The organism is Dermacoccus sp. BD5 (assembly GCF_044878485.1).
Taxonomy (GTDB): domain Bacteria; phylum Actinomycetota; class Actinomycetes; order Actinomycetales; family Dermatophilaceae; genus Dermacoccus; species Dermacoccus nishinomiyaensis.
This window is the reverse complement of record NZ_JANJER010000001.1, coordinates 1-230,686: the sequence shown is the minus strand read 5'-3', so window position 1 is coordinate 230,686 and position 230,686 is coordinate 1. Positions and strand designations below refer to the sequence as shown.

General features: G+C 69.6%; 185 protein-coding genes, 3 pseudogenes and 2 riboswitches (1 of these 190 cut by a window edge). Of the genes and pseudogenes, 132 read left to right on the top strand and 56 right to left on the bottom strand.

The annotated features are described in order from the left end of the window. The 4 genes from rimO to NQ706_RS00925 form a co-directional block, all read left to right on the top strand. On the top strand, positions 1-1,148 hold the 3' portion of the coding sequence (gene rimO, locus NQ706_RS00940; RefSeq protein WP_038567661.1) for a 30S ribosomal protein S12 methylthiotransferase RimO. The gene continues 340 nt to the left of window position 1, outside the view; 1,148 of the gene's 1,488 nt are visible here — the last part of the coding sequence; its start codon lies beyond the left edge, outside the window; its stop codon occupies positions 1,146-1,148. Positions 1,149-1,200: 52 nt separating this feature from the next. Next, positions 1,201-1,839 (top strand): CDP-diacylglycerol--glycerol-3-phosphate 3-phosphatidyltransferase, encoded by a 639-nt coding sequence (gene pgsA, locus NQ706_RS00935; protein WP_038570638.1) that lies wholly within the window; start codon positions 1,201-1,203, stop codon positions 1,837-1,839. Beyond that, positions 1,836-2,336, top strand: a complete 501-nt coding sequence (locus NQ706_RS00930) for a CinA family protein (protein ID WP_038567664.1) — start codon at positions 1,836-1,838, stop codon at positions 2,334-2,336. The genes pgsA and NQ706_RS00930 overlap by 4 nt, the downstream gene beginning before the upstream one ends. Positions 2,337-2,486: 150 nt before the next feature. Beyond that, positions 2,487-2,780, top strand: coding sequence for a helix-turn-helix domain-containing protein (locus tag NQ706_RS00925; RefSeq protein WP_038567666.1), 294 nt, complete (start codon positions 2,487-2,489; stop codon positions 2,778-2,780). 49 nt (positions 2,781-2,829) lie between these two features. On the opposite strand, the gene NQ706_RS00920 is transcribed toward NQ706_RS00925, so the two are convergent. Continuing rightward, a complete protein-coding gene (locus tag NQ706_RS00920; protein WP_404360199.1) occupies positions 2,830-8,223 on the bottom strand; it encodes a DEAD/DEAH box helicase in 5,394 nt (1,797 codons plus the stop codon). Positions 8,224-8,321: 98 nt separating this feature from the next. On the opposite strand from NQ706_RS00920, the gene NQ706_RS00915 reads away from it, so the two are divergent. From NQ706_RS00915 to dapF, 7 genes are all read left to right on the top strand, one after another. Further along, the gene (locus NQ706_RS00915; RefSeq protein WP_038567672.1) at positions 8,322-8,555 is read left to right on the top strand and encodes a DUF3046 domain-containing protein; all 234 of its coding nucleotides are present in this window, start codon (positions 8,322-8,324) and stop codon (positions 8,553-8,555) included. A gap of 405 nt (positions 8,556-8,960) precedes the next feature. Beyond that, complete coding sequence (gene recA, locus NQ706_RS00910) at positions 8,961-9,986, top strand: recombinase RecA (RefSeq protein WP_369815079.1); 1,026 nt, start codon at positions 8,961-8,963, stop codon at positions 9,984-9,986. Between the two features lie 82 nt (positions 9,987-10,068). Continuing rightward, positions 10,069-10,989 carry a regulatory protein RecX gene (locus tag NQ706_RS00905; protein ID WP_051805766.1) on the top strand — a complete coding sequence of 307 codons (921 nt, stop codon included), beginning with the start codon at positions 10,069-10,071 and terminating at the stop codon, positions 10,987-10,989. A gap of 69 nt (positions 10,990-11,058) precedes the next feature. After that, a complete protein-coding gene (gene miaB / locus NQ706_RS00900) occupies positions 11,059-12,591 on the top strand; it encodes a tRNA (N6-isopentenyl adenosine(37)-C2)-methylthiotransferase MiaB (RefSeq protein ID WP_038567675.1) in 1,533 nt (510 codons plus the stop codon). Between the two features lie 46 nt (positions 12,592-12,637). After that, positions 12,638-13,966: an MFS transporter gene (locus NQ706_RS00895; RefSeq protein WP_200874246.1), complete on the top strand. Its 1,329-nt coding sequence runs from the start codon at positions 12,638-12,640 to the stop codon at positions 13,964-13,966. Then, entirely contained in the window at positions 13,954-14,931 is a 978-nt protein-coding gene (gene miaA, locus NQ706_RS00890) for a tRNA (adenosine(37)-N6)-dimethylallyltransferase MiaA (RefSeq protein ID WP_051805768.1), read from the top strand. The genes NQ706_RS00895 and miaA overlap by 13 nt, the downstream gene beginning before the upstream one ends. A 12-nt stretch (positions 14,932-14,943) precedes the next feature. After that, positions 14,944-15,816 (top strand): diaminopimelate epimerase, encoded by an 873-nt coding sequence (gene dapF / locus NQ706_RS00885; RefSeq protein ID WP_038567677.1) that lies wholly within the window; start codon positions 14,944-14,946, stop codon positions 15,814-15,816. Positions 15,817-15,839: 23 nt separating this feature from the next. On the opposite strand, the gene NQ706_RS00880 is transcribed toward dapF, so the two are convergent. Then, positions 15,840-16,505, bottom strand: coding sequence for a class I SAM-dependent methyltransferase (locus NQ706_RS00880; RefSeq protein ID WP_038567680.1), 666 nt, complete (start codon positions 16,503-16,505; stop codon positions 15,840-15,842). A gap of 173 nt (positions 16,506-16,678) precedes the next feature. On the opposite strand from NQ706_RS00880, the gene hflX reads away from it, so the two are divergent. From hflX to NQ706_RS00835, 9 genes are all read left to right on the top strand, one after another. Beyond that, positions 16,679-18,205, top strand: a complete 1,527-nt coding sequence (gene hflX, locus NQ706_RS00875) for a GTPase HflX (protein ID WP_081873626.1) — start codon at positions 16,679-16,681, stop codon at positions 18,203-18,205. A 153-nt stretch (positions 18,206-18,358) separates the two neighbouring features. After that, a complete protein-coding gene (locus tag NQ706_RS00870; RefSeq protein WP_038567684.1) occupies positions 18,359-21,091 on the top strand; it encodes an MGH1-like glycoside hydrolase domain-containing protein in 2,733 nt (910 codons plus the stop codon). A gap of 117 nt (positions 21,092-21,208) precedes the next feature. Beyond that, on the top strand, positions 21,209-23,557 hold the full coding sequence (locus tag NQ706_RS00865) for an ATP-dependent DNA helicase (protein ID WP_038567687.1): 2,349 nt from the start codon (positions 21,209-21,211) through the stop codon (positions 23,555-23,557). A gap of 63 nt (positions 23,558-23,620) precedes the next feature. After that, positions 23,621-24,592 carry a DNA polymerase III subunit delta gene (gene holA / locus NQ706_RS00860; RefSeq protein ID WP_038567690.1) on the top strand — a complete coding sequence of 324 codons (972 nt, stop codon included), beginning with the start codon at positions 23,621-23,623 and terminating at the stop codon, positions 24,590-24,592. A gap of 201 nt (positions 24,593-24,793) precedes the next feature. After that, positions 24,794-25,054 carry a 30S ribosomal protein S20 gene (gene rpsT, locus NQ706_RS00855; RefSeq protein ID WP_006944584.1) on the top strand — a complete coding sequence of 87 codons (261 nt, stop codon included), beginning with the start codon at positions 24,794-24,796 and terminating at the stop codon, positions 25,052-25,054. Between the two features lie 225 nt (positions 25,055-25,279). Continuing rightward, the gene (gene leuS, locus NQ706_RS00850; RefSeq protein WP_038567693.1) at positions 25,280-28,150 is read left to right on the top strand and encodes a leucine--tRNA ligase; all 2,871 of its coding nucleotides are present in this window, start codon (positions 25,280-25,282) and stop codon (positions 28,148-28,150) included. Further along, entirely contained in the window at positions 28,150-29,325 is a 1,176-nt protein-coding gene (locus NQ706_RS00845) for a DegV family protein (RefSeq protein WP_051805772.1), read from the top strand. Before leuS ends, NQ706_RS00845 begins: the two co-directional genes overlap by 1 nt. A 144-nt stretch (positions 29,326-29,469) precedes the next feature. Continuing rightward, complete coding sequence (locus NQ706_RS00840; RefSeq protein ID WP_081873627.1) at positions 29,470-30,360, top strand: ComEA family DNA-binding protein; 891 nt, start codon at positions 29,470-29,472, stop codon at positions 30,358-30,360. Then, positions 30,357-32,843: a ComEC/Rec2 family competence protein gene (locus tag NQ706_RS00835; protein WP_051805775.1), complete on the top strand. Its 2,487-nt coding sequence runs from the start codon at positions 30,357-30,359 to the stop codon at positions 32,841-32,843. The genes NQ706_RS00840 and NQ706_RS00835 overlap by 4 nt, the downstream gene beginning before the upstream one ends. On the opposite strand, the gene NQ706_RS00830 is transcribed toward NQ706_RS00835, so the two are convergent. After that, positions 32,834-33,766 (bottom strand): LysR family transcriptional regulator, encoded by a 933-nt coding sequence (locus NQ706_RS00830; RefSeq protein ID WP_404360192.1) that lies wholly within the window; start codon positions 33,764-33,766, stop codon positions 32,834-32,836. The two genes, NQ706_RS00835 and NQ706_RS00830, sit on opposite strands and share 10 nt — an antisense overlap. A gap of 70 nt (positions 33,767-33,836) precedes the next feature. On the opposite strand from NQ706_RS00830, the gene NQ706_RS00825 reads away from it, so the two are divergent. Continuing rightward, entirely contained in the window at positions 33,837-34,670 is an 834-nt protein-coding gene (locus NQ706_RS00825) for a Sir2 family NAD-dependent protein deacetylase (protein ID WP_200874264.1), read from the top strand. Positions 34,671-34,760: 90 nt separating this feature from the next. On the opposite strand, the gene lexA is transcribed toward NQ706_RS00825, so the two are convergent. Next, positions 34,761-35,477, bottom strand: a complete 717-nt coding sequence (gene lexA / locus NQ706_RS00820) for a transcriptional repressor LexA (protein WP_006946650.1) — start codon at positions 35,475-35,477, stop codon at positions 34,761-34,763. A gap of 337 nt (positions 35,478-35,814) precedes the next feature. Between lexA and NQ706_RS00815 the strand changes: the two genes are divergently transcribed. The 15 genes from NQ706_RS00815 to NQ706_RS00745 all read left to right on the top strand — a co-directional run bounded on the left by NQ706_RS00815 (position 35,815) and on the right by NQ706_RS00745 (position 58,573). Further along, the gene (locus tag NQ706_RS00815; RefSeq protein ID WP_131940810.1) at positions 35,815-36,243 is read left to right on the top strand and encodes a LysM peptidoglycan-binding domain-containing protein; all 429 of its coding nucleotides are present in this window, start codon (positions 35,815-35,817) and stop codon (positions 36,241-36,243) included. Positions 36,244-36,559: 316 nt separating this feature from the next. Then, on the top strand, positions 36,560-37,018 hold the full coding sequence (gene nrdR, locus NQ706_RS00810; RefSeq protein WP_038567713.1) for a transcriptional regulator NrdR: 459 nt from the start codon (positions 36,560-36,562) through the stop codon (positions 37,016-37,018). Positions 37,019-37,098: 80 nt separating this feature from the next. Further along, the gene (locus NQ706_RS00805) at positions 37,099-40,026 is read left to right on the top strand and encodes a vitamin B12-dependent ribonucleotide reductase (protein WP_038567716.1); all 2,928 of its coding nucleotides are present in this window, start codon (positions 37,099-37,101) and stop codon (positions 40,024-40,026) included. 163 nt (positions 40,027-40,189) lie between these two features. Then, a complete protein-coding gene (gene serA / locus NQ706_RS00800; protein WP_038570664.1) occupies positions 40,190-41,386 on the top strand; it encodes a phosphoglycerate dehydrogenase in 1,197 nt (398 codons plus the stop codon). A gap of 292 nt (positions 41,387-41,678) precedes the next feature. Continuing rightward, entirely contained in the window at positions 41,679-44,531 is a 2,853-nt protein-coding gene (locus tag NQ706_RS00795) for an AAA family ATPase (protein ID WP_404360245.1), read from the top strand. After that, positions 44,528-45,838: an McrC family protein gene (locus NQ706_RS00790; RefSeq protein WP_051805783.1), complete on the top strand. Its 1,311-nt coding sequence runs from the start codon at positions 44,528-44,530 to the stop codon at positions 45,836-45,838. Before NQ706_RS00795 ends, NQ706_RS00790 begins: the two co-directional genes overlap by 4 nt. Before the next feature lie 161 nt (positions 45,839-45,999). Continuing rightward, positions 46,000-47,253 (top strand): DUF445 domain-containing protein, encoded by a 1,254-nt coding sequence (locus tag NQ706_RS00785; protein WP_038570673.1) that lies wholly within the window; start codon positions 46,000-46,002, stop codon positions 47,251-47,253. Positions 47,254-47,371: 118 nt separating this feature from the next. Next, on the top strand, positions 47,372-51,286 hold the full coding sequence (gene hrpA / locus NQ706_RS00780; protein WP_235182020.1) for an ATP-dependent RNA helicase HrpA: 3,915 nt from the start codon (positions 47,372-47,374) through the stop codon (positions 51,284-51,286). Between the two features lie 20 nt (positions 51,287-51,306). Beyond that, entirely contained in the window at positions 51,307-51,750 is a 444-nt protein-coding gene (locus NQ706_RS00775) for an HIT family protein (protein WP_038567719.1), read from the top strand. Between the two features lie 73 nt (positions 51,751-51,823). Beyond that, positions 51,824-52,753, top strand: coding sequence for a PAC2 family protein (locus NQ706_RS00770; protein ID WP_038570676.1), 930 nt, complete (start codon positions 51,824-51,826; stop codon positions 52,751-52,753). Positions 52,754-52,881: 128 nt separating this feature from the next. Then, positions 52,882-53,568 (top strand): EcsC family protein, encoded by a 687-nt coding sequence (locus NQ706_RS00765; RefSeq protein ID WP_038567721.1) that lies wholly within the window; start codon positions 52,882-52,884, stop codon positions 53,566-53,568. A 273-nt stretch (positions 53,569-53,841) separates the two neighbouring features. Beyond that, positions 53,842-54,780 carry a hypothetical protein gene (locus NQ706_RS00760; RefSeq protein ID WP_150112739.1) on the top strand — a complete coding sequence of 313 codons (939 nt, stop codon included), beginning with the start codon at positions 53,842-53,844 and terminating at the stop codon, positions 54,778-54,780. 89 nt (positions 54,781-54,869) lie between these two features. Then, positions 54,870-54,978: riboswitch (SAM riboswitch) on the top strand. Positions 54,979-55,012: 34 nt separating this feature from the next. Further along, positions 55,013-56,185 (top strand): homoserine O-acetyltransferase, encoded by a 1,173-nt coding sequence (locus tag NQ706_RS00755; protein WP_081873629.1) that lies wholly within the window; start codon positions 55,013-55,015, stop codon positions 56,183-56,185. Positions 56,186-56,254: 69 nt separating this feature from the next. Further along, a complete protein-coding gene (locus NQ706_RS00750) occupies positions 56,255-56,617 on the top strand; it encodes a universal stress protein (RefSeq protein WP_006946612.1) in 363 nt (120 codons plus the stop codon). Positions 56,618-56,920: 303 nt separating this feature from the next. Beyond that, on the top strand, positions 56,921-58,573 hold the full coding sequence (locus NQ706_RS00745) for an RNA polymerase sigma factor (RefSeq protein WP_038567725.1): 1,653 nt from the start codon (positions 56,921-56,923) through the stop codon (positions 58,571-58,573). 265 nt (positions 58,574-58,838) lie between these two features. Here NQ706_RS00745 and NQ706_RS00740 read toward each other — a convergent pair whose 3' ends face one another. From NQ706_RS00740 to NQ706_RS00730, 3 genes are read right to left on the bottom strand one after another with little or no spacing between them, the layout of a single operon-like run. Continuing rightward, positions 58,839-61,034 carry a transglutaminase domain-containing protein gene (locus NQ706_RS00740; protein WP_038567726.1) on the bottom strand — a complete coding sequence of 732 codons (2,196 nt, stop codon included), beginning with the start codon at positions 61,032-61,034 and terminating at the stop codon, positions 58,839-58,841. Further along, entirely contained in the window at positions 61,031-62,131 is a 1,101-nt protein-coding gene (locus tag NQ706_RS00735) for a DUF58 domain-containing protein (protein ID WP_038567728.1), read from the bottom strand. Before NQ706_RS00735 ends, NQ706_RS00740 begins: the two co-directional genes overlap by 4 nt. Next, positions 62,128-63,099, bottom strand: a complete 972-nt coding sequence (locus NQ706_RS00730; RefSeq protein WP_038567730.1) for a MoxR family ATPase — start codon at positions 63,097-63,099, stop codon at positions 62,128-62,130. Before NQ706_RS00730 ends, NQ706_RS00735 begins: the two co-directional genes overlap by 4 nt. 396 nt (positions 63,100-63,495) lie before the next feature. On the opposite strand from NQ706_RS00730, the gene mraZ reads away from it, so the two are divergent. From mraZ to NQ706_RS00625, 21 genes are all read left to right on the top strand, one after another. Then, positions 63,496-63,927: a division/cell wall cluster transcriptional repressor MraZ gene (gene mraZ / locus NQ706_RS00725; protein ID WP_006946550.1), complete on the top strand. Its 432-nt coding sequence runs from the start codon at positions 63,496-63,498 to the stop codon at positions 63,925-63,927. A gap of 138 nt (positions 63,928-64,065) precedes the next feature. Beyond that, positions 64,066-65,037: a 16S rRNA (cytosine(1402)-N(4))-methyltransferase RsmH gene (gene rsmH / locus NQ706_RS00720; protein WP_038567732.1), complete on the top strand. Its 972-nt coding sequence runs from the start codon at positions 64,066-64,068 to the stop codon at positions 65,035-65,037. A 140-nt stretch (positions 65,038-65,177) separates the two neighbouring features. Continuing rightward, complete coding sequence (locus NQ706_RS00715; protein WP_404360184.1) at positions 65,178-65,663, top strand: hypothetical protein; 486 nt, start codon at positions 65,178-65,180, stop codon at positions 65,661-65,663. Between the two features lie 326 nt (positions 65,664-65,989). Continuing rightward, positions 65,990-67,729, top strand: coding sequence for a penicillin-binding protein 2 (locus tag NQ706_RS00710; protein ID WP_235182021.1), 1,740 nt, complete (start codon positions 65,990-65,992; stop codon positions 67,727-67,729). Further along, positions 67,726-69,138: a UDP-N-acetylmuramoyl-tripeptide--D-alanyl-D-alanine ligase gene (gene murF, locus NQ706_RS00705; RefSeq protein ID WP_038567733.1), complete on the top strand. Its 1,413-nt coding sequence runs from the start codon at positions 67,726-67,728 to the stop codon at positions 69,136-69,138. Before NQ706_RS00710 ends, murF begins: the two co-directional genes overlap by 4 nt. Next, positions 69,135-70,226, top strand: coding sequence for a phospho-N-acetylmuramoyl-pentapeptide-transferase (gene mraY / locus NQ706_RS00700; RefSeq protein ID WP_006946613.1), 1,092 nt, complete (start codon positions 69,135-69,137; stop codon positions 70,224-70,226). Before murF ends, mraY begins: the two co-directional genes overlap by 4 nt. Continuing rightward, complete coding sequence (gene murD, locus NQ706_RS00695; protein WP_038567735.1) at positions 70,223-71,728, top strand: UDP-N-acetylmuramoyl-L-alanine--D-glutamate ligase; 1,506 nt, start codon at positions 70,223-70,225, stop codon at positions 71,726-71,728. Before mraY ends, murD begins: the two co-directional genes overlap by 4 nt. Beyond that, entirely contained in the window at positions 71,725-72,978 is a 1,254-nt protein-coding gene (gene ftsW, locus NQ706_RS00690; protein WP_038567737.1) for a putative lipid II flippase FtsW, read from the top strand. The genes murD and ftsW overlap by 4 nt, the downstream gene beginning before the upstream one ends. A 5-nt stretch (positions 72,979-72,983) precedes the next feature. Next, positions 72,984-74,084, top strand: coding sequence for an undecaprenyldiphospho-muramoylpentapeptide beta-N-acetylglucosaminyltransferase (gene murG, locus NQ706_RS00685; RefSeq protein ID WP_038567739.1), 1,101 nt, complete (start codon positions 72,984-72,986; stop codon positions 74,082-74,084). Further along, positions 74,081-75,532, top strand: a complete 1,452-nt coding sequence (gene murC / locus NQ706_RS00680) for a UDP-N-acetylmuramate--L-alanine ligase (RefSeq protein ID WP_038567741.1) — start codon at positions 74,081-74,083, stop codon at positions 75,530-75,532. The genes murG and murC overlap by 4 nt, the downstream gene beginning before the upstream one ends. 222 nt (positions 75,533-75,754) lie before the next feature. Beyond that, positions 75,755-77,077 carry a cell division protein FtsZ gene (gene ftsZ / locus NQ706_RS00675; protein ID WP_038567743.1) on the top strand — a complete coding sequence of 441 codons (1,323 nt, stop codon included), beginning with the start codon at positions 75,755-75,757 and terminating at the stop codon, positions 77,075-77,077. A gap of 15 nt (positions 77,078-77,092) precedes the next feature. Then, entirely contained in the window at positions 77,093-77,836 is a 744-nt protein-coding gene (gene pgeF / locus NQ706_RS00670; RefSeq protein ID WP_038567745.1) for a peptidoglycan editing factor PgeF, read from the top strand. Then, positions 77,833-78,612 carry a YggS family pyridoxal phosphate-dependent enzyme gene (locus NQ706_RS00665; protein ID WP_038567746.1) on the top strand — a complete coding sequence of 260 codons (780 nt, stop codon included), beginning with the start codon at positions 77,833-77,835 and terminating at the stop codon, positions 78,610-78,612. Before pgeF ends, NQ706_RS00665 begins: the two co-directional genes overlap by 4 nt. A 73-nt stretch (positions 78,613-78,685) precedes the next feature. Continuing rightward, positions 78,686-79,186: a cell division protein SepF gene (locus NQ706_RS00660; RefSeq protein ID WP_006946575.1), complete on the top strand. Its 501-nt coding sequence runs from the start codon at positions 78,686-78,688 to the stop codon at positions 79,184-79,186. A gap of 101 nt (positions 79,187-79,287) precedes the next feature. Continuing rightward, a complete protein-coding gene (locus NQ706_RS00655; protein ID WP_038567748.1) occupies positions 79,288-79,566 on the top strand; it encodes a YggT family protein in 279 nt (92 codons plus the stop codon). A gap of 93 nt (positions 79,567-79,659) precedes the next feature. Then, entirely contained in the window at positions 79,660-80,787 is a 1,128-nt protein-coding gene (locus tag NQ706_RS00650; protein ID WP_038567750.1) for a DivIVA domain-containing protein, read from the top strand. Positions 80,788-81,139: 352 nt separating this feature from the next. Then, a complete protein-coding gene (locus tag NQ706_RS00645) occupies positions 81,140-81,556 on the top strand; it encodes a TraR/DksA family transcriptional regulator (RefSeq protein WP_038567752.1) in 417 nt (138 codons plus the stop codon). Beyond that, on the top strand, positions 81,529-82,131 hold the full coding sequence (gene lspA, locus NQ706_RS00640) for a signal peptidase II (RefSeq protein ID WP_235182022.1): 603 nt from the start codon (positions 81,529-81,531) through the stop codon (positions 82,129-82,131). Before NQ706_RS00645 ends, lspA begins: the two co-directional genes overlap by 28 nt. After that, positions 82,128-83,057, top strand: coding sequence for an RluA family pseudouridine synthase (locus NQ706_RS00635; protein WP_038567756.1), 930 nt, complete (start codon positions 82,128-82,130; stop codon positions 83,055-83,057). The genes lspA and NQ706_RS00635 overlap by 4 nt, the downstream gene beginning before the upstream one ends. A gap of 102 nt (positions 83,058-83,159) precedes the next feature. Continuing rightward, positions 83,160-86,708, top strand: a complete 3,549-nt coding sequence (gene dnaE / locus NQ706_RS00630) for a DNA polymerase III subunit alpha (RefSeq protein ID WP_038567758.1) — start codon at positions 83,160-83,162, stop codon at positions 86,706-86,708. A 29-nt stretch (positions 86,709-86,737) separates the two neighbouring features. After that, the gene (locus tag NQ706_RS00625) at positions 86,738-88,894 is read left to right on the top strand and encodes a S9 family peptidase (protein ID WP_038567759.1); all 2,157 of its coding nucleotides are present in this window, start codon (positions 86,738-86,740) and stop codon (positions 88,892-88,894) included. A gap of 164 nt (positions 88,895-89,058) precedes the next feature. Here NQ706_RS00625 and NQ706_RS00620 read toward each other — a convergent pair whose 3' ends face one another. Further along, positions 89,059-89,526: an SRPBCC family protein gene (locus tag NQ706_RS00620; protein WP_038570688.1), complete on the bottom strand. Its 468-nt coding sequence runs from the start codon at positions 89,524-89,526 to the stop codon at positions 89,059-89,061. A 186-nt stretch (positions 89,527-89,712) separates the two neighbouring features. Beyond that, entirely contained in the window at positions 89,713-91,137 is a 1,425-nt protein-coding gene (gene glnA / locus NQ706_RS00615) for a type I glutamate--ammonia ligase (RefSeq protein ID WP_006946569.1), read from the bottom strand. Positions 91,138-91,383: 246 nt separating this feature from the next. On the opposite strand from glnA, the gene NQ706_RS00610 reads away from it, so the two are divergent. Beyond that, positions 91,384-91,809, top strand: coding sequence for an RDD family protein (locus NQ706_RS00610; protein ID WP_038567761.1), 426 nt, complete (start codon positions 91,384-91,386; stop codon positions 91,807-91,809). 220 nt (positions 91,810-92,029) lie between these two features. On the opposite strand, the gene NQ706_RS00605 is transcribed toward NQ706_RS00610, so the two are convergent. The 3 genes from NQ706_RS00605 to lipB all read right to left on the bottom strand — a co-directional run bounded on the left by NQ706_RS00605 (position 92,030) and on the right by lipB (position 94,626). After that, positions 92,030-92,839: a DUF4191 domain-containing protein gene (locus NQ706_RS00605; protein WP_038567763.1), complete on the bottom strand. Its 810-nt coding sequence runs from the start codon at positions 92,837-92,839 to the stop codon at positions 92,030-92,032. 4 nt (positions 92,840-92,843) lie between these two features. Next, positions 92,844-93,869, bottom strand: a complete 1,026-nt coding sequence (gene lipA, locus NQ706_RS00600) for a lipoyl synthase (RefSeq protein WP_006946581.1) — start codon at positions 93,867-93,869, stop codon at positions 92,844-92,846. A gap of 115 nt (positions 93,870-93,984) precedes the next feature. Then, a complete protein-coding gene (lipB, locus tag NQ706_RS00595; protein ID WP_006946636.1) occupies positions 93,985-94,626 on the bottom strand; it encodes a lipoyl(octanoyl) transferase LipB in 642 nt (213 codons plus the stop codon). Positions 94,627-94,769: 143 nt separating this feature from the next. Between lipB and NQ706_RS00590 the strand changes: the two genes are divergently transcribed. Continuing rightward, on the top strand, positions 94,770-96,455 hold the full coding sequence (locus NQ706_RS00590; RefSeq protein WP_038567765.1) for a serine/threonine-protein kinase: 1,686 nt from the start codon (positions 94,770-94,772) through the stop codon (positions 96,453-96,455). Between the two features lie 73 nt (positions 96,456-96,528). Here the strand turns inward: NQ706_RS00590 and NQ706_RS00585 are convergent, their stop codons facing one another. From NQ706_RS00585 to NQ706_RS00575, 3 genes are all read right to left on the bottom strand, one after another. After that, on the bottom strand, positions 96,529-97,437 hold the full coding sequence (locus NQ706_RS00585) for a TIGR01777 family oxidoreductase (RefSeq protein ID WP_038567767.1): 909 nt from the start codon (positions 97,435-97,437) through the stop codon (positions 96,529-96,531). 23 nt (positions 97,438-97,460) lie between these two features. Next, entirely contained in the window at positions 97,461-99,311 is a 1,851-nt protein-coding gene (sucB, locus tag NQ706_RS00580) for a 2-oxoglutarate dehydrogenase, E2 component, dihydrolipoamide succinyltransferase (RefSeq protein WP_038567769.1), read from the bottom strand. 188 nt (positions 99,312-99,499) lie between these two features. Continuing rightward, positions 99,500-100,984: a leucyl aminopeptidase gene (locus tag NQ706_RS00575; RefSeq protein WP_038567770.1), complete on the bottom strand. Its 1,485-nt coding sequence runs from the start codon at positions 100,982-100,984 to the stop codon at positions 99,500-99,502. Between the two features lie 101 nt (positions 100,985-101,085). Here NQ706_RS00575 and gcvT point away from each other — a divergent pair, with 101 nt between their 5' ends. Next, positions 101,086-102,189 carry a glycine cleavage system aminomethyltransferase GcvT gene (gene gcvT / locus NQ706_RS00570; protein ID WP_038567772.1) on the top strand — a complete coding sequence of 368 codons (1,104 nt, stop codon included), beginning with the start codon at positions 101,086-101,088 and terminating at the stop codon, positions 102,187-102,189. Positions 102,190-102,311: 122 nt separating this feature from the next. Here the strand turns inward: gcvT and NQ706_RS00565 are convergent, their stop codons facing one another. Further along, a complete protein-coding gene (locus NQ706_RS00565) occupies positions 102,312-102,941 on the bottom strand; it encodes a DUF3043 domain-containing protein (RefSeq protein WP_038567774.1) in 630 nt (209 codons plus the stop codon). A gap of 73 nt (positions 102,942-103,014) precedes the next feature. Here NQ706_RS00565 and NQ706_RS00560 point away from each other — a divergent pair, with 73 nt between their 5' ends. The 8 genes from NQ706_RS00560 to NQ706_RS00525 all read left to right on the top strand — a co-directional run bounded on the left by NQ706_RS00560 (position 103,015) and on the right by NQ706_RS00525 (position 110,528). Then, on the top strand, positions 103,015-104,382 hold the full coding sequence (locus NQ706_RS00560) for a dipeptidase (protein WP_038567776.1): 1,368 nt from the start codon (positions 103,015-103,017) through the stop codon (positions 104,380-104,382). A gap of 125 nt (positions 104,383-104,507) precedes the next feature. After that, on the top strand, positions 104,508-105,191 hold the full coding sequence (locus tag NQ706_RS00555; protein ID WP_051805791.1) for a M50 family metallopeptidase: 684 nt from the start codon (positions 104,508-104,510) through the stop codon (positions 105,189-105,191). A 94-nt stretch (positions 105,192-105,285) separates the two neighbouring features. Next, positions 105,286-105,648 (top strand): iron-sulfur cluster assembly accessory protein, encoded by a 363-nt coding sequence (locus NQ706_RS00550; RefSeq protein ID WP_006946562.1) that lies wholly within the window; start codon positions 105,286-105,288, stop codon positions 105,646-105,648. Positions 105,649-105,726: 78 nt separating this feature from the next. After that, positions 105,727-106,713 carry a carbohydrate kinase family protein gene (locus tag NQ706_RS00545; RefSeq protein WP_038567778.1) on the top strand — a complete coding sequence of 329 codons (987 nt, stop codon included), beginning with the start codon at positions 105,727-105,729 and terminating at the stop codon, positions 106,711-106,713. Continuing rightward, the gene (gene aat / locus NQ706_RS00540; RefSeq protein WP_038567780.1) at positions 106,710-107,411 is read left to right on the top strand and encodes a leucyl/phenylalanyl-tRNA--protein transferase; all 702 of its coding nucleotides are present in this window, start codon (positions 106,710-106,712) and stop codon (positions 107,409-107,411) included. The genes NQ706_RS00545 and aat overlap by 4 nt, the downstream gene beginning before the upstream one ends. A gap of 65 nt (positions 107,412-107,476) precedes the next feature. Next, entirely contained in the window at positions 107,477-108,406 is a 930-nt protein-coding gene (gene coxB, locus NQ706_RS00535; protein WP_038567782.1) for a cytochrome c oxidase subunit II, read from the top strand. Then, positions 108,406-110,130 carry a cytochrome c oxidase subunit I gene (ctaD, locus tag NQ706_RS00530; RefSeq protein ID WP_038567784.1) on the top strand — a complete coding sequence of 575 codons (1,725 nt, stop codon included), beginning with the start codon at positions 108,406-108,408 and terminating at the stop codon, positions 110,128-110,130. The genes coxB and ctaD overlap by 1 nt, the downstream gene beginning before the upstream one ends. Beyond that, a complete protein-coding gene (locus NQ706_RS00525; protein ID WP_038567787.1) occupies positions 110,127-110,528 on the top strand; it encodes a cytochrome c oxidase subunit 4 in 402 nt (133 codons plus the stop codon). The genes ctaD and NQ706_RS00525 overlap by 4 nt, the downstream gene beginning before the upstream one ends. Before the next feature lie 397 nt (positions 110,529-110,925). On the opposite strand, the gene NQ706_RS00520 is transcribed toward NQ706_RS00525, so the two are convergent. From NQ706_RS00520 to NQ706_RS00495, 6 genes and pseudogenes are all read right to left on the bottom strand, one after another. Further along, positions 110,926-111,141 carry a hypothetical protein gene (locus NQ706_RS00520; RefSeq protein WP_235182062.1) on the bottom strand — a complete coding sequence of 72 codons (216 nt, stop codon included), beginning with the start codon at positions 111,139-111,141 and terminating at the stop codon, positions 110,926-110,928. A gap of 17 nt (positions 111,142-111,158) precedes the next feature. Next, positions 111,159-111,854, bottom strand: a pseudogene (locus tag NQ706_RS00515) (transposase); the annotation flags it as partial. A gap of 932 nt (positions 111,855-112,786) precedes the next feature. Continuing rightward, positions 112,787-114,448: a ubiquinol-cytochrome c reductase cytochrome b subunit gene (locus tag NQ706_RS00510; protein WP_038567789.1), complete on the bottom strand. Its 1,662-nt coding sequence runs from the start codon at positions 114,446-114,448 to the stop codon at positions 112,787-112,789. Continuing rightward, positions 114,445-115,554, bottom strand: coding sequence for a ubiquinol-cytochrome c reductase iron-sulfur subunit (locus NQ706_RS00505; RefSeq protein ID WP_038567791.1), 1,110 nt, complete (start codon positions 115,552-115,554; stop codon positions 114,445-114,447). Before NQ706_RS00505 ends, NQ706_RS00510 begins: the two co-directional genes overlap by 4 nt. A gap of 50 nt (positions 115,555-115,604) precedes the next feature. Then, positions 115,605-116,384 carry a cytochrome c gene (locus NQ706_RS00500; RefSeq protein ID WP_038567793.1) on the bottom strand — a complete coding sequence of 260 codons (780 nt, stop codon included), beginning with the start codon at positions 116,382-116,384 and terminating at the stop codon, positions 115,605-115,607. Between the two features lie 61 nt (positions 116,385-116,445). Continuing rightward, the gene (locus NQ706_RS00495) at positions 116,446-117,099 is read right to left on the bottom strand and encodes a heme-copper oxidase subunit III (protein ID WP_006946553.1); all 654 of its coding nucleotides are present in this window, start codon (positions 117,097-117,099) and stop codon (positions 116,446-116,448) included. A gap of 246 nt (positions 117,100-117,345) precedes the next feature. Between NQ706_RS00495 and trpD the strand changes: the two genes are divergently transcribed. Together trpD and NQ706_RS00485 are read left to right on the top strand one after the other, a co-directional pair. Then, positions 117,346-118,431, top strand: coding sequence for an anthranilate phosphoribosyltransferase (gene trpD / locus NQ706_RS00490; RefSeq protein ID WP_038567797.1), 1,086 nt, complete (start codon positions 117,346-117,348; stop codon positions 118,429-118,431). After that, positions 118,428-118,709, top strand: coding sequence for an Lrp/AsnC family transcriptional regulator (locus NQ706_RS00485; RefSeq protein WP_038567799.1), 282 nt, complete (start codon positions 118,428-118,430; stop codon positions 118,707-118,709). Before trpD ends, NQ706_RS00485 begins: the two co-directional genes overlap by 4 nt. Here the strand turns inward: NQ706_RS00485 and NQ706_RS00480 are convergent. Next, positions 118,658-120,484 (bottom strand): DEDD exonuclease domain-containing protein, encoded by a 1,827-nt coding sequence (locus NQ706_RS00480; RefSeq protein WP_038567801.1) that lies wholly within the window; start codon positions 120,482-120,484, stop codon positions 118,658-118,660. The genes NQ706_RS00485 and NQ706_RS00480 overlap by 52 nt on opposite strands. A 332-nt stretch (positions 120,485-120,816) precedes the next feature. Between NQ706_RS00480 and NQ706_RS00475 the strand changes: the two genes are divergently transcribed. Both NQ706_RS00475 and NQ706_RS00470 read left to right on the top strand, forming a co-directional pair. After that, positions 120,817-120,984, top strand: a complete 168-nt coding sequence (locus NQ706_RS00475; protein WP_006946593.1) for a hypothetical protein — start codon at positions 120,817-120,819, stop codon at positions 120,982-120,984. 20 nt (positions 120,985-121,004) lie between these two features. Continuing rightward, positions 121,005-121,859 carry a hypothetical protein gene (locus NQ706_RS00470; RefSeq protein ID WP_038567805.1) on the top strand — a complete coding sequence of 285 codons (855 nt, stop codon included), beginning with the start codon at positions 121,005-121,007 and terminating at the stop codon, positions 121,857-121,859. 35 nt (positions 121,860-121,894) lie between these two features. Here NQ706_RS00470 and NQ706_RS00465 read toward each other — a convergent pair whose 3' ends face one another. Continuing rightward, on the bottom strand, positions 121,895-123,700 hold the full coding sequence (locus NQ706_RS00465) for a long-chain fatty acid--CoA ligase (protein ID WP_038567807.1): 1,806 nt from the start codon (positions 123,698-123,700) through the stop codon (positions 121,895-121,897). A 107-nt stretch (positions 123,701-123,807) separates the two neighbouring features. Here NQ706_RS00465 and NQ706_RS00460 point away from each other — a divergent pair, with 107 nt between their 5' ends. From NQ706_RS00460 to NQ706_RS00445, 4 genes are all read left to right on the top strand, one after another. Beyond that, positions 123,808-124,296 carry an SRPBCC family protein gene (locus NQ706_RS00460; protein ID WP_051805792.1) on the top strand — a complete coding sequence of 163 codons (489 nt, stop codon included), beginning with the start codon at positions 123,808-123,810 and terminating at the stop codon, positions 124,294-124,296. A 121-nt stretch (positions 124,297-124,417) separates the two neighbouring features. Further along, on the top strand, positions 124,418-125,383 hold the full coding sequence (locus NQ706_RS00455) for an ROK family glucokinase (protein ID WP_038567809.1): 966 nt from the start codon (positions 124,418-124,420) through the stop codon (positions 125,381-125,383). Further along, positions 125,380-126,366: an ROK family glucokinase gene (locus NQ706_RS00450; protein ID WP_038567810.1), complete on the top strand. Its 987-nt coding sequence runs from the start codon at positions 125,380-125,382 to the stop codon at positions 126,364-126,366. The genes NQ706_RS00455 and NQ706_RS00450 overlap by 4 nt, the downstream gene beginning before the upstream one ends. Then, positions 126,363-127,043 (top strand): endonuclease/exonuclease/phosphatase family protein, encoded by a 681-nt coding sequence (locus NQ706_RS00445; RefSeq protein WP_038567812.1) that lies wholly within the window; start codon positions 126,363-126,365, stop codon positions 127,041-127,043. Before NQ706_RS00450 ends, NQ706_RS00445 begins: the two co-directional genes overlap by 4 nt. A 74-nt stretch (positions 127,044-127,117) precedes the next feature. On the opposite strand, the gene NQ706_RS00440 is transcribed toward NQ706_RS00445, so the two are convergent. Further along, the gene (locus NQ706_RS00440; RefSeq protein WP_051805796.1) at positions 127,118-127,678 is read right to left on the bottom strand and encodes a hypothetical protein; all 561 of its coding nucleotides are present in this window, start codon (positions 127,676-127,678) and stop codon (positions 127,118-127,120) included. 175 nt (positions 127,679-127,853) lie between these two features. On the opposite strand from NQ706_RS00440, the gene NQ706_RS00435 reads away from it, so the two are divergent. Next, a complete protein-coding gene (locus NQ706_RS00435; RefSeq protein WP_081873633.1) occupies positions 127,854-128,876 on the top strand; it encodes a 1-acyl-sn-glycerol-3-phosphate acyltransferase in 1,023 nt (340 codons plus the stop codon). A gap of 191 nt (positions 128,877-129,067) precedes the next feature. Next, a complete protein-coding gene (locus tag NQ706_RS00430) occupies positions 129,068-130,408 on the top strand; it encodes a class II 3-deoxy-7-phosphoheptulonate synthase (RefSeq protein WP_006946641.1) in 1,341 nt (446 codons plus the stop codon). Positions 130,409-130,485: 77 nt separating this feature from the next. Here the strand turns inward: NQ706_RS00430 and pknB are convergent, their stop codons facing one another. Both pknB and NQ706_RS00420 read right to left on the bottom strand, forming a co-directional pair. After that, positions 130,486-132,507, bottom strand: coding sequence for a Stk1 family PASTA domain-containing Ser/Thr kinase (gene pknB, locus NQ706_RS00425; RefSeq protein ID WP_038567814.1), 2,022 nt, complete (start codon positions 132,505-132,507; stop codon positions 130,486-130,488). 49 nt (positions 132,508-132,556) lie between these two features. Next, positions 132,557-133,450: a transglycosylase SLT domain-containing protein gene (locus NQ706_RS00420; RefSeq protein ID WP_051805798.1), complete on the bottom strand. Its 894-nt coding sequence runs from the start codon at positions 133,448-133,450 to the stop codon at positions 132,557-132,559. An 87-nt stretch (positions 133,451-133,537) separates the two neighbouring features. Between NQ706_RS00420 and NQ706_RS00415 the strand changes: the two genes are divergently transcribed. Next, the gene (locus NQ706_RS00415; RefSeq protein ID WP_038567815.1) at positions 133,538-133,912 is read left to right on the top strand and encodes an Rv2175c family DNA-binding protein; all 375 of its coding nucleotides are present in this window, start codon (positions 133,538-133,540) and stop codon (positions 133,910-133,912) included. Between the two features lie 15 nt (positions 133,913-133,927). Here NQ706_RS00415 and NQ706_RS00410 read toward each other — a convergent pair whose 3' ends face one another. Beyond that, complete coding sequence (locus NQ706_RS00410; RefSeq protein ID WP_038567817.1) at positions 133,928-135,022, bottom strand: polyprenyl synthetase family protein; 1,095 nt, start codon at positions 135,020-135,022, stop codon at positions 133,928-133,930. A gap of 166 nt (positions 135,023-135,188) precedes the next feature. Between NQ706_RS00410 and NQ706_RS00405 the strand changes: the two genes are divergently transcribed. From NQ706_RS00405 to NQ706_RS00385, 5 genes are all read left to right on the top strand, one after another. Beyond that, on the top strand, positions 135,189-135,494 hold the full coding sequence (locus NQ706_RS00405; protein ID WP_051805800.1) for a DUF6504 family protein: 306 nt from the start codon (positions 135,189-135,191) through the stop codon (positions 135,492-135,494). A 51-nt stretch (positions 135,495-135,545) separates the two neighbouring features. Continuing rightward, positions 135,546-136,022 (top strand): SAV_6107 family HEPN domain-containing protein, encoded by a 477-nt coding sequence (locus tag NQ706_RS00400; RefSeq protein WP_051805802.1) that lies wholly within the window; start codon positions 135,546-135,548, stop codon positions 136,020-136,022. A 3-nt stretch (positions 136,023-136,025) separates the two neighbouring features. Beyond that, positions 136,026-139,772 (top strand): DNA polymerase III subunit alpha, encoded by a 3,747-nt coding sequence (locus NQ706_RS00395; protein WP_038567821.1) that lies wholly within the window; start codon positions 136,026-136,028, stop codon positions 139,770-139,772. Beyond that, positions 139,769-140,917, top strand: a complete 1,149-nt coding sequence (dinB, locus tag NQ706_RS00390; protein ID WP_038567823.1) for a DNA polymerase IV — start codon at positions 139,769-139,771, stop codon at positions 140,915-140,917. Before NQ706_RS00395 ends, dinB begins: the two co-directional genes overlap by 4 nt. A 162-nt stretch (positions 140,918-141,079) precedes the next feature. Beyond that, positions 141,080-141,538 (top strand): DUF3040 domain-containing protein, encoded by a 459-nt coding sequence (locus NQ706_RS00385; protein ID WP_038567824.1) that lies wholly within the window; start codon positions 141,080-141,082, stop codon positions 141,536-141,538. A gap of 71 nt (positions 141,539-141,609) precedes the next feature. Here NQ706_RS00385 and NQ706_RS00380 read toward each other — a convergent pair whose 3' ends face one another. Further along, positions 141,610-142,110 carry a DUF456 domain-containing protein gene (locus tag NQ706_RS00380; RefSeq protein WP_235182023.1) on the bottom strand — a complete coding sequence of 167 codons (501 nt, stop codon included), beginning with the start codon at positions 142,108-142,110 and terminating at the stop codon, positions 141,610-141,612. Positions 142,111-142,321: 211 nt separating this feature from the next. After that, positions 142,322-142,519, bottom strand: coding sequence for a hypothetical protein (locus NQ706_RS00375; protein ID WP_038567826.1), 198 nt, complete (start codon positions 142,517-142,519; stop codon positions 142,322-142,324). Positions 142,520-142,801: 282 nt separating this feature from the next. Between NQ706_RS00375 and NQ706_RS00370 the strand changes: the two genes are divergently transcribed. From NQ706_RS00370 to NQ706_RS00355, 4 genes are all read left to right on the top strand, one after another. Then, the gene (locus NQ706_RS00370; protein ID WP_051805806.1) at positions 142,802-144,973 is read left to right on the top strand and encodes a type IIA DNA topoisomerase subunit B; all 2,172 of its coding nucleotides are present in this window, start codon (positions 142,802-142,804) and stop codon (positions 144,971-144,973) included. Then, positions 144,970-146,250, top strand: coding sequence for an MFS transporter (locus NQ706_RS00365; RefSeq protein ID WP_038567828.1), 1,281 nt, complete (start codon positions 144,970-144,972; stop codon positions 146,248-146,250). Before NQ706_RS00370 ends, NQ706_RS00365 begins: the two co-directional genes overlap by 4 nt. A 213-nt stretch (positions 146,251-146,463) precedes the next feature. Next, positions 146,464-147,123, top strand: coding sequence for a hypothetical protein (locus tag NQ706_RS00360; RefSeq protein ID WP_038567829.1), 660 nt, complete (start codon positions 146,464-146,466; stop codon positions 147,121-147,123). 143 nt (positions 147,124-147,266) lie between these two features. After that, on the top strand, positions 147,267-147,665 hold the full coding sequence (locus NQ706_RS00355; RefSeq protein WP_139023656.1) for a hypothetical protein: 399 nt from the start codon (positions 147,267-147,269) through the stop codon (positions 147,663-147,665). A gap of 58 nt (positions 147,666-147,723) precedes the next feature. Here NQ706_RS00355 and NQ706_RS00350 read toward each other — a convergent pair. Beyond that, positions 147,724-148,312, bottom strand: a pseudogene (locus NQ706_RS00350) (HhH-GPD-type base excision DNA repair protein). Positions 148,313-148,410: 98 nt separating this feature from the next. Here NQ706_RS00350 and NQ706_RS00345 point away from each other — a divergent pair. Continuing rightward, positions 148,411-149,691, top strand: coding sequence for an AI-2E family transporter (locus NQ706_RS00345; RefSeq protein WP_051805810.1), 1,281 nt, complete (start codon positions 148,411-148,413; stop codon positions 149,689-149,691). A 27-nt stretch (positions 149,692-149,718) separates the two neighbouring features. Here the strand turns inward: NQ706_RS00345 and NQ706_RS00340 are convergent, their stop codons facing one another. Together NQ706_RS00340 and NQ706_RS00335 are read right to left on the bottom strand one after the other, a co-directional pair. Then, positions 149,719-150,600 carry a sucrase ferredoxin gene (locus NQ706_RS00340; protein ID WP_051805812.1) on the bottom strand — a complete coding sequence of 294 codons (882 nt, stop codon included), beginning with the start codon at positions 150,598-150,600 and terminating at the stop codon, positions 149,719-149,721. Between the two features lie 247 nt (positions 150,601-150,847). Further along, the gene (locus NQ706_RS00335; RefSeq protein ID WP_235182040.1) at positions 150,848-153,424 is read right to left on the bottom strand and encodes a DNA topoisomerase (ATP-hydrolyzing) subunit A; all 2,577 of its coding nucleotides are present in this window, start codon (positions 153,422-153,424) and stop codon (positions 150,848-150,850) included. Between the two features lie 246 nt (positions 153,425-153,670). On the opposite strand from NQ706_RS00335, the gene NQ706_RS00330 reads away from it, so the two are divergent. From NQ706_RS00330 to NQ706_RS00280, 11 genes are all read left to right on the top strand, one after another. Beyond that, complete coding sequence (locus NQ706_RS00330; RefSeq protein WP_200874248.1) at positions 153,671-153,817, top strand: hypothetical protein; 147 nt, start codon at positions 153,671-153,673, stop codon at positions 153,815-153,817. A 324-nt stretch (positions 153,818-154,141) separates the two neighbouring features. Beyond that, on the top strand, positions 154,142-154,699 hold the full coding sequence (locus NQ706_RS00325) for a hypothetical protein (protein ID WP_200874249.1): 558 nt from the start codon (positions 154,142-154,144) through the stop codon (positions 154,697-154,699). 149 nt (positions 154,700-154,848) lie between these two features. Beyond that, entirely contained in the window at positions 154,849-156,801 is a 1,953-nt protein-coding gene (locus tag NQ706_RS00320; RefSeq protein WP_038570734.1) for a class I SAM-dependent DNA methyltransferase, read from the top strand. Continuing rightward, positions 156,798-157,994: a restriction endonuclease subunit S gene (locus NQ706_RS00315; RefSeq protein WP_051805814.1), complete on the top strand. Its 1,197-nt coding sequence runs from the start codon at positions 156,798-156,800 to the stop codon at positions 157,992-157,994. The genes NQ706_RS00320 and NQ706_RS00315 overlap by 4 nt, the downstream gene beginning before the upstream one ends. Then, positions 157,991-160,999 carry a type I restriction endonuclease subunit R gene (locus NQ706_RS00310; protein ID WP_404360160.1) on the top strand — a complete coding sequence of 1,003 codons (3,009 nt, stop codon included), beginning with the start codon at positions 157,991-157,993 and terminating at the stop codon, positions 160,997-160,999. The genes NQ706_RS00315 and NQ706_RS00310 overlap by 4 nt, the downstream gene beginning before the upstream one ends. Further along, entirely contained in the window at positions 160,996-162,348 is a 1,353-nt protein-coding gene (locus NQ706_RS00305) for a sialidase family protein (protein ID WP_150112741.1), read from the top strand. The genes NQ706_RS00310 and NQ706_RS00305 overlap by 4 nt, the downstream gene beginning before the upstream one ends. 8 nt (positions 162,349-162,356) lie before the next feature. Continuing rightward, positions 162,357-165,029 carry a bifunctional GNAT family N-acetyltransferase/acetate--CoA ligase family protein gene (locus NQ706_RS00300; RefSeq protein ID WP_038567837.1) on the top strand — a complete coding sequence of 891 codons (2,673 nt, stop codon included), beginning with the start codon at positions 162,357-162,359 and terminating at the stop codon, positions 165,027-165,029. Positions 165,030-165,070: 41 nt separating this feature from the next. Further along, entirely contained in the window at positions 165,071-165,673 is a 603-nt protein-coding gene (locus NQ706_RS00295) for a DUF5998 family protein (protein WP_006946865.1), read from the top strand. Positions 165,674-165,681: 8 nt separating this feature from the next. Beyond that, positions 165,682-166,800: an alkaline phosphatase family protein gene (locus tag NQ706_RS00290; RefSeq protein ID WP_038567839.1), complete on the top strand. Its 1,119-nt coding sequence runs from the start codon at positions 165,682-165,684 to the stop codon at positions 166,798-166,800. An 11-nt stretch (positions 166,801-166,811) separates the two neighbouring features. Beyond that, entirely contained in the window at positions 166,812-167,537 is a 726-nt protein-coding gene (locus NQ706_RS00285; RefSeq protein WP_038567841.1) for a thymidine kinase, read from the top strand. A gap of 6 nt (positions 167,538-167,543) precedes the next feature. Continuing rightward, positions 167,544-169,163, top strand: a complete 1,620-nt coding sequence (locus NQ706_RS00280; protein WP_038567843.1) for an MFS transporter — start codon at positions 167,544-167,546, stop codon at positions 169,161-169,163. On the opposite strand, the gene sepH is transcribed toward NQ706_RS00280, so the two are convergent. Further along, positions 169,132-170,859, bottom strand: a complete 1,728-nt coding sequence (sepH, locus tag NQ706_RS00275) for a septation protein SepH (protein ID WP_051805816.1) — start codon at positions 170,857-170,859, stop codon at positions 169,132-169,134. The genes NQ706_RS00280 and sepH overlap by 32 nt on opposite strands. An 87-nt stretch (positions 170,860-170,946) precedes the next feature. Between sepH and NQ706_RS00270 the strand changes: the two genes are divergently transcribed. The 8 genes from NQ706_RS00270 (at position 170,947) to NQ706_RS00235 (ending at position 176,585) form a co-directional block, all read left to right on the top strand. Further along, entirely contained in the window at positions 170,947-171,585 is a 639-nt protein-coding gene (locus NQ706_RS00270) for a trimeric intracellular cation channel family protein (protein ID WP_038567845.1), read from the top strand. Continuing rightward, positions 171,582-172,700 carry a ferrochelatase gene (locus NQ706_RS00265; protein WP_038567846.1) on the top strand — a complete coding sequence of 373 codons (1,119 nt, stop codon included), beginning with the start codon at positions 171,582-171,584 and terminating at the stop codon, positions 172,698-172,700. Before NQ706_RS00270 ends, NQ706_RS00265 begins: the two co-directional genes overlap by 4 nt. A 4-nt stretch (positions 172,701-172,704) precedes the next feature. Further along, positions 172,705-173,583 (top strand): inositol monophosphatase family protein, encoded by an 879-nt coding sequence (locus NQ706_RS00260; protein ID WP_051805818.1) that lies wholly within the window; start codon positions 172,705-172,707, stop codon positions 173,581-173,583. A gap of 99 nt (positions 173,584-173,682) precedes the next feature. Further along, on the top strand, positions 173,683-173,979 hold the full coding sequence (locus tag NQ706_RS00255; RefSeq protein ID WP_006945221.1) for a DUF4193 domain-containing protein: 297 nt from the start codon (positions 173,683-173,685) through the stop codon (positions 173,977-173,979). A 2-nt stretch (positions 173,980-173,981) separates the two neighbouring features. Next, a complete protein-coding gene (gene dut, locus NQ706_RS00250; RefSeq protein WP_038567848.1) occupies positions 173,982-174,467 on the top strand; it encodes a dUTP diphosphatase in 486 nt (161 codons plus the stop codon). Between the two features lie 2 nt (positions 174,468-174,469). Next, a complete protein-coding gene (locus NQ706_RS00245; RefSeq protein ID WP_038567850.1) occupies positions 174,470-175,336 on the top strand; it encodes a DUF3710 domain-containing protein in 867 nt (288 codons plus the stop codon). Beyond that, complete coding sequence (locus NQ706_RS00240; protein WP_051805820.1) at positions 175,336-175,734, top strand: OB-fold nucleic acid binding domain-containing protein; 399 nt, start codon at positions 175,336-175,338, stop codon at positions 175,732-175,734. The genes NQ706_RS00245 and NQ706_RS00240 overlap by 1 nt, the downstream gene beginning before the upstream one ends. Then, complete coding sequence (locus tag NQ706_RS00235; RefSeq protein WP_404360154.1) at positions 175,731-176,585, top strand: DUF3159 domain-containing protein; 855 nt, start codon at positions 175,731-175,733, stop codon at positions 176,583-176,585. The genes NQ706_RS00240 and NQ706_RS00235 overlap by 4 nt, the downstream gene beginning before the upstream one ends. A gap of 18 nt (positions 176,586-176,603) precedes the next feature. On the opposite strand, the gene NQ706_RS00230 is transcribed toward NQ706_RS00235, so the two are convergent. Next, a complete protein-coding gene (locus NQ706_RS00230; protein WP_006945289.1) occupies positions 176,604-177,305 on the bottom strand; it encodes a TrkA family potassium uptake protein in 702 nt (233 codons plus the stop codon). Between the two features lie 41 nt (positions 177,306-177,346). Next, on the bottom strand, positions 177,347-178,087 hold the full coding sequence (locus NQ706_RS00225; RefSeq protein WP_006945206.1) for a TrkA family potassium uptake protein: 741 nt from the start codon (positions 178,085-178,087) through the stop codon (positions 177,347-177,349). Positions 178,088-178,171: 84 nt separating this feature from the next. On the opposite strand from NQ706_RS00225, the gene NQ706_RS00220 reads away from it, so the two are divergent. The 4 genes from NQ706_RS00220 (at position 178,172) to NQ706_RS00205 (ending at position 183,297) form a co-directional block, all read left to right on the top strand. Beyond that, a complete protein-coding gene (locus NQ706_RS00220) occupies positions 178,172-179,455 on the top strand; it encodes a class I SAM-dependent RNA methyltransferase (protein ID WP_081873634.1) in 1,284 nt (427 codons plus the stop codon). A gap of 251 nt (positions 179,456-179,706) precedes the next feature. Then, on the top strand, positions 179,707-182,511 hold the full coding sequence (gene acnA / locus NQ706_RS00215; protein WP_038567856.1) for an aconitate hydratase AcnA: 2,805 nt from the start codon (positions 179,707-179,709) through the stop codon (positions 182,509-182,511). 143 nt (positions 182,512-182,654) lie between these two features. Next, positions 182,655-182,807 (top strand): ribbon-helix-helix protein, CopG family, encoded by a 153-nt coding sequence (locus NQ706_RS00210; RefSeq protein ID WP_038567859.1) that lies wholly within the window; start codon positions 182,655-182,657, stop codon positions 182,805-182,807. 247 nt (positions 182,808-183,054) lie between these two features. Further along, on the top strand, positions 183,055-183,297 hold the full coding sequence (locus NQ706_RS00205; protein ID WP_038567862.1) for a hypothetical protein: 243 nt from the start codon (positions 183,055-183,057) through the stop codon (positions 183,295-183,297). 121 nt (positions 183,298-183,418) lie between these two features. Here NQ706_RS00205 and NQ706_RS00200 read toward each other — a convergent pair whose 3' ends face one another. The 3 genes from NQ706_RS00200 to NQ706_RS00190 form a co-directional block, all read right to left on the bottom strand. Next, positions 183,419-184,378: a phosphotriesterase gene (locus NQ706_RS00200; RefSeq protein WP_006945246.1), complete on the bottom strand. Its 960-nt coding sequence runs from the start codon at positions 184,376-184,378 to the stop codon at positions 183,419-183,421. Then, positions 184,375-185,874, bottom strand: a complete 1,500-nt coding sequence (locus tag NQ706_RS00195) for an AMP-binding protein (RefSeq protein WP_038567864.1) — start codon at positions 185,872-185,874, stop codon at positions 184,375-184,377. The genes NQ706_RS00200 and NQ706_RS00195 overlap by 4 nt, the downstream gene beginning before the upstream one ends. A gap of 179 nt (positions 185,875-186,053) precedes the next feature. Continuing rightward, positions 186,054-186,761, bottom strand: a complete 708-nt coding sequence (locus NQ706_RS00190; protein ID WP_038567866.1) for a B3/4 domain-containing protein — start codon at positions 186,759-186,761, stop codon at positions 186,054-186,056. A 351-nt stretch (positions 186,762-187,112) separates the two neighbouring features. Between NQ706_RS00190 and NQ706_RS00185 the strand changes: the two genes are divergently transcribed. Next, positions 187,113-187,766, top strand: coding sequence for a D-alanyl-D-alanine carboxypeptidase family protein (locus NQ706_RS00185; protein WP_167539833.1), 654 nt, complete (start codon positions 187,113-187,115; stop codon positions 187,764-187,766). A gap of 222 nt (positions 187,767-187,988) precedes the next feature. Here NQ706_RS00185 and NQ706_RS00180 read toward each other — a convergent pair whose 3' ends face one another. Continuing rightward, positions 187,989-188,627 carry a hypothetical protein gene (locus NQ706_RS00180; RefSeq protein ID WP_038567868.1) on the bottom strand — a complete coding sequence of 213 codons (639 nt, stop codon included), beginning with the start codon at positions 188,625-188,627 and terminating at the stop codon, positions 187,989-187,991. A gap of 83 nt (positions 188,628-188,710) precedes the next feature. Continuing rightward, on the bottom strand, positions 188,711-189,877 hold the full coding sequence (locus tag NQ706_RS00175) for an MFS transporter (RefSeq protein WP_051805824.1): 1,167 nt from the start codon (positions 189,875-189,877) through the stop codon (positions 188,711-188,713). 155 nt (positions 189,878-190,032) lie between these two features. Then, positions 190,033-190,138, bottom strand: a riboswitch (TPP riboswitch). 112 nt (positions 190,139-190,250) lie between these two features. On the opposite strand from NQ706_RS00175, the gene NQ706_RS00170 reads away from it, so the two are divergent. From NQ706_RS00170 to NQ706_RS00160, 3 genes are all read left to right on the top strand, one after another. Beyond that, the gene (locus tag NQ706_RS00170; RefSeq protein ID WP_235182024.1) at positions 190,251-190,628 is read left to right on the top strand and encodes a hypothetical protein; all 378 of its coding nucleotides are present in this window, start codon (positions 190,251-190,253) and stop codon (positions 190,626-190,628) included. 172 nt (positions 190,629-190,800) lie between these two features. Then, a complete protein-coding gene (gene dxs, locus NQ706_RS00165) occupies positions 190,801-192,837 on the top strand; it encodes a 1-deoxy-D-xylulose-5-phosphate synthase (RefSeq protein ID WP_038567872.1) in 2,037 nt (678 codons plus the stop codon). A gap of 16 nt (positions 192,838-192,853) precedes the next feature. After that, positions 192,854-193,873 (top strand): phosphotransferase family protein, encoded by a 1,020-nt coding sequence (locus NQ706_RS00160; protein WP_167539834.1) that lies wholly within the window; start codon positions 192,854-192,856, stop codon positions 193,871-193,873. A 20-nt stretch (positions 193,874-193,893) separates the two neighbouring features. Here the strand turns inward: NQ706_RS00160 and NQ706_RS00155 are convergent, their stop codons facing one another. Then, positions 193,894-194,286: a VOC family protein gene (locus tag NQ706_RS00155; RefSeq protein ID WP_038567875.1), complete on the bottom strand. Its 393-nt coding sequence runs from the start codon at positions 194,284-194,286 to the stop codon at positions 193,894-193,896. A 231-nt stretch (positions 194,287-194,517) separates the two neighbouring features. Beyond that, complete coding sequence (locus NQ706_RS00150) at positions 194,518-195,303, bottom strand: glycerophosphodiester phosphodiesterase (protein WP_038567877.1); 786 nt, start codon at positions 195,301-195,303, stop codon at positions 194,518-194,520. A gap of 276 nt (positions 195,304-195,579) precedes the next feature. On the opposite strand from NQ706_RS00150, the gene NQ706_RS00145 reads away from it, so the two are divergent. Further along, positions 195,580-197,508 carry a BCCT family transporter gene (locus NQ706_RS00145; protein ID WP_081873635.1) on the top strand — a complete coding sequence of 643 codons (1,929 nt, stop codon included), beginning with the start codon at positions 195,580-195,582 and terminating at the stop codon, positions 197,506-197,508. A 76-nt stretch (positions 197,509-197,584) separates the two neighbouring features. Here NQ706_RS00145 and NQ706_RS00140 read toward each other — a convergent pair whose 3' ends face one another. Then, positions 197,585-198,367 carry an IclR family transcriptional regulator gene (locus tag NQ706_RS00140; RefSeq protein WP_038567879.1) on the bottom strand — a complete coding sequence of 261 codons (783 nt, stop codon included), beginning with the start codon at positions 198,365-198,367 and terminating at the stop codon, positions 197,585-197,587. A gap of 153 nt (positions 198,368-198,520) precedes the next feature. Here NQ706_RS00140 and hutH point away from each other — a divergent pair, with 153 nt between their 5' ends. From hutH to hutI, 5 genes are all read left to right on the top strand, one after another. Next, the gene (hutH, locus tag NQ706_RS00135; RefSeq protein WP_038570757.1) at positions 198,521-200,083 is read left to right on the top strand and encodes a histidine ammonia-lyase; all 1,563 of its coding nucleotides are present in this window, start codon (positions 198,521-198,523) and stop codon (positions 200,081-200,083) included. 102 nt (positions 200,084-200,185) lie between these two features. Then, on the top strand, positions 200,186-201,841 hold the full coding sequence (hutU, locus tag NQ706_RS00130) for a urocanate hydratase (RefSeq protein WP_038567881.1): 1,656 nt from the start codon (positions 200,186-200,188) through the stop codon (positions 201,839-201,841). 100 nt (positions 201,842-201,941) lie between these two features. After that, complete coding sequence (locus tag NQ706_RS00125) at positions 201,942-203,183, top strand: allantoate amidohydrolase (protein WP_038567882.1); 1,242 nt, start codon at positions 201,942-201,944, stop codon at positions 203,181-203,183. Beyond that, positions 203,180-204,595 carry a formimidoylglutamate deiminase gene (locus NQ706_RS00120; protein ID WP_038567884.1) on the top strand — a complete coding sequence of 472 codons (1,416 nt, stop codon included), beginning with the start codon at positions 203,180-203,182 and terminating at the stop codon, positions 204,593-204,595. The genes NQ706_RS00125 and NQ706_RS00120 overlap by 4 nt, the downstream gene beginning before the upstream one ends. Next, on the top strand, positions 204,592-205,767 hold the full coding sequence (gene hutI / locus NQ706_RS00115) for an imidazolonepropionase (RefSeq protein ID WP_038567886.1): 1,176 nt from the start codon (positions 204,592-204,594) through the stop codon (positions 205,765-205,767). Before NQ706_RS00120 ends, hutI begins: the two co-directional genes overlap by 4 nt. 90 nt (positions 205,768-205,857) lie before the next feature. Here the strand turns inward: hutI and NQ706_RS00110 are convergent. The 5 genes and pseudogenes from NQ706_RS00110 to NQ706_RS00090 all read right to left on the bottom strand — a co-directional run. Continuing rightward, positions 205,858-207,204: pseudogene (locus NQ706_RS00110) on the bottom strand (UDP-N-acetylglucosamine 1-carboxyvinyltransferase); the annotation flags it as partial. A gap of 306 nt (positions 207,205-207,510) precedes the next feature. Beyond that, positions 207,511-209,640 carry a 3-hydroxyacyl-CoA dehydrogenase NAD-binding domain-containing protein gene (locus tag NQ706_RS00105; RefSeq protein WP_038567890.1) on the bottom strand — a complete coding sequence of 710 codons (2,130 nt, stop codon included), beginning with the start codon at positions 209,638-209,640 and terminating at the stop codon, positions 207,511-207,513. Further along, positions 209,640-210,857 (bottom strand): thiolase family protein, encoded by a 1,218-nt coding sequence (locus NQ706_RS00100; RefSeq protein WP_038567892.1) that lies wholly within the window; start codon positions 210,855-210,857, stop codon positions 209,640-209,642. The genes NQ706_RS00105 and NQ706_RS00100 overlap by 1 nt, the downstream gene beginning before the upstream one ends. Positions 210,858-211,019: 162 nt before the next feature. After that, positions 211,020-212,399 carry an HRDC domain-containing protein gene (locus NQ706_RS00095; protein WP_038567894.1) on the bottom strand — a complete coding sequence of 460 codons (1,380 nt, stop codon included), beginning with the start codon at positions 212,397-212,399 and terminating at the stop codon, positions 211,020-211,022. A gap of 3 nt (positions 212,400-212,402) precedes the next feature. Continuing rightward, positions 212,403-212,984, bottom strand: coding sequence for a DUF3000 domain-containing protein (locus NQ706_RS00090; protein WP_038567896.1), 582 nt, complete (start codon positions 212,982-212,984; stop codon positions 212,403-212,405). A gap of 207 nt (positions 212,985-213,191) precedes the next feature. Here NQ706_RS00090 and NQ706_RS00085 point away from each other — a divergent pair, with 207 nt between their 5' ends. Continuing rightward, positions 213,192-214,043: an EamA family transporter gene (locus NQ706_RS00085; RefSeq protein WP_038567897.1), complete on the top strand. Its 852-nt coding sequence runs from the start codon at positions 213,192-213,194 to the stop codon at positions 214,041-214,043. Between the two features lie 66 nt (positions 214,044-214,109). Here the strand turns inward: NQ706_RS00085 and NQ706_RS00080 are convergent, their stop codons facing one another. Beyond that, positions 214,110-214,406 (bottom strand): GNAT family N-acetyltransferase, encoded by a 297-nt coding sequence (locus NQ706_RS00080; protein ID WP_038567899.1) that lies wholly within the window; start codon positions 214,404-214,406, stop codon positions 214,110-214,112. A 330-nt stretch (positions 214,407-214,736) separates the two neighbouring features. Between NQ706_RS00080 and hemE the strand changes: the two genes are divergently transcribed. Continuing rightward, entirely contained in the window at positions 214,737-215,834 is a 1,098-nt protein-coding gene (hemE, locus tag NQ706_RS00075; protein WP_051805826.1) for a uroporphyrinogen decarboxylase, read from the top strand. Next, complete coding sequence (gene mptB, locus NQ706_RS00070) at positions 215,809-217,302, top strand: polyprenol phosphomannose-dependent alpha 1,6 mannosyltransferase MptB (RefSeq protein ID WP_038567901.1); 1,494 nt, start codon at positions 215,809-215,811, stop codon at positions 217,300-217,302. Before hemE ends, mptB begins: the two co-directional genes overlap by 26 nt. Before the next feature lie 135 nt (positions 217,303-217,437). Here mptB and NQ706_RS00065 read toward each other — a convergent pair whose 3' ends face one another. Next, positions 217,438-218,166: a YitT family protein gene (locus tag NQ706_RS00065; protein WP_051806402.1), complete on the bottom strand. Its 729-nt coding sequence runs from the start codon at positions 218,164-218,166 to the stop codon at positions 217,438-217,440. A gap of 206 nt (positions 218,167-218,372) precedes the next feature. On the opposite strand from NQ706_RS00065, the gene hemG reads away from it, so the two are divergent. Both hemG and hemQ read left to right on the top strand, forming a co-directional pair. Further along, on the top strand, positions 218,373-219,782 hold the full coding sequence (gene hemG / locus NQ706_RS00060; protein WP_038570766.1) for a protoporphyrinogen oxidase: 1,410 nt from the start codon (positions 218,373-218,375) through the stop codon (positions 219,780-219,782). Between the two features lie 106 nt (positions 219,783-219,888). Beyond that, on the top strand, positions 219,889-220,566 hold the full coding sequence (gene hemQ / locus NQ706_RS00055) for a hydrogen peroxide-dependent heme synthase (protein ID WP_167539867.1): 678 nt from the start codon (positions 219,889-219,891) through the stop codon (positions 220,564-220,566). A gap of 149 nt (positions 220,567-220,715) precedes the next feature. On the opposite strand, the gene betT is transcribed toward hemQ, so the two are convergent. Genes betT through NQ706_RS00040 form a run of 3 tightly spaced genes read right to left on the bottom strand, consistent with a single transcriptional unit; the run spans position 220,716 to position 226,037 of the window. Next, on the bottom strand, positions 220,716-222,755 hold the full coding sequence (gene betT, locus NQ706_RS00050; protein WP_038567912.1) for a choline BCCT transporter BetT: 2,040 nt from the start codon (positions 222,753-222,755) through the stop codon (positions 220,716-220,718). After that, positions 222,752-224,494 carry a choline dehydrogenase gene (gene betA / locus NQ706_RS00045; protein ID WP_038567914.1) on the bottom strand — a complete coding sequence of 581 codons (1,743 nt, stop codon included), beginning with the start codon at positions 224,492-224,494 and terminating at the stop codon, positions 222,752-222,754. The genes betT and betA overlap by 4 nt, the downstream gene beginning before the upstream one ends. Before the next feature lie 46 nt (positions 224,495-224,540). Next, a complete protein-coding gene (locus NQ706_RS00040; RefSeq protein ID WP_038567916.1) occupies positions 224,541-226,037 on the bottom strand; it encodes an aldehyde dehydrogenase family protein in 1,497 nt (498 codons plus the stop codon). Between the two features lie 178 nt (positions 226,038-226,215). Between NQ706_RS00040 and NQ706_RS00035 the strand changes: the two genes are divergently transcribed. Further along, entirely contained in the window at positions 226,216-226,803 is a 588-nt protein-coding gene (locus NQ706_RS00035) for a TetR/AcrR family transcriptional regulator (RefSeq protein ID WP_038567918.1), read from the top strand. Between the two features lie 179 nt (positions 226,804-226,982). On the opposite strand, the gene msrB is transcribed toward NQ706_RS00035, so the two are convergent. Together msrB and NQ706_RS00025 are read right to left on the bottom strand one after the other, a co-directional pair. Beyond that, the gene (gene msrB / locus NQ706_RS00030; protein ID WP_038567920.1) at positions 226,983-227,393 is read right to left on the bottom strand and encodes a peptide-methionine (R)-S-oxide reductase MsrB; all 411 of its coding nucleotides are present in this window, start codon (positions 227,391-227,393) and stop codon (positions 226,983-226,985) included. A 154-nt stretch (positions 227,394-227,547) separates the two neighbouring features. Next, the gene (locus NQ706_RS00025) at positions 227,548-228,354 is read right to left on the bottom strand and encodes a (2Fe-2S)-binding protein (protein WP_150112744.1); all 807 of its coding nucleotides are present in this window, start codon (positions 228,352-228,354) and stop codon (positions 227,548-227,550) included. A 69-nt stretch (positions 228,355-228,423) separates the two neighbouring features. Between NQ706_RS00025 and ligD the strand changes: the two genes are divergently transcribed. From ligD to NQ706_RS00005, 4 genes are all read left to right on the top strand, one after another. After that, positions 228,424-229,467 carry a non-homologous end-joining DNA ligase gene (ligD, locus tag NQ706_RS00020; RefSeq protein ID WP_038567923.1) on the top strand — a complete coding sequence of 348 codons (1,044 nt, stop codon included), beginning with the start codon at positions 228,424-228,426 and terminating at the stop codon, positions 229,465-229,467. A 61-nt stretch (positions 229,468-229,528) separates the two neighbouring features. Further along, complete coding sequence (locus NQ706_RS00015) at positions 229,529-229,735, top strand: GNAT family N-acetyltransferase (protein WP_051805829.1); 207 nt, start codon at positions 229,529-229,531, stop codon at positions 229,733-229,735. A gap of 9 nt (positions 229,736-229,744) precedes the next feature. Next, positions 229,745-229,945 carry a GNAT family N-acetyltransferase gene (locus NQ706_RS00010; RefSeq protein ID WP_081873637.1) on the top strand — a complete coding sequence of 67 codons (201 nt, stop codon included), beginning with the start codon at positions 229,745-229,747 and terminating at the stop codon, positions 229,943-229,945. Between the two features lie 237 nt (positions 229,946-230,182). Continuing rightward, positions 230,183-230,503: a hypothetical protein gene (locus NQ706_RS00005; protein ID WP_038567925.1), complete on the top strand. Its 321-nt coding sequence runs from the start codon at positions 230,183-230,185 to the stop codon at positions 230,501-230,503. Positions 230,504-230,686 lie beyond the last annotated feature (183 nt).

The following is a 230,686-nucleotide window of genomic DNA, read 5'->3' as shown; positions in this document are numbered from 1 at the left end:
TGTCGAGCCACCTCACAGCGGTGCTGGCTGGGCACAAGCCCGAGGCGCACGTGCCTGGGGATCGCCGCAAACTGCTGCCCATCTCTCCCGCCAAGCGCCAGGACGGCGCCGCTGGTCTGGCACTCCCGGGTCACGGCGCAGCGCCGGTGACGTCGCAGCCCGCCGACGTCGAGGTCGCTTCGCCGGTGAGTACGCCGCGCGTCATTCGGGCTCGTCTTGACGGACGTCCGTGGGCGCCGCTCAAGATCGCGAGCGGCTGCGACCGACGGTGCGCGTTCTGCGCCATCCCGGCCTTCCGCGGCGCGTTCCTGTCCCGCCGTCCCTCCGATGTTCTCACCGAAGCGCGCTGGCTCGGTGAGCACGACGTCAAGGAGGTCTTCCTCGTCTCGGAGAACTCGACCTCCTACGGCAAGGACCTCGGCGACCTGCGCCTGCTCGACACGATGCTGCCCGAGCTCGTCGCCGTGGACGGCATCGAACGTGTGCGCGTGTCGTACCTGCAGCCCGCAGAGATCCGGCCCGACCTGCTCGACGTCATGGCGAACACGCCTGGTATCGCGCCGTACTTCGACATCTCGTTCCAGCACGCCTCCGGCCCGTTGCTGCGCACGATGCGGCGCTTCGGGGATCGCGAGTCCTTCCTCGGCCTGCTCGACGACGTGCGTCGCCGCGTGCCGAACGCGGGCATCCGTTCGAACGTCATCGTCGGGTTCCCGGGCGAGAGTGAGAAGGACCTCGACGAACTCGAACAGTTCCTCGTCGCGGCGCGCCTCGACGTCGTCGGTGTCTTCGGCTACTCCGACGAGGACGGCACCGAGGCCGAGACCTATTCCGACAAGCTGCCGCAGGACGAGATCGACGCGCGCCTGGAGCACTTCCGCACCCTGAACGAGGAGCTCAACCTGCAGCGCGCCGAGGAGCGCATTGGGGAACGTCTCGAGGTGCTCATCGAGGCCACCGAGTCGGACGACGAGGACGACCCCGAGGCCGCCGTCCGCCATGTCGGCCGCGCTGGGCAGCAGGGCCCGGACGTCGACGGCATGACCTACGTCGAGGCCCCCGACGGGCGCGAACTGCGCGTCGGCGACATCGTCGAGGTCGAGGTCGTCGCTACCGAAGGCATCGACCTCGTCGGGGAGCTGCGCTGACGTGGCGCATCGTGGGACTCAGGGCCACACCCCCGACGCGACCGAGGGTGGCATGACGGACGAGGCAGCCTCCGAGCCTGCGGCCCCCGTCGACGCGCCTGCGGGCCGCGAGACCGTCAGCGACTGGAACATTGCGAACGCCCTGACGATGGGTCGCATCGCGCTCGTGCCGTTCTTCGGCTGGTTCCTCGTCGCTCGCGGCGGGCACGAGGACACGTTCCGCATCATCGCGTTCGTGCTGTTCGCCGTCGCGGCGATCACCGACCGCATCGACGGCGACATCGCCCGCAAGCGCGGCCTCGTCACCGACTTCGGCAAGCTGATGGACCCGATCGCCGACAAGGCCCTCATCGGTATGGCCTTCGTCGGCCTGTCACTCATCGACGTCGTGCCGTGGTGGGCGACCGTGCTCATCCTCGCGCGCGAGATCGCCGTCACCGCACTGCGATTCGTCGTCATCCGCCGCAGCCACGGCGTCATGCCGGCCAGCCGCGGCGGCAAGATCAAGACGGCGCTGCAGGCACTCGCAGCCGGGCTGTTCGTGCTGCCGCTGCCGTGGGTCGGGCACGCGCTGGCGTGGGCGATTCTCGCGGGCGCGATCGTCGTCACCGTCGTCACCGGCGTCGACTACTTCGTCCAGGCGGCGCGGCTCAACCGCCGTCTTGGGCGCGGGGAGGAAGGGTCCGCATGAGCGTGGGAGCGTCCGAGATGGCTCAGCGGCTCGTCGAGGATTTCACCCGTCGCGGGCTGAGGTTCGCCTGCGCAGAATCGCTGACGGCGGGGCTCGTCAGCGCGGGGGTCGCCGACGTCCCTGGCGCCAGCCGTGTGCTGCGCGGCGCGGCCGTCACCTATGCGACGGAGGCGAAAGCCGCCGTCCTCGGGGTGGACGAAGCTCTGCTCGCCAAACGCGGAGCCGTCGATGCCGAGGTCGCCACGCAGATGGCGCGCGGTGCGCTACGTCTCTTCAAAGCCGACGTGGCCGCCGCGACGACGGGCGTCGCCGGGCCGAGCGAACAGGACGGTCAACCTGTCGGACGCTGCTACGTGGCGATCGCGGTCGCGGACCGGGAATCCAAGCCCGACGGTGTGCGTTGTTACGTTCAAGAGTTCATCTTCAGCGGTGATCGCGCGGCGATCCGTCGGGCTGCGAGCGAAGCAGCATGGCGGATGAGCCTCGACCAGGCGTGAGGGCTCGCACGATCCGTATGGAACACGCGGCCGACGAAACCGTCGTCGGCGGCCCGCCCACGGCGGCCCTCGGAGGGTTGTCACCCGTCGCCGCTACAGTGAGAGCAACCACAACTGGCACGCACGTGCCATCGTCACCAGGAGATACGCATGATCTTGCTTCGCGAAGAGCTCGGTGACGTGCTGCGCTCCCAGCGTCAGGCGCAGGGGCGCACCCTGCGCGAGGTATCGAAGGCGGCGCGCGTCTCGCTCGGTTACCTGAGCGAGATCGAGCGTGGCGAGAAGGAAGCCTCGTCCGAGCTGCTCGCCGCCGTCTGCGAGGCGCTCGAGCTGCCGATGTCGCAGACGCTGCACCTCGTCGCCCAGAACGTCGCGCGCGCCGAGGCTGCGCACGCACCCGTCGTCCTGCACCCCAACCGCGCGGCGGTCGCCAAGGCTGCGTGACGGCCCTCGGCTGAGCGGCGCCGTCGCGGGGAGCCCGCCGCGGTGATGCTCAGCGTCGCTTGCGGATGCCGTGCGGCCCGGCGACGAACCCCGCGTCCATCAGCGCCTTCACGATGGGCTCGTCCGAGGTGAGGGCGCTGATCCCGTTCACCGTCTTGATGCTGAGCGAGTCGACCTGGCCGCCGCTGACGAGCCCCGCCAATCGTGCGCCCACCTCCGGCCAGACGGCGTCCTCGGCCGTCCAGGTGAGGGCCGTGCGGCCGCCGCGTTCCACGTAGGCGACGAGAGCGCCGTCGGCGATGACGACGAGCGCGCCCGCCTTGCGCCCGGGACGGTGACCGGCGTGCTCGTCACGGGCAGGAGGCCACGGCAGCGCCGCACCGAACGGGTTGGCGGGGTCGCAGGCCGCGAGCACGAGACACTCGACGGGCCGCGCACCCCACGGATCGGGCTCCGGCGCGCGCGTCGCGCGCAGCGCATCGACGGCGACCGACGCCCCGAACTGCGAGGCACCGAGACCTTCGACGAAGTAGCCGCGCCGAACGAGCCCGCGCTCCTCGGCGCCGGCGAGCACCTTGTAGACGGCGGCGAATCCACCGACGACGTCCTCGTCGACGACGGCGCCGCGCGTCACGATGCCGTGGCGGGCGAGCAGCCCCTCGGCCCGCGTGAACGTGCGTTCGGTGAGATCATCCTCGGCTGCGGGCAGAAGGCGCCATCGTCCGACGGCGGTCGGAGGGGTCCTGCCGGCGGCCGCTGCGCTGGGGCGGCCGGCACGCGACGACAACGACGGCCCCCGCAGGCGGGCATACCGCGAGCCGCGCGCCGTCGACACCCGCGGCTTGTGCGCACTCGCGCCGCCGGTGAGCAGAGCGCGCACGGGCGCGAACGTGTCGCCGCTGACGTGACCGTTCCACACCGCGTCCCACAGCGCGCTCGTGAGAGCCGAGTCGTCCGCCGTTGCCAGGCGAGTGCGCAGATCGGCGAACAGGTGGCTGCCACCGACCCCGAGGGCTCGCGCCACTGCGGCGCCGATGAGGGGCGAACGCCCGTTCTGCGTCCCGGTCTGAGTGGGCGCTGCCGTCCTGTCGTCGCGGGACTCAAGGGTCGCGCCGTGCGCACCTGAGTCAGCCGTCATCGGGGCGGCGGCACCCGCCACCTCGGCGAGTTGGTCGGCGGGTGGTTCGCTCACACCCGAGCCATTGACGTCGGCATCGTCGGTGTTACCGACAACGCCAGAGGCTGCCGCGTCGGATGTCTGCGCATCTGGCTCGGCGTCAGATCGGGCGGCACCAGATCTCGCAATCTCGGACGTTGCGGCAGCGGCCGTCGACCGCTCTTCTGCGGGCGCCTCACGGCCGGGGGCGTCGAGCTCACTCGGAAGGGCGTGCGCGGCCAGCGTCAGGGGAGCGGTGTCGGGGAAGTGGAAGCTGATCCAACCGTCGTCGGCGGAGATGCTGCCGTGCCCCTGCCACAGCAGTTCACCGGCGGCGAGCAGCTCGTCGAGGTCGGAGGGGCGGTAGTTCGTCACGCGGGCCGGCAGGATGAGGCTCTCGATCGCGGACGCGGGCAGCGGCACCCCGACGAGCGGTTCGAGGGCGGCGAGCACACCGTCGGGCCCACGCAACCCCCCACCCACCTGCTGCCAGCGCGGCAGGAAACGGGCGTACTGCTCCGCGGCGACCGGTTCGATCTCCGCGCGCAATGACGCCAGCGACATGCGTCGCAGCGTGCGCAAAACGCCCGGGTCGCAGAACTCCCCGTCACGATCGCCGCCGCCGAGCGAATCGGGTAGCAGAGATCCGTGAACGAGGCGCGAGTCGTGCGCGAGCCGCGTCAGCGCACTCGTGACGACGGCGACGCCGAGGCCGTAGTGTCGCGCCGCGCGGGCCGCGGTGAACGGGGCGTGGCTCGCCGCGTACCGCAGCAGCAGATCGTCGAGCGGCGCCGTCACGGGTTCGAGATACGCCTGTGCAACGCCGGGCGGCAGCGCGACACCGAGCGCATCCCGCAGACGCGACGCGTCCTCGATCGCGCCGAGGCGCACGTCACCGCCCCAACGCACCTCGATGGCGCGCCGGGCCGCGACGAGTTCGCGCCACCACGGCTCGACGTCGCGGGCCTCGGCACCGGGAGGTGGGTCGAGCTCCGACTCATGGTTCGCGGCGCCCGACCCCACGTCGTCAGCCGTCACGTCCGTCGAGGTCGCCTCCACAGCGTCGTCGCCGGTCTCCGCCAGCTCACCTGCCGCCGTCGGCGCCGGACCGGATGACTCCGCCTGCGATACCACCGGGTCGGCCGACGATGTCGAGGCAGGCACAGCCCTTGCGGCGATCTCCTCGAGCGTCAGCGGGCCAAGGGCGCGCAGGGCATCGGCGAGATCCTCGGCATGGCGCAGACGCCGGTCGGGCGCGAGCCGCTGGGTGCGCGACTCGAACAACCGCACGACGTCGGGGTCGAGCAGGTCGGCGACGGACAGTCCGCCGGCGGACCCGAGCAGGTCGGCGAGCAACTCCGGGTCGAGCGACAACGCGGCGGCGCGCCGCTCCGCGAGCGGGGAATCGCCCTCGTAGAGGAACTGCGCGACATAGCTGAACAGCATCGCCTTGGCGTACGGGCTCGGCGACGTCGTCTGCGTGTGCACGACACGCACCTCGCGCTTGGCGATGGAACGCATGAGATTCACGAGGCCGGGCACGTCGTAGACGTCCTGCAGCACCTCACGCACCGCCTCGAGGACGATCGGGAAGCTGGGGTAGGCGCTCGCGACCTCGAGCAGCTGCGCGGCCCGCTGACGTTGCTGCCACAGCGCCTGACGCTTGCCCGGGTTACCGCGCGGCAGCAGCAGCGCACGCGCGGCGCACTCGCGGAATCGCGCCGCGAACAGGGGCGTGCCGCCGACCTGATGGGTGACGATGTCGGCCACGTCGTCCGGGTCGAGCACGATCGCCTCGATGAGCGCGTTCGTCAGGGTGTCGTCATCGCCCTCGGTCTCGAGCAGGCGGAAGACCAGCCCGTCATCGGTGTGCATGGCCTGCACCTCGACGCCGAACCGCTCCGCCATCCGGGCGCTGACGGCGAGCGCCCACGGTGCGTGCACGGACGCGCCGAAGGGGGAGTGCACGACGATGCGCCAGTCGCCCATCTCGTCGCGGAAGCGTTCGATCACGACGGTGCGGTCGGTCGGCATGTGCCCGACGGCTTCCTGTTGCTCACGCAGGTAGGTGAGCAGGTTGCGGGCGGCGAGTTCGTCGAGCCCGAGTTCGCGGGCGCGCGTGAGGGCGTCCTCGTCGCTCGTCTCGGCCATCTGCCGGGTGAACGCACCGATCGCCTCACCGAGTTCGAGGGGTCGCGGCAGTGCGTCACCCTTCCAGAACGGCAACCGGGCCACCTGCCCCGGCGCGGGGGTGACGAGCACCTGATCGCGCGTGATGTCCTCGATGCGCCACGTGCTCGTGCCGAGGGTGAACACGTCGCCGATGCGGCTCTCGTAGACCATCTCCTCGTCGAGTTCGCCGACGCGGCGCCCCGGCCCGTCGCCGCCCGCGAGGAAGACGCCGTACAGGCCGCGGTCGGGGATGGTGCCGCCGGAGGTGACGGCCAGTCGTTGCGCGCCGGGGCGCGAACGCAGCACGTCGTCGCTGCGATCCCAGACGATGCGGGCGCGCAGCTCTCGGAAGGTGTCGCTCGGATACAGCCCCGACAGCATGTCGAGGACGGAGTCGAGGACGCTGCCCGTCAGACCAGCGAACGACGCCGCGCGACGCAGCACCCGTTCGAGGTCATCGCGGCGCCACTCGTCCATCGCAACCATCGCGACAACCTGTTGCGCGAGAACGTCGAGGGGGTTGGCCGGAACCGCGATCGACTCGATGAGGCCGCGCCGCATGCGGTCGACGACGACGGCGGCGCTCAGCAGATCGCCGCGGTACTTGGGGAAGAGCACACCGTGGCTCGTCGCCCCGACCTGGTGACCCGCACGGCCGATGCGCTGCAGCCCGCTCGCCACGCTCGGTGGCGATTCGACCTGCACGACGAGATCGATCGCGCCCATGTCGATGCCGAGTTCCAACGAACTCGTCGCGACGACGGCGGGCAGGCGCCCCGCCTTGAGCTGGCCCTCGATCTCCGCCCGCACGTCCTTGCTCACCGACCCGTGGTGAGCGCGCGCGATGACGGCCGGCGTGCCCGCCGACGTCCCGGCACCGCCGATGAGCGCCGCAGGTGGGGTCGAGGCGCGCGCGTCATACCCAGGCATGACCTGGTCGCGGGTCGCCCGGCCATCTCCGGCGCGAGCCTCGTCAGCCCGGGCAGCGACCGTCATGGCGTCGCCGACGGGGCCTGTGGCCCACGGGTCGACAGGGGAGCTCGACGATGCCTGCGCTGGGTTGTCCGCGTCTGCGTCGATCGCGTCGTCATCGTTCAGATCGGCCTCGTCGAGGTCGATGTCGTCTGCCCCGGCTGAGCTGCCGAGCGCTTCCGCCTGCGCCGCCGCGTCGAGGCGCTCGGCCCAGATCTCGTTGAGGCGCGCCGTCAGACGCTCGGCGAGTCGCCGCGAGTTGGCGAACACGAGCGTCGAGGTGTGCGCGGCGATGAGGTCGACGATGCGTTCCTCGACGTGGGGCCAGATCGACGCCGTCCGCTCCGGGGCGTGATCGTCGAACGAGGCGTCGTCGTCCCGCGGGCTGGAGGCGAGGTCGGCCATGTCCTCGACGGGGACGACGACGTCGAGCTCCCACGTCTTCGTGATCGGCGGCGCGACCGTCGTGACGGGGCGCCCGCCGGCGAGATAGCGCTCGACCTCGCTGATCGGGCGGACGGTGGCCGACAGGCCGATGCGCTGCGCGGGGGAGTCGAGCAACTCGTCGAGTCGTTCGAGCGTGACGGCGAGGTGCGCACCACGCTTGGTGCCCGCGACGGCGTGGATCTCGTCGATGATGACGTATTGCACGCCCTTCAGCCGCTCGCGCGCGTTGCTCGTCAGAAGCAGGAACAGCGACTCCGGGGTCGTGATGAGGACATCGGCACCCTTGCTCGCGAAGTCGCGCCGCTCCTTCGGAGTCGTGTCGCCGGAACGCACCGCCACCGAGACCTCGGGCTCGCTCAGGCCGAGGCGCGTCGCCGCGTGACGGATGCCGACGAGGGGGGAGCGCAGGTTGCGTTCGACGTCGACGGCGAGGGCCTTCATCGGCGAGACGTACAGGACCCGGCAGCGGTGGTCGGCGTCGGGCTGTGCGTCGTCGCCTGCGTGCATGACCTGGTCGAGCCCCCACAGGAAGGCGCTCAGGGTCTTGCCCGAACCGGTCGGGGCGACGACAAGCGTGTGCTGCCCCTCACTGATCGCTTCCCACGCGCCCTCCTGAGCGGGGGTGGGTGCGCCGAACGTGCCCGTGAACCACTCACGGGTGGCCGGCCAGAAGCGTTCGACGACAGGGCTGTTCATGCGCCCAAGCGTGCCACGCGGCGCCGACAACCCCGTCGTTTCGCGGTTTTAGCCCCGTCAGGTTGCCCCCGCGGTGGCCCGTGGGCGAAGGTGGCGGGGTGCGAGAGAGTGAGTTCAACCGCCTCATGGCCGACGAGTTCGGCGACGCCTACGGCTCGATGGTGGCGAGCAGCCACGTCTTTGGGGCGCTCGACGGGCGCACGGCGAACGAGGCGCTCGCGGCCGGCGTCCCCGCCCGACGGGTTTGGCTGGCTGTGTGCGACGCCTTCGACATCCCCGAGGAGCGCCGCCTGGGCCGCGACCGGCCCGTCATCGACCACCCGTTCGAGTGAGGTCGTCTCGGTTCCGATGAGCCGGGCGGGTCGTCCCGGCAGTGGGTAGGGGTGAGCGAAACGGATGGCGGGTGCCGCCGTCGCGGGTCTGAGGTGGCTCGTCGACCGCACGCGGACACGCCACGCGACGATGTTCGAACGCGTGTTCTATTTCGTGTAACGTGGTCCACAGATGCGACGCCGGGGAACCCTCCTCCACAGCGTGCTTAGCCCGTGATTCCGGTGTTGTCGGTGGTCGCATCTAGCGTCTGATTCGACACGAGGTCACCCAGCACGTCGGCCTCCTCGTCGATCGCCGGTAGGCGCGACCACCCACGATTTCGAAGGAGAACGGCCATGGCCAAGGCACCCACCACCCCCAACCCGTCAGCATCGGGCGACAAGATCAAGTCGCTCGACACCGTGATGGCTCAGATCGAGAAGGCCCACGGCAAGGGCTCGATCATGCGCCTCGGCGAGGACGTGCGTCCTCCGATCGAGGTCATCCCCACCAGCTCGATCGCGCTGGACGTCGCGCTCGGCATCGGTGGCCTGCCCCGTGGCCGCGTCGTCGAGATCTACGGCCCGGAATCGTCGGGTAAGACGACGGTCGCGCTCCACGCCGTCGCCAATGCGCAAAAGGCCGGCGGCATCGCGGCCTTCATCGACGCCGAGCACGCGCTCGACCCGGAGTACGCCCGCAAGCTCGGTGTCGACACCGACTCGCTGCTCGTCAGCCAGCCCGACACGGGTGAGCAGGCGCTCGAGATCGCGGACATGCTGATCCGTTCCGGTTCGCTCGACATCATCGTCATCGACTCGGTCGCTGCGCTCGTGCCCCGCGCCGAGATCGAGGGCGAGATGGGTGACAGCCACGTCGGTCTGCAGGCGCGCCTCATGTCGCAGGCGCTGCGCAAGATCACCGGTGCGCTCAACTCGACCGGCACGACGGCGATCTTCATCAACCAGCTGCGCGAGAAGATCGGTGTCATGTTCGGCTCCCCGGAGACGACGACCGGTGGTAAGGCCCTCAAGTTCTACGCGTCCGTTCGCATCGACGTGCGCCGCATCGAGACGCTCAAGGACGGTTCGGAGCCGGTCGGCAACCGCACTCGCGCCAAGATCGTCAAGAACAAGGTGGCGCCGCCGTTCAAGCAGGCGGAGTTCGACATCCTCTACGGCCAGGGCATCTCGCGCGAGGGTGGCCTCATCGACATGGGTGTCGAGCAGGGCTTCGTCCGCAAGTCGGGTGCCTGGTACACGTACGAGGGCGACCAGTTGGGGCAAGGCAAGGAGAACGCCCGCACCTTCCTCAAGGACAACCCGCAGCTCACCGATGAACTCGAGCTCAAGATCAAGAAGAAGCTCGGCATCATCCCGGACGACGACGCGGTGCTCGAGGGCCTCGACCCGGACGCGCCCATCGACGCCGAGGTCATGGTCGACTTCTGATCGACGCCACGACGCGGCGGTGACGCCCCTGCTCCGACCGGGGATCGACGTCGCCGCGTGTGGGAGACGGTGAGCGCGACACATGCCTTCACGACCTGACGACGTCAGGCAGTCTCTGGGGCTGCCCGACTTCGTCGACCCCGTCGACGTCGGCGAGGCGAGCCTCGCCGCGTCACAGACGTGGGGCGACGAGCGACCGGCCACGGCGCGCGGCTTGTCGACCGGCGACCCTGCCGCCGGAGTCGCTCGTCCCTTCGGCTCGGTGGGCCACGAAAGCCGCTTCGCCGGTGACGACAGTGGCGACAACGCCAGTGCCCGGCCCGGCCGCGCCGGGCGCCGGCGCCAGGGCGGTTCGGCGTCCGGATACGGCCAATCATCGTTCGGTACGTCGTCCTTCGGCGCCTCGTCCTCGGGCGTAGGCGCGCGCTCAGGCGCCAAGCGCAAGGCCAAGAAGCAGCTGACGTGGGCCGAGAAAGCCGAGCGGCGCGAGAAGCGGGCAGCGGCGCGACGGGAAGCCGAGGCAGCCGAGCGCGAGAAGGACCCGATCGGGTACGCGCGCGAGATCGTCCTCACGCAGCTCACGGCGATGCCGCGCAGCCGCTCGCAGCTCGCCGACAAGCTGCGTGAGAAGGAGGTGAGCGAGGACGTCATCGACGTCGTCCTCGACCGCATGGAGGACGTCGGGCTCGTCGACGACGAGGCCTATGCCGCCATGCTCGTGCGTTCGAAGCTCGCCTCCCGGGGGCTCGCCCGTCGCGCCCTGCGTCAGGAGCTCAAGCGCAAGGGTATCGACGACGACGTCGCGACCGTCGCGCTCGAACAGGTCGACGACGATGTCGAACGCGAGCAAGCTCTCGTCCTGGCGCGCAAGAAGATGGTGACGATGAGCCGGCTTGACGAGCCGACGCAGACGCGCCGCCTCGCCGGGCTGCTCGCCCGCAAGGGATACTCGGGCGAGCTCGTGTGGTCCGTCATCCGTCAGGTGCAGGAAGAAGCGTCATGAGCGAGCACGAATCAGGCCCCGTAGCGCCCCGGAACCCGATCACTCCGACCGGCGTAGACTTGGACGGCCATGGCTAAGACGTATGAGGTGCGCACCCACGGGTGCCAGATGAATGTCCACGACTCCGAGCGCATCTCGGGGCTGCTCGAACAGGCCGGTTACACCGACTTCGCGGCGCTTCCGGAGACTGAGCGCTCCGAGAACCCCGATCTCGTCGTGTTCAACACGTGCGCCGTCCGCGAGAACGCGGCGAACAAGCTCTACGGCAACCTCGGGCACCTGCGTCCGACGAAGGACGCGACGCCGGGCATGCAGATCGCCGTCGGCGGCTGCCTCGCGCAGAAGGACCGCGCGACGATCGTCGCGCGCGCGCCGTGGGTCGACGTCGTCTTCGGTACCCACAACGTCGGCTCGCTGCCCGCCCTGCTCGATCGTGCCCGTCACAACGCCGAGGCACAGGTGGAGATCCTCGAGAGCCTCGAGGTCTTCCCCTCGACGCTCCCGACGCGTCGCGACTCCGCCTATTCCGGCTGGGTGTCGATCTCCGTCGGCTGCAACAACACGTGCACGTTCTGCATCGTGCCGGCGCTGCGCGGCAAGGAGAAGGACCGTCGCCCCGGTGAGATCCTCGCCGAGGTGAAGGCTCTCGTCGCGCAGGGCGTCGTCGAGATCACGCTGCTCGGGCAGAACGTCAACACCTACGGCGTCGAGTTCGGCGATCGACAGGCGTTCAGCAAGCTGCTGCGCGCGTGCGGCGAGATCGAGGGCCTCGAGCGGGTGCGCTTCACGAGCCCGCACCCCGCGGCGTTCACCGACGACGTCATCGACGCGATGGCGGAGACGCCGAACGTCATGCCGAGCCTGCACATGCCGCTGCAGTCGGGCAGCGACAAGGTGCTCAAGGACATGCGCCGCAGCTACCGCAGCAAGAAGTTCCTCGGCATCATCGAGAAGGTCCGCGAGAAGATGCCGGACGCCGCGATCACGACCGACATCATCGTCGGTTTCCCCGGCGAAACGGAGGAGGACTTCCAGGGCACCCTCGACGTCGTCGAGGCCTCCCGCTTCAGCTCGGCGTTCACGTTCCAGTACTCGATCCGTCCTGGCACGCCGGCCGCGACGATGGACGACCAGATCCCCAAGGAGGTCGTCCAGGAGCGTTTCGAGCGCCTCATCGAGCTGCAGGAACGCGTCTCCTGGGCGGGCAACCGCGAGCAGGAGGGGCGCACCGTCGAGGTGCTCGTCGCGCCGAGCGAGGGCCGCAAGGACGCCGAGACGCACCGCATGTCGGGCCGGGCGCGGGACAACCGTCTCGTCCACTTCGCCGTGCCGGAGGGCGCCGAGCGTCCGCGCCCCGGTGACATGGTGACGGTCGACGTCACGTACGGCGCGCCGCACCACCTCGTCGCCGACTCCGGTCTCGACGGCGGCACGTACAGCGTGCGCCGCACCCGCGGTGGTGATGCCTGGCAGGCGTTGCAGGACGCGGCGGCCGACGGTACGCCGACCGGCGCCGCGAAGCCCGCCGTCAGCCTCGGCATGCCGTCGATCGGGCAGCCGCAGACGCCCGTCGCGACGGCGCCCGCCTGCGCCGCGAACTGAACCTCGCGCGGCAGCGACGGTGGCGCTGACCATCGAGCCGCCGCGCGTGAGGCACCCACGTCGGCTCGTCCGGCGATATCGTCATGACAGGAGCAGGATTCCCACGAGTGCGCAGCTGACGCCGCAGGCGCCGCGCGGTTATCGGCGCGGCACCAACGGCTACACCCGGATCACGACCGCGCTGTTCGCGGCGGGGATGGCGACGTTCATCTCGATGTACTCGGCGCAGGCCGTCCTGCCGCAGCTCGCTCGCGAGTTCGACGTCTCCCCGGCGACGTCGGCGCTCGCCGTCAGCGCGACGACGGGCGTGCTGGCCTTCGCGATCGTGCCGGCGAGCATCCTGTCGGAGCGGTTCGGGCGCATCCGTGTCATGGCAGCGTCGGCTCTGGTCTCCGCGCTCATCGGCCTGCTCATCCCGCTCGCGCACGATCTCGGGGTCGTGCTCGTCGGTCGCGCGCTGCAGGGTCTGACGCTCGCGGGCGTGCCGGCCGTCGCGATGGCGTACCTCGCGGAGGAGGTCGACGGGCGCGATCTGGGCGCCGCGATGGGCCGTTATATCGCGGGCACGACGATCGGTGGGCTGTCGGGGCGCCTCGTCGCGGGGCTGGCCCTCGACGTCGTCAGTTGGCGGTGGGCGATGGAGGCGGCAGCCGTCATGGCCCTCGTCTTCACGGCCGTCTTCGTGCGCCTCGCGCCGCCGAGCCGGTTCTTCGCGGCCAAACCGATCGGTGTTCGAGCATCGATGCACAACGTCGCGACGCATCTGCGCAACGCACGCGTAATGGCGCTCGTGGCGATTGCGTTCCTGCTCATGGGCGGGTTCGTGTCGCTCTACAACATCCTCGGCTTCCGTCTGCTCGACGAGCCGTTCGCGCTGCCGCAGGCGCTCGTCAGCCTCGTGTTCGTCATGTACCTGTCGGGGACGGTGACGTCGGCGTGGGCGGGGCGGCTCGCCGACCGGTTCGGCCGCGGCCGGGTGCTGCTCGCGTCGATCGCGTTCATGCTCGTCGGTCTCGCCCTCGCGTGGGTCGACTGGTTGCCCGGCGTGCTCGTCGGCATGCTCGTGTTCACGGGCGCGTTCTTCGCCGCCCATTCGAGCGCTAGCGGTTGGGTGAGCGCCATGGCCGACGAGCACCGCGCGGAGGCCAGTTCCCTCTACCTGTTCGGTTACTACACGGGCTCGTCCGTCGTCGGGGCGCTCGTCGGGCTGCCGTTCTCCCGCTCCGGCTGGGCGGGCGCGAGCCTCTTCGTCGGCGCGCTCGTCGTTCTGGCGTCGCTCATCGCGGCTTGGCTGGTCGCCGTCACGCGACGGACGCAGGCCGCGGCCACGCCGGGCGCCTCAGGACCGGCGCATCCGCCACAATGGATGCCGTGAACGGCACTCCCGCGCCCCTTGAGGTCGTCGCGCTCGTCGGCCCGACGGCGACGGGCAAAAGCGACCTGTCGCTCGACCTCGCCGAGCGTCTCGGCGGCGAGATCGTCAACGCCGACGCCTCCCAGTTCTACCGCGGCATGGACGTCGGGACGGCCAAGCTCGCGCCGCACGAGCGTCGGGGCATCCCGCATCACCAGATCGACACGCTCGACATCCTTGACGAGGCGACGATCGCTCGCTTCCAGGAGGGGGCGCGCGCCGACATCGCCGCCATCCTCGCGCGCGGCCGGCGCCCCATCGTCGTCGGCGGTTCGGGCCTGTACGTGCGCGCCGCGCTCGACGTCCTCGACATCCCGCCGACGGATCCGCTGGTGCGCGCCCACTTCGAACAACGCGCGGTGGCCGAGGGTTCCGGCGTCCTGCATCGCGAGCTGGCCGGAAAGGATCCGCAGGCAGCACGCGACATCCTCGCAAGCAACGTGCGGCGGGTCGTGCGGGCCCTCGAGGTCATCGAGATCACCGGACGTCCGTTCAGTGCGAGCGCGCCGTCCAAGACCTTCCTGCGCCCCACGATCGTCCTCGGCCTGCAGGCACACCCGGACGTCCTCGTTGCCCGCATCGAACGCCGCGTCGACCTCATGTGGGCCGCCGGCATGCTCGACGAGGTGCGCGCCCTCGACGCCCGCGGCCTGCGTCAGGGCCGCACGGCGAGCCGCGCGATCGGTTACAGCCAGGCGCTGCGCCAGCTCGACGGCGACCTCGAAGAGGCCGCAGCGAAGGCCGAGACGGCCATCGCGACGCGCCAGTTCGCCCGCCGTCAGCGCGCCTGGTTCCGGCCCGATCCGCGGCCGGTGTGGCTGCCGTTCGACGCTCCCGATCTGCTCGATCGTGCGCTCGCGGAGATCGTCGCCTACGCGCCGGAGCGGCACGGCGCGGTGGCGAAACCTGACGCCGACGCGGTGTGACACGATGAGCGCGTGACGCGCATCCACTTCACCAAGGGCCACGGCACGCAGAACGACTTCGTCCTCGTTCCTGACGAATCCGGCGAGCTCGACCTGACGCACGAGCAGGTCGCCTACCTGTGCCACCGCCACGCCGGCATCGGCGCCGATGGCGTCATCCGTGTCGTACGCACGGCGAACGTGCCCGAGGTCGCCCACCTCGCGCCGCAGGCGACGTGGTTCATGGACTACCGCAACGCTGACGGCTCGCTGGCCGAGATGTGCGGAAACGGCACGCGCGTCTTCGCCGAGTACCTGCGTTCCCGCGGTCTCGTGAGCGGTGACGAGGGGGCGCCGTTCGTGATCGCCACGCGTGCCGGGCTCAAGGAGATGGTGGCCGTGCCGCACGGCTGGGCCGTCGACCTAGGCCAGTGGCGCCTCGCCCGCGCCGAGGAGGCCGAGCGGCGGGGGATGGACTCGGTCGTCCAGGTTCACGGGTCACCGGACCCGCTTCCCGCCCTGAGCCTCGACCTCGGCAACCCGCACACCGTCGTCGCGCTGCCGCCGTCGGTGCACCTGTCGGCCCTCGACCTGAGCGACGCTCCGCACATCGACCCGCACCCCGAGTACGGCTCGAACGTCGAGTTCGTCCGCGCCGTCGAGCACGCGCACATCGGCATGCGCGTCCACGAGCGCGGCTCGGGGGAGACCCGCTCGTGCGGCACCGGCGCGGCTGCCGCGGCGCTCGCGACGTGGTGGTGGGGCGGCCAGCCAGCCGATCAGGTCGACTGGCGCGTCGACGTGCTCGGGGGCACGCTCGGCGTGCACATCAAGGGCACCGAGGTCGCGCTGTCCGGCCCCGCTGTGCTCGTCGCCGACGGCGAGATCGACCTGTCGCAGCTGTGAGGCTGCCTCTGTGACCGCTCGCGTCAGGCGTCGCTGCTGCGGCTGACGTCGTCGGACGCCGGCAGCGGCAGCGGCCCGCCGTCGTCGAGGCGTTCGATCGCGAGGATGCGGAATCCCTTGACGCTCGTCAGCCGCTCGATCGCATACGACGAGCCGAGCTGCTCGGCGAGCCACTTCTGCAGCGAGTCCGAGCCGAGGTTGCGCTGCACGACGAGATAGGCGTGCCCGCCGACGACGAGGCGCGGCAGCCATGTCAGCAACAGCTCGTGCAGCACCTTCTTGCCGACCCGGATCGGCGGGTTCGACCAGATGAGGTCGAACCGGACGTCGTCCGGCACCTGCGACGGCTGCGCGACGGTGACGTTCGAACACCCCTGCGCCGCAACGTTGTCGGCACACAGGTCGAGCGCACGACGGTTGACGTCGACGCCCCAGACCTGCGCTGACGGGGAGCGCAGCGCGAGCGTCGTCGTGATCGGGCCCCACCCGCAACCGACGTCGAGGAACGTCCCGCCCGGCGGCGGCGTCGGAGCGTGGTTGAGCAGGACGGCGGTACCGGCGTCGAGGCGATCGGGGCAGAAGACGCCGGGTGCTGTCGTCATCGAGACCGCGCGGTCGGCGAGGCGGAGCGTGAGGGTGCGCCGCTCGTCGGCGGAGGCGGGCTCGGCGCTGAAGTAGTGGTCGTTCATCAGGGCCCAGCCTACGGCGTGTCCGTGGGGCATCCGGAAGCCGCAACCAGGCAGCCACCCGAGGCGATCAGCCCCGACGACCGGCCGCTGCCTCCACGCGCGACGGGACTAAATCGGTGGCCCCGGACGTTCTCTCCTGCGACGATGCTGGTGCGGCTCTCGCTTGCGAGACAATGAACCGCACCGCAACGAACGACTATCTTCGACGTGAGGATCCAGCCCTGAACGAGCGCAACCCCGCCGACTTCCTGTCCCGCCGAGCCCAGGCTCTCGCCGACAGTGACGACGCGACCCCCACCTACGACGAGCGCGGCTTCGTCGTCGACGCCTATGACGGCGACCAGTTCGAGCGCGAAGAACGCGCGGCGCTTCGACGTGTCCACGGTCTGTCGACCGAGCTGGAGGACGTCTCCGAGGTCGAGTATCGCCAGCTGCGCCTGGAGAAGGTCGTCCTCGCGGGCGTCTGGAGCGAGGGCAGCGCCGAGGACGCGGAGAACTCGCTGCGCGAGCTCGCCGCGCTCGCCGAGACGGCCGGTTCCGAGGTGCTCGCCGGCGTCGTGCAGCGCCGGCTGCGACCCGACCCCGGCACGTGGCTCGGCAAGGGCAAGGCCGAGGAGCTCAAGGAGATCGTCATCGCCGAGGGCGCCGACACCGTCATCACCGACGGCGAGCTGGCGCCCAGCCAGCGACGCGCGCTCGAGGACGTCGTCAAGGTCAAGGTCATCGACCGCACCGCGCTCATCCTCGACATCTTCGCCCAGCACGCGAAGAGCAAGGAGGGCAAGGCCCAGGTCGAGCTCGCCCAGATGCAATACCTGCTGCCGCGTCTTCGCGGTTGGGGTGAGTCGATGTCGCGTCAGGCCGGCGGTCAGGCCGCGGGCGGTCAGGGCATGGGTTCACGCGGCCCGGGTGAGACGAAGATCGAACTCGACCGTCGTCGCATCAACACGCGCATGGCGAAGCTGCGCCGCGAGATCGCCGAGATGAAGACGACGCGCGACACCAAGCGCAGCGGCCGACGTAACAACAACGTGCCGAGCGTCGCCATCGCGGGGTACACGAACGCCGGCAAGAGCTCGATCCTCAACCGCCTCACCAACGCGGGCGTGCTCGTGCAGAACCAGCTGTTCGCGACGCTCGATCCGGCGGTGCGTCGCGCCGAGACGGCTGACGGGCGGGCCTACACCCTCGCCGACACCGTCGGATTCGTGCGCGACCTGCCGCACCAGCTCGTCGAGGCGTTCCGTTCGACGCTCGAGGAGGTCGCGGACGCCGACCTGCTCCTGCACGTCGTCGACGGTTCGCACCCCGACCCCGAATCTCAGATCTCCGCGGTGCGCGAGGTGCTCGCCGACGTCGATGCGAGCGACGTCAAGGAGATCATCGTCATCAACAAGGCCGATGTCGCCGACCCCGACGTCATCGATCGGCTCATGCGCCACGAGAAGTACGCGATCGCGGTGTCTGCGCGCACCGGCGCGGGCCTGCCCGAGCTGCTCCAGCTCATCGCCGACGAGCTGCCGAAGCCGGAGCGCCGCGTCGACGTCCTGCTGCCATACGAGCGCGGCGACCTGCTCAGCCGCCTCCACGCGGACGCGGAGGTCCTCTCGATCGAGCACCGCGGCGAGGGCACCTACGTCCACGCCAAGGTGATGCCGGAGCTCGAGGGTGAACTCGAGGCGTACCTGACGAACGCCTGAAGCCACGCCGTCGCGAGTTCAGCGACGGCCGACGATGAGCCACCACTGTCACCCTCCCGTGAGGGTGGTGGCCCGTCGGCGCCCACGCGGGTGAGGTGGCTCACCTGTCAGACGGCGCGGTGGTGTGTCCCACACTTCACCTAAAATGCGGGGGTGTCATCGACTTCCCGCCCTACCGCCACCGCGGAGCACCGCCGTCTCGCCCAGGCGCCGAAGGACAGCGACCCCTGGCGGCTGTGGGGGCCGTACATGGCGTCGCGGCAGTGGGGGACGGTGCGCGAGGACTACTCGGCCGACGGTAACGCGTGGGCGTACCTGCCGTTCGACCAGGCGCACCAGCGCGCCTACCGCTGGGGCGAGGACGGCCTCGCAGGATTGTGCGACCGGTTCGGTTTCTTCAATGTCTCCCTCGCCATGTGGAACGGCAAGGACGACCGACTCAAGGAACGCCTGTTCGGGTTGACGAACAACGAGGGCAACCACGGCGAGGACGTCAAGGAGGTCTGGTGGCCAACGGACGCGACGCCGACGCACTCGTGGGCGAGCTGGCTCTACCGCTACCCACAGGCCAAATTCCCCTACAACCATCTGCGGGCCGAGGCGGCGCAGCGTTCGCGAACCGACGACGAGTACGAGCTGATCGACACGGGTGTCCTCGCCGAGAACCGCTTCTTCGACGTCGAGGTCAAGCACGCGAAGGCGAACCCGACCGACCTGTGCCTCGAGTACACCGTCACCAACCACGGGCCCGATGCTGCACCGCTCGACCTCGTCCCGCAGGCCTGGTACCGCAACACCTGGTCGTGGGGGCGCGACGACCGGGAGCCGTCGATCTCACTCGTCGACGCGAACACCGTGCGCGCCGAGCACGGCTGGCTCGGCGACTACGAGCTGCATGCCGACGGCAGCCCGCGCATCATCTTCTGCGACAACGAAACGAACGAAGGTGCCGTCTTCGGCCACGAGTTCAACCGTCGCGAGCTGACGAAGGACGGCTTCGACGCCCGCATCGTGCACGGTGACAGCGAGGCGATCCGCCTCGACTACGGCACGAAGGTCGGGTTCTGGTACCACTTCGACGACATCGGCCCGGGCGAGAGCGTCACCGTCAGGCTGCGGATGCGCGGGGTGGGCCGTTCCACCGCGCACCAACCGAAGGGCACCGCCCACCAGGAGCCGCCGCCCGGAGATCCCGCATTCGGTGAGGGTTTCGACATCGTCATGCGCACGCGCCGCGACGAGGCCGACGAGTTCTACGACGCCGTCATCCCCACCTCCGCCTCGCCCGACGACCGGCACATCGCGCGTCGTGCCTTCGCGGGTCTGCTGTGGGGCAAGCAGCTCTACCGCTACTACGTCGACGAGTGGCTCGCCGGCGACCCGGCCGGCGAGGCGCCGCCGCTCTCGCGCGTCACCGGCCTCGACGGGCGCCCGGGGCGCAACGTCGGATGGCGGCACCTGGCGCTCGCGGACGTCATCTCGATGCCGGACGAGTGGGAGTACCCGTGGTTCGCCGCGTGGGATCTGGCGTTCCACACGGTGCCGCTCGCGCACATCGACCCCGAGTTCGCCAAGCATCAACTCGTCCTCATGTGCCGCGAGTGGGCGCAGCACCCGAACGGCCAACTGCCCGCGTACGAGTGGGCGTTCGAGGACGTCAACCCGCCCGTCCACGCCTGGGCGTGCTGGCAGGTGTACGCCATCGACGGCGGCCAGGATCAGTCCTTCCTCATCCAGGTGTTCAACAAGCTGCTTCTCAACTTCTCGTGGTGGGTCAACCGCAAGGACGCCGACGGCACGTACCTGTTCGAGGGCGGCTTCCTCGGCATGGACAACATCACACTCTTCGACCGCTCCACCGACGTGCCGCCCGGCTACAAGCTCGAACAGTCGGACGCGACGAGCTGGATGGCGTTCTTCTCCCAGTCGATGCTGCGGATGGCGCTCGAGCTCGCGCGGCGCGAGCGCGGCTACGACAACGCCGCGACGACGTTCCTGCAGTACTTCATCAACCTCGCCCGGGCGATGGACCGCACGAGCCCCGACGTCGTCTCCAGCCTGTGGAACGAGGAGGACGGCTTCTTCTACGACGCCCTGTCCGACCCGGCAGGCCACATCACGCAGCTTCGCGTGCGTTCGATGGTGGGGTTGTTGCCGCTCATGGCCGTGCTCATCGCGCCGAGCTGGGTGCAGCACGAACTGCCCGACTTCGTCCGTGAGGTCGAGTGGATGATGGAGCGCGAGCCCGCGATGATGAAGGCGATCGCGCAGGCCGAGCACGACTCGGGCGGTGAGAAACTGACGCTGTCGCTCATCTCCAAGCGCCGACGGGATCTGCTGCTCAAGCGATTGTTCGACGAGGAGGAGTTCCTCTCCGAATACGGCATCCGTTCGCTGTCGGCCGCCTACCGCGAGGAGTACACCGCCCAGATCGGCGGGCGGGAGATGTCGATCCACTACACGCCGGGCGAGTCCGACATCGACCTGTTCGGCGGTAACTCGAACTGGCGTGGGCCTGTGTGGTTTCCCGTCAACTTCCTCGTCGTCGACGCGCTGCGCCTCTACGCGGCCTCGACGCCTGGCGACACCGAGTACGAGTACCCGACGAACTCGGGCCGGTTCATGAAGCTGTCCGACATCGTCCTCGACCTCGAGGATCGCCTGACGAACCTGTTCCGTCTCGGGCCGAACGGACGCCCGGGCGATCAGCGCGAGTACCCCGAGGGCCCGCTGTGGGACGAACACGTGACGTTCAGCGAGTACTTCCACGGTGACACCGGCGTCGGCCTCGGCGCCGCGCACCAGACGGGCTGGACCGCGCTCGTCGCGCACTACATCTGCTCCGACCATGCGCCGGCGCTGCCCGGTTTGCTGCCGGGGGAGTGACGTCGTCGTCCCCAGTCGTGACGGCTGGGGGCGCCGTCACGGTGGCGGCGCAGGCTGATCCACAGCCCCGGCGCGCTCGAGTCGGTGCCGCGGTACGCGCTGGCCTAGGGTTGGGGCATGCCCGAACTGCCCTCCCTCGATGAGCTCATGTCTGCCGCCGTCAGTGGGGTGGGTGGGGTGCCGCGCCCCGGCCAGGCGAAGATGGCGCAGGCCGTGGAGCACGCCATCGAGACGGGCGAGCACCTGCTCGTCCAGGCGGGCACCGGCACCGGAAAGTCGCTCGCCTACCTCGTTCCCGCGATCCGGCACGCGTTCGACGTCAACAAGCCGGCCGTCGTCGCGACAGCGACGCTCGCGCTGCAGGCGCAGATCGTCGACCGCGACATGCCACGCCTCGCCGATGCCCTCGAGCCGCTGCTCGGGCGGCGTCCGACGTACGCGCTCGTCAAGGGCCGGCGCAACTACCTGTGCCAGCACAAGCTGACGGGCGGCTACCCCGACGACGACGCCGACACGCTGCTCGGTGTCGGCCAGGTCGACGCCGACGCGGGTCGCACGGGCCGCGAGGTCGTCCGGCTGCGCGAGTGGGCGAACGAGACCGACTCGGGGGATCGTGACGAGCTCGTGCCGGGCGTCTCGGAGAAGGCATGGCGGCAGGTGTCGGTCTCCAGCCACGAGTGCCTCGGCAGCAAGTGCCCCGTCGTCGAGGAGTGCTTCGTCGAGCTGGCGCGTGCCGACGCGAAGGAGGTCGACGTCGTCGTCACGAACCATTCGTTCATGGCGATCGATGCGTTCGAGGGCCGCCAGATGCTGCCCGAGCACGACGTCGTCGTCGTCGACGAGGCGCACGAACTCGTCGATCGGGTGACGGCGACGATCACCGACGAGCTGACGACGGGCACGATCAGCGCCGCCGCGAAACGGTGCGGGCGCCTCGCCGACACCGACGACCTCAAGCGCTCGGCCGACCTGCTCGAGGACGCCCTCGAGCAACACCAGGAAGGGCGGCTGCTCGGGCTGTCCGACCCGCTCGAGATGGCGATCCGCGCCATCCTCGACGCGGCACGCTCGATCGCGAGCGAGCTCAAGCCCAAGAACCCGCAGGACAACGACGGCGTGCGTCAGATGGCGCGCGCGGCGATCGACGACATCTTCTCCACCTGCGAGCGCATCCTCGAAGAACGCGAACTCGACGTGCTGTGGATCTCGCACAATGCGCGCGCCAACACCACGGCGCTGAGGGTCGCGCCGATGAGCGTCGCGATGCTCATGCGCGACAAGATCTTCGGCGAGCGGACCGTCGTCATGACGTCGGCGACCCTCGAACTGGGCGGCAGTTTCGACGCTGTCGCCGGCACGCTCGGCCTGCGCGGCGCGGGTGGCCCGGCCTGGAATGGCCTGGACGTCGGCTCACCGTTCGACTACCCCAAGCAGGGCATCGCCTACGTCGCGCAGCACCTGCCCGCGCCGGGGCGCGACGGCATGTCCGAGCAGGCGTTCGACGAGATCGAGACGCTGATCCGCGCCGCGGGCGGGCGCACGCTCGGGCTGTTCTCCTCGATGCGCGCTGCGCAGAGCGCCGCCGAGGCGATGCGCGAACGCCTCGGCGACGACTTCCCCGTCCTGTGCCAGGGCGAGGACCAGATGGGCACGCTGGTGCGCCGTTTCGCCTCCGACGCGAAGACCTGCCTGTTCGGCACGATGACGCTGTGGCAGGGCGTCGACGTGCCCGGTTCGAGCCTGCAGCTCGTCGTCATCGACCGCATCCCGTTTCCTCGCCCCGACGACCCGCTCGCCTCGGCGCGCTCGCAGGCCATCGCCAAGATGGGTGGCAACGGGTTCATGGCAGTCTCCGGCACGCACGCGGCGTTGCGGCTCGCGCAGGGTGCCGGTCGCCTCATCCGTCATGCCGACGATCGCGGCGTCGTCGCCTTTCTCGACTCGCGCATGATGACGGCGCGCTACGCCGGGTTCCTGCAGCGGTCGCTCCCACCGTTCTGGCCGACGACGGATCGCGCGCTCATCCTCAAGGCCCTCGCGCGCCTCGACGAGAACGCGCCCCCGATCCGTGCCGTCGCGGAGGCCGGCACCCGCTCGACGAAGGCGCCGACGAAGAAACCCGCGACGTCACAGCAGGCCGGGCAGGCCGGTGCTGATGCCGCGTCGGAGGCGAGGCGTGAGGAGGCGCGCTCCCGGGCCCTGGCCGCGGCGCAGGCGGCCGGCGTCAGCGGCATGGGCACCGCCAGCGCGCTGCAGGCACCCCCGCCGAAGCCTGCCCCCGTCGAGGAGAGCGCCCGCACCGCCGTCACCGACGGGCACGCCTGGACGGCCGAGGCCGACGAGGAACTGCGCGAGGGCATCGGCATGGGCCTGACGCTCGACGAACTCGCCGATCACCTCGAGATGAGCGAGGACGCCGTCGTCGCGCGCTGCGAACAGCTCGGCCTGCGCCCGCAGGGATCCTGACGTGGCGGATGGCGCATCGTGTGGCGCGGGTGCGTTGTCGGTGGCGAGTGAGAGGGTGACGGCATGAGCGACGTCCCGCAGATCATCCTCGTCACCGGGCCTGAGCGCATCCTCGCCCAGCGCGCCGTCGAGGAGAGCCTCGAGGCCATCACGGCCGCGCACCCGGAGGCCGAGATCGTGCGCATCGACGTCGCCGAGTACCAGCCCGGGCGTCTCACGACGGAGTTGTCGCCGAGCCTGTTCGGTGGGCGCCGCGTCATCGTCGTGCGTGACTTCGACGAGGCGCCGGACGCCCTTGTCGACGAGCTCGAGGACGCGCTGAAGGTCGGTCTCGACGAGGCCAACCTCATCGTGCTGCACAAGGGCGGCAACCGCGCCAAGCGCGTGCTGGATGCGCTCAAGAAGGCGAAGGCGCGCGTCATCGAGGCGCCGGCGATCAAGTCGGATCGTGACAAGTCGGCGTTCGTCATGAACGAGTTTCGTCGCGCACGCCGCCGCATCACACCCGAGGGCGTGCGGGCGCTGCTCGAGGCGGCCGGCAAGGACACCTCGGAGCTCGCCGCGGCGTGCCGTCAGCTCGTCGACGACACGAGCGGCATCGTCGACGAGAACACCGTCGGCACCTACCACGGCGGCAAGGTGGAGGCGACGGGCTTCCGCGTGGCCGACGCGACCGTCGCCGGCAACGCGCCCGAGGCCCTGCGGCTGCTGCGCCACGCGTTCGCCTCCGGGGTCGATCCCGTGCCGATCGTCGCCGTCCTCGCCTCGCAGCTGCGCCAGGTCGCCAAGGTCGCCTCGGCCGGCGGTGGACGCAGTGCGGATCTCGCGAAGCAGCTGGGGATGCCACTCTGGCAGGTCGACAAGGCGCGGACGGCGTCGCGCGGATGGGACGGCGTCCGTCTCGGACGTGCGATCCAGGCCGTCGCCGCGGCCGACTTCGCCGTCAAGGGTGGTGGACGCGATCCGCAGTACGCCGTCGAGCACGTGGTCCTCGAGATCTGCCGTCAGCGCCACGCGCCGAGCGAGCGTCGCTGACGGCCTCGGGCCCGCCGCCCCGATTGCGCCGCGCGGTCGCTCGGCTGGTAGATTTGAGCGAGTGCGTGTGGGCTCAGGTCGTGCGCACACGCAACAGCAGTAACCAGCGGTCTCTCATCGCCCGGTGTCCCCACGCCATATCCGAGAGGCCGTCTGTCGCCCTCACGACAGAACACATTCGACCGAAGAAGTGAGATTTTCGTGGCAAACATCAAGTCGCAGATGAAGCGGATCAAGACGAACGAGATTCGTACCGAGCGCAACAAGGCCTACAAGTCCGAACTGCGCACGTGGATCCGCAAGTTCCGCGCCGAGGTCGAGGCCGGCAACAAGGACGCCGCGTCGACGGCCCTCGCTGCTGCCTCGCGCAAGCTGGACAAGGCTGTCTCCAAGGGAGTCATCCACAAGAACCAGGCCGCCAACAAGAAGTCGGCCATGGCGAAGCAGCTCAACCAGATCTGATCGCCGTGGTGCTTCGCGAGGAGCGCTTCGCATGACGTGGGCCGTCACCTTTCGAGGTGGCGGCCTTCGTCATGCCAGGGCCCGGGCGGGCCGAAGGCGAGGCGACGCGCTGCCCGAGCCGGCCGGCGCGGGAAAACGCCGACGACGTGCCCCCGGCCGCCCTGACATAATGAGCCGGAACTTTCGCGGGGCCTGCCCGCACCGACGCGATGTGAGGACGATCCCTTGAGCGAGACCGAACACAGCCAGCGCTACACCGCGGAACTGGCGGGGCAGATCGAGCGCCGCTGGCAGGACGCGTGGGAGGAGGCGGGCACCTTCGAGGCCCCCAACCCGAGCGGGCCGTGGGCGGACGAGCAGGGCGTCGCCGGGCGTGACAAGGTCATGATCCAGGACATGTTCCCCTACCCCTCTGGTGCGGGGCTGCACGTCGGTCACCCGCTCGGTTACATCGCGACGGACGTCTACGCGCGCTATCAGCGCACCCAGGGCAAGAACGTCCTCTACACCCTCGGTTACGACGCGTTCGGGCTGCCGGCCGAGCAGTACGCCGTCCAGACGGGCCAGCACCCGCGCAAGACGACCGAGGACAACATGGTCAACATGCGTCGTCAGCTGCGCCAGCTCGGGCTGTCGCACGACGCGCGCCGCACGTTCGCGACGATCGACCCGTCGTACTACAAGTGGACGCAGTGGATCTTCCTGCAGATCTTCGACGCCTGGTACGACCCGGACGCGAGCAAGGCCCGCCCGATCGACACCCTCGTCGAGGCGTACGAGAGCGGCCGCGTCGCGACGCCGTCGGGCGAGGCGTGGGGCGACCTCGACGCCGCCGGGCGTGCTGAGGCGATCAACGCGCGCCGCCTGGCGTACAAGTCGGACGCCCCCGTCAACTGGTCGCCGGGCCTCGGCACCGTCGTCGCGAACGAGGAGGTGACGGCGGACGGCCGCACCGAGCGCGGCAACTTCCCGGTGTTCAAGCGCAACCTGCCGCAGTGGATGATGCGCATCACCGACTACGCCGACCGTCTCGTCGACGATCTCGAGCGCCTCGACTGGCCCGAGTCGATCAAGCTGCAGCAGCGCAACTGGATCGGACGCAGCAACGGTGCGTCGGTGCGTTTCGACGTCGCGACCCAGGCCGGTTCGGGCGAGCAGATCGAGGTCTTCACGACGCGTCCCGACACGATCTTCGGCGCGACGTTCATGGTGCTAGCACCGGAGCACCCGCTGCTCGAGACGATCGTCCCGGAAGCCTGGCCAGCCGGGACGAATGAGTCGTGGACGGCGGGTGCCGGGACGCCGCGCGACGCCGTCGCCGCCTACCGCCGTGAGGCCTCGCGCAAGAGCGACGTCGAGCGTCAGGCGGGGGAGAAGGGCAAGTCGGGTGTGTTCACCGGTGCCTTCGCGACGAACCCCGTGACGGGGCGGGCGGTGCCCGTGTTCGTCGCCGACTACGTCCTCATGGGCTACGGCACGGGCGCGATCATGGCCGTGCCCGCGCAGGACGAGCGTGACTGGGAGTTCGCGCAGGCCTACGGCCTCGACATCGTGCGCACCGTCCAGCCGAGCGAGGGCCACCCGGAGGATCAGCCGTACACGGGCCAGGGCGCCGCGATCAACTCGTCGACGGCCGGGCTGTCGCTCGACGGCCTCGACATCGAGACGGCGAAGACGAAGGTCATCGAGTGGCTCGAGGCCAACGAGCGCGGCACGGGCACGACCACGTACCGCCTGCGCGACTGGCTGTTCTCGCGTCAGCGCTACTGGGGCGAGCCGTTCCCGATCGTCTACGACGAAGACGGGACGGCCCACGCGCTGCCGGAGTCGATGCTGCCCGTCGAACTGCCCGAGGTAGCCGACTACTCGCCGAAGACGTACCACCCGGAGGACGCCGAGTCGATGCCCGAGTCGCCGCTGTCACGCGCCGACGAGTGGGTCAGCGTCGAACTCGACCTCGGCGACGGCGTCAAGAGGTACACGCGTGAGACGAACACGATGCCCAACTGGGCCGGTTCGTGTTGGTACGAGCTGCGCTATGCAGACCCCGCGAACACCGAGCGCTTCGTCGACGCCGGGTGCGAGGAGTACTGGCTCGGCAAGGGCCGCGGCTTCGGCAAGGGTGTCGCGAACGACCCGGGCGGCGTCGACCTGTACGTCGGTGGCGCGGAGCACGCCGTCCTGCACCTGCTGTACGCGCGCTTCTGGCACAAGGTGCTGTTCGACCTCGGCCTCATCTCGAGTGAGGAGCCGTTCCGCAAGCTGTTCAACCAGGGCATGGTCCAGGCGTACGCCTTCCGCGACGGGCGCGGCCAACCCGTGCCGGCCGCGGAGGTGCGCGAGCGCGTCGAGGGCGACGAGACGATCTACGAGTGGCAGGGCCAGCGAGTCACCCGCGAGTACGGGAAGATGGGCAAGTCGCTCAAGAACGTCGTGACGCCCGATGAGATGTGCGACACCTACGGTGCCGACACGTTCCGCGTCTACGAGATGTCGATGGGTCCGCTCGACGCCTCGCGACCGTGGGAGACGCGCGCCGTCGTCGGATCACAGCGCTTCCTGCAGCGCCTGTGGCGCAACGTCGTCGACGAGAACACCGGTGAGCTGCGGGTCGCCGAGGAGGGGATGGACGAGGCCACGACACGCCTCGTGCACCGCACGATCGACGGCGTCACCGGCGACTTCGAGAACCTGCGCTTCAACACGGCCGTCGCGAAGCTGATCGAACTCAACAACGCGCTGACGAAGCTCGACGCCGTGCCGCGCGAGGCCGCGGAGGCCATCGTCCTCATGACGGCGCCGCTCGCCCCGCACCTCGGCGAGGAGCTGTGGCGCCGCCTCGGACACGAGCAGAGCCTCGCGTTCGAGCCGTTCCCGACGGCCGACCCGGCGCACCTCGTGCAGGGCACCGTCGTCGCCGTCGTCCAGGTCGCGGGCAAGGTGCGTGACCGTCTCGACGTCGCCGCCGACATCAGCGAGGCCGACCTCGAGGCCGCGGCGCTCGCCAGCGAGAAGGTGCAGAACTTCCTCGAGGGCAAGCAGGTGCGCAAGGTCATCGTGCGCGCGCCGAAGCTCGTCAACATCGTCGCGGGCTGATGGCTCGAGCCGGTGGCAGGGCCGGTCGGGTCGGTGTCGTCACCGACTCGACTGCCTGCCTCCCCGCCGAGTTGGTCGCAGCCCGCGCGCCTGACGCGGCGAGCCTGCTGAGGGTCGCGCCGCTCAACGTCACGATCGGCGACGTCACGCGCCCCGAGGACGAGTTGGGGGCTGACGCGGTCGCCTCCGCACAGGCCGAGGGGATAGCGGTGACGACGTCGCGCCCGTCACCGGCGGCGTTCGTCGAGGCCTACCGGGCGCTCGCGGACGCCGGATGCACGAGCATCGTGTCGCTGCACGCGTCGCAGGCGTTGTCGTCGACGGTGAGCTCGGCGCGGCTGGCGTCGCTCGAGGCGGGGGTGGACGTCGAGGTCGTCGATTCGCGCACGCTGGGCATGGCGCTCGGCTTCGGCGTGCTCGCGGCGCTGCGCTGGTCGCAGGCCGGGTATGACGTCGACGCCGTGGCCGAGGCGGCGCGCGCCACGTGCGCGTCGTCGCGCACGGCGTTCTACGTCGACTCGTTGGAACCGCTGCGCCGCGGCGGGCGGATCGGCCGTGCCGGGGCTCTGTTCGGCTCGGCGTTGTCGATCAGACCGCTGCTGCAGGTCGACGACGGCGTCATCGCGCCGCTCGCGCGCGTGCGATCGCGGGGCAAGGCCGTCGAGCGGCTCGGGACGTGGGCTCTGGCTCAGGCCGAGAACCTCGGCGAGGGCGAACGCGTCTGCGCCGTGCACTCGCTGCAGCACTCCGAGTTGGCGCAGGTGCTCGTCGACCGGTTGGGCGGTGGCGCGTCCCCTGGGGCGGGGCGGGACGGTGAAGCGCGTTCCGCTGAAGCGAGCTCGATCGGTTCGCCTGGGGGTTCCGGTGACGATGCGACGGGGCCGGCCGGGCCGGGCAGCCGGGCTGCGGGTCCGCGAGCGGGCGGTGCCGCAGGCGCGGCGGGCCCCGATGCGGCCGACCAGGTTGGCGACGTGGCTGCGCTCGGAGCGTCCTCGCCGGACGGAACACGGGGCGCCGGTGCCCGCGCTGGAGCGGAGGCCGATGCCGCGTCGTCGTCAGCCGCGCGGTGGGCGATGGCGCCGGTGCAGGCGCGCCTGGGAGCCGTCGTCACCGCGCACGTGGGCGCCGGAGCACTCGGCGCCGTCGTCGCGGTGATTCCGGAACCGCCGGGCTGACGACGGCTGCCGCGAGCCGCATCGGGCGCGCCTCTTCCACAGCTGTGACGGCCACGGGCCGATCCGGCACGCGCCTGCACGCGTTTCCACACCTTCGGCTCGCGTCAGCGAGCGTGGAGGGACGGGGCTTCTTACCGTCGAGGCATGACCCGCAGAACGCTGCCCGAGACCGACGACCGGCTCGACGAGGTGCTCGCCGAGATCGAACGCGCCCGCCACGAACCGACGTGGGTGCCCGAACCGGAACGCACCGCCCGCCGACTCGTCCGAGCACCGGACGGCCTCGAGGACGCTCGATGGCGTCCCTCGCGTCCGGCTGCCCTGCTCATCGGCGTGTGCGCGGTGCTCGCCGTCGCCGTGCTGGGGCTGCGTCTGCTGCTCAGTTCCGGAGATGACGGTGCGGCACCGAAGGCGCTCATCGCGTCGTCGTCGCCGCGTATCGCCGGGAGCGCCAGCGTGGCGACGACGGGGAGTAGGGGTGCTGCGTCGACGCCGTCTCACAGCACTGCCATGGCCTCGGTCGCCGGCGCGACGAGCGGCGCGCCTCTCAGCATTCACGTCGTCGGGGCGGTGCGGCGCCCGGGCGTCGTCCAGGTGCCGGCCGGAAGCCGCGTCGCGGATGCCGTGACGGCGGCCGGCGGGATGTCGGGTGCCGACGCGACGGCGATCAACCTGGCTCGGCCGCTCGCTGATGGGGAACAGGTCCACGTCCCCCGCCCGGGCGAGAGCGTCCCCCCGCCGGTGCCGGTGGCGCCGACTGCAGGGGCCACCGCACCGGGCGCTCCGGCGGCCGTGGCGGGCCCGACTGCTCCGGGAGCGCCCGGTGGCGGGGCCGCGGCCGGGGGCGTCGTCAACGTCAACACCGCGGACGCGACATCGCTCGACGCGTTGCCCGGGGTCGGGCCGGTTCTCGCGCAGCGCATCGTCGAGTGGCGTGAGAAGAACGGTCGGTTCTCGAGCGTCGACGAACTCGGTGAGGTCTCCGGTATAGGCGACAAGATGCTCGATCGCCTGCGCAGCAAGGTCACCGTGTGAGTCTCGGCGGCCACGACATGCGGCTGTTGTCGGCCGCGTGCGTCGCCTGGGCGGCCCTCGCCACCCTGCTCTCGGCTCGCCCCGACCCCGCGATCGTGGTCGTCGTCCTCGCCCTCGTGACGATCGTCGCCGCGGCCCTCGCGTTCGGGACGCGCTTGCCTGGTGTCCGGGCGGACCAGTCAACCCGAGCCCGGCACGAGGGCGAGGATGACGAGAATCCGGCGTCATCCCACGGGTCGGGGTGGGCGCTCTGGGCGCTGCTGGTCATCGCGCTGACGACGATCGTCCTCGCTGCGGCGCAGGTGACGTTGGCGCACGAGGAAGCCGGGCCGGTGACGACGCTGGCCCGTGACCGCGCCGTCGCGACACTCGAGGCGAGAGTGACGGGCCAGCCGCACCGGGTCGTCGGCGCCCGAGGCGACGAGCGCTTCGTCGTCCCGGCCCAGATCGACCGCATCACGGCGCGCGGACGCACGCAGGAGGTCGCGACGCCCGTCATCCTCGTCGGCGATCGTCGGTGGACGAACCTCACCTGGCAGTCCCACCTGCGGGCGCGCGGGCGTCTGGCCCCATCGCAGCGTCTCGGGGCGGCGCGCGCCGTCGTGCAGGTCAACGGCGCCCCGGACGTCGTCGGCGCTCCGCCCTGGGTGGTGACGACACTCGAACCTGTTCGGGCCGGGCTCGTCGGCGCCTCGTCGCAGTTGCCGGACGACCCCGCCGGCCTGTTGCCCGCGCTCGTCGTGGGCGACACGGCCCATCTACCGGACGACCTGACGGACGCGATGAACGCCACCGGCATGTCGCACCTCAACGCCGTGAGCGGTTCGAACGTGACGGTCGTCCTCGTCGCGACGATGTGGTTGTTGGGGTGGTCGCGCACGTCACGTCGGGTGCGGGTGGCCCTGGCTCTCGTCGCGCTCGCCGCGTACGTCGTCCTGTGCCGACCCGAACCGAGCGTGGTGCGCGCGGCCGCGATGGGTGCGGTGGGAGTGCTCGGCACGTCGTGGGGACGCGAACGCGCCGCCTGCCCGGCGCTCGCGGCAGCCATCGTCGGATTGTTGGTGTGGGATCCGTGGCTGGCAGTCAGCGTCGGCTTCGCCTTGTCGGCGCTGGCGACGCTCGGGCTCGTTCTGTTCGCGCGACGCTGGTCGCAGGCCCTGCTCACGAAGCTCGGTTCGCGGCGCGGCCGGTTCGTCGACGGGATGGTCGAGATCACCTGCGTCCCGCTCGCCGCGCAGGCGCTGTGCCTGCCGGTGCTCGTCGCCCTCAATTCGTCGGTGTCATGGATCTCGATCCCCGCGAACGTCGCGGCCGAGCCGTTCGTCGCGCCGGCGACGCTCGGCGGCATGATCGTGTCGACCGTCGCCGTCATCGCTCCGACGCTCGCGGGGTGGCTCGTGTGGTTGCCGGGGCTGCCCACCTGGGTGATCTGCGCAGTGGCCCGCCTCGCCGACGCCGTCCCCGGCGGCTCGGTGCCCTGGCTGCCGGGGCTGGCCGGAGTCGTGCTCGCCATTGTCGTCGTGGTCGTGCTCCTGTGCGCGTGGCGGGCCATCGTCTTCACCGGTCGCTTCGGCCTCGTTGCGCTCGGGGTCGCGGGGGCGCTCATGGCGGCTGTGATCGCGCCGTTGCCGGGGGAGTCGGCCGCACCGCCCGCGTGGGTCTACGCGCAGTGCGCGGTGGGTCAGGGGGATGCCGCGCTCGTGCGCACCGGGGCGACGCGCGCCGTCATGATCGACGTGGGGCCTGCCGACGGCCATCCCGCGCAATGCCTCGAGCGTCACGGCATCACGACGCTCGACGCCGTCATCCTCACCCACTTCCACGCCGACCACGTGGGCGGACTGGCTGAGGTCTTGCGTGCTTCCGACGCTCCGGTGGCGGTCCTCGGAACATGGGTCATGGAGGGCGCTCAGGAGAGCGAGGGACTCAAAGGCCGCGGTGCAGCGGCGTCGTCACGATCGCGCGGCGAGCAGGGCGCGCTGGGTTCGGTGCAAGCAGCGCTCGAACAGCCTCGGGCTTCGCTCGGGGCGCTCGCACCGGGACAACGCCTCGTCATCGGCGAGGTGACGATCGAGGTGCTGTGGCCGCGCCGCGTCATGACGGAGGGGTCGGTGCAGAACAACGCCTCACTCGTGCTCGACGTATCGGCGCCCGCGTATCACGCGCTCATGCTGGGCGATTGCGAACGTGAGGCGCAGGCCGCGGTGATCGAACAGGTGCGTCAGAGCGCCCGGCGACGCGCGTTCGACCTCGTCAAGGTGGCGCACCACGGTAGCTCCAACCAGAACGAGCGCCTCTACGAGGCGGCGGCCGCGCGTCAGGCCGTGATCGGGGTGGGCGCCGGCAACGACTACGGCCACCCGACGAAGAAGACGCTCGAACTGTTGGCCCGGCACGACGCGCGGGTGTGGCGTACTGACACGCAGGGTGACGTGGACGCCCTCGCGACGGGTGGCTCGATCAGCCTGCAGGCTCAGCGATGAGCGTGCTGCGCGCTGGGCACCCGTGCTGCCGCGTCGGCGAGGGCTTCAAGGGTGGCGGTGACGGCGGGGACCCGCTGCAGGTCGGGTGTCGTCACGGCGAACACGCAGCGCCGGCTCGACGGCAGCAGCGGCAACGTCACGACGTCCGGATGCGACGTGGAGCGCAGGATCAGCTCGGGGATGAGCGCGACGCCGAGGCCCTCCGCGACGAGGCCGAGAACGGTGACATAGTCCTCCGTCTCGAACGCGACGTCGGGCGCGTAACCGGCGCCCTGGGCGAGGCTGACGAGGTGGCCACGGCAGCGGGGGCACCCCGCGATCCATGAGGCGTCGCTGAGCTCCTCCATGCGGACGCCCTCGGCTGCGGCGAGGGGGTGATCGCGCGGGACGGCGAGACGCACGTCGTCGTGCAGGAGCCCGCGGGTGAGGAACGGGTCCAGGTCCTCGCCTGCGGGGAGCGGGTCCGCGTCGTCGTACGTGAACGCCACGGCGACGTCGCAGTCGCCGGCACGCAGGCTCGCCAGGGATTCCGGGGGTTCGGCCTCGGCGAAGCTGACCTTGACGTCTGGGAACCGCTCCTTGACGAGTGCGAGGGCGCGCGGGACGAGCGTTGACGATGCCGACGGGAACGCCATGAGGCGCACCCGCCCGGCGCGCAGCCCCGCGATGGCGGCGACCTCACCCTCGGCGGCCTCGAGGGCACTGAGGACGGGCGTCGCCGTACGCGCCAGCACCTGCCCGGCCTCCGTCAGCCGGACCGAGCGGCCGAGGCGCTCGACGAGAGCCGTCCCGGTCTTCTCCTCGAGACGGCGCACCATCTGCGACACGGCCGGCTGAGAATAGCCGAGAGCGGCAGCGGCGGCGGTGAAGCTGCCCTCGTCGCTGATCGCCTTCATGACGCGGAGCCCGGCTGCATCGATCATGCACCAAGAATAACGTGCTCTTATCCATTGTTGAGACAATCGAACGCAGACCTATGGGAGGGGCAGGATGATGAGCGGCGTCGCGGAACTGACCGATTTCGTGCGCGCGGGAGGGCTCTTCGTCCTCACCGGCGCCGGCATCTCGACCGAATCCGGCATCCCGGACTACCGGCGCCCCGACGGCACGCGCCGCACGGTTCCCATGACATACCAACAGTTCCTCGCCACCCACGAGGCGCGTCAACGGTACTGGGCGCGCAGTGCCGTCGGCTGGGAGATCTTCGACGCGGCGGAACCCAACGTCGGGCACGTCGCGCTGGCGCGACTGCAGGGTGGCGGCCTCGTCGATCACCTCGTGACGCAGAACGTCGACGGCCTTCATGCGCGTGCCGGTGCCCGCGACGTCACCGAGCTGCATGGGTCGCTCGAGCACGTCGTCTGCGTCGCGTGCGGGACGCGGGAAGGGCGCCGTGGCTTCCAGGTACGCCTGCGCGAACTCAACCCCCAGCTGCCGACGCAGGCGCGCCTGCTCGCCGACGGCGACGCGGACGTCGCGGCCGAGCTGGAGCGCGGTGTCATCGTGCCCGCGTGCCTGCGCTGCACGGCCACGACGGTCAAGCCGGACGTCGTCATGTTCGGTGAGTCCGTCGCTCCTGAGGTCGTGGAGGCGCAGATGCGGGCAGTGGAACGCTGCCGGGGCGTGCTCGTGCTCGGCAGTTCGCTCAAGGTGATGTCAGGTTACCGGTTCGTGCTCGCCGCCCTCAAGCAGCAGAAGCCGGTCGCCCTCGTCGGGCTCGGCGCGATGCGTGGCGAGGAGCGGGTCGACCTCGTCGTGCGCGAACCCCTCGGCCCGACCCTCACCGCCGTGTGCGACGCGCTGAGGCTCGACCTGGCGCCGTCCTGACGTCTCGGCGTCGAACGTCGGGGCGCAGAAGGGGCTGAGAGTCGAGCTGAAACCACACGCTGGAGCGACCCGCGCGGCGCGGCCAGCGCCTCAGATGCTGCGCAGGACGGCCGTGACCTTGCCCATGATGCTCGCGTGGTCGCCGTCGATCGGGGAGTAGGCCTCGTTCGCGGGCATGAGCCACGTCTTGCCCTCGCTGCGGCGCAACGTCTTGACCGTGGCCTCCGAGTCGAGCAGTGCCGCGACGATCTCCCCATTGGCGGCGTCGGCCTGGCGTCGCACGACGACCCAGTCGCCCTCGCAGATGGCCGCATCGATCATCGAGTCGCCGACGACGCGCAGCAGGAACAGCTCGCCGTCACCGACGATCTGACGCGGTAGCGGGAAAACGTCCTCGACGGCCTGCTCGGCGAGGATCGGGCCACCGGCCGCGATGCGGCCGACGACCGGCACGTATGACGGCGTGGGTCGCTCGTCGCCCGAGCCCGTCTCGTCGTGCTGCGACTCGGATAGCGCAGACACGGCGTTGCCGCGGTAGCCGCGGGTCGCCGCACCCGAGTCGGGGGAGACGACCTCCATGGCGCGCGGGCGGTTCGGGTCGCGGCGCAGGTATCCCTTGCGCTCAAGCGCGGCGAGCTGATGGGCCACCGAACTCGGGCTCGTCAGACCGACGGCCTCGCCGATCTCACGCAGGCTCGGGGGGTAGCCGCGCTCGTCGACGGAACGTCGGATCACGGTGAGCACCTTGTGCTGGCGTGGCGTCAGCTTGCCCGGCGTGCGCTCCTGCATCGAATGAACGTCACCCATGGTGTGACCCCTCCTGTTCCTCGTCGCACGTCGGTGGTCGCGGTGGCGACACGTGCACCCTCCGGCGGGACGGAAATGCCCGCCATGACGGGGTTGTCGGTGCGCGGTGCTTGTGTATCTGACATCACCCACAGTACGCGGTGTCGCACACAGTTTTCAAAAATGTGTACGAAGAAATCCGTGCGCGCCGTTCGAAAGCACGTTCGGGTGTCGTACAGTTGTTCTATCGCACGCGTGTTCGATCGGTCCCTCCGGGCTGACCGGGTCGCGTGAGGAAGCCACACCGGTGACGGTGTGGCGGCGCCTCGGAGGTGTCCCGAGAGAAGGAGTGGTTTCGATGGTTGCTTCGAGTACTGCAGTTCGACGTGAGCCCGTGCTGGGTTCGGGTGTCGACGTGCGCCGCGTGGCGCGGGTCGACGCTGCGGCATCCCGCTCGCACCTCCACCTCGTGCCCACGGGTGGCGCGGTGCAGGTCGTCACGAACTCTCAGAGCGTTCGTTTCGCCCGTCGTCGCTTCACGGCCGTGTGCGTGGCTCTCGTCGTCGTGGCGGGTGCCATCCTCGCGGGCCGGGCGATGGCGAGCGGTGTCGACGGTACGCAGCGCCACGAGGTCACCGTTCGCGCGGGGGAGACGCTTTCGCAGATCGCAGCGCGTGAGATGCCGGGCGTGCGCAACGACCAGGCGGTCGTCGCGATCGAGCACGAGAGCAACCTCGGCTCGTCGCAGGTGCAGGCCGGCCAGAAGGTGATCATCCCCGCACCGTGAAGTGTGACGATCGCCATCGTCGGCTTCGAGGGTTCGAGGGGGCGTGAGTCGCCCCCCCCCCCCCGGCTGGCGCAGGATTCCGCGGCGCACGAGTGGCGGGGGTCGTCGCGAGGTTGCGCAGGGCGATTAGACGCGGCCTCGGTGCTGTTGCGCGTCGGGTCTCAGGGGCCTAATATCTCTACATGTGGGGCCTTGGCCCCCGCTTCCCCCTAGATGTTGATTCTCCTTCGCTGATGTGCATCTGCGCTCTGAGGCCGGAATCCCGGGGTGGAGCGCCGTCGTCCCGAGTGTTCCCAGCCCCGTCGGAAGGTTTGACGTGCACTGTCCGTTCTGCCGCAACACCGACTCCCGAGTCGTCGATTCGCGCTCGAGCGAGGACGGCACCTGCATCAAGCGGCGCCGTCAGTGCCCGAACTGCGGCAAGCGGTTCTCGACGATGGAGACCGCGAGTCTCACGGTCGTCAAGCGTTCCGGGGTCAGCGAGCCGTTCTCGCGCGACAAGGTGATGTCCGGGGTTCGCAAGGCGTGCCAGGGCCGCCCGGTCACCGACGACCAGTTGGCCGTTCTCGCCCAGCAGGTGGAGGAGTCCATCCGCTCGAAGGGCGCCGCCGAGATCGACGCCCATGACGTGGGCATCGAGATCCTCGGGCCCCTGCGCGAACTCGACCACGTCGCCTATCTGCGCTTCGCCTCCGTCTACCAGGCCTTCGAATCGCTCGAGGACTTCGAGACGGCGGTCAGCGAGTTGCGTCAGTACGCCACCTCGGCGTCCTGACCCCGCGCGCCTGCCGAGGGCGCGCCCCCCAGATCACCCTCACGTACCAGCTCACCCCACCTGCCAGGAGGCTCACGGTCATGACCGAGACGACGAAGGCCCGCGCCAAGACGGGACGCCGCACCGGCGGCGTCACGATCGAACGCATTTTCACCACGCCCGGCGTGCACCCCTACGACGAGGTCACCTGGGAGAAGCGGGACGTCCTCCAGCAGAACTGGAAGACGGGCGAGACGATCTTCGAGCAGTCGGGTGTCGAGTTCCCCGACTTCTGGTCGCTCAACGCCTCCACGATCGTCACGACCAAGTACTTCCGTGGCGCCGTCGGCACGGACGCGCGTGAAAGCTCCCTCAAGCAGCTCATCGACCGCGTCGTGCTGACCTATGCCAAGGCCGGGCGCGACAACGGCTACTTCGCTACCGACGAGGACGCGCAGATCTTCGAGCACGAGCTCACCTACGCCCTGCTGCACCAGGTGTTCTCGTTCAACTCGCCCGTCTGGTTCAACGTCGGTACCGCGAGCCCGCAGCAGGTCAGCGCGTGCTTCATCCTGTCGGTCGAGGACTCGATGGATTCGATCCTCAACTGGTACAAGGAGGAGGGCTTCATCTTCAAGGGCGGCTCGGGCGCCGGTCTCAACCTCTCCCGCATCCGCTCCTCCAAGGAGCTGCTCTCCTCGGGCGGCACCGCATCCGGCCCGGTCTCCTTCATGCGCGGCGCCGACGCCTCGGCCGGCACGATCAAGTCCGGTGGCGCGACGCGTCGCGCGGCCAAGATGGTCGTCCTCGACGTCGACCACCCCGACATCGAGGAGTTCATCGAGACGAAGGCGCGCGAGGAGGACAAGATCCGCGCGCTGCGTGACGCCGGGTTCGACATGGACCTTGGCGGCCGCGACATCGTCTCCGTGCAGTACCAGAACGCCAACAACTCGGTTCGTGTGAACGACGAATTCATGCAGGCGGTCGTCGACGGCGGCAGCTTCGGTCTGCGCGCCCGCGACACCGGTGAGGTCATCGAGACCGTCGATGCGCGTGAGCTGTTCGACAAGATCAACAAGGCCGCGTGGGAGTGCGCCGACCCGGGCGTGCAGTACGACGACACGATCAACGCGTGGCACACGAACCCCGAGACGGGCCGCATCACGGCGTCGAACCCGTGCTCGGAGTACATGTCGCTCGACAACTCGAGCTGCAACCTCGCCTCGCTCAACCTGCTGAAGTTCCTCAAGGAAGACGACACGTTCGACGCGGCGACGTTCGCCAAGGTCGTCGAACTCGTCATCACGGCCATGGACATCTCGATCTGCTTCGCCGACTTCCCGACCGAGTCGATCGGCAAGACGACCGTCGACTACCGCCAGCTCGGCATCGGGTACGCCAACCTCGGTGCACTGCTCATGGCGACGGGCCACGGTTACGACTCCGACGGTGGCCGCGCCCTGGCGGCCTCGATCACCTCGCTGCTCACGGGTGCCGCCTACAAGCGCTCCGCGGAGATGGCGGCCGTCGTCGGCCCCTACGCCGGCTACGCCCAGAACAGCCAGGCGCACAACCGCGTCATGCGCAAGCACCGCGCGGCCAACGACGAGCTGTCGTCGCACAAGGACATGGGTGCGATGGCGAGCGACATCCACGCCCTCGCCACGAAGGCCTGGGCCGACGTCGTCACGCTCGGCGAGAAGAACGGCTTCCGTAACGCGCAGGCCTCCGTCCTCGCCCCGACCGGCACGATCGGCTTCATGATGGACTGCGACACGACGGGTATCGAGCCCGACTTCTCGCTCGTCAAGTTCAAGAAGCTCGTCGGTGGCGGTTCGATGCAGATCGTCAACCAGACGATCCCGCGTGCGTTGAAGAAGCTGGGCTACCAGGACGAGCAGATCGAGGCGATCGTCGAGCACATCGCCGAGAAGGGCCACGTCATCGACGCGCCCGGTCTCAAGCCCGAACACTACGAGATCTTCGACTGCGCCATGGGTGCGCGCGCCATCTCGCCGATGGGCCACGTGCGCATGATGGCCGCCTGCCAGCCGTTCCTGTCGGGCGCCATCTCGAAGACGGTCAACCTGCCCGAGACCGCGAGCGTCGACGACATCGCCGAGGTGCACCTCGAGGGCTGGAAGCTCGGCCTCAAGGCCATCGCGGTCTACCGCGACAACTGCAAGGTCGGCCAGCCGCTGTCCGACGGCAAGGCGGAGAAGAAGTCCGAGCCCGCCGCGACCAGCACCGAGGCCCCGGCTGCGGAGAAGGTCATCGAGTACCGTCCGGTCCGCAAGCGTCTGCCGAAGCGTCGCTCGTCGCAGACGACGTCGTTCGCCGTCGGCGGCGCGGAGGGCTACCTCACCGCCGGCACGTACGAGAACGGTGACCTCGGCGAGCTGTTCCTCAAGTTCGGCAAGCAGGGTTCGACGCTCGCCGGTGTCATGGACGCGTTCTCGATCGCGGTCTCCATCGGCCTGCAGTACGGCGTGCCGCTGGAGACGTTCGTCGAGAAGTTCACGAACCTGCGCTTCGAGCCGGCCGGCATGACGGACGACGCCGACGTGCGCATGGCGCAGTCGATCATGGACTACGTCTTCCGCCGCCTGGCGCTCGACTACCTCGACTTCGACACGCGCTCGTTCATGGGCATCCACACCGCGGCCGAGCGTGCGCGTCAGCTCGAAACGGGTTCCTACACTCCGAGCGAGGACGACGACGAGAGCTTCGACGCGGAGTCGAACTCGCAGACGGCCGCCCCGGCCCGTCAGGAGCGCGCGAGTACCACTGCGCCGGCAGCTCCGAAGACGTCGGACGAGGAGCACGCCGACGAGGTCATCTCGGGCTCGGGTGCAGCCTCGGCCCGTGAGGTGAGCAACGAGATCCACAGCTCCACCGAGCTGCTCGAGAAGTTCCAGGGTCACGCCGCGGATGCGCCGATGTGCATGACGTGCGGGACGAAGATGCGTCCGGCCGGTAGCTGCTACGTGTGCGAGGGCTGCGGAAGCACCTCCGGCTGCAGCTGACGCTTCGCTGAGGCATGAAGGCAGGCGTCGCCGGTGACGAGAGTCATCGACGGCGCCTGCCGTCTTGTCCACTGAGATGGATCGTCCTGCGATCGCCTCGATGAAGTCTCATGATGTGAGCGACGCGTCAGGTCGTCGTCACCGCCAGCGAAAGGAACCGGCCGTGAAGGCACTGCTGCTCGAGAACGTGCACCCCCTGGGGGAGGCGCTGCTGCGCGAGGCCGGCTTCGAGGTCGACATGCGCGTCGGCGCGATGGACGAGGACGAGCTGATCGAGGCGCTGCAGGGCGTCGACCTGCTCGGCATCCGCTCCAAGACCGAGGTGAGCGCGCGCGTGCTCGACAACGCGCCCGACCTGCAGGCGATCGGGGCCTTCTGCATCGGCACGAACCAGATCGACCTCGCGCACGCCGCGGGGCGGGGCATCGTCGTGTTCAACGCACCGTTCTCCAACACGCGCTCGGTCGTTGAACTCGCCATCGCCGAGATCATCATGATGGCGCGCCGCCTCAGCGAGAAGGACCGCGCGCTGCACGACGGGGTGTGGCACAAGGACGCGAAGGGCAGCCACGAGATCCGCGGCCGCAAGCTCGGCATCGTCGGGTACGGCAACATCGGCTCGCAGCTGTCGGTCGTCGGGGAGATGCTCGGCCTGCAGGTCTACTTCTACGACACCGACGACAAGCTCGCCCTCGGCAACGCGACACGCTGCTCGTCGCTCGAGGAGCTGCTGTCGATCGCCGAGGTCATCACGCTGCACGTCGACGGACGCTCCGGCAACGCCGGTTTCTTCGGCACCGAGCAGTTCGCCGCGATGCGCCCGCGCTCGTTGTTCCTCAACCTCTCGCGCGGTTTCGTCGTCGACTACGACGCGCTCAAGACGCATCTCGAATCCGGTCACATCGCCGGTGCGGCGGTCGACGTGTTCCCGACCGAGCCCAAGAAGAAGGGCGATCCGTTCGACTCACCGTTGCAGGGCATCCCCAACGTCGTGCTGACGCCGCACATCGGCGGCTCGACGGAGGAGGCGCAGGAGGACATCGGACGGTTCGTCGCCGCGAAGCTGCGCGACTACGTCCAGCGTGGTTCGACGACGCTCAACGTCAACCTCCCGTCGCTCAACCTGGCCGAGCGCCCGGGTCAGCACCGCATCGTGCATTTCCACAAGAACGTGCCGGGTGCGCTGGCGCGCATGAACGGCATCCTCGCCGAGCACGGTGTCAACATCGAGGGTCAGATGCTCGACACCGCCGCGGACACCGGCTACGTCGTCACCGACGTCCTCTCCCAGCTGCCCGACGCCGTCCTCGACCAGCTGCGCGCGATGCCGGAGACGATCAGGCTGCGCGTCGTGCGCTGAGCCGCACCGACCTGCCGCGACCGCTCCCGCGACGGTGTGCGGGTGCAACGTCAGCGGCCCCCGAACCGCCCCCGCGAAGCGCGTACCCGCGCCATCGCGTGGTCGTCGGCGCCTTCGGACGTCCTCTCTCGAGCCACCGGACGCACACCGTCCGAAGGGTGAGTCGCAGGCTAGACTGACCGGCAGAACCGACGACGCCGCAGCCGCAGGCTCCGCGTCGCCGAATGCCCCCCTTCGACGCAGGTGACGGCGGCCCTCGCTGAGGGTTCGCCGTGCCGAGAGTGACGGTGTGATGCAAGCCCCCATGACGTGGTCCGACGAGGCTGCGGATGGCCAGCGCGAGACCGATCTGGGTCGGTGGCGGAGCACGTACGACCTCATGGCCGAGCACGTCGAGGCCGATCCCGCGTTCGTCGCGTCGTGGCAGCAGCTCGACGCGCTCGCGCACGCCCGCGACGTCGAACTGAGGGCTGACGTCGAGGCGATGATCCGTCGCCCCGACATCGAGCGCTTCGCCGAGGCCCTCGCTCAGTGGGGCGCGCGGCCGGGCCCATATGTCGGGGCGGGCGCGCTCGCGCGGCACTGGTTGCCGCGCGTCGTAGCGCACCGCGAGGACCGCCTCGGCGAGCTCGAGGACGTGCTGGCGAAGGTGCTCGTCACCCCGACCTCGCTCGACGAGGCGGGCACGTCGATCGCGCGTCTCGAGGACGTCATCGGATCCGGTGGGCCTGATCTCGCGCGCGTGCCGACGTTCCTGTCGCTCGTGTGGGCCACCTCCGGCCAGGGGGACTGGCCGGTGCTGTGGCCGGGTGGGGCGGATGCGTTCGCGACCCTGGGGTGGATGGGGCGCCACCTCACGCACGCCGAGCGCTACGTCGACTTCGTGACGCTGTGCCGTGCGTTCAGCCCCGCCGGCGCCTACCGGGCGCAGCGCGTCGTCACGGCGCTGGGCGAGAAGCCGTCGTTCGTCGGCTTCGGCGCGGCGCTGCCTGCGCTGGCGACCGAGTCGACGCAACTACACCGTACTTTCGAGCAGGGAGTCGGCTATCCGGACGGCGAGTCCGAGGCCCGCGCCGCGTCCCTGGCGCTGCAGTTGCGCGGTCATGCCGCGCTCGTCGCGCGCAGCCTGCACGAGCAGCTCGAGCGCGCCACCGGCGTCAAGCTCGCCGAGACGAGCCTGCAGACCCGGACGGAGGCGTCCTCGCGGGCGGCCTACCGCAGCGATTCGCACTCGACGTGGCTGCTGCCCGCGAGCAGCGGGGGAGCGCCCGCCCTGCGCGTGTGGATGACGAGCTCCGGCATCGCCGTCGGGCTGATGTCGGGCTGGGATCCCGCGGCGGGCGCCGAACGTCACGAGGAGCTCGGCTCGGGGCTCGAGCAAAACCTGCCTGCCGGTCTGGAGTTCATCCATCTCGGCCCGGCCGGCGCGCCGGACCGCCTGACGCCGACGGGGGCGTCGTACGAGGGTGGCGAGGTGTTCGTCGGCCGCTGGTTCCCGCACCCCGACGGGGTGGGGCGGCGCAGCTTCGCCGCGGACGTCGAGGACACCGTGCGCCGCGTGCTGCCGCTGGTCGACACGATGCGCGGCTCCGATGCGCCCGTCGAGGGCATCGACGAGGAGCTCGCCATCGCGCTGCGCGCCTTCCTGGCCGACCGTCCGTACCCGGCGGAGCGCGATCAGTGGCACGTCGAGCAGCGCCGCACCTTCGCGGCCTCGCTCGAAGCGGAGGCGCTCGCCGCGTTCGACCTCGCGACGTTCAAGCGCATCATCGCCGGTGGCGCCTACGGGTCGACGGGCACGCACAGTGTCCTCGACGCGCGCCTCGCCGCGCTCGATGCGCGTGGCCTCGAGAACCTCGCGCGCTCCGTCACGCACCTGCTGTGGGGTGAGGGCGATGACGCCGACCGCATCGACGCGGTCATCGACCCCGAGGGCGCCGATGAGGTCTCGCTCGACGAGGCGGTCGCGATGAAGCTCCTGGCGATCGCGCACCCGCACCGCTACCTGCCCGTGTACGCGATGACGGGGCGTGACGGCAAGGTCGCTCTCGCGCAGGCGCTCGGTGTCGTCCTGCCGCGTCGGCGCGAGTTGTCGCGTGGTCGGCTGCAGGTCATCGCCGCGGACCGGTTGCGCGGCAAGCTCGAACCGTTGCTGCCGAACGACCCGTGGGGGCAGGTGCAGTTCGCGCTGTGGCTGCTGCGCAAGGGCGAGACGAGCGTCGACCCCGAACGAGATCTGGTCGCCGAGGCGGCGGCGGATCTGCTCGTGGACGAGGAGTTCCTGCGCGAGATCGACGAGTTGCTGCAGGAAAAGAAGCAGCTCATCTTCTACGGTCCGCCCGGGACGGGCAAGACGTTCATGGCGCAGCGATTCGCGGCGGCCCTGCAGCCCGACCCGACGAAGCGCGCCGTCGTGCAGTTCCACCCGTCCACGTCGTACGAGGACTTCTTCGAGGGCTTCCGCCCGCGTCTCGACGCCGCTGGCGCAATGGTCTACGAACTGCGCAAGGGGCCGCTGGCGCTCATGGCCGAGGCCGCCGAGGCCGACCCGACGACGCCGCACATCATGGTCATCGACGAGATCAACCGCGCGAACCTGCCGCGCGTCTTCGGTGAGCTGCTGTTCCTGCTCGAGTACCGCTCGCAGTCGGTCATGACGAGCTACCGGCCCGACGAGGGCTTCCAGCTGCCCTCGAACCTGTACTTCATCGGCACGATGAACACGGCCGACCGATCGATCGCCCTCGTCGACGCTGCGCTGCGACGCCGCTTCCACTTCCTGCCGTTCATGCCGCACGAAGGCCCGATGGAGGGGCTGCTGGCGCGCTGGCTGGAGCGCGAGAACGGCCCCGTGTGGGTGGCGGGCGTCGTCGATCGGGTCAACGAGGAGCTGCGTCAGATCCTGCGCGGCCCGCACCTGCAGATCGGCCACAGCCACTTCATGGTGCGCGACCTCGACGACGCCGCGCTCGCCCGCATCTGGAAGTACGGCGTCTACCCGTTCATCGAGGATCAGCTCTACGGGCGCGAGGACGTGCTCGCGACGTTCACCTGGGAGGCCGTGCTCGAACGGCACGCCCAGGCTGCGCATGCTGACGACGACGCGGCGCGCGCCACGAACGACGCGACGCCCGAGGGGCCATGACGGCGCTCGCGGCCGGTGCCCTCGCGCCGGACGAGCGCGTTCGCCTCACCCTGGCGGAGCACTCGCGTTCGGAGCCGGTCCGCGTGCCGAGCAGTGCGCGTCGCGCCCTGTTCTCGGTCGGCTCGGATCGGGTGAGGTTGCTCGCCACGGCCGATCCGGAGGCCGTCGTCGTCGAGACGACGTCGTGGGTCGGCACGGTCAGCGTTCCCGGTTTCGAGGTGCGCATCGTGCCACGCGTGCGGATGGCATCGATCTTCGCGATGCTCGGCGGACAGGACGCGTCGATCGCGTGGGGGAGTGAGACGAGCGATTTCGCGGGTGACGGCGAACTGCTCGACGGCTCGGCGCTCGTCGTCCTGTGCGCTGTCGAGGCGGCGACCCGCCGCGGGCTGCTGCACGGGTATCGCACGCGCGAGGAGGAGAGTTCGACGCTGCGGGGCCGCTTGCTCGTCGCCCAGCTCGCCCGCAGACCGTGGACAGTCGGCGCCCCGGTGTGCCGGTTCGAGGAGTTCACGTCAGACGTCGTCGAGAACCACCTGCTGCGCGCGGCCGTCGTCCGCGTGCTCGGCGCCCCCGGCCTCAGCCCGCAGACGCGGCGTCTCGCCGTCGAGCTGCTCGCGCGGTTCGACGGGGTCGCCGACGCCGATCCGAGGGAGCTGGCGCTCGAGATCCCGTTGACGCGGCTCAATGCGCACTACGAGCACGCGATGGGTCTGGCGCGTCTCGCGATCGACGGTTTCTCGATCCGTCATGACGCGGGTGAGCGCGGTGCGAACGCGTTCCTCGTCGACGTCGACCTCGTCTTCCTGCGCTTCGTCGCCACCGAGCTGCGGGCGCGGTTGTGGCCCGCGCATCGCGTCGAGCAGGCCGAGGAGCTCGCGCTCGACGACGCCGCGTCGCTGCGCGCTACCGCCGACATCCTCGTGCGTGACGCGAGCGGCCCCCGCCTCGTCATCGGCACCCGCTACCACCTCGGTGACGACGACGTGCCCCGCCGCACGGGTGACCCGCTGCACCTCATGACGGGCGGAGGTCGCGACACCGCGCGGACTCCTCGCGACCCGGCCGCCGCCGTCGCGAACGACGCGGCCGCCTTCTTCCCGGTCATGGTGCAGGCCGCCTCGCTCGACCTCGACGCAGCACTCGTCGTCTATGCCCACGCGCGGCGCCGCCCGGCGAGCCGCATCCGGATGCCGGCGACGCGGGCGAGCGTCCACTCGTGGCACGTCGACCTCGACGCGTCGTGGCGTGAGCTGAGCGATGGCCTCGACGATCTCGCGGCGCACGTGCGGCGTCTGTGCGGGTGACGGGCGCCGAGCTCCTGCGCACGCCCCCTGCGTCTCCTGACACCCGAGACGCCGCGCACGTCACCCCGCGGCCGCCACGCACCGGCGTCCGCAGTGCGCCCTGAGCGAAACCCGGTGCCGTCGAGGCGGTGCGCGAGCGAGAGCCCGACTATCGTGGCGGCGTGTCCACGACGATGAACCTGGCCCCCGCCGATCTCGAGCGCCGTGCTGCGCTGCGTCGCATGCGCCTCGTGGCGACGGGGCTGCTCGTCCTCGCGGCCGTCATCTACATCCTCACGCACGGCCATGGCGGGGCGTGGGGGTACGTCAACGCGGCGGCCGAGGCTGCGATGGTCGGTGCCGTTGCCGACTGGTTCGCGGTGACCGCGCTGTTCCGTCACCCCCTCGGTCTCAAGGTGCCGCACACGGCCATCATCCCGACGCGCAAGGATCAGCTGGGCAAGAGCCTCGAGGAGTTCGTCGCCTCCAACTTCCTCACCCCCGATCTCGTGCGCGAGCGCATCCGCGGCGTCGACGTCCCGCGACGCGTCGCGGCCTGGGTCGAGCGCCCCGGTCAGGCCGAGCGGCTCGTCGCCCAGATCACCCCGCAGCTCAACAAGGCGCTCGAGAGCCTCGACGAGGACGAGGTGCGCCACTTCCTCGACGCCGTCCTCATCCCGCGTCTGCAGCGCGAGCCCATCGGCGAACTCGGCGGGCACCTGCTCGAAGGGGTCGTCGCGGACGGCACGCACCACGGGTTCGTCGACGTCTGCGTCACCGAGATGCACGTCTGGGTGAGCGAGAACAAGGATGCGGTGACGCGCATCGTCGGGGCGAAGGCGCCGTGGTGGTCACCGCAGTGGCTCGACGACGCCGTCGTCGACCGCATCCACCTCGAGATCGTCAAGTGGCTCGCGGAGGTGCGCGACACACCCGATCACGCGATGCGTCGCGCGATCGACGCGTTCCTCGCTCGCGCCGCGCACGACCTGCAGCACGACGAGAAGACCCAGCAGCAGGCGGAGAACCTCAAGCAGCGCTTCCTCACCCACCCCAGCGTCGCCGACGCGGCCCTGAACGTGTGGTCGTCGGTGCGTCGGATGCTCGGTGACGCTCTCATGGATCCTGACGGCGAGCTGCGGGCGCGGATGGTCCACCACCTGCGGGCGCTCGCGCAGCGCATCCGCACCGATGACGCGCTCCACGCGAGCCTCGAACGTCGCCTCGAGGACGTCGCAGCCGCCGGCGTCGAGGGATACGGCCACGAGATCACGGCCCTCATCTCCTCGACGGTCGAGCGCTGGGACGCGCAGGACGCCTCCGAACGCATCGAGTCGTTCGTCGGGCGCGACCTGCAGTTCATCCGCATCAACGGCACCGTCGTCGGCGGCCTCGTCGGCCTCCTCATCTACACGCTCAGCCAGCTCCTGCCCTGACGGCGGGGGCGCTGGGCCCTGCCCGAACGCGCGCGGCCATCACCGGCGCGCGTGAGAAAATGAGCGAATCGTGACTACTCCAAGACCTTCGCAACCTTCCTCGAACGGCGATCCGGCGATGCCCGGGCCGCCGCTCGCCTCATCGTCCCGCCGGCGCAGGCCGAGCCGGAGCAGAGCGAACGCGTCACCCCGAGGGGACGAACCGGCCCTGGCCGCCGAGGCCATCCCCGACCCCACATCGGAAGCAGCGTCGTATGTCCTGCGCTACCCGGGCCACCTGCCCGTCGTCGAGGCGAAAGACGAGATCCTCGAGGCGATCCGCGACCACCAGGTCGTCATCGTCGCGGGCGAAACGGGTTCGGGCAAGACGACGCAGCTGCCGAAGTTCTGCCTCGAACTGGGGCGCGGGCGCGCCGGCGCCATCGGCCACACCCAACCGCGACGCATCGCGGCGCGTTCGGTCGCCGAGCGGCTCGCCGAAGAACTCGAGTCGCCGCTCGGTGAGACGGTCGGCTATCAGGTGCGCTTCGTCGACGAGTCGTCGAAGAAGACCCGCGTGCGCGTCATGACCGACGGCATCCTGTTGTCGCAGATGCAACGCGATCGGGATCTGCGTCAGTACGACACGCTCATCATCGACGAGGCGCACGAACGCAGCCTCAACATCGACTTCATCCTCGGCTACCTCAAGCAGTTGCTGCCGCGGCGCCCCGATCTCAAGGTGATCATCACGTCCGCGACGATCGACCCGGAGCGCTTCGCCGAGCACTTCGCCGGCCCGGACGGGCCCGCGCCGATCATCGAGGTCTCGGGGCGCACCTACCCCGTCGAGACGCGGTATCGGCCCCTCGTGCGCGAGCTCGCGCCGAGCAAGCCGGGGGAGGACCCCAAGCTCGAGGACGTCGATCAGGTGACGGGCATCGTCGAGGCCGCACAGGAGCTGTGGCGCTCAGGCAGCGGTGACGGTTCGGCGCAGGACATCCTCGTCTTCTGCTCCGGTGAGCGCGAGATCCGCGACGCCGCGGACGCGCTCAAAGGCGCTGACTGGGGGCGCGCGCGTCACGACGTCGAGATCGTGCCGCTCTATGCGCGCCTGTCCGCCGCCGAGCAGCATCGCGTCTTCGCCCCGCACCACGGGCGACGCATCGTCCTGGCGACGAACGTCGCCGAGACGTCGCTGACGGTGCCGGGCATCCGCTACGTCATCGACACCGGCACCGCGCGCATCTCGCGCTACAGCCAGCGCACGAAGGTGCAGCGTCTGCCGATCGAGCTGATCTCGCAGGCCTCCGCCCGTCAGCGCGCCGGCCGGTGCGGCCGCGTCGCCGACGGCATCTGCATCCGGTTGTACTCGGAGGAGGATTTCGCGTCCCGCCCGGAGTTCACCGACCCCGAGATCCTGCGGACGAACCTCGCGAGCGTCATCCTGCAGATGACGTCCCTGGGCCTCGGCGACATCGCGCGCTTCCCGTTCGTCGACGCGCCCGACGCCCGCCAGATCAAGGACGGCCTGGCGCTGCTCGAGGAGTTGCACGCCCTCGACACCACCGCTCAGGGGCCGCGCAAGAAGCTGACGCCGACCGGCCGCACCCTCGCGCGCCTGCCCGTCGACCCGCGGCTCGGACGCATGCTCGTCGCCGCCGCCGAGAACGGCTCGCTGCGGGAGGTACTCGTCATCGTCGCGGCGATGTCGATCCAGGATCCGCGTGAGCGCCCCGCGGACGCGCAGGCCCAGGCGGATCAGCAGCACGCCCGGTTCAAGCACGAGAAGAGCGACTTCCTCAGCTACCTCAACCTGTGGAACTACGTGCGCGAGCAGCAGCGCGAACTGTCCAGCAGTGCCTTCCGGCGCCTGTGCAAGCGCGAGTACCTCCATTACCTGCGGCTGCGCGAATGGCAGGATCTGCACGGTCAGCTCAAGGCAGCGTGCAAGCAGGCCAAGCTGTTCATGAGCGACAACGCCGCGGGCGAGGATGCCGTCCACCAGGCGCTGCTCACGGGTCTGCTCAGCCACGTCGGGCTGCGGGATCGTGAGAAGCGCGAGTACCTCGGCGCCCGCCAGGCGCGTTTCGCGATCCAGCCCGGCTCGACGCTGTTCCGACGCCAACCGGACTGGGTCATGGCGGGCGAGCTGGTCGAGACGACCCGCATGTGGGCGCGCACCAACGCCGTCGTCGACCCCGCCTGGATCGAGCGGGCGGGCGCCCACCTCGTCAAGCGCTCGTACGCCGAACCGCACTGGGAGCGCTCGCGCGCGGGGGCCGTCGCGTCCGAGCGGGTCATGCTGTACGGCATCCCGATCGTCGCGGGCCGCAAGGCTGCCTACGGCGCGATCGACCCGGAGGTCTCTCGCGACCTGTTCATCCGTCACGCTCTCGTCGAGGGTGACTGGGATGCGCAGCACCAGTTCCTCAAGGACAACGCGGCGCTGCGCGCGCGCTTCGCCGACCTGGAGGCGCGCGCCCGACGGCGTGACCTCGTCGTCGAGGACGACGTCCTGTTCGACTTCTACGACGAGCGCGTCCCGGCGGACATCGTCTCCGGGGCGCACTTCGACCGGTGGTGGAAGAACGAGCGTCGCACGAACCCGAGCCTGCTCACCTTCACCGAGGATTTGCTCGTCGCCGACGACGCGGACGCCGTCGACGAGTCGGCCTACCCGAAGTCGTGGCGACAGGGCAGTCTCAGGCTCAAGTTGACGTATCAGTTCGAGCCGGGTGCAGATGCCGACGGCATCACCGTGCACGTGCCGCTGCCGGTGCTCAACCAGGTCGAGGATCACGGGTTCGACTGGCTCGTGCCCGGTATGCGTGAGGAACTCGCGACGGCCCTCGTGAAGTCGCTGCCGAAGAACATCCGACGCAGCTTCGTCCCGGCTCCCGACCATGCGCGGCGGGCGCTGGCGCTCATGGATGCCCAGGGTCGCCCGGGTGAGGTCCCGTTCGCCGACGAGCTGGGCGAGGCGCTGTTCCGTCTCACCTCGGTACGTGTGCCCGCGGGGAGTTGGGACCCGGGGAAGCTGCCCGACCACCTGAAGGTCACGTTCAGGGTTGAGGATGAGCGGGGCCGCAAGATCCGTGAAAGCAAGGATCTCGCGGCGCTGCAGGACGAACTCGCCGGGCGTCTGCGTCAGTCGATCGCGAAGGCCGCCGGAGACCTCGAGCAGCAGGGGCTGACGCAGTGGACGTTCGGTGAGCTGCCCCGCCAGTTCACCAAGTCGGCCGGCCGCCAGCGGATGACGGGCTTTCCGGCTGTCGTCGACCACGGCCGTGACGTCGCTGTCGAGGTGCTCGGCACCGAGTCCGAGGCGCGCCAGGCCACTCGGCTCGGCACCCGCCGTCTGCTGCTGCTCAACACGCAGGTGCCGTGGAAGCGAATCCTCGGCCTCATGAGCAACCGGCAGAAGCTCGCGCTCGGCAACAACCCGCACGGTTCGATGGACACCCTCATGGACGACGTTCTCGCGGCCGCCGTCGACGCGGTCATCGAAGGCATGCCCGGGCGCGAGGTGCGCGACGCTGAGCAGTTCGACGTGGCGCTCACGGCGATCCGTCAGCAGGTGGCACCGCTCGTGCTCGAGGCGGCCGAAAAGCTCGCGCCCGTGCTCGAGCACGCCGCCAAGGTGCAGCTCGAGCTGTCACGATTGACGGCGCCCGCGGCGAAGGCGTTGCACGACGACGTTGCCGCTCACCTCGTCGCGCTCATCCATCCCGGTTTCGTCGCCGAGACCGGGTTGGCGCGCCTCGGTCACCTCGATCGCTACGTACGGGGCATGCTCGAGCGGCTCGACAAGGGCGTCACCGATCTCGTGCGTGACGCCGACCGCGCCGACCTCGTCGCGACCGTGCGACGCGAGTACGACGACATGGTCGCCGGGCTGCGCCCCGAGCGCCGTGGGGACGCCGACGTGCTCGACATCCGCTGGATGATCGAGGAGCTTGCCGTCAGCCAGTTCGCGCAGCGTCTGGGCACCGCTCACCCGGTGTCCGAGAAGCGGATCTACAAGGCGATGGACGCTGCGGAGGCCCGCTGATCGGGCGTAGGTTGGAGGCCATGGCGAGCATCTTCAGCAAGATCATCGACGGCGACATCCCGGCGCACTTCGTCTGGCAGGACGAGGTGTGCGTGGCGTTCCTCGTCATCGACCCCATCACCGACGGGCACACGGTCGTCGTGCCGCGCGGGGAGATCGTCGAGTGGACGCAGGCGCCGCCGAGCGTCTTCGCGCATCTCACGGGTGTCGCGCAGATCATCGGTCAGGCGCAGCAGCGCGCGTGGCAGGCGCAGCGCGTCGGCCTGCTCGTCGAGGGGTACGAGGTGCCGCATCTGCACCTGCACGTGTGGCCGACGCAGAGCCCGGCCGAGTTCGACCCGCACGCCGTCACGCGAGGCCAGGACCAGCAGATCCTCGCCGAGAATGCCGAGGCGCTGCGGGCGCAGTTGCGCACCGACGGTCACGCCGAGACCGTTCCGGACGCCGCATCGCCGCAGACCTGAGCGGCCGCGGCGTGGGGGAATCATCCCCGCGCGCGGGGCGTTGAACGGTGAGCACCTGACGAAGGAGTACGACGTGCTTGATCCCACGCAACTGTTCCGCATCGAGACCGACACCCCGCTCGCCGAGCAGAGCGCCTCGACCCTCGTGGTCTCGCTGGGCGGTTTCATCGACGCGGGCAACACGCAGAAGTTGATGACGGCGCACATGCTGGGCACGCTCGAGCACACGGTCGTCGCGTCGTTCGACGTCGACCAGTTGCTCGACTACCGCGGTCGCCGCCCGATGATGACGTTCGATCGCGACCGCTACAGCGAGTACGACGACCCGGCTCTCGTGCTGTACCGCCTCGTCGACGCCGAAGGCACGCCGTTCCTGCTGCTCGCCGGCCCCGAGCCCGACTACCAGTGGGAGCGCGTCAGCGAGGCCGTTCGCATCCTCGCCGCGAACCTCGGCGTCTCGCTCATGGTGAGCGCGCACGGCGTCCCGATGGCGGTGCCGCACACGCGCCCGGTCGGTTTCACGCGTTTCGCCTCCGATCAGCGGCTGCTGACGGAGAACGAGCCGCTCTTCGGCAACGTCCAGGTGCCCTCGAGTGCCGAAGGGCTCATGCACATCCGGCTCGCCGAGGCGGGCATGGACACCGCAGGTTTCGCGATCCACGTGCCGCACTACCTCACTCAGGTCGAGTTCGCGGACGCCGCGCTCGCCGCGCTCGAGGCCGTCTGCGGGCTGACGGGGCTGGCGATCCCCGCTCAGGAGCTCGCCGCGATCGCCGGGCTGCACCGCGCCGACATCGCCAGGCAGATCAGCGAGAACGACGAGGTCACCGAGGTCGTCGATGGCCTCGAGCGGCAGTACGACGCCTTCACCGAGGGGCGTCGTCGACGCTCACTCCTTGCCGCCGAGATGAACGACCTGCCGAGCGCCGACGAGATCGGCGCCGAGCTGGAGCAGTTCCTGCGCGCCGAGGGAGAGGATCCGGGCACCAAGGGCTCGTTGTGAGCCCGCGAGCGCTTTTCGCCGGCCGTCGGGTCTGAGCCGACGGCCGCGCAGGCTTCGCAACGCTCGCCAGGCTGCCGTCACCCCTGCGGTGGCTTGCCGGGCCCCCGCCAACTTGGGAGGATCACCTCATGTTCGGATTCGGTCAAGACAAGAAGGCTCCTGCAGCCCCCGAGAAATCGTCGGGCATGCTCGACTCGACGGCCAACACCCTGGCGCAGCACCTCATCTCGGTGGGCATCGGGGGCGTGGCGACGTTCAAGTCGGCCCGCGCCGTCGCCGACGAGGCGATGAAGAAGGCGGGCTCCAAGGAAGCGGCGATGGACGAGGTCGTCGCATCACACACCAAGCTCGCGGGCGCGAACGGCTTCCTCACCAACCTCGGCGGTTTCGTCACGCTCCCCGTGGCACTGCCCGCGAACGTCATCGGTTTCTACACCGTCGCGACGCGCATGGTCGCGGCGATCGCCGCCATCAACGGTCACGACGTCGACGACCCAGCCGTGCGCTCGGCGATCCTGCTCGACCTCATCGGTGCGGACGCGACGCAGGTCCTCAAGGGCCTCGGCCCGATGACGGGTGGCGTCGCGACGAACGTCGCCACGCGCAAGCTGCCACCGGCGGCGCTCGCCGTCGTGAACAAGTCCGTTGCGTTCCGTCTCGGCTCGCAGGTGGGGCGTCGCTTCCTCACGCGCATTCCGCGCCTCATCCCCGTGGCGGGCGGCTTCGTCGGTGGCGGCCTCGACGTCGTCCTCATCCGCAAGATCGCCCAGTCGGCGCGTCGCGACTTCGTCGCGCAGATCCCGCCGTCAGCCTGACGTCTTCCTGACTCCGCACCGAGCGCCACTCGTCTTCGTACGGGTGGCGTTCGGCGTGTCCGGGCCGGTTCGGCGATGTGTCGTCCGAGCGCGTCAACGGGCTTGCGGGCGACGATCTGACGGGCCGCGAACCCCCGCCTGGCCTTGCTCGAACGGCCCACTCACCCACAGGTGTGACGGCTACGGCCCGTTTCGCGGCCCGCAGGATGCCTCGTCCACAGGTCTGTGGCTCGTGGTAAGCGCGCGGGTGGCGTCATGGGTTTCGCTGGGGGCATGAAGACAACAACACGACTCAAGGGCCTCAGCGCCCTGGTGGCAGGCCTTCCCGATCTCGTCGGCTCCGAGGGGGCGGGCGCCGTCATCGTCCTGTTCGAACGTGACGGTGCGCTCGCGGGGGTGCTCGGCTGGGCGGACGATGCGTGCGACGGGGAGACGGCGCACATGCTCGACGTCGTCGCTGAGCGGCGCGCGACGATGGGTGCGCAGGCCGCCATCGCCATCGCCTATCGCTGCGAGCCGGGCCGCGTCGACATCGCGGCCCTCGCGAAACGCATCGAGCGCCGCGTGCCGCTGCACCACGTCCTCGGTGCCAGCGACGAGCACTGGTGGGCCATCGAATGCGAGCTCGGCTGCTGTGACGGCGCGATCCACGAGATCCCGTCCCTGTCAGAGCAGACCCGCGAGCAGCTTCGCGACGTCCGCCGCGGCGGCGAGGCCATGGCCGCCACCGCGCGCCCCGTTCCCAGCGTCGTCGACGTTCGAGCCGCCTGGGCACGGTTGTGCGACGTCCCCGACACCGCGTCGGGCACCCGGCGACGCTCCCGCAGCGCCGACCTGCAGGTGCTCGCCGACGCTGTCGTCGACGGCCCGACGCGCGATGAGATCCTCCTGTGCGTCGCACCCGAACTCTTCCGTCTGCTGAGCCCGGGCACGCCGCTCGGCGAGCCGGGCCCGCCGATGACGAGCGCGTGCCTGCGAACTTGGCTGCCGCTCGTGCCGCGCCACGGCCGCGCCGCGTGGAAGGCCCTCGAGGCCGCCGCGACCTGGCGCGAAGGCGACCTGCGGGGAGCCGGTGCGTGCGCCGCGGCGTCGCTGCGCATCGGGCGGACGTCATTGGGGCAACTGCTGCGCGACATCACAGGCACGGGGTTGTCGTACGAGCAGGCCGTCGGTGCGCTCCACACGAAGGCTCGGCAGAGTTCCGTCGCCTGACGAGCGTGCCGGTTGTGGGAGCGCGCCACATCGTGGACGTCGTCGCGCGAACGATGGAAGCCGCGGGCAGGGCCGCCTACTGTGTCGCAGGTCAAGAGTTTCAGCGACACAAGCCCCGGCTTGCTGAGCGGCAACCCTCCCTCGCGGCGGGGTGCCCCGGGTGACGACAGGGCCGCCCGTGGGCGGCAAGCGCGAGAGGTGGGTTGCGACCCACCTCGGAATCGAGGACGTCATGGTTTCGCACCGTCGCCTCGCCGTGGCCGACCCCGCGGCGCCCCTCACCGACGACGGGTTCAACCCGCACGCACGTGCCGTCCACATCGGCACCCTGACGCTGGAGAACGGCGCCGCCCTGCCCGACGTCATCATGACGTACGAGTGCTGGGGCGAGCTGAACGACGACGCGAGCAACGCCGTCCTCGTCGAGCACGCCCTGACCGGAGACTCGCACGTCGTCGGGCCGGTCGGCCCCGGGCAGCCGACGGCGGGGTGGTGGCCTGGTCTCATCGGCCCCGGCGCGCCCCTCGACACCGACGAGCTGTTCGTCGTGGCGATCAACGTCCTCGGCGGCTGTCGCGGCAGCACGGGTCCCATGTCGCTCGCACCAGACGGCCGGGTGTGGGGCGGGCGCTTCCCACACGTCAGCGTCAGGGATCAGGCGCGCGCCGAGGCGCGGGTCGCCGACGCTCTCGGCATCGCGCGCTTCCATACCGTCATCGGCGGCTCCTTCGGCGGGATGCGCGCCGCGGAGTGGGTGGCGACCTTCCCGCATCGGGTGCAGCGCGCCCTCGTCGTCGCGAGCTGCGCGGCGGCGGGCGCCGACCAGATCGCGTGGGGGCACACGCAGGTGCGGGCAATCGAAGCTGACCCGGATTTCCGGGGTGGCGGCTACCTCGAGCAGGGCGTCTTCCCGACGTCGGGGCTCGGGCTCGCCCGCCAGATCGCGCACACCTCCTACCGCAGCGCGAACGAGTTGCAGGAGCGGTTCGGGCGCGAGTCGCAGGGAGCGGACCGCACGCTCGACGGCGGCCTGTTCGCCGTCGAGAGCTATCTCGAGCACCACGCCGCGAAACTCGTCGCGCGGTTCGACGCCATGAGTTATGTGCGGCTCACGCAGGCGATGGCGACGCACGACGTCGGCCGCGGCCGCGGCGGCATCGAGCCTGCGCTTCGGGTGTTCGGGGGTGAGCTCGTCGTCGCCGCGGTCGACTCCGATCGGCTGTTCCCGGTCAGCGCCTCCGCCGACATCGTCCGGGCTCACGGGCGCGGACGGCTGCGTCTCATCCACTCGCCGCACGGTCACGACGGTTTCCTCATCGAGGCCGACCAGATCGCGGCGCTCGTGCGCGAGGTCATCGCCCGGCCGCTCACGGCCGAGGCGGGCCGCGTCCGTCCCGTGGCGTGACGGCGGGCGCTCGCGGCACCTCGGGTAGCGTGTGAGCCGATCGCCACAGTCGCAGAACAGGGGTTGCGCATGTCCGTCGTCGTCAGTTTCGCTCCGGGCCCGGAGGGTGAGGCCGCGGTGGCCGAGGCCGTGCGTCAGTCGAGTGTGCTGGGGCGCCCGCTCGTACTCGTCTCGACCGTCCCGAGCGACGACGCGCGCGCTGCCGCGCAGGAGAGTGCGGACGCGGTCGGCGGCCGCGTCGTGCAGGTGGAGGAGGGCCAGGACGCGGTCGAGGTGATCCTCGACGAGGTGGCCGAACTCGACCCGGCGCTGCTCGTCATCGGGCTGCGTCGCCGCACGCCCGTCGGCAAGCTGATCCTCGGTTCGAGCGCTCAGCGGCTGCTGCTCGACGCGCCGTGCCCCGTCCTCGCGGTCAAGCCCACAGCGCACTGATCTCGCGCTGCTCCCAACCCCGGCCTCACGCGCTTGCGTCAGGTCGGGAACACCCGCGCATGCAGGGGCGTTGAACCCCGTGATTCTGCGGTTCTCGACCCAGAGTTCTATAATGGTGGAAGAAGCGACGCGGGGGATCGAATCAGGCACCACGGTGTCATGCGAGCTCAGGTGAGCCTCGAGCAACTGGCTCTCGTCGGATCCCGACCCCGTGGTTCGTCTCTTCCCTCGTACGAAGCGCTCGGCGCGCGATTGCGCCTGCCCGATGCGTTGTGCACTCTCGGAAGGTAGTTGGTGACCTCAGTGTCCGAAACGGCTCAGACCTCCGCGCTTCCCGCGGACATCGACCATCCCGCGGTCATTGCTCTGTTCGAGCAGGGGCGCGCGAGCGGCACGGTCGACAGCGTGGTGCTGAAGACCGCCCTCGAAGAAGCGAAGATCTCCATGGCCAAGCAGAAGGCGGTGCTGAAGGCGCTGGGGGCCGAGGGCATCGAGATCGTGCTCGACGAGGCTCACGCGGCCCAGGCCGTCGCCACGACGACCGGGCGCAAGAGCGCGGCGAAGAAGTCGACTGCCAAGAAGACGGCGACGAAGACCGCTGCCGCGAAGAAGACCACCGCGGCCAAGACGACGACCGCGAAGAAGGCTGCCGTCAAGAAGACGGCGGCGCAGAAGGCCGCCGAGGCTGAGACTGACGTCGAGCTCGACGAGAACGTCACCGCCGACGAGGCGCGTGAGGCCCCCGCGAAGAAGGCAGCCGCCAAGAAGACCACAGCCAAGAAGGCGACGGCGAAGAAGGCCACCGCGGCCAAGTCGACGACCGCGAAGAAGACCACCGCCAAGAAGGCATCCGCTGGCGAGCCGGACGAGGTCGTCGCCGAGGACGTCGAGATCGACGACGTCGTCGTGACGGACGTCGAGGCAGGCGCCGAGGAGGTCGACGAGGCGAAGAAGCCCGCCGGCGAGGCCGAAGACGAGAAGGGCGGCTTCGTCCTGCGTCCGGGTGACGAGGATGACGCGCCGGCCCAGCAGGTCGTGACGGCGGGTGCGACGGCCGACCCGGTCAAGGACTACCTCAAGCAGATCGGCAAGGTCGCCCTGCTCAACGCCGAGCAGGAGGTCGAGCTCGCGAAGCGCATCGAGGCCGGCCTGTTCGCCGAGCAGAAGCTCGAGTCGGGCGCCAAGATGGACATGAAGCTCAAGCGCGAGCTGTGGTGGATCGCCTCGGACGGCAAGAACGCGAAGAACCACCTCCTCGAGGCCAACCTGCGTCTCGTCGTGTCGCTGGCCAAGCGTTACACGGGTCGCGGCATGCTCTTCCTCGACCTCATCCAGGAGGGCAACCTCGGCCTCATCCGCGCGGTCGAGAAGTTCGACTACACCAAGGGCTACAAGTTCTCGACGTACGCGACGTGGTGGATCCGTCAGGCCATCACGCGTGCCATGGCCGACCAGGCGCGCACCATCCGTATCCCGGTGCACATGGTCGAGGTCATCAACAAGCTGGCTCGCGTGCAGCGTCAGATGCTTCAGGACCTGGGCCGCGAGCCCACGCCGGAGGAGCTGGCCAAGGAGCTCGACATGACCCCCGAGAAGGTCATCGAGGTCCAGAAGTACGGCCGCGAGCCCATCTCGCTGCACACGCCCCTCGGTGAGGACGGCGACAGCGAGTTCGGTGACCTCATCGAGGATTCCGAGGCCGTCGTCCCGGCGGACGCCGTCAGCTTCACGCTGCTGCAGGAGCAGCTGCACTCGGTGCTCGACACGCTGTCCGAGCGCGAGGCGGGCGTCGTTTCGATGCGCTTCGGCCTCACCGACGGCCAGCCGAAAACGCTCGACGAGATCGGCAAGGTCTACGGCGTGACGCGTGAGCGCATCCGCCAGATCGAGAGCAAGACGATGAGCAAGCTGCGGCACCCGTCGCGCTCGCAGGTGCTGCGCGACTACCTCGACTGAGAATCCTCGACTGAGAGTCGTGGACGAGGCGCGAGGCGTTCGTAGCCTCGCGCACGACGCCACCGGCCCGTATCCACTCGAGTGGATACGGGCCGGTTCGTCATGTATGCCCTGTTTAGAGGGCCTCGTTCGAGAAGTCTGGGCGTAGGGAAACCGCAGATATCCGCGACCTTGACGGGTCGAGTGCCCGACCATCCGGCACACCGGACGAGCCAGAACGCCTGACGCTCCGCGGAACCCACGCTCGAAGGGCCCCGCGGCGACGTCAGCTCCGTGCCCCGAACGCCGAGCGGGGCAGCAGCCACGCCCGCAGGCGAGCGCCGACGAAGGCGTCGGAGCGGGCTGCGCGCGTCACGCGTTCGGTCGTGGCGGCCATGCCCCGCGCAGGCGTCGGGGCGTAGCGCGAGTTCTCGATCGAGCGTGCCGCGCGTTCGACGGCTTCGACGAGGTGCGTCGACGCGCGCGGGTTGTCGTCGGCGAACCGGCCGGCCGCTTCCTGTGGGGATCGCTCGGTCGTGATGACGTACCCGAGGTCGCGCAGGTTCCACACCATGCGGTGCCACAGCGCCTCGTCACGCTCGCGGGGCTCACGTGCCTGACGCACCGGGCGGTTGCGTCGCCACCAACCGAGCAGCGGCAATGCGCCGAGCAGGGCGATGACGGCCAGTGCACCGAGTAGCGTCAGCAGGACGCGACCAAGAACGCCGTCGTCGTGGGGCGTCACCGGCGCGCCGTGCGAGGTCGACCTCGACGTCTGCGTCGTCGACGGGGCAACCGAACGAGTGGACGGCACGGGCGCGCTCGAGCTCGTCGTCGGGGCGCTCGACGACGACTTCGTCGCCGACGGGCTCGTCCGTGCGTAGGCCGGGGCCGCGCCCGAGCGCGAACCGGGCGTCGGCTCGAACCGCGTCCACCCCATGCCGGGGAAGTACAGCTCCGGCCAGGCGTGCGCGTCCGCGGCGCGGACCTCGTACTCGTTGCCCCGCTTCGTGCCGGGAAGGAATCCGATCGCGACGCGCGCCGGGATGCCGAGCGAGCGCGCGCTCATCACCATCGCGGTGGCGTACTGGGTGCAGTAACCCTGCTTCGTCTCGAGGAAGTTGGACAGGGGGTCGAGCTTCGCGCCGTCGACGGTGCGGGTCGGGGCGAGCGTCAGCGAGTACGTGTAGGACGGGTCGGTGCGCAAGTGGTTCTGGATGGCGACGGCCTTGTCGAAACGCGAGGTCGCATCTCCGGCGCCGGAGGCGGTGAGCAGCGCGTCGATCCGCGTGCGGGCCGCCTGCGGCAGCGAGGCGACGGCGAGGTCGTCCTTCGTCACCCCACCGGTTCCGGCGCTGACGGCCGAGTCGTCGACGGGGCGCGCTGCCGCCGTGAACGTCCGGAAGATGACGGCGTACGCGGGCACCTGAGCGGCGAGGTGCGGCACGCCGGTCGTCGTTCCGACGTCGAAGGTGTCGTGGCCCTGTCCGAAGGCGGCGGCGCGCAGCGTCGTCGGCGCGGCGATGAACGGCGGCTTCATCCCGTTGAGCGTGACGGTGGCCTGCGAGCTCGTCGTCGGCACGGCCGGGTCGTAGCCGAGCGCTGGGAACTCGCTGTTGGCCCTCACCTTCGTCGTCGGCTCGTTCGTGCGCGCGCGCCACTGGCCGTCCGCGTACGTCGAGCTCGTCGTCACCCGGAGCGGGCCGGGCTGTGAGTCCTCGGTGGTGTAGGTGAGGACGGGCGCCGCGTTGCGCGAGGACAGATCCTTGCTCAGGTCGAGCGATGTCGAGAAGTCCACGCTCGTGTCGACGCCCCGGGCCCCACCCTCGGCGAGAGCCGGAGTCGCGCGGGTCGGCACGTGCCCCGACAGGGCGGCGGCGCCGGCCACGGCCAGCACCGTCACGGCGGCGAAGACGGGCGCACCCGTCAACGTGCGGGAACGACTCGTGCTCAGCCACATCAGGAGCGCCCACGCGGCTGCGGCAGCAGCGAAGTAGGGCAGCGGCAACGTCTGACCGAGGGCGGTCGTCGCGAGCACGAACGGCGCCGCGACGGGCAGGACGGTGGCGGCCGGCAGCTTCGACGTGCCCCCGACGTAGTCGACGACGAGGGCGACGAGCGCGGCGCCGAGCGTCAGCGCGGCGATGATGCCGGCGACGGCCGGCAGGGGAGCGACGGAGGAGTTGGCGACCTTCTGCGCCTCGTGGCCGGCGGCCCGCAGCGCGGACGGGGTCGGGGAGACCCCGTGCGCGGCGAGCGCCGCGAGTGGCGAGACCACGACGGCCGCCGCCTGCGCGAGCACGATGAGCCAGGAGCGTGCACCCACGCGTCGCAGCCCGGCGCCGATCGCCCACATGACGAGCGCGGCCACGACGATCGGCACGCCGACGCTGTCGGCCTTCGACAGCTCGACGAGGGGCCAGCAGGCGCTCAGGCACAGCAGCCCCAGGGCGACCTCGGCGAGGATGCGGCGGGTGGTCATCGAGCTCCTTCGGCGGGGGCGGTGGTGACGGGGCGCGCCTCGGGCACCGTGTGTGTGTTCCACCCGTCGGCGTCGAGGCGGGCGCGCATCGGCGTCACGGCATCGGGTGATCCGGCGACGAACGCCTCACCCCCGGACGGCGCCGGCCCCAGTGAGCCCGCGGTGTCGGCGTGGACGAAGACGACGTGTGCGGACGCGGCGTCGTCGACGAGGGGGCAATCACCCGCGACGGCGAGGGCATCCATCGCGTCGTGGAGATCGCGGTAGGTCTCGGCGCCGACCCGCAGTGCGAAGGGCTGGTGCGCGCGGGCGCGTGCACTGAGCCACGAGGCGCAGGCTTCGACGAGGCCTTCCCATCCGGCGTCGACACCCGGGGTCTCGACATGCCCGACGAGCCGGGCACGCGCGGTCTCGTCGGTCGGTGGGTCGAGCTGGCGGACGATGAGTTCACCGCGGCGAGCGGTGGCGGGCCAGTGCACGAGGCGCATGTCGTCACCGCGCACGTACTGGCGCACGCTCGCCCCGACCTCGCCGCCGAAGGCGAGGTGCGATTCGATGCTCGAGTCGCCGACGAGGCTGCGCTCGCGCTGCGGCGTGAGCGCGACGTCTTGGCGGGGCCACACGCGGATCTCACGGCGCGCGGCGACGTCCCGCGTCAGGTGCGCGAGGCCGAACGGGTCACGCACGACCAGGCGCGTCGGACCGGTGACGAAGCGGCCGCGGTGAGGTGCGCTCACCGCGTATTCGCCGTCGAAGTGGCGCCCCTCGACCGGCCACGACGGCGTCGGGCCGCCGAACGTGTGCGGTTCCTGGAGGGTGGCACCCGAGAAGCGCGCCGACGGCGACAGCTCGGCGTGGACGGCGACACGCTCGCGGTCACCGGGTTCGAGCGGCAACCGCGGGCCGACGTGACGCACCTGCGCCGACGCGCGTGTCGCGACGAGCAGCGTCAGCACGCTGAGGACGAGGAGCAGCAACGCGAAGATTCCGGCTCGCACGAGGTCGGTGAAACCCGAGAACGCGCCGATGAGCACGAGGGAGACGCCCGCTCCCGCGAGCAGCAGGCCACGACGGGTGAGGCGCGGCAGCGCGCTCATCGCGACGCCGACGGCACAGCCACGGTCTCGACGAGGTGGCGCACGACGTCACCGGGCGTCTCGTCGCGCTGGGCGCGGTTCATGAGGACACGGTGCGACAGGACGGCGGGCGCCATGGCGGCGACGTCCTCCGGCAGCGCGTGGTCGCGCCCCGCGATGGCGGCGTGGGCGCGCGCCGCGCGCAGCAGCTGCAGCGAGGAGCGCGGGCTCGCGCCGAGACGCAGGCTGGGGTGGCTGCGCGTCGCGGCGACGAGGTCGACGACGTACTGACGCAGCGCGTCACTCGTGTGCAGCGACGCGATGGCATCGATCGCGTGCTCGACGTCGTCGGCGCTGGCGACGGGACGCAGCGTGTCGAGCGGGTCCTTCTCACCGTGGTGCAGCAGCATGTCGAGCTCGGCGCGCGCAGAGGGGTAACCCATGCTGATCTGCGCCATGAAACGGTCGCGCTGCGCCTCGGGCAGGGGGAAGGTGCCGTCCATCTCGACGGGGTTCTGTGTCGCGACGACCATGAAAGGGCGCGGCAGCGGCATGGTGCGCCCGTCCATGCTCACCTGGTGCTCCTCCATCGCTTCGAGCAGCGCCGACTGCGTCTTCGGCGAGGCGCGGTTGATCTCGTCACCGATGACGATGTTCGCGAACACCGCGCCCGGACGGAACGTGAAGTCACCCTTGCCCTGGTCGTAGACGTTGACACCGGTGATGTCGCTCGGGAGCAGGTCGGGCGTGAATTGGATGCGTCGCATCGTCGCGTCGACCGATCGGGCCAGGGCCTTGGCGAGCACAGTCTTGCCGACGCCCGGCACGTCCTCGACGAGCAGGTGACCGCCCGCGAACAGCACGGTGACGGCCGTGAGCACGACGTCGTCCTTGCCCTCGACGACGAGGGCGACGTTGCGGCGCACGGCGTCGGCGAGGCCGAGGACGTCGGTGGTCGCGGGGCGGGGCTCGGGGCTGCGGCGTTCCATGACTCACGATCTTGCCAAACTTCCCTCCCCGGCCACAGTTCGCCCCGCGGGGTCCGATGCGTCGTCACCCGCCTGGCCGACGAGCGCACCGCCCTCCACCGCCCTCCACGCACGCCCTCCACTGCGCTCCACCGGGTTCCTCCACATCGCTCCACATGCGCTCTCGACGAGGTGCCGTGGCCGTGAAGCCGTCGACCGAGCCGGACCCCGCGCCCCCACGGTCGGGGAGCGGCGGCTTTTTCCCTCCACCGCGCCCCACCCGCCGTCAGCCGTGCAATGACGCGGAAATCGCTCTGCCCAGATCACGAGATCAGGCCTGATGGGGCGACATGGTGGGGTGAAGTGGAGTAGAGTGGGGGTCATCGGAGCGAGATCGGTGACGGGAGGTGCCCAGCCGTGTTTCTGGGTACCCACACGCCGCGTCTCGACGACAAGGGCCGCATGATCCTTCCCGCAAAGTTCCGCGAGAAGTTCGCTGCGGGCCTCGTCATGACGCGTGGGCAGGAACGCTGCCTGTACGTCTTTCCGATGAACGAGTTCGAGCGCATCGCTGCCGCGATGAACACGACACCCGTCACCTCGCGTGCGGTGCGTGATTATCAGCGCGTCCTGCTCTCGGGGGCCTCCGACGAGATCCCCGACAAGCAGGGCCGTGTGACGATCCCGCCGCTGCTGCGCGAGTACGCGGGTCTTTCGAAGGAATGCACGGTGATCGGTGCGGGCAACCGCGTCGAGATCTGGGACACGCAGGCGTGGAACGACTACCTCGCCGGCGCGGAACAGCCGTTCTCCGAGCAGGCCGAAGAAGTCGTTCCCGGTTTGCTGTAGCCCTGCTGTCGCGAGGTCTCCGGCCGCTGAGAATCCGACACACCTTCCCCGGTGCCGGAAGCCCAGCGGCGGGGGCCCTGGCGACAGCAGCGCCGCCGGCCGAATGCCGCCCACCCCGATTCGAGCGACGGAGCACCGATGGAGATGTCACGTGGCCTCGCAGCCGATCGTCACGTGCCCGTCATGCTCACCGAGATCCTCGACGCTCTCGCCCCCTCGCTCGCGCGCTCCGGCGCTCTCTATGTCGACGCCACCCTCGGCATGGGTGGCCACACCGAGGCCGTGCTCGAGCGCTTCGGCGAGGCCCGCGCCATCGGGATCGACCGTGACACCGAGGCCCTGCGTCTGGCCGGTGAACGCCTCGCCCGCTTCGGTGACCGCTTCGAAGGCGTGCACGCCGTCAACACCGAGGTCGCCGACGTCCTGCCCCGCCCCGCGGACGCGATGCTGTTCGACCTCGGCGTGTCCAGCCTGCAGCTGGATGAGCTCGACCGCGGCTTCAGTTACCGCGCCGACGCGCCACTCGACATGCGGATGGACCAGACGAGCGACGGGCCCACGGCCGCCGACGTCCTCAACACCGCCAGCCAGGACGAGTTGGAGCGCATCCTCAAGACGTACGGCGAGGAGCGCTTCGCCCGCAAGATCGCGCACGCCGTCGTCAAGGAGCGCGAGAAGCAGCCGTGGACGACGTCGGGTCGGCTCGTCGAGATGTTGCGCTCGGTCATCCCGCTCGCTTCGCAGCGTCAGAGCGGCCACCCGGCCAAGCGCACCTTTCAGGCCCTGCGCATCGAGGTCAACGACGAACTGCGCGGTTGGGAGCAGGCTGTGACGTCGGCGCTCGACTCGCTAGCCGTCGGCGGACGCCTCGCCGTGCTGTCGTTCCACTCGCTGGAGGACCGCATCACGAAGCGCGCCTTCGCAACCGCGTCCGCCTCGACCGCGCCGCCCGGTCTACCGGTGGAACTACCCGAGCACCGTCCCGAGTTCGCGCTCGTCACCCGGGGCGCCGCCGTCCCGAGCGAGGACGAACTCGAGCGCAACCCCCGCAGTGCCTCCGTCAGATTACGAGTCATCGAACGCACCCGAGCGAAAGGAAGCCAGTCATGACCCAGCTGGCCGCCCCCACCCGCGCCCCTCGTCGAGTGACGACGAGTCGCCCCCGCGCCACCTCGGCCCGTTCCGGTGCGCGTCCGGCTCGGCCGGCGACTCAGGTCGCCACCGCCGAGCGCGCCGGGCACACTCGCTTCATGGCGCTCGCCGTCCTCGTCGCGGTGGCCTCGGCGCTGGCGCTGTTGTTCCTCAACACGATGCGCGCCGAGCAGTCGTTCACCCTCTCGACGCTGCGCAGTGACGTCTCGACGCTCAACGAGCGAGAGCAGGCGCTCGACAGCGAGATCTCGGCCGTGTCCGCACCCGAGGAGCTCACGCTGAAGGCCGAGAGCTACGGCATGGGCAAGCCGGCGTCGATCACCTATGTGAGTCGAGACACGGGCAAGAAGCTCGGCGTGGCACACCCGAGCCAGGCGGGCACGGCGCTTAGTGTGAACACGCTCCCGAGCACCCCCGCCAGCAAGGCGGCCGGCGAGGTGATCGCCAGCGGCACCGTCGGTCTGCACATCACCGACCCGGTGGCGCAGGCGCAGGCTCGAGCCAAGGAGAAGGCAGCGGCCGAGGCGGCCAAGAAGTCCGAGGCGGCGAAGAAGTCCGAGGCGGCCAAGAAGACGAGCAAGTAAGACGTAGAGCGAGCACGACGTGGACGAGCGGGACGAGGAGAGCTGACGTGGATCGACCCCGGCGCTCTCAGCCCGGCCAGCCTCGCCGCCCCCGTCCCGACGGCTCCCAGCGTCCTGAATCTCGCGGTCGGGTTCCGGCGCAGAACCGGCGACATGGACGACCCCAGGGTCAGGATCGGCCTCGCGAACGGCCGGCTGCGGGTGGTGGTGCGCGACGCGTTCGTCAGAACAGCGACGGCCAGGGCCGCCCGGTGCGCTGGAACGAACCCGCCCGGGCACGTCTCGCGGCCGTCGGGCACCCGCGCCGACGTTCGCGACTCATGCTCATGGCATTCACGCTCGTGTTCGCTATCTTCGCCTACGAACTGTTCAGCGTGCAGTGGTGGAACGCGGACGAGTTGTCCCAGCAGGCGCTGACGCAGCGCCTCACGCGCACCAACGTGCCCGCCGCGCGCGGCACCATCACCGATGAGAACGGTGCGGTCCTCGCCCGCAGCGTCGAACGCCGCGACATCGCGGGAGACCCTGTTGCGGCCTCGCAGTACCGCAAGAACTCGAAGAAGTCGCCCAAGGGCATTGACGGCGTGAGCGCACAACTCGCCCAGGTGCTCGGCGGCGACGCGAGCGACTACGCGAGCAAGCTCGACGAGGCGGGCAAGCGAAAGAGCCGCTTCGTGTACCTCGCGAAGGACATCACGCCGGCGCAGTGGAGCCAGCTCAAGGCGCTGGAGCTGCCCGGCATCTCCTCGGAACTGCGTCAGAAGCGTGAATACCCGCAGCACACCTCCGTCGCCCCGCTCGTCGGCTGGGTGAACTCGGCCGGTGTGCCCGGCGGCGGGGTGGAGCAGATGCTCGACGCGCAGCTGCGCGGCAAGGACGGCATCCACCAGATCGAGCGCGCCCGCAACGGCGAGCCGATCGCGACGGGGGACAACCTCGACCAGCAGCCCGTCAGCGGCCGGGCCGTGCAGCTCACCGTCGACAACGACATCCAGTGGTACGCGCAGAACGAACTCGTCGCGGCCGTCAAGAAGACGAAGTCGCAGTCGGGCGAGATCGTCGTCGCCGACAAGGCGGGGCACCTTCTCGCGACCGCGAGCTACCCGAGCTTCGACAACAACGACATGAGTTCGGCCGCGTCCGACGCCTTGCAGAACCGTGCGTTCACCGACACCTTCGAACCCGGTTCGACACAGAAGATGGTGACGGCGGGCGCGCTCCTCGAGGAGGGCCTCGCGACGCCCACGACGCACGTCGAGGTGCCCGCCAAGTTGGAGCGCGCCGGGCGCCCGTTCCAGGATTCGCACCCCCACGGCGTCGAGTACCTGACCCTCGCCGGTGTCATCGCACAATCGTCGAACATGGGCACGATCCTCGCGGGCGAGAAGATGCCCAAGGAGACGTTGTACTCGTACATGATGAAGTTCGGGCTCGGCAAGACGACCGGAATCGGCTTTCCCGGCGAGTCCGCGGGCATCGTCCCGCCCGTCAAGAACTGGGTGGGGGACACGTGGTACACCGTGATGTTCGGTCAGGGCCTCGCGAGTTCTGCGGTGCAGCAGACGGCGCTGTTCCAGACCATCGCCAACGGTGGGGTGCGCTCGCCGCTCAGCCTCGTGTCGAAGGTGCAGGACGCCGACGGGACGATGAAGGCGCCGCAGGACGATCGCACGCCGACGCGCGTGTTCAGTGAGAAGACCTCGCGCGAGCTCATCGGCATGATGCAGGGCGTCGTGTCGAAGGAGGGCTCGGCGCCGCTCGCGGCCGTCGACGGGTACGACGTCGCCGGCAAGACCTCGACGGCCCAGCGCTACGACGCGCAGAAGAAGACGTACGACGGCGTGACGGCGGGTTTCATCGGCATGGCGCCCGCGAAGGATCCGCAGCTCATCGTGTCGGTGACGCTGCAGAAGCCGCAGTCCGGCACCTTCGGTGGCGACCTCGCCGCGCCCGTGTTCTCCAAGGTCATGGGGTACGCCCTGCAGAACCGTAAGATTCCCCCGAACAAGAGCGACAAGTTGCCCTATCCGATCGAATACCGTTCGAAGGAGTCGTCGTCCCAGTGATCGAACTATCACTCGAGGAGATCGCGACCGTCACCGGGGGACGCCTCGTCGGCCCCGACGCTCGCATCACCGGTCCCGTCGTCACCGACTCGCGCGAGTGCGCCGCCGGCTCGCTCTACGTCGCGCGCGTCGGTGAGCACGCGGACGGGCACGACTTCGTCCCGGCCGCGCTGGCGGTCGGCGCTGCCGGAGTTCTCGGCGAGCGAGCGGTCGACGGTGCTTCGTGCGTCGTCGTCGACGACGTCGAACTCGCCTTCGCCGAGGTGGCGCGCGCCGTCGTCGACCGTGCACCCAACCTGCAGATCGTGGGCATCACCGGCTCGTCGGGCAAGACGTCGACGAAGGATCTGCTCGGTGCGGTGCTCGCGCGGTTCGCGCCGACGATCGCCCCCTACGGCTCGCTCAACAGCGAGGTCGGGGTCCCGCTGACGGTCTGCCGCATCGACGAGGCGACGCGCTACCTCGTCGCCGAGATGGGCGCCTCGGGGGTGGGGCACATCGCGTACCTGACGAAGATCGCGCCGCCGAGCATCGGCATCGTGCTCAACGTCGGACAGGCGCACATGGGCGAGTTCGGCTCCGTCGAGGCAATCGCCCGGACGAAGGGTGAGCTCGTGGAGGCGCTGCCGCAGGACGGCGTCGCGATCCTCAACGTCGACGACTCGCGGGTGCGCGCGATGGCGAGCCGCACGCAGGCGAAGGTCATCCTCGTGGGTCTCGGCGAGGACGCCGACTACCGTGCCACCGACGTGAGCATCGACGAGGCCGGCCGCCCGAGCTATCACCTCACCTGCCCCCTCGGGGAGGCAGACGTGCGTCTCGCCCTCGTCGGCGAGCACCAGGTCGGCAACTCGCTCAGCGTCATCGCCGCCGCGACCAGCCTCGGACTCGCGCTCGGCGACGTCGTCGAGGCCGTCGCCGGAGCCGGGGCCGCGTCGCGCTGGCGCATGGAGGTCAGCGAGGTCGGCGGCGGCGTGACGCTCGTCAACGACGCGTACAACGCCAACCCCGACTCGATGCGTGCCGCGCTGCGAGCCCTCGCCCACATGGGTACCTCACGCCGCAGCATCGCCGCGCTCGGTGAGATGCGCGAACTGGGCGAGGCCTCGCATGACGAGCACACCGCCGTCGGGCAGCTCGCCGCCGAACTCGGCATCGACCGCCTCGTCGTCGTCGGCGCGGGCGCGCAGGCCATCGCGCAGGGGGCGCGCACGGCGGGCATGACGGCGGACGCCATCACCACCGTCGACGACATCGACGCGGCACACGACGTGCTCGTCGAGCAGATCGCACCGGGGGATGTCGTGCTGTTCAAGTCGAGTCGTGACTCGGGTCTTCGCATGCTGGGGGATAGGTTGGTCGAAGAATCCGGTACACCCGCATTTCCTGTCACGGAGGTGACCTCATGAAGGGCGTGCTCATCGCGGCCATCGTGTCGCTGATCGCCGCTCTGTTCGGCACCCCCATGTTCATCAAGTTCCTGGTGCGCAAGGGATACGGGCAGTTCATCCGCGACGACGGCCCCACGACGCACCACACCAAGCGCGGCACGCCGACGATGGGTGGCGCCGTCATCATCGCGGCGAGCCTGCTCGCGTACGGCTGCGCCCACCTGTTCACGATGACGCCGATGAGCGCGAGCGGTCTGCTCGTCATGTTCCTCATGGCGGGGCTGGGGCTCGTCGGGTTCGCCGACGACGCCATCAAGATCACGAAGCAGCGATCGCTCGGGCTGACGTCACTGCAGAAGCTCGGGGGGCAGACGCTCGTCGCCGTCATCTTCGCCGTGCTCGCACTGCAGTTCGAGAACTCCAACGGCCTCACACCCGCGAGCTACGCCATCTCGTTCGTGCGCGACTCGAGCCTGTCGCTCGCGGTCGGCGGCACCGTCGTCAGCCTGCTGCTGTTCGTCATCTGGGCGAACCTGCTCATCGCGGGTACCTCGAACGGCGTCAACCTCACCGACGGTCTCGACGGGCTCGCCACCGGCGCGTGCGTCATGGTGTTCGGCGCGTACGTGCTCATCTCGATCTGGCAGTTCAACCAGAACTGCCAGTACTCGGAGATGATGACGCACGCCGCCAAGTGCTATGACGTGCGCGACCCTCACGACCTCGCCGTCGTCGCCGCGGCGCTCATGGGTGCCTGTTTCGGCTTCCTGTGGTGGAACGCGACGCCGGCCAAGATCTTCATGGGTGACACCGGTTCGCTCGCTCTCGGCGGCGCGCTCGCGGGCCTCGCCATCACGACGCGCACCGAGTTCCTCGTCGTCATCCTCGCCGGGCTGTTCGTCATCGAGACGCTCTCGGTCATCCTCCAGGTCGGCTCGTTCAAGGCCCGACGCAAGCGCATCTTCCGGATGGCGCCGCTGCACCACCACTTCGAGATGGTGGGTTGGAACGAGATCACCGTCGTCATCAGGTTCTGGATCATCGCGGGGCTGTGCGTCGCGTTCGGTCTGGGCATCTTCTACGCGGAATGGAACGTCAGCCAGTGAGCCAGCACGACCTGTGGGCCCTCGACCCCTCGTACGAACCGTTCGCGGGGGAGCGTGACCTCACGCACCGCGACGCCGACTGGTCCGGGTTGTCGGTGCTCGTCATCGGGCTCGGCGTGTCCGGGTTCGCGGCCGCCGACGCGCTCCTCGAGCGCGGCGCCCGCGTGCGCGTCGTCTCGCGCGACCACAGCGACGTCATGGCCGAGCGCGCGCAGATCCTCGACGTCCTCGGCGCCGACGTCGCGTTCGGCGCCGAGCACATGGACGCGGCGCCGGAGGGTACGCATCTCATCGTCACCTCGCCGGGCGTGGCGCCGAGCGCGCCGATCATGCAGGACGCCATGTCGCGCGGCATCCCCGTCTGGGGTGAGGTCGAGCTCGCGTGGCGCATGCGCCCGCGCGAGGGCGGTGCGCCGTGGCTGACGATCACCGGGACCAACGGCAAGACGACGGCCGTCACGATGCTCGAGTCGATGCTCAAGGCGCAGGGGCTGCGCGCGGTGGCCGCCGGCAATGTCGGCATGCCGCTGCTCGAGGCAGTACTGCACCCGCAGCCGTACGACGTCATCGCGGTCGAGCTGTCGTCGTTCCAGCTGCACTGGTCGCGCACGGTGTCGCCGTACGCGTCCTGCTGCCTCAACGTCGCCCCTGACCACGTCGACTGGCATGGCTCCTACGAGGAGTACAAGCGTCAGAAGGGGCGGGTGTACGAGCGCACCCAGGTCGCGTGCGTCTACAACGTGGACGATCCCGCGACTGAGGCGATGGTCGAGGACGCCGAGGTCGTCGACGGCTGTCGCGCGATCGGGTTCACGCTCGGCACGCCGGGGCCGTCGATGGTCGGCATCGTCGACGACGTCCTCGCCGACCGTGCCTTCATCGCCGAACGACGCACCAGCGCAGCCGAACTCGCCATCCTGAGTGACCTCGGCCCGAACGCTTCCGCACCGCACTACGTCGCCGACGCGCTCGCCGCGGCCGCGCTCGCTCGCAGCTACGGCGTGACGCTCGCCGCCGTCCGTCAGGGCCTGGTCGACTACACGCCCCAGCCGCACCGGATGGCGAGCGTCGCCGAGGTCGGCGGCGTGCGCTGGGTCGACGACTCGAAGGCGACGAACCCGCCCGCGGCCCAGGCGTCGCTGCAGGCGTTCGACCCCGTCGTCTGGATCGCCGGCGGATTGCTCAAGGGCGCCGAGGTCGATGATCTCGTGCGCGCGAACGCCTCGCGGCTGCGCGCCGCGGTGCTGCTCGGTCGTGACCGGGGCATCATCGCCGACGCTCTCGCAGCCCACGCGCCGCAGGTGCCCGTCGCCGTCATCGAGACGAGCGATGCCGACGAGGCGATGCGTGAGGCCGTCGCAGCGGCGAATGCAGCCGCCCAGCGCGGCGACACCGTGCTGCTCGCACCGGCAGCGGCGAGTCTCGACATGTACGCCTCCTACGGCGCGCGCGGTGACGCGTTCGCCGACGCGGTCGCGGCACTCAGCGGATCCGGGGCATGACGGCGACGCGCCTGTCATGGCGGGATTCGCCTGCGGTGCAGGGGGCCTCGCGTCAGCTCAGAGGGCGCCTGAAGTGGCTCGAGTCGCCGCTGGCCACGTATTACCTGATCCTCGGCTCGGCGGGCATGCTCGTCGGACTCGGACTCGTCATGGTGTTGTCTGCCTCGAGCGTGACGTCGTACATGGATACGCAGTCGCCGTATTCGGACTTCACGAAGCAGGCGGTATTCGCCGTGGTCGGTGTCATCGTGGCTACCGTGACGAGTCGTCTGCCGATCCGGGTGTTCAAGGTGATGGCCTTTCCTCTCATGCTCGCCGCACTCTTCCTGCAGGTGCTCGTCATGGTGCCCGGGATCGGTGTGGAGGTACTCGGCAACCGCAACTGGATCCGAGTGGGCGGGCTGCAGATCCAGCCGTCCGAGATCGGCAAGGTGGCGCTGATCCTCATGGTGGCGCTCGTCCTGTCCAACCGACAGGCCTACCTGCACGACCCCCGTCGCTCGATCCTGCCCACCGTGCCCTATGTCGTCCTGCTCATCGGGCTGATCATGCTCGGCAAGGATCTCGGGACGACGATGGTCGTCGCGGTCATCTACCTCGGCATGTTGTGGTGTGCCGGCGCGCGCAAGGCGTTGTTCGGTTGGCTGGCGGCCCTCGCCCTCGTCACGTTGCCCATCGCGGTCTGGACGAGTGGTAACCGGACCTCGCGCATCCAGGCCTGGCTCGGTGGGTGCGACAACGTCGACCTCGACGGGTGCTACCAGAAGGTGCACGGCATGTACGCTCTCGCCGGGGGCGGAGTGTGGGGCCTCGGGCCGGGCGCCTCGCGTGAGAAGTGGCAGTGGTTGCCGGAGGCTCACAACGACTTCATCTTCGCCATCATCGGCGAAGAGCTCGGTCTGCCGGGTGCCCTCACGGTGCTCGCGTTGTACGTCGTGCTCGCCTACGCGTGCTACCGGCTCATCGCGCAGACGCGTGACATGTTCGTCCGCGTCGCGAGTGCCGGCATCATGGTGTGGATCTGTTTCCAGGCAATGGTCAACATCGGCTCGGTCCTGGGCATCTTCCCGATCGTCGGTGTGCCGCTCCCGCTGGTCTCCTATGGCGGGTCGGCGCTCGTCATGACACTGTTCGGCATCGGCATCCTGTTGGCCTTCGCCAGGCAGGAACCAGGTGCCGCCGAAGCTCTCACCCTCAAACCGCGCCGCGTGGCGCGCACACTCGCCGTGCTCCCTCGACGGAAAGGCTGACTGACATGACGCTCGAACGCGTTCTGCTCGCCGGAGGAGGAACGGCCGGTCACGTCCTGCCGTTGCTCGCGACAGTGCAGGAGATCACCGACCGCCACACCGAAGCCGTCATCACGGTCGTCGGTTCCCCTGGCGGCATCGAGGAGCGACTGGTGCCCGAGCGCGGTTTCACGCTGTCTTACGTGCCGAAGGTCGCCTTCCCGCGTCGGCCGAACGCCGACGCGCTGAGGTTTCCCGCCGCGTTCCGGGGGGCGCTGCGCCAGGCGGAGGCGCTCGTTGCCGAACGCCGCCCGCAGGTCGTCGTCGGCTTCGGCGGGTATGTCTCGACGCCCATCTACCTCGCCGCGCGCAAGGCCGGGATCCCCATCGTCATCCACGAGCAGAACGCCCGGCCCGGGCTGGCGAACAAGCTCGGCGTGCGATGGGCCGCGCACACGGCGACGACGTTCCCCGGCACCCCGCTGGCGGGCGCCGAGGTCGTCGGGATGCCGCTGCGACGCGAGATCCGAGAGCTTCGCCCGGCGATGCTGCGCGCGGAGGCGATGACGTACTTCGGGCTCGAACCCGGACGCCCGACGCTCGTCATCACCGGTGGCTCGCTCGGTGCAGCGAGTCTCAACGAGGCCTTCGCCGCGGCCGCGCCGGCGCTGCGTGAGGCCGGGGTGCAGGTCCTGCACATCACCGGGCGGGGCAAGGGGTTCGAGGCCCCGGCCACCGCCTCGGGGCCGCGCTACGTCGTCGAGGAGTACTGCGACCGTATGGACCTCGCCTACGCGGTGGCCGACCTCGTCGTCACGCGAAGCGGCGCCGGCATGGTGAGCGAACTATCCACGCTCGCGATCCCCGCGATCTACGTGCCGCTGCCCATCGGCAACGGCGAGCAGCGACTCAACGCGACGGACGTCGTCGAGGCCGGGGGAGCATTGCTCGTCGACAACGGCGACGTCGACGCGGCCTGGGTGGAGCGCGTCGTCATCCCGCTCGTGACGGACGCCGACGAGCTGGCCCGCATGCGTGCGGCAGCCGGCAGCCGCGGGCACGCGGATGGCGCCGCACGCCTCGTCGACCTCGTCGAGGACGCTGCAGCGACCGGGGGCCGGGCATGAGCAACGGTGTGAACGAGCGGTTCGACTTCGCCGCGCCGCTGCCCGCTCTCGCGGATGTGCCACACGTGCACATGATCGCGGTCGGCGGCTCAGGCATGTCCGGCGTCGCGCGGTTGTTCCTCGCCGCGGGCGTCACCCTGAGCGGCTCCGACAACGTCGACCTGCCGGTACTCGACGACCTTCGTGCCCAGGGAGCACGCATCGAGCTCGGGTACGACGCCGCGAACGTTGCCGACGTGCCGGACGGCGCCGTCGTCGTCATCTCCAGCGCCATCGACGAGGCCAACCCCGAACTCGTCGAGGTCAGACGGCGCGGTCTGCCGGTGCTGCACCGCAGCCAGGGCCTCGCGATGCTCATGCGCGCGGGTCGCGGGCTCGCCGTCGCGGGCGCCAACGGCAAGACGACGACGAGCGGAATGGCGACGGCCGCCCTCGTCGCGACGGGGGAGAAGCCGTCGTTCGCGATCGGCGCCAACGTCGCGGGGCTCGGTGTCAACGCGGCACCGGGCGAGGGCGACATCTTCGTCGTCGAGGCAGACGAGAGCGACGGCTCGTTCGTCGTCTACCACCCGCAGGTCGCGATCGTCACGAACATCAAGGACGATCACCTCGACTTCTACGGCACGTCGGCCAACCTTGCTCGTGCCTACGAGACCTTCGCGGCGACGATCGCGCCGCAGGGTCTGCTCGTCGCCTGCGCTGACGACGAGGGCTCGCTGGCCCTGGGCCAGCGCCGTCGCGCCGCGGGCGCGCGCGTCCTGACGTACGGGCGCAACATCGACGCAGACGTGCGTATCGTCGCGGAGAGCGGGGAGGGTTTCGACTGGCGCATGAGCCTCCGCGACGGGGACGCCGTCCACGACGTCGCGCTGCATGTGCCGGGTGCTCACAACCTGCTCAACGCGGCGGGCGTCTACACCGCCCTCGTCCACGGTTTCGGTCTCGCGCCGGCCGATGTCGCGCGCGGGCTCGGGGCCTTCCGCGGCACCTCGCGTCGGTTCGAGCCGCGTGGTGAGGCGGGCGGCGTCCGCGTCGTCGACGACTACGCCCACAACCCCGGCAAGCTCGACGCCCTCGTGCGCACGGCGTCCGGGCTCAAGGACGACGGCGAACTCATCGTCATCTTCCAGCCCCACCTGTACTCGCGTACGCAGCACGCGGCGACCGGTCTCGCCGCGGCGCTCGATGGCGCCGACCACGCCTTCGTCCTCGACGTGTACGGCGCGCGCGAGCAGCCCGTCGCCGGGGTGAGCGGCGCGCTGATCACCGATCGCATGACGTCCGGACGCGGCGAGTTCACCCCCACGGCCGACGACGCGCTCGCTCGCGTGCTCGACGTGGCTCGCCCGGGCGACCTCGTCGTGACCGTCGGCGCGGGCGATGTCACGCACCTCGGCCCGCGCATCCTCACTGGTCTCAAGACGCGTGAAGGTGAAGTCGAAGGTTAATCTTTTCAGCGGCCAAGACCCCCGGGATTCTGCGGAATGCCGGGGGTCTTCCGTTGCCTCAGGGGTCCCGGGTCGCCGCGGGGGTGCGGTGGCGCTCGGGTCGGCGGGCCACGTGCCTGACGGGGTCACGTTCGAGTTGACGTCGAGATGTTCGCGTCCGGGCATCCGGTCGCGTAGCATCGGCTCTGCATACTCGCACCCGCTTTCGAAAGGCCTCTTCTCGTGGCAACTCCCCAGAACTACCTGGCCGTCATCAAGGTCGTCGGTATCGGCGGCGGTGGCGTCAACGCCATCAACCGGATGATCGAGGTCGGCCTCAAGGGTGTGGAGTTCATCGCGATCAACACCGACGCCCAGGCCCTGCTCATGAGTGACGCCGACGTCAAGCTCGACGTGGGCCGTGAGCTGACGCGCGGTCTCGGTGCCGGCGCCGACCCCGAGGTCGGTCGTCAGGCGGCGGAGGATCACGCCGAGGAGATCGAAGAGGTCCTCAAGGGCGCCGACATGGTGTTCGTCACCGCCGGTGAGGGTGGTGGCACGGGCACGGGTGGTGCGCCCGTCGTCGCCAAGATCGCCCGCGGCCTCGGTGCTTTGACGATCGGTGTCGTGACCCGTCCGTTCACCTTCGAGGGCCGTCGTCGCGCGAACCAGGCCGAGCTCGGCATCTCCGCGCTGCGCGAAGAGGTCGACACGCTCATCGTCATCCCGAACGACCGTCTGCTGTCGATCAGCGACCGCGCCGTCTCGATGCTCGACGCCTTCCGCTCGGCCGACCAGGTGCTCCTGTCCGGTGTCCAGGGCATCACCGACCTCATCACGACCCCGGGTCTGATCAACCTCGACTTCGCCGACGTCAAGTCCGTCATGCAGGGTGCCGGCTCGGCACTCATGGGCATCGGTTCGGCCCGTGGCGAGGACCGTGCGGTGCAGGCCGCCGAACTCGCTATCTCGAGCCCGCTGCTCGAGGCGAGCATCGACGGCGCCCACGGCGTCCTGCTGTCGGTCCAGGGCGGTTCCGACCTCGGTCTGTTCGAGATCAACGAGGCCGCTCGCCTCGTGCAGGAGGCGGCGCACCCCGAGGCCAACATCATCTTCGGCGCCGTCATCGACGACGCCCTGGGCGACGAGGTGCGCGTCACCGTCATCGCCGCCGGTTTCGACGGTGGTGCGCCGCAGAAGCGCAACGACGAGCGTCCTGCACAGCAGGGTGGCGCTCAGCAGCGTCCCGCGCAGCAGCCGACGTCCGCGCAGATGCCGTCCCAGCAGGCGCAGCAGTCCTACCAGCCGCAGGCTGCCGCCCCGACGACGATCAAGCCCGTCACTGTTCCCGGGACGACCGCCGGCCCGACGCGCGTCTCCGCGCCGCCGGCCCGCGTCCAGCCGGGTCAGGGTGAGCAGCAGCACGCCCAGGACGCTCAGCAGGGCCAGGCACAGCAAGGGCAGTCGCAGCAGGGCGGTCAGCAGGCCCCCGAGGTCGTGCGTCCGCCCAAGGAGGTAACGTTCGAGGATCGTGACGACCTAGACGTCCCCGACTTCCTCAAGTGATCTGGAGCCCGGTCGATGTTCTTCTGGCACGGCCGGCGTGAGTCGCCGAGCGGCTCGCTCGAACGGTGCTTCACTGATTCCCTCGACGGGGTCAGTGAGGCGCCGTTCTCGGCGTTGAACCTCGGACTGCACGTCGGTGACGACGAGCGTGCGGTGCGCGCGAACAGGGAGCGGGTCTCCGCGCAGCTGGGTGGCGTCCCCATCGCCTGGATGGATCAGGTCCACGGCGCGAGCGTCGCGGAGGTCACCCTCGACGACGTCGCCTCCGGTCAGGCCGGACCGAGCGCTGACGCGATGGTCAGCCGTGACAGCGGCCTCGCGCTCGGCGTCATGGTGGCCGACTGCACGCCGGTTCTCCTGAGTGATGACGCGGCCGGCGTCATCGGCGTCGCGCACGCCGGGCGCCCCGGCATGCTCGCCGGCGTCGTGCCGGCGGCGCTCGAGGCGATGCGCCACCTCGGAGCGCGCGACATCAGCGCAGTGCTGGGCCCGTCGATCTGCGGGCGCTGCTACGAGGTGCCGCGCGAGATGCATGACGCCGCGCGTCAGGCCCACCCGGCCAGCGCCGCCATCACGTGGAGGGGCACGCCGGCGATCGACGTCGCGGCGGGCGTCGCGTCGCAGCTCGCGGACGCCGGTGTCCCGCTCGAATGGGTGCCGGGATGCACGCGTGAGGAGCCTCGCCTGTACTCGTATCGTCGTGACGGCGCGACAGGCCGCTTCGCCGGGCTCATCGTCCGCAAGGCGGCGGTGTCGTGATGCAGCCTCCGACGCCGTCGCGCACCGCCGATTCCGACCCCAGTCGCCGTGGTCTCGACGCCTCGCCCGCGCGTCGCGCCGAGTTGCAGGCCAACCTGGAGCGCGTGCGCGACCGCATCGCCGCCGCCACGAGCGCGGCCGGGCGTGACGACGCCCCGACGCTCGTCGTCGTCACGAAGTTCTTCCCCGTCACCGACCTCGTCGCGCTCGCCGACCTCGGGGTGGTCGACGTGGGGGAGAACCGCGAGCAGGAGCTCGTCGAGAAGGTCGATGCGCTGCGCGCCGAGCGTCCGGATCTCATCGTCTCACCGCGTCGGCACTTCATCGGCCAGATCCAGAGCAAGAAGGCGCGCCGCATCGCGCGGCACGCGGACGTCGTGCAGTCGCTCGACCGGCTCAAGCTCGTCCCGCTGCTCGACGCCGGCGCCGCGGATCGCGAGAACCCCCTCGACATCTTCGTGCAGGTCGCTCTCGAGCGTGACGGTTCGGGGCGCGGTGGCGCGCAGGAGGCCGAGCTGCACGAGGTGGCCGCGGCGGTCGAGCAGGCGCCGCACCTACGGTTGTGCGGGCTCATGGCGGTCGCGCCGCTCGGAGAGGAGCCGGCCGCCGCGTTCTCGCGGCTCGCGCACGTTCGTCAAGATTTCCTCGCAAACTTCCCGCAGGCCACGTCGTTGTCGGCGGGGATGTCGGGCGATCTCGAGGACGCGGTGAAAATCGGCGCGACACACCTGCGTGTCGGAAGCGCAATACTCGGTTCGCGTCCGCTCGCCGGGTAACTTCGAGCCTGACACCGACGAGCTATGTGGTGCCCTTTCCGCGAGGGGCCAGGCGGACACAGGAGCAGGAAGAATGAGCGCACTGCGCAAGACGATGGAATACCTCGGACTGTCCGACGTGGACACGCACGCGCCGCGCGCGAGCGAGCAGTACGTCGAGGAGTACGAGGTCGCCTACGACGACGAGCGTCACGACGACTATGACGCGTACGAACGTCGCGCCCCTGCCGAGGTCACGCCGCTGCGCCCCGAGGTGACCCACCACGACTTTTCCGACACGGAGGCCTCGACCATGAGTCGCATCACGACCATCCACCCTCGGACGTACAACGAGGCCAAGGAGATCGGTGAGGCCTTCCGCGACAACGTCCCCGTCATCATGAACCTGTCCGACATGGACGACACGGACGCCAAGCGTCTCGTCGACTTCGCCGCCGGTCTCGTCTTCGGTCTGCACGGCTCCATCGAGCGCGTGACGAGCAAGGTCTTCCTCCTCTCGCCCGAGAACGTCGAGGTCTCCACGAGCGGGCCCGAGGTCGCCAAGGCGACGCGCGGGCTGTTCAACCAGAGCTGAATCGTCGCCTCGCGCTCGGGCCGCGGCCGCCGTTGTCCCCTGGATGACGGCGGCCGCGCCCATGCGTGGGAGAATGGCGTCATGGTGATGAAGGAGACTCGATGAACGGCGTCAGAACGGCGCTCGCGACCGTGCTCGACGTGTTCTTCGTCCTGCTCATCGCGCGCCTCGTCTTCGACTGGATCCAGGTGTTCGCGCGGCAGTGGACGCCGCGTGGCGTCGTGCTCGTCGTCGCGGAGGCGGTCTACACCGTCACCGACCCGCCGATCAAGGCGGTGCGCCGCGTCGTTCCGCCCCTGCGCCTCGGCGGCGTCGGCATCGACCTGGCGTTCTTGATCGTGGCGCTGGCTGTGCAAGTCGCGGCTAATCTCCTAAGGTGAAGTCGGGAAATTTTTGAGCGTGCCCGCATCGGCGTGCACGAAACGGATTTGCCGAGGCCCCGCCTCGGCTTCGAGCGTTACTGAGGTGAATACATGGCGCTGACGCCGGAAGACGTCGTCAAGAAGGAGTTCTCGAAGCCGAAGGGGTTCGGGCGCAACGGATATGACGAGATTCAGGTCGACGACTTCCTCGACGAGATCGTCGTCGAGCTGCGCCGGCTGAACGCCGAGAACGACTCGCTGAGCGACAAGCTCGACGACTGCCGCCGCAGCCACGGCGGAGACGGCGACGCGACGATGGCGGGCCAGTCGAAGACGACGGCCGTCCCGGCCCTCACGCCGGTGAACAACGCTGCGGCTCCAGCCGCGGGTGGCTCGAGCGACGAGGACAAGGCGGAGATCGCGCGCCTCAAGAAGGAACTGGAAACGTCGCGCACCGAGCTCGACAAGGCGCGTGCCCCCAAGGCGAACGAGGCTGCCGACGCAGGTCAGGACGCGGCGAGCGCCGACCTCACGAGCGCCCGTCGCGACCTCCAGACAGCCCGCGAGGAGGCCAAGAACGCGCAGGCGAAGCTGGCCGAGGCCGACGCGCGCATCACGCAGCTGGAGAACGAGCTGAAGCAGGCCCGTGAGGCCGCCTCGGCGACGTCGACGCAGCCGGCCACGAGCGAGACCAACGCCGGCACCGACGCGGCGGGCGTCATCGCGCTCGCACAGCGTCTGCACGACCAGCACGTGCGTGACGGCGAGACCGAGCGTGATCGTCTCATCGGCGAAGCCACCGCGCACCGCGACAAGGTGGTCACGGAGGCGAACACGAAGAGCGAGAAGTTGCTGTCGAGCGCCAAGCAGCGCCACGACGAACTGCTGACGACGGGCCAGTCGACCTACGACGACCTCGTCAAGCGCGGCCAGAGCGAGCACGACGACCTCGTCAAGAAGGCTCAGGCCAAGCACGACGAACTCGTCTCGAGCGGGCAGAGCCAGCACGACAAGCTCGTGCGCACGGGTACCGAGAAGTCGGCCGCGCTCGTGGCCGAGGCCGAGCAGCGTCGCACGAGCATCCTGTCCGACCTCGAGACGCGACGCACGGCGCTGCAAGCCGAGATCGAGCGGCTCAAGGGCTTCGAGACCGACTACCGCTCGAACCTCAAGGGTTACCTGAACGAGCAGCTGCGCAAGCTCGACGAGAAGCAGCAGACGCCCGACACCAAAGCGTGATGTCCGCGGCCTGATGGCCGTCACCGAGCGGGGGGGGGGGGGGGGGGGGGGGGCCGCGGCCCCCCCCGCGGGGGGGGGGGGGGGGGGGGGGGGGGGGGGGGGGGGGGGAGGGGGGGGGGGGGCCCCCCCCCCCCGGGGGGGGGGGCGCGGCGCCCCCCCCCCCCCCCCCCCGCCCCCCACTACCCCCCCCCCCCCCCCCCGCTTCGTGCGTCCCTTCGTTGGTCCTACTAGCGGGTACGTGAAACTTCATCTGTTGTTCGCCCCGACCCGCCTGATGTGGCCTATCCTCTGCGTAATATCCGCATCATCGTGCGCCCCGAGCGGGCGCCGCTGGGAGACTGGAGTGACCACCATGGCGACACAGAAGACCGCCGCGAGCGACCTGGCCGTCGGCGGCGCCGAGGAGCCGTGGGGCGACGCCGAACTCGCCGAGGTGCGGGCCGAGCTCGAGGCCGATGTGGCCCGCGTGCGCGCCGAGCTCGACGAACTCGCTACGGACTTCGAGGGGCTGCTGCGCAACCCGGGCGACGGGGCGGGCGACGACCAGGCCGACGTCGGCAACGCGAACTTCGAGCGCGAGCACGAGATCTCGTTGGCCCGCAAGTCCGCTGAGGTGCTGCGTCAGAGCGAACGCGCCCTCGAGCGGATGGACGACGGCACGTACGGCGTGTGCGAATCGTGCGGCGGCCCGATCGGCAAACTTCGACTCCAGGCCTTCCCTCGTGCGACCCTATGCATGACATGCAAGAAGAAGCAGGAGCGCCGCTGAACTCGGGCGCCACACCCACCGTCCCCCCGTCCCGCGTCTCGGGGCGCCCTCTCGCGCTCGTCGCCGTGGCGGCGCTCGGCGTCATCGCGGCCGATCAGGCCAGCAAGCAATGGGCGCAGGACGCCCTGAGTGACGGCCGCTCGCGTGATCTGCTCGGCTCGTTCCTGCGGCTGCGGTTGACGTACAACCCCGGCGCCGCGTTCAGCCTCGGCACGAATTCGACGCTCTTCATCACCGCGATCGCGGTGGTCGTGGTCGTCGTGCTCGCCGTGACGGCGCGCAAGCTGCGTAGCGTCCCGTGGGCCCTCGCCTTCGGGCTGATCATCGGAGGAGCCGTCGGCAATCTGATCGACAGGTTCTTCCGCGAGCCGGGTGGGGGTCGTGGCCACGTCGTGGACTTTCTAGAGCTGCCGCACTGGCCGATCTTCAACCTGGCCGATTCGGCGATCTGCGTCGCCGCGGCCCTCGTCGTGTTGCTGACCTTCCGCGGCATCGGTCTCGACGGAACGCGCGAGGGCGCCCACGACGGCGCAGATGATGGCGCGTCGCCCACCACCGAGGAGGCTCAGCGATGAGCGAGGTCAAGTCGTTGTTCGTCCCAGAAGGGCTCGAGGGGGAGCGCGTCGACGCGGCCATCGCCCGCCTGCTGGGTTTCTCCCGCACCCGCGCCGCCGAACTCGCGGCCGAGGGCTCCGTCAGCGTCGACGGCAAGCGGGTCGCGAAGTCCGAGCGCGTGAGCGCCGGCGCGTGGCTCGAGGTCGCGATGCCGGAGCGTACCGGGCCGCGTGAGGCGACGCCCCGCGTCGAACCCGTGCCCGGCATGAACATCGTGCACGACGACACCGAGATCGTCGTCGTCGACAAGCCGGCCGGCGTCGCCGCCCACCCGAGCGTCGGCTGGGACGGCCCGGATGTCGTCGGTGGCCTCGCCGCTGCGGGGTACCGCATCTCCACCTCGGGCGCACCGGAGCGTCAGGGCATCGTGCAGCGCCTCGACGTCGGCACGAGCGGTCTCATGGTCGTCGCCAAGAGCGAGCGTGCGTACACCCTGCTCAAGCAGGCATTCCGTGACCGCACGGTCGACAAGACGTACCACGCGCTCGTGCAGGGCCTGCCCGACCCGATCGAGGGCACGATCGACGCGCCGATCGGGCGCCACCCCAACCACGACTACAAGTTCGCCGTCATGGATTCCGGCCGCGCGTCGGTGACGCACTACGAACTGCTCGAGGCGTTCCGGTCGGCGTCGCTGCTCGAGATCCATCTCGAGACGGGGCGCACCCACCAGATCCGTGTCCACGTCTCAGCGATGCATCATCCGTGCGTCGGCGACCCGCTGTACGGCTCCGACCCGACGCTCGCGAAGAAGCTCGGGCTGGAGCGTCAGTGGCTGCACGCCGTCGAGCTCGGATTCGACCACCCCGGTAGCGGCGAACGTGTGACGTTCACCTCGCCGTACCCGGCCGACCTGCAACGCGCGCTCGATCGCATCAGCGCCTGACGCGGAATTCCGCGACGTTCCGCCCGGCCCCCGGCTCGCCCCGGGAGCCGGGCGTCGCGCATCCGGCGGGGTTGTCGGTGGCCGGTCGTAGACTTCAGGGCGATGTCCAGTCAGTCGAAGAGCTTCGTCCATCTGCACAACCACACCGAGTACTCGATGCTCGACGGTGCAGCCCGTATCGATGACATGTTCGCGCGTGCGCAGGAGTTCGGCATGCCCGCGATCGCGACCACCGACCACGGGTACCTGTTCGGTGCCTACGAGTTCTGGTCGAAGTCGCGCAAGTATGACGTGAAGCCGATCATCGGCCTCGAGGCGTACATGACGCCGGACACGCACCGCACCGACAAGACGCGCACCACGTGGGGCGAGCGCGGCCAGGAGGCCGACGACGTCTCCAACCGCGGTCTCTACACGCACATGACGCTGCTCGCGAAGAACAACGAGGGCATGCACAACCTCTTCCGCATGGGCTCGCAGGCCTCGCTCGACCAGGTGTACTCGAAGTATCCGCGACTCGACCGAGAGCTGCTCAACACGTACGGCACGGGCATCATCGGCACGACGGGGTGCCCGTCGGGGGAGATCCAGACGCGCCTTCGTCTGGGGCAGTACGACAAGGCGCGCGAGGCCGCGGCGGAGTTCCGCGACATCTTCGGTGACGGCAACTTCTACTGCGAGCTGATGGAGCACGACCTCGACGTCGACATCGAGCGGCGCGTGCGCAGTGACCTGCTCAAGCTGGCGAAGGATCTCAACCTGCCGCTGCTCGCGACGAACGATCTGCATTACACGAACAAGGAGGACGCGGTCCACCACGATGCGCTGCTGTGCATCAACTCGGGTTCGCGCCTGACCGACCCCAACCGCTTCAAGTTCGGCAGCCACGAGTTCTACCTCAAGTCGGCCGACGAGATGCGTCACCTCTTCCGCGACCACCCGGACGCGTGCGACAACACCCTGCTCATCGCCGAGCAGTGCGAGGTGTCCTTCACCGAGGGCGAAGGGCGCTACATGCCGCGCTTCCCCTGCCCCGAGGGTGAGGACGAGACGTCCTGGTTCATCAAGGAGGTCGAGACGGGGCTGCGCCGTCGCTTCCCCGAGGGTGTGCCGGACTACGCCGTGAAGCAGGCGAAGTACGAGCAGGACGTCATCATCGGCAAGGGCTATCCGGGCTACTTCCTCGTCGTCGCCGACTTCATCAACTGGGCGAAGCGCAACGGCATCCGCGTCGGGCCGGGGCGTGGTTCGGGTGCCGGTTCGATGTGCGCGTACGCGATGGGCATCACCGACCTCGACCCCGTCCCGCATGGTCTGATCTTCGAGCGCTTCCTCAACCCCGAACGTCAGTCGATGCCCGACTTCGACGTCGACTTCGACGAGCGTCGGCGCTCGGAGGTCATCCGGTACGTCGTCGACAAGTACGGCGAGGATCGCGTGTCGTACATCGTCACGTACGGCACGATCAAGGCGAAGCAGGCCGTCAAGGACGCCTCGCGCGTCATGGACTTCCCGTTCGCCATCGGCGAGCAGATGACGAAGGCGATGCCGGCCGACGTCATGGGCAAGGGCGTGCCGCTGGCGAAGATGTACGACGAGAGCCACCCGCGCTACGCCGAGGGCGGCGAGTTCCGTGAGCTCATCGCCTCCGACCCGACGTTCAAGAACATCTTCGACGCGGGCGTCGGCCTCGAGGGGCTGAAACGTCAGTGGGGCGTCCACGCGGCCGGCGTCATCATGTCGAGCGAACCGCTCATCGATGTCATCCCGATCATGCGTCGCCTGCAGGACGGCGCCGTCATCACGCAGTTCGACTACCCGAGCTGCGAGACGCTCGGCCTCGTCAAGATGGACTTCCTCGGCCTGCGCAACCTGACGATCCTCGACGACGCACTCAAGAACATCAAGGCCAACCGTGACGAGGACATCGACCTCGACGCGCTGAGCAAGGACATGACGGACGCGAAGACGTACGACCTGCTCGCGCGAGGTGACACGCTCGGCGTGTTCCAGCTCGACGGCGGCGGCATGCGCCAGCTACTGCGTCTCATGCAGCCCGACAACTTCGAGGACATCTCCGCCGCTCTCGCGCTGTACCGTCCCGGCCCGATGGGCGCCAACGCGCACACCAACTTCGCGCTGCGCAAGAACGGCAAGCAGCAGATCGACTACATCCACCCCGAGCTGACCGAGGCGCTCGAGCCGATCCTCAACATGACGTACGGCCTGATCATCTATCAGGAGCAGGTCATGGAGATCGCGCAGAAGCTCGCCGGGTACACCCTCGGCAACGCCGACCTGCTGCGGCGCGCGATGGGCAAGAAGAAGAAGGAGGTGCTCGACGCCGAGTACGTCAACTTCGAGAAGGGCATGCTCGACAACGGCTTCTCGAAGGAGTCGGTGCAGACGCTGTGGAGCATCCTGTTGCCGTTCTCCGACTACGCGTTCAACAAGGCGCACACCGCGGCGTACGGGCTCGTGTCGTACTGGACGGGCTATCTCAAGGCGAACTACCCGGCCGAGTACATGGCGGCGCTGCTCACGTCGGTGCGTGACGACAAGGACAAGTCGGCGCTGTACCTCAACGAGTGCCGCCACATGGGCATCAAGGTGCTGCCGCCCGACGTCAACGAGTCGATCGGCAACTTCGCGGCCGTCGGCGAGGACATCCGTTTCGGGCTCGAGGCGATCCGCAACGTCGGTTCCAACGTCGTCGCGGCGATCATCGCGGCGCGTGAGGAGAAGGGCCGCTTCACCTCGTTCGAGGACTTCCTGCGCAAGTGCCCCGCGACGGTGCTCAACAAGCGCACGGTCGAGTCGCTCGTCAAGGCGGGCGCGTTCGACGACCTCGGCCACCAGCGTCAGGGGCTCGTGCAGATCCATGAGTCGTACGTCGATGCGCTCATCGACGAGAAGCGCAAGGAGGAGCACGGGCAGGATTCGCTGTTCGCCGGTTTCGGTGACGATGCGCCGGGCATCGAGTTCGCCGCGCTACCGCAGATTCCGCCGATCGAGTGGGACAAGCAGACGAAGCTCGCGTTCGAGCGCGAGATGCTCGGCCTGTACGTCTCCGACCACCCGCTGTTCGGCATCGAGGCGGCGCTCGCGCAGTTCTCCGACACGTCGGTCGCGCGCCTGCTCGCCGAGGACGCGCTGCCCGACGGTGCGACGGTGACGATCGCCGGGCTCATCACGGGCCTGCAGATCAAACGCACGAAGAAGGGCGATCTGTGGGCCATCGCGACCGTCGAGGACATGGACGGTGCGATCGAGTGCCTGTTCTTCCCCTCGACGTACGCGACGGTTTCGACGATGCTGAGCCAGGACGTCGTGTGCGCCGTCAAGGGGCGCGTCAACCGTCGTGACGAGTCGGTCGCGCTCAACGCGATGGAGCTGACGCTGCCCGAGCTGACGGACGGCCCACGCGGCCCGGTGCTGCTGCACCTGCCGTACGCGCGGGCGACGCAGGGGTTGGCCGAGCGGCTCAAGGAGGTGCTGGGGGAGCACCCCGGCATCACCGAGGTGCACCTCAAGCTCTCGCGGCCGGGGCGCACCCTCACCGTCAAGCTCGACGACAGCCTGCGCGTCAACGCGACGCCCGCGCTGTTCGGTGACCTCAAGGCCCTCCTGGGCCCCTCGTGCCTCGGCTGACGCACGACGATCGTTCGGAAGGAACACCCATGACCGACACCACGGCGACTCAGCCGAATCAGCCGACGCCGCCGATCGCTCGTCGCGTGCCGACGCCGCGCACCCACCACGGGGACGTCTTCGTCGACGACTACGAGTGGCTGCGCGACAAGAGCAACCCCGACGTCATCGCGCATCTAAACGCGGAGAACGCCTACACCGACGCCGTGCTCGCCGCGCAGGAGCCGCTTCGCGAGCGTCTCTTCGACGAGATCAAGTCGCGCACGAAAGAGACCGATCTGTCGATCCCGGTGCGCGACAAGGAATGGTGGTACTACACGCGCACCCTCGAGGGAAAGCAGTACGGCATCAGCTGCCGCGCACCGTACCGTGACGGTGAGGCCCGTCCGACGCCGCGGCCGGGGGAGGCGCTCGCGGGGGAGCAGGTGCTGCTCGACGGCAACGTCGAGGCCGAGGGCAAGGAGTTCTACTCGGTCGGCGCACTCGCGCTGACGCCCGACCAGAACCGGCTCGCCGCGCTCATGGACTTCGCGGGTGACGAGCGCTACGCCGTCACGGTGCGCGACATCGCCTCGGGCGAGACGATCGAGGAGAGCGTCACCGACGTCGGGTACGGCCTCGTGTGGTCGGCTGCGGGAGATGCGTACTTCTACACGCGCGTCGACGAGTCGTGGCGCCCGCACCAGGTGTGGCGTCACGTCGTCGGCACCGACCCGAGCGAGGACGTGCTGCTCTACCAGGAGGACGACGCGGCCTTCTGGCTCGGCATCGGCGGCACGCATGACGATCGGTGGCTCATCCTGTCGATGGGGTCGAAGAACACCTCCGAGTTCCACCTCATGGATCTGCACGACGAGGCCGCCGGCTGGCGCGTCGTGCAGCCGCGCACCGAGGGGCTCGACTACGACATCGAGATCGACGAGGACCGGCTCTACATCGTGCACAACCGTGACCGCGTCGACTTCGACGTGGCCGTGGCGCCGCTCGCCGACCCCGGCGTCGACAACTGGCAGCCGATGCTCGTGGGCGCCGAGGGCGAGCGCATCCTCGGGGTCTCCGCCTACCGCGACTTCATGCTCGTCGGGCTGCGCGCCGGCGGCCTGCCGACCGTGCGGCTCCTGCCCAAGGAGGGCGACGGTTTCGGGGCGGCGCGCGAGCTGCCGTTCGCGGGGGAGCTCACCGTCGTCGGTGTCGGGGCGAACCCGACGTACGAGGCGACGACGCTCATGGTCGCAACAGAGTCGTTCATCGAGCCGCGCGCCATCTACGACTGGGACACGACGACGGACGAGGTGACGCTGCTCAAGCGTCGCGAGGTGCTGGGCGGCCACGACCCGGCCGACTACCAACAGCACCGTCTGTGGGTGACGGCTCCCGACGGCGCCCAGGTGCCGGTCTCGCTCGTGGCGCACCGCGACGTCACGCCCGATGGGACGAACCCCGTGCTGTTGTACGGGTACGGCTCGTACGAGTCGTCGATCGACCCGTATTTCTCCGTCCTGCGGCTCAGCCTGCTGCAGCGCGGCGTCGTGTTCGCCATCGCGCACGTGCGCGGTGGCGGTGAGATGGGCCGATCCTGGTATCTCGACGGGCGGCTCGAGCACAAGAAGAACACGTTCACCGACTTCGTCGCGGCGGGGCGTCACCTCGTCGAGACGGGGTGGGCGGCCCCCGATCGCCTTGCGGCCGAGGGGGGTTCGGCCGGCGGCCTCCTCATCGGCGCGGCGCTCAACGAGGCGCCCGAGCTGTTCTGCGCCGTGCACGCGCAGGTGCCGTTCGTCGACGCGTTGACGACGACGCTCGACCCGTCGCTGCCGCTGACGCAGGGGGAGTGGGAGGAGTGGGGCAACCCGCTCGCCGACCCGGACGTATACGCGTACATGAAAAGTTACACGCCGTACGAGAACGTGCGCGACGTCGACTACCCGTCGGTGCTCGCGACGACGAGCCTCAATGACACCCGCGTGTTCTACGTCGAACCCGCGAAGTGGGTACAGATGCTGCGCCGCACCGTCACGAGTGACCAGAACGAGCGACCGATCCTGCTCAAGACCGAGATGGTCGCGGGCCACGGCGGCGTCAGCGGGCGGTACGAGGCGTGGAAGGAAGCTGCGTTCGAGACCGCGTGGATTCTCGACCGTCTCGGCGCGTCCGAGATCGTGCACCCCGCGTCCGCCAACGTCTGACTCACGCCCCGAGGAATCGACACCCTGGGGAAGTGAACCCCGTTCTTTAGCCTGAGTGCACCCGGGTGCACTCGGGCGCAAGAACGGGGGCTGCATCTCGTGGGCACGACGCGAGTGGCGCCGGCTCAGGTCGAGGACGGGCCCCTGCGCCAAGCCGTCGGCTGTCACTCCTGAGCTGAGCGCGCCTCGACGGCTGCGCGGATGCGCTGCAGCGTCGTGTTCATGCCGGCGACGAGGTTGGCCTCGAAGTCGTCCTCACCGCCGAGCACCTTGTCGACGAGCAGCGCCGACACCTTCGACGTACCGCCCGGCGGCACGTCACGTCGCTGCGTCAGCACGGTGCCGCCGTCCTGCGGCGTGAGCGTGAAGCTCCACGTCGTGCCGTTATCGAGCACCCGGAAAGCGACGCGCTGCAGGTCGTGAAAATCAGTCACCTTCGCACGCGTCGGCCACCACAGATTGCCGTCACGATTGACGTTGAGCATGAACGTGCCACGGCGGATCGGGCCCCGCGCAATCACCTTGCGACACTGCGGTGACCACTGCGGCATCCGCCGCAGGTCACTGACGAGCGGCCACACCTGCTCCGGGGGAGCAGCGATGAAGATCTCAGATTCGAGGTTGTCAGCCATGACGCCCACCGTAGCTGGCCGTCGGTCGTCCTCCTCGGCTACGGTGCGGGGCTGGCGTTGAAGATCGGTTCAGATGAGCATTTTTCTCCGACATCTGAACCCGCTCGGCTACGGCCGAGGGCCCGGGGTGGGCAGCTCGCTCACGCTTGCTGCCCGCCCCGGGCCCTCAACCTTCGCCTCCCAGGCTCAGATGTCGTAATACATCTCGAACTCGTGCGGGTGCGGACGGAAACGAATCGGGTCGATCTCGTTCAGACGCTTGTACTCGATCCACGTCTCGATGAGGTCCTCCGTGAACACGTCACCCTCGAGCAGATACTCATGGTCGGCCTCGAGCGCGTCGAGCACGTCACCGAGGGAACCCGGAACCTGCTGAATGGCCTCGTGCTCCTCGGGCGGCAGCTCGTACAGGTCCTTGTCGACCGGCTCCGGCGGCTCGATGCGGTTCTTGATGCCGTCAAGGCCCGCCATCAGCTGCGCCGCGAAGCACAGGTACGGGTTCGCCGACGGGTCCGGCACACGGAACTCGACACGCTTCGCCTTCGGCGACGTGCCCGTGATCGGGATACGCACGCACGCGGAACGGTTGCGCGCGGAGTACACGAGGTTCACCGGAGCCTCGTAACCCGGTACGAGACGGTGGTAGGAGTTGACCGTCGGGTTCGTGAACGCGAGCAGCGACGGCGCGTGCTTGAGCAGACCACCGATGTACCAGCGAGCGATGTCCGACAGGCCACCGTAACCACGCTCGTCGTAGAACAGCGGCTCGCCGTCCTTCCACAACGACTGGTGCGTGTGCATACCCGAACCGTTGTCGCCGAACAGCGGCTTCGGCATGAACGTCGCCGAGCGTCCGTTCTGGAACGCGACGTTCTTGATGACGTACTTGAACTTCATGACGTCATCACCCGACTGCAGCAGGGTGTTGAACTTGTAGTTGATCTCCATCTGACCGGCCGTGCCGACCTCGTGGTGGCTGCGCTCGACCTCGAGGCCGACCTCGTGCAGCTTCAGCACCATCTCGTCGCGCAGGTCGGCGAAGTGGTCGACCGGCGGGACGGGGAAGTAACCTCCCTTGTACCGGGTCTTGTACCCCAGGTTGCCGCCCTCTTCGACGCGGCCCGTGTTCCAGGCCGCCTCGATCGAGTCGATGTAGTAGTAGCCGGCGTTCTGCTTCGTCTCGAAGCGCACGTCATCGAAGACGTAGAACTCGGCCTCGGCGCCGAAGAACGCCGTGTCGGCGATCCCCGTCGACTTCAGGTACGCCTCGGCCTTCGCCGCGATGTTGCGCGGGTCGCGCGAGTACTGCTCGCCCGTGAACGGGTCGACGATCGAGAAGTTGATGATGAGCGTCTTGTACTCACGGAACGGGTCCAGGTAGGCCGTCTGCAGGTCCGGGATGAGCTTCATGTCGGACTCGTGGATGGCCTGGAAACCGCGAATGGACGAGCCGTCGAACATCTGGCCGGTCTCGATCGCCTCAGCGTCGAAGCTCTCGGCCGGGATGTTGAAGTGCTGCATGACGCCCGGCAGGTCGCAGAAGCGGATGTCGACGAATTTGACGTCCTCATCCTCGATGAACTTCACGACCTCTTCAGCGGTCTTGAACATGGATCCTCCTGACTGGGGTGTGCGATGCCGGTCGACACCACACCACGTGTTGCCCACGATGCTAGGACCCCCCGATTACCCGGGCATGGCCCTCATGTTTCGTCGGTGTTACGAAACATGTGAACAGTTCACGCCGGTCGGCGCACGGCGCGCGACCACCCCTCCAACCTATCCAGGCACCTCACCTCTAGTCTTGGAGGGCGCGCTACGACTCACAGTGCGAGACACCACCGAACGGAAACGAACGTGCCCCCAGCTGCCCCCCTCGCCGATGCCGACCCCGCCGAGAACCGCCCCGTCGACGGCCCCGGCTCCATCGCGCGGCTGGCCCCGCGCGCCGTCGCGCTGCTCATCGACTGGGCGCTCTGCTCCGTCATCGCCATGGGGTTGCTGGGCTACCGCTGGGGCGGGAGCGGCGCCGAGGGCTTCAAACCGCTCGCCGTCTTCGCCGTCGAGAACCTCTTGCTCGTCAGCACCCTCGGGATGACGCTCGGGCACCGCGTCTTGGGGATGCAGGTGCAGCGCGTCAGCGACGGCGCTGCCCCCGGTCTGCTCGCCGGCGCCGTCCGCACCGTGCTGCTCTGCCTCGCGATCCCCGCCGTCGTCACCGACTCGAGCGGACGCGGGCTGCACGACAAGCTCGCCGGCACCGTCATCGTCCGTACGCGCTGAACTCGATGCGACACTGACGCTCGCCGCGCGCACGCCCCAGGCAGCATGACCTTCACGGCAGGACCCATGCGGGTTGCCCCGCCTCACGCCCCGTCAACCGGATGGGACGACACGCATCGCCACGTCGCAGCACATGGGCGCGGGAACAAGTGACAAGCCCCAGAACACACGAGAGCCCGCCAACTCGAGGTGGCGGGCTCTCATGTTCGTGCGTGGAGGCTCAGCGGCCACGCATCGCGGCGCGGTTGACGCGTGCCTTCGTGGGGTCGATACCGGCCGGAGCTGCGGGGCGGCCCGACCCAAGGGCGCGCAAGCGCTTGGTGATGCGAGCGGCCTCGTCGTCGGTAAGCACCTTGGGCATCTTCTGCATGTCCTTCTGCAGGCGCTCGACGGGGACGGAGCCCTCGTCGGTGCCGACGCGCAGCGTGTGCACCGGAACCTCGGGGCCGAGCACCCGCGTCGTGCGCTTGTTCTCACTGGCGAGCAGACGCTCGGCCATGCCCTTGGGGCCTTCCGCGACGAGCACGACGCCCGGCTTGCCGACGGCGCGGTACACCATCGCGGCACCCGAGAGGTCGCGCACCTGGCGGTTGCGGCCCATGTCGACGCCGACGGGCTCCTGCTCGACGAACCAACCCTTGCGCAGCGACGACATGACGGCGACGCTCGCGCCCGGCTGACCCGAGATCGACTTGTAGATCGCGGTGTTCGCGCGGCGGGCGAGCACGAGCAGTGCGGCGAGCACACCCAGCAGCACGCCGATGATGCCGAGGTAGATCGGGTGGCCGATGCTGAAGCCGATGATGAGCAGCAGCACGAACACGAGCGCGAACGCACCGATCATCCACGCCAGCAGCGCGGGGTCGTTGGCGCGCGCCGTCTCGAACACCTGACGGAACTGAGCGGAGCGGCCCGGCTCCTTGGCCTCGCCTCTCGTGCTCGACGCACCGTCGGCCTTCGTGGCGCCGCCGCTCGAACCGTGGCGGAACCGCGACTTCTTGGGCTCGTTGGTGGGGGAGGTTGATGCCATGGGGTCAGGATACGCGGGTCTCGGCGCGGGCCACCAAAGACGCAGCTTCCTGACGCGCCGGCGACGACGCCGCCTCCGCGAGGTGCAGCAGGTTCTCCGGCAGCTCCTGGCCGCGCTTGGCCATGACCTGGGCGTACAGACGGCCGGCTCGGTAGGAGGAACGCACGAGCGGACCCGCCATGACGCCGGAGAAACCGATCTCCTCGGCACGCTCGGACCAGTGCACGAACTCCTCCGGCTTGACCCACCGGTCGATCGGGTGGTGCAGCTTCGAGGGGCGCAGGTACTGCGTGATCGTGATGATGTCGCAGCCGGCCTCGTGCAGGTCGACGAGCGCCTGGTCGATCTCGTGCTCCTCCTCACCCATGCCGAGGATGAGGTTCGACTTCGTCACGAGCTCCTGTTCGCGCGCCATCGTCAGCACCTTGAGCGACTTCTCGTACGTGAACGCCGGGCGGATGCGTCGGAAGATGCGCGGTACCGTCTCCAGGTTGTGGGCGAACACCTCGGGGCGGGCGTCAAAGACCTTGCCGACGAGCTCGGGGACGGCGCCGAAGTCGGGCGGCAGGATCTCGACACCCGTGTTCGGGTTGAGTTCGTGGATGAGGCGCACGGTGTCGGCGTACAGCTGCGCGGCACCGTCGGGCAGGTCGTCGCGCGCGACGCCGGTGACGGTGGCGTAGCGCAGGCCCATCTCACGGACGGACTCGGCGACGCGGCGCGGCTCGTCGAGGTCGAGGGCGGACGGCTTGCCGCTCGCGATGTCGCAGAAGTCGCAGCGTCGCGTGCAGGTGTCGCCGCCGATGAGGAACGTGGCCTCACGGTCCTCCCAGCACTCGAAGATGTTGGGACAGCCGGCCTCCTGGCACACGGTGTGCAGGCCGCCACCCTTGACGAGATTCTGCAGCGAGTTGTACTCCGGGCCCATCTTCGCCGTGGTGCGGATCCAGCTCGGCTTTCGTTCGATGGGCGTTTCGGCGTTGCGCGCTTCCACGCGCAGCAGTCGACGGCCTTCGGGCGCGACGGTCACAGAAAAGCACTCCTCGGCTTGGCGATTGAGGGCGACACGGCGCGAAGATGCACGCCAGCGCTCAGAACAACAGCGTACGCGGGTGAAAACTTCCCGGCGAGTACGCGGACGGCGCTCATGCCGCCTTCGACGGGGCGACGATCGCCGACAGGTGACGCTCCACGACCGGGAGCACCTCGGCGACGGTGACGTCACGACCGACCTCGCGGCTCAGTGTCGTCACCCCGGCATCGGCGATGCCGCAGGGCACGATCGTCTGCGTCCACGACAGGTCGCAGTCGCAGTTGAGCGAGAAACCGTGCATCGTCGCGCGCTTCGAGACGCGCACGCCGATGGCGCCGATCTTGCGGTCGGGGCCCTTGTCGTCGGCGAGCACCCAGGTGCCGGAACGTCCCTCCACGCGGTCGGCGTCGACGCCGAACTCGGCGCACACGTCGATCATGAGCTGCTCGAGGCGACGCACGTGCGCGACGACATCGATGGGGATGGGCAGCGCCATGATCGGGTAGCCCACGAGCTGACCCGGACCGTGCCACGTGATCTTGCCGCCGCGGTCGACGTCGACGACGGGCGTGCCGTCGAAGGGACGCTCGTGCGCCTCGGTGCGCTTGCCCGCCGTGTAGACGGGGGAGTGCTCGAGCAGCAGCACCGTGTCCTCGCCGCCCGCGACGACGTCGGCGTGAACCTGACGCTGCACCTCCCACGCCTGCTCGTAGTCGACGAAGTCAGGGGCGAAGCCGAGGTGCTGGATACGCATCCCCCGAGCCTACTCTCCGACACGCCGCGACGGCCGCCGGCCTGCCTGTGGATAACTCGACGCATGCTTCGGCCCTCCTGGGCGATGGTGGAAGCAGTGGCGCCGACCGCGGCGCCCCTCGCACGCCGAACCCAGGAGTCACCATGCCCGACGCCACCGCACCCACGATCGCCGGATACACCATCGAAGCGCTCATCGGGCAGGGCGGCAGCTCGTCGGTGTGGCGCGCCACCGGGCCGCAGGGCATCGTCGCGATCAAGGTCGGCACGGAACCCGCGATCACCGCGCGTTCGGAATGGCGGATGCTGCGGCGCCACGCGGGGCCCCACGTCGTCGAGGCCCTCGATCTCACGACGAGCGCCGAGGGCCACAGCGCGCTCGTGCTCGAGTACATGGCCGGCGGCAGCCTCGACGACGTCGTGCGAGGACGCGGCGGACTCACAGTCGGCGAGTGCGTGACGGCGCTCGCTCCGGTCGCGGCGACCATGGCGGGTTTCCACGACCGAGGATGCGTGCACGCCGACCTCACCCCGTCCAACATTCTCTTCGACCACCAGGGACGCCCTGCGATCGCAGATCTGGGGGCCACGCGTGTCGCGGCACGCGCCGACGGGGCCGACTGGGCCACCTACGGGTTCGTCGCTCCCGAGATCGTCGACGGCGAACCGCCCAGCGCTGCGGCCGACGTGTACTCCTTCGGGGCGCTCGCCTGGTTCTGTCTCCTGGGGACGCCGCCGCCCGTCGCAGCGCTGCGGCCGCACCTCGTCGACGTCCTGCCCGACGCGCCGGACGCGCTCGTCGACCTCATCACGGCGTGCCTCGCACAGACGCCGTCGTCGCGCCCACACGCCGCGGAGCTGGCGACCCGGCTGCGCGGTGTCGCCACCGCACGCCCGGTGCCCGTGCCGACCGCTGCGCCGATCGGAGAGGGGAGTGGCACCACGGCCGCTGGTGAGTCGATCACGCGACGACTGCGGGACGAGGCGCAGCGGCGGCAGTTCCTCGAGCCGGCCGAAGCGGAGCGCCATGGGTCGTCACTCTGGGGCGGACGTCGTGGGCGACGGGGGCGTCGTGGCGCTGAAACCCGCGGTGAGGTCGGGGGAAGACGGACGTCGCGTCCAGGGGCCGTCGACGCTGGGCGACGTGCTGACGCGGCGGGCGCGCGCTGGAGAGTTGGTCGCTGGGTGCCCGCGGCGCTGATGGGGGCGTGCGTCGTCGCCGCAGCAGCGATGTGGCCCGTTCACGCAGGCGGAGACTCGGCGGATGACGCCGGATCTTCGACGAGCGCGGCCTACGCGCGCGCCAACCCTGGTGTGACACCGGCGAACTCGACCTCGTCCTCGACGACGTTGACGCCCGCACCGCCGTCGAAGGCGATGCCGAACGCGGTGTCGCCCTCGACCAACCCGGAGGCGGGGACGGCGGTGCCCGCGTCCGGTGCGAAGACGCCCACGATGACGGCTCCGACGCGTCAGGAGGTCGTCGCGCTGCTCGACTGCCGGGCCAAGGCCTGGTCGACGTTGGATCGACAAGGCCTGGGCCGGTGCCTCGTGCCGGGCTCGGCTGCTCACACGCACGACCTGCAGGCCTTCACGCGGGCGAGCGCGCAGGGCGCGTCGTACGACGGCCTCGGCTACGCGATCGGCGCGCTGACGCCGACGTCATGCAGCGGTGGCCAGGTGTGCCTGACGAGCCGAATCACGACGTCGGGGTACGACGTCCGCACCAAGACCGCGAGCGAGCGTGTTGCTGCGCGTCACGATGACGTCCGGCTCGTCGTCAGCCACGACGGCAGGGGCTGGCGCATCGCGTCCTGGTCAGCGGGCTGAGGCGCATCATGTCTACGTCACGAACCGGACGAGAGCGCGCCACGCGCCCGGTCAGCCTCCCGACGCGCGCCGGTCAGAGCGCCGACGCGACGAGCCGGTCGAGCGCCTGGTCCTGGTTCTCGTCCTGCCAGTCGAACCCGGCAGCTTCGAGCACGTGGGGGCGTACCCGCGTCGACGCGGTCACCTGGTCGGCCATCTCACCGAGGACGAAGCGCAATGCACTCTTCGGTACGCGCAGGGCAGCGGGGCGCCGCAGCGAGCGCGCGAGTGCCTGCGCGAGATCGGCCTGCCGACTCGCGCGCGGTGCGACGAGGTTGACGGGCCCGACGACGTCGGGGTGGTCGAGGAGAAACATCAGCGCGCGCACCTCGTCACGCAGCGTGATCCAGCTCCACCACTGCCGCCCCGAACCCAATGGGCCCCCTGCGCACAGCCGCGTCGTCGTGAGTAAGGGAGCGAACGCTCCGCCCTCGCCCGTCATGACGAGACCGGTGCGCGCGAGGGCGACGTCGTGGCGCTTCGCAGCCCTCATCGCCGCAGCTTCCCACTCGATGCAGACGCGAGCGAGGAAGTCTTCCCCGGGTGCGCTCGTCTCGTCGAGCACCTCGTCACCGCGATCGCCGTAGAAGCCGATCGCCGAACCCGAGACGAGACGAATCCGTTGGGGCACCTCCGCCAGCGCGTCGGCGAGCGTCGACGTCGTCTCGATCCGCGACTCGCGAATCGTGTCCTTGTACGCGCGGCTCCACCGATGATCGCCGGCGCCCGCCCCGGCCAGGTTGACGACCGCATCGACGGTGACGAGCGTCTCGACGAATCGGCTGTTCGAGCTGCGGGCCTCGGGCAGCGTCACCTCGCCCGGTGCGACCGCCGGTCGTCGGACGATCCGGATGACGGTGTCGCCGCGGCGACGCAGACATGATGACAGCGCACCGCCGATCACTCCGGAGGAACCGGTGATGGCGATGCGCTGTCCAGTCATGCGGTCAGACTAGCCCGCGACGATCACACCTCGAAGGCGCCCTCTTCCAGGCGAGCCTTGATGGCCGAGAGGAAGCGACCGGCGTCGGCGCCGTCGACCACGCGGTGGTCGTAGGTGAGGACGAGGTTCATCATCTGACGGATCGCGATCGAGTCGTTGCCGAACTCATCGGTGACGACGACGGGACGCTTGACCATCGCGCCGGTGCCGAGGATGGCGACCTGCGGCTGGTTGATGATCGGGGTGTCGATGAGCGAACCGTTCGAGCCGATGTTCGAGATCGTGAACGTGCCGCCACCCAGCTCGTCCGGCGTCACCTTGTTGTCACGCGTGCGAGCGGCGAGGTCGGCGATCTTCTTCGCGATGCCGGCGATCGACAGGTCACCCGCGTCCTTGATGACGGGCACGAGCAGGCCGCGCGGCGTGTCGACCGCGATGCCGATGTGCTCGGCGTTGTGGTAGACGATGTTGTCACCGTCGACCGAGGAGTTGACCTGCGGGAACGCCTTGAGCGCCTCGACGACAGCCGTCGTGATGAACGGCAGGTAGGAGAGGTTGACGCCCTCGCGAGACTTGAAGCTCTCCTTGTTGCACGCACGGATACTCGCGACCTTCGTCAGGTCGACCTCGACGACGGCCGTCAGCTGCGCGGAGACGGCGAGCGACTCGACCATGCGCTGCGCGATGACCTTGCGCAGACGCGACATCTTCTCCGTCGTGCCGCGCTTGGCCTGAGCCTCGGCGGACGGCTGCGGCGTCGTCGTCGACGCGGCCGGGGTGGAGGATGCTGCCGGAGCCGCGGCGGACGCAGCCGGGGCGGCCTCCTGCTTCGGCTCCTGGGCCTTCTTCGCAGCGTCGAGGACGTCCTGCTTGCGGATGCGGCCACCGACGCCGGTGCCCGTGATCGTCGACAGGTCGATGTTGTTCTCGGCCGCGATCTTGCGCACGAGAGGCGTGACGTAGGTGCCGGAGTTGTCAACCTTCGTCGACGTCTCCTGCTGCTTGTCGGAGCCGGCGCCGGCCTTGGGGGCCTCGTCCTTCGGCGCCTCGCTCGCCGACGACTCGGCCTTCGGGGCTTCCTTCTCGGCGGCCTCGTCGTCCTTGACCGGGGCCGGCGTCTCGTTCTTCGACTCCGCGGCCTCGACGGCCTCGTCCTGCTTCTTCGAGTCGACCTCGTCCTGGTTCTTCTCCGCCTTCTCGGCCTCGGCCGAGTCGTCGGAGGAGCTCGAGCCGGCCGAGCCGCCGATGACGGCGAGGTCGGCGCCGACCGGAACCGTCTCGTCCTCGGCGACGAGGATCTTCGTCAGCTTGCCCGCGACGGGGGAGGGAACCTCGGTGTCGACCTTGTCCGTGGAGACCTCGAGCAGGGGCTCGTCAACGGCGACGTCGTCGCCCTCGGACTTGAGCCAGCGCGTGATCGTGCCCTCGGTGACGGACTCGCCGAGCGCGGGCATCGTCACCTTCTCGCCGCCGGAGACCTCACCGGCGGAGTCGTTCGAGGAGTTCGAGCTCTCGGACGCCTGCGACGCGCTCTCGGCGGCCTCGTCCTTCTTCTCGTCGGCCTCGGCCTGCGGCTCGGCCTCCTGCGAGTCGTCGGAGGAGGAGTCGGAACCGGAGTCGGACGACGCGGGAGCGTCGCCGTCACCGATGACGGCGAGGTCGGCGCCGACCGGCACCGTTTCATCCTCTTCGACGAGGATCTCCTGCAGCGTTCCGGCGATCGGCGACGGAATCTCCGTGTCGACCTTGTCCGTGGAGACCTCCAGCAGCGGCTCGTCAACGGCGACGGTGTCGCCGACGTTCTTCAGCCAGCGGGTCACGGTGCCTTCGGTCACCGACTCGCCGAGGGCCGGCATGGTCACGCGGTCAGACATGGGTGGAGGTCTCCTCAATCCAAAATTCACTTTGGTTTCGCGGATGAAGTTGTGAACTCCGGGGCACTTCGCAGCGAGCGGATCTCCCCGATCAAGGCCATCTTGTCACTCGCGGACGGGGTTGCGGAAACCCGCCCCGAATACCCGCGGGTAGGAAAGCGGCTGTGCCCACCCGCGGGCCTGCTCGATCAGGCGCGAGCCAGCTCGACGAGGGTGCGGACGGCGAAACCGGTGCCGCCCTTGGGGTTGACGCCGTAGGGGCTGCCCTCGTTGAACGCGGGCGCCGCGATGTCCATGTGGATCCAGTCGATCTGCTCGCCGTTCTTCTCGCCGACGAACTCCTTGAGGAACATCGCCGCGGTGATGAGCCCACCCATGCGCTCGCCGGTGTGCTTGAGATCGGCCACCTCGGAGTCGATGCTCGGGCGCAGGTGCTCGAGCAGCGGCATCGGCCACATGTGCTCGTCGACGCGCTCGGAGGCCGCGATCAGTTCATCGCGCACCTCGTCGTTGTTGCCGACGATCGCCGCCGTGCGGTTGCCGAGCGCGAGCACGGCCGCGCCGGTGAGCGTCGCGATGTCGATGATGAGATCGGGCTCCTCCTCGGTGGCGTAGCACAGGCCGTCAGCCATGACGAGGCGCCCCTCGGCGTCGGTGTTGTCGATCTCGACGGTCGTGCCGTCGTGCATGCGGATGACGTCGCCGGGACGCTGCGCGTCGGCGCCCGTCATGTTCTCGGCGAGGCACAGGTAGCCCGTGACGGCGACCGGCAGCTCGAGCGCGGCGACGGCCTCGAGGAAGGCCGCGACGGCGGCGGCGCCGGCCATGTCGCACTTCATCGTCGCCATGCCGTTGGCGGGCTTGATGCACAGGCCGCCGGAGTCGAACGTGATGCCCTTGCCGACGATCGAGATGTGCTTCGTCGCCTTCGCGGGCTTGTACGTCAGCGTCACGAGGCGCGGCGGACGCGCCGAGCCGCGGCCGACGCCGATGAGGCCGCCGCACTCGGCCTTCGCGAGGGCCTTCTCGTCCATGATGTCGACCTTGACCTTGGTGCCCGACATGCGCTTGCGGACGATGTCGGCGAACGAGGCGGGGTTGAGGTCGAGCGGCGGCATGTTGACGAGGTCGCGCGCCCAGTTCTGCGCGGTCGCGACGGCCGTCGCGGTCTCGACGCCCGCGAGGGCGCCGGACGACTTCGCGTCGGTGACGAGCAGCGTCGCCTTGGCGAGGGCGTCCTTCGGCTTGCTCTTGTACGCGGTGTAGGCGTACGCGCCGAGGGCGATGCCCTCGCAGATGGCCTGGACGAGGTCGTCGGCGACCGCGGGGAAGGCGAAGACGGCGCTCGAGGTGCCCGTGAGCGAACGCGCGGCGGCACCGGCGGCGTCACGCAGCGCGGAGGCCTTCGTCGGCGCCTGCTCGGCGTCGACGCCCGAGCCGACGGCGATGACGAGGCCGCTCAGGTCGCCGGCACCCGACAGGCGCAGCACCTCGTCGGCGCGACCCTTCGCCTCGAGCGTCGCGAGAGCCTCGTTGAGCGCCTTGACGGCGGCGGGGGAGACTCCGACGGGGTCGATGACCCGGGCGCCGTCCTTCGTCGGTGCGGTGAGGACGACGGTGGCGTCGGCTCCGATGGCGTCCGCGCTCTTGTCGCTGAGGGTGATGTCGACCATGTGGGGCCCCTTTCGTGGGTGATGCCGAGGTCATCGGCGTGCGTGCTGCTGGGCCGAGCTTAACGGCCCGTAGGACGCGGTGGGCGCGGTAGGTTCGAGGCATGACTGAGAACAAGCTCTCGCCCCTCGACGAGCGTCACCGCGCACTCGGGGCGAAGATGGCCGACTTCGGAGGATGGGACATGCCCATCGAGTATCCGGGCGGAGGTGTCGTGCGCGAGCACACCGCGGTGCGTGAGCGCGTCGGCATCTTCGACGTGAGCCACCTGGGCAAGGCGACGGTGAAGGGTGCCGGCGCGCTCGACTTCGTCAACTCGTGCCTGACGAACGACCTGCGCAAGATCGGGCCCGGCCAGGCCCAGTACACGATGTGCTGCGACGAGAGCGGCGGGGTCGTCGACGACCTGATCGTCTACGTCAAGGCCGAGGACGATCTGTTCCTCATCCCCAACGCCGCGAACACGGCCGAGGTCGTGCGCCGCCTGAAGGAGGCCGCGCCGGAGGGTATCGAGGTCGCCGACGCGCACGAGGAATACGCCGTGCTCGCCGTCCAGGGCCCCAAGTCCGACGAGGTCGTCTCCGCACTCGCTCTGCCCGTCGACCACGACTACATGAGCTTCGACGAGGCCGACTGGCAGGGCCGCCCCGTCACCGTGTGCCGCACCGGCTACACCGGTGAGCGCGGCTACGAACTCGTCTGCCGCTGGGACGACGCCCTCGCGCTGTGGGACGCCCTCGTCGAGGCCGCGGCCCCCTACGAGGGTCTGCCCTGCGGCCTCGGGGCGCGCGACACCCTGCGCACCGAGATGGGATACCCCCTGCACGGGCAGGATCTCTCGCTCGACATCACGCCCGTGCAGGCGCGCTCCGGCTGGGCCGTCGGCTGGAAGAAGGACGCGTTCTGGGGCAAGGACGCCCTGACCAAGGAGAAGGCCGAGGGCCCGCGCCGCATCTCGCGTGGCCTCAAGCTCACCGGCCGCGGCATCCCGCGCGCGCACTGCATCGTGCGTGACGCCGAGGGCGCTGAACTCGGCGAGGTGACGTCCGGGACGTTCTCGCCGACCCTCGGCATGGGCGTCGCGCTCGCGCTCGTCTCGCCGATGCTCGCCGAGGGCGACCAGGTCGTCGTCGACGTGCGTGGTCGCATGCTCGAGGCCGTCGTCACGAAGCCGCCGTTCGTCGAGGTGCAGACGCGCAGCAGCTGACGCGATGAGCGCCTCCCGCCTCGGCGGCGTCTCCTCTGACGGCATGACGAAGGGGGCTCGCACCGGATGGTGCGAGCCCCCTTCGTCATGTGTTCGTTCTGGACGTGCCGAGGTGAGGCGCGTCAGGCGACCGTGTCGCCCCGCTTCACCGTCGGACGGGGGAAGCGCAGGCGGCGCATCTGCATCGAGCGCGTCACCGCATAGAGGGCGCCGCCGCGCGGCACGGCACCGAACTTGGCGATGAGGTCCTTCTTGATGCGGCGCCACAGCAGGGCAGAGTCAATGAGGCCCGCGAGGACGATGACCCACACGAGCGCCAGGGTGATGGCGGCCAGCTTGGGCAGCAGGAACCACGAGAAGATCAGGATGAACATGAGCGGCATCGCGACCTCGCCGAGGCTGAGGCGGGCGTCGACGCGGTCACGGATGTAGCGCTTCTCGGGGCCGCGGTCGCGCAGCGGCAGCGCGGATTCCTCGCCACGATCGGCGGCTGCGCGCTGCTGGGCGCGTGCCTCGCGTGCGCGCTCCTTCTCTGCCGCCTTGGCTGCCTTGCGGTCGGTCTCGACGAGGGGGCGCCGACGAGCGGCCTCCTGGTCCTTGCGCTTCGGCGTCGGGCGGTTCTTCGCACCGGGGCGCGCAGGGTGCACCGCATCACTCGCCGGGGCGGCCGGCTCGCTCGTCGCATCCTTCTCGACCGCGGTGGCTCCGACGGCGGTGGCGCCGCTGCTCGTCTTCTTCTTCACTGCTCGCACCCGCGCCACTTTACGTCACGCCCGAGCGCCTCCCATCCCCCGACACGGGCGCGCGGGGGATACCGTGGCGGCTGTGACTTCGACCGTGAACGCGGGCGCCCCGGAGGATCTCCGCCAGCGCATCGCCACCCTCATGCCCGGCGTCGTCGAGGACCTCAAGGCCCTCACGCGCATCCCCAGCGTCTCCCTCGGATCGTTCGACCAACAGCACGTCGACGACTCCGCGCGCGCCGTTGCGAAGCTGCTCGAGGCCGAGGGGATGGACGTCAAGGTCGTCTCCGAGGGCGGCCGCCCGGCCGTCATCGCGCACAAGGAAGGACCCGCAGGGTCGCCGCGTGTCCTCATGTACGCCCACCACGACGTCCAGCCCCCCGGTGACGACGCCGACTGGCAGAGCCCGCCGTTCGAACCGACCGAGCGCGACGGTCGCCTCTACGGCCGCGGCGCGGCCGACGACAAGGCCGGTGTCATGGCGCACATCGCCGCGATCCGCGCCTGGGGCGACGACCTGCCCTGCACCGTCACCCTCTTCATCGAGGGGGAGGAGGAGATCGCCTCCGACTCCCTGCCCGCACTGCTGCGCACGTACGCGGACGAGCTGACGTCCGACGTCCTCGTGCTCGCCGACTCAGCGAACTGGGCCGTCGGCACGCCGGCGCTGACGACGACCCTGCGTGGCACCGTCCGCGCCGTCGTCACCGTCCGCACCCTGGCGCACTCGGTGCACTCGGGCATGTTCGGCGGCGCAGTGCCCGACTCGCTGACGACGCTGTGCCGCCTGCTCGCGACGCTTCATGACGACGCGGGCAGCGTCGCCGTCGCCGGGCTGGACTCCGACGAGAACGTCGACATCGACTACACGCCCGAGGAGCTGCGCCGCGACGCCGGCATGCTCGAGGGCACGCAGCTCATCGGCACGGGCCCGCTGACCGCGCGGTTGTGGCGTGGGCCGAGCATCACCGTCATCGGGCTCGACGCGACGGGCGTCGACGTCGCGAGCAACACGCTCGCGGCGAGTTCGCGAGCCAAGCTGTCGCTGCGCGTTGCCCCCGGGCAGGACCCGCAGGCCGCCTACGAGGCGCTCGCCGAGCACCTGCGCTCCCACGCACCGTGGGGTGCGCAGGTGGAGGTAGAGCTTGAGGAAATCGGTTCCGGTTTCGACGCCGACGCCACCGGCCCGCTCTACGACGAGGCCCGCGCCGCCTTCCGTGACGCCTGGGGCAGCGACCCCGTCGACGTCGGCATCGGCGGCTCGATCCCGTTCGTCTCCTTGTTCGCGGAGATGATGCCCAACGCCGCGCTGCTCGTCACCGGTGTCGAAGACCCCGACACCCGCGCGCACGGCGCGAACGAATCGCTGCACCTCGGTGAGTTCGCGAAGGTCTGCCTCGCCGAGGCGGTTCTCCTGCAGCGCGTCGCGAAGGCCTCGGACGCCACGTGATACCGGGCGCTCGACGACGACGGGTGAGGCCTGCGTGATGGCGCGTGGCCTCACCCGCTGTCGGGTGCCTGTGGTGGAGGCCGGGGTCGAGAGCCTCATCCATCCCGAGGGGGCGATGTCGGGACATGAATGACGACCTCATGCTGCTGAGTGCCGTCGTCGGTGCCGTGTGCGCGCTGGCAGGCTGGTTGTTCGGCCCGTTGCGTCATGCCGTGACCGCGGTCCACGAGGCGGGGCACACCCTCGTCGCTCTTCTCGCGGGGCGCAGCGTCCGCTCGGTGCGGCTCAACCGCGATTCGTCAGGTGAGGCGGTAAGCGTCGGCCGACAGGGTGGGCTCGGCGTCGTGCTGACCCTCCTGGCCGGGTACCCGGCGCCCGGGATCGTCGGGCTGGGGGGTCTGGTCGCCCTGCGCGCCGACCAGGCGCGGATCTGGCTCGTCGCCTGCGCCGTTGTCGTCGCACTCATGGCACTGCTCCTGCGCAACGCGTTCGGCGTCGTCGTCATCGCGTGCGTCGGGGCGTTGCTCGTCGCGACGCTACGTTGGGCCTCGGATCCCGTCACGAACGTCGTCGTGGCGAGCGCGTCGTGGTTCCTGCTCGTCGGCGGGCTGCGCTCCGCGCTCGAGCTGTTCCGCCCCCACGTCGGGCGTGACGACGCGATGGAGCTCGCGCGCGTCGGTCACGTCCCTGCGTTCGTCTGGCGGTTCGTGTTCCTGCTCGCCGCCATCGCGTGCCTGACGGCGGCTGCCGTCGTCGTCGGAGTGCTCGAGCCGGTCCGCTCGTCACTGGCGCGCCTCGGCGGCGCGTAAGGTGGGGCGGGAACACGGCGGGCCGCCGCGGTGTTGCACGAAGAACGGCCTGGAGACCACCAGGACCGAAGACGTGAGAGAGGATCGATCCACGATGACGGTGGAGACGAACACCCAGGCCGAGACGGCCACCCACGGCGTCATTCTGACGGACGTCGCCGCAGCCAAGGTGAAGAGCCTGCTCGAGCAGGAGGGCCGTGACGACCTTCGCCTGCGCGTCGGCGTGCAGCCGGGCGGCTGCTCGGGCCTCATCTACCAGCTCTACTTCGACGAGCGCACCCTCGACGGTGACCTCGTGCGCGACTTCGGTGGCGTCGAGGTCGTGGTCGACCGCATGAGCGCGCCGTACCTCGACGGCGCCTCCATCGACTTCGCCGACACGATCGAGAAGCAGGGCTTCACGATCGACAACCCGAACGCGGGCAGCTCCTGCGCGTGCGGTGACAGCTTCAGCTGATTCGATCGGCTCCGCCTCGGCGCCCACTGCTGCGATGGCAGCGTGGGCGCCGAACGCGTTTCACGGTAGGTTGATGCGGTGAAGATCGCAGTGACGGGTTCCATCGCAACCGACCATCTCATGACGTTCGACGGGCGATTCGCCGATTCGCTCGTCGTCGAGCAGCTCGACAAGATCTCGGTCTCGTTCCTCGTGAACGACCTGCAGATCCGCCGCGGAGGCGTGGCGGGCAACATCGCGTTCGGCCTCGGCAACCTCGGCCTGCGCCCGATCCTCATCGGGTGCGTGGGCGCCGATTTCGCCGACTACGGCTCCTGGTTGGAGCGTCATGGCGTCGACACCTCTGAGGTGCGCATCTCGCAGACGCAGCACACCGCGCGTTTCGTCTGCACGACCGACAACGACATGGCGCAGATGGCGTCGTTCTACCCGGGTGCGATGTCGGAGGGGCGCGAGGTCGAACTCGGCCCGATCGCCGAGCGCCACGGGGGTTTCGACCTCGTCCTCATCGGCGCGCACGACCCGGAGGGCATGCGTCGCAACACGCAGGAGTGCCGCCGTCGGGGCATCCCGTTCGTCGCGGACCCCTCCCAGCAGCTGGCCTTCGGCGACGGCGCGTTCATCCGCGACATCATCGACGGCGCGCAGTACCTGTTCACCAACGAGTACGAATCGCACCTCACGGAGCAGAAGACGGGCTGGAGCGCCGACGAGATCCTCGACCGCGTCGGGGTACGTGTCATAACCCGCGGCAAGGACGGCGCGAGCATCCACCGCCGCGGTGAGCCCACGATCGACGTGCCCGTCGCCCAGATCGCGCAGGCGGCCGACCCGACGGGCGTCGGCGACGCCTTCCGCGCCGGATTCCTGGCCGGATTGTCGTGGCAGCTCGAACTGGAGCGCTGCGCCCAGCTGGGTTCGGTGCTCGCCGCTCACGTCATCGAGACCGTCGGCACCCAGGAGTACGTGCTGGAGGCGCCCGCCTTCCTCGACCGCTTCCGCGCGGCCTACGGTGACGCCGCAGCAGGCGAGGTGGCGGCGCACCTGCGTGATCGGCGGTCGTGAACCCGCTCGAGCTCGAGTGCCGGTGGAACTTCGCCGACGCCGACTTCGACGCCGATGACGACCTCGTCACCCTCGGCGCCGACCTCGAACCGGCAACGATCGTCGGGGCGTACGCCCAGGGCGTGTTCCCGATGGGCCTGGGGGAGGGCGGCGGCGAACCGCTCGGCTGGTGGTCGCCGCTGGAGCGCGGCGTCCTGCGACGCGGTGACTTCCACGTCTCCCGCAGCCTGCGTCGCTCGTCCCGGACGATGGAGGTGAGCGTCGACACCGCGTTCGACGACGTCGTCGCCGGCTGCGCCGAACCGAGCCGTGACGGCGCGTGGATCACCCCCGCCGTCGCCTCGGCCTATGGCGCCCTTCACCGCCTCGGGGTGGCGCACTCGATCGAGGTGAGGCAGGACGGCGAACTCGTCGGCGGCCTCTACGGGCTCGCGCTCGGTGGGTTGTTCGCCGGCGAGTCGAAGTTCCACGTGGCGACTGACGCATCGAAGGTGGCGCTGTGGGCGCTGAGCGAGATCGTCTTCGCCGAGCCCGGGCCGCGTCTGATCGACGTGCAGTGGCGCACGGACCACCTCGCGAGCCTGGGCGTCACCACCATGGAGCGTCCGGCGTACCGCGACGCCGTCGCGCACCTCGTCGCCTCGCCGCCGATCGCCGGTCTGGTGCCGGGCGCGCGCGTGCCGTTAGGTAATCGTTAGAGCCAGGAGATACCCCCGACCCTTGGCGAAGTCTGAGCCTGGGATAAGGTTTGAATGTGCCTGGTATGGATCTGAGGAAGGTGGACGCTGTGCGTCGGCCCTTACGGAAGACGAGCCCCTCGTGGCGTCGTCGAATTGCTGCTGTCGGTGTCGGTGGAGCGGTATTGCCGCTGACCGCGTGCTCCGGAGAGGTCAGCCGCGGCTGGCTGCCCGAGGGCGTCACCGAGAACTCCCACCATGTGATCGATTTCTGGGTGGACACCTGGTACTGGGCGCTCGCCGTCGGCGTGCTCGTCTGGGGCCTCATGTTCTGGTGCATCCTGCGCTACCGCCGTCGCAAGAGCGACACGGGTTTCCCGGCGCAGATGCAGTACAACGTGCCGATGGAGATCCTTTACACGGTCGTGCCGATCTTCATGGTCGCCGTGCTGTTCGGCAAGACGGTCGGGCTGGAGAACAAGCTGCTCGACACCAAGCCGAAGCCCGACGTGACGATCAACGTCGTCGGCAAGCAGTGGAGTTGGGACTTCAACTACGTCGACGCCAAGACCTACGACACCGGCGTGATGGGTGACATGAAGGCCGGCAAGCCGGGCGCCGAGGCCGGACTGCCGACCCTGTACCTTCCGGTGAACAAGCGCGTCGAGTTCGTGCTGACGACGCGCGACGTCATCCACACGTTCTGGGTGCCGCAGTTTCTGCAGAAGCTCGACATGATCCCGAGCAAGGTGAACAAGTTCGCCGTCGACACGACGGAGGAGGGCACCTTCAAGGGCAAGTGCGCCGAGCTGTGCGGTGCGTACCACTCTCAGATGCTCTTCAACGTGAAGGTCGTCTCGCAGGCGGAGTACGACAAGCACATGGACGACCTGCGCAAGCAGGGCAAGTCCGGCTTCTTGTCGAACTCCCTCAACCGTTCCAGCGTCGCCCCGCAGGACCAGCAGTACCTGCCGGAGGGTGTCGGCGCGTCGGACATCGTCAAGGAGGGTAAGTAATGGCTACGGCTACGACTCCCGCCGCAGGCCTTCAGCAGCGCCCCGAGGCACGGCGTCCTGAGGACTTCAACGCGGGCCGAACCATCGTCAAGTGGTTGACGACGACCGACCACAAGGTCATCGGCAACCTGTACTTCATCACGTCGTTCATCTTCTTCCTGCTCGGTGGTGCGATGGCTCTGATCATCCGTGCCGAGCTGTGGTCGCCCGGCCTGCAGGTCGTCGACAACCCTGAGCAGTTCAACCAGCTGTTCACCATGCACGGCACGGTGATGCTCCTGATGTTCGCGACGCCGCTGTTCTCGGGCTTCGCGAACGCGCTCATGCCGCTGCAGATCGGCGCGCCCGACGTCGCCTTCCCGCGACTCAACATGTTCGCCTACTGGCTCTACCTCTTCGGCAGCCTCATCGCAGTGGCCGGCTTCCTGACGCCGCAGGGTGCGGCCTCGTTCGGTTGGTTCGCGTACGCGCCGCTGTCGAGCACCACCTACAGCCCCGGTCTCGGCGGCAACCTGTGGGTCTACGGCCTCGCGCTGACCGGTTTCGCTTCGATCATGGGTGCGGTCAACTTCGTCACGACGATCGTCTGCATGCGCGCTCCCGGCATGACGATGTTCCGCATGTCGATCTTCGTGTGGACAGTGCTCATCACCTCGATCCTCGTGCTGCTCGTCTTCCCGGTCCTCGCTGCCGCGCTGTTCGGCCTCGGCCTCGACCGCACGATGAATGCGCACGTGTTCGACTCGGAGACGGCCGGAGCCATGCTCTGGCAGCACATGTTCTGGTTCTTCGGGCACCCCGAGGTGTACATCATCGCGCTGCCGTTCTTCGGCATCATCTCTGAGGTCCTGCCGGTCTTCTCGCGCAAGCCGATCTTCGGTTACAAGACACTGGTCTTCGCGACGATCGCCATCGGCGCGCTGTCGGTCTCGGTGTGGGCTCACCACATGTACGCGACCGGCCAGGTGCTCCTGCCCTTCTTCGCCGTCATGACGATGCTCATCGCCGTCCCGACCGGCGTGAAGTTCTTCAACTGGATCGGCACCATGTGGGGTGGCTCGCTCACCTTCGAGACTCCGATGCTGTGGGCGCTCGGCTTCCTCGCGACCTTCCTCTTCGGTGGTCTGACGGGTGTCATCCTCGCCAGCCCGGCGCTTGACCTGCACCTGTCCGACTCTTACTTCGTCGTGGCGCACTTCCACTACGTCGTCTTCGGCACCGTCGTGTTCGCGATGTTCGCGGGGTATTACTTCTGGTGGCCGAAGTTCACCGGCCGCATGCTGAACGAGACGATCGGCAAGATCCATTTCTGGCTGCTGTTCGTCGGCTTCCACCTGACGTTCCTCGTTCAGCACGTGCTGGGTGTCGAGGGCATGCCCCGTCGTTACGCCGACTACCTCCCGGAGGACGGGTTCCAGTCCTTGAACCAGGTCTCGACCGTTGGCTCGTTCCTGCTGGGTGCCTCGATGCTGCCGTTCCTCTACAACGTGTACATCACGTGGAAGAAGGCGCCGCTCGTCACGGAGGACGACCCGTGGGGCTTCGGGGCCTCGCTCGAGTGGGCGACGTCCTGCCCGCCGCCGCGTCACAACTTCAACAGCATCCCGCGCATCCGTTCCGAGCGCCCCGCGTTCGACCTGCACCACCCGGAGGTCGGGGTCTTCTCCGTCCTGCCGGCGCAGGACACGGTTGACCAGCTGGGTGGAAAGGCTCACACCGCATGAAGACGTCATACAAGCTCTTCCTCGTGCTCGGCCTCTTCTACTTGCCGCTGATCTTCATCTACGGTCACTTCAGCCACTGGGACGAGCCAGTGGGTGTCGTCGGCCTCGCGCTCAGCACCGGCTTCGGCCTCATGATCGCCGGTTACTTCGCGGTCACCGACCGCAAGCTGGGTGCGGGCCCGAGCGACCGCCCTGAGGGCGAGATCAGCGAAGTGTCCGGCGAGCAGGGCTTCTTCTCGCCCCACTCGTGGACGCCGCTGTGGCTCGCCGCTGCGATTGCGCTGCTCGCGTTCGGGATGGCTGTCGGCTGGTGGATCGTGTTCATCGCGGCTCCGCTCGTCTGCGTTGCGGTCGTGCTGTGGACGTTCGAGTACTTCAGTGGTGAGCACGCCATCTGATCACTCGCACCAAGGATCGCCCCGCCCTTCCTCTGGAAGGGCGGGGCGATCTGCATGTCGGGGGTGGGGTTGACTCGCTAGTTCGGCTGTGCGACGTCACGGGAGCGTGCGGTGATGACAGTGGCGGGGCCGGCAAAGCCGCCCGGGCGCACCACAGCGGGCCCGTGCGTACCTGCGATTTTCGTCCACGTTTGCGATTTCCGTCCCCCTTTCGCCAATGAGGTGCCCATCTGCGAATCGCGTCGACAACTGCGAAGCACGATCAAACTCACGCAGCGGATCTTGCGAGAGTGCGGGGATCGCGGCGACTCGCTCGCGCTCGCGCGCGTCGCCCTGGGCGCGCCGGCGGTCAAGTCTCTGACAGTGGTGCAACGGTGTGTTCCTTCGCGGGGTGGGTTCAGGCGGTGAGTGCGGGCATGGGTTCGTGTCCTGGCTCGGTGGGCGGGTCGGTGAGGATGGCCGCGCGTGCGCAGGCGAGGACGTCGAGGCCGAGGTAGCGGCGTCCTTCGGCCCGTTCACCGGTTTGTTCGGACAGGACGGCGCCGACGAGGTGCACGATCGCGTCGTGGTTGGAGAAGATCCCGACGAGTTCGCGGCGTCGTGAGTGCGGCATGGTTGCCAGCTCGCGCCGGGCAGGTTCGCGCTGAGCGCTTTGCGCAGACCGGCGTGGGCGTCGCGGGTGACGAGCAAGACACCGCTCAGGCCGCGGACGACGAGGTCGGCGAAGAACTCGTTCCACGCTGACCCGGTTTCGCTCGTGGCCACGCGCAGGCCGAGCACTCCGCGGTGGCCGTCATTGTTGACCCCGGTGGCGTGCGAGACGACGGTGTTGATCACGCGGCGTCCTTCACGCGCGTTCATCGTGAGGGCGTCGGCGGTGACGAACGTGAACGGGCCTGCATCGTCGAGGGGGCAGTGGCGAAAGTCGTCGTGGAGCTGGTCGAGGTCGGCGGCCATACGGCTGACCTGGGACTTCGACAGCGCGTTGGTGCCGAGGGTTTTCACCAGCTTGGGGGTACCACCCGTGGCGATCCCCGCGTCACGCGCGGCGGGGAGCCATGCGGGCCGTGGACAACGCCGGCGAGGTAGCAGTCAGCGACGATGGTGATGAGTGCGGACTCGGCTCGTTTGCGTCGTTCCATGAGCCAGTCGGGGGACGTAGGTGCCTGAGCGCAGCTTCGGCACACCCATGTCGAGGGTGCCGACGCGGGTGTCGAGGTCGCGGTGGCGGTAGCCATTGCGGTGGGTCGTGCGTGTCGGGCTGGGTTGGCCCCACTCGGCGACCATCACGGCGTCAGCGTCCGCGGACAGCAAAGCGTTGAGCATGGTTTGCAGCAAGTGGCGCATCAGGCCCGGGCTTGCTTCGGGCAGGGCTTCGCCCAGAAGGCTGGCAGGGTCGGCAATGTGAGGTGCGGTCATCGTGATGACTCCGTTCGAGGATTCTGTAGGAGGTTGACTCGAAGGATCAGGCGGTGGCCGCGCCCATGTCCAAGGGGCCGGGGCGCGGCGACCGGTGTTTCACCACTATCAGGGACTCATCTGCGCCGCGGCTACGCTGCCGGCACGGCAGGCCAGGGCCAATCGCCGCCGTCATCGCAGGGCACCGAGGGCGACTTTCTGGGCCCGCCGCCGTCAGCTCAGGCGAAGGACCAGGCAGAGACGCTGCTGGGCGCGCGCCGCCCCTCGCAGCGTGGTGCCCGCTCCTTGCCTCCCGAGGCGGCGCCCTCATGACCGCTTCTAGGGGTGCCCGCTCGCAGGCGGGGGCAGGGCAGGCTGGTATGGCGTCGGCCGTCTCCCCACGACCACCAGCCGTTGAGCGACGACCGGGGCCGGGAGGCGACGACGAAACGGCCCCGGGCACGATGTCGACGTTGCCCTGACGTGAGCACGAGACGGCGCCGGAGCAGAGCGGGGGAGAATCCCTCCGGGCCCACGTGGACGCATGAGCTGAGGCGTGGGCGAGCCCCCCACGACCGGTGACGAATGCGAGACAAACGCGGGCGAGGGGGATCGAGGCGATGCGGTGCGTCCAGAGCACCATCCCGGGCGAGGCCGGCAGCCTCGCGGAACTCCGCCACCCGAAGCGCGTGGCGACCTGGCACCCGCAGACGCCTGCACCCGGGAAGCTGCCCTTCCTCCGTGGCCGGCCCACCTGAGGTGGCCATGGAGCGTCGTCCTGACGCCTCCCGGCCGAGATACGCCGAAGGCCCCCGCCATCAGTGATGTCGGGGGCCTTCGGCGTTATCCTCGCGGGCGACTCAGTGAGCGCCCTCGAGAGCGTGGTCGTCACCGTGGTGGTGAGCTGCTTCGAGCTCGGCCGGGGTGACGGGGGCGATGCGGTCCTTGTAGTAGAAGTTGGTCCAGCGGTTGCGACGCTTGGCCTTCTTCCGCTCCTTGCCGGACAGACCGTCCAGATCGATGTTGCTCGGGGCACCCGCCTCGAAGCTGACGAGCTGCCAACGCGTGTACTCGTCGAGCGGCTCGTGCGCCTCGAAGAAACGACCCTCCGGCGTGCGGATGATGCGGCCGGACTCGCGACCGTGCAGTACGAGGTCGCGGTCGCGACGCTGGAGGCTGAGGCAGATGCGCTTCGTCACGAGGTAGGCGAGGATCGGGCCGAGGAAGACCATGACGCGGAAGAAGTACGTGATGTCGTTGATCGACATGTGCAACTTGATCGCCATGAGGTCGTTACCGGCCGCGAACATCAGGACGGCGTAGAACGTCGCGAACGCCATGCCGATCGCGGTGCGCGTCGGAGCGTTGCGCGGACGGTCGAGCACGTGGTGCTCACGCTTGTCGCCCGTCACCCAGGCCTCGATGAACGGGTAGACCGCGATGGCGCCGAAGAACAGCGGCAGCAGGGCGATCGAACCCGGGAAGATGTTCATGCTCCACGTGTGACCGAAGAGACGGAACTCGAACAGACCGGGCAGCAGACGAAGAGCACCGTCGGCGAAGCCCATGTACCAGTCAGGCTGCGAACCGGCCGTCACCTGCGTCGGCTCGTACGGGCCGTACATCCAGATCGGGTTGATCGTGATGAGGCCCGAGATGAGCGCCGTGATGCCGAAGACGACGAAGAAGAAGCCGCCGGCCTTCGCCATGTACACCGGCATGAGGGGGAAGCCGACGACGTTCTTGTCGGTGCGGCCCGGGCCGGGGTACTGCGTGTGCTTGTGCACGACGAGCAGGATGAGGTGCGCGGCGAGCAACGCGACGAGGATCGCCGGGATGATGAGGATGTGGAGCGTGAAGAAGCGGGGGATGATCATCTCGCCGGGGAAGCCGCCGCCGAACAGTGCATACGAGATGTACGTGCCGACGATCGGGACCGACAGGATGAAGCCCTCCATCGCGCGGATACCCGTACCCGACAGCAGGTCGTCGGGGAGCGAGTAGCCCATGAAGCCCTCGATGATCGCGAGCATGAACAGCAGGGTGCCGATGACCCAGTTGATCTCACGGGGCTTGCGGAACGCACCCGTGAAGAACACGCGGAACATGTGCATCATGATCGACACGATGAACAGCAGAGCCGCCCAGTGGTGGAGCTGACGGATCAGCAGACCACCGCGGATGTCGAACGAGATGTTGACGGCCGACTTGTACGCCTCGGACATCTGGATGCCCTGCAGCGGAACGTAGTCGCCGTTGTAGATCGTCTCGCCCTGCGAGGGGACGAACCAGAACGTCAGGAACGTTCCGGTGATGAGCAGGACGACGAAGGAGTACAGCGCGACCTCACCGAGCATGAAGCTCCAGTGGTCGGGGAACACCTTCTTCATGAGGAAGCGGACGCCCTTGGCGCCGCCCGTGCGCTCGTCGAGCCAGTTGGACACACCGGCCAGGCCGCCCTGGGGGTCCTGACGTTGCGTCGTGGGGTGCGATGCGCTCGTGGAAGAGGCAGCGGTGCTCATGACTTGAGTTCCTTCCCGTTGTCTTCCCAGAAGCTCGGGCCGACCGGGCGCTTGAAGCCCTGGTCAGCGACGAGGTAGCCCTCGTCGTCGACCGAGATCTTCAGCTGCGGCAGCGGGCGCTTGGCGGGGCCGAAGATGACCTTGCAGTCATCCGTCATGTCGAAGGTGGACTGGTGGCACGGGCACAGCAGGTGGTGCGTCTGCTGCTCGTACAGGCCGACGGGGCAGCCGACGTGCGTGCAGATCTTGGAGTAGGCGACGATGCCGTCGACACCCCACTTGCGCTGACGCTCCGACTTGATCTTCTCCTCGTCGAGCCGCACGAGCAGCACGGAGGCCTTCGTCTTCTCGTTGAGGGGGTGCTCCGTCGTGTTGATGCCCTCCGGCAGGACGTGGAAGACCGAACCCAGCGTGACGTCCGAGGCGCGGATCGCGGTGCCCTCGGGGTCGCGCATGAGGCGACGGCCGCGGCCGTTGATCTTCTCGTCCCAGAGCGTCGTCGCGAGGTCGTTCTTCGGCATGGGGCCGAGACCACCGAGCAGCGGCAGAGCCACCGGGACGGCGAACAGACCGAGAGCGCCACCGAGCGTCCACTTGAGCAGCGGGCGACGCTTCAGCTGCGCGGCCTCCGCGCCACCCGTCATGATCTTGGCGGCGGCGCCCCAGGCCTCGTCGTCGGACTTGAGCTCGTGCCGCTCCTCGACGACCTCTTCGTCGGGCATGATCGTCTTCGCCCAGTGGATGGCACCCAGGCCGATGCCCAGCATCGAGATCGCCATGGTGAGGCCGAGAGCGAAGTGCAGCGCCTTCATCGGGCCGACGAACGGAACCGAGATGATCGACTCGCGGCCGACCGCGAAGTAGCAGACGACGAACGCGATCGTCGCGATCATCGAGAGCAGGAACAGCATGGCGACCTGGCGCTCGGAGCGCTTGGCCGCAGCCGGATCCTCGTCACCGAGACGGTGCACGTGCGGGGGCAGGCCCGGGTCGGAGAAGTGCTCGGGTAGTGCGCCCGAACGCTCGACGTGCCCGTCGTTCCGGCTCACCGGAGCGTTGTCCGGGTGGCCGTCACCGGGGAGCGCATGCGCGCCGGTTTCATTCATTTCGTTGCGTTTCCTGTCTGACGAGTCAGAGCCGAAGCGGGGGAATTTCATCACGCTGCCTTACGTCCGAGCCAGACAGCGACAGCGATGCACAGGCCGATGCCGAACGTCCACACGAACAGACCCTCGGAGACCGGGCCGAGGTTGCCCAGGGTGTGACCACCCTGCGCAGGCTGCTTCTCGATGTCCTTGAGGTAGGTGATGATGTCCTTCTTGTCCTGCGGCGACAGGTTCGTGTCGTTGAACACCGGCATGGACTGCGGGCCCGTCTGCATGGCCTCGTAGATGTGCTTGCCCGAGACGGACGTCAGCTGCGGCGCGTACTTGCCTCGCGTCAGCGCGCCACCCGAGCCGGCGAAGTTGTGGCACATGGCGCAGTTGACGCGGAACAGTTCGCCACCCTTGGCCGAGTTGCCACCCGTGGTCGTGTACTGCTTCTCAGGGACGTTGGGACCGGTGCCGAGCGAGGCCACGTAGGCGGCCATCTGGGCGATCTCCTTGTCGCTGAACTGCTTCGTGTTGCGCTGCGCCTGCGTGTTGGGCGCGGCGAGCGGCATGCGGCCGGTGCCCACCTGGAAGTCGACGGCGGCAGCGCCGACGCCCACGAGGGAGGGGCCGGCGGACGTGCCGGTGGCGTTCGTGCCGTGGCAGGTCGAGCAGTTCGAGAGGAACAGCTGCTTGCCAGCGTTGACGTCACTGGCGGACGTCGTCTCGGCCTTGGCGCTCTTCGGCGCGAAGGCTGCGTACAGGCCACCGGTGACGACCAGGGCCAGCAGCAGGACGACGAACAGGGAGGCCGGGTGTCGGCGGCGGGCGGCGAGAGTGCTCACAAGGACATCCTGTCGGCGGTCGGGGGAGTCAGGGTTCGGGTTCTGCGCGTGGTGTCGCGCATCACTTGAGGAGGTAGATGGCAGCGAACAACGCGATCCACACGACGTCCACGAAGTGCCAGTAGTAGGACGTCACGATCGCGCCCGTGGCCTGGTGGTGGCTGTAGGTGCGAGAGGTGAACGTGCGTCCGATGATGAGCAGGAACGCGAGAAGGCCACAGGTCACGTGGATGCCATGGAAGCCGGTCGTGATGTAGAACATCGAGCCGTAGGCGTCGCTGTCGAGGGAGATGCCCTCCTCGTGCAGCGTGGCGTACTCCATGATCTGGCCGGAGACGAAGATCGCGCCGAACAGGTAGGTGAGGGAGTACCACTCACGCATGCCCCACTTGCCGACCTCGAGCAGCTTGCCCGTGCGGTGGGGGATGCCGTGCTCCGCCTTGAACACGCCGAGCTGGCACCACACGGACGAGATCACGAGGATCGTCGTGTTGATGGCCGCCAGCGTCACGTTCAGGTGCGACGTGCGTTCGTGCCACAGGTCGCCTGCCACGGAGCGGATCGTGAAATACATCGCGAACAATCCGGCAAAGAACATGAGTTCGCTCCCGAGCCACACCATCGTGCCTACGGCAGTCAGGTTGGGTCGGGTCGCCGGTGCGTGCCCGGCGGGGATGCCGTGTTCGCTCGTCTGAGCTGTAGTTGCGGTCGCCACCCGGACATTATGTCCTGCCCTGGCAGCGATCATGACAGCGGCCCCCCAATTGGACACATATTCGTTATCTGCTCTGTGTGCTCGCTGGGTGTTGAAGGGTGTTCTTCCTGTGTGTGTTGACGCGGTTGCAACCCCGCACGCCAGCGCCTAGCACGGTGACGCGGGACGTCGGTGGACGCGCCTGTCGCAAGGTCACGGCGCGGCTTAGGGTGGTGCTACGACGAACGACGTGCAAGGAGATCCGTCATGAAGTGGCCGAGCCTCGTGGCCCAGCTCATGCGTGGGGAGGACCTGACGCCAGAGCAGACCCACGCCGCGATGACGGCCGTGATGAACGGGGAGGTCGCCCCCGTTCCGCTCGCGGCGTTCCTCGTCGCACTGCACAGCAAGGGCGAGACGGTGGAGGAGCTGCGGGGGCTCGCCGACGTCATGGTCGAGCACGCCCGGCCGTTCAGGCTCGACGTGCCGGCCCTCGACATCGTCGGCACGGGCGGCGACATGGCACACACCGTCAACATCTCGACGATGGCCGCGCTCGTGTGCGCCGGTGCCGGGGTCAAGGTGGCCAAGCACGGCAACCGAGCCAGCTCGAGCTCGACCGGGACGGCTGACGTTCTCGAAGCGCTCGGGGTTGACCTGAGCGCGGACGTCGACGAGCTGCAGCAACACGCGACGCATGCCCCGATGACGTTCCTGTTCGCCCAGAGCTTCCACCCCGCGATGCGGCACGCCGCCGCGACGCGGCGGGAGCTCGCCGTCCCGACAGCGTTCAACTTCCTCGGCCCCCTGACCAATCCGGCGCGCCCAGCCATCGCTGCTGTGGGTTGCGCGAACGGTCGGATGGCACCGGTCATGGCCGGCGTCTTCGCGCAACGCGGCGCCGATGCGGCGGTCTTCCGTGGTGACGACGGCCTCGACGAGCTCACCCTGGCGACGACGTCGAGCCTGTGGTGGGTGCACGACGGCGAGGTCGTCGAAGAGAGCATCTCGCCCGAGCAGGTCGGGCTGTCGCCAGCCCCGATCGAGGCGCTGCGTGGCGGAGACGCGTCGTTCAACGCGCAGGTCGTCCGTGACGTCCTCGCCGGGAAGCGCGGGCCCGTGCGCGACGCCGTCCTGCTCAACGCCGGCGCGGCTCTCGCACTCGTCGCCCAGTACGAGCGCGGCAGCCTCTTCGGTGGCGCGGACGACCTCGCGTCCGGCATCCGTGCGGGCATGACGCGCGCTGCCGAGGCCGTCGATTCCGGCGCCGCGCAACGCACGCTCGACGTCTGGATCCACGGTTCGAGTGCCGTAGACGCCGATTCCGAGCCCCTCATGAAGGAGACCCGATGATCACCGCCATCGTCCTCATCAAGGCGGACGTCGCACGCATCCCCGAGGTGGCCCAGCACGTCGCCGACGTGCCCGGGGTGACGGAGGTCTACTCGGTGACCGGAGGCGTCGACCTCATCGCGATGGTGCGCGTCACGGCGTACGAGCAACTCGCCGAGGTGATCTCCGGAAGCATCAACAAGGTTGACGGCGTGCTCGAGACCGACACGCACCTGGCCTTTCGCACCTACTCCCAACGCGATCTCGACGCCGGGTTCGATCTGGGGCTCGACGACTGACGGGTCGTCGCCCGCCCCTGTCCGGGATGCGCGAGCAGGCGGGACTCGACGGCTGCCGCTTCGTGCGCGCGGCGGACGACGGGATCGAGATCGTCGAGGTAGCGTGTCGCGGCATCCCGCGGGCTGACCCACGGCGCGTCCGTCTCGACGATGCGGGTGCCTGCGCGCGCGATCCAGCGCAGGAGCACTTCCGTCTCCTCCTCGAGCGCTGCGGAACGGTGTGCAGGCGGGGTCGCGACGGCCTCGGCCGTCGCCCGCAAGGCCTCGATCGTCAGCCGTGGATCCTGACCGGGTCGTGAGGCACCGCTCGCCGCGAGCCGACCGTGTCGGATGACGGCGAACTCCCAGCCGCCGCCCCGACGTGGCCGTGCCGCCATGAGATGCGGATTGTTGACGATGGGTGCCCGGCGCTGGTGACGGTCGAGCCCACGCAGGAGCTCGATGAGGGCGTCGCGCCCAGCGCGGGCCTCCTCGAAGCGCTCCTGCCCCGCGAGGCGGGCCAAGCGCGCCTCGACGTCATTGACGATGGACCCGGGCTCGTTGAGCAGTTCCTGCCTCAACCTCGACACGAGGTCGAGGTAATCGGGCTGGGTGATGCCTCCGATGCAGGGCGCATCGCACCGATCCATCTCCGCCAGGACGCACGCCGTGCCGCCCTTGGCGCGGATGGGCGTGGTGCACTGGCGAATGCGGCGAACGTCGTGCACCGCATCGCGGGCGAGCCGCGCGGCGACCATCGTGCGGAACGGGCCGAGGTACGTCGCCTCGTCGGCTCGCTGCTCGCGCACGACGGACAGGCGCGGGAACTTCTCGTCGGTGATCTTGAGCCATGCGATCTTCTCCGGCCGGCTCGAGCGTCGGTTGAACCGTGGCCGATGCTCGGCGATGAGCCGGATCTCACGCACGTGTGCCTCCAGCGCCGTCGCGCAGGGGATGGGCGTCACGCGGGCGGCGAGATCGACCATGAGCCCCATCTCGCGACGCTTCTCCGACGCGGTGAAGTACGAACGCACGCGGGTGCGGATGTTGCCGGACGTGCCGACGTACAGCGGCTTTCCGTCCTCGTTCTCGAAGACGTAGACGCCGGGCTCGGCGGGCAGGCCGTCGGCCAGGGTGGCCTTGCGGCGCCGCGCCGCCGGCACCTTCGCGCTGAAGGAGAGAAGTTCCTCACGCGAGGTGACGCCGAGACTGCCGGCTCGCGAGAGCAGGGCGTGCAGGACGTCGACGGTGGCCTGGGCGTCAGCGAGGGCGCGGTGATTCGGGTTGACACTTGCGCCGAAGTGGGCCGCGAGCGTGCCGAGGCGGTGATTGCGGACCTCGTCGCGCGGCACGAGGGCGCGGGCGAGCTTGACCGTGTCGACGACCGCAGGAGCGGGCCACGGGACCTCGAGATCCCGTGCGGCCGCCGTGAGGAAGCCGACATCGAAGGGTGCGTTGTGGGCGACGAGGACGGCGTCGGGCCCGAGGAACTCGAAGAACGCGGGCAGCACCGATGCCAGCTTCGGCGCGTCGTGCACCATCGCCGTCGTGATGCCGGTGAGCCGCTGGATCTGCGGTGGGATCGCGCAGCCGGGGTCGACGAGGGTGGCGAACTCGCCGAGCACCTCGCCGCCACGGACCTTGACGGCGCCGATCTCCGTGATGCCCTGCGCGCCCGGGCGACCCCCGGCGGTCTCGAGGTCGACGATGACGAAGGTGACGTCGTGCAACGGGGTGCCGAGATCGTCGAGGCAGCCCTGCACCGCGGTCGGATTCGTCTGCGTGTTCGTCACCATGTCGCGAACGCTAGACGGCGGTGGTGACAACCCCCGGATGAGGCGGTGGCCGGGGCCTTTCAAGGGGGTGGGGACGGGCAAGCGGCGCGGCGGGGACGAGGCGCGCCGCGACGGGCGGTCGCGGAGGTCGGACGCGGGCGATCTTCGACCGCGACGAACGTGTCGATGACCCCCGAATCGCCCGGGACGGCGGGGTTGTCGGTGCTCGAACCTAGCGTGCGAAACACATCGAGACCCGTTGGGGAATCGACCGATCAGCGCTTCGAGGAGGCGTCATGCTCATCACCTGTGGTTCGTGCCCGGCACGAGGTCGTGCGTGCGACACGTGCGTCATGAAGACGTTCCTGGACATGCCCGCCGTCACCAGCGGCCCCGTCTGGGAGGAGGAGGACCACCGTGTTCTCGACATGCTCTGCAGCGCCGGTCTCGTCGGTGATGAGGACGCGGCGTCAGCGCTGCTGGAGAGCGCTCCGTTCGCCGGTCTGCGCGCCGCCGTGTGAGAACCTCCTACGCTTGCGCCATGCTGTCGAGACGCCACTTCGTCCTGGGAGGCGTCATCGCCCCCGCGGGGGGGATCCTGGGGCTCGCAGGGTGCGAGCGCCGACCCGGGGGCACGTCGTCGTCAGCCGAGTCAAGTGGCGGAACCGATGGCGGGGTCTCGAGCCTCACGATCGACACCGTCCTCGGGCGCGTGGTGCTGCGGTTGCCGAACGCGCTCGACGAAGGCGCGTCCTCGCCATCAGGGGCCGGGGACGATGCCTCGGCGCAGTGGCGCGCGTGCGTCGAGGCGGCCGGGCACCGGATCGCTGAGGTGTGGGGCACCACGCGGCCGGCGGGTCTCGAAGGTGATCTGCGGGTGACGCTCTGCCGCGACGACGCGGAGTTCGCGGCGAGTGCCGACGGGTTGGACGCCGACACCGCGGGCGTCACCACGAGGCAGGGTGTGTTCCTCGCGCCCTCTGTCGCCTCGTCGCTGACGGAGGCCGGCCGCCGGGTCGTTCTCGCGCACGAGCTGACGCATCTGTGGCTCGGGCAGTTCGGCGCGGACGCGACGCAGTGGTGGCTGAAGGAGGGAGCCGCCGAGTGGACGGCCGCACCTCTCGTGTCGGTGCCTGAACGCAGCCGCTGGCCGACGCTCGCCCAAGCGGCGCCGCAGAAGAAGATCGGGGATTCACCGCCCCCGCAGGAGCAGGTGGGCACCGAGCTCGGATACGAATGGGCGCACGCCTACGTCACGTATCTCGCCGATGGTGCAGGCACCGCACGGGTCGTCGCGCTCGTGCGCGCCCGACCGCGTGACGCGACCGCAGTCGCGGCGTCACTCGTCGCGGGTCGAGAGAGCTTCACCACCTGGCTGTCAGGTCGGCTCCGGTGAGGGGTGACGACGGCGACGAGGCGGCGTGAGCTGTCTCAGGCGCGGGGAGAGGAGTAGATCGAGTCGATGACGTCGGCGTAGTCGTCGAGCACGACGTTGCGCTTGACCTTGAGGGAGGGCGTCAGGTGCCCGGATTCCTGCGTCAGGGGCGTGGTCAGCACCCGGAAGGCGCGGATCGACTCGGCACGGGAGACGAGGGTGTTGGCCTGGTCGACGGCCTTCTGCAGTTCGTCGAGTACCCGCTGATCCTGTGCTGCGTCTGCGGGGTCCAGGTCGGTGATGCCGCGCGCGCTCGCCCAGCCGGGCAGCATCTCCTCGTCGAGGCACAGCAGCGCCGCGATGAACGGTTTGGCGTCGCCCACGACGACGGCTTCTCCGATGAGGGGGTGCGAGCGCAGGGAATCCTCCAGCTTGGCGGGGCTGACGTTCTTGCCGCCCGCCGTCACGAGGATGTCCTTCTTGCGCCCCGTGATCGTCAGGTAGCCGTCGGCGTCGAGTTCACCGAGGTCGCCGGTGCGGAACCAACCGTCGACCTTCGCCTCGTCGGTGGCCTCGGGGTTGTGCAAGTACTCGCGGAAGACGTTGATGCCCTTGACGAGGATCTCGCCGTCGTCGTCGATCCGCAGGCCGACGCCGGGGCAGGCGGGGCCGACGGTGCCGATGCGCAGCGCCTTCGGCGGGTTGACGCAGGCGGGAGCCGTCGTCTCGGTGAGTCCGTATCCCTCGAGAACGGGCAGGCCGATGCCGTTGTAGAAGTGCGCCAACCGGGCCGACAGGGGAGCGCCCCCGGAGATGGAGTAGCGCAGATGACCGCCGAACGCTGAGCGCAGCTTCGCGTAGACCAGTCGGTCGAACACGGCGTGCTTGACGCGCAGGGTGAGCGGCGCGCGGCGTCCGGCGTTCGTCGCCTCGCTGTAGGCGATCGCGGTGTCGGCGGCGGCGGCGAAGATCTTGCCGCGGCCCTCGCCCTGCGCACGCTGCTCGGCGGAGTTGTAGACCTTCTCGAACACGCGCGGCACGCCGAGCAGGTACGACGGCGCGTACGTGCCGAGGTCGTCGACGAGCGTCCCGATCGTCGTGTGGGCGAGGCGTGTGCGTGAGGCGATCGCGACGAACTGGATGAGGCGGGCGAAGACGTGGGCGAGCGGCAGGAACAGCAGGGTGCCGTTGTTCTCCTCACCGCCGTTGACGAGGTCGTCCATCAGCGCGAGGCAGTTCTGCGACAACGACACGAAGTTGCCGTGCGTCAGCACGCATCCCTTCGGCAGGCCGGTCGTGCCCGAGGTGTAGATGATCGTTGCGACGTGGTCGGCGTCGACGGCGTCGCGGCGCGCACGCATCTGCGCGTCACTGACCTCCGGGGCACCCTCGAGCAGTTCGTCGAGGTGGCCGGCGTCGATCTGCCAGACGTCGCGCAGATGGGGGCAGCGCTCGCGTACCTGCGAGACGGTGAGCGCCATCTCCTGGTTCTCGACGACGACGGCGACGGCCTCGGAATCGGCGAGGATCCAGGCGACCTGGTCGCTCGAGGACGTCTCGTAGATCGGCACGACGACAGCGCCGCACGTCAGCAGCGCGAGGTCGGTGAGCGTCCACTCGTAGCGGGTCGTGCTCATCAGCGCGACGCGGTCACCCGCTTCGACGCCCGCCGCCATGAACCCCTTGGCGAGCGTCTCGACCTGCGTGAGGAATTCCTCGTGTGTCACCCCGGCCCACGTCGCGCCCTCACGCCGGGCGTAACCGATGCCCCGCGGATCCTCGGACGCGTTGCGCACCACGATGTGCGGAAGCGCGAGCTCCTCGTCGAACGGCACGAGCAGCTTCGTGCTCACTTCACGCATTGCGGATCCTCGCTGGGTCGGTACTAGGTCGGTGGCGGCGGTCGATGAGAGCCGTCGTCATGCGTACCTTACGACCCCGCCCCCGCTCGGCGCATACCCTCGGTGTCATGACGACGAACAGCGACGCCCTCAGCGAGGGCCGCATCCGGATCGAGGCGAGCTGCGCTCGGGTGCTCGACGTGGTGCTCGACCTGCCGGCCTACCCGCAGTGGTCGAAGGACGTCGCGCGAGCCGTCGTGCTGAGTCGAACGCCCTCCGGCGACGTCGACCAGGCACAGCTGACGTTCGCCTCCGGCCCGTTCAAGGACGTCGTGACGCTCGCGTACACGGTGGCTCGTCGCCCCGACGGCGCACGGGTGGCGTGGCAACTCGTCGAGGCGCAGCACATCGAGGCGATGCAGGGCCACTACGACCTGCGTGCTGACGGCGACGCCACCGACGTCGCGTATGCCCTGCACGCACGGCCCGGCTTTCCGCTGCACACGGCGTTGCGCCGGAAGGTCGAGACGCAGATCATCACCGCGGCCCTCGATGCGTTGAAGGCGCACGCCGAGGCGCCGGATCTCGATCACGGTGGGGCGAACGCCACCGCCTGAGGCGCCGTATGTGCGGCCCCGCCACCGGGGCGCCACCCGATTTGGGCTGGGCGCCCTGCCCCGTCAGGATGATCGTGACGGCCCGTGCGCCGTCGCCGTCCGCGAGCAGTGAGGAACGAGCGTGACACTCAGCATCGGCATCGACATCGGTGGCACGAAGATCGCCGGGGGCCTCGTCGACTCCGGCGGCACCATCGTGCGCCGCGCGCGCCGCGACACGCCCGCGCAGGAGCCCGACGCCATCGTGGCCGCCACCGTCGAACTCATCGACGAGCTGGGCGCCGCGGCGCGTGCCGAAGGCGTCGAGGCGCCCAAGGTGGGGGTCGCGTGCGCCGGATACATCGACAAGCAGGGCGCGAACGTCCTGTTCGCCCCCAACATCGCGTGGCGGCACGAGCCGCTGCGCGCACGCCTCGAAGAAGCGACGGGGCACGCCGTCGTCATCGAGAACGACGCGAACGCGGCCGCCTACGGCGAGTTCCTCCACGGTGGCGGCGCGGACGTCGACGACATGGTCATGGTGACGCTGGGCACCGGTGTCGGCGGCGGCATCGTCCTCGACGGCGAACTCATGCGCGGCAGCCACGGCATCGCCGCCGAGATCGGGCACATGCGTGTCGTGCCGGGCGGTCACCTGTGCGGTTGCGGCAATCGCGGTTGTTTCGAGGTGTACGCCTCCGGGTCCGCACTCGTGCGTGAGGCGCGCGAGCTCGTCGCCTCGGGCGCACCCGAGGCTGCTCGACTTCGCGAGGCCTGCGCGGGCGACCCGGAAGCGCTGCGCGGCGCGCACGTCACGGCAGCGGCACAAGAGGGCGACGCGGCAGCCCTGGCGCTGCTGAGCGAGATCGGCCGCTGGGTCGGCGAGGGCTGCGCGTCACTCGCGGCCGTGCTCGACCCGGCCGTCTTCGTCATCGGCGGGGGGCTCGCGGAGGCGGGCGACCTCGTCCTCGAATCGGCTCGTATCCACTTCGCCGACGAGCTGACGGGCGGCGGGCACCGTCCGTCGCCGCGTTTCGTCGTCGCACAACTCGGCAACGACGCCGGCGTCATCGGCGCCGCAGCGCTCGCAGAGAGGGGGCGTGCATGAGTCTCGCCATCGGAATCGACATCGGCGGCACGAAGGTCGCGGGCGGCCTCGTCGACGAGCGCGGCACCGTCATCGCGCGCGCTCGCCGCGACACGCCGCACCGCTCGACGAAGGCCGCCGTCGTCGAGGACCTGCTCGTCAGCGTCGTCGATGAACTGCAGGATGCCGCCGAACGCGACGACCTCGGCGAGGTCAGCGCCATCGGCATCGGCGCGGCGGGATTCGTCGGCGCCGACCGCTCGACCGTCGTCTTCGCGCCGCATCTGTCGTGGCGCAACGAGCCGTTGCGCGAGAACCTGCGCGCCCGTTGCGCGTTCCCCGTCTTCGTCGACAACGACGCGAACACCGCGTGCTGGGCGGAGTGGCGTTTCGGTGCGGTGGCAGGCGAGAGCCACGTCGTCATGGTCAACCTCGGCACCGGCATCGGCGGCGCCATCCTCGTCGACGGGGTGATGCAGCGCGGTCGCTACGGCATCGCGGGCGAGTTCGGGCATATGCAGGTCGTGCCCGGCGGCATCCGTTGTGAGTGCGGCAACCGCGGGTGCTGGGAGCAGTACGCCAGCGGTAACGCGCTCGTGCGCGAGGCGCGCTCGCTGCTCGCGGCGCAGTCGCCGATGGCGCACGACATCGAGGCAGAGATCGGCGGCGACCTGACGAAGCTGACCGGGCCCATGATCACCGAGGCCGCGGCGGCAGGGGACGCGACGGCGGCCGAACTGCTCGCCGAGATCGGTTCGTGGCTCGGCACCGGCCTCGCGAACCTCGCGAGCGCGTTCGACCCGGGCGCGTTCGTCATCGGCGGCGGCGTCTCGGCAGCCGGCGAGATGCTGCTGACGCCGGCGCGCGAGGCCTTCCGCAAGCAGCTGCCGGGGCGCGGCTACCGCCCGGAGGCACGAATCGTGCAGGCGCAGCTCGGCAACGAGGCCGGGCTCATCGGCGCGGCCGACCTGGCGCGCAGTGCCGTCGAGGAGGACATCGCATGACCACCCGTCTTATGTCGTACAACGTGCGCGGCCTCAAGGACGACCGCGCGGCCCTGCTGCGCGTCATCCGGCACGCCGCGCCCGACGTGCTGTGCCTGCAGGAGATGCCGCGCCATCCGTTCTCCGACCATCGCATCGCCGAGTTCGCCGAATCCGTCGGGCTCGTGTGGAGCGGCGGCAACCGTCACCGCATGAGCACCGCGATCGTGACGGCGCCGCGCCTCGACGTCGCCGCGAGCGGCCACGGCCTCTACACCGTGCCGCGTCCGCAGGAGCCGCGCGGTTACGCATGGGCCGAGGTGTGCCTGCCCGGCGAGGCGAAGTGGCTCGCGATCAGCACGCATCTGTCGCTCTACAGCTCGATGCGCGCCGGGCACGCGCGTGAGCTCATCGCCGACCCGAACCTGCCGGGCGACGTGCCGTGGGTGATCGCCGGCGACTTCAACGAGCTCGAGAACGGGCCCGCGGGGCGGGAGTTCAAGGCACATGGGCTCGTCGACGCGGGGCCGCGCATCAACACCTTCAACGCCGCCGAACCGCACAAGCGCATCGACTTTGTCTACGCCTCGCCGTCGCTGAAGCTGGAGACGGTCGACATGAGCGCCGTGGAGCACGACATGACGGTCGCGACCGATCACCGCCCGCTCGTCGTCGACGTCACGGGGACGTCGCACTGACGTCCGCTGGGAGGGCCCGGGGGATCGGACGAGGCCGCTCGGGCCGGCAGTCGCAGAAGCTCTGACGCAGAGGCTCAGACGCGGGCGCCATCGTCGTCATCGTCGTGCTCGTCGCGGTTCTTCGGCTGTCTCGCGACGGCGAGGGCGAAGCCGCCGAAGAGCAGCCCCGCCGCGACGAGCCACCACAGCGTGGCCGCCTCACGATCGAACAGGGTGAGGTAGAGCAGCCACACCGGCCCGAGGACGAAGCAGGCGAGCATGATGACGCTCGCCGGGTCACCGGTCTCGAACGGTGCGGGCTCAGGCGGGACGAAGGGTTCCTCGTCCAGGTCATCGAGATCGTCGTGGTCGTGTTGACCTGCAGCGCTCCCAGCCTGCCCGTGAGGCGGCGGCGTCATCACCCATGGCTGCTCGTCCGGCATGCGCCACTGCGGCCGGAAGCCGGGTACAGGACCGTCGTCGGCCGGGGCCGGCGAGGCGGGCGTCATGGGCGTGGTCTCGTCGGATGTGGGCTCGAAGAGATCCCGGTGGGCGCCGCGGCGGGTCGCGGATTCCGACGCTGCGTCGAGGTCGAGATGACGGGTGATCTGGGCGAACTCGGCGTCCCAGTCGCGGTCGCGGGGCTCGGTGCTCATCGCAGCGCCTCGCCGACGCGCGAGGTGGCCCGCCCGGGCGCGGACGTCGGTGGGCAGGTGCGGGGCCGGGTTCGCATGTGCTCATCCTGGCACGCTGCGTCGCCGTGGCGGCATGTGCAGGCCGGTGTGACCCAGTAGAGTGAAGCCGTCCTGCACCCCGAGAGGAAGACTTCCCGTGCTCTACTGGCTTCTCAAGAGGGTTCTCGTCGGGCCTGCGCTTCGAACGGTCTTCCGCCCGACGGTCGAGGGCCTCGAGCACATTCCCGACGCCGGCCCGGCGATCCTGGCGATCAACCACCTCTCCTATTCGGACTGGCTGTTCGTCCCGCTCGTCGTCGAACGCCGCGTCACGTTCGTCGCGAAGTCGGAGTACTTCACGACGCCCGGCGTCAAGGGGCGCCTGCAGAAGGGCTTCTTCTCCGGCACGGGTCAGGTGCCGATCGATCGCACGAGCGGTTCCGCGGCAGCCGGTGCGCTCGCGACCGGCAAGCGCATCCTCGCCGCCGGTGAGCTGTTCGGCATCTTCCCCGAGGGCACGCGCTCGCCCGACGGCCGTCTCTACAAGGGCAAGACCGGTATCGCGCGTCTCGCGCTCGAGAGTGGCGTGCCCGTCATCCCGGTCGCCCTCATGGACACCGACACCGTCGCACCTCCCGGCGAGAAGTTCGGCCGTTACGCGCAACCGCACGTGCGCTTCGGCGCGCCGCTCGACTTCTCGCGCTTCGACGGCATGGGCTCCGACCGTTTCGTGCTGCGCTCCATCACCGACGAGATCATGTATGAACTGATGCTGCTGTCCGGCCAGGAGTACGTTGATGAGTACGCCGCGTCGCGCAAGAAGTCGGTCGGCGAGCGTGCCCGCTCCCTCGGTGAGGGCGCCGTGCAGGTGGCCAAGGAGATCCAGGGCAGCGCCACCGCGGCCCTCGAAGACGCTGCCGCCCGCCTGCCGCGCAAGGGCTCGGACAAGGACGGCAAGGACATCAGGAGCAACGACGCGCCCGCCGGCGAGGCATCCGACGTCACGGCCGACGTCGAGGACATCGCGGTCCACGACGCCGCTCATGACGCCCCGGCTCATGACGCTGTCACGATCGATGACGGCGAGACGTCCGTGTCCGTCGAGCGTGTCGAACCTGTCGAATCCATCACGACCGACGGCACCGACGGCGACGCGCACGGCGCTCGCGACGCCGGCTGACGATCGCCGACCCTGTACCGGGCATCGCCCCGGGCTCTCGGGCCGGGGCGTCGACCTGGCATGGCCGCCCGCGAGTCCGGCTCGCGCGTCGCCCGTGATGTCTCACAGTCAGGGCCGATGTGCGCCATCGTGCTTCGACGCCTAGGCTCGCTCGAGTGAGTACCACGCCCGAAACGCAGAACACCCCGTCCGTGCCCACGCGTCCCGTGGGTCTCGAGTGGCCGCAGTTGCCTGCCAAGCAGCAGCCGTCGTGGCCGGATGACGGTTCGTTGGAGCGCGTGCGGGAGACGTTGGCCACCTATCCGCCGCTCGTCTTCGCGGGCGAGTGCGACGATCTGCGCACCCGCCTCGCCGCGGCGTCGCGCGGTGAGGCGTTCGTCCTGCAGGGCGGTGACTGCGCAGAGATGTTCGCCTCGGCGACGGCCGACAACATCCGTGACCGCGTCAAGACGATCCTGCAGATGGCTGCGGTGCTGACGTACGGCGCGAGCACGCCCGTCGTGAAGCTCGGCCGCATCGCCGGGCAGTTCGCCAAGCCGCGCTCGAAGGACACCGAGACGCGCGGCGACGTCACTCTGCCGGCCTACCGCGGTGACATGGTCAACGACTTCGCGTTCACGCCCGAGGCGCGTCGCCCCGACCCCGAGCGACTGCTGCAGGCCTACAACACGAGTGCGGCGACGCTCAACCTCGTGCGCGCGTTCACCCAGGGCGGTTTCGCCGACCTGCGCAATGTCCACGACTGGAACAAGGGCTTCATCGCCAACGCCGCCAACGCGCGCTACGAGAAGACGGCGAAGGACATCGACCGCGCGATGCGGTTCATGGCCGCCTGCGGGGTCGACTTCGACGCCCTGCGCGCCGTCGACTTCTTCTCGAGCCACGAGGCGCTGCTGCTCGACTACGAGCGTCCGCTGACGCGCGTCGACTCGCGTTCGGGACGCCCGTATGCGACGTCCGGGCACATGCTGTGGGTCGGTGAGCGCACGCGCGAGATCGACGGTGCGCACATCGACTTCGTCTCCCGCGTGTCGAACCCGGTGGGCATGAAGGTCGGGCCGAAGGCCGACCCGGACGACCTGCTGCGCATCATCGACAAGATCGATCCCGAGCGTGAGCCGGGCCGTCTGACGTTCATCACGCGCATGGGCGCGGGCACGATCCGTGAGGCGCTGCCGCCCATCGTCGAGCGACTCAAGGCCGAGGGCGCGGCGCCGGTGTGGATCACCGACCCGATGCACGGCAACACGTTCGAATCCGCGAGCGGTTTCAAGACGCGTCGTCTCGACGACATCGTCGACGAGGTGCGCGGCTTCTTCGAGGTTCACGAGGCGGCGGGCACCGTCCCGGGTGGCCTGCACGTCGAGCTGACGGGCAACGACGTGACCGAGTGCCTCGGCGGCAGCGTCGAGGTGCGTGACGAGGATCTGGAGAGCCGGTACGAGTCGGCCTGCGACCCGCGTCTCAACCACCAGCAGAGCCTCGAACTGGCCTACCTCGTCGCGGAGATGCTGAGCGCTCGCGCGCAGTGACGTCCGTGTCGAATTGACGACGATGCCCGCTCACCTCATGGTGGGCGGGCATCGTCGTGTGTTCCGATAGTGCGCCGTCAGAAGCTCAGGGTGACGCTGCTCCCCTTGGGGGTGCGCGAGCCGCCCGTCGGGGTCTGCGAGCCGACGGTAGAGCCGAGCAGCTCGTCGAGCCAGGACGCCCCGTCGACGTGGAAGCCCGCGTCCTCGAGACGAGAACGGGCCTCGGCGGCCTTCATTCCGGTGACGTCGGGCACGTCGGCCATCTCGACGCCCTTCGAGACGCGCAGCGTGATCGTGTCACCCGTCTTCACCTGGGTTCCGCTCGTCGGGTCGGTGCCGATGACCGAGCCGGAGGGGACGTCGGGCGAGAACTCCTCACGCGTCGTGACCGTCAGGCCGTGCTCCTGCAGCCTCGTCGTCGCGTTCTCCTGCGTCTGCTTCGCCACGTCGGGCAGGTGGAACTCCTCCGGCCCCGAGCTGACGACGAGGGTGACGGTGGTGTCGTGACGGATGTGGGCGCCCGCCGCGGGAGAGACCGACAATACCGTTCCCGCCTCACGGACGTCGTGCCGTTCGGTGTGCGTCACGTGGCCAAAACCCTCACTCTTGAGTTTGGCTTCAGCCTTGTCGCGCTGCAGGCCGGCCACGGCGGGGACATCGACCATCTTCGGTCCGTTGCTCACGACGAGGGTGACGTCGGTGCCGTGACGATGGCTCGAGCCCTGCTCGGGTGAGGTCGAGATGACGCGGCCAGCCGGGACGGAGTCGGAATCAGCCAGCGTGACGCGCGTGTCGAATCCGGCGGAACGGAGGGTCGAAATGGCCTCACCCTGAGGTCGAGCGTTTACCTCGGGGATGTCGGTCGACGTCAGCGGCCCCACCGTCAGGGCGAGCGCGAGGCCGCCGGCGGCGATCGCCGTCACGGCTGCGGCGACCCACGGCCAGCGACGACGACGGCGCGGGCCGCCCGCGGGTGTCGCGCCGAGCGTCTGGGTGGTCGTCGCCGGGATGACGTGCGTGTGGGCAGGGCGCAGCGCCGCGTTCCGGCCTTCGTCAGCACCCTGTGGGCCGGTCGGGGCACCGGTCGGCCTGCCGCCGTCCTGGCCGGTGGCTGGGATGGCACCAGGAGCGATCGTGCCCTCGACGCGATAGGCGTCCGGCGAGGCGGCCGGCACATCGAGCTGGGCGGTTGGCGCGGTGACGTGGGCGGCCGGCGGGGCGGGGTGCCCCAGGGCCTCGGGCGTCAGCCGGGCGCGCGCGGCGTGTAGTTCGTGGGCGGAGGCGGTGGCGTCGGCCGGACGATCGGCGGGCATCTTGCTCGTCGCGCGGGTGAACCAGGCGTCGAGGGGGGCCAGGGACGCGTCAGCGCTCGAGGGTGGATGCGGCGCTTCGTGGACGTGGCGGTAGGCGACCTGGACCGGGGAGTCGCCGTCGAACGAGCGACGCCCCGTCAACATCTCGGCTAGGACGAGGGCGGAGGCGTAGACGTCGCCGCGCGGACCGGAGTGGCCGAATCGGGCGGGTTCCACCTGCTCGGGCGCGAGGTAGGAGGCGGTGCCGATGAGCATCTCGTTGTCGGCGCTCACGGACGAGCGCGCCGACGAGACGGCGCGCGCCAGACCGAAATCGGCGATCTTCACGACCCCGCGCGAGCTGATGAGGATGTTCTCGGGCTTGATGTCGCGGTGGACGAGGCCCGCGTGATGGGCGGCGCCGAGCCCGTCGAGCACCTGCTCGAACAGTGCGAGCAGCTCGCCGGTGGGGCGTCCGCCACGGTTGATGACGTCGCGCATCGTGACGCCGTCGACGAGTTCCATCGCGAGGAACACGACGTCACCGTCGCGCCCCTGGTCGTGGACGGCGACGACGTGCGGGTGGCTGAGCCGTGCGGCGGCGCGCGCCTCGCGCTGGAAGCGGGTGACGAAGGCGGGGTCGCGTGCGAGGTCGGCGCGCAGCACCTTGAACGCGACGTCGCGCTCGAGGCGTGTGTCGTGCGCGACGTAGACGCGCCCCATCCCGCCGTCGGCCAGGTGGCTTCTCACCTGATAGCGGCGTTCGATCAGCTGCCCGATGAGGGGGTCGGCTTGGATCGGCTCCACGAGCGCAGTCTAGGCGGCTCCGCGTGTGCGTCGGCTGTGCACGCCCGCGTCAGGAGAAGCGTTTCATGTGGGTATTGACGCTCGCGACGTACCGGCGGGTGTCGGGGTACAAGCCGTGCGCGCGCACTGCTCCAAGACCTTGGTAGTAGGCGGCGATGGCCTCGTTCTGATCGTGCGCGTGCTCGGTGAGGAAGCGCAGCGTCACGACGCCGGCGGTGATGTTGTCCTGCGTGTCGAGCAGGTCGAGGTGGCGATGCACGATGGAGCCGGCCCACTGCCCGGTCGTGGGCATGACCTGCATCGTGCCGAGGGCGTCGCAGACCGAGACGGCGCTCTGCCGGTGACCCGATTCCTGCCAGCCGATCGCGAGGGCGAGCTTCGGGCTGACGCCGTAGCGCTTCGCGGTCGAGGTGATCATCGCGCGGATCTGCGCCTGCCCGGGCAGGTCGGCCGCGGCGAGCTGTCGGCGGTGGCGGTCACCGGAGGCGACGAGGGACGCCGGATAGCCGCGCGCCGCCGCTGTCCCGGCGTAGCGGACGACGTGCTTCGGCTTCGGGGCGTGCGTCGAGGGGCCCGGGTGCGGCGTGGCTGCGGGTTTCGTCGCCGCACGGGTGGGCTTCGTCGCCGGGTGGGGTGACGGCGTGTGCGCGGCGGAGGTAGCGACGGGGACGCGCAGCGTCGTGCCGGGGAGCAGGCGGCGCAGCTCGATGCCGGGATTCGCCTTGACGATGGCGGCGACGCTGGAGTGCATGCGTCGCGCGATGCCGTAGACGGTGTCGCCGGCGCGCACGTGCGTCGTCGTCATCTTGCGCACCGGCTTCTTCGCGGCGTTCGCGCGGTGTGACGTCGGCGTCTCGGCGTGTGACTGCGGGCCGCGCAGCTGGTGGTGCACGGGCTGGGCGGCGCTGTGGACGGCTACGGGCAGGGCGAGAAGGGCGGGCATGCCTGCCACGCTAGGTCGCGGCTGTGACGTTTTGGTGGAGGCGCGCTCGACGTGCGCCGACGGGACAGTCTCTGGCACCCTGTGAGGGTGAATGACGCAACCACCCCTGATCTCGAGACCCTCGTCGGCGACTGGCTGACCGTGCCCGACCTCGCCGAGGAGCTCGGCATGTCGCTGCGCCAGGTGCGTCAGATGATCGCCGACCGCGAGATCATCGCGAGCCGCGTCGGGGAGCGCAACGTCGTCGCGGTGCCGGCCGCCTTCATCCAGGGCGGCGGCGTGCTCGCCTCGCTCATGGGCACCGTCACGGTGCTCAACGACGGCGGGTTCGACGACGACGAGGCCATCCGCTGGCTGTGCACGCCGGACGAGACCCTCCCGATCGACGGGGCACCGATCGACATGCTGCGCGCGGGCCGCAAGGCCGAGGTGCGCAAGCGCGCCATGGAGGACGCGTTCTGATCGCGAGCTGCCGCGTCAGAACGTGCGGGCCGTCGTCGACTCGATGAACGCCTCCAGCGCGGCGTAGGCGTCGGCAGGCACCTGGCTGCGCACGCCGTCCAACGCCGCGCGGGCCCGCTGAGCGCCCTCGGCGATGCGCGCTTCGACGGCGTCGACGGCCCCTGATTCGCGAGCGAGCACACGGATGCGTTCTACCTCGTCCTCGCGCAGGTCGTCGTGGCCGAAACGCTCGGCGAAGAACGTGCCGACCTCCGGCTCGTCACCGGCGGCGTCGAGCAGGTGCGCGACGAGGACGGTGCGCTTGCCCTCGCGCAGGTCGTCGCCGGCGGGCTTGCCCGTCTGGGCCGGGTCGCCGAAGACGCCGAGCAGGTCGTCACGCAGCTGGTAGGCCTCACCGAGCGCGAGACCGTACTGCGACAGGGCCTGCGTGACGTCGGGGGAGGCGCCCGCGCTCGCCGCACCGATGAGCAGGGGGTGCTCCATCGTGTACTTGGCGCTCTTGAAACGGATGACGCGCAGCGCACGCTCGATGCGCTCGGGCGTGCCCATCGTCGCCCAGGGCGTCGAGGCCTCGAGGACGTCGAGGAACTGACCGCCCATGAGCTGCGTGCGCATGAGGTCGAAGACGGCGCGGCCGCGCGCGACCTCGTCGGCGGGCAGGCCGCTCGTCGCGTACATCTCGTCGGCCCACGTCAGGCACAGGTCGCCGGCCAGGATGGCGCCGGCCTCGCCGAAGCGGTCGGCGTCCCCGTCGAGACCGCGGCTGCGGTGCGCGGCGGCCATCGCCCGGTGCGCGGCGGGCATGCCGCGTCGGGTGTCGCTCGCGTCCATGACGTCGTCGTGCAGCAACGCGGCGGCCTGGAACAGCTCCATCGACGCGGCGCAGCGCACGAGGGCGTCGCTGTCGGCTCCACCGGCGGCGCGGTAACCCCAGTACAGGAACGACGCACGCACACGCTTGCCTCCGCGCAGGAGGGTGGCGACAGCGTCGAGCATGAGGTCGGTCTGGCCGCCGAGGGGGGCGAGGACGTCGCGCTGATGGCTCACCTCGGCATCGAGGGTCTCCTGCAGTCGTTCGAGCAGGCGCGGCGCATCGAGAGAGTCGGGCACGGTGCGTTTCCTTTTCCAGATCGGCTACCCGTGAGCCTACGCGTAGCGGCGTGGGAACCGCGACCTGACGGGGTTGTCAGACGTCGGTCGTACATTCTTCTCATCGAACAGAAGTTCGATTTTTCGTGGGGAGGGCTCTGCCCCCCACCGATGAGGAGGTCGTGTGATGCGCGAGTACGACGACGTCGTCGCCATGGGGGTCGACGCGTGCGGCAGGCCCGTGGTCTTCGAGTGGCGCGGGCGTCGCTATCGGGTGACGCAGGTGCTCGACACCTGGCGTGAACGGGTGCCGTGGTGGCGTGATCCGGCCCGTCCCACGACACCTGACGAGCAGGGCGCCCCTGACGTCCAGCGCCGGCTCGAGCAACGCACCTGGCGTGTCGAGGCTACGGCCGGGCGCCGCGCCTCGAGCGGGGTCTTCCACCTCGTGCACGACGGTGAGCGCTGGTCGCTGCGCGCCCTCACCGACTGAGCTCATCGACTGAACCGCCCGTTCCCGCCCCATCGACGAAGGAAGTGCCCCATGGCGACCCTGACCACAGCCCCGACCACGTCGACGTCGGCCACCTCGACGAACGACGTCCCCGCCGTCTGCTCCACCGATCTGCTCGACCTCGTCGCGCGTTCCCACGACACCCTCGTCGAGGCCTGCACCGTCTCGACGAGTTCGCAGCGCTACGTCGCGGCGCATCTCGCAGCGCTGCGCGCCGCTGCTGGGTTGCTCGCGTGGAAGGCGCCGCGCAGCCTCAGCTCCAAGCCGCGCAGTGCGTGGGTGACGCTCGCCCAGCACGCGCCCGAGCTGGGTGAATGGGCGGCGTTCTTCACCGAGAGCGGGCGCCGCAGCCGCGCCGTGAGCGCAGGCATCCTCGTGCCCGCCGCACGAGAGGCCGACGATCTCGTGCGGCAGGCCGAGACGTTCCTGCAGATCGTCCTCGAGCACGCCGGTCTCCCGCCGCTCGCGCCGGTCGGTTCGCGCATGACCCCGGTCCAGGTGAGGTGAGCCATGCAGTTCACGCACCTTCGGGTCGCCTCGTCGTACTCGCTGCAGTACGGCACGACCCCACCCGCGACACTCGTCGCCCGCGCCGCCGAGCTCGGGTACGGACGCCTCGCGCTCACCGACCGCGACGGTCTGTACGGCAGCGTCAAGTTCGTCGAGGCGTGCACCGCCGCAGGCCTCGAGCCGATCCTCGGCGTCGACCTCGCGCTGGCGCCCGAGCGCGTGCTGCGGGCGCGTACCCCCGCCAAGGGTGGCCCGGCGCGGGACGAGCGGAGCCCGCGCGTCACCGTCCTCGCCCGCGGTGCGGCGTCGGGGCTCGCGCCGGGGCTGGGGTGGGCCCAGCTGTGCCGTCTCGTCACCGACGCTCATCTGAGCGGTGAGCGCGGCGCGCCCGCCACGAGTCTCGACCGGGTGGCCGCGCACGTCACGCACGAGAGCGAACCGAATCAGCCGGCACTCACGGTGCTCCTCGGCCCGGATTCGGACGTCGGGCAGGCACTCCTGCGCGGTCGTCACGCCGAGGCCGAGGCCCTGGTGCGTCGCTGGCGAACCGCTCTCCCGCACGGCGCGCTCGCCCTCGAGGTGGCCTGCCACGACGGCCCGCCCGAGGTGATGGCCAGTCGGCGTCACGCGACGAACCTGTGGCGCCTCGCCAGTCGGTGCGGCGTGCCCGCCGTGCTGAGCGGCTGGGTGCGCCATGGTGAGGTCGACGAGGCGATCACTGCCGACCTCCTCGACGCGGCGCGTCGTGGGGTGGCGCTCGACCTGCGTCACCTGGATCGCACGAGCGTTCAGGGCCATCTGCGCCCTGAGGCGCAGATGCTGACGCAGGCCGAGGCGCTCGCTGAAGGGCTGGGTGATCTCGGCGCCGCGCTCGAGCTCGTCGGGGCGAGCGACCGGCTGGCGCAGGCGTGCGTCCAGCACCCGTTCCGCGACATCGGCATCGGGGCGGTGCACCTGCCCGAGGTCGAGGTGCTGGGCCTGACGGGCACCGACCCGCAGCGGGTGCTCACCGAGCGCTGTCACGCCGCGGTGAACGGACGCTACCCGCACGCGTCGGAGGCGAAACGGCGCGAGGTGCTGGAGCGGCTCGAGGAGGAGCTCGACGTGGTGCGTCACCTCGGGTATCCGACGTACTTCCTCACCGTCGCGCAGGTCTGCGACCTCATCCGCGACATGGGCGGGCGCGTCGCGGCCCGCGGGTCGGGCGCGGGCAGCCTCATCACCTACCTGCTCGGCATCAGCGGGGTCGACCCCATCGAGCACCGACTGCTCATGGAGCGGTTCTGCACGAGGGCCCGCGCGTCGCTGCCCGACATCGACATCGACGTCGAGTCGGCGCGCCGCACCGAGATCTACGAACGCATCATGGAGCGCTTCGGCGGGGAGCGGGTGACGTGCGTGTCGATGATGGAGACCTACCGGGTGCGCCACGCCATCCGTGACGCCGGTGCCGCGCTCGGGATGGTGCCGGCCGACGTCGACGTCATCGCGAAGGCCTTCCCGCACGTCGCGGCCCGTGACGTGCGGCACGCGATCGAGGAGCTGCCCGAGCTGCGGGCGCGCGGGCTCGCCGAACCGGAGCTCGACCGGCTGTTCGACCTCGTCGAGCGCCTCGACGGGCTGCCGCGGCACATCGCGCTGCATCCGTGCGGGGTGATCCTGTCGAACGCCGGGCTGGCGCAGCGCACGCCGATGGAGGCGAGCTGGCTCGGTTTCCCGATGAGTCAGTTCGACAAGGACGACGTCGAGACGCTGGGGCTGCTCAAGCTCGACGTGCTCGGCATCCGCATGCAGTCGGCCATGGCCCACGCCGTCGCCGAGATCGAACGCGTCGAGGGTGCCGTCGTCGACCTCGACGACCCCGAGTGCGTGCCGTTCGACGACGAGGCCACCTTCGAACTCATCCGCACGACGCGCACCCTGGGGTGCTTCCAGATCGAGTCGCCCGGGCAGCGGGAACTCATCGGCAAGTTCGGGCCGCAGCGCTTCGAAGACCTCATCATCGACATCTCGCTGTTCCGCCCCGGGCCGGTCAAGAGCGACATGATCACTCCGTTCCTGCGCGCGCGGCAGGGGTGGGCGCCGCCCGAGTACCTGCACGAGAGTCTGCGCCCGGCGCTGGAGGAGACGATGGGTGTCGTCGTCTTCCACGAACAGGTGCTGCGCATCTTCGCGCAGACGACCGGCATCACGTTGGCGCAGGCCGACGAGGTGCGACGGGCGATGGGCTCGAGCGCCGGGCAGGAGAAGATCGAACTGTGGTGGCGCGAGGCCGCGCAGCACCGCGGCTACACGAGTGCGGAACGCGACCGCATCTGGGAGGTACTCGCCGCGTTCGCCTCGTTCGGTTTCTGCAAGGCGCACGCCGCCGCGTTCGCCGTCCCCACCTACCAGTCGGCGTGGTTGAAGACCCATCACCTCGCCGCGTTCGTCGCAGGCGTTCTCACCCACGACCCGGGGATGTACCCCAAGCGACTCATCCTCGCCGACGTGCGGACGTTCGGCGTGCCCGTGCTGGGCGTCGACATCAACGCCTCGCGCCGCGAGTACCGCATCGAGCGCGTGCCGGGCGAGGGCAGCGAGGACGACCATCTCGGGTTGCGCATCGGTTTCCTCGACGTCAAGGGTATGAGCGAGCGCGAGATGACGTCACTCGTGGAGGGCCAGCCCTACACGAGCCTGACGGACGTGTGGCGCCGGGCGGGTCTGAACCGGCCCGTCGTCGAGCGGTTGCTGCTCGTCGGCGCCTTCGACGCACTGCACGGCACCGGACGACCCGGCGTATGCGGCGCACCGACGCGGCGAGATCTGCTGCTCGAGCTCGACGACCTCGAACGGTTGGATCGGCACGCCTCGGCGCGTCTGACGCGTGGCGCTCGCCGTCGCATGATCAGTTCGGCCCCGGGCGTGGGCGCGTCTGTGAACGCGGACGGGGACGTAGGAACGGTGATGGCTTTCGACAGCGTCGAGGCGGCGCGTCGTCAGGCGCAGGGGCGACGGCCGCACGAGCGGTACGAGACGCACGGCTCGCAGCTGGCCTTCGACATGCTCGACGACGGTGAGGCGGTGAGCAGTGGCCTGCCCGAGTTCACCCCGGCCGAGAAGGTGCGGGCCGAGCTCGACATCCTCGGGTTGGACGTCAGCGGGCACGTCATGCAGTTCTACGCGCCTCTCGTGCGGGCGTTGGGCGTCAGCCGGGCCTGTGACCTCGCGTCGCTGCACGGCGGCGAGACGGTGTGGTGCGCCGGCATCAAGGTCGCCACGCAGACACCGCCGGTGCGTTCGGGGCGACGCGTCATCTTCCTCACCGTCGACGACGGTACGGGCCCGGCCGACGCGACGTTCTTCGAGGACGTCCAGGGCCCCTACGCCGACACGGTCTTCCACGCGTGGATGCTCCTCGTGCGGGGCGTCGTGCGCCGCACCGGCCCGCGTGGGGTCTCGATCCGCGCGACGGGAGCGTGGGATCTGGCGCAGGCGTGGAAGGCGTGGGAGCACGACGGCGAGGCCGGGGTCCACCGTCTCGTCGAGGAGAGCGAGCGGCGCGGGGCGGAGCGCTCGGTCGGGGCCGCGCGCGGGCGGCGTCAGCTCGTGCACGCGTCGGGGTTCGCGCAGTCGCCGTACACCGACATCAAACCGGCGGGGGAGGCGCTTCGTGCCTCGCGCGCCGAACTGCCCGGCGAGGGTGAGGCTCCGTCACACCTGTGGCACGCGAGCCCGGGAAGCTCAGGAGGATGGAAACGATGATCCTGCACGTCGACATGGACGCCTTTTACGCCTCGGCGTCGCTCATCGAGCGCCCCGAACTCGTGGGCACCCCCGTCATCGTCGGGGGTGCGGGTCGCGGGGTGGTGCTGTCCGCCACGTACGAGGCGCGACGGTTCGGGGTGAACTCCGGCATGCCCATGGGGCGCGCGCGCAGGCTGTGCCCGCAGGCGGTGGTGCTGCCACCCGACGCCGAGCTGTACTCGCGCATCTCGGGAGCCGTCATGCACCTGTTCGCTCAGGTGACGCCGCTCGTCGAACCCATCTCACTCGACGAGGCGTTCCTCGACGTGAGCGGGGTGGCACCGACACCGCGTCAGGCGGTTGCGCTCGGGCACCAACTGCGTGACGCCGTCGCGGACGAGCAGATGATCACGTGCTCGGTCGGCATCGCGCCGGTCAAGTTCGTCGCCAAGCTGGCCTCGACGCGCGCGAAACCTGACGGGCTGCTCCTCGTCGAGCGCCACGAGACCCTCGACTTCCTCCACCCGCTGCCCGTCGAGGCGCTGTGGGGCGTGGGTGAGACGACGAAGGAGAAACTGCATCGCCTCGGGCTGCGCACCGTCGGCGATGTCGCACACCTGCCCGAACGCACGCTCGTGCGCGCCCTCGGGCAGAGCGCGGGCGTCACCCTGCACCGCCTCGCCTGGGGGCATGACGAGCGCCGCGTCGTCCCGCACGAACCCGAGCGCAGCATCGGTTCGGACGAGACGTTTCCCGCCGACCTCGACGACGCCGTCGAGATCAAGCGCGAGCTGCTCAAGCTGAGTGATCGGGTGGCGGCGCGGATGCGGGCGGCGCAGGTCGCGGGTCGGACGGTCGTACTCAAGGTGAGGTTCTCGGACTTCACGACGATCACGCGCTCGCGCACGCTGCCCGAGCACACCGACGTCAGCCGCGAGATCTACGACGTCGCAGCGCAATTGTTCGACGCGCTCGCCCTGCAGCGCGCGCGGGTGCGGCTCGTCGGGGTGCGGGTGCAGGGGTTGAAGGACGTGCGTCAGACGTCGCGGCAGATCCGGCTCGGGGAGCGGGAGAACGGATGGCGGGAGGCGGATCGGGCGATCGATCGGGCGAGCGCGCGCTTCGGGGCAGGCATCGTGCGCCCGGCGAGCCTCGTCGGATGAGCGGGCACGGGCGGCCCATGGCGGCAGGCTCTGGCGTGAAAGGTCAGGGTGTGATGCACTTTCCCCGTCGTGCACCGCGCTGCAGTGCTACAACTGACGTTATGTGTCACCCGCCGCACGAGCTGTGCATCATGTGGGGTGACGAAGGGATGGAGGGCCACCATGCCGTTGTCCGAGCATGAGTTGCGCACGTTGGAGCAGCTCGAGGCGCAGCTTTCCGCCGAGGATCCCAAGTTCGCCTCGGCGATGCAGGCCGACCCGGAGCGCCGCCGTCGACGTAGGCGCGCCCTCTTCGCCGGCGCGGTGTGCCTCGGGGGTCTCGGCCTCACCGCGGCCGGCACGTACTCCTCGCACATGTGGATGGGTCTGGTCGGCATGCTCGTCATCGCCGCCGGTGCTCTGCTGTCCGTGCAGACGCCGTCACGGCCCGCCCTGTACGTCGTCGACCCGAACTCGTTCGAGGGCATCACGGCCCAGACCGGCGCGCACCCCGCGTCACGGATGGCGCGTCCGGCGCGCACCGCTCGGCCGCGCTCGTCGGCTCCCCGTCGGCAGGGTGACTTCATGCAGCGGATGGAGCAGCGCTGGGAGCGTCGCCGCTACGAGAACCAGGGATGGTGAATCGGCAGCGGCGTCGCTGAGGTGAGCGCCCGCTGCTCGCCTGCAGCGATGACGCTCAGCGCGCCCCGCGCTCACCGCGCCAGCACGAACGCTGCGATGGCCCAGCCGACGGCGATCGTCACGGCTGCGGCCAGTTCGATGCCCACCGACGTCAGTGCTGCCCGGATGGCGACGCGGGTCGCTGCCCACGCCTGCGTGCGATCACGCAGTCGTGCGCTCTCCGCCAAGAACACGCCGATGACGAAGCCCAGCAGCAGCCCGATCACGGGGACGACGAAGACGCCGACCACCGCGCACACGAGACCGACGATGTTGCTGCGCCGCGCAACCCCACCCCGCGAGAGCTGACGCCCCGGCACGAGAACCTGCACGACATAGCCTGCGACAGCGAGGACGCACGCGACAGCGAACACCACCCATGCCGCCGTGCTCGACTGGCCGATGGCCCAGACGAGCACGCCGAGCACGACGCACGCGAGGCCCGGTAGGACGGGCACGATGAGGCCGGCGATGCCGACCGCGACGAGCAGGGCCGCACCGAGCGTCGTCAAGGTTTCTGTGGAGACCACCATGGTGTTCATCATGGCCCATCAGCGCATCGCTGCGCCCGAGATCACCGCCGTCGCGCGACGCCAGTCGCACGGCACCGATCGCGCGACACCCATCGCGCGAGGCCTCATGCCCGGGTGCGTCCGACAGTGCCCCCGGCATGCGTTCGGCCCCGCGCCTCGATGATCGAGGACGCGGGGCCGAACGGTTCGCTGTGCCGAAGGGGCGAGATGCTCAGACCTCGCTGAGGCGGGGGGTTTCGTCGACGACCTCGACGGCGACCTCCCGCAGCTTGTCGAGGTGCTCACGGCCGTGGTGGCCGCAGAAGCGCAGTTCGAGACCTTCGGACATGACGGCCTTGATGAACGCCTGGGCGCCACAGCGGTCGCAGCGGTCGGCGGCGGTCATCGTCTGTTCCATCGTTGCGGTCATATCCATCCTCCTCGTCGGACGGCGCGGGGGCCGTCGCACGCGTATTCGTGAACCCACACGAATGTGGTTCTCGACAATGCATAACAGTCTTCCACGTGGAGGCATTCCCGCGAAGCCGGTTTCGATCTGCGGGCGTCCTCGCGCGCCCGAGCGATTGCCTCGACCCGCGTGCACCCGCGGCCGCACACCACCATGCACACCACATGCCGGAGCGCCCACGAGGGGCGCCTTGCGCGTGGCGACGCGGAACGACAGGGTTCGTCCGATAGCGTAGCGAGGCACATGCCGAGTGTGCGCGTGACGAAGGTCAAGGAGATTCCCCAGGTGTCGCCCAGCGAGAACCAAGAGAACTACACCGCCCGCCACCTCCAGGTGCTCGAGGGGCTCGAGGCCGTCCGCAAGCGTCCCGGCATGTACATCGGCTCGACCGACGGTCGCGGCCTCATGCACTGCCTCTGGGAGATCATCGACAACGCCGTCGACGAGGCGCTCGGCGGGTACTGCGACCGCATCGAGGTCATTCTCCTGCCCGACGGCTCCGTCGAGGTGCGCGACAACGGCCGCGGCATTCCCGTCGACGTCGAGCCGCGCACGGGCCTGTCGGGTGTCGAGGTCGTCTTCACGAAACTGCACGCGGGCGGCAAGTTCGGTGGCGGGTCCTACACGGCCTCCGGTGGTCTGCACGGCGTCGGTGCATCCGTCGTCAACGCGCTCAGTTCGCGTCTCGACGTCGAGGTCGACCGTGCGAGCAAGACGTACGGCATGAGTTTCCGCCGCGGCGAGCCCGGCACGTTCGCCGACGGCGACTCCTCCGATCCGCTCGCGAAGAGCCCGACGAACCCGTTCACGCCGTTCGAGTCCGGCAGCCAGCTCGAGGTTGTCGGCAAGGCCAGGCGCGGCGTCACCGGTTCGCGCGTGCGCTATTGGGCCGACACGACGATCTTCCTCAAGACCGCGCAGTTCGACTACGACCAGCTCATCGCGCGCGCTCGTCAGACGAGTTTCCTCGTGCCGGGCCTCACCATCATCATTCGTGACGAGCGGGGCCTCGCCGGTACGCCGGGGGAGAACGGTCCGCACGAGGAGACCTTCCTCCACGACGGCGGCATCAGCGAGTTCTGCGAGTACCTCGCGCCTGACACGGCCGTCACCGGCATCTGGCGCCTGCAGGGCAGCGGGTCGTTCACCGAGACGGTGCCGGTGCTCGACGAATCGAGCGGCCACATGACGAGCCAGGACGTGACGCGCGAGTGCGGCGTCGACATCGCGCTGCGTTGGGGCACCGGGTACGAGACGAAGGTGCGCAGCTTCGTCAACATCATCGCGACGCCGAAGGGTGGCACGCACAACACCGGTTTCGAGCAGGCGCTCATGAAGGTGTTCAAGAAGCAGCTCGAGGTCAACGCGCGCAAGCTCAAGGTCGGCAATGACAAGGTCGAGAAGGACGACGTCCTCGCGGGCCTGACGGCCGTCGTCACCGTCCGCCTCGCGGAGCCGCAGTTCGAGGGCCAGACGAAGGAGGTGCTCGGCACCGCGGCCGTGCGTGCCATCGTCAGCAAGGTCGTCGAGAAGGAGCTGAGCGCGCACCTGACGTCGACGAAGCGTGACGACAAGGCGCAGGCCGCGCTACTGCTGGAGAAGGTCGTCGCCGAGATGAAGTCGCGCATCAGCGCGCGCGCCCACAAGGAGACGCAGCGTCGCAAGACGGCGCTCGAATCCTCGAGCCTGCCGGGCAAGCTGAAGGACTGCCGCTCGACCGACGGTGAGCGCAGCGAGCTGTTCATCGTCGAGGGCGACTCGGCGCTCGGTACGGGCATGGCGGCGCGCAACTCGGAGTACCAGGCGCTGCTGCCGATCCGCGGCAAGATCCTCAACGTGCAGAAGGCGTCCGTCGGCGACATGCTGAAGAACGCGGAGTGCGCCTCGATCATCCAGGTCGTCGGAGGGGGTTCGGGGCGCAGTTTCGACCTCGACATGGTGCGCTACGGCAAGATCATCCTCATGACGGACGCCGACGTCGACGGCGCCCACATCCGCACGCTGCTGCTGACGTTGTTCTTCCGCTACATGCGTCCGCTCGTCGCGGCGGGGCGCGTGTACGCAGCGATGCCGCCGCTGCACCGTCTCGAGGTGAGCGCGCAGGGCCGCGCGAAGGGTGAGGTCATCTACACCTATTCCGAGGACGAGATGCGAGCCACCGTCGCGGCGTGGGAGAAGAAGGGCCGCACGTTCAAGCAGCCGCAGCGCTACAAGGGCCTCGGTGAGATGGACGCCGACCAGCTCGCGGAGACGACGATGGACCCGCGCCACCGCACGCTGCGTCGTGTCACGCTCAAGGACGCCGAGATGGCCGAGCAGGTGTTCGACCTGCTCATGGGCAGCGAGGTCGCGCCGCGCAAGGATTTCATCATCTCCAGCGCCAACGATCTCGACACCGAGCGCATCGACGCATGAGTTCGACTCGGCTGCAACGGTTTCGCTCGGTTCTCGCCGATACGCGGCCGTTGCGCAACCCCGCCTTCCGGCGGTTGTGGATCGCCGACATCGTCACCGTCGTCGGCGCCCAGCTGACGATCGTGTCCGTGCCCGCGCAGATCTACGCGCAGACGCGCGATTCGAGTTACGTCGGGCTGACGGGGTTGTTCGGCCTGGTGCCGCTCATCGTGTTCGGCCTGTACGGCGGATCGCTCGCCGACGCGCACGATCGTCGACGGATCCTGCTGTTCACCTCGGGCGGCTTGGTCGTCGCGAGCGCGCTGTTCTGGGCGCAGGCGGCAGCGGGCGGCGTCAACGTCTGGGTGCTGCTGTATCTGTTCGCAGCACAGCAGGCGTTGTTCGCGCTGCATCAACCGGCGTTGCAGTCGTCGCTGCCGCGCCTGCTCGAACCCGAGTTACTGCCCGCCGCGAACTCGCTGCTCATGACGGTCGCGATGGCCGGTGGCATTGCCGGCCCGCTGCTCGCCGGCGCGCTCATCCCCGTGCTCGGTTTCTCGTGGATGTACGCGATCGACACGATCTGCCTGCTCTCGACGCTGTGGGCCGTGTTCCGCATGCCCGCGCTGCCGCCGATCGGTGAGGTCGTCAAGGCCGGTTTTTCGTCGGTTCTCGACGGGTTGCGCTACCTGACGCGTCACCCCGTCCTGCTCGCGAGCTTCGTCGTCGACCTCATCGCGATGGTGTTCGGCATGCCGCGCTCGGAGTTTCCCCAGATCGCGCACGAGTCGTTCGGCGGTCCGCTCGGGGGTGGTTTCGCGTTCGCGTGGCTGTTCGCGGCGATCCCCGTCGGCGCCGTGCTCGGCGGCGTGTTCTCCGGGTGGGTGTCGCGCGTGCGACGACACGGCGTCGCCGTGCTGGCCGCGGTGCTCGTGTGGGGCCTCGCCATCATCGGGTTCGGTGCGGCGGTAGCGCTCGCGAACGGGCGCGTCGACGTCGTGTTCTGGCTCGCGTTCATCGCCCTCGTCATCGCAGGTGCGGCCGACATGGTCTCCGCGGCCTTCCGCACGTCGATGCTTCAGACGGCCGCGAGCGACGAGGTGCGCGGGCGGCTGCAGGGCGTGTTCCTCGTCGTCGTCGCCGGCGGCCCACGCATCGCGGACGTCATCCACGGCGCCGGCGCGACCGCGATCGGAGCGGCGACGACGGCGTGGCTCGGCGGCGTGTGCGTCGTCTTCGGTGTCATGCTCGTGGGCCTGCTCGTCCCGTCCTTCCGGCGGTATCGACTCGCTGCCTGAGTCGTGGGGCGCGCCGGGCCGAACCGGGTGCGGCAACCGTGATGTGGCTTCGTCGGTCTCGGGCAGGGGTGTCCGCGATGACGGCTGGCCGGGCGAGTGGGGCCGTCCCTGTCGTTTGGCGCCGTGTGTGGTCAGGCTGAGCGTCGGCGGATGGCCGATCTGGACGGTCCTACGAATGAAGTTTTTCCCCTTAACTTCCGCTAGTTTAGGTCCATGCCTTCACTCCGATCCTCTCTCGTGGTGCTGACGGCGGATCAGGTCGACAGCCGCTCTGGCGGCGACGCCGTGCCCTCCGCCCTGCGAGCGCTGCGCGCTCTCCCGTCGAGCGGGGGGTCTGCGCGCGGCTTCGCGCGGACGGCGGGGGATGAGATCCAGGCCCTGTTCACGCGTTCGAGCGATACGGTCGAGGCGCTCGAACGGCTGGCGCGCCTCGGGTGCTGGCGGGTGGGGGTCGGCATCGGCGCGGTCGTGACGCCCGTACCCGACGATGTGCGTGCCGCCTCGGGTGAGGCGTTCATCGCGGCGCGTGAGGCGGTCGAGACATCCCGGCTCGTGCCGGCGCGCGTGGCCGTTCGGGCTCCTTCGGCGCCCGAGGCAGGGGCCGACCTCGACGCGGCGCTGGCGCTGCTGCACCTGCTCTGGCATCGCCGCACACCTGCCGGGTGGGCTGTTGCCGAGTTGTTGGGGCAGGGGCTGACGGGGCGCGAGGTCGCCGCCGCACTCGACATCACCCCCTCGGCCGTCAGCCAACGCGCGCGGGCCGCAGCCGTCGAGGAGAGCGACGCCGGCATGCGCCTCGCCGCGCGCCTCATGGACGCTGCGCGCGCTCGCCCTGCTGAGGGGCGGCGCCGCTCGAGAGTCGACATGCTCTGATCGTGTGCGCCCGCGGCATGACGGCTTTGGGCGCGCTCGGATCACCAGCCCGGCCCTCACCCGGCTCGGTGTTGCGCCTGACGGAACGGATCGTCCCGGCCTGTGTCCTCACCACTGTCGGTGGCGGCGTCTACCGTCGGGTCATGGATGTCAGGGATGTTCTCGTCGTCGCGCTGTTCGGGTCACTGGCGCTCGCGGGTGGTGGTGTCGTGACGACGCTCGTGTTCCGCAGCGTCGATCGGCGGGCGTCCGAGGTGGGGGAGAGCCTGCCGGAGTCCTCGGACGGGGTCGCACAGGCCGCCACGATCCTGCGCGGCGGCGCGTGGATCGGCGCGCTCGAGCGGTTGGCGATCTTCGCGGGGCTCGTCGCGTCGTGGCCGGAGGCGATCGCGATCGTTCTCGCCGTCAAGGGGCTCGGGCGTTATCCGGAGCTGCGCAGTGGCGAGAAGTCGGCCGTCGCCGAGCGGTTCATCATCGGCACGTTCGTCAGCGTCCTGTGGGCGTGCGGCTGCGCGGGTCTCGTGGCGTGGTTGCGCACCTGAGCCCCTGGCAGCGCGGCGTCCCTCGCTCAACGTCGGCGAGGTGCCGCTGACGCCGCCGTCACGATCGGGCTGCGGCCTTCTTCGCCGCCTTCATCTCACGTTTCATCTCACGTTTCGTCTCGCGAACCTTCTGCAGTGAGTCGGCGTCGACGACGTCGGCCACCGAGCGGAACGAGCCGTCCTCGGCGAAGGGGGCCGACGCTCTTGCGCCAGCCGTCGGGGCGGACGTCGAGTTGTTTGCCGAGCAGGGCCGCGAAGATGCACGCTTTCTGGTCGCCGAATCCGGGCAGCGCCTAGAGTCGCCTCAGCAGTTCGGCGGCGTCGTCCGTTGCCCAGATGGCGCGGGTGTCGCCGTCGTAGTCGTCGCGCACGGCGGCGGCGAGCTTCTGCACGCGCTCTGCCATCGAGCGGCCGTAACGGTGAAGAGCGGGAGGCGTCGTGCACTTCTCGACGAACTCACCCGGTTCGATCGCGGCGATCTTCGTCGGATCGAGCGTGCCGAACCGGTCGTAGATCTTGGCGGGGCCGCAGAACACCGCCTCCATCGCGATCTGCTGCTCGAGCAGCATCCCGACGAGCAGCCCGAACGGGTGCTCCGAGATGACTGCGTCGGCACGGTCGTTCTGGGCGATGTGCAATCGGGGCATGCAGGAATCATCGGGCGGCTCGGCGCAAGGAACATGTCGATGTCACCACCTCGTGAGAGGATCACGCCAGATCACTCAGCGAGCGAAACGACGACGACATGACACTGTTCAGGCGCGCCGATGTCGGTGACGACGAACTGCAGCACCTCAAGGTCTCTCTGGACCTCAAGTCGGTGTGGCATGCCACCTGGATCGTCATCGGCGCCCTCGCCCTGCTCACCGCCCTCGGTTATCTGACGGGGTCGGCGGGTTCGGTCGTCTTCAACGTCGTCATGGCGTTCTTCCTCGCCGCAGCCATCGAACCGGCCGTGTCGCGCTTCGCGAAGCACATGCCGCGTGCGCTCGCGACGGGTCTCGTCGTCCTGCTGCTCGCGTGCGCCGTCGTCGGGTTCTTCGCCGCGTTCGGGGGCCTCCTCGTCGACGAGGTGCAGGCGCTCATCAGTGCGGCGCCCGGCCTGGTCACCGATTGCGTCGACTGGGTCAACCGCAAGTTCGACACCGACTACGACATCAACAAGCTGCTCTCGAGCGTCAACCTGACGCCCGACAACGTCGCGAACTACGGTTCGCAGCTGGCCGGCGGCGTCCTCGGGCTCGTGACGAGCGTCGTGTCGACGGCGTTCAACCTGTTCGTCCTCATCTTCTTCACCTGTTACATCTCGGCCGGCCTGCCGCGTCTGCGCACCTGGGTGGCAGGGCTGTTCCCGCCGCGTCAGCAACGCGTCGTGCTGACGGTGTGGGAGGTGTTCGTCGCAAAGGTCGGCGGGTACGTCGCGGCGCGCTTCATCCTCGCGACGATCTCGGCGACGATCCACTGCACGTTCATGATGCTGATCGGCATGCCGTACTGGCTGGCTCTCGGGTTGTGGACGGGCATCATCGCGCAGTTCGTGCCCAACATCGGCACGTACATCTCGATCGTCCTGCCCGTCCTCGTCGGCGCGACGAGCGACAAACCGATCAACGGCCTGTTCGTCCTCATCTTCGCGATCGTCTACCAGCAGATCGAGAACGTCACGATCGAACCGAACATCAGCGCACGCGCCGTCGACGTCCACCCGGCCGTCTCGTTCGCATCCGCCCTCGCAGGCGCGAACATGTTCGGCCTCGCCGGCGGTTTGCTCGGTGTGCCCGCCGCCGCGACGGCCATGGCCATCCTCGACCTCTACAAGACGCGCTACGAGGTGAAGAGCTCGACGCTCGACGCCGCGCAACGCGACGCGAAGAAGGATCTCGACGACGACTCTCCGACGAATGACGACCCGCCGGGCCAGCGCGACCCCGTCGAACTCGTCGAACCCGCGGAGGCCGACTCAGCAGCCGATGCTGCGCCTGACCGTGCCGTCAACACTGAGGCAGGCGGGTCGACGAAGGCATGACGCCCTGAGCATGTGATCGAGGAGAACTCAGCTCACCCGCGCGCCATAGGACGCGGACGGTTTCGCGTCCTTGAGGCACGAGTCGCGAAGCGGCTCACCGACGACCGACGTGACGGCCAGGGTCGTTCCGTCGGGCAGGGAGACGAGCCACCCATCCTGGCGGTCGGCTACGGGTACCCCGATGTCGTTGACGGGGGCCATCGTCAGGCCCGGATGGCGCTCGCGCCACCACGTCTCTGCCACCTGAGCGACGGGCGGCAGGTCGATTCGCCCGCGGTGTGTGGTCGATGAGAACGACTGCTGCACAGCAGGATCGAGCGTCGAAGTCATCGTCGTCGTCGCGAGCTGAGCGGCCGCCTGACCAGTGAGCCGGCCAAACGTCTGGCCGCTCGGCAGATGGATTGCCGTCGGCGCGAACCGATGTCCGCCGATGTGCGAGACCTCCCACACGTTGTCGGGTGCGGCGGCATGCGCAGCCTCCGCGACGGGCCGGGCACGGACGGCACAGCAGGCATCGCGGCGGCCGTTCGTGCACACGAGCAGCACAGGCTCGGGGCGTGCGGCGAAACCGAAAGACGCCAACCTCGCGCGATCTGCCACATCGCCGGTGAGCAGACCTGTCACGTCTTCGCGTCGCAGGGCCGCTTCGACGAGCCACGGGTCGTCACCGAAACCACCGCTGACGAACACCCGGGCCGTCTCACCCGCCACGGCATGTCGCCCGACACGACGGATGAGGTACAGCGTTGCGTCCGCAGGTTGCGGCAGCCCGGAATCGCCGACGGCATCGCGTCCCCACGCGCCCGGCACCTCGACGGCGACGATGACGCGCGCCACCTTCGCCGTCCCCCACGCAGGCATGCCAGCCGCTTCCCAATCGAGCGAGCACGAACTGGGTGACGTCATCATGCCCCCAGCCTAGAGGCGCGCCAAGGCACGATGGGTCTCGCGCTCTGATGCGAGCGCCTCAGATGACACGCGCTCAGCAGAACCCTGGCCGTCACCCGGCGCGCCGCCGCAGCTGCGTCACGTGGTGGTGGTTGTGTCAGTCCTGACTGGCACAGCGGCAACCAAGTGACTCAGCTGTCGATCCGAACTACCAGGGGCCGCCATAGAGGCCCGCAGCGCCCCGCGCCAGCACCCACCCCGCCGAACGTCAGGCGTCGTCACCGTCGAACAGACTGAGGCGGTTTCCGTCGTCGCCGATCGCACCGTCGCCGGCGTCGTCGCCCGCCGTCACCGGCGTCTGCTCGGCCACTTCGGCGGACGACGCATCGGCGGCCACCGACGCGTAGGGCGCCGTCGTGCCGATCGCGGCGATCTGGCCGGGGGCGGTGTCGCCGGAACCGTCGCGCTTGCCGTCGGCGTCGTCGAGGGTGAGCAGCTTGCCGATCGCCTTGCCCGAAGCATCCGCCGCGCGCGCCGGCGCGGAGCCGACCCACGCGAACGTCAGGTGGTTCTCGCCGCGCAGGAAGCGGTGGGCGCGGACGCCGGCTGTCGCGCGTCCCTTGGCGGGGAACTCGGTGAACGGCGCGACTTTGAGCGAGGTGATCTCACCGTTCGGCGAGCTCGGGTGCCCTGCGCCGGTGACGACGATGCCGTCGCGCGAGACGGATCCGAAGAAGATCGCTCGTGCGCCGGCACCGAGCTTGATGCCGGCGACGCCGCCGCCGGTGCGGCCCTGCGGGCGCACGTTCGCAGCGTTGAAGTGCAGCAGTTGCGCCTCGTTGGTGACGAACGTCAGCTCCTCGGTGCCGGTCTGCAGTTCGACGGCGCCGACGACGGCGTCGTCGCCCTTGAGCGTGATGACCTCCATGATCGGCTTGTTCGCGTACTCCGTCGTCACGCGCTTGACGACGCCCGCCGCGGTGCCGAGTGCGAGGCCGGGGGAGTCGGCGCGCAGCGACGTCACCGTCAGCACCTTCTCGCCGGGTGCGAGGTCGACGAACGCGGCGACGGGCGCGCCGCCGTCGAGGACGGGCGCCTCGTGCGTGTCGACGAGGTGCGGCAGTTCGAGCGCGCTGACACGGAACAGCCGACCTGCGGACGTGACGACGCCGAACTCACCGCGCGCGCTGGTGCGCGCGGCGGCGAGGACGACGTCGTGCTTGCGGCGGCCACCGTCGGTCGACAGCGGATCGGCCGAGGTGGTGCGCGCGATGAGGCCGGTTGACGACAGCAGCACCCAGCACGGGTCGTCGGGGATCTCGAGCGGCATCGACGACTTGGATGCCGACTTCGCTACCGCCTGGGCGCCGTTGCCCTCGAGCAGGACAGTGCGACGCGGCGTCCCGAATTCCTTGGCGACGGCGAGCAGCTCGTCGCAGACGACCTTGTGCAGCAGTTTGACGTCGGCGAGGATCGCGCGCAGCTTCTCGATCTCGGCGCGCAGCTCGTCGGCTTCCTTCTCGAGCTCGAGGCGGCTGAACTTCGTGAGGCGGCGCAGCTGCAGGTCGAGAATGTACGTCGCCTGCGCCTCGGACAGGTCGAACACCTGCATGAGGCGCGCCCGCGCCGTCGCGGAGTCGTCGGAGGAGCGGATGATCTGGATGACCTCGTCGATGTCGAGGATCGCGATGAGCAGGCCGTCGACGAGGTGGAGGCGGTCCTCCTTCTTGCCGAGGCGGTGCGTGGTGCGTCGGCGCACGACGTCGATGCGGAAGTCCGTGTAGACGCGCAGCAGCTCCTTGAGCCCGAGGGTGCGCGGCTGGCCGTCGACGAGTGCGACGTTGTTGATGCCGAAGCTCTCCTCCATCGGCGTCAGCTTGTAGAGCTGCTCGAGCACCGCTTCGGGGTTGAAGCCGTTCTTCAGTTCGATGACGAGGCGCAGGCCGTGGTGGCGGTCGGACAGGTCCTTGACGTCGGAGACGCCCTGCAGTTTCTTCTGCCCGACGAGGTCTTTCATCTTGTCGATGACCTTCTCGGGCCCGACGAGGTACGGCAGTTCGGTGACGACGATGCCCTTGCGGCGCGGCGTGACGTTCTCGATCGTCGCCGTCGCGCGCGTGCGGAACGTGCCGCGGCCGGTGAGGTAGGCGTCGCGGATGCCGTCGAGGCCGATGATGCGCCCGCCCATCGGCAGGTCGGGGCCCGGCACGAAGCGCATGAGGTCGTCGAGGCTGCAGTCGGGGTTCTTGATGAGGTGGACCGCGGCCTGCACGACCTCGCCGAGGTTGTGCGGCGCCATGTTCGTCGCCATGCCTACGGCGATACCGCTCGCGCCGTTGACGAGCAGGTTCGGGAACGCGGCGGGCAGGACGGACGGTTGTTGCAGCGAGTCGTCGTAGTTGGGCACGAAGTCGACGGTGTTCTCGTCGAGGCCGGCCACGAGCGTCAGCGATGCGGGCGCGAGACGCGCCTCGGTGTAACGCGACGCCGCGGGGCCCTGGTCGAGCGAGCCGAAGTTGCCATGCCCGTCGATCAGCGGCAGGCGCATCGTGAAGTCCTGCGCCATGCGCACGAGCGTGTCGTAGATCGCCGAGTCGCCGTGCGGGTGGTACTTGCCCATGACCTCCCCGACGACGCGCGAGGACTTGACGTGGTTCTTGTTCGGCGTCAGGCCGAGTTCGTCCATCGAGAACAGGATGCGCCGCTGCACCGGCTTGAGCCCGTCACGCGCGTCGGGAAGGGCACGCGAGTAGATGACGGAGTAGCTGTACTCGAGGAAAGCCGCCCGCATCTCGTCCTCGACATCGATGTCGATGATGTTCTCGACGATGTCCTCGTCCGGCATCTCGGGCTTCTTCGTGCGTGCCACTGCGCTTCCTCACTAGCTCGCTGACGCCCGGTGCCCGGGCAGGGTGCATCGCTCATCCTCGCGCATCCGCGCGCTGACGGGGGTTCGCGACACGCGGCGGGGGCGTGAGCGCGCTCGTGGCAGTCATGTCTCTATGTCTTTTGCATTAGGACATAGAGACACAAGACGCCCCAGGCGTCGTCCACAGCACGCCGCTCCCGCGCTGCGCGGGCAGCCGCGGGTTTGCTCAGCCCCGAGGGGACGACGCGCGGCCGCTACTACCTTCCGGGCGAACTCTCGAAGAACGTCGTACGCGAGGCGCGCGGCGAGCGCACCCTCGTCGACCCGTACCCCGACCTCATGCGGCAGATTCGCGCGAACCTGCTGTAGGGGTGCCGGCTTGGCTGGCATGATGGCTGACGTGACTCAGAACACCAATGGTGCCGACGGAGCGGCGAGCCCAGGAGCCCTCACGCGCGTCGTGGATGGTGCGCTCACCAAGTAGAACGCGGCGGTGGATGCATACGTGCGGAAGCTGCGCGGATGGAGTCAGGGAGCAAACGGGGGTAAGCGCGACGGCTCACCTGCGGCGGCCCTTCGGGCGGCTGAGAAGCAGTACCTCGCAGCCGTGACAGGCATGGGGGCAGGCTCGGCGCGGCAGCTGCCGCGCCCGGTGTCGGGACAGCCCTGAGCCTTGTCGTTTCCACCGCCGAAATGGGCGCCAACCTGGAAACCACGGCGCTCCTCGTCCTCACCTACGCGGCGATTCACAATCTCGATGTGGACGACTTGGAACGACGCCGTGCCCTGTTCTATGGCGTGGCCCTCGGCAACGCCGGCAGCGTCGCAGTCGAGAAGATCGCCGGGAGAACCGGACCGCACTGGGCAAAAAGTGCCGTCAACGCGGTGAGCAGGGACACCCTCGCGAAGATCAACGGCGTTCTCGGACCCCATTTCGTGACGAAGTACGGAACGAGGCGCGGGGTGCTGGTCCTTGGCCGAGTCGCCCCCCTCGGGGTGGGGGCCGCCATTGGTGCGGGAGGAAACGCGGCGTTCGGCCAGCTCACGATCCGCACGGCTCGTCGTGCATTCGGGCCGCCTCCGCAGGAGTGGCCAGCGCGTTTCGCATGGGATCCCAGCGGGATGGACGCCTCGGGTCCACAAGACGACTACGCAGAGGCGTCACGCGAGTGGGAAGCAGGCGGGGACGCTGAACTGTGGGACGCCGTCGCAGGGGATGGGCTCGACGCCGAAGGCAGCCGGGCCGGCTGAATGGCTCGGGTGTCGTCGCCCCGCTCGCCGTTCAGACCCCGGTCGGCCCCATGGTGGCCGGACGCCGCCTTGCGGCTTCACCTGGACATGGAGGTCGTGCGCGCACGTTGACGCCCGATCGCGCTGGGCGTGCTGATTGAATGGCCCGCATGGCATCACCGCAGGGTTTCGAGGACAAGGTCGCCTTCGTCTGGAAGGTCGCCGACACGCTGCGCGGCACGTTCCGTCAGCACGAGTACGGCCAGGTGATGCTGCCGCTGCTCGTGCTGCGCCGCATGGACGCCGTGCTCGTCGACACCAAGCCCGCCGTGCTCGCCAAGGCGAAGACGTTCGAGACGATCGCCGCCCCTCAGGCGATGATGCTGAAGAAGGTGGCGGAGCAGCGGTTCTACAACATCTCGCGCTTCACGTTCACGAGCTTGCTGAGCGACGACAAGGCGCTCGCGGAGAACCTGTCGAACTACATCCGCGGTCTGAGCAACGACGCCTACGTCGTCATGGAGGCATACAACCTCGACGACAAGATCGCGCGCATGGATCGCGCGGGCATCCTCTACCGCGTGCTCGCCGACTTCGCCGACCTCGACCTGCGGCCGAGCGTCGTGAGCAACGAGGCGATGGGTTACATCTTCGAAGACCTGTTGCGGCGCTTCTCGGAGATGAGCAACGAGACGGCCGGTGAGCACTACACGCCGCGTGAGGTGATCCGTCTCATGGTCGAGTTGCTCGTCGGCGGCGAGGCGCACCGTGAGCTCGTCGAGAGCCCCCTGCCGGTGCGCACCGTCTATGATCCCGCGGCGGGCACGGGCGGCATGCTCGTGATGGCGATGGAGCACATGTTGGCTCTCAACCCGAACACCGAGGTGAAGGTGCACGGGCAGGAGCTCAACGACGAGACGTGGGCCATCGCGCAATCAGACCTCATGATGCTGGACATCGACCCGAAGCAGATGCGCAACGGCAACTCGTTGACGCAGGACGCGTTCGGCGCCGACCACTTCGACTTCATCCTCGCCAACCCGCCCTACGGCGTGAACTGGGCCGGGTACGCCGCCCCCATCAAGGAGGAGCATGCCAAGCAGGGCATGAACGGACGCTTCGGCGCGGGTCTGCCGCGCTCGTCGGACGGGTCGTTGCTGTTCCTGCAGCACATGCTCTCGAAGATGAAGCCGACGGGTTCGCGCGTCGGCATCGTGCTCTCCGGCTCGCCGCTGTTCTCCGGCGCAGCCGACTCGGGGGAGTCGCGCATCCGTCAGTGGATCCTCGAGAACGACTGGCTCGAAGGCATCGTCGCGCTGCCCGACCAGATGTTCTACAACACCGGTATCTCGACGTACGTGTGGATCCTGACGAACGACAAGGCCGACGCCGACCGCGGCCTCGTCAAGCTCGTCGACGCGCGCGCCATGGGCACGAAGATGCGCAAGTCGCTCGGCGACAAGCGCAAGGAGTTGACGGCCGACGCCATCGCCGAGATCGGGCGCCTCTACGGCGGCGCCCTCGACGAAGCGGCCGGCGATGCGCGCATCAAGGTGCTGCCGCGCGAAGCCTTCGGGTTCCAGCGCATCACGGTGGAGCGCCCGATGCGCCGCCGCTGGGAGGTGGCGGCGGAGGCCGTCGCGGATGCGCCGCTCGACGTGTTCGCGTCCCTGGTCGGTCAGCGGTTCCAGACGGAGAAGGCGCTCCTCACGGAGGCCGACGCGATCGCGAAGCTGACGGCGGCGCAGCGCAAGAAGTTCGCCACCGCGTGCGCCGTGGCCGACCCCGACGCGCCGATCGTCATGAAGAAGGGACAGCCCGAACCCGACCCCGACCTGCGCGACGCCGAGAACGTCCCCCTGCCCGACGGCTGGTTCTCGCTCGACCCCGACGCTCGTGAGACCGCCCTGCGGGAGACGGCTGAGGCGCACCTCGAAACCGAGATTCGCCCCTACGTTCCCGACGCGTGGATCGACCACACGAAGACGAAGATCGGCGTCGAGATTCCCTTCACCCGCCAGTTCTACGTCTACGAACCGCCCCGCCCGGTCGAAGAAATCGCCGCCGAGATCCGCGACCTCGAAACGCAGATCCAGGGCTGGATGAAGGACTTGGGCCTGTGAAGACGATTGCCCTGCGGAGGCTCGCGGAGATCAACCCGCCTGCACCGTATTTCGACCATGTTCCCGATGGTGAGCGCGTTCTCTTCTTGCCCTTGGAGACAGTTTGGGCGGACGGGCGCGCGGATCAGGCCCGGCGGGTGCCAAAAATCCAGGTCTCCAGTGGCTATACCCGGTTCCACGCGGGGGACATCGTCTCGCCTAAGGTTACGCCGACTTTTCAGGCGGGTCGCACGATGATCGCGGAAGCCACCGGGGCGGGTACGACTGAACTGCACGTCTTGCGAGCGAGGCCCTCCGTTGACCCGCGTTGGGTGGCGTATGCCCTGCGGTCGAAACACTTCCTGCGGGAAGGCGTGACGGCCTTCGAGGGCGTGGCCGGTCTCCAACGCGTTCCGCAGCGCTTCCTCGAAGAGTTCCGTGTGGCGGATGTGCCGGGCGATGAGCAGCGGCGAATCGCAGACTTCCTCGACGACCGCGTCGCCCGACTTGACCAGGTCGTGGCCTCTCGCCGAGCCCAGATCGCTATGCTGCGCGACTCTTTTACGTCCTTTCAAATAAATGCCGTGGCTGGCGCCCTGCCTGGTTACCCCTGCCATTCTTCTGACGGCCAATGGTTTCCCTGGAGGGGCGAGGGTGTAGGGCTGGTAAAGTTTTCTCGCGTGGCGACCCTCCAGAGGGGGGTTGACCTGACAGCTGAAGAACAAGTCTTGGGCGTTCATCCTGTTGTCACGACAGCGGGAGTTGCGGGCTGGCACTCTCAATTCGTTGCCAAGGGTCCCGGCGTTGTAATTGGGCGCTACGGAAGCGTCGGGAATGTGCACTGGGTTGACCATGACTTTTGGCCGCACAATACAACGCTGTACGTGAAGGACCCGCTGGGCAACGACCTTCGATGGGTCTACTATTTGCTGCGCGTATTTCCTTATTCGGCAATGCAGGCGCGCTCGGCGGTGCCAGGCGTCAATCGAAACAACATGGCTACTGAGACTGTTCCGCTCCCACCAGTGTCACTTCAGCGCGAAATCGTCAAGGTTCTGGATGACCGTGTTGAGCGAGATGAGCATCTCTTGTTTGGACTTGAGCGAAGCATCGCCCTGGTGAACGAATATAAGCAATCCCTCATCACGGCCGCCGTCACGGGTGAGTTCGACGTGACGACGGCTTCGACACGAATCCCTGGGGAGCACGCATGACCGTCACGCAGGAGAAGGCGTTCGAGGCGAACATCGAAGGGCACCTGCTCGGTGCGGGGTGGGTGAGCGTCGATCCGACGACGTACGACCGCAAGCGCGGCCTGTTTCCTGACGAGGTGATCGCGTTCGTCGAGGCGTCGCAGCCGAAGGCGTGGGCGCAGCTCGTCACGCGTCACGGCGGCGAGCCTGCGGCGCGGGAGAAGTTCGTCACCGTCGTGCAGCAGCAGGTCGACCACCGCGGCACGCTGCACGTGCTGCGCAACGGCGTCAAGGATTCCGGCGTGCCGGTGAAGCTGTGCTACTTCAAGCCCGCCTCGGGGCTCAACGACGAGATGCAGCGCAAGTACGACGCGAACCGGCTCGGCGTCGTGCGTCAGCTGCACCACTCCGAGTCGAACCCGCGCGATTCGCTCGACCTCGCGCTCGTCGTCAACGGCCTGCCCGTCGCGTCCGCCGAACTGAAGAACCCGCTGAGCGGGCAGGGCATCGAGCACGCGATGGCGCAGTACCGCAGCGACCGCAACCCGGCCGACCTCATCTTCGCGAGCCGCATGCTCGTCCACTTCGCCGTCGACCCGCACGCCGTCGCCATGACGACGCGTCTCGCAGGCTCGGCGACGCGCTTCCTGCCCTTCAACCAGGGCTCCGCGGGCCCTGGCCACCCGGGCAGCGCCGGCAACCCGCCCGTCGACCCCGCGAGCGGCGGCTACCAGAGCGCCTACCTGTGGGAGCAGGTATGGCAGCGCGACGCGTGGCTCGACCTGCTCGGCACGTTCCTGCACGTCAGCGACGGCACGGTGCTGTTCCCACGCTTCCACCAGTGGCACGCGGTGCGTTCGATCCTCGACGCCACCCGCCGCGACGGCGCGGGCGTCGACCGGCTCATCCAGCACTCGGCGGGGTCGGGCAAGTCGAACACCATCGCGTGGACGGCACACTCGCTCTCGCGGCTGCACGGCGAGGACGACACGCCGATCTTCGACAAGGTGGTCGTCATCACCGACCGCACGGTGCTCGACCGTCAGCTGCAGGAGACCGTCGCCGGCCTCGAACACACGCCCGGCACGATCGTGCGCATCGACACGAACTCCGCGCAGCTCAAGGGCGCGCTCGAAGGCAACGCGGCGCGCGTCATCATCACGACGCTGCAGAAGTTTCCCGTAGTCGTCGAACTCGCGAAGAAGGCCGCCGCCGAGGGGGAGACGAGCGAGGTGGCCGGCAAGCGGTTCGCCGTCATCGTCGACGAGGCGCACAGCTCCACTGGCGGCGACGGCTTGAAGAAGCTCAAGGGCGTCCTACGCGGCGACGACCGGCTCGAGGCCGAGGAAGCTGCGCAGGCCGAAGCGGAGGAAGCCGAGGAGGCGAACGATGCGTTGCTCGCCTCCGCGAAGCAACGCGGCAAGAGCACGAACCTGTCGTTCTTCGCGTTCACGGCCACGCCGAAACCGAAGACGCTCGAACAGTTCGGGGAGAAGGACGCCGACGGCGACTACCGCCCGTTCCACACGTACTCGATGCGCCAGGCCATCGACGAGGGCTTCATCCTCGACGTGCTCGCCTCCTACACGACGTACGACGTCTACTACCGCCTCGCCAACACCGAGCCGCGCGACGACATCGACCTCGACACCCGCAAGGGCCGCGCCGCGCTCGCCCGGTTCGCGTCGCTGCACCCGTACGAGCTCGACGCGAAAGCCGAGATCATCGTCGAGCACTTCCGCGCCAAGACGATGAGCAAGATCGACGGGCAGGCCAAGGCGATGGTCGTGACGCGCTCGCGCCTGCACGCGGTGCGCACGCAGGAGGCCATCGCGCGCTACATCGCACGCATGGGCTACGACACGGGCGCTCGGCCGCTGCGCGCGCTCGTCGCGTTCTCCGGCACCGTCACCGAGGACGCGGCGCCCGACGTCGTGCTGACAGAGGCGTCGATCAACGGCTTCGCCGAATCGCAGCTACCCAAGCGGTTCAAGGAGGACGACGCGGCGAAGTTCCTCGTCGTCGCCGAGAAGTACCAGACCGGGTTCGACGAGCCGCTGCTGCACACCATGTACGTCGACAAGAAGCTCGCCGGGGTGAAGGCGGTGCAGACGCTGTCGCGGCTCAACCGAACGCGGCCGGGCAAGCAGGACACGTTCGTGCTCGACTTCGCGAACACCGCCGACGAGATCCGCGACGCGTTCGCGCCGTTCTACGAGCAGTCGTTCGCGGCGCCGACCGACCCGAACATCCTCTACACGCTGCAGCACGACCTCGAATCGGCGGGCGTGCTGTCGCTCCCCGAGATGGAAGCGGCCGTCATCGCCCTGCTCGACGGGGCGGACGCGAAACAGCCCGCCATCTACGCGAACGTGGGCGCGGCCGTCGGGCGATTCATCGCCCTCGACGATGACGCGGCCGAAGAGTTTCGCAGCACGCTCGAACAGTTCGTGCGCGCGTACGCGTTTCTCGCGCAGGTCATGCCGTGGGTCGACGCGACGCTGGAGCGGCTGTTCCTCTACGGCAAGCTGCTGCTCGCCGACCTGCCGCAGCGCGAGAGCGACCCGATGCCTCAGCTGTCGAAGGCCGTCCAGCTCACGCACCTGCGGCTGTCGGTCTCGCACGAGGGTGACATCGGGCTCGAGGCGAGCGACGAGGCGGGCGTCGCACTGCCCGGCGAGGGCAAGGGCTCGCAGAACGAGCCGGAGAAGGACAAGCTCTCGGCGCTCATCGAGGCGATGAACGAGAAGTTCGGCGCCGACCTGGGCGAGGGCGACCGCATCTGGATCGACCAGCAATGGGCCGCCGTCAAGGACAACGACCGCCTGCGCGTCGTCGCGCAGTACAACGACCGCTCCGCCTTCGAGCTGGTGCTCGAACAACTGCTCGCCGACGTCATGCTCGAACGGCACGACGCGAACGAGCAGTTCGTCAACTCCTACTTCGAGAAGCCGGGCCTCAAGCGGGCGCTGATCGGCCACCTCGCCGGCACGTACGACGAGTTCCGACGGGAGATGGTGGGGTGAGCGGGCAAGGCCGGCGCCCGTCCACGGCGGACCGGTGGCATCGACTGCGCCGCTCGCCGAGCATGCGGGCGGCGCTCGCGCTCGTGCTTGCGGCCCTGGGCGTCGTTGCGGTCATCTACGGCGCGCGTGCCATCGTCCGCGACCCACTGCGCCCGGGCGCCGTGCGCGCCGGCGAACCGGTCGGCGGGGGCGTGGCGGCCGAGCCGTCGTCCGGCTCGTCGCCGAACGTCGAGACCGCGCAGGCCGCGACGCCGGCGTCGACGTCGTCGATCGTGTGGGCGCTGTCAGCGCGCTTCGGCCAAACCCAGTTCGCGCTCGCGCAGACGACGTGCGCGGGCACACCCTGCCCGGCCCTGCTGCGCACCCAGGACGGCGGCCGCACCTGGCAGCAGGTGCACTCCTTCACGCAGGCCGACGTGTCGTCCGCGCAGGGCGACGCGCAACCCCTCATCCAACCCGCCGGCGCGATCAGCGACTTGCGCTTCCTCGACGCGCGCACCGGGTACCTGTTCGGCTCCGACCTGTGGGTCACCCACGACGGTGGTCGCAGCTTCACGCAGGTGCAGCACCCCGGCGTCAGCGTTCTCGACGTCGCCGTTCACGACGGCCAGGCCCACGCCCTCACCGCCGCGAGCTGCATCCAAGGTGGCTGCACCGGACGCCTCGAGGTCGCCCGCATCGGCACCGGCCGAACGCCCGCTGTCACCGACGCCGTCGCGGGCGTCACGCCGCCCGGCGAGGTGAGCGACGCCGGCATCGTGACGGCCGGCGAGAACCTGCTCGTCCTCGCGCACGCCGAACGCAGCGGCGGCGAAGCCTCCGGCGCGTGGCGACTCACGGGCGACGCCCTCACGCCGCTGTCGACCCCGCCCGCGTGCAACGGCAAGACGATCGAAGCGGCGACCGGCCTCGGCGCGACGTCACGGATGGTCGCCGTCTGCGACGCCGTCGTCACGTCCCGCTCGACGAGCTACTCCACCGTCACGAGCGTCGACGGCGGCGCGACGTGGCAGCTCGTCGGCGCCGGCAACCTCACACTGCCCACGCAGGGACACGTGACGATCGCCGCGAAGGATCCGACACACGTCGTCGCCGTCAGCGGCGGCCCACGCGAAGCCCTCGACGGCACGACGCGATCGCTCAGCGACATCGCCGTCGCCGCGAGCAAGGACGGCGGCGCGTCGTGGACGGAGGGTTCCCCGACGCCGCGCCCCAGCCCGGGAGGGTTCGACTCCCTGCAGGCGAGCCAGCCCGGCGTCGCCGCCGTCACGCGCCATGACGGGGACATCTGGACCTCCGCCGACGACGGCGTGCACTGGTCACGCCACGCTGTGGTGCACGGTGATTGAATGACGACATGAGCGATGTGGAGCCCAGCATCCCGGCCGACTACCCCCGCGAGTGGGAGGCCGACGTCGTCCTGCGCGACGGTTCGGTGGCCCACGTGCGCCCCATCCGCCCCGACGACGCCGAACGCATCCACCGCTTCCACGCCGCGCAGAGCGAGGAATCGATCTACCTGCGCTTCTTCGCCCCGATCAAGCGCCTGAGCGATCGTGACGTGCGCCGCTTCACGCACGTCGACTACGTCGAACGTGTCGCCCTCGTCGCGACCGTTGGCGACGACATCATCGGCATCGGCCGCTACGACCGCCTCGGAGGGCGCGACGCGACGAGCGCCGAGGTCGCGTTCAACGTCGCCGACAGTTTCCAGGGCCGCGGCGTCGGCTCCGTCATGCTCGAGCATCTCGCGGCGATCGGCGCCGAGAACGGCGTCGCCGAGTTCGTCGCCGACGTGCTGCCGCAGAACCGCAAGATGATCCAGGTCTTCACCGAGGCCGGCTACGACGTCAGCCGCAACTTCGACGACGGCGTCATCTCCGTGCGATTCGAGATCGAGCCCAACGAGAAGTCGCAGGCCGTGCGCCTCGCGCGCGAGCAGCGCGCCGAGTCGCAGTCGGTGCGTGCGCTGCTCAACCCGTCGTCGATCGCCGTCGTCGGCGTCTCGCGCGACGGACGCTCCGTCGGCGGCCGCGTGCTCGCCAACCTCGTCGAGGGCGGCTACCGCGGCACGCTCCACGTCGTGCACCCCGAGGCGGGGACGATCGAGGGCCTGCCGACAGTGCCCTCGATCAGCGCGATCGGGGAACCGGTCGACCTCGTCGTCATCGCCGTGCCGGCTCCGAAGGTGCTCGACGTCGTCGCCGAGTGCGGCGGCGCGGGCGTGCGAGCGCTGCTCGTCGTCTCCGCCGGGTTCGCCGAGTCGGGCCCCGAGGGCGCCGAGCGTCAGGCCCAGCTGCTCGCGCTGGCCCGCCGACACGGCATGCGCGTCGTCGGGCCGAACAGTTTCGGGCTCATCAACACGCGCGAGGACACGCGCCTCAACGCCTCCATCGCCTACGAGATGCCGCCCGCCGGCCACCTCGGGCTGTTCGCGCAGAGCGGTGCGCTCGGCATCGCCGTGCTCGCGAGCGCCGGACGGCGCGGCCTCGGCCTGTCCGATTTCGCTTCCGCCGGCAACCGCATCGACGTCTCCGGCAACGACCTCCTGCAGTACTGGATCGACGACGACGACACCCACGCCGTCGGCCTCTACCTCGAATCGGTCGGCAACCCGCGCAAGTTCACGCGTATCGCGCGGCAGCTCGCGCTGCGCAAACCCGTCGTCGTCGTGAAGTCCGAGGTCTCCGCGTTCGGACGCCCGCCCGGGCACCGCGTCCGGGAGACACGGACGCCTCCGCGTGCCTTCCGCGAGATGCTGCGCCAGAGCGGCGTCATCCGCGTCGGCAACGTCCACCAACTCTTCGACGTAGCGCAGCTCGTCGTCAACCAGCCGCTGCCGAAGGGGCGGCGCGTCGCCGTCGTCGCCAACTCCGACGCGCTCGGCGCGCTGTGCGGTGACGCGGCGCTGAGCTGGAAGCTCGACGTCACCCGCGGCCCCGTCGCCGTCGCCGCGGACGCGAGTGAGGACGCGTTCCGTGACGCGCTCGTCGCCGCGTTCGCGGACGAGAACGTCGACTCGGTCGTCGCGAGCTTCATCCCGCCGCTCATCACGGGCGGGCGTGACGTCGCGCGCACCGTCGCCGCCGTCAGCGCGCAGTACGACAAGCCCTGCGTCACGACGTTCCTCGGCATCGACGGTGTGAGCGACGACCTGTCGGCGTCCGCGCCCGACGGTTCGACGCGCATCGTGCCTTCCTACCCGATGCCCGAGGACGGCGTGCGAGCGCTCGCCGCCGCGACGAACTACGCCGAGTGGCGCGGGCGCGATCGCGGTGAACCCGTCGCGCCGCTCGGCATCGACCGCAAGGGCGTGCACGAGATGGTGCGCTCGATCATGGCCGAATCGCCCGACGGGCGGGAGCTCACCGCCGACGAGACCGCGCAGCTGCTCGCGCTCGCCAGGATCTCGGTGTGGCCCTCCGTTCCGGCGCGCTCGCCCAAGGAGGCGGTCGACGCGGCCGAGGAGCTGGGCTTCCCCGTCGTCGTCAAGTCGATCGCGCCGCAGGTGCGTCACCAGGTCGCGAGCGCGCTGCGCGCCGACCTGCGCTCGCCGCTCGCCGTCGTCGAGGCTTACGAGGCGCTCGCGGAGCGTCTCGAGGAGTACGGCCCCGACCAGTTCGTCGTGCAGAAGATGGCGACCCCCGGCATCGGCTGCTCCGTCACGAGCGTCGAGGATCCGCTGTTCGGCCCCGTCGTCTCGTTCTCCGTCTCCGGCCCGCCGACCGACCTGCTCGACGACGTCGGTTACCGCAACCCGCCGCTGACGACCGGTGACGTGAGCGAACTCGTCAGCTCGATCAAGGCGTGGCCGCTGCTCGACGGCAGTCGCGGGCGCGGCATCGACCGCGCCGCCATCGAGGATCTCGTGGCGCGGGTGTCGGTGCTCGCCGACGAGAACCCCGAGATCGCCCACCTCGAACTCAACCCGGTGAGCACGCACCCCGGCGGCCTCGACGTCCTCGGCGCGCGCATCACGCTGGCGCCCGCGTCGCTGCGTCAGGACTCGGGCCGACGGGCCATGACGTGAGGTCGCCCTCCAGAGGCGAGCGCGGGCCGCAGGATGGGATGATGGCAGGCATGGCTCAGAACCTTCCCGCCGACCTCGCTCGTGCCATCGACGAGGCTGGCTATTTTCCCGCGCTCGTGCGCGACGTCGTGGCCACCGCGCTCGCCGGTGACGAGGTGCGCCAGCACCTCGTGCACGTGGAGACGACCTTCGAGCAGGACGAACTGCTGCGTCACATCACGGTGCTCGTGCTGACGCCGACGAAGCTCGTCATCGTTCACGCCGACGACCACGACGACTCAGCCGCCGGGGGTGTGCGCTCGACGCGTCAGGCCGTGACGGCGACGTCGGAGACGGTCGCGCTGTCGTTCGTGCGCGGCGTGACGCTGACGCACGTCGTCACTTCCCCGGAGCGCTACCGCTCCGGCAGCCTCGGGCGCGAGGTGACGCTGACGATCGGCTGGGGCACGATCAGCCGCATCGACCTGCTGCCCGCGACGTGCGGCGACCCGAACTGCGACGCCGACCACGGCTACGACGGCACGATCACCGGCGACGACATCAGCCTACGCATCTCCGCCGACGCCGAGGGAGAGGGTCACCTGCAGCAGGCGATGACGTTCGCTCACGCCCTGTCGGCCGTCGTCGGCTCCGCGGCCCGCTGACGCCCGCGATGAAGGCTCCCCGCTACGACGCCGACGGGCTCGCCGGTGTGCTGCCGTCCGTGGCACGCAGCCTCGACCCCGTCGCGTTCGCGGGGGCCGGGCGCAAGCTGCCGCAGGCGCGCGCGGCGATCGTCGTCCTCGCCGACGGGCTGGGCGCGCGGCTGCTGCGCCGTCAGAGCGCGCACGCACCGTTCCTGCGCGAGCACCTCGAGCGGATGCAGACCCTCGCCGCGGGCTTCCCGACGACGACGGCGACGTCGATGGGCACGTTCGGCACCGGCCTGCCCCCCGGCGCGCACGGCCTGGCCGGCTACCTCGTCGTCGACCCCGCGACGGGGCGCGTGTTCAACGAGCTGACGTGGAAGGACGGGCCGAATCCGCAGGCGTGGCAACCGAACCCGACGGTGTTCGAACGCGCCGACGCCGCCGGGCTGCGTCCCGCCATGATCGGACCCGGCTACTTCGACGGCTCGGGCCTGACGAACGCCGCCCTGCGCGGCGCGACGTTCTACCCGGCCGAGGGGCTCGACGACCGCGTCGACGCGGCGCTGGCCGCCACCCGGCGCGGTCACCGACTCGTCTACCTCTACTGGGGCGAGATCGACAAGGCCGGCCACGTCCACGGCGTCGGCTCGCCGCAGTGGGCGCACGAGCTCGCCGTGTTCGACGACGCGATGGCGCGCCTCGACTTCGGGCGCCCCGCAGGCACATCGCTCACGCTGACCGCCGACCACGGCATGGTCGACGTCCCCCTCGACGCGCGCGTCGACATCGCGACGACGCCGCACCTGCGCGACGGCGTCCGACGCGTCGGGGGAGAGATGCGCGCGCTGCACCTGTACGTCGAGCCGGGGGCGCTCGCGGACGTCGAATCGCGCTGGCGCGCCGAGATCGGCGCGCACGGACACGTCTTCACCCGCGAACAGCTCGCCGACGCCGGCTGGGTCGGCGCGCTCGATCCCGCCACCGCCGGACGCTTCGGCGACGTCGTCGTCTCCGTCACGAGCGCGCGCGGGTACGTCGACTCGCGTGTCATGAGCGACCGCGTGCTCACGCTGCTCGGCCAGCACGGTGCGATGACGCCCGACGAACTCGACGTGCCGTTCCTCCACCTCGGCGCGCGCTAGGGTGACTGACCGTGGCTGAGCTCGTGTTTTTCACCGGAACGATGGATTGCGGCAAGTCGACGCTGGCGCTGCAGATGGATCACAACCATGCCGCGCGCGGCCGTCGCGGCATCGTCCTCACCCAGCACGACCGCGCCGGTGAGGCCGTCATCTCCTCCCGCCTCGGCCTGCGCCGCGAGGCCCTCGAGGTGAACGCCGGCCTCGACCTGTGGGATCTCGCCGTCTCCGCGCGCGTCACCCTCGGCGAGCTCGACTACGTCATCGCCGACGAGGTGCAGTTCTACGAGCCCGAGCAGATCGATCAGCTCGCGCGCGTCGTCGACGAACTCGACGTCGACGTCTTCGCGTTCGGCATCACCGCCGACTTCAAGACCCAACTGTTCCCCGGCTCGCGTCGCCTGTTCGAACTCGCCGACCGCACACAGCTGCTGCAGGTGGAGGCGTTGTGCTGGTGCGGCAAGCGCGCGACGCACAACGCCCGCGTCGTCGACGGCACGATGGTCGTCGAGGGCGAGCAGGTCGTCGTCGGCGACACCGGCGACCAGGGCGAGACGCCACTCGTCGAGTACGAGGTACTGTGCCGGCGCCACTTCATGCGTCGCATGACGTCACATGCCGCGCGCACGATCGGGGCGCAGCAGATGCCGTTCGACCTCGACGTCTGCCCGGTGCCCGCCTCGACGTTCGTCGCGTCCGAGCCTGCGGGCGAATTGTCGACGGCACACGAAGGCCCCTGAGTCGCCATGTCCACGCCAGGCTCCGGCCCTCGAGACGACGACGCCGACGACACGACGCCGTACTGGGCGCGCGGTTCGTACGCTCCGAATTGGCGCGCCGGACGACCCGCCGCGGACGATGACACCCGCGGGTGGGACGAGACGACCGCGCGCGGTGACACCCGTGGGCTGGACGAGACGCGCGAGCTCGGGCGCGCGGCTGCATCGAATCGAGGCGACGAGACAGACGGCCCGGCGCCTGACGCCACCCAGGGCACGGCCGGAACGTCCGCATCCGACAACGCCCGACGCATGGCCGGTGGTGCACTCGCCGCGGGGCGCCTCGCCGGCCAGGGCGTGCGTGGTGCTGCTCGCCTGAGCGCGGGGGCGACGAAGGCGTCCCTGCGCGCCGCCCGCCGCGCGAGCAACGCCCAGGGCGCCGGCGAGAGCGGCCTGGGGCGCCTCATGGAGGTGCACGCGCTGTCGAACGCGGGGGACGCCGCCGTCACCGTCGGACTCGCCGGGACGCTGTTCATCTCCGCGCAGCCGGGGGAGGCGAAGAGCCACGTCGTGCTCTTCCTCGTCCTCACGATGCTGCCGTTCGCCATCGTCGCGCCCCTCGTCGGGCCGCTGCTCGACCGCTATCGTCACGGCCGTCGGTGGGCGATGGGTGCGACGTTCGCGCTGCGCGGCTTCCTGTGCTGGGTGCTCGCCGACGCGATCGAACGCGACTCCGTCTGGCAGTTCCCCGCGGCGCTCGCCATCCTCGTCGCGAGCAAGGCCTACATCGTCACCCGATCATCGGCGACGCCGCGGTTGCTGCCCGACGGGATGAGCCTCGTGCGCGCCAACAGCCGCATGAGCCTCGCGGGCGTCACGGGCGCGACGATCGGTGGCCCGCTCGCCGGTGGCGCGGCCGCGCTGTTCGGGGCGACGTGGGCGTTCCGCGCCGCGTTCCTGCTGTTCGTGTTCGGCACCATCCTCGCAATCCTGCTGCCGGCGAACATCGACTCCGACCGCCACGACGGTTCACTGCGTGCCCCGAAGCTGACGATGCCGCCCGCCGTCGTCGCTGCGCTGCGCACGAACACCGGGCTGCGCTGGGTCAGCGGCTTCCTCACGATGTTCATGGCGTTCCTCATGAAGACCCATCCGCTGCCCGGGTGGGAGGACAAGGTGACGACGCTGCTCGCCATCGTCGTCGGCGCCGCCGCCATCGGCAACGCGCTCGGTTCCGTTGCCGGAGCTGTCGTGCGCGCGCTCGCGCCGCGCGTCGTCATCCTCGCGTGCCTGCTCGCGGACACCGCGGCCGTCGTCGTCGCCGCGGTGCACTTCGATCTCATGACGGCCGTCATCGTCGGGCTCGTCGCCGGCCTCGGGCAGGCGCTCGGCAAACTGGCGCTCGACACGCTGATCCAGGATCATCTCGCCGAGGCCGTGCGCACCAGCGCCTTCGCGCGATCGGAGACGGTGCTGCAGCTCGCGTGGGTGCTCGGCGGCATCTTCGCCTGCATCATCCCGACCGACGCGACGATCGGCATGTACGCCGCCGCGGTCGTGCTGCTGACGTGGACCGCACTCGTCGTCGCATGGAACGCAGGGCGCGGTCCGCGCCTCACTTCTTGGGGCCGCGGCCCCCGAACATGATGTCGTCCCAGCTCGGCACGCTCGGACGCGAGCTCTTGCGGCTCTGACTCGCGCGCGGCGGCACCGCGGGCGAGGCGCCCTTCGAGGTGCCCTTCGAGGTGCCCTTCGACGACGCGTCCTTCGACGTGGTGTCGTTCTTCGTCGGCGCAGCTTCGCGGGTGTCGGTGCCGGAGGTCTCCTCGTCGGCCGCCGACGCGCTCTTCTCGGCATCGTCGGAAGACTCGTTCTCGGCCTGTGCCGCTACCTCCTCGTCGAATTCCGCGGACGAGTCGGTCGCGACGTCATCGAACTCGTGTTCGCCGTCGTGCTCCGCGCCGATGGCGTCGTCCTCGTAGACGTCGCCACCGTCGTGGTGGCCGGGCAGTTCGCCGAAGAGCGACTCGTCGTGCTCGTCGTCGTCATGGCGCAGTGCGCCACGCGCAGATGCCTGTTCGACGCGGGCGCGCGGGCGGCGCGACTTGCGACGACGGGAGCCGCGCGCGGCCTTGCCGGACGCCTCGTCGACGTCTTCATGGCGCGACGTCTCGCTGTTCGTGTCGTCACTCTGCGCGCCGGCGTGCGAGTCGTCGTCGCTCGCGCCGGTCACGCCCCGAGCGTCGGCACCAGAACCCGCGGCACTCGTCGTCACCGCATCGCTCGTGACGGCTTCGCCGTCACGACCCGACGAATCACGTTCGCCCCCAGCGGTATTCACGGGCGCCTCACGCGACTCGTCGCCGGATTCGCTGAGTTCTTCGGGACGCGGGTGAGAGGGCAGCGGCGGGGGAGTCGTGCCCACGTCGATGCGCTCGGTGCGTTCGGTCGGTGCCATCGACGCCGGCAACTGGGTGGCCCGTGACGTCGCCGACGTCGTGCCCGCGCCGCCGCTCGAACGCTGCGACGACGAGCGGCCGCGGCCGCGGCTGGCCTGACGCGCGCGCATCGACGCGGTGAGGTCACCGGCGCCGGCGCGCGGGTCGGAGGGTGACAGGCGCGCACCGAGGTGCGGGTCCTGGGCCTCGGCGAGGCCACCTTCGGCCTCGACGTCGTAGACGGGCGCGTCACGGTGCGTGCGGGCGCCGCCCTTGCGGGCGGCGGCCTTCTGACGCTCCGGGGAATCCTCGTCGGCCGCGGCGATCTCGTCGCCGCCGAGCCAGCGGGCCTCGTCGTCGACGGTGCGCAGCGCGCGGTTGACCGGGTCGAACAGCCACGTCGCCTCGCGCTGACGGCCGCCTGCGGGGAAACGCACGATGACGGTCCAGTGCGTGTCGTCGTTCTTCCAGCTGTCCCACACGACGCGCTCGGCCTCGACGCCGCGTTCGGCGAGACGGCGGTCAGCGCGCTCGCGCAGCGTCGTCGTCTCACCGCGACCGAACAGTTGCACCCTCTGGGCAAGTTCGGAAACGTAGTCGCGCTCGGCGCGGATCGGGCCCTCGTAGCGCTGCACCTTCTCGAGCGACCAGCCGGCGCGCTCGGCGATCTCCTCGAGCGGCACGCCGCCGCGAATGAGGCCCTGCACGTCGCGCGGACGCAGCGGGTTCTCCTGCTTGGCCTGGCGGTCGGCGCTGGCCGGCTCACGACGATCGCGCCGGATCGTCGTGCGCAACTCGTCGGTGATGGCGAGGGTGAAGCGCCCGCCGTCACCGTCGGCGAGCAGGAGGTTCGCCCCGTCTTCCGCGACCCCCACCAAACGCAATTCCTGCACGACGAACTCCATCCGTAACCAGACCTTGGGCGTTACCCTGCCATGCTCCCACGAACGATTCCGGGAGGCCGCCCCGCCCGCGGTAGCGTGTCGCCTGCCATGGTGCTCACGCAAAGCCACTCGTTGCAGCTCGTCCTCGACCTCGTCGGCGTCTTCGTCTTCGCCCTGTCGGGCGGGCTCGTCGGGGTGCGCAAACGCCTCGACGTACTCGGCGTCATCGTCCTCGCCGGCATGTCAGGCCTCGGCGGTGGGGTGCTGCGCGACCTGCTCATCGGCCAGACGCCGCCCGTCGGCGTCAGCGACTGGCGCCTCATGGGCGTCTGCCTGCTCGCCGGCATCTGTGCGTTCGTCCTGCACCCCGAGGTGAGCCGCATCGCGCGCCTCGTGCGCATCCTCGACGCCGCGGGTCTCGCCCTGTTCTGCGTCGCCGGATCGATCAAGGCGCTGTCGTACGGGATGGGTGCGACGACGTCGATCTTCGTCGGCGTGCTGACGGCCGTCGGCGGCGGGCTCATGCGTGACGTCATCGTTGGCCAGGTCCCCGAGGTGCTGCGCCGCGAGTTGTACGCGGTGCCGGCGCTGCTCGGTTCGTCCCTCGTCGTCGTGGCCCACGAGAGCCACCACTACAGCGTGCCCGTACTGTGGTGCTGCGTCGTCATCGTCTTCGTGCTGCGCATCGTGGCCGTCATCCTCGACCTCAACGCGCCGCAGCCCCTTCGAACAGGAGATCGCCCATGACCGAAGCGAACGCCCTCGAGCCCTACGACGCGGTGCTGCTCGCCTCGTTCGGCGGCCCCGAGAAGGCCGACGAGATCATGCCGTTCCTGCGCCGCGTGACGGCCGGGCGCGGCATCCCCGACGAGCGGCTCGCCGACGTCGCGCACCACTACGAGATCATGGGTGGGCGCAGCCCCATCAACGATCAGAACCGTGCCCTCATCGCGGCGCTGCGCGCCGAGTTCGAGCGTCGCGGCATCACGACGCCGATCGTGTGGGGCAACCGCAACTCCGAACCGTTCCTCGCCGACACGCTGCGCGAGGCGTACGCCGGCGGCGCGCGCCGCGTCGTCACGCTGACGACGAGCGCCTACTCCTCCTACAGTTCGTGCCGTCAGTACCGCGAGGATCTCGCGGCGGCCTCGCACGAGCTGTCCGAGGACGGCAGCGTCCCCGAGGGCGCCTTGAGCATCGACAAGGTGCGTCAGTTCGCGACGCACCCGAGCTTCGCGCGCACCAACACGCGCCTCGTGACGGACGCCCTGCGTGAGTTCGCGGGCGTTCCCGACGAGCAGGTGCAGGTCGTGTTCGTCACCCACTCGATACCGCTCGCGATGGACGACACCTCCGGCCCCGGTGACGGCGACGGCAACCTGTACTGGCAGCAGCACGACGAGCTGGGCGCGGCGATCCTCTCGGAGGCCAACGCGACGCTGTCACGCGAGCTCGAAGGTGCGCTCGTGTACTGCTCGCGTTCGGGCCCGCCGTCGCAGCCGTGGCTCGAACCGGACATCAACGACCACCTCGAGAACCTCGCCGAGCGCGGTGTGACGCACGTCGTCGTCGCGCCGATCGGGTTCGTCTCCGACCACATGGAGGTCGCGTTCGACCTCGACACCGAGGCCGCCGAGACCGCCGAGCGCCTGGGGCTGACGATGCGTCGCGTGCCGACGGTCGGCGTCGACCCCGAGTTCGTCCATGGCCTCGTCGACCTGCTCGAGGAACGCGCCGCGGAGACACGCGGCGAATCGCCCGAGCACCCCGCGTGGCCCGGCGAGGCGCGACCCAGCGTCTGCGAACCCGGCTGCTGCCCCAACCTGCGCGCCGCGAAGCCGGCGCTGTGCGGCCGGGACTGACGCGGTGAGCGAACAGGCCGGCGGGCACGGCCTCGGCGCGCTGACGCACCTCGTGCCGGATGACGCGACGGTGCGCGTGTTGCGCGATCTCGCGTTCGACCTCGCGCGCGAGGCGGGCGAGCTCATCGTCGACGAACGCCCCGACGCGCTCGGCGTCGCCGACACGAAGTCGAGCGAGGTCGACGTCGTCACCGTCATGGACCGTCGCAGCGAAGAAGTGCTGCGCGCGCGCATCGCCGCGGCGCGCCCCGACGACGCCATCCTCGGTGAGGAGGACGGAGCGAGCGCCGGCACGTCCGGGCTGACGTGGGTCATCGACCCGATCGACGGCACCGTCAACTACCTCTACGGCCACCCGTTCTACGCCGTCTCCGTCGCCGTGTGCGTCGGCGACACCGCCCGCGAGGGCGCGTGGCTGCCGGTCGCGGGCGCCGTCGCGGCTCCGGAGCTGGATCGCACGTACGTCGCGGGCCACGGCCAGGGCGCCGAGGTCGTCGACCGGGCGGGACGGCGACGCCCGCTCGCCGTCAGCGGGTGCAAGCGGCTCGAGCTTGCCCTCGTCGGCACAGGGTTCGGCTACGAGGCCGACAAACGCCGCGAGCAGGGGCAGATGCTCGCATCGCTGCTGCCGCGGGTGCGTGACGTGCGTCGCGCCGGCGCGGCCGCCATCGACCTGTGCTTCGTCGCGGAGGGCATTCTCGACGCGTACTACGAGTCGGGGATCAACGCCTGGGATCAGGCCGCAGGCCAGGTCATCGCAACCGAGGCGGGCGCTCTCATGAGCGGCATGCCCGGGCTACCCGCGGGTAAGACCATGGCCGTCGCGTCGACCCCGAAGATTCACGAGGCGCTTCGCGGTTGCCTTTTCCCCGCGGCGCGTTAGTATGCGGGCACAAAATGGCTCAGCCGCGCGTTACAGCGGGGAATCAAGTGATGGGGGCGCTTCGCCCACCATCACGCACGTAGCGAAGAAAGAACACTGATGGCAACTGATTACGATGCCCCCCGCAAGAACGACGACGACGTCAACGAGGATTCGATCGAGGAGCTGAAGTCCCGGCGAACCGACAAGTCGTCCGGCAGCGTCGACGTCGACGAGACCGAGCACGCCGAAGGCTTCGAGCTGCCGGGAGCCGACCTGTCCGGCGAAGAGCTGTCCGTCCGAGTCCTGCCGCGTCAGGCCGACGAGTTCACCTGCAGCAAGTGCTTCCTCGTCCACCACCGCAGCCAGCTCGCCGAGGAAGACGGCGGCCTGCCGGTCTGCAGCGACTGCGCCTGAGGATGCGTGCCGCCGAAGCCCTGCACGTCGAGGTGCTCCAGCTCGACGCCGGTCTCGAGCCGCTCGCCTACGCCTACGACGGCGATGCGGGCGCCGACCTGCGTGCCCGCATCGGCCTGACGCTCGCGCCCGGCCACCGTGCGCTCGTCCCGACGGGCGTCGCGCTCGCACTGCCGCCTGGCTGGGCCGGTTTCGTGCACCCCCGCTCGGGGCTCGCGGCGCGCCACGGCATCACGGTGCTCAACGCACCGGGCGTCGTCGACTCGGGGTATCGCGGCGAGATCCAGGTCAACCTCATCAACACCGACGCGCGCGAGTCCTTCACGATCTCACGCGGCGATCGCATCGCCCAGCTCGTCATCCAGCGCGTCGAGCCCGTGGTGTTCGAGCACGTCGAATCGCTGACGAGCACGCAACGCGGTGAATCCGGCCACGGCTCCAGCGGTGGTTTCGACACGGGGCGCGCGCCCCAGCGAGAGGGAAAGTGAACATGGCCGTTTTCGGACGACGCAAGAAGGGCGCCGACGCGGCGCAGGACGCTGCGACGAGCGAAGAGGTCGAACCGACCACGCCCGCCGACGACGCTTCCACGGACGTTGATGACCTCGACGCCGGCGACCTCGATGCCGACGCTGTCGACCTCGACGAGCCGAGCGCCGAGGACGACGAGGCTGCGCGCCGACGCCGTTCGAAGCTGCGTCCGCGGGAGGAGGTCGACCTGAGCGACGGCCCCTACGACTCCGCCTCGGCCCCGACGCGCGATGAGATGGACTTCGGTTCGCTGCGCCTCGTGCCGACCGCGGACATCGAGCTGCGCCTCGACGTCGACGAGACGTCCCAGACCCTCACGGGCATGACGGCCGTCTTCGGCGAGGCCGGCACGTCCGCGGTGCAGCTGCAGGTGTTCGCCGCGCCCAAGACGACGGGCGTCTGGTACGGCATCCGGCGCGAGATCGCCGAGGCGATCGTCGCCGGCGGAGGCACGGCCGAGGAGGTCGACGGACCGCTCGGCACGGAACTGCACGTGCGGATGCCCAGCCAGGGACCCGACGGACGCACGACGTTCTCGCCGGCTCGGTTCGTCGGCGTCGACGGCCCGCGCTGGTTCCTGCGCGCCGTCCTCTCCGGTGACGCAGCCACTGACGACGGCGCCGCAGCCCGCGCGATGGAGTTCGTCCGCACCGTGGTCGTGCACCGTGGTTCCGACCCGCGCGCCCCGCGCGAACTGCTCGAACTGACGTTGCCGCCCGAGCTCATGGCGCAGGCTCAGGCAAGCGCGCAGGAGCACGAACAGCACACCGACGCCCCCACCGTCGGCCCCCTCGAGCGCGGCCCGGAGATCGCGGAGACCCGCTGATGCGTCCGTGGCTCGCGCGACGCGTCGCGCCCACCGGGTTGCGACGCCGCGTCGAGCGCCGGCGAGGCTCGCACCGCCTCGACTCGCCACCGGAACGCGAACCGGCGTCGATGCCGGGCCTCGCGCCGGTGCGCACACCGCGCGTCGTCGAGGGCGTCATCGCCTCCGTCGACGAGCGAGCCGCGGACGGTCACGTGCCCGCCGTCGTCGCCCAGGTCCGTGAGGCGGACGGCGACGAGGTCGCGCTCGTGTGGTTGGGGCGACGCCACATCGGCGGCATCGAGCCCGGTGTCGTCGTGCGGGCGCGCGGTCTCGCCGCGACGCACCGCACCCGGCCTGCCATCTTCAACCCCGCGTACGAACTGGTGCCGAGCCCACGCACCGAGGAGCAGCCGTGAACGCACCGAACACCGTCGAGGCCGTCATCCGCGAGCGGTTGTCAACCGCGATGGGCGGCTGGCGCGGTTCCTATGAGGCCGCGCTGCCGACCGTCGCCTTCGTCATCGTGTGGACGGCGACGAAGAACCTCAACGCCGCGTTGCTGGCCGCCGGCGCCGTTCTCGTCCTCGCCGCGCTGCTGCGTCTCGTGCAGCGTCAGACGCTGAGGTTCGTGCTCATGGCGGCGTTCGCGACGGCCCTCGCGGCGTTCCTCGCGAAGCGCTCCGGGCACGCCTCCGACGTGTTCCTGCCGGGGCTCATCCAGGGCGGCGTCATGCTCGCGATCAGCGTGCTGTCGATCGCCGTGCGCTGGCCGCTCGTGGGCTTCATCGTCGCGGGGGGCGACCCGAACCTCAAGGACGACCCGACGGCATGGCAGCGCAGCCACTCGATGGTGCGCGTCTGCACGCGCCTGACGTGGGTGTTCGCCGCGCTGTTCGCCATCCGTCTCGCCGTCATGGTGCCGCTGTACCTCGCCGACGACGTCACCGCGCTCGGCGTCTGCAAGATCGTGCTCGGATGGCCGCTGTACCTCGCGGCGCTCGGGCTCATGGTGCTGCTGCTCGTCAAGGGTGAGACGCCGCTCGAGTCGCACGACCCGCTGCTGCACGACGACCCCGAGGGCCACGAGCGCCTTGAACACGCCGAGCACACGGGGCTCGTCGAGAACAACGCGCGCGCCGAGAACAACGCGCGCGCCGAGAACAACGCGCGCGCCGAGAACAACGCGCGCGCCGAGAACATCCCCTGCGGTGAGAACCTCGGGCGCGGGCAGCACAGCGGGCCCGTCGAGACCGACGAGGGTCGCTGACGCGAGCCCAGAGCGGCCTCAGGCCTGCGGGTCGGAGTGCACGGTCGAGATCTCCTCGGGGCGCCGGCCCGTCAGCGTCGCCGCGAGCTCGCGCTCGGCCGACGGGGTCGCGAGGAACAGCAGTTCGTCGAGGGCATGCAGGGTGTCGTGCGGGCTCGGTGCGATGGGCAGCTGGTCGCGGATGATGCCGACGAGCACGCAGTCGGCGGGCAGGTGCACCTCGTCGACGCGGCTGCCGACGAACGGCGCGTGAGCGGGCAGCGTCAGCTCGACCATCGTCGCTTTGCCCTGCTGGAACTCGAACAGGCGCACGAGGTCACCGACGCTGACGGCCTCCTCGACGAGCGCCGTCATGAGCCGCGGCGTCGAGACGGCGACGTCGACGCCCCAGCCGTCGTCGAACATCCACTCGTTCTTCGGGTTGTTGACGCGTGCGACGGTGCGCGGCACGCCGAACTCGGTCTTGGCGAGCAGAGAGACGACGAGATTGACCTTGTCGTCACCGGTCGCGCAGACCACGACGTCGGCTGCCTCGAGCTGGGCCTCGTGCAGCGTCGTGACCTCGCACGCGTCGGCGAGCAGCCAGGTGGCCTCCGGAATCGACTGCACGCGGGACTCGCGAGCGTACTTGTCGATGAGTAGCACCTGGTGGTCGTTGAGCAGTAGTTCGCGGGCGATGGAACGTCCGACGCTGCCTGCTCCGACGAGGACGACGCGCATGCTGGGCCTTTCGGTTCGGATCGGACGGGCGGCGGGTCGACTCAGGGCCGGCGGGTCGTCGGGTTGGACGCTTCTGCATGTCCGGAGGACGCGGTTCCTGACGACGCAGGGCGCACACCCGTGATGCTCGACGGCGGTGCCGCGAGCACGGCCTCGACACGCTCGACGTCGCGGGTGGCGAGGACGAGATGCACGGTGTCGCCGTCCTGATGCACGAGATCCTCGCGTGGCAACAGCGCCGTGCCGGTGCGCGCGACGTACGCGACGCGCGTGCCCGTCGCGGCTTCGAGGTCGCGGTAGCGGGTTCCGATCCACGCGGCGTCCACGGGCATGTCGACGATGCTGACGCTGCCCGTACGGTCCTGGTGGACCGTGACGGCCTGCTGCGGTACGAGCCGCCGCATCACCTGGTCGGCGGCCCAGCGCACCGTCGCGACGGTGGGGATGCCGAGGCGCTCGTAGATCTCGGCGCGGCCCGGGTCGTAGATACGGGCGACGACGTGGTCGACGCCGTACGTCTCGCGCGCGACGCGTGCGGCGAGGATGTTCGAGTTGTCGCCGCTGGACACGGCGGCGAACGCATACGCCTGCTCGATGCCCGCGGCGACGAGGGTGTCGCGGTCGAAACCGATGCCGACGACACGCCTGCCCTCGAACGAGCTCGGCAGGCGACGGAACGCCGCCTCGTCGCGGTCGACGACGGCGACGGAGTGGCCGGCGTCCTGGAGGTTGCGCGCGAGGTAGGAGCCGACGCGACCGCAACCCATGATGACGTAGTGCACGCTTCGACCTTATCGAAGCCGTGTCCATCCGAGCCAAGCCCACCTTCGTTGCGTTTCGCGGCGACGACAGGAACCCTGGGGCGTATGGCAACCTCTCGCACCGCACCCGGGCGCCGCAGCGCGCAGAACCGTCGACGCACCCGCAAGGGCACTGCGATGGAGGGGCAGCGCCTCGAGCTCGACGTCGAGAACGTCGCGCACGGTGGTCACTGCGTCGCGCGTCACGACGGGCGCGTCGTGTTCGTGCGTCACGCGCTGCCGGGGGAGCGCGTCGTCGCGCGCATCACGGACGGCACGAGCGAGTCCAAGTTCCTGCGCGCCGACGCCATCGAGATCCTCGGCGCCTCACCGGATCGGGTGACGCCGCCGTGCTCGTTCTCCGGGCCGGGCCTGTGTGGGGGCTGCGACTGGCAGCACGCGAGTCTCGACGCGCAGCGCCGCCTCAAGGCCGACGTCGTGCGCGAACAGCTCGCCCGCATCGCGAAGCTCGATGTCGACGCACGCTTCCCCGACTTCACCGTCGAGGCCCTGCCCGGTGACGGCCCGATAGCCGAAGGTCTGCGCTGGCGCACCCGCCTCGAACTCGCCGTCGACGGTGGCGTGGCCGGACTGCGTGAGCACCGCTCGCACCGCCTCGTCGTGATCGACGACTGCCTCATCGCCGATGCCGGGTTCACACCCGCCCTGCACGAACGCTTCGACGCCGGCGTCACCGGGTTCGACCTGGTGCGCCCGAGTGTCGGCGACGACATCATCGGCATCGAACTGCCTCAGCCGAAGGGTGAGACGACGCCGACCGTCCGCGAGGTCGTCGAATCGGCGCACGGCAGTGCGGAGTTCGACGTCAGTGCCCGCGGTTTCTGGCAGGTCCACCCGGGCGCCGCGGCGACGTTCCTCGACGCCGTCATCGACGAGACCGACCCGCAGCCGGGGGAGAGCGCCCTCGATCTGTACTGCGGTGTCGGCCTGTTCACGCGGGCGCTCGCCGACCTCGTCGGGCCTGACGGGCGCGTCGTCGGTGTCGAAGCCGACGCGGACGCAGTCGACCACGCGCGCACCAACATGGGCGGTGCGCGCCACGTCGACCTCGTCACCTCACCCGTGGAGAAGGCGCGCCTGCCGCTGGAGCGCGCCGACGTCGTCGTCCTCGACCCACCGCGCGCCGGTGCCGGACGCGATGTCGTCGCGACGATCGTCGGCCTCGCACCGCGCGTCGTCACGTACGTGGCGTGCGACCCGGCAGCACTCGCGCGCGACCTCGGCTACTTCGTGTCGCACGGGTACGAGCTGACGAACCTGCGCGGCTTCGACGCGTTCCCGATGACGCAGCACGTCGAGTGCATCGCGACGCTGCGTCCGCGGGGTTGATCGTCAGCCGTTCTTCGGCGCGCACGCAGTGAGCAGGAACAGGCGCGACCAAGTGTGCGCACGGGCAGACAGGCGCGTCGGATCGGCCTACGATCGATCGTGAGAGCGGCGTCACGACGGGCTGTCGAAGTTAGGCATGCCTTTGCTGAGGCCCGTTCCCGGCGTGTGATTTGATTATCTTGACGTCAAGATAAATGACGCGGACGCGTGCCCGAGGGGTGCGTGCCCAGGCAACAGACGAAGGAGTCGGCGTGAGTCAGAGCACGGACAGCTTCGGAGCAAAGGGCAGCCTTGAGGTTGGCTCGAACAGCTACGAGATCTACCGCATCAACACGGTCGAGGGCAGCAAGAACCTCCCGTACAGCCTCAAGGTTCTCCTCGAGAACCTGCTGCGCACCGAGGACGGCGCGAACGTCACGAAGGAGCAGATCGCTGCTCTGGGCAACTGGGACGAGAACGCCGACCCCGACACCGAGATCCAGTTCACGCCGGCGCGCGTGATCATGCAGGACTTCACCGGTGTTCCCTGTGTCGTCGACCTCGCCACGATGCGTGAGGCCGTCGGCGACCTCGGCGGCGACCCGGCGAAGATCAACCCCCTCGCCCCGGCCGAGATGGTCATCGACCACTCCGTCATCATCGAGGACTTCGGCAACCCGCAGGCGTTCGAGAAGAACATCGAGATCGAGTACCAGCGCAATGAGGAGCGATACCAGTTCCTGCGCTGGGGCCAGACGGCGTTCAACGAGTTCGCGGTCGTCCCGCCGGACACGGGCATCGTCCACCAGGTCAACATCGAGCGCCTCGCCCGCACCGTCATGGTGCGCGAGGGCAAGGCCTACCCCGACAGCTGCGTCGGCACCGACTCGCACACGACGATGGTCAACGGCCTCGGCGTGCTCGGCTGGGGCGTGGGCGGCATCGAGGCCGAGGCGGCCATGCTCGGCCAGCCCGTCTCCATGCTCATCCCGCGCGTCGTCGGCTTCAAGCTGACGGGCTCGACGAAGCCGGGCGTCACAGCCACGGACGTCGTCCTCACGATCACCGAGATGCTGCGCAAGCACGGCGTCGTCGGTAAGTTCGTCGAGTTCTACGGCGACGGTGTCGCCGAGGTTCCGCTCGCCAACCGCGCGACGATCGGCAACATGAGCCCCGAGTTCGGTTCGACGTGTGCGATCTTCCCGATCGACGACGTCACGCTCGACTACCTGCGCCTGACGGGCCGTGACGACGAGCAGGTCGCTCTCGTCGAGGCCTACGCCAAGGAGCAGGGCCTGTGGCACGACCCGAGCAACGAGCCCCGTTTCTCCGAGTACCTCGAGCTCGACCTCGGCGAGGTCGTCCCGTCGATCGCCGGCCCGAAGCGCCCGCAGGACCGCATCATCCTGTCCGAGTCGAAGAAGACTTTCCGCGAGCAGCTGCCGAGCTACACCTCGGGTGTCGAGGGCAACGGCGTCGAGGGCACGACGTTCCCGGCCTCCGACCCGGTGCAGCCGGGCAGCGACGAGCAGGCTGACAACTCCACGCCCGTCACGCCCGTCGAGGCCGCGGTGCCGTCGGCCGAGGGCCGTGTCTCGAAGCCGGTCGAGGTGAAGATGAACGACGGTCGCTCGTTCACGCTCGACCACGGTCACGTGGCAATCGCCTCGATCACGTCGTGCACCAACACGTCGAACCCTTCGGTCATGATGGCCGCCGGTCTGCTCGCGAAGAAGGCCGCCGACAAGGGCCTGACGCGCAAGCCGTGGGTCAAGACGTCGATGGCGCCTGGTTCGAAGGTCGTCACGGCGTACTACGACGCCGCCGGTCTGTGGGAGAGCCTCGAGAAGGTCGGCTTCTACCTCGTCGGTTACGGCTGCGCCACCTGCATCGGTAACTCGGGTCCGCTCGAGCAGGAGATCTCGGACGCGATCAACGCGAACGACATCACCGCGACGGCCGTCCTGTCGGGTAACCGCAACTTCGAGGGCCGCATCAGCCCCGACGTCAAGATGAACTACCTCGCCTCCCCGCCGCTCGTCATCGCCTATGCGCTGGCAGGCACGATGGACTTCGACTTCGAGAACGACGCCATCGGCAAGGACGACGACGGCAACGACGTGTTCCTCAAGGACATCTGGCCGTCCGCCGAGGAGGTCGACGCCGCGATCAAGGGCGCGATCAAGAAGGACCTGTTCACGAAGGAGTACGCCGACGTCTTCGCCGGTGACGAGCGTTGGCAGAGCCTGCAGACGCCCGAGGGCAAGACCTTCGCCTGGGACGAGAAGTCGACGTACGTGCGCAAGCCGAACTACTTCGACGGCATGAAGATGGAGACGACGCCGGTCACCGACATCAAGGGCGCTCGCGTGCTCGCCAAGCTCGGCGACTCCGTCACGACCGACCACATCAGCCCGGCCGGCAACATCAAGGCCGACAGCCCGGCGGGCAAGTACCTCGCCGAGCGTGGTGTCGAGCGCAAGGACTTCAACTCCTACGGCTCGCGTCGCGGCAACCACGAGGTCATGGTGCGCGGTACGTTCGCGAACATCCGTCTGAAGAACCAGCTCCTCGACGGCGTCGAGGGCGGCTTCACGCGCAACTTCCTCAACGGTGGTGAGCAGACGACGATCTTCGAGGCGTCCGAGGCCTACCAGGAGGCCGGCGTTCCGCTCGTCGTCCTCGGTGGCAAGGAGTACGGCTCGGGTAGCTCGCGCGACTGGGCTGCCAAGGGCACGCGTCTACTCGGCGTCAAGGCCGTCATCGCCGAGTCGTTCGAGCGCATCCACCGCTCGAACCTCATCGGAATGGGTGTGCTGCCGCTGCAGTTCCCGGCCGGCAAGACCGCGGACGACCTGGGCCTCGACGGCACCGAGACGTTCGAGATCACCGGCATCGAGGCGCTCAATGAGGGCACGACGCCGAAGACGGTCAAGGTCGTCGCCACGAAGGACGGCTCCGAGCCGATCGAGTTCGACGCGGTCGTTCGCATCGACACCCCCGGTGAGGCCGACTACTACCGCAACGACGGCATCCTGCAGTACGTGCTGCGCAACCTGGTGAAGAACGCCGCCTGAGCGATCTGACCCACCAGCACGAGCGACGGCCCGGTTCCCCTTCGGGGAGCCGGGCCGCGTCGTCGTGTCAAGCAACTTCCTGCTTCTGACTCGGTAACGTCGTCGTCCATGCTGCATTGCTGGCAAGCTAACGAGGAGGGGTGATGGTCGAGGGTCGTCTGAAGAAGACACAGTTCAACGTCTACCTACCTGCCGACCTGGTTCGAGAGATCAAGCACCGCAGCATCGACGAGGGGCTGAGCCTGTCCGCCTTCGTCGAGCGCGTCATGAGCGACTACCTCGAGGAGAAGCGATGAAAAGCAGGGCATGCAGCGCGTGGCGGTGAGGCAGATCGTGTTCACCGGGGATGTCCAGCGACGGAGTGACCTGGCGCGGGCCTTGGGAGGCGACCCGGTCGTGACCTCGCCCGAGTACGCCGAGTTCGAGATGCCGGGCGGTGGGTTGCTGGGCGTGCATGCCGCCTCCGACGAGGCGCCGGTCGGCTCCTGCGCGTAGCAGGTCGTCGTCCCCGATCTCGAAGCCGCGCATGACGTTCTGGCCGCGGTGGGCGGCGGCGAGGTGCTCGTCCACGAGGGGGAGGGCGGTGCCGCACTGTCGTTCCAGATCGACGCGCTCGACGATCTCGAGCGCCTGTGTCGCGAGGCCGGGGTGGAAGTCGAGATCGTCGACGAGACCTATGGGCGCACCGCGCTCATCAGCGCCCCCGACGGGCCTCGCGTCTGGGTGAACGAACGCCAGCGCGACTTCTACGGCTACGAACGACTCGCCGACGCTGCGTCCGTCTGAGGCCGCGGGCCCCTCGGCGGCGCGGGAGGTTGAGGTGATTCGCGCTCCATGAGGCGCGAATCACCTCAACCTTCGGGCGGGTTTCGTGCGGACACAGGTGCCGGAGTGCTCGGCGCCAGGGTCAGCCGCCGAAGTGGCGGCGCGGGTTGTCGACGAGCATCGTCGTGATCTGAGCATCCTCGACGCCGCGCTCACGCAGGGCCGGCAGGACGTCCTCGCTGATGTGGCGGTAGTTCCAGTTCGGCGCGGCCGCCTTGCGTGCCTCGGCGGGAAACCAGTCGATGGAACACGACGCGTCATGCGCGAGGACGACGCGCTCGGTGTACCCACGTCGGCACAATTCCGCGACGGTGTCGACGCGTTCTTCGAAGGGCAGCAACACGTCGAGGCCGAAGCGGTCCATGCCGAGGTAGCTGCCTGCGTCGGCGAGGCGGCACAGGTAGTCGAGGTCCGTCGAGTCGCCGCTGTGACCGATGATGACCCGGCTCAGGTCGGCGCCTTCCTCTGCCAGCACGCGTTGCGCGACGAGCCCCGATTCGCTCGCGGCGTGCGTGTGCACCGTGATCGGCGCGCCACTCTGCGCGCTCGTCGCGCCGACGGCACGCATGACGCGTTCGACGCCGGGCGTCAGGCCCTGCTCCTCGATGGCGCACTTGAGGAATGCGGCACGCACTCCGGTGTCCGCGATGCCGTCGTTGAGGTCCTTCAGGAAGAGCTGCACCATCGGCTCGGGCTGGTCGAACAACAGCCCCGGCCCGCTGTGGTGGAACTGGAACGGCACCTCGTTGTAGGTGTAGACGCCCGTCGCAACGAGGATGTTCAGCTTCACCTGCTGCGCGATGCGCTGCACTCGCGGGATGTAGCGCCCGAGCCCCAGCACGGTGGGATCCATGATCGTGTCGATGCCGAGCCCCTCGAGCTGCGTCAGCTGCTCGACGGCATCGGCGATCTGGGCATGCTCGTCCCACTCGGCGTAGTTGAGACGGTATTCCTCGTTCATCACGAAGATGTGCTCGTGGACGAGAGTCGCACCCATCTGCTCGACGTCGATGGGGCCTGTGACGGTCTGGACCTGCGTCATGGTGTTGCTCCTTCGTCGGTGGTCCATTCGATGGCGCGCTTGAGGATCTTTCCGGTGGCGCCCTTGGGCAGTGCGTCGTCGAAGCGGATGAGGTGGGGCACCTTGTACGCGGACAGCTGCTCCTTGAGCCACGCGCGCAGCTCGTCGGCGCTCAGTTCGCGCCCCGGCGCCAGGACGACGACGGCTGCGACCTCCTCGCCGTAGCGCTCGTCCGGCACGCCGATGACGGCTGCCTCGACGACGTCGGGGTGGCTGTAGAGCACCTCCTCGACCTCGCGGGGGTAGACGTTGTACCCACCGCGGATGATGAGGTCCTTCGCCCGGTCGACGATCGCCAGGTAGCCGTCCCCATCGAGACGGCCCAGGTCGCCGGTGCGCAGCCAACCGTCGCTCAGATCCGCGGCGGTGGCCGCCTCGTTGTTCCAGTACCCCTTCATGACCGTCGGGCCCTTGACGAGCACCTGTCCGACCTCACCGACGGGCGCGCGGCGCCCGTCGAGGCTCTCGATGACGATCTCGGTGTCGGGCAGCGCGACGCCGACGGTGCCGGCGCGCTGCTCGATGCCGTCGCGGTGGTAGCTCGCGGCGCCCGTCGTCTCCGTCAGGCCGTACCCCTCGAGGATGGTGCAGGCGAAGCGACGCTCGAAGGCGGCGATGACCTCGACGGGCAGGCTCGCACCGCCGGAGGCCGCGAGGCGCAGGTCGGGGCAGTCCTTCGGTCCGAAGTCGCCCTCGACGTGGACGAGGTAGTTCCACATCGTCGGCACACCCGCGACGACGTCGATCTCGTGGTCGCGGATCATCGCCAACATCGCGCGTGGTTCGAAGGGAGAGAGCACCGAGAACGACCCGCCGGCCAGCATGACGGTGTTCATGCACACGCACTGACCGAAGACGTGGAACAGGGGGAGCGCGGTACCGAACTTCTCCGTCGATGCGAAGTTCAGCTGCGTGATGAACGCGCTCGCCACAGCGAACAGGTTCGCCACCGTCAGCTGCACCCCCTTGGGGCGGCCGGTCGTGCCGGAGGTGTACAGCAGGATGGCCGTGTCGTCGTCAGCGCGCTCGACCGGCTCGTCGAGCGGAGCCCGCGTGGCGGCGCCGGCGCCGGCATCGAGGATGACGAGGTCCATCGTCAGCTTGCTCGCGACGCGTTCGCCAGCCACGGCGCTCGCGTGCCACGCGACGATGTGCCGAGCGCCCGAGTCCGTCGCCACGTATTCGATCTCTGCGGGAGTGGACATCGTGTTGAGAGTCACCACAATCGCCCCGACGGCCTGCGCGGCGTAGTAGGCGACGGCGAACTCCGGAACGGAGGGGGCGATGAGCAGGACTCGGTCGCCCTGGCTGATGCCGCGGTCACGTAGATGCCCCGCGAACGCGGCCACCTTGTCCCGCAGCGTGGCGTAGTTCCAGGTCGTGCTCGGGCTGCGAAGCGCGGGGCGCTCCGGTGCGCCCGTCGCGTGCGTCCAGATCGGGTCGGCCATGTTCGGCATGCGTCACCTCATGTCATCGTGATGTGAATCACGGTAGAGGTGAGAGGCGACTCTTGGGCGTTATTCGGCAGTTCGAGTGAGTCGGCAGGCGCGCGACGTGACGTCGCCCGCCCCGATGTTGCCCGGGAAACGGGGCACCGATGTCGCGAAACCCGGGCACCATCGGCGCCGCCGATGGATCAGAGGATGCGACTCGTCAGCGTCACTCCGGGGCTGACGGCCTCGAGCGCCTCGCACAGGGCGTCGCGCACCTCGGTAGCGCGCTGCTCGCCGTCGCCGGGCTCGACGTCGAGGACATCGCAGATAAAGATCGCGTTCGTCGTGTCGTACGTCAGACGCGTGCGATAGCACTGACGCCAATTCCAACGGCGGCAGGTGACGCCGGCGTCGTCCCGCCAGACGACTTCGCCGGCGTCGGGGTGCTCGATCGTCTCGGCGCCCGAGGACATCGTCGAGAACTCCTCGTCGCCGGTGGCGCGCGTGAGGCGCAGCGCACCGTCGTAGGCGTCGAGATCCTCACCGCCGAGGGGCGTCTGGTGACGCACGGACACCGCGTTGTAGGCATCCGTCAGCGCGTTGACGCGGGGGAGGGCGTCGGCTCGGCGCAGCAGCGCCTCCGCCGAGTTGCGTGTGCGCTGCGGTTTCGCGCCGAACGCGCGGTACGCATCGCGCCAGGCCGCGATGTGCGGCAGTTCCTCGGGAGGGGTGTGCTCGAGCATGCCGCGTACGTGCTCCTCGGCGGCGAACAGCAGCGTCTCGCTCTCCTCGTTCGACGCACCGCCGTGCAGGCCCCGCGCGACGACGAGAACGGCACGGTAATCGGGGCGCAGTTCGCGCACAGAGTCATCGATGGAAGCGGCTTCGAGCCAGGCGTCGAAAGAAGTCATGGGCCCATTCTCGCGCGGACGACACGACGCGTGGGTGCCCCCGGGTGGGGCTGTGTCTCGAGGCGGTGGCCGCACCGGTGCTGCCGCAGCGCCCCTGTTCACGGGCGTGACGCACGATCTCCCGCGCCGCGGTGATGTGTGTCACACTCAAGAGGCAGATGGCGGGGCGGGCAGCGCGCCGACGAGTGACGGGGGAATTCTGCGATGCAGACACTGACGCGACGTGGCGCACTTCGACACGCCGGCCTCGCTGCGGCGACGACGGCCCTCGTGATCGACGGGACGCCGCAGGCTTTCGCAGCGGTTCCTGCGTCGAGGCAGGTGGCCCGTGCGGGGGCAACGTCGGTCCTCGTGCGACGGACGACCGCGACGCTTTCCTACCGCGTCAACGTGCGCGATCAGCCCACGCTGGAACCGCGCGCCCGGATCGTCGGGACGCTGGCGAGCACCACGACGCTGACAGGCTCTTACGACGCGAGCGGCCTGTGGTTCCGCATCGCCGAGGGTGCGTTCAAGGGGCGGTGGGTGACGTCCGCAGTCCTCGTCGCGACGACGGCGCGCGCGGTGAACGGCCGTCTGCCGATGTCGGCCGTCACGCGACTGCCGAGCTGGAGCGTCAACGTCAGCAACCTGCCGCACGAGCCGCGGTATCTCTCGCGCGCGGCGGCCGTCGGATATCTCGGACTGGCCGCGGCTTTCAAGGCTCGTTTCGGTGTGGCGCTGACGATCACCGAGGCCTACCGCACCCTGAGCCGTCAGCAGCTGCTCTACCGCACTCTCGGCTACCCCCGCGCGGCCGTCCCCGGCACCTCGAACCACGGGTTGGGCAACACGATCGACTTCGGCATCGCCCGCACGAACGCGATCAACTCGCCTCTGTACTTCGGGCGTTCTCACGACGTGTGGCTGACGGCCAACTCCAAGCGCTGCGGATTCGACCGCCCCGACTACATGGATCGGCGCGGGTCCAACCCCGAGTGGTGGCACTACAACTTCGTCGGGTGACGACGGTGACGGAGGTTGCAACCGCTGGGTGAACCGCGCCGGCCATCAGCTGCTCGACGATTACGCGTCTGCGCGAAGCATGTGCCGCACATTCGTCGTGCAGGTGCGTGATGCTCGAGCGGCTATCGGGGCGGGTGGCGGTTGCCGTCAGTCGACACGCGTCGGCCGCCAGCACCCGTGGGGTACCGGCGGCCGAGATGATGCGTGTGAGGCCGGTCGCGATCAGCCGTGCGGCGTCAGCGTCATGTTGATCGTGTTGCCGGGGCCGGCCACCTGGCTGTTGACGAGGCTCGTGGACAGGCCGCAGTTGGCGAAGTTCGGGATGGTGAACGTGCCCGAGAGGTTGATCGGGTCGAACAAGCCACCCTGCTTGCCCGTCACGGTCAGCGTGATGGGGCTGCTCGTGCGGCAGTTCTTGCCGACGAGGTTGATGAGGCCCTTACCCGTGGCCGAGACATCCTTGATGTGGAGGTTGACCTTCTGGGTCTGCACGATCTTGTGCGTGTTCGGGTCGATCGTTCCGACGGCCTTGCCGACGGGTTCCTGCGAGATCGTCGCGATGGCGATCTGCAGCTTGCCGAGCTTCACCGGCATCTTGAAGTCCTTGAGCATGATGTCGGAGCTCAGGTCACCCTTCTCGACGTGGAGGGTGGAGAAGGTGAAGCCGGTCGTCGTCGAGGACTGCCCGGACTTCTTGATCGTCGTCGTCGCCGACGTGTCGTAGCCGAGGTTCCAGATGGTGTCCTTCGTCGTGTCGCTCGTCGCGGCCTGCGCGCCGGGCGCAGCCATCGTGACGGTGCCGGCCACGGCGGTGGCGACGAGGGCGATCTTGGCGGTACGGCGTGTGGTGAACATGCTCATCCTTCGATAGTCGATGTGAACCGAGTCACGACGTTAACAAGATCATCACGGCGTCGCCACCGGTTCGAGCTGATTTCACCCACTCAACTTACTTTCTCGTAACCACCAACGTTACTTCCGCGTATCCACGCGGGGGCATGAGTGACGAGGAGGCCCGCGACGCAAAGCACGAGCGGGACGACGGCCGAACGGCCGAGCCACTGCGTCACGGTGGGCAGCCAGAACGGGTACAGGCCGGGCAGCACGATCGACGCCGAATAGACGCTGCCGTAACCGCGCGAACGTCGCGACTCGGGGAAGTGTTCGGCGAGGTAGGCGCCGACCGGGCCGTAGGCGGAGACGGTGACGATCTGGACGGTCGCGACGGCGATCGTCGTGGCGACGATGCTGCCCGATGACGCGGCATGCATTGCCACGAGATAGGCGGCGGGGGCGGCGATGCAGGCCAGTGCTCCGAACGCCATGAAGAAGCGTGAACGGCCCACACGCGTCGAGACGGCACCCGCCGCGGCCATCGTCGGCGCACTGACGGCCGTCGCGACGAGCATGACGAGCCCGACGTCATGGGGGGAGAAGTGCGGGCGCAGCGAACTCGTCAGCACCGAGACCCCCATCATCGTGAACAACCACAGCCCCGTCATGAGGGTGAACAATGCGGCCACGACACGGCCCGTCACGCGCTCTTCCTCGTCGTCGGTCGCGTCGTGCGCGGCGGGATCGCGATTGTCGGATTCGTGGGGAGAGTGGCTGTGACCTGCCGGCCCGGCGTGCGCTGACCTCGCGGTGAGGGCCAGGATCAACGGCAGGAGTGCGCCGACGACGAACAGCAGGCGCCACCCCCACGTGGTGTACGCGCCGCCGAGTGAGGCCGTCAGCATCATCGTGGCGGCAGCGATGGTGGCGTTCGCGAGGGGTGACATCGCCATGACGAGGCCGCTCAGGTGGCCGCGTCGTTGCGGCTCTGTGAGCGCGAGGGCGCGGGGGATGGCCGCGGAGTACTGCCCGCCGAGGAAGAATCCGGCGGCGAAGCGCAACGCCAGGAGAGCGGCCACGGCCCACGTCGAGGTGTGCAGGGGGAGCGTCACCATGAGGCCGGTGCACACGCTCAGGCCGAGCAGTGCGCCGCGTGACACGCGGGCTCGTCCGCGACGATCGGCCAGGGTGCCGAGGGCGAACGCCCCGAGGGGGCGGCCCAGGAGTGTCGCGGCGAAGACGGGGCCGTCGGGAATCGTCGAACGCGTCGACAGCACCCCACCCAGCGCAATGACGGGCAGGAAGATGTCGAACTGGTCGACGAAATTTCCGACGAGGGCGCTGCGGCGGGCCTCGCGCCGTTCTGGGGTGGCGGCGGCCGGCGTCAGGCGCGGCGCATCGTCGTGGGCAGGGGAAGGGGCAGGCGTCAGGGTAGCCAGGATCGAACACTCCCTACGGCGGCATGAACCGCATCAGGTTGGACGGTCGGCATGGCGATGCCCTCTCAGCCCGCGCCTCGGGCTCCCGTGTGACGGGCTCAGCATGCCACAGAGCACCCGGCTTCGGGGGCGTGTCTCGCGCCGGTCTGCGGGTCTCGTGGGGCGGTCATAGAATAGAACACGTGTTCGAACAATGGGGTACGCTGGGGTCATGTCGGACGAGGTGAACACCGGCCCTCCGGGCTGGCCGAGAGGTGTGCCGCCGCCGGGTGTACCGGGGTGGCAGGAGGCGGCGACGCAGTGGCTGCTCGATCAGTGCCCCTCGGATTTTCGGGCCTACGACGCATGGCGCCGTCACCCGGTGGCGCTCGCTTGGGTAGCGACGTGGCATGTCGACGCTCAACTCGGCGCGATGCGCGAGTCATATCGCCGCATCCGCGTCGACCTCGCTGACGAGCTGCCACCGCGCGCGGTGCCGCAGGTGATGGAGCACCTGTCCGCGGAGGGGCTGCGGTTGCGTGCCACGGCGCGCGCCGTCCGTCTCGTGCACGAGGCGATGCGCGGCAAGACGTTCGTCCCTCGGCTGTGATGCGCCGGCGTTCGGGGCGGGTGCGTGGGCGGGCAGAGTCCCGGCCTTTGATCTCCGACGGCGCTACCGGCTCCGACGGGGGCGCGACGGGAGGGTGCCCCCGCCCGCATGGCGGCTGCGCGGTCGACGACCTAGACTCAGGAGACTGCACTTTCGAAAGGCTGAGTGAGACGTGACGCTGCTGGAAACCATCTCGGGTCCGGACGATCTCAAGCGAATCCCCGCCGAGGAGCTCGACGCGCTCGCCGCCGAGATCCGTCAGTTCCTCGTAGAATCCGTCTCCAAGACGGGCGGGCACCTGGGCCCCAACCTGGGTGTCGTCGAGTTGAGCATCGCGATGCACCGCGTCTTCGACTCGCCGAAGGACACGTTCGTCTTCGACACCGGCCACCAGAGTTACGTCCACAAGCTGCTGACGGGGCGTCACGACTTCAGCAAGCTCAAGAAATCCGGCGGATTGTCGGGTTACCCGAGCCGCGAGGAGTCCGAGCACGACGTCGTCGAGAACTCGCACGCCTCGACGTCGCTGAGCTGGGCCGAGGGCATCGCCAAGGCGCGCCGCCTCAAGGGTGAGAGCGACCGTCACACCGTCGCCGTCATCGGTGACGGCGCCCTGACCGGCGGCATGGCGTGGGAGGCGCTCAACAACATCTCCGCCGACGCCGACCTGCCGCTCGTCATCGTCCTCAACGACAACGAGCGCTCCTATGCCCCGACGATCGGCGGGATGGCGCACCACCTCGCGACGATGCGCACGATGCACACCTACGACCAGGTGCTCGACTGGGGCAAGAACCGCCTGCAGGCGACGCCGAAGGTCGGGACGAAGATGTACGAGGCGCTGCACGGCGTGAAGCGTGGTCTCAAGGACATCGTCTACCCCGACACGGGCGTCTTCGAGAGCCTCGGCATCAAGTACCTCGGCCCGATCGACGGACATGACGAGGCGGCGGTCGAGGCCGCGCTGCGCCGCGCTCGCGACTACGGCCGGCCGACCCTCGTGCACGTCATCACGCAGAAGGGCCGCGGCTACGAGCCCGCGTTCTCCGACGAGGCCGACCAGTGGCACGGCATCGGCAAGTTCAACCCCGAGACGGGCCTGCCGTTCGAGGTGAGTGGCCGCATCTGGACCGACGAGTTCAGCGATGAGATGGTCGCCCTCGGCGCCGAGCGCGACGACATCGTCGCCATCACGGCTGCCATGCTCATCCCCGTCGGGCTCGACGGGTTCGCGAAGAAGTACCCCGAGCGCGTGTTCGACGTCGGCATCGCCGAGCAGCACGCCGTCACGATGGCGTCTGGGTTGTCGTACGGCGGCCTGCACCCCGTCGTCGCCGTCTATGCGACGTTCCTCAACCGCGCGTTCGACCAGCTGCTCATGGACACCGCACTGCACCGTCAGGGCGTGACGTTCGTGCTCGACCGTGCCGGCGTCACCGGCTCCGACGGCGCCTCGCACAACGGCATGTGGGACATGTCGATCTGCTCGATCGTGCCCGGCCTGCACCTCGCCGCCCCGCGCGACGGCGCACAGGTGCGCGAACTGCTGCGCGAGGCCGTCGACATCGACGACGCGCCGAGCGTCATCCGCTTCCCCAAGGGCGACGTCGCCGACCCGCTCGTCGCCGAGAGACGTCTCGGTCGCCTCGACGTCATGCGTGAACCCGACGGCGGAGACGGCGTGGACGTGCTGGTCGTCGGTGTCGGGTCGATGGTCTCGACGGCACTCGGCGTCGCCGATCTGCTCACCGATCAGGGCCGTCGCGTCCAGGTCATCGACCCGCGCTGGACCTACCCGGTGGCCGACGAACTCGTCGACCTCGCCCGCGCCGCGGGCCGGGTCGTCGTCATCGAGGACAACCTCGTCGAGGCGGGCGTCGGCAGCGCCGTCGCGCGACGCCTGCGTGAAGCCGGTGTGCGCACGCCGCTCGACACGTTCGGCATTCCCAAGGAGTTCCTCGTCCACGCCTCGCGCGGCGAGGTGCTCGCGACCGTGGGGCTGACGGTCGCCGACATCGTCGACGCTCTCGGGCGCGACGACGCAGCACTCACGCGCGCCGATGCGTACGACGGTGGTGCACACGCGCCTGGCGGCGGTGCAGGCACCCGCGACGGTGACGCAGGCACGCAGGCCGCGGGACGTGATGCCGGTGCGACGGGTGATCTCGGGGACGCCATGCCGGTCGCCGCTCACGCCGACATCCACTGAGCGGTCGAACGACGTGGTGAAGTCACCCGATCTTCCTGTTCTCCCCGGCTCTGATCAGGTCGCGCCCGCGAGCGCGATCTGGAGCAGTGAGACGTGGCGCTGGGAGGCTGTGCGCTGGATGGACACGGCCCTCGCGCGGCGCGGTCTCGAACGTGTGCCGACGACGCCGTTGCAGCCGCGGGTGCGTCCCTGGTCGACGGTGCTCGTCGCCGAGACGACCGATCAAGGGCGCGTGTGGTTCAAGGCGACGAGCCCGGAGATGAGCCCCGAGGCCGCCATCCTGCGCGCGTTGCGTTCCGTCACGCCCGACGCGGTTCCGGTCGTGTGGGCCGACGACCCCGAGCGCGGCTGGCTGCTCATGCCCGATCAGGGCCCGGTGCTGCGTGACGTCCAGCGTGACGACGACGCCGTCAGCCTCATGTCGTCCGTGGTGCGACGCTACGCGCGACTGCAACGCTCGTCGACGCGGGTCGTCGATCAACTGCGCGACGCGGGCGTGCCCGACATGTCGCCGCGCGAATCGGCTCGCCGGTGGCAACGCCTTGGGCTCAAACCCGACACGACACGTGAGGTGCGCCGCGCCGCGCAGCGGCTCGACGCCGTCGGGTTGCCGCTGACCATTCAGCACGACGACCTGCACGCCGGCAACGTCTTTGCCGACGGCACCTCGGCGGGCGCTCACGACGCGCGCATCTTCGACTGGGGCGACGCGAGCGTCGGCAACCCGCTGTGCTCGCTGCTCGTCCCGCTCGAGCGCATCGGCGAGGGCCTCGACGACGACGCCGCCCGCGCAGCCCGTGAGCGCATCCTGCGCGCCTACCTCAGCGTGTGGAGCGACGTCGTCTCGAGCACTGCGCTGAGCGCCGCCGTCGACGACGCCCTGCTCATTGCCCGGGTCGGGCGCGTCTTCACGTGGCAGCGCGCCCTGACGCGCGCGAGTGCCGACGAGCGGCACGCGTGGGGTGTGCACGGACGCCGGTTGATCGCCGAGATCAACCGTTCCCTCGGGCATGCGCCCGAGCCGTCGCACGACTGACGCATCGCGCTCGCGAGCCGTCAGAGCTTGGGCGTCAGCACCTCGACGCGGTTGCCGAACGCGTCGCGGCAGTGGAAGCGTTCGTAGCCGTCGAGGGTGTGGCGCTCGGCCCAGTTAACGTCGAAACCGGCGCCCTCGATGCGCGCGGCAAGGGCCTCCAGGGCAGCTGTCGATTCGACGACGAGGGCGGGGTGGGCCCTCTTGGCGGGGACGAACGGTTCGTCGATCCCGACGTGGATCTCGGCCGCGACGGCGCCGTCGTCAGCGAACGCGCGGAACCACGCGCCGCCGCGCTGTGCGAGCGCGCCGGGTTTGGCGACCTCGTCGAGGCCGAGGGCATCGCGGTAGAAACCTCGGGCGTCGTCCTCGCGACCCTCGGGCATCGAGACCTGGACATGATGCAACGTGAGCATGAGGCGCCTTCCGGTGAAAGTATCTTGACGTAAAGATACTTTCGCCGGATACCCGCCGTGTCAACGATTCTCGACGGTCGCGGCTCAGCGATCGCGCCTCGCCACTTCGGCGCACCCCCAACCACGTGCGTCCAGCACACCGCACCTGGCCTCTGCACGGTCACGCCATCAAAGACGAGGTCCGCGCTGCAGGCTGACGAAACCAAGCGATCGCCCGTCGAGCCGCTCTGCTCAGCCCCATTCACCCCGTTCGACGAGGACGTCCTTGAGCACGTCGGCGCGGTCGGTGATGAGGCCGTCGACGCCGAGGTCGAGCAGACGCTCCATGTCGGCGCGTTCGTTGACCGTCCACACGTGGACGTCGAGCCCGGCGCCGTGCAGGGCGCGCAGGAGTCTTGGCGTCAGCACGCGCAGGCGGCCCTGACGTTCGGGGATCTGCACGGCGTCGATGCCGTGCGCAAGGCGCGCGACGAGGGGCGAACCGAGCACCGGCAGGTGCGCCGCGAGCCACAGCGCGATGGTGCGCGACTGCCCTGGCGATGAACGGACCGGTCGCGTCAGGCCGGCGAGGACGGCTCGGCGCCGCGCGTCGGAGAAGGAGGCGATGCGGACGCGATCGTGCGCGCCGCACCGTTCGATGCACTCGATGAGCGGTGTGACCGCCCCGGCCGATTTCACGTCGATGTTGACGCATACCTGCGGCAGTTGCGTCAGCAATTCCTCGAGTCGCGGGATCGGCTCGTGCCCGGCGATGCGCGCCCGTGCGACCACCTCCCACGGCAGGTGCGCGATCGTGCCGGCCCCGTCGCTCGTGCGGTCGAGGGTCGTGTCGTGGAAGGCGACGAGCACCCCTTCGACGGTCGCGTGCACGTCGGTCTCGACCCACCGGTAGCCGAGCTCGGCGGCAGCGCGGAACGCCGCCATCGAGTTCTCCAGGGCATGCGAGGTGCCACCGGAGAAACCGCGGTGGGCCAGGGCGACGGGCCGCGACGCGAGATGTGAGGTTGCCTTGGTCATGAGCAGCGGTCCTCACGTGAGACGGGAGACGAAACGGGTTCCCGCATCGTGCCACAGCCGGGCGTCCGGGGTGCTCATTCGGCATCGCGGCCATCAGCGGTGTTCGGTCGGTAGGCGGCATCGTCCAGCACGCACGGTCGCGGCAGACCCCTGCGGACCGAACTCGATCGCGAGGAGATCCAACCGAGTACGGGCCAGTAACAACTTGAGATGTGGTCTGCGATCCGGAAGAGTCGTGACTTCCGACCACACGATGGACACCAGGGAGGACATCGCATGCAAGACGAAGAACCGAAGGCCGACGGCCCGCCGGGCGCCACCCCGGCAACGGCGATCACCGACGACGGCGCTGCGCCGGAGACGAAAACCACAGCCGCGCAGACGCCCGAGGAAGCGGCGCGCCACGAGAGCGAGTCGTCGGACCCTCTGCCCTCCGATCTGTTTGACGCCGCGCAGATCGCCGAGGACGACGACGACGAGGTCATCGCAGAGAAGTTGCGACGCCAGGGCGTGCGCCTCGGCAAGGGCGGAGTCGCGCCACGCGTCTTCTGGCCGGCACTCATCGTCATCCTCGCGGTGGCCGTGCTCGGCGTCGCCTTCCCCGACGGCACCGGTGAGGTGCTGACGAACATGCAGTCATGGATCGTCACGAACTTCGGCTGGTACTACATGCTCGTCATCGGCGGGTTCATCGCCTTCGCCGCCTTCATGGGTCTCAGCCGCTACGGCTCGATCAAGCTCGGCAACGACGACGAGAAGCCCGAGTTCGGGGTCTTCTCCTGGTTCGCCATGCTGTTCGCCGCGGGCATGGGCATCGGCCTGGTCTTCTACGGCGTCGGTGAGCCACTCACCTACGCGACGACGATGCCGAAGCCCGGCTGGCCCGAAGGCGAGGCCGAGCGTTCACAGCTCGCGATGGCGCAGACCTTCGTCCACTGGGGTCTGCACCCGTGGGCGATCTACGCCGTCATCGGGCTGGCCCTCGCGTACGCGATCCACCGTCGCGGCCGCCCCATCTCGATCCGGTGGGCTCTCGAGCCGATCCTGGGCGAGCGCGTCAAGGGTTGGATGGGCGACCTCGTCGACATCCTGGCCATCTTCGGCACCGTGTTCGGTGTCGCGACATCGCTGGGTCTCGGCGTGCAGCAGATCGCCTCCGGTCTGAAGTCCATCGGCATCCTCGACAGCACGGACAACACGACCCTCGTCATCCTCATCGTGTGCATCACGTTCCTGTCGACGCTGTCGTGTGTCTCCGGCCTCGGCAAGGGGATCAAGTGGCTGTCGAACATCAACCTCAGCCTCGCCGGTCTGCTGCTCATCTCGGTGCTGCTGCTCGGCCCGACGCTGTTCCTGTTCCAGAACCTCACCGAGGCGCTCGGTGCCTACCTCGCCAACGTGCTCGGCATGACCTTCGACGTCGGTGCCTACACGGGGGAGAAGGGCGCTGACTGGAACTCTGCGTGGACGATCTTCTACTGGGGGTGGTGGATCAGCTGGGCGCCGTTCGTCGGCGTCTTCATCGCCCGCATCTCCCGCGGGCGGACGATCCGCGAGTTCATCGCCGGCACGCTTCTCGTGCCCACGCTCGTCGGGTTCGTCTGGTTCGCCGTCATGGGCGGCGCCGGCATCCACCGTCAGCTCTTCGGCGACGGCGGTCTCGTCGACAAGACCGACGGTGTCGTCGCGGAGAAGGTGCTGTTCACGGTGCTGCAGGACATGCCGCTCGGGCAGGTGCTGTCCGTCATCGCGATCCTGCTCGTCGCCGTCTTCTTCATCACCTCCTCCGACTCGGGTTCACTCGTCGTCGACATGCTCGCCTCCGGGGGTCACCCCAACCCGCCGACGTGGTCGCGTGTGCTGTGGGCCCTCATGGAAGGTGCCATCGCCATCGGCCTGCTCCTCGCCGGCGGGCTCAAGGCGCTGCAGGCGGCGTCTCTCGCGACGGCATTGCCGTTCAGCGTCGTGCTCGTGCTCATGTGCGTCGCGACGTTCAAGGCGGTGCGCTACGACTACCGCCGTCGTGAGGAGAAGGAGTTCCTCGGTCGCGTCGAGTACGTGCGTCAAGAGTTGCAGTCGAACTTCGACGAGCACTTCGGCCGCCAGGTCGACCACCGCGTCGACAACCGCATCGACTACCGCATCCGTCGCACGACGGGCCCGTGGCGCGGCGGCAAGCACGCCAAGGATGACGGGCGCTCCTGAGCAGCGCGCCGTTCGGCCGAGGCCCCCCTGGAGTTCACCTCCACGGGGGCCTCGCGCCGTTCAGCCCCGCAATCATTCACCCGTTCAATCGGCGAGTGAGGGCCTGCGCGCTCGCTCGACACGCCGCGACGAACCGATCGTGTCGCTCGGCCGGATCCTCACCGTGGCGCGCGAGACGCCCCTCGTCCCACGTCACCGCGAGGCTCGCGGCCGGCAGCTCGTTGTGGTCGAGTACCGCGCACCCCACGGACGCGAAGCCCTCCGTCACCGAGCCGTTCTCCCAGGCATGGCCGCGTTGGCGCACCTGCGTGAGTTGTGAGCGCAGCTCCTTGAGCGTCCCCGGCGCATTGCCGCTCTCACGGCGTCGGACGAGGTCGTCGCTGCGCGGAAACAGCGCACGCACCTGCGCAGCGGGCAGGGCCGCGAGAATCGCAAGGCCACTCGCCGTCACGGTCGCGGGCAGCCGCACGCCGACGTCGGTGACGAGTGGCGGCACCCCGAGCGGTCGCTCCTCGAGCACGTACACGACGTCGCGCCCGTGCAGGACGGCCAGGTGCGCGCAGGCCCCCGTCCGCTCCGCGAGGTCGGTGACGATGCTCTGCGCGGCGCGCTGCAGCGGCGCCTGACGCCGGTAGGCCGAGCCGAGTTCGTGCGCGGCCGGCCCCAACCCCCAGCGTCGTGTCCCCTCGTCATGCGTGACGAACCCTGCGGCGCGCAGCACACCGAGCAGCTTGTAGACGGATGAGCGGGGCAGGTCGAGCTCGCGGGCGAGAGCCGCCGCCGGTGCGGGCGAGGGGCGCGCGGCGATGCGCTGCAACAGCGCGAGGACGTGCTCGGCGGCGGGGACGGACGACGACATGCGCCCAGTGTCTCGTACCCGAGACAAAAAGCGCGTCCTGGGTCACTCACGAGTGTGGTCACGGGCGAAGGTGGTGTCATGACGAACGCCTCGACGCCTCAGCACCATCACGACCCCGCCGCGACGCCCGGCGCCGACGTCACGCCCCCTGACATGAGCGCTGCCTGCGAGGTCGAGGTCGGCATCGGCGCCCTCAACATCGACGACGTCGTTGCCGTCGCCCGCCATGACGCGCGCATCGTGCTCAGCGAGGCGAGTCGCGCGGAGGTCGCGAAGAGCCGCGCGATCATCGACGCCCTCGCCAACGACCCGGTGCCGCGCTACGGCATCTCGACCGGTTTCGGTGCGCTCGCGACGCAGCACATCCCGCTCGAGAAGCGTCAGCAGCTGCAGCGCAGCCTCGTCGCCTCGCACGCCGCGGGCAGCGGTGAACCGGTCGAGCGCGAGGTCGTGCGCGCGCTCATGCTCCTGCGCATCTCGACGCTCGCGACCGGGCGCGCCGGCATCCGTCCCGAGACGCTCGACGCGTACGTCGCGATGCTCAACGCCGGCATCACCCCGGTCGTGCGCGAGTACGGCTCGCTCGGTTGCTCCGGCGATCTCGCGCCGCTCGCGCACTGCGCGCTCGCGCTCATGGGCGAGGACGAGGTGGTCGACGCCGCCGGCCACTTGACGAACGCCGAGAACGCGCTGCGCGCCGCCGGCATCGAGCCCGTCCAGCTGCAGGAGAAGGAGGGCCTGGCGCTCATCAACGGCACCGACGGCATGCTCGGCATGCTGTGCCTCGCAATCGCCGATCTACGCATGCTCTTGACGAGCGCCGACGTCGCCGCCGGCCTCAGCGTCGAGGGCCTGCTCGGCTCGGACGCCGTCTTCGCCGACGACCTGCAGCAGCTGCGCCCGCACCCCGGCCAGGCGCTCTCGGCGGCGAACTTGCGCAAGGTGCTCGCGGGCAGCGGCATCCGCGAATCCCACCGTGAACCGGGCGCCTGCACCCGCGTGCAGGACGCCTACTCGCTGCGCTGCTCGCCGCAGGTCATCGGCGCGGCCCGCGACACCCTCGAGCACGCGACGACCGTGGCGACCCGCGAGCTCGCGGCCGCCGTCGACAACCCCGTCGTGACGCTCGACGGCCGCGTCGAGTCGAACGGCAACTTCCACGGAGCACCCGTCGCGTACGTCCTCGACTTCCTCGCCATCGTCATCGCCGACGTAGCGTCGATGAGCGAGCGCCGCACCGACCGCTTCCTCGACGTCGCCCGCAACCACGGCCTGCCGCCGTTCCTCGCCGACGACCCGGGCACCGACTCGGGCCTCATGATCGCGCAGTACACGGCCGCGGGCATCGTCAGCGAACTCAAGCGGCTCGCGAGCCCCGCGAGCGTCGACTCGATCCCGAGCAGCGCGATGCAGGAGGATCACGTCTCGATGGGCTGGGCCGGCGCCCGCAAGCTGCGTCGGGCCGTCGACGGTCTCGCCCGCGTCCTCGCCATCGAGACGCTGACGGCGACGCGCGGCATCCAGCTGCGCGCACCGCTGACGCCCGGGCCGGTCGCGGCCGCCGTCATCGCCGCGCTGACGGACGAGGCCGGCCAGACCGCCGGCATGCCGGGGCGGGATCGCTACCTCTCGCCGGAGATCGAACGCGCCGTCGCGCTCGTCAAGAGTGGCGCCGTCCGTGACGCCGCCGCCCGCGCCGCGGGCTCGCTCGACTGACGCGTCCTGGACGGTTGCTCACGCACACCCGCGGTCGATCGTCCCTCCACCCTCCGCATCGACCCACCCGCAGTTCCGCCGAACCTGACCGAGGAGCACCCCATGGAAGGCGCCCGTCCCGTCCGCGCACCCCGCGGCACCCAGTTGAACGCTCGCAGCTGGGCCACCGAGGCCCCCTTGCGCATGCTCATGAACAACCTCGACCCGGAGGTCGCCGAGCGCCCCGACGACCTCGTCGTCTACGGCGGCACCGGCCGCGCCGCACGTGACTGGCGCAGCTTCGACGCGATGGTGCGCACACTCGAGACTTTGAAGGCCGACGAGACGATGCTCGTGCAATCGGGCCGGCCCGTCGGCGTCATGCAGACGCACGAGTGGGCGCCGCGCGTGCTCATCGCGAACTCGAACCTCGTCGGCGACTGGGCGACGTGGCCCGAGTTCCGCCGCCTCGAGCAGATGGGTCTCACGATGTACGGCCAGATGACGGCCGGGTCGTGGATCTACATCGGCACCCAGGGCATCCTGCAGGGCACGTACGAGTGCTTCGCGGCGATCGCCGAGCGCACGTTCGGCGGCACCCTCGCGGGCACGCTGACGCTCACCGGCGGCTGCGGCGGCATGGGCGGCGCCCAGCCCCTCGCCGTCACGCTGAACGGTGGCACGTGCCTCATCGTCGACGTCGACCCGGCGCGTCTGCACCGCCGCGTCGAGCACGGCTATCTCGACGAGATCGCCGACGATCTGGACGACGCCATCGACCGCGCCGTCGCTGCGAAGAACGCGAAGAAAGCCGTGTCGATCGGCGTCGTCGGCAACGCCGCCGAGGTCTTCCCGGAGCTGCTGCGCCGCGACGTGCCGATCGACATCGTCACCGACCAGACGAGCGCGCACGACCCGCTGAGCTACCTACCGATCGGCATCGACGTCGCCGACTGGTTCGAATACGCCGCGAAGAAGCCCGAGGAGTTCACCGAGCGAGCGCAGGAGTCGATGGCGCGTCACGTCGAGGCGATGGTCGGGTTCCAGGACAAGGGCGTCGAGGTGTTCGACTACGGCAACTCGATCCGCGACGAGGCCCGCCAGGGCGGCTACGACCGCGCATTCGAGTTCGAGGGCTTCGTGCCGAAGTACATCCGTCCGCTGTTCTGCGAGGGCAAGGGCCCGTTCCGCTGGGTGGCGCTGTCGGGCGACCCGAAGGACATCTACGCGACGGACGAGGCGGTGCTCGACCTGTTCCCCGACAACGAGCGCCTGCACCGTTGGATCAAGGGAGCCCGCGAGAAGGTGCACTTCGAGGGTCTGCCCGCACGCATCTGCTGGCTCGGCTACGGCGAACGCGACAAGGCCGGTCTGCGCTTCAACGACATGGTCGCGAACGGCGAGGTGAGCGCCCCCATCGTCATCGGGCGCGACCACCTCGACTGCGGTTCTGTCGCCTCGCCGTACCGCGAGACGGAGGCGATGCAGGACGGTTCCGACGCCATCGCCGACTGGCCGCTGCTCAACGCCCTCGTCAACACCGCGAGCGGCGCGAGCTGGGTCTCGCTCCACCACGGCGGCGGCGTCGGCATCGGACGCTCCATGCACGCGGGCCAGGTCTCCGTCGCGGACGGCACGCCGCTGGCCGCGCAGAAGCTCGCGCGCGTGCTGACGAACGACCCCGGCATGGGTGTCATCCGCCACGTCGACGCCGGCTACGACATCGCCGAGAACATCGCCGCCGAGCGCGGTGTACGCATCCCGATGAGCGAGGGCTGAGCGGCACGACGTCGGACGCGGGGGCGTGGCGTGCTCGGCATGCCCCTCCCCGCTTCCGAGCCGGACATGTCCGATGACGACGAGGACCCGGAGGGTTTCGATGACCGAGCGCACGTTCGAGGGCCTGTGGGCCGACCTCGCCCCGGTGGGGCGCGACAAGCACAGTGGCGGATACCGCCGATTCGCCTGGAGCCGTGAGGATTCCACGCTCCGCGAATGGTTCGACGGCGAGTGTGAAGCGCTCGGTCTCGACGTCGTCGAGGATCGCGCAGGCAACCAGTGGGCGTGGTGGGGCGAGCCGGATCGGACGCCTGGCATCGCCACCGGATCGCACCTTGACTCGGTGCCCGACGGCGGGGCGTTCGACGGACCCCTGGGCGTCGTCTCGTCGTTGCTCGCGGTGCGCCGACTCAAGGAGTCGGGGTTCGCGCCCGCGCGCCCGATCGGTGTCGTCAACTTCGTCGACGAGGAGGGCGCGCGCTTCGGCGTCGCCTGCGCGGGCTCGCGCCTCATCACCGGAGCGCTGACGGCCGAGCGCGCCCTCGGCCTGCGCGACACCGACGGTGTCACGATGGCACAGGCGTGGGAGCGCGCTGGGCGTGAGCCGTCGGATCTCGGGCGGGACGACGCGGCCCTCACGCGCCTCGCGTGCTTCGTCGAGGTGCACGTCGAACAGGGGCGGGCCCTCGTCGACCTGCCCCGTGACGCGGCGGGCGATCCGTTCGGCGCCGCCGTCGCGGTCGGCACCGACATCTGGCCGCACGGACGGTTTCGCGCCGACCTGCCCGGGCGCGCCGACCACGCCGGGACGACGGCGCTCGGCGACCGCGACGACGCGCTGGTCAAGGCCGCCCGGTTCATCGAGCTGGTGCGGGCGGCGGCCACCTCGCGTGACGACGGTGCCGCGCGCCGCGTCGTCGCGACCGTCGGAAAGCTCGACGTCACGCCCGGCGGCATCAACGCCATCGCCTCCCACGTGACGGCGTGGGTCGACGCACGCGGCGTCTGCGAGGACGACGTGCGCGCAGCGATCGACGAGATCGCAGGTCGCGCAGCGGAACTCGGTGGCGAATGGCGGGAGGAGTCATGGACGCCGACGACCCCGTTCGACGCCGACCTCGTCGCGCGCGTGCACCGCACGCTCGGTGAGGGTGTGCCGATGCTCGGCACCGGTGCCGGCCACGACGCCGGCATCCTCGCCAACCACGGCATCCCCAGCGTCATGTTGTTCGTGCGCAACCCGACGGGCACGTCGCACTCGCCCGAGGAGTTCGCGCAGACCGATGACTGCCTGCGCGGCGTCGACGCACTCGTCCGCGTGCTCGAGGATCTCGCGTCATGACCATCTACCACGTGCCGTTCGCGCACCTGCCCGACGGCCTCGCGCGCGACGTCCGACTCGTCGAGGAGGACGGGCGATGGGTCGAGGTGACGGCGAATGCGTCACCGAGAGATGGGCTGTCGGGTGGATCGACGGGTGGGGCGCCGAGTGGCGTTTCCTCTGACGACGCATCCTCGGACGACGTGATCAGGCTCGACGGGGTCGCACTGCCCGGTTTCGCGAACTGCCACAGCCATGCGTTCCACCGCGCATTGCGCGGGCGCACGCATGACGACGGTGGCACGTTCTGGACGTGGCGTGAACGTATGTACCGCGTTGCGGCGCAGCTCGATCCGTCGACATACCTCGCACTGGCGCGCGCCGTGTACGCCGAGATGGCGCTGGCCGGCGTCACGGCGGTGGGGGAGTTTCACTACGTCCACCACCGCCCCGACGGCACGCCCTACGACGACCCGAACGCCATGGGTTCTGCGCTGCGTCAAGCGGCCCGCGAGGCCGGCATCCGGCTCACGCTGCTCGACACGTGTTACCTCCACGGAGGCCTCGACACCGATGGCCACGCCGCGGTGAGCGCTGAGCAGCAGCGCTTCAGCGACGGCTCCGTCGACGCCTGGGCGCGGCGTCACGCGCAGTTGCGCGAGGACGCACTCAGTGACGAGAACACCGTGGTCGGCGCGGCCATCCACTCGGTGCGCGCTGTCGCTCGGGACGAACTGGCGGACGTCGTCGCCGCGACGCCGGGGGAGATCCTCCACGCCCATGTCTCCGAACAGCCTGCGGAGAACGCCGCCGCACTGGCCCATTATCAGCGCACGCCCGTGGGTCTGCTCCACGAAGCCGGCGCACTGAGCGAGCGCTTCTCCGCCGTCCATGCGACGCATCTGAGCGACGACGACGTCTCGACGCTCGCCCGCGCGGGCGCGACGGCCTGCTTCTGCCCGACGACCGAACGCGACCTTGCCGACGGCATCGGGCCGGCCGTTGCACTGCACGACGCGGGCGCGCGGCTCAGCCTCGGCAGCGACCAGCACGCCGTCGTCGACATGTTCGAAGAAGCCCGCGGCCTCGAGATGCACGAGCGGCTGACGAGTAACGAGCGCGGTCGCCTGAGCCCGCGCGGCCTGCTCGCCGCGGCGACGCGGCACGCGGGCATCGGCTGGCCCGACGCTGGCGAGATCGTCGTCGGAGCGCGCGCCGACCTCGTCGTCGTCAACGCCGAATCCCTGCGCACCGCAGGCTGTTCGCCTGACCAGATCCTGCTCGCCGCGATTGCGCAGGACGTCACGGACGTCATCGTCGACGGACGTGTCGTCGTGCGCGGCGGGCGCCACCGCCTCGAAGAGACGCTCGCGCCCGGCGGCATCGGGCGGCTCCTGCACGACGCCATCGACCCCTTCTGGAGGCAGACATGACGACGACGCTCGTCACCGGCATCGCCGAACTCGTGACGAACGACCCGCAGCACGCCCGCGCTGGCGCGAGCGAGGACGAGCGCCTGCTCGGCCTCCTCACCGACGCGGCGATCGTCGTCGAAGACGACCGCATCGCCTGGGTCGGCGAGGCGCGCCGAGCGCCGGACGCCGACCGCCGCGTCGACGTCGACGGCGCCGCACTGATGCCCGGCTTCGTCGACAGCCACGCACACCTCGTCTTCGACGGCGACCGCTCGGCCGAGTTCGCCGCCCGCATGGCGGGCGAGCGCTACGACGGGGGCGGGATCGCCACCACGGTGGCCGCCACCCGCGACGCTGACGACGACCGCCTCACCGCGCTGGTCGCGCGGCGCATCGCCGAGATGCGCGCGCAGGGCACGACGTGCGTCGAGGTGAAGTCGGGCTACGGGCTGACGGTCGAGGACGAGGCACGAGCGCTGCGCATCGCCCGCCGGCTCACCCCGGAGACGACCTATCTCGGTGCCCACGTCGTGCCGAGCGGCAGCGATCGTGCCGCCTACGTCGACCTCGTCTGCGGCGAGATGCTCGAGGCGTGCCGCCCTTACGCTCGCTGGGCCGACGTGTTCTGCGAGCCGGGCAGTGCGCACGCTTTCGACGGCGACGAGAGCGCGACGATCCTGAGCGCCTGCCGAGACGCGGGGCTCGAACTGCGTGTGCACGGCGGCCAGCTCGGGGAGGGACCGGGCGTCCAACTCGCCGTCGAGCTCGGTGCGGCGAGCGTCGACCACTGCACCTATCTGTCGGCGAGTGACGTTACGGCACTGGCCGATTCGTCGACCGTCGCGACGCTTCTGCCGGGCGTCGAGTTCTCGACCCGTTCGCCCTACCCGGATGCGCGGCGCCTCATCGACGCGGGCGTCAGCGTCGCCATCGCGACCGACTGCAACCCGGGCACGTGCTACTCCGACTCGATGCCGTTCATGATCGCCCTCGCCGTGCGCGAGATGGGCATGAGCGCCGCCGAAGCCGTGTGGGCTGCGACGGCCGGCGGCGCGCAGGCGCTGCGGCGCGACGACGTGGGCGTCATCCGCCCCGGTGCGCGCGCTGACCTCGCCGTTCTCGACGCGCCCAGCCACCGTCACCTCTGCTACCGACCGGGCGTGCCGATCGCGCGGACGCTGGAGGTCTGAGGAACGACGGGCCCCAGGCACGACGAAGCCCGCCCGGTACGCGACCGGGCGGGCTTCGTCGTGGCATGCCGCGCAGGCAGCCGTCGAGCATCAGTCCTGGAAGCTCGTGATGTCGGCGCCGAGGGCGTTGAGACGATCGTCGAGCTCCTCGTAGCCACGGTTGATGACGTAGATGTTGCGCAGCGTCGAGGTGCCGGGGCAGGCGAGCATGCCGAGCAGGATGACGACGCCGGGGCGCAGCGCGGGCGGGCACATGACCTCGGCGGCGCGCCACTTGGCGGGGCCTTCGATCATGACCCGGTGCGGGTCCATGAGGTGCACCGTCGCACCGATCTTCGTCAGCTCGTTGAGGTAGATCGCGCGGTTCTCGTACACCCAGTCGTGGATGAGCGTCTTGCCCTCGGCGCACGCAGCGATGACGGCGAAGAACGGCAGGTTGTCGATGTTGAGGCCGGGGAAGGGCAGCGGGTGGATCTTGTCCGTCGGCGCCTTGAGCGGGCCCGGCTTCGTCGTGATGTCGACGAGGCGCGTGAAGCCGTTGTCCGAGGTGTACTCGTCGCTCATCTCGTACTGGAAGCCCATCTCCTCGAGGATGGCCAGTTCGATCTCCATGAACTCGATCGGCACGCGCTTGATCGTGATCTCGGACTTCGTGACGATGGCGGCTGCGATGAGGCTCATCGCCTCGATCGGGTCCTCGCTCGGGAAGTACTCGACGTCCTCGTTGATCTCGGCGACGCCGGTGATCTTGAGCGTCGTCGTGCCGATGCCCTCGATCGTCACGCCGAGCTTCTCGAGGAAGAAGCACAGATCCTGGACCATGTAGTTGCTCGAGGCGTTGCGGATGATCGTCGTGCCCTCGTAGCGGGCTGCGGCGAACAGGGCGTTCTCGGTGACGGTGTCGCCGCGCTCGATGAGGACGATCGGCTTCGTCGGGCGGATCGAGTTGTTGACCTCGACGTTGTAGTACCCGTCCTTCGCGACGACCTCCATGCCGAACGCGCGCAGCGCGTGCAGGTGCGGCTCGACGGTGCGCGCACCGAGGTCGCACCCGCCGGCGTTGGGCAGCTCGAACGAGTCGAACTCGTGCATGAGCGGGCCGAGGAACATGAGGATCGTGCGGGTGCGGCGCGCCGCGACCTCGTCGATCGTCGACAGGTCGATCTTGGCGGGCGGCGTGATCTCGAGGTCGCTCGTGCCCGGCAGCCAGCGCGTCTGCACGCCGATGGAGTCGAGCACCTCGGTGATGCGGTTGACCTCTTCGATGCGCGCGAGGTTGCGCAGCGTCGTGCGCCCCTTGTTCAGCATCGCGGCGCACAGGCAGGCGACGGCGGCGTTCTTGCTCGTGCGCACGTCGATAGACCCGGACAGCTGCTTGCCGCCGATGATCCGAAGGTTCAGGGGCGCGTTGCTGGACACAGTGACAATCTCCGAATCAGTTGGTGCAGATGAACCCATCACGCCGAGGTGTGACGAGCGGCGACGCGACCCGGGGGCACGTCACGCGTCGGCGGGAAGAACACTGCGGTTCACCCCGTCATTCCCACGCGCACCGGTGCGAGCCGGCCGACCGGGCCCTGTGGCCGGTCGCGGTTCGCCGATGCGCAGCGATTCAACGATGGTATGCCACCGCCGCGAGCGCCCCGAATCATCGCGGTCGGCGTGTCGAGACGCGGGCGCGGGGCGCACCCCGTCAAGAGGTACGCCCCGCGTGGGCGGCTCACGCCGCCGTCAGGACCGCGATCAGCGGGCGACGCTCGCGGCGCCCTTCGGCAGGAAGCGCTGACCGGTGACCTTCTCGGCGATGCCGGTGCGGTCGAGCAGCGGCGTCACGCCACCGTTCCAGAACGGGAAGCCGGCGCCGGTGATCATCGCGAGGTCGATGTCCATCGGGGCCGCGACGACCTCCTCGTCGAGCATGCGACGGGTCTCGTCGGCCAGTGCCGACAGGGCCTGCTCGCGCACCTGCTCCTCGGTGAGCACCCTCGCGTCCGCCGGCTTGCTGAACTTCTCGAAGATCGAGTCGTCGAGCTTGCCGTCGGCGCCGTAGAAGCTCGGGATCTTCTCCTCGACGACCTTCGCGAGGTTCGGCGAGACGTAGAAGCGCTCCGGGAAGGCGCCGTGCAGCGTCTCCGAGTTGTGCAGCGCGATGGCGGGGCCGACGAGCGAGATGAGCATGAACGGCGGCATCGGGGTGACACCGGCGAACGCCTTCTCGACGACCTCGACGGGCGTGCCCTCATCGACGATCTTGCCCGCCTCGCCCATGAACCGGCCGAGGAGGCGGTTCACGACGAACGAGGGGGAGTTCTTCACGAGGATGCACGTCTTCTTCAGCGACTTGCCGGTGGCGAACGCCGTGGCGAGCGTCGCGTCGTCCGTCTTCTCGCCGCGGATGATCTCCAGCAGCGGCATGACGGCGACGGGGTTGAAGAAGTGGAACCCGACGACCCGCTCGGGGTGCTTCAGGTCCGCTGCCATCTCGGTGATCGACAGCGAGGAGGTGTTCGTCGCGAGGACGCACTCGGGCGTGACGATCTGCTCGACCTCGGCCCAGACGCTCTTCTTGACACCCATCTCTTCGAAGACGGCCTCGATGACGAAGTCGGCGTCCGCGAAGCCGTCCTTGCTCGTCGAACCCGTGATGAGGCCCTTGAGACGGTTCGCCTTGTCCTGCGAGATGCGGCCCTTGGCGAGCAGCTTGTCGATCTCGTCGTGGACGTAGCCGACACCCTTGTCGACGCGTGCCTGGTCGAGGTCCGTCATGATGACGGGCACGTCGAGGCGGCGGATGAACAGCAGCGCCATCTGGCTGGCCATGAGACCGGCGCCGACGACGCCGACCTTCGTCACCTTGCGCGCGAGCGCCTTGTCCGGCGCACCAGCGGGTCGCTTCGCACGCTTCTGGACGAGGTTGAACGCGTACAGACCGGCGCGCAGTTCGTCGCTCATGATGAGGTCGCCGAGCGCCTGGTCCTCACCGGCGAAGCCCTGCGCCCGCGTGTTCGTGCGGGCGGCCTCGACGAGGTCGATGGCGCGCAGCGGAGCGGGGGCGGCGCCACCGGTCTTCTGCATCGTGAAGGCGCGGGCCTTGTCGCACGCGGCCTTCCACGCGGCCTCGTCCTTGTTGACCTCCGGGCGCTCGACCTTCTTCTCGCCGCTGATGACGGCGGCCGCGAAGGCGAGGGAGTCCTCGAGGAACGTGACGGGGGCGAGCAGCTCGTCGGCGACACCCAGCTTGAACGCCTGGGCACCCGTCGCCATCTTGTTGTTGCTCAGCGGGTTCGTGATGATGAGCTGCAGCGCGTTCTCCACGCCGATGAGGTTCGGCAGCAGGTACGTGCCGCCCCAGCCGGGCACGAGGCCGAGGAAGCACTCGGGCAGCGAGTAGGCGGGCACGTCGGCGCTCATCGTGCGGTAGTCGCAGTAGAGACCGATCTCGACGCCACCACCCATCGATGCGCCGTTGACGAACGCGAACGTCGGCACGTCGAGGTCGGCGATCTTCGAGAAGACGCGGTGACCCTGCTCGGCGATGTCGACGGCCTGCTCACGGTCGGTGATCGACGGCAACGCCATGAGGTCGGCGCCGACGGCCATGATGAACGGCTTGCCCGTCACACCGAAACCGACGATCTCGCCCTTCGCGGCGCGCTCGGCGGCGGCGTCGACGGCCTTCTCCAGCTCCGCGAGGCCCTGTGGGCCAAAGCTGTTCGGCTTCGTGTGGTCGAAGCCGTTGTCGAGGGTGACGAGCACGAACGTCCCGGCGCCCTTGCCGTCGGTCGACGGCAGCGTGATGTCCTGGCTGAGGGCGTGCGTGACGACCTCGGCGCGCGCGTTCTCGGCGCTCGACTGAGTCTGGTTGTCGCTCATCAGGCCGTCTTCTCCTTGCCGTAGTCAGGGTGGTTGGGGTTCTCCCAGATGACACAGCCACCCATGCCGATGCCGATGCACATCGCGGTGACGCCGTAGCGCGCCTCGGGGTGCTCGGCGAACTGGCGCGACAGCTGCGTCATGAGACGCACGCCGGAGCTCGCGAGCGGGTGACCCGTCGCGATGGCGCCGCCGTAGGCGTTGACGCGCTCGTCGTCGGCGTCGATGCCGAAGTGGTCGAGGAAGGCCAGCACCTGCACGGCGAAGGCCTCGTTGAGTTCGAACAGGTCGATGTCGTCGATCGTCAGGCCCGCCTTGGCGAGGGCCTTCTCGGTGGCCGGGACGGGGCCGATGCCCATGACCTCGGGGTCGACGCCGACGAACGCGAAGTCGACCAGGCGCATGCCGACGGGCAGGCCGAGCTCCGTCGCGCTCTCCTCGGAGGCGAGGATGCACGCCGTCGCACCGTCGTTGAGACCGGCAGCGTTACCGGCCGTCACGTTGCCGTGCGCACGGAACGGCGTCTTCAGCTTGGCCAGTTCCTCGACGGTCGTGCCGGGGCGCGGCGGCTCGTCGGCCGTGGCCAGGCCCCAGCCCTTCTCGACGTTGCGCGTCGCGACGGGCACGAGATCCTGCTGGATCTTGCCCTCCGCGTACGCCTTCGCGAGCTTGTTCTGGCTGGCGACGGCGAACGCGTCGCAGCGCTCCTTCGTGATCGCCGGGTAACGGTCGTGCAGGTTCTCGGCCGTCTTGCCCATGACCAGGGCGCTCGGGTCGACGAGCTTCTCGGCGACGATGCGCGGGTTCGGGTCGGTGCCCTCACCCATGGGGTGACGGCCCATGTGCTCGACACCACCGGCGATGACGACGTCGTACGCGCCGAACGCGATGCCGGACGCGGACGTCGTCACGGCCGTCATCGCGCCCGCGCACATGCGGTCGATGGCGTAACCGGGCACCGACTTGGGCAGGCCCGACAACAGAGCAGCCATGCGCCCGATCGTCAGACCCTGGTCGCCGATCTGCGTCGTGGCCGCGATGGCGACCTCGTCGACGCGCTCCGGCGGCAGGTTCGGCTGACGGCGCATGAGTTCACGAATGCACTTGATGACCAGGTCGTCGGCGCGGGTCTGGGCGTACATGCCCTTCTCACCGGCCTTGCCGAACGGCGTGCGAACACCGTCGACGAAGACGACCTCATGGAGCGTGCGGGGCACGATGCCTCCCGAAGCTAGACGAAGCTGACGTGCCCAGGCTAACGCGGTTTGTTACCGCTGAGTACGAGGAGGGGTGAAATACGTGCAGCCGTTGGTGGACGAGCACGACCTCTCCTGCGTCCAGATGCACCGGGGTGCACTTGGGCGCAGGGATGCGGCGCGTCAGCGCGACGGGTGGTCGAGAGCCGCCTCGGCGAGCAGCGGAGCGACGATGTCGCACTGCCATGGGCGGGCTCCGCCGGCGCTCAGCGCCGCGCGCCAGCCGTCCTCGCTCGTGTCGGCGGGCGGTGACCAGATGACGCGGCGCAGCAGGTCGGGCGTCACGAGATTCTCGACGGGTACGCGACGCTCGTCGCTGAAGCGCTGCAGCCCGTACCGGACGTCGTCGAGACGCCCGGCCGCTGCCGGGTTCTTGTCATGCCACGCACGGATCGGCGGGGGAGCCGAGGTTCGCTGCGTCGCCGTCGGCAGCTCGCGGTTCGGCAGGGCGTCGGCGGCCTTCAGCGCCGCGAGCCAACGCTCGCCGTAGCGCGCGAGACCCCGGTGCGCAGGACGCGGGCGGCGGCGCCGCGCGGAACCGTCACCGACGCGCGGGCGGATGGCGGGCGGGCCGACGAGACCGGAGGTGTCGTGCGGGTTGCGTCGTGCGAGGTCGATGATGAGGGCGTCGGGCAGGACGCGCCCTGGCGTCGTGTCGCGACGTTGCGCGATGTCCTCACGCGTCTGCCACAGGGCGCGAACGCGGGCGAGCTGACGCAGGTCACGCAGGGCGTGCAGGCCGGACGTGCGTCGCCACGGCTCCTTCTTCGGCGCCGGGCCCTCGAAGTCGAGCAGTGCCTCGAACTCCTGACGCGCCCACTCGGCCTTGCCCTGCGCCTCGAGGTCGGCGGCGAGCGCGTCACGCACCTCGACGAGCCGCTCGACGTCGAGCGCCGCATAGACGAGCCAATCGTGCGGCAGCGGGCGCGTCGACCAGTCGACCGCAGAGTGCTCCTTCGCGAGCGTCACACCGACGAAGTGCTCGGTGACGGCGGCGAGGCCGACGCGTGGCAGACCCGCGAGACGTGAGCCGAGTTCGGTGTCGAACAGCTTGCGCGGGCGCAGACCGAGGGCCTTGAGGCACGGCAGATCCTGAGTCGCGGCGTGCAGCACCCACTCCGCACTGCCGATCGCGGCGTTGAGACTGCTCAGATCGTTGAGCGGGACCGGGTCGATGAGCCACGTACCCGAGCCCTCGCGGCGCAACTGCACCAGATAGGCGTCGTTGCCGTAGCGGAAACCCGAGGCGCGCTCGGCGTCGATGGCGACCGGGCCGTGGCCAGCACGAATGGCAGCGCAGCACTCCTTGAGCTGTGCAGCGGTCGTGATGACGTCCGGGACGCCGTCCGCCGGTGCTTCAAGGAGGGGGTACGCGGGCGTTTCCTGCGGTTCCGGGGATTCACTCGAGGACGAGCGGGCCGACACCGGCTCGCCGCTCGCTCGTCGCGCTGACGGGGTCTCGTCGCGGTGCGCCGCGGGTCGTGAGGTGGGGGTGTCGTTCATGGATCAGAAGCGCCCGGGAAGCGCCGTCACACCTTCCGGAACGGGGGGCAGACCGGCGACGGTGCACATGAGGTTCGACCAGCCGAGCAGGTGCGCGGCGATGTTCGACTCGTCGGGCGTCCATGACGCACGGACCTCGAGTTCGACGCTGGAGGGGCGCTCGCCGAGACCGCCGAAGCTCTCGTTGACGACGCGGGTGACAGTGCCGGCCTCCGCGGAGTAGATCGCGTCTGCGTCCTTGAGCGATTCGAGGAGCCAGTCCCAACCGACGGCGCCGAGCGCAGGGTCGGTCGCCATCTCGGATTCGAGTTCGGCGCGCGCGAACGTCACGATGCGCCACGTACCGTGCCACGCCTCGGGGGAGGCGGGGTCGTGCAGCAGCACGAAGCGGCCGGTGCCGAGGACGTCGTCAGCGTTCTTGGGGTCGATGACCTCCGCCGAGAACGCGACGGCGTGCGGGGCGATGCGACGCGGCGCGGGCACCTCGGTGAGGTGCACCTGCGGGCGCACGGCGGCGGCCTTGACCGTTTCGACGACGTCGGCGAAATACGTCGCGTCATCGTGCCTCAACGTGTGCATGCCCATGGCGGTAACCCTAGGGGCGTTATCACGCGAAACCTGGGAGCCACGCCGCGCGGGTCGTCAAGGGCCCCGCCCGGACCCATCGACGATTCCTGTCCCCATCTGCGATTTGCGTCCACGTCTACCAGGAGTGAATGTGGACGAAAATCGCAGATGGGTCCGGGCGGTGCGCTGGGGTCTCGCCGGGCGTATGGCCCTAGAGTGGCGCGAATGGTGACGTTCGTGGCGCTGCTCTCCTCCGCCGTGTGGGGCACGGCCGACTTCGTGGGCGGGCTGTGGGCGAAACGCTTCCACCCCGTCAAAGTGGTGGCCCTGTCGCAGCTCGGGGGACTCGTCGCGGCACTGATCTTCTTCGACGTCGTCTCCCTCGCCGGCACGCACGGCTCGTCCGACTGGACGTCGTGGGCGACGTGGGGCGTCGGCGCGGGGCTGAGCGGTGCCGTCGGGCTGATGTGTCTGTATGCGGCGCTGTCCAGCGGGACGATGGGTGTCGTCTCGCCGATCACGGCGCTGGGCGCGATCGTCCCCGTCGTCCTCGGCCTCGTGCGCGGGGACGCGTGGACGCCCTCGATCGGCATCGGGTTGCTCGTGGCGCTCGCCGGCGCGGTGCTCGCGAGCGGACCGGAACTGAGCGGCGACGTCGGACGACGACCCGTCGTCCTCGCGTGCATCTCCGCGCTCGGGTTCGGGGTGTCGCTGTACTGCATGGACGGTGGCGCGCGGCACGACCTGTCGGGAGCCATGCTGGCGATGCGTTGCGGGTCGCTGACGCTGCTGCTGCCGACGCTGTTCGCCCTGCGCTCGAAGGGGCTCGCCCGTGAACCGCTGACGCGCCGCGACGTGCTCGTGCTGCCGCTGCTGGGCATGGGCGACCTGACGGCGAACCTGCTGTTCGCGGCGGCGTCCGCGCAGGGACAGGTGTCGATCGTCGCCGTGCTCGGCTCGCTGTACCCCGTCGCGACGCTCCTTCTCGCCCGCGTCGTGCTCGCCGAGCGGCTGCGAATGGTGCAACTCGTCGGGGTAGCGCTGACGGTCGTCGGCGTGGTCCTCGTGACGCTGTGACGGGACGTCGGCTCGGTACCGAGCGCGTCGCGGGGCTGCCCGCGTCCGTCGGCAGCTGACGAAGAACTACAGTTCCTGGTCGTCATGGACGCGTGCGCGGCCGACGTGGTGCATGCCGATCCTGCAGGCCACCCGCTGCGAGGCGTGGTTGTCGAGATCGGTGACGGCGACGACGCGGCGCAGGCCGCCGGCGAGGGCTTCGTCGAAGATGGCGCGCGCAGCCTCCGTCACGTAGCCGCGGCCGGTGTGAGCGGCGTCGACGTCGTCATGCGTCCATCGACGCAGCGTCAGGCGCGGGGTGCGCAGTTCGTCAGCGGGACGTCGGGCGTCGTCGGCGTACGGCGTCGTCGTGTCGGTCGTCATGGGGCCAGCGTGGGCGGGCGGCTGACGCGCCGCAGGAGCGGGACGGACTGGGAGCGATTTCGACAGGGCCCAACTCCATGTCGGACGTGCGAACGCGGGCAGAAATCCGCGATGAGGACAGGAATCGCAAGGGTGGCCAAGAATCGCGAAAGGGGACAGGAACCGCCGAAGGGGACGAGATGTGCACAGGTGGACGCAGATCGCAGGAGGGGCGGTGCCGGGGCGTGCGACGCACCTCGACGGACTACCGCCGCTACGCGCCGTGCTGTTACCACTCGTTGTGCGTCGGTCGATACTCACCGCGTGAGACGTCACACCCTCGACGCGCGGATGACCGCGTCGCGGCAAGGGGCGCGTGAGAGAATCCACGACGTGACCGAAGTGAACGCAGACCCGCGCAACTCCGTCCTCATCAAGGCTGCCCGCGGCGAGGAGGTGCCGTACACGCCGGTGTGGTTCATGCGGCAGGCGGGGCGTTCGCTGCCCGAGTACCGCAAGGTGCGTGAAGGCGTCGGGATGCTCGAGTCGTGCCGCCGCCCCGACCTCGTCACCGAGATCACGCTGCAGCCCGTGCGCCGCCACGACGTGGATGCGGCCATCTTCTTCTCCGACATCGTCGTGCCGCTGGCTGCGGCCGGTGTCGACCTCGACATCGTCGCGGGCGTCGGCCCCGTCGTCGCCCAACCGTTCCGCACGCGCGCCGACCTCGCGCGTCTGCCCGAGCTGACGCCCGACATGGTCACCGACATCACCGAGTCGGTGCAGCTCATCACCGCCGAGCTCGGTGGCACGCCGCTCATCGGGTTCGCCGGCGCGCCGTTCACGCTCGCGTCGTACCTCATCGAGGGTGGGCCGTCGAAGAACCACGAGAACACCAAGGCGCTCATGTACGGCGATCCGCAGCTGTGGAAGGACCTGTGCGCGCGCCTCGCGCAGATCTCGGGCGCCTTCCTGCGCGTTCAGGCAGCAGCGGGCGCGAGCGCCATCCAGCTGTTCGACTCGTGGGTCGGCAACCTGCCGCTCGACGACTACCGGCGCTTCGTCCAGCCCCACTCCCGCACGGCCCTCGCCGCCGTCGACGATCTGCCCGGCATCGACGTGCCGAAGATCCACTTCGGCGTCGGCACGGGCGAGCTGCTCGGTGCGATGGGTGAGGCGGGCGCCGACGTCGTCGGCGTCGACTTCCGCGTCAGCCTCGACGCGGCCCGCGAGCGCACCGGCAACCAGTACGCGCTGCAGGGCAACCTCGACCCGGCGCTGCTGTTCGCGCCGTGGGAGCCGCTCGCGGCGCGTGTCGACGAGATCGTCGCAGCCGGTCGGCGCGCGAAGGGCCACATCTTCAACCTCGGTCACGGCGTCCTGCCGAGCACCGACCCCGACGTCGTCACCCGGGTCGTAGAGCGTGTCCACAGCCTTTCCGCGCGCTGAGCGCCCCGCCCAGGCGCTCACGACGAGCAAGGGGCTGACGGCGCGCGGCGTCGTCGGCTCCGCGCTCGCCATGCTCGGCGGGTTCATGACGAACGACCTGCCGCCGGGCCCGGTGCGCGACGTGCTCGCGCCGCTGCACTGGCTCTACCAGCAGCAGCTGGGGCGCGTCGCGGGCTGGATCATCGTCGCTGCCGGCATGCTGCTGCTCGCGTGGGCCTGGGTCGACCTCGTGCGCGCCACCCGGCACACGCCCCGCGACGGCGTCGCGCAACGCGCGGCGACGGCCGTCGTCCGTCGCCTGACGGCACTGTGGGCCCTGCCGTGGCTCATCGCGCCGCCGATGTTCTCCCACGACGGCTGGAGCTACCTCGCGCAGGGGGCACTGACGCAGTCGGGCCGCGACCCGTACGTCGTCTCCCCGGGGGAGATGCCCGAACTGCTCACCTCGATGGTCGACCCGATCTGGCGCTACACCCCGACGCCATACGGTCCGCTGCCCCTGACGTGGGGCGCCCTGTGCACCGAGGTCGTGAAAGAACCGACGGTTCTCGTGTGGCTGCAGCGCGTCCCGATCATCATCGGGCTCGTCCTCACCGCCTGGGCCATGCCGCGTCTCGCGCGTCGCCTCGACGTCAGCCCCGCGCTCGCGAGCGCCCTGACGCTGGCCTCCCCGCTCATGCTCGCCCACGGTTTCGGTGGCGAGCACAACGACGTGCTCCTCATGGGCCTCGTCACGGCCGCGCTCGTGTGGGCAGCGGCGGGGCGCTGGGTGTGGGCCACCGTCTTCGTCGGTATCGCCGCAGGGGTCAAGTTCACCGCCATCGTGGCCGTCGTCCCCGTCGTGTTGTTGTCATTGCCGGCGGGCGTCGACCTGCGTCGGCGCTTCGCCCGCCTCGCACAGGCGGGGCTGCTGGGGGCTCTCGTGACGGCGCTGTGCGGCATCCCGTATGGCCTCGGCGTCGGCTGGATCCGCGCGCTCAGCGTGCCGGGCGTCGTCGTCACGCCCGCCTCGATCCCCACGGCTCTCGGTTACCTGCCCCGCTACTTCTTCGGCTTCATCAGCGACGAGGCCGGCGACCTCGCGATGTCGCTCATCCGCGGCGCCGGCATGGGTCTCGCCGTCATCCTCGTCATCTGGGCGGCGCTGCGCCGGCCGACGGGCAAACTGCCGTCGGCGATGGTGACGAACGCGGGAGTGTTCGCCGCAGTCGTCCTGCTCGCGCCCGTCGTGCACTCCTGGTACGCGTTCACCGTGCTGCCGTGCGGTGTGCTGCTCGCGATGCGCACCCGCCGCATCCACCTCGTCATGACGCTCGGGGTGGCGTCCGCGCTCACCGTCATGTGGGACACGACGCTCGCCGGCGCGAGTCTGCTCGTTGCGGCCGTCGTCGTCGCGTCGCACCAGTTCGCGTTGACGCGCCGTCGCGACGACCTGCCACCGCGGGTGCGTCGCTGGCTGAGTGCCTGAGGTTCGGCGCTCGTTCTTGCGGTTGAGTCACTTCGCGCCACGTGAGTCAGTCCTGACTGACGCGGTCGCACGAAGTGACTCAGCTGCGCTCGGGAGGCGGGCAGCGCGGTGAAGGTGGAGGGCGGCGGGAGTGGATCAGTGCGCTTCGGGGCCGACGTCTTCATGGGGCGTAGCAGCTCCACGGTGCAGGTCGACGATGAACCACGGCAGGAAGAACTGCACGAGCGGGCCGATGAGCAGGGCGTAGGCCACGGTGCCGAGCCCGACGACGCCGCCGAGCAGCCACCCGATGACGAGGACGCTCACCTCGATGCCGGTGCGGATGAGCCGCAGGCTCGCACCGGTGCGGTGGTGCAGGCCTGTCATCAACCCGTCGCGCGGGCCGGGGCCGAGCTGGCTGCCGATGTACATCGCACCGCCGATGCCGTTGAGGACCAGCCCGAGCGAGAAGACCACCACCTGCCAGGCGACGCCGTGCACGTCGGGCGTGACGGCCAGCGTCGCGTTGAGGGCGAGCCCGATCCAGACGGAGTTCGCGATCGTCCCGAGCCCCGGCCACTGGCGCAGCGGCACCCACAACAGCAGCACGGCGAACGACGTGATGATCGTGACGGTGCCCATGTCGAGCCCCGTGTGTTCGCTGACGCCCATGTGGAACACGTCCCACGGGTCGAGGCCGACATGGCTGCGCACGAACAGACCCATCGCGGCGCCGTACAGCGTCAGGCCGACGAACAACTGGGGCAGACGCAGCCCGAGACGCCCGGCGCGCAGTTGCTCGGCGGGCGTCAGGTTCGACAAGGTTCGGTGACGGCGCCGCACGCCGCCGGTCGAGGCCGCATCGGCAGGTGGCGGTGTGGGCATGCCCTGCTCTGGAACGGCGGCGGTCGGATGGGGCGTGCGCATGGCGTCACCCTAGGGGCGAGTCGAGTCTCGTGCGCGTCCTGTCCAGGGGCGCAGAGGCGGCGCAATGATGACGGCGGGTACGCACGTAGGACCTTCGTCACCATCTGGGCCGCAGGCGCCCCTCGACGACGTGGCTGGGGGTGCGAGGTGAAATGCTGGATCACATGAAGGTCGGCATCATCGGTGGTGGCATCTCAGGGCTCGTCGCAGCGTGGCACGTCAGCACGACGCACCCGGACACGCAGGTGACGGTGTTCGACGCGAACGAACGCGTCGGGGGCAAGCTGCGCCAAGAGGTGATCGCCGGGCACGCCGTCGACGTCGGCGCCGAGTCGGCGCTCTGGCGTCGGCCCGAAGTCGTCGCGCTGCTCGCCGAGCTCGGCGTCGATTCCGTTCACCCGCAACGCTTTCCAGCGATGCTGTGGTCGCGAGGCTCGCTCGAGGCGCTGCCCGCGGGCACGCTCATGGGCATCCCGTCCGACCCACACGCCGCCGCCGGTCTCCTCGACGACGCCGAGGTCGCGCGCGCCGCCGACGAACGGGCCGTCAGCCTCACCCTCGACGATGCTGACGCCGACATCAGCGTCGGTGACGCCGTCGAGCGGGCACTTGGCTCGGCCGTCGTCGACCGCATGGTCGAACCGCTGCTCGGTGGCGTGTACGCCGGCCACGCGCGCGAGCTGTCGACGCGCGCCTGCGTCCCCGCCCTTTACGCCGCGCTGCGCGCCGGCACCCCGCTGACGCAGGCTGCTGCGGCGGCGTCGTCGGCCGTTTCGTCGAACGACGCCCGCCAGGTGTTCGGCGCACCCGCCGGGGGCATGGGGTCGTTGCCCGAGAAACTTCGCGAAGCCCTCGACGCCAGGGGAGTGGCGATCCGCACCGGGGCCACCGTCACAGACCTGCGTCGCGCCCTCGCGCACCGCGCCGGCTGGCACGTCGAGGTCGACGTCGAGGGCCTGCCCGAGCCGCATACGTTCGACGCCGTCGTCCTCGCGACGCCGGCGCCCGTCACAGCCCGATTGCTCGCCGACCTCGCGCCCGAGGCGGCCGACGCGCTCGCCGAGATCGAGTACGCCTCGATGGCCATCGTCACCTACGCGTTCGATTCGGCTGTCGCACAGCAGCTTCCGCAGGGTACGGGCTTCCTCGTCCCGCCCGTCGACGGCCGCACGATCAAGGCGTCGACGTTCTCGTCGATCAAGTGGCCGTGGCTCGCCGAGGCTGCCCCCGACGTCACGTACGTGCGGGTCTCGCTCGGGCGTCACCGCGACGACGCGATCCTCGACGAGGGCGACGACGCCCTCGCCGCAGCGGGCTTGGCCGACCTCGAGCACGCCCTCGGCCACCCGCTGCCGACGCCGCGCGATCAGCACGTGCAGCGCTGGCGGGACGGGCTGCCTCAGTACGCCCTGGGCCACCTGGCGCGCATCGAACGGGCTGAGGACGCGCTCGCCGACCTGCCCGGACTCGCTGTCGCAGGGGCCGCGATGCACGGTGTCGGCATCCCCGCGTGCGTCGCGACGGCCCGCGCGGCCGCCGATCGCGCCGTCACCTCGAGCGCGCCCCGCGCCTAGACTCTCCACCAGAATCCGAAGAAGTGCCACGACAAGGAGGCGGACGATGACGTCCGAGACAAACACCCCCGCAGACACCGCGAGCAAGGCCGAACCGAAGCACGTCATGGTCGATCGCATCAACGGTTCGCTCGTGTACGCGATGTGGTCGGTCTTCTCCGTCTCCAAGGAGATCGACGGCGACCGCGACGCCATCGCCACCGAGGCGCAGGCTTTCCTGGACTCGCTCGCCGACAAGGGCGTCACCGTCCGCGGCGCTTATGACCTCGCCGGCCTGCGCGCCGAGGCCGACCTCATGCTGTGGATGCACAGCGAATCCGTCGACGAACTGCAGAGCGCCTACCGCGGATTCCTCGCGACGCAGCTCGGGCGTCACCTCACGCCGTTCTGGTCGAACATGGCGATGCACCGTGTCGCCGAGTTCAACCGCGGCCACATCCCCGCGTTCATGGCCGACGAGCGTGCCCGCGAGTACATCTGCGTCTACCCGTTCGTGCGCAGCTACGACTGGTACCTGCTGCCCGACGAGGAGCGCAAGAAGATGCTCCACGACCACGGCATGGCCGCGCGCGAGTACCCCGACGTGCGCGCCAACACGATCGCCTCGTTCGGTCTCGGCGACTACGAGTGGATCCTCGCGTTCGAGGCCGACGACCTGCACCGCATCCTCGACCTCATGCGCGAGATGCGCTACACCGAGGCGCGCCGTCACGTGCGTCACGAGATCCCGTTCTTCACCGGCCCGATGACGACGATGGACAAGTTCGTCTCGCGTCTGCGCTGACGCTCTCGCGTGGCCGCGCGGGGCGAGGCAATCGTCGCCCGGTCATGACGAAGGCCCGGTTCGAGTTCTCACTCGAACCGGGCCTTCGTCATGCGGCCTCACCGCGCGTCCCGTCACGTCAGCACGTCAACGACGCGGGGGAGGCTGCGTCAGCGGGCGGCCTCCGTCGCGACGGCGTCGACGGAGCCGACCCACCACTGGTAGTGATCGAGCACGTCGTGCGCGATCTGTTCCTTCGTGTACGTGTCGATCTCGTACGTGCCGCCGCCGGGCACGACGACCTCGAGCTGGCACGAGGTGTCGTCGGCCTCCACCATGCGCGATCCGTACGAGGCGACCTTCACCCGTCGGATGTGCGTGAAGTAGTGGAAGTCGTCGAAACCGGGCCCCTGCGCGTGGACGGTGAGCGTCACCGTCCGCGCGACGTGACGGCTCGGATCCGCGTTCGTCTCGACGACGGCGTCGACGCCGCTGTTGCGCAGTTCGGCCGCGACCTCCTCGAGGGCCGGTTCGACGACACTCGTCATGCGCGTCTCGAGCGTGCGCAGCGAGACGGTGCCGAACTGGCGTGCCAGCCGGTTGCGCCACGAACCCTGCGTCGGCGCGGGTGGCGCCGACACGATCGACGAGCGCAGCGAAGCGCGCAGCGCGTCGCTCTGACGCCGCTCGCCCTCGAGCGCGCGATGCAACCCGATCATGACGAGCACCATGACGACCGCGAACGGCAACCCCATGACGACGGTCGCCGACTGCAGCGCCTTGATGCCGCCGACGACGAGCATCGCCACCGTCAGCAGACCGGTCGCGGCGGCCCACAGGATGCGAACCCACGGCTTCGCGTCCGTCTCCGGGTCGGGCAGCGTCGACGAGAGGTTCGCCATGACGAGCGCGCCGGAGTCGGCCGAGGTCACGTAGAACAGCAGGCCGACGAACGTCGCGAGCCCGATGATGAACGTCGCGGCCGGGTACTGCTGGAGCAGGTCGAAGAACCCCGTCTCCGGCGCGTTGACGGCCGATTCGCCGAACGCCGCGTCCCCGCCCCGGATGCGCTCGATCGCGCTGTTGCCGAACATCGTCACCCACATGACGATGTAGAGGAACGGGATCGTCAGCGTGCCGGTGACGAACTGCCCGATCGTGCGCCCCTTCGAGATGCGCGCGAGGAACATGCCGACGAAGCTCGCCCAGGCGATCCACCAGGCCCAGAAGAACAGCGTCCAGCCGTTCATCCAGTCGGCGGGGTAGTCGTAGGCCATCGTGTCCATCGTCATGCCGGGGAACATCGAGACGAAGTCGCCGACGTTCATGACGGCGGCGCGCAGCAGGAACGACGTGTCGCCGAACACGAGCACCCAACCCGCGAGCAGCAGCGCCAGGATGACGTTGAGCTGGCTGAGGATGCGGATGCCCTTGTCGACGCCGGACGTCGCCGAGATCGTCGCCATGACGACAGCGAGGAGGACGAGGCCGATCTGCACCGGCAGGCCCTGCGGCGCGCCGAACAGCACGTCGAGGCCGACGTTGAGCATGACGACACCGATACCCAGGCTCGTCGCGACACCGAAGATCGTGCCGAGGACGGTGGCGATGTCGACTGCGTTGCCGATGCCACCCTTGATGCGCTTGCCGAAAAGCGGATACAGCGCTGAACGGACCGCGAGCGGCAGCCCCTTGCGGTGGGCGAAGTAGCCGAGGGCGAGGCCCATCAGCGTGTACATGCCCCACCCGGTGATGCCGTAGTGGAACAGCGTCCACACCGTCGCCTCACGCGCTGATTCGACGGTGCCGCCCTTGCCGGTCGGCGGGTTGAGGTACTGCGTCGCCGGTTCGGCCACCGCGAAGAACATGAGGTCGGTGCCGATGCCGGCGGCGAACAGCATGCACGCCCACGAGAACGTCGAGTACTCGGGCCGGTCCGAGTCGGCGCCCATGCGCACCTTCGAGTGACGCAGCGCGATGTACGCGACGAAGACGAGCGTCGCCGTCGCGAGCAGGATGTAGAACCAGCCGAACCAGTCGCCCATCCACGCCGTCAGATCACCGAGCTGCTTCTCGGCGGTCTTGGGCGCGACGAGGCACCATCCGGCGACGAGGACGATGAAGACGGCCGTGCCGCCGAGGACGACAGGCTTGACCTTGGGGTCGACGACCTGTTCGTCCTCGGCGGTGACGGTGGCGGGGCTGCTCACGGCTGCTCCGCCATCACCTTCGCGGCGCTCGGGATCTCGTCCTTGGCGTCCCAGGCGTCGTTGCGGGGGTCACCCTGGGGCCACAGCGGCATCCCGGCCTTCGCGCGGTAGACCGGCGGGTCCTGCGGCTCGAGCATCGTGTTGCCGGCGATGAGGTCGGCGGCGCGCTCGGCGACCATCATGACGGGCGCGTAGATGTTGCCGTTCGTGATGCTCGGGAAGACCGAGGCGTCGGCGACGCGCAGGCCCTCGGTGCCGTGCACCTTCATCGAGTTCGGGTCGACGCACGACATCTCGTCGGTGCCCATCTTGACCGAGCAGCTCGGGTGCAGGGCCGTCTCCGCGTCCTTCGCGATCCAGTCGATGATCTCCTGGTCGGTGGCGCAGTCGGGCCCGGGGCTGATCTCGCCGCCGTCGAACGAGGCGAACGCGGGCTGCGACAGGATGTGACGCGCGGTGCGCACGACCTCGACCCACTCGCGACGGTCGTTCTCCGTCGACAGGTAGTTGAACAGGATGCTCGGGTGCTGCTTCGGGTCGGCGTTCTTGATGCGCACGTGACCGCGCACGTCAGAGTTCATCGGGCCGATGTGCACCTGGTAGCCGTGCTCGTGGTCACCGCCGGTGCCGTCGTAGCGGACGGCGACGGGCAGGAAGTGGAACATCAGGTTGGGGTACTGGACGTCCTCGTTCGTGCGGAGGAAGCCGCCGGCCTCGAAGTGGTTGGAGGCGCCGACACCGGAGTTGAGGAACAGCCACTGCGCACCGATGTACGGGGCCTTCCACTTCTTCAGCCACGGCTGGATGGAGACGGGCTGCTTCGACTCGTGCTGCAGGTACACCTCGAGGTGGTCCTGGAGGTTCTCACCGACTCCGGGCAGTTCGACGCGCGGCGTGACGCCGGCCTCGCGCAGGTACTCGGGGTTGCCGACGCCCGAAAGCTGCAGCAGCTGCGGGGTGTTGAACGCTCCACCGCACAGGATGACCTCGCCGGCGTCGACGCTGTGGTGACGACGGCCGCCGCGCACGAAGTCGACACCCGTGACGCGGTTGCCGTCCCAGCGCAGCTTCGTGACGAACGACAGCGTCGCGATGTCGAGGTTCTTGCGGTTCTTGATCGGCCACAGGTACGAGCGCGACGCGCTCATGCGCGAGCCGTTGAACGTGTTGTGGTCGAAGGGCGCGAAGCCCTCCTGGCGGTAGCCGTTGACGTCGTCGGTCAGCGCGTAGCCGGCCTGCTGCGTCGCCTCGAAGAAGGCCTGGAACAGCGGCGACGACGCGGGGCCGCGCTCGAGCACGAGGGGGCCGGAGCCGCCGCGCCAGGCGTCAGCGCCGGCGAGCGTCGTCTCCATGCGCTTGAAGTACGGCAGGCAGTGCTTGTAGTCCCAGTCCTGCATGCCCTCGAAGGACGCCCACTTCTCGTAGTCGCCGGGGTTGCCGCGCTGGAAGATCATGCCGTTGATCGAGCTCGAGCCACCGAGCACCTTGCCGCGCGTGTGCGCGACGCGGCGGCCGCCCATGTAGGGCTCCGGGTCGGTCTCGTACTTGTAGTCGTACAGCGGGTTGCCCGAGGGGAACATGAGCGCGGCGGGCATGTGGATGAGCGGGTCGAACTTGAAGTCGGCGCGCCCGGCCTCGAGGACGAGGACGCTCGTGCCGGCGTCCGCCGAGAGGCGGTTGGCGAGGGCGGAACCGGCGGATCCACCGCCGACGATGACGTAGTCGTAACGCTTCTTCATGGTGTCTCTCCTGATCGTTCGATCGGTCTCGGTGTCGTGGGTGCGCTCAGGCCTGCTCGCGACCGGAGAACCAGTCGGCGGGCGCGGGGCGCGTGTTGTGCCAGATGTGCTTGGTCTCGACGTACTCGCCGAGGCCGGCCTCACCGAGTTCGCGGCCGATGCCGCTCTGCTTCATGCCGCCCCACTCGGCCTGCGGGACGTAGGGGTGGTAGTCGTTGATCCAGATCGTGCCGTGACGCAGACGCTTCGCGACGCGCTCCGCGCGGCCGGCGTTCTCCGTCCACACCGCGCCGGCGAGGCCGTAGATCGTGTCGTTCGCGATGGCGACGGCGGCGTCCTCAGCCTCCTCGCGCGTGGCGCCGGAGAACGTCTCGACCGTGAGGACGGGGCCGAACGACTCGTCGTGGACGCACGCCATCGAGGCGTCGCACGCGTCGAGGATCGTCGGGAGGTAGTAGGAGCCCTTCGCGAGTTCACCCTCGCCGCGCTTGCCTCCGGTGCGCAGCACGGCGCCGTCGGCGACGGCCCGCTGCACGTAGGCGTCGACCTTCTCGAGGTGCGCCTCGCTGATGAGCGGGCCCGTCTCGGCGTCGTCGTCGAACGGGCCGCCGAGGCGGATCAGCTCGCAGCGACGCACGAGTTCGTCGACGACCTCGTCGTGGATCGACTCCTCGACGATCAGACGCGCACCGGCGGAGCACACCTGGCCCGAGTCGAGCATGATCGCGGTCAGGGCGTTGTCGATGGCGGCGGGCAGGTCGGCGTCGGCGAAGACGACGTTGGGGTTCTTGCCGCCGAGTTCGAGGGCGACCCGCTTGACCGTCGGGGCGGCCGCGGCCATGATCGCGCGGCCGGTGACGACGCCACCGGTGAAGGAGACGAGGTCGACCTCCACGTTCTCCGTCATCTCGACGCCGACGCTCGAGCCCGGGCCGAGGACGAGGTTCGCGACGCCCGCGGGCAGGCCGGCCTCGGCGAGGGCGTCCATGAGCCACATCGCGCTCTGCGGCGTCAGTTCGGCGGGCTTGAGGACGAACGTGTTGCCCGCCGCGAGCGCCGGTGCGACCTTCCACGCCGTCTGCAGCAGCGGGTAGTTCCACGGCGTGATGAGCGAGCACACACCCACGGGCTCGGTGACGACGCGGCTCGACACGTCCGGCATGCCCGTCTCGACGACGCGGCCGGCGTGCTGCGTCGTCAGCGCCGAGAAGTGGCGGAAGACACCGATGATGTCGTCCATGTCGATGAGCGACTCCGCGTAGCGCTTGCCCGTGTCCTGCGACTCCATGCGCGCGACCTTCTCCTTGTCCCGCTCCAGCAGGTCGGCGAGTTTCGCGAGCAGGGCGGCGCGCTCGGGGGCGGGCGTGTTCGGCCACTCACCCGAGTCGAACGCGCGACGTGCGGCGGCGATGGCCTTCGCCGCGTCCTCGGCCCCGGCCTCGTCGACGACGATGACCTCGCTGCCGTCGGCCGGGCAGGTGATGGTGCGCTTCTCGCCGGACGCTGCGGCGACCCATTCGCCGTCGATGTACAGGGTGTTCATTCGGCCTCCTCGTGCTCGGTGCGTGACGCAGGCGACGAGCCGGCCGCCCTGGGTGCGGGTGTCTCGTGACGTGCGCGACGCGGGTCTGGCCTGCCCGTGCGACGGGACGGGCGGGTGGCCAGAGGGAATATAACGTGCGTTATCGACACCAGGATAACGCACGTTATATTCTGGTGATGTGAACACCCGAACACCCGTGCGCGAACGGCTGCTGGACGCGGCCGACTCGCTCCTCTTCATCGAAGGTGCCTTCGCGACGCCCGTCGACACGATCCTCAAGCGCGCGGGCGCATCGCCGCCCAGCCTCTACGCCCACTTCGGCAACAAGGAGGGGCTGATCGCCGCGGCGCTGCGACGTCGCCTGAACATCTGGACCCAGGTGTGGGACGACGCGATCGCCGCCGCCGCCGATGATGAGGAACGCCTGCTCGCGCTGTGGCCGGCGCTCGCGACCTACCAGGCGGAGCGCCTGCCCGAGCGGTGGTGCGCGTTCAGCGGGACGAGCGCCGCCATCGTCAACCCTGGCCCAGATCTGCGCGCCGTGCTCGAGGAGGAAACGGCGCTACTGCGCGACAGGCTGCTGGCGTACAGCGAACCCGTTGCAGGGGCGGCGGCGGCGCACCTGGCGTCAGCGCTCATGACGATCTACGCCGGGACGCTCGCGCTCATGCTTCGCGAACCGTACGAGGACGCCCTCGAGGAGGGGCGACGTGCCGCCGAGATGCTGGTGCGCTCGTATCGCGTCGCGCGGGAGCGGGCGGTCTGAGATTGGAGCGCCGCTCGTGCTCGCGCGTGGGCTGGCGGACAGGGCGCGGTGACGCAGACTGCACGAGAAATGCGCATCTGCACGAGGAATGTGCGGCACATTCCTCGTGCAGATGCGTAATTCTCGAGCAGATCCTCCGCGGCAGGGTGGGGCTACGTCAGGATCGGGCGTGGCGACCGTCAGTTCGTGGCGGGCCGCAGCGTCATGCTGATCGAGTTGATGCAGTAGCGCTCGTCGGTCGGCGTCGAAAAACCTTCACCGCGGAACACATGGCCGAGGTGGCTGTCGCACTTCGCGCAGCGCACCTCGGTGCGTATCATGCCGTGGCTGCGATCCTCGATCAGACGGACGTTGTCAGCATCGGCGGGCGCGAAGAACGCGGGCCAGCCGCATCCGCTGTGGAACTTCTCGCGGCTCGTGAACAGTTCGGCGCCGCAGGCGCGGCACGCGTAGACGCCCTCTGTCTCGGTGTCGGTGTACTCGCCACGGAAGGCCGGCTCGGTGCCGCCCTCGCGCAGGACGGCGTACTCGGCGGGGGAGAGCGTGGCTCGCCAGTCCTGCTCGGACGTCGGGGTTGTCGGGTCGCTCATCGAAGAACCTCCTTGACGAGGGCGTCGGCGCCGCCGAGTGGCGGGCCGTGGGGTGTTGAGTCATGGTTGGTGGAGCGGTGAGCCCTTTTGCTGGCGCTGGCAGCGTCCCCCGAGCAGGGGGCGGCCTGACATACGATTCGGGCCCACGTCAGCGTCAACCATGTTGGGCTCCGGTTCGTTCCCGCAGGACGCAGTCGCCGCAGACCGTGTCGCGTGAGTTGCCCGGCAGCCGATAGAGCTGACAGCAGCTGTGACGGCGAAAGCTCACTGTCACGATGCGGCCGTCGGTCAGTGGTCGGCCACGGGCTGCGGTCAGTGCCGTGAGGCAGGCATCGGCGATCTGTCTCACCGCCGTCGACTGGCCGGGATCGACCCTGACGACGGTGCGCGCCGCGCCATGAAGCGCCGACGCCACGTTGCCCCAGGCAATCGAAGCTGACGGCGTCAGCGCGGTCGACGTCAGGGGAATTGCCAGTCGATCGACGAGGGCGCGGGCGAAGTGATCGACGCTCGTGTTGACGGCGACGCTCGCGTCGCTGGCGGCGTGCGCGACGGGGGTGGCGGCCACCGGCCGGGCACTCCATTCGGGGGAGAGCGCCAGCGGAAACGTGGTCGTGCCGTCGTCCTGCCAGAACAGTTGGTCGAGCGTGGGGACGCAGGCACCTCTCGAGCCCCCGGAGGATGTATTCCGCAGCGCCGACGCGATCCACGGCGACAGCACCCGCGCACACACCCCGAGGTGCAGCACGGCGCCGAGCGCCTGGACGTCGACATCATCGGAGTGAGGAGAACCGGCAGCGGCCGTCCGCTCGCGAGCTCGGTCGATCCACGCGCCCAGGGCGCCACGAGACGCGAGGTCGGCGCCGAGGGGCCGCCAATCTGCCCCCGGCGTCATGACATCCACGCGGAAGAACGGGCCCAGGTCGGGCTCGCTCACGCGGGAGGCGGAGGGGGACGGCATGCCTCAACCCTGCCAAGGCGAGTGGGGCGAGGCAACGCGGGGCGGGCATCCGTCGCCTACGCTTCGAGCATGGCGTCCACCGCAGTGACCCTCGAGATTCCCGGCCCCGACGGCGAGGAGCGCACCGTCAGGGTGTCGAGTCCCGACCGCGTCGTCTATCCCGACGACGGGGTGACGAAGCTCGACCTCGTCGAGTATGTGCTCGCCGTGGCCGAGCCGTTTCTGCGCTGGAGCGGCGATCGGCCTGTCGCGTTGGAGCGTTACCCGAAGGGGCTGGCGGACAAGCCGTTCTTCAGCAAGAACCCGCCCAAGGGTGCGCCGAGTTACGCGCGCAGTGTGATGTGCACGTACCCGAGCGCCCGGGCGCACGAGCAGCTCGTCCTCGACGAGCCTGCGATGCTCGCCTGGTGCGTGCAGATGAACACGGTGACGTTTCATCCGTGGCCCGTGCGCGCCGAGAACAACGACAATCCTGACGAGCTGCGCATCGACCTCGACCCGCAGCCGGGGCGCGATTTCGCTGATGCGGTCGAGGCGGCGTTCGCGCTCAAGGAGCTCATGGAGTCGCTGGGGTTCACGCCGTTCGTCAAGACGTCCGGCAACCGTGGCGTCCATGTGTATGCACGCATCGCGCCGACGCGGGAGTTCCTCGACGTGCGTCACGGTGTCATCGGCATTGCGCGCGAGTTGGAGCGTCGGCTGCCCGATCTGGTGACGACGGAGTGGTGGAAGGAGCTGCGCGGCGAGAAGGTGTTCGTCGACTTCAACCAGGCGAACCGCGACCGGACGATCGCCGCGGCGTATTCGCCGCGGCCGCTGCCGGGTGCGCCGGTCTCGATGCCGGTGGCGTGGCCGCAGCTGCGTGACGTCACGCCGCCCGACTTCACGGTGCGCACCGTGCCCGGCATCGTCGCTGCGGACGGTGACGCGTGGGCGCCGGCGCCGGGGGAGTCGATGAACGACCATGTCGGTGACGTCGACGCGGCCATCGCGCTGTGGGACGCCGACGTCGAACGCGGCCTGCCCGAGCTGCCGTTTCCGCCCGATTACCCGAAAATGCCCGGTGAGCCGCCGCGCGTGCAGCCGAGCCGCGCCAAGAAAGACGCGCCGTGACGCCGTGGCTCGAGACCGAGCGGCTCGTGCTGCGCGAACCGTCGGACGCCGACGTCGAAGCGTGCTGCGCGAACCGCCGGACGCCGACGTCGACGCGTGCTGGCGCATCCACGGGGATCCGCGGACGTATGCCCATCTGCCGTCGGGGCACATGAAGGAGGCCTCCGAGGCCGTCGACCTCATCGCGTCGTGGCGCGCGCCCTGGCGTCAGCACAGGTTTGGGTACGCAGCGGTCGTCGACGACACGGGCGAGGTCGTCGGTTTCTGAGGCGTAGAGCTGCGTGACCTCGGTGGCGAGCCCGTGCTCAACCTCTACTACCGCTTCGACGCCGACCACTGGGGCCCGGGTTACGCGACCCAGGCCACCAGCGCCGTCGTCGAATGGGCGCTGCGCCAGGGGCCTGACGCGCCGCGCGTCGCCGTCATGGCGACGAACAACCCGGCGTCAGCGCGGGTGGCGGAGCGCGTGGGGCTGTAGCTCAGCGACCGCCAGCACGATCGCGACCCCGTCGAACACGTCATCTGGGAGGCGCCGCGAGCGACGTAGTCGTGCGACGCGTGCGTTGCCACGTCGAGCCCAGCGGCGAGGTTGCTCGCGGTCGCGCGACGCGATGGGCGACAGCCGTAGGGGTGCGTGGAGTATTCGATGGGGTGCGGCTCTGTGACCCAGTCAACTCTAATTGACACGCCCTGCTGCGCGACCTAGCCTCAAGGCATGCCCAAGATCAGTAAGCCCCTGCCCCAGGAACTGCGCGGAATTTCCGAGAAGTCCGTCGAAGAGGCGGCCGCGCGCATCATGGAGGGCTTCCGGGTGCAGACGCACCTGTTCACCAAGGACGAGCTCGAGGGGCTCGCCATGCTCAACAACCTCATGTCCGACACGATCAAGTGGGTCGTCGCCGAGCGTCGCGCCAAGGGCGACTCGTGGGCCCAGATCGGCGAGAGCCTCGGCATCAGCAAGCAGGCGGCGCAGCAGCGCTTCGGCAAGAAGGCCGACAAGCCCGTCGTCGACGAGAACATCGCGCTGGCGGGCTGACGCGCTCGCCTGTGCACATCTGCGATCTTCGTCCATATTCACGCCGGCGTCCGTTGGGACCTTGAAGCGCCCTGGGTTTCGTTCCGCGCTTATGTGGTGACGAGGGTGCTCGTGTGGGATTGATCGTAAGCCGCTTCGACCTCGACTGGGGTGCGGTAGCCGAGGGCTTCGTGCAGGCGTTGA

Bases quoted from the DNA above. Each gene is read 5' to 3' on its own strand.
- pgsA (WP_038570638.1), top strand. From the start codon at position 1,201: ATGACGGACGAGGCAGCCTCCGAGCCTGCGGCCCCCGTCGACGCGCCT.
- NQ706_RS00930 (WP_038567664.1), top strand. From the start codon at position 1,836: ATGAGCGTGGGAGCGTCCGAGATGGCTCAGCGGCTCGTCGAGGATTTC.
- NQ706_RS00925 (WP_038567666.1), top strand. From the start codon at position 2,487: ATGATCTTGCTTCGCGAAGAGCTCGGTGACGTGCTGCGCTCCCAGCGT.
- NQ706_RS00920 (WP_404360199.1), bottom strand. From the start codon at position 8,223: ATGAACAGCCCTGTCGTCGAACGCTTCTGGCCGGCCACCCGTGAGTGG.
- recA (WP_369815079.1), top strand. From the start codon at position 8,961: ATGGCTCAGATCGAGAAGGCCCACGGCAAGGGCTCGATCATGCGCCTC.
- NQ706_RS00905 (WP_051805766.1), top strand. From the start codon at position 10,069: ATGCCTTCACGACCTGACGACGTCAGGCAGTCTCTGGGGCTGCCCGAC.
- miaB (WP_038567675.1), top strand. From the start codon at position 11,059: ATGGCTAAGACGTATGAGGTGCGCACCCACGGGTGCCAGATGAATGTC.
- miaA (WP_051805768.1), top strand. From the start codon at position 13,954: ATGGATGCCGTGAACGGCACTCCCGCGCCCCTTGAGGTCGTCGCGCTC.
- NQ706_RS00880 (WP_038567680.1), bottom strand. From the start codon at position 16,505: ATGAACGACCACTACTTCAGCGCCGAGCCCGCCTCCGCCGACGAGCGG.
- hflX (WP_081873626.1), top strand. From the start codon at position 16,679: ATGAACCGCACCGCAACGAACGACTATCTTCGACGTGAGGATCCAGCC.
- NQ706_RS00865 (WP_038567687.1), top strand. From the start codon at position 21,209: ATGCCCGAACTGCCCTCCCTCGATGAGCTCATGTCTGCCGCCGTCAGT.
- holA (WP_038567690.1), top strand. From the start codon at position 23,621: ATGAGCGACGTCCCGCAGATCATCCTCGTCACCGGGCCTGAGCGCATC.
- NQ706_RS00845 (WP_051805772.1), top strand. From the start codon at position 28,150: ATGGCTCGAGCCGGTGGCAGGGCCGGTCGGGTCGGTGTCGTCACCGAC.
- NQ706_RS00840 (WP_081873627.1), top strand. From the start codon at position 29,470: ATGACCCGCAGAACGCTGCCCGAGACCGACGACCGGCTCGACGAGGTG.
- NQ706_RS00830 (WP_404360192.1), bottom strand. From the start codon at position 33,766: ATGATCGATGCAGCCGGGCTCCGCGTCATGAAGGCGATCAGCGACGAG.
- NQ706_RS00825 (WP_200874264.1), top strand. From the start codon at position 33,837: ATGAGCGGCGTCGCGGAACTGACCGATTTCGTGCGCGCGGGAGGGCTC.
- lexA (WP_006946650.1), bottom strand. From the start codon at position 35,477: ATGGGTGACGTTCATTCGATGCAGGAGCGCACGCCGGGCAAGCTGACG.
- NQ706_RS00815 (WP_131940810.1), top strand. From the start codon at position 35,815: ATGGTTGCTTCGAGTACTGCAGTTCGACGTGAGCCCGTGCTGGGTTCG.
- NQ706_RS00805 (WP_038567716.1), top strand. From the start codon at position 37,099: ATGACCGAGACGACGAAGGCCCGCGCCAAGACGGGACGCCGCACCGGC.
- NQ706_RS00795 (WP_404360245.1), top strand. From the start codon at position 41,679: ATGCAAGCCCCCATGACGTGGTCCGACGAGGCTGCGGATGGCCAGCGC.
- NQ706_RS00790 (WP_051805783.1), top strand. From the start codon at position 44,528: ATGACGGCGCTCGCGGCCGGTGCCCTCGCGCCGGACGAGCGCGTTCGC.
- hrpA (WP_235182020.1), top strand. From the start codon at position 47,372: ATGCCCGGGCCGCCGCTCGCCTCATCGTCCCGCCGGCGCAGGCCGAGC.
- NQ706_RS00775 (WP_038567719.1), top strand. From the start codon at position 51,307: ATGGCGAGCATCTTCAGCAAGATCATCGACGGCGACATCCCGGCGCAC.
- NQ706_RS00765 (WP_038567721.1), top strand. From the start codon at position 52,882: ATGTTCGGATTCGGTCAAGACAAGAAGGCTCCTGCAGCCCCCGAGAAA.
- NQ706_RS00760 (WP_150112739.1), top strand. From the start codon at position 53,842: ATGAAGACAACAACACGACTCAAGGGCCTCAGCGCCCTGGTGGCAGGC.
- NQ706_RS00755 (WP_081873629.1), top strand. From the start codon at position 55,013: ATGGTTTCGCACCGTCGCCTCGCCGTGGCCGACCCCGCGGCGCCCCTC.
- NQ706_RS00750 (WP_006946612.1), top strand. From the start codon at position 56,255: ATGTCCGTCGTCGTCAGTTTCGCTCCGGGCCCGGAGGGTGAGGCCGCG.
- NQ706_RS00740 (WP_038567726.1), bottom strand. From the start codon at position 61,034: ATGACCACCCGCCGCATCCTCGCCGAGGTCGCCCTGGGGCTGCTGTGC.
- NQ706_RS00735 (WP_038567728.1), bottom strand. From the start codon at position 62,131: ATGAGCGCGCTGCCGCGCCTCACCCGTCGTGGCCTGCTGCTCGCGGGA.
- NQ706_RS00730 (WP_038567730.1), bottom strand. From the start codon at position 63,099: ATGGAACGCCGCAGCCCCGAGCCCCGCCCCGCGACCACCGACGTCCTC.
- rsmH (WP_038567732.1), top strand. From the start codon at position 64,066: ATGGAGATGTCACGTGGCCTCGCAGCCGATCGTCACGTGCCCGTCATG.
- NQ706_RS00715 (WP_404360184.1), top strand. From the start codon at position 65,178: ATGGCGCTCGCCGTCCTCGTCGCGGTGGCCTCGGCGCTGGCGCTGTTG.
- NQ706_RS00710 (WP_235182021.1), top strand. From the start codon at position 65,990: ATGGCATTCACGCTCGTGTTCGCTATCTTCGCCTACGAACTGTTCAGC.
- mraY (WP_006946613.1), top strand. From the start codon at position 69,135: ATGAAGGGCGTGCTCATCGCGGCCATCGTGTCGCTGATCGCCGCTCTG.
- ftsW (WP_038567737.1), top strand. From the start codon at position 71,725: ATGACGGCGACGCGCCTGTCATGGCGGGATTCGCCTGCGGTGCAGGGG.
- murG (WP_038567739.1), top strand. From the start codon at position 72,984: ATGACGCTCGAACGCGTTCTGCTCGCCGGAGGAGGAACGGCCGGTCAC.
- murC (WP_038567741.1), top strand. From the start codon at position 74,081: ATGAGCAACGGTGTGAACGAGCGGTTCGACTTCGCCGCGCCGCTGCCC.
- pgeF (WP_038567745.1), top strand. From the start codon at position 77,093: ATGTTCTTCTGGCACGGCCGGCGTGAGTCGCCGAGCGGCTCGCTCGAA.
- NQ706_RS00660 (WP_006946575.1), top strand. From the start codon at position 78,686: ATGAGCGCACTGCGCAAGACGATGGAATACCTCGGACTGTCCGACGTG.
- NQ706_RS00655 (WP_038567748.1), top strand. From the start codon at position 79,288: ATGAACGGCGTCAGAACGGCGCTCGCGACCGTGCTCGACGTGTTCTTC.
- NQ706_RS00650 (WP_038567750.1), top strand. From the start codon at position 79,660: ATGGCGCTGACGCCGGAAGACGTCGTCAAGAAGGAGTTCTCGAAGCCG.
- NQ706_RS00645 (WP_038567752.1), top strand. From the start codon at position 81,140: ATGGCGACACAGAAGACCGCCGCGAGCGACCTGGCCGTCGGCGGCGCC.
- lspA (WP_235182022.1), top strand. From the start codon at position 81,529: ATGCAAGAAGAAGCAGGAGCGCCGCTGAACTCGGGCGCCACACCCACC.
- NQ706_RS00635 (WP_038567756.1), top strand. From the start codon at position 82,128: ATGAGCGAGGTCAAGTCGTTGTTCGTCCCAGAAGGGCTCGAGGGGGAG.
- dnaE (WP_038567758.1), top strand. From the start codon at position 83,160: ATGTCCAGTCAGTCGAAGAGCTTCGTCCATCTGCACAACCACACCGAG.
- NQ706_RS00625 (WP_038567759.1), top strand. From the start codon at position 86,738: ATGACCGACACCACGGCGACTCAGCCGAATCAGCCGACGCCGCCGATC.
- NQ706_RS00620 (WP_038570688.1), bottom strand. From the start codon at position 89,526: ATGGCTGACAACCTCGAATCTGAGATCTTCATCGCTGCTCCCCCGGAG.
- glnA (WP_006946569.1), bottom strand. From the start codon at position 91,137: ATGTTCAAGACCGCTGAAGAGGTCGTGAAGTTCATCGAGGATGAGGAC.
- NQ706_RS00605 (WP_038567763.1), bottom strand. From the start codon at position 92,839: ATGGCATCAACCTCCCCCACCAACGAGCCCAAGAAGTCGCGGTTCCGC.
- lipB (WP_006946636.1), bottom strand. From the start codon at position 94,626: ATGCGTATCCAGCACCTCGGCTTCGCCCCTGACTTCGTCGACTACGAG.
- NQ706_RS00590 (WP_038567765.1), top strand. From the start codon at position 94,770: ATGCCCGACGCCACCGCACCCACGATCGCCGGATACACCATCGAAGCG.
- NQ706_RS00585 (WP_038567767.1), bottom strand. From the start codon at position 97,437: ATGACTGGACAGCGCATCGCCATCACCGGTTCCTCCGGAGTGATCGGC.
- sucB (WP_038567769.1), bottom strand. From the start codon at position 99,311: ATGTCTGACCGCGTGACCATGCCGGCCCTCGGCGAGTCGGTGACCGAA.
- NQ706_RS00575 (WP_038567770.1), bottom strand. From the start codon at position 100,984: ATGGTCGACATCACCCTCAGCGACAAGAGCGCGGACGCCATCGGAGCC.
- gcvT (WP_038567772.1), top strand. From the start codon at position 101,086: ATGACTGAGAACAAGCTCTCGCCCCTCGACGAGCGTCACCGCGCACTC.
- NQ706_RS00555 (WP_051805791.1), top strand. From the start codon at position 104,508: ATGAATGACGACCTCATGCTGCTGAGTGCCGTCGTCGGTGCCGTGTGC.
- NQ706_RS00550 (WP_006946562.1), top strand. From the start codon at position 105,286: ATGACGGTGGAGACGAACACCCAGGCCGAGACGGCCACCCACGGCGTC.
- coxB (WP_038567782.1), top strand. From the start codon at position 107,477: ATGGATCTGAGGAAGGTGGACGCTGTGCGTCGGCCCTTACGGAAGACG.
- ctaD (WP_038567784.1), top strand. From the start codon at position 108,406: ATGGCTACGGCTACGACTCCCGCCGCAGGCCTTCAGCAGCGCCCCGAG.
- NQ706_RS00525 (WP_038567787.1), top strand. From the start codon at position 110,127: ATGAAGACGTCATACAAGCTCTTCCTCGTGCTCGGCCTCTTCTACTTG.
- NQ706_RS00520 (WP_235182062.1), bottom strand. From the start codon at position 111,141: ATGCCGCACTCACGACGCCGCGAACTCGTCGGGATCTTCTCCAACCAC.
- NQ706_RS00510 (WP_038567789.1), bottom strand. From the start codon at position 114,448: ATGAGCACCGCTGCCTCTTCCACGAGCGCATCGCACCCCACGACGCAA.
- NQ706_RS00505 (WP_038567791.1), bottom strand. From the start codon at position 115,554: ATGAATGAAACCGGCGCGCATGCGCTCCCCGGTGACGGCCACCCGGAC.
- trpD (WP_038567797.1), top strand. From the start codon at position 117,346: ATGAAGTGGCCGAGCCTCGTGGCCCAGCTCATGCGTGGGGAGGACCTG.
- NQ706_RS00485 (WP_038567799.1), top strand. From the start codon at position 118,428: ATGATCACCGCCATCGTCCTCATCAAGGCGGACGTCGCACGCATCCCC.
- NQ706_RS00480 (WP_038567801.1), bottom strand. From the start codon at position 120,484: ATGGTGACGAACACGCAGACGAATCCGACCGCGGTGCAGGGCTGCCTC.
- NQ706_RS00475 (WP_006946593.1), top strand. From the start codon at position 120,817: ATGAAGACGTTCCTGGACATGCCCGCCGTCACCAGCGGCCCCGTCTGG.
- NQ706_RS00470 (WP_038567805.1), top strand. From the start codon at position 121,005: ATGCTGTCGAGACGCCACTTCGTCCTGGGAGGCGTCATCGCCCCCGCG.
- NQ706_RS00465 (WP_038567807.1), bottom strand. From the start codon at position 123,700: ATGCGTGAAGTGAGCACGAAGCTGCTCGTGCCGTTCGACGAGGAGCTC.
- NQ706_RS00460 (WP_051805792.1), top strand. From the start codon at position 123,808: ATGACGACGAACAGCGACGCCCTCAGCGAGGGCCGCATCCGGATCGAG.
- NQ706_RS00450 (WP_038567810.1), top strand. From the start codon at position 125,380: ATGAGTCTCGCCATCGGAATCGACATCGGCGGCACGAAGGTCGCGGGC.
- NQ706_RS00445 (WP_038567812.1), top strand. From the start codon at position 126,363: ATGACCACCCGTCTTATGTCGTACAACGTGCGCGGCCTCAAGGACGAC.
- NQ706_RS00440 (WP_051805796.1), bottom strand. From the start codon at position 127,678: ATGAGCACCGAGCCCCGCGACCGCGACTGGGACGCCGAGTTCGCCCAG.
- NQ706_RS00420 (WP_051805798.1), bottom strand. From the start codon at position 133,450: ATGCCCGCCCTTCTCGCCCTGCCCGTAGCCGTCCACAGCGCCGCCCAG.
- NQ706_RS00405 (WP_051805800.1), top strand. From the start codon at position 135,189: ATGCGCGAGTACGACGACGTCGTCGCCATGGGGGTCGACGCGTGCGGC.
- NQ706_RS00400 (WP_051805802.1), top strand. From the start codon at position 135,546: ATGGCGACCCTGACCACAGCCCCGACCACGTCGACGTCGGCCACCTCG.
- NQ706_RS00395 (WP_038567821.1), top strand. From the start codon at position 136,026: ATGCAGTTCACGCACCTTCGGGTCGCCTCGTCGTACTCGCTGCAGTAC.
- dinB (WP_038567823.1), top strand. From the start codon at position 139,769: ATGATCCTGCACGTCGACATGGACGCCTTTTACGCCTCGGCGTCGCTC.
- NQ706_RS00385 (WP_038567824.1), top strand. From the start codon at position 141,080: ATGCCGTTGTCCGAGCATGAGTTGCGCACGTTGGAGCAGCTCGAGGCG.
- NQ706_RS00380 (WP_235182023.1), bottom strand. From the start codon at position 142,110: ATGGTGGTCTCCACAGAAACCTTGACGACGCTCGGTGCGGCCCTGCTC.
- NQ706_RS00375 (WP_038567826.1), bottom strand. From the start codon at position 142,519: ATGACCGCAACGATGGAACAGACGATGACCGCCGCCGACCGCTGCGAC.
- NQ706_RS00370 (WP_051805806.1), top strand. From the start codon at position 142,802: ATGCCGAGTGTGCGCGTGACGAAGGTCAAGGAGATTCCCCAGGTGTCG.
- NQ706_RS00365 (WP_038567828.1), top strand. From the start codon at position 144,970: ATGAGTTCGACTCGGCTGCAACGGTTTCGCTCGGTTCTCGCCGATACG.
- NQ706_RS00360 (WP_038567829.1), top strand. From the start codon at position 146,464: ATGCCTTCACTCCGATCCTCTCTCGTGGTGCTGACGGCGGATCAGGTC.
- NQ706_RS00355 (WP_139023656.1), top strand. From the start codon at position 147,267: ATGGATGTCAGGGATGTTCTCGTCGTCGCGCTGTTCGGGTCACTGGCG.
- NQ706_RS00345 (WP_051805810.1), top strand. From the start codon at position 148,411: ATGACACTGTTCAGGCGCGCCGATGTCGGTGACGACGAACTGCAGCAC.
- NQ706_RS00340 (WP_051805812.1), bottom strand. From the start codon at position 150,600: ATGATGACGTCACCCAGTTCGTGCTCGCTCGATTGGGAAGCGGCTGGC.
- NQ706_RS00335 (WP_235182040.1), bottom strand. From the start codon at position 153,424: ATGCCGGACGAGGACATCGTCGAGAACATCATCGACATCGATGTCGAG.
- NQ706_RS00325 (WP_200874249.1), top strand. From the start codon at position 154,142: ATGGGCGCCAACCTGGAAACCACGGCGCTCCTCGTCCTCACCTACGCG.
- NQ706_RS00320 (WP_038570734.1), top strand. From the start codon at position 154,849: ATGGCATCACCGCAGGGTTTCGAGGACAAGGTCGCCTTCGTCTGGAAG.
- NQ706_RS00310 (WP_404360160.1), top strand. From the start codon at position 157,991: ATGACCGTCACGCAGGAGAAGGCGTTCGAGGCGAACATCGAAGGGCAC.
- NQ706_RS00300 (WP_038567837.1), top strand. From the start codon at position 162,357: ATGAGCGATGTGGAGCCCAGCATCCCGGCCGACTACCCCCGCGAGTGG.
- NQ706_RS00295 (WP_006946865.1), top strand. From the start codon at position 165,071: ATGGCAGGCATGGCTCAGAACCTTCCCGCCGACCTCGCTCGTGCCATC.
- NQ706_RS00290 (WP_038567839.1), top strand. From the start codon at position 165,682: ATGAAGGCTCCCCGCTACGACGCCGACGGGCTCGCCGGTGTGCTGCCG.
- NQ706_RS00280 (WP_038567843.1), top strand. From the start codon at position 167,544: ATGTCCACGCCAGGCTCCGGCCCTCGAGACGACGACGCCGACGACACG.
- sepH (WP_051805816.1), bottom strand. From the start codon at position 170,859: ATGGAGTTCGTCGTGCAGGAATTGCGTTTGGTGGGGGTCGCGGAAGAC.
- NQ706_RS00270 (WP_038567845.1), top strand. From the start codon at position 170,947: ATGGTGCTCACGCAAAGCCACTCGTTGCAGCTCGTCCTCGACCTCGTC.
- NQ706_RS00265 (WP_038567846.1), top strand. From the start codon at position 171,582: ATGACCGAAGCGAACGCCCTCGAGCCCTACGACGCGGTGCTGCTCGCC.
- NQ706_RS00255 (WP_006945221.1), top strand. From the start codon at position 173,683: ATGGCAACTGATTACGATGCCCCCCGCAAGAACGACGACGACGTCAAC.
- dut (WP_038567848.1), top strand. From the start codon at position 173,982: ATGCGTGCCGCCGAAGCCCTGCACGTCGAGGTGCTCCAGCTCGACGCC.
- NQ706_RS00245 (WP_038567850.1), top strand. From the start codon at position 174,470: ATGGCCGTTTTCGGACGACGCAAGAAGGGCGCCGACGCGGCGCAGGAC.
- NQ706_RS00240 (WP_051805820.1), top strand. From the start codon at position 175,336: ATGCGTCCGTGGCTCGCGCGACGCGTCGCGCCCACCGGGTTGCGACGC.
- NQ706_RS00230 (WP_006945289.1), bottom strand. From the start codon at position 177,305: ATGCGCGTCGTCCTCGTCGGAGCAGGCAGCGTCGGACGTTCCATCGCC.
- NQ706_RS00220 (WP_081873634.1), top strand. From the start codon at position 178,172: ATGGCAACCTCTCGCACCGCACCCGGGCGCCGCAGCGCGCAGAACCGT.
- NQ706_RS00210 (WP_038567859.1), top strand. From the start codon at position 182,655: ATGGTCGAGGGTCGTCTGAAGAAGACACAGTTCAACGTCTACCTACCT.
- NQ706_RS00200 (WP_006945246.1), bottom strand. From the start codon at position 184,378: ATGACGCAGGTCCAGACCGTCACAGGCCCCATCGACGTCGAGCAGATG.
- NQ706_RS00195 (WP_038567864.1), bottom strand. From the start codon at position 185,874: ATGCCGAACATGGCCGACCCGATCTGGACGCACGCGACGGGCGCACCG.
- NQ706_RS00190 (WP_038567866.1), bottom strand. From the start codon at position 186,761: ATGACTTCTTTCGACGCCTGGCTCGAAGCCGCTTCCATCGATGACTCT.
- NQ706_RS00180 (WP_038567868.1), bottom strand. From the start codon at position 188,627: ATGAGCATGTTCACCACACGCCGTACCGCCAAGATCGCCCTCGTCGCC.
- NQ706_RS00170 (WP_235182024.1), top strand. From the start codon at position 190,251: ATGTCGGACGAGGTGAACACCGGCCCTCCGGGCTGGCCGAGAGGTGTG.
- NQ706_RS00155 (WP_038567875.1), bottom strand. From the start codon at position 194,286: ATGCTCACGTTGCATCATGTCCAGGTCTCGATGCCCGAGGGTCGCGAG.
- NQ706_RS00150 (WP_038567877.1), bottom strand. From the start codon at position 195,303: ATGACCAAGGCAACCTCACATCTCGCGTCGCGGCCCGTCGCCCTGGCC.
- NQ706_RS00145 (WP_081873635.1), top strand. From the start codon at position 195,580: ATGCAAGACGAAGAACCGAAGGCCGACGGCCCGCCGGGCGCCACCCCG.
- NQ706_RS00140 (WP_038567879.1), bottom strand. From the start codon at position 198,367: ATGTCGTCGTCCGTCCCCGCCGCCGAGCACGTCCTCGCGCTGTTGCAG.
- hutH (WP_038570757.1), top strand. From the start codon at position 198,521: ATGAGCGCTGCCTGCGAGGTCGAGGTCGGCATCGGCGCCCTCAACATC.
- hutU (WP_038567881.1), top strand. From the start codon at position 200,186: ATGGAAGGCGCCCGTCCCGTCCGCGCACCCCGCGGCACCCAGTTGAAC.
- NQ706_RS00125 (WP_038567882.1), top strand. From the start codon at position 201,942: ATGACCGAGCGCACGTTCGAGGGCCTGTGGGCCGACCTCGCCCCGGTG.
- NQ706_RS00120 (WP_038567884.1), top strand. From the start codon at position 203,180: ATGACCATCTACCACGTGCCGTTCGCGCACCTGCCCGACGGCCTCGCG.
- hutI (WP_038567886.1), top strand. From the start codon at position 204,592: ATGACGACGACGCTCGTCACCGGCATCGCCGAACTCGTGACGAACGAC.
- NQ706_RS00105 (WP_038567890.1), bottom strand. From the start codon at position 209,640: ATGAGCGACAACCAGACTCAGTCGAGCGCCGAGAACGCGCGCGCCGAG.
- NQ706_RS00095 (WP_038567894.1), bottom strand. From the start codon at position 212,399: ATGAACGACACCCCCACCTCACGACCCGCGGCGCACCGCGACGAGACC.
- NQ706_RS00090 (WP_038567896.1), bottom strand. From the start codon at position 212,984: ATGGGCATGCACACGTTGAGGCACGATGACGCGACGTATTTCGCCGAC.
- NQ706_RS00085 (WP_038567897.1), top strand. From the start codon at position 213,192: ATGGTGACGTTCGTGGCGCTGCTCTCCTCCGCCGTGTGGGGCACGGCC.
- NQ706_RS00080 (WP_038567899.1), bottom strand. From the start codon at position 214,406: ATGACGACCGACACGACGACGCCGTACGCCGACGACGCCCGACGTCCC.
- hemE (WP_051805826.1), top strand. From the start codon at position 214,737: ATGACCGCGTCGCGGCAAGGGGCGCGTGAGAGAATCCACGACGTGACC.
- NQ706_RS00065 (WP_051806402.1), bottom strand. From the start codon at position 218,166: ATGCCCACACCGCCACCTGCCGATGCGGCCTCGACCGGCGGCGTGCGG.
- hemG (WP_038570766.1), top strand. From the start codon at position 218,373: ATGAAGGTCGGCATCATCGGTGGTGGCATCTCAGGGCTCGTCGCAGCG.
- hemQ (WP_167539867.1), top strand. From the start codon at position 219,889: ATGGTCGATCGCATCAACGGTTCGCTCGTGTACGCGATGTGGTCGGTC.
- betA (WP_038567914.1), bottom strand. From the start codon at position 224,494: ATGAAGAAGCGTTACGACTACGTCATCGTCGGCGGTGGATCCGCCGGT.
- NQ706_RS00040 (WP_038567916.1), bottom strand. From the start codon at position 226,037: ATGAACACCCTGTACATCGACGGCGAATGGGTCGCCGCAGCGTCCGGC.
- msrB (WP_038567920.1), bottom strand. From the start codon at position 227,393: ATGAGCGACCCGACAACCCCGACGTCCGAGCAGGACTGGCGAGCCACG.
- NQ706_RS00025 (WP_150112744.1), bottom strand. From the start codon at position 228,354: ATGCCGTCCCCCTCCGCCTCCCGCGTGAGCGAGCCCGACCTGGGCCCG.
- ligD (WP_038567923.1), top strand. From the start codon at position 228,424: ATGGCGTCCACCGCAGTGACCCTCGAGATTCCCGGCCCCGACGGCGAG.
- NQ706_RS00005 (WP_038567925.1), top strand. From the start codon at position 230,183: ATGCCCAAGATCAGTAAGCCCCTGCCCCAGGAACTGCGCGGAATTTCC.